Genomic DNA, 230,686 nt, shown 5'->3' with positions numbered 1-230,686 from the left:
ACCATAGAGTAAAAGCGGCTCATATCGTGATTGTCCATAAAAATCACATTACCGGTCACATCTTTATAAAGAAAATCCTGGGCAAGGGTGGCGTAAAGTCTAAAAATACCATCTGTCCATCCCGGATTGCCATTCAGGGCTTCGTAAATGGCATCTTTCAGCACTGCATCGGTAATGCCCGGTAAATGGGTATCAAAACCTCTGTTGACGGTATTGCCACCGGTAAAATAAGCCTGACTGGCTGCGGCGTTCACCAGGGTCTCTCCAAAAATGGAAAGATTCGGAAATTCCGCTTTGATTTTCAGGGCCCAGTCGGCCATGTATTCGGGATCGTTATAGGGATAAGTATCTAACCTTAAACCATCAATACCTGCATATTCTACCCACCAGATGTGGTTTTGGGTCAGGTAATTCTGTACATAAGGGTTACGCTGGTTTAAGTCCGGCATGGAGGGTACAAACCAGCCGTCCAGCATTTTTTTGCGGTCAGCCAGCGAAGCATGGATGTCCATCACCGGCTGGTCCCGGTAACTGGTTTGTGTATACACAGGCCATTGGTTTAACCAATCTTTCATTGGCAAATCCGTAAACTGGTAATGCCCTGTTCCGATGTGGTTGTGTACAATATCTTTAATGACCTTCATCCCTTTTTCATGGACTTTTTCGACATAAGCTTTATACAGCTCATTGCTGCCATAACGGGGGTCAATTTTATAATGGTCTGTAGCGGCATAACCATGGTAAGAGGCATGCTGCATGTCGTTTTCAATTTCCGGGGTCATCCAGATCGCGGTAATGCCCAGGTCTTTCAGGTAATCCAGGTGATTGATCACCCCTTGTATATCACCACCATGACGGTAATACATGGAATCGCGGTTCAGACTGGTTTCCCTCAGGCCCTTCACCACATCATTTTTAGAATCGCCATTGGAAAAACGGTCCGGCATCAGCAGGTAAATCAGGTCCTTACTGCTCACGCCCTGTACCCTTGAAGCCGATTGCGTTCTGTTTTTAAGTTCGTAAGTATAGCTTAGTTTTTTTTTACCCTCTTTTGTAAATACGATTGGAAACTGGCCGGCTTTCGTTTCCGCAGCAATTTCAAGGTCCAGAAAAAGGTAATTCGGGTTTTCTACTTTATGGACTTCTTTGAGCGTCACCCCCGGGTAATTCAGTTGCACCTGGAGCGAGGCAATCTGATCACCATGTACCAGCAACTGCAGTTTGGGATTGTGCATCCCCACCCACCAGGACATGGGCTCAATGCGTTCCAGTTTCTGGGCCATAGCCCAGCCGCTGAGGAGCGTTAGTAAGAAAATAAAGTAAATTCGTTTCATGATTAAAGGGCTTCGGGTTTAAAATGCCGGTCCGGAAAAATTCCGGACCAGCATAAAGGATCGTGTATTTATTTGTTGTAGAAAATATATTCTGCAGTCAGGTCATTAAAAAGGATTTTATAGGCGCCTGCTTTAACCACCAGGTTACTGCCATCCCGAACGCCTTTACCATATTTGCCTTGTGTGTTACCAGCAGAACTTCCCCAGTTCACATCCCAGCCTGCGGCAATTCTGAATTTCAATTCCGTATCTGCATTCATCGTTTGTGTAATCACCCAGATATGAGGGTTAAAAGTGGTTTTACTCATGGCGGTGATGTCCCCCCAACCATTAAAATTACCGATGATACCAATGGAAGTATAATTGGTTGCTGCAGACGCATCATAAGGGGTTAAAGAGAAAGTCAGTTTATTGATGTCTATTTTTATGGTATAATAGCCATCAGCAGGCACCACATAAGTTCCGGGGTCTGGGTCAGAATCCTTTGCTTTTAAGGTAACCCCGTTACTGCCGTTATTGCCATACTGGGTTGACCAGCTTCCAACCACACTGATGAACTTAAATTCTCCGGCTTTAAGATAACCGGTATAGGTATAGGCATTTCTGTTGGTTTCATCACGGTACATATACGTTGGGTTCGCATTGTCCCATCCAAACTCACTTGCCGATCCAACCATATACAGGTTTACATCTCTGACAATGTAAAAGTCATTGGTATAGTCTGAAAATTTACTGAATGTTCCTGAACTGGCTTCCACACTCCATTTTAAATGGGTAATGGCCGCCTGATCCGCAAAACCCGCAGCTGTCAGGGCCGCATCAAAATCTTTATTGCTCACCGTTAAGGTAGAATCAGCTCCGTTGTTGTTGGAAGTAAACTGGAACAGTGGGCTGGTAAAATTTCCGTCGGGCGTTATAAATTTTACTTTATAAGTTGTGCTTGCACCTGCTTTTCCCGCAAAAGATTTCTGCCATTTAAAGGTTAGTGACTGGGAAGTTAAAATTGGATTGATTGTAATTACATTGGCACTGGAAACCGGACCATACAACAAGAAGTTGGACACCCCATCCCCGAAACGGGTAATGGAAATGCTGTAAGGAGTACCAGAATTCACTTTTACCGACCCGTTATCTGCAACAACGGCCCAGATCAGGTCAGTCTTAGCCCCATCAGCAATTCCTTTTGCTTTTAAAGCATCGTCCAGTTGTTTCTGAGTTAAAGTCAGTTTGTTGGCTGTTCCATTGTTGTCGGAAGGAAACTGGATCAATGGCTGATCAATGCTCCCTGTTTTTAATGCGGCAACAAAAGTATATTTTGGTGCGGTATTGACCCCTGGTAGAGCCGCGGTCCAGCTGACAACCACGGGGTTATTTGGTGTCGCAGAATTTAAAACCAGCATGGTGTTGTTTGCCGGTGCAGTGACCTGAAAAGCATTTAAGGCTTCCCCCTTGATGGTTTCATCAAAACTGCTTTTCTTACAGCCAAAACCCAGGGTGATGGCCGCAAGCAATATATAGAGTACTTTTTGTTTCATGTGCTTTTGAATTAGTTGAATACAGTATAAACCACTTCAGTGACCGGACCGGAGGTGCTTACATCAGCCCCGCTCGCGTCTTTAATGCTTCCGGTAAACTGATAGGTAAATTTAGACAGCTGTGTTCCTGCCGGCAGGGTAATTACCCTTTCCGGAATAAAAGCATAAGAAAAAAGCACCGCCGATTCTTTAGTCGTTACCAGACCGGTTTTAGTTCCCACCGCATTCCCTGCCGCATCATAAAAAGTCAGGTTGACTTTAATGTTGTACATCCTTTGCAGATTTTGGTCTGTGGCCAGGTCCTGCTGAAAATACACTGTAGTCACATCTGTATAATCCATTTTTGCCGGGAAAACCCTGAATTGTGAAGGCACAAATACCAGTGGATCAAATTTGAAAGGCTTATAATCCGGAGTTTGTTTGCTGCCGTCTTTCGTTTTGGCCAGGAAACCAAAATTGATCAGCTCCGCAGGGCTCTGGCCAAACAACGTGGTCCCTGTAAATTTAAAAGTAAAAAGGTTAGGCCCGGTTTTCTGCATTTTGGCCTTATCAGAAGAACTTCCCCATTGCCCATTGGTCAATGCATCTTTTCCTCCGCCAACCCCATCATTGGAGAAAGCCCATATGTATATGTCATCCAAACCCGCCAAAGGTGTTCCTGTTACATCCAAAGTAATGGTGACTTCATCTTCTGCGGTGAAAGCAGCCGGGCTAAAAGTAACCTTGCCCTGTGCAAAAACAAATGCAGTGCTCAGGCAAAACAGTATTGATAATATTAATCTTTTCATAATCTTTCCCCCTTACTTTTTAGTGAATTCATATTGATAACTCAGAACAGCTTTGCCATTCACCATTTTTACCTTTTTGATGTTCAGCTTTCCGCTTTTCAATCCTACATAGGTTCCAAAACTCAATTGCGATTGGGCTGTTCCGTTTTTCAGGGTAATGGTGACTGGTGCCTGTGCATTATCTACTGTCCAGTTTCCACTGGTCAGGTCCGTGATTTTTGGTGAATTGCCATTGGTAATGGAAAAGGTAGAAGGATTCCCCTGTGCATCGCCCAGAAAAGTCAACACCAGGTCTTTATACGGATACACATTGGTAATATTTACCTGTTTGTAAGGAAAGCCTTTGGTACTGGCATCCTCATCCACCTGGATGACACTGGTTAAGGCCCAGGTGCCCTGCATTTGTTTCACCACATTGGTATCTGTAGTGATCGGTGCAAATTTTTCCGGTTTGCAACTCCAGAAGCAGAGTATGCAGATGACCGGCAGTATATATTTTAAAGTTTTCATTTCGTTTGATCTGATGGTTAACAATTAATTACAGCCGCCTTCCGGGTTACGGATAAAACTGGTGTTGCTGCTGATCTCTTCCTGAGGGAATTGCAGGGCCAGCCCCGGGCAATTCCAGACCGCTCCGCGTTTGTCTATATTTTCGCCCCTGGCACCAATACGCTTAATTTCATATAACCTGTCACCCTCGGCAACCATTTCTATCGCGCGTTCAGCACGGACAGTTGTTCTGATCAGGGAAGCCGATGAATTGGCAGGAATTGTTCTGATCCCTCCGTAAGCACGGTTCATAATGTCATTGATGTCATTTACCGCAACCGTTAAATTGGTATTTAACTCCGCGGCAGACTCTGCACGGATCAGTTTCATTTCCGTTAAATGAATCATAGGAACATTGAACCTTTCTTTGTTGTACTTGGTGGTCACCACCAGGCCAGGATACTTCACATTATTGAACCAGGCCTTCCTGGCATCACCAGAACTGATGCTGCTAAACAACTGCTGGGTAAAACGCAGGGTAGGCAAATTGATGTCGGACCTGAACTGACTCCTAAGTTCTCCACCGGCATCATAAGCACCAGGTGTATTGATCATCTGGAAAATGGCCTCTGTACTTTGTCCTTCAGAAAAACGCTTCGAATAATCTGTTTCAAAAGTAAACTGACCGCTGCTGATCACCTGATCGGCATAAGCATAAGCATTTGTAAAGTCGTTCATGGAAAAATAAACCCTTGCCAAAAGGGCTTTTGCTGCCCATTTTGTCGGATATCCGCCATTGGTAGCCCCCAGTTTGTTCTCTGCAATTTTCAGGTCTGCAATAATCTGATCGTAAACCTGTTTTACCGTTGCCCTCACCCCTGGGGTAACCTCTGTTGTTAACCTCAGGGGAATGCCTAAATGATCATTATTAGGTGTGTAACCGTAAGGCTGTGCAAATAACCGAACTGCCACAAAATGAGCAAAAGCACGTACAAAACGCGCCTGTCCTTCCAGGTCGTCTTTTTTATTGACAACAACCCCCAGGTTTTCCAGGACTGTATTGGCCCTGTAATTTGCCTGGTAATTGTCCTGGTAAAAATACTTTTTATAATCTCCGAAAATCGATGTTTTACGGTTATAGATCTCTCCAAAATCAGTATTCAGTGTCGTCCCGTCAATGTTGTCGGCCATCAATTCGGCAAACACCTGGTATTTACCCCCAAGAATGCTCCCGTTCATAATCTGGTAAGCCCCGTTCATGACCGCCACTACACCTGCTTCATCTTTCAAAGCTTCTGCCTTGGTCACTGTATTTAGGGGTGGGGCATCTAAAAATTTCTTACACCCTGCAAAACCTGCAAGTACCAGAAGGCATAAAACTCCTCCTGTAAATATTTTGATGTTACTTTTCATTTTAAATATTTTTATTGACATAACTGAACAGACTAAAATGAGGTGGAAAGGCCAAAGGTGACCGATTTTTGCTGTGGTGTTGTTAAATACATCACATTCGGGCTCATGTTCCTATCCTGAGGATTTTCAAAATCACGGGCAATTTCCGGATCACCACCAGGATATTTACTAAAGGTCAGCAGGTTCATTCCGGTTACAAAAACGCGGGTATTGTTCATGCCCAGTTTTTTGGCAAATGCCGCAGGAAAGCGGTAAGCCAGGGTCAGCTCCCTTAAACGCATAAACGAAGCATCATAGAGGAACATGGTCGAATTGTACTGCCATTCACTAGATAAGCCAGGATAGGTTCCCGGAGTCATGGTTAAACGTGGAAAGCGGGCAATGTCGCCAGGTTTCTGCCAGCGGTCAGAAATATCTGTTCTGATGTTCCAATCTGTGACCACACCCAATTGGCGTTTTGCAGAACCGTCATAAATATTGCCACCCAAAGCAAAAGTGAACAAAGAAGTCAATTCAAATCCTTTAAAAGAAAAAGTATTGGTTAAACCGCCTACATAATCCGGCATGACCTGACCTACGGCGACTCTATTGTCCAGGGAGAAAGTTTTGGTTTGATAACCATTCTTATCCAGCCAGATCGGAAGACCATCAGCCGGATCTACCCCAACATAACGCACCAGGTAATTGGTACCCACTGGTTTTCCCACAATAATACGGGTATCATTGGTTGCACCAAGAATACCATCCGAACTTAAATTGCCAATGCTAAGTACTTTATTGTAGTTTTTTGAAATGTTAAAATTGGTTGTCCATTTGAAATTTTTACTTTGAATATTGATGGTATTTAAGCTCAGCTCCAATCCTTCATTTAAAATTTCACCTACGTTCTGAAAAGCAGCCAGGAAGCCGGTAGAAGGAGAAATACCACCACTAATTAAAACTTTGGAAGTCTTTTTGTTATAATAAGCAAACTCTCCGGAGATGCGGTTGTTTAAAAATCCAAATTCAACAGCAGCATCAATACTTTTTAACTGCTCCCATTGCAGGTTTGGATTCTCCACATTCTGAGGTGTTACAACCGGTTGTCCGTTATAAGAGCCGCTGTTTCCGAATTTGGCATAATATTCTCCCGGAGGGATATTGGCGTTACCGGTAATACCATAACTTCCCCTTAACTTCAAATAATTGACAACTTTACTGTCTTTCAGGAAGTTTTCCTGACTTAGGGTCCAGCCAGCAGAAACTGCCGGAAAATTACCATACTTATGGTTCGGACCAAATTTAGAAGAGCCATCCCGGCGCATTAAAGCCTGAACAGTGTATTTGTTGGCATAAGAATACGTTGCCCTGGCAAATAAACTGGCAAATGTCGTCCGGTTTGCGCCATTTACGTAATACAAATTTGAACCCATTTGCTGCATCTGAAGATACATGGCATCCTGGTTTTTGGAATAGGGACCATCGGCATCTCCGTAAATTCCATTTGGATAACCGTTCAGTTCGGAACTTTGGGTCTCTATACCTGCCAAAAAGCTCAGTTTACTTTTATCGGAGAAGTTAAGGTCATAAGTTGCTGTACCGGTAAAGTTATTATTGATCTGCTGATTGAGCCAGCGGTTTGCATACCCTCTGGCATTACCGGTCAGCTCTTTAGGCCTGAACTGATCTTCAGTAAGGTCCAAATGATCGATATTCGCAATACCCTTTACACTAAAATTTTTAAAAGGTTTCAATTCCACGGTCAAACCAGCAAGCAAACGCTGGTCAACTGCTTTCCAGTCTACATAATTGATTGACCTTGCAGGGTTCGCACCATTGGCCCAGTAAGTGCCATCGGCATTAAATACCGGGTAAATGGGCAAAGCAGTAGACATCGCGTCTCCGATACCACCGTCCCATGCGGCATTCACCCGTTGATTGGTTCCTTTACTATAGCCTAAGTTTACACTTGCACTGAAATAATCTGTTGGTTTAACATCAACATTGGTCCTGAAGCCATATTTTTCATAAGAATTTCCTTTCAGAAAACTCTGATTGTCATCATGGTTCACACTGATGTATGTTTTGAGTTTTTCTGTACCCTGGCTCAGAGAGAGGTTTTGTTCATTATATTTTCCGGTACGGGTCACCAGGTCAAACCAGTTGGTATTGGTCTGACGGGCCTGGTCCCAGGTAATGCCCTGAGGCAAAGTCGCCAAACCGGTATGGCCATCATTGGTCCAGGCTTCCTGTCTTAAAGCCAGCCATTCCGATCCGTTTACAAATTTTGGTTTGGTGGCATAAGTGCTTAAACCGTATTTAGTGGAAAAATTAACCACAGGACTTCCGGATTTACCTCTTTTGGTGGTAATCAAAATGACACCGTTTGCACCACGGGAACCATAAATACCTGCAGCACCTGCATCTTTTAAAATATCTATAGACTCAATATCTTCGGCATTAATGGTTGCCAAAGGGTTCTGGTTCATCCCGCCCCTGTTGCCACTGATAAAAGGGTCCGAAGTAATTGGAATACCATCGACAACATAAAGCGGGTCACCACCTGCACTGATCGAACCGATACCGCGCACCCGGATCACCGAACCACTCCCAGCCAAACCACTACCTTGTGTTACCTGCACACCTGGTGCACGTCCCTGCAGACTGGCTTCGAAGCTTGGTGTTGGCAAAGCGGCGATCTTATCTCCTGAAACCCTGGCAATAGATCCGGTCACTTCCCTTCTGGTCTGTGTACCATAACCTACGACCACCACCTCGTTCAGGCTCTGGTCATCGGGTTTCAAATCAAAATTAGCTGTACTTGCTCCTTTTACCGCAACACTTCGTTCAACGGACTTGTAACCAATAAAGCTTGCCACTACGGTAAACTGTCCATTGTTCAGACCAGTTAATTTATAATTGCCGCCCACATCGGTGATGGTACTTTTTCCGATACTTTTGATCTGTACCGACGCGCCGGGCAATGGTTGTCCCGTCTCGTCCAATACTTTTCCGGTGAGGGAACCGGTTTGTGCATTTGCAGTTAGTGCTGATAAGGCTAAAAGCACAAAAAGACAATGCCTCATTAGGTAAAATACTTTCATATTTTGAACTCGTTTTTAGGTGTAAATATTTGGTTAACGATCAGAGTGTTTAACACTTAGGGTAAATTTACATTTGACACCGATAATTCAAAATTTTATATCATATTTTTTTTTAACACCATATTTTATATCTCCAAAGCCCTTAAAAAAGCAAAAAAATTTGCAAACTCATTTTTTGAAAAATTAAACAAAACAAACATTAATCATTGTAAATCAATTTATTACAAACAAAAAACCAAATAAAAAGTGTTTTTTATACACTAAGTGTTTTTTGAATGTTTTTTCGGGAACGATACCGGGAACGTTCCCGTAATTATCAACATTTTTTGATGCCCAAGTCCGGGAACGCAAGCGAAATTCTGCGCGTTTTAACAAAAACTTCAAAAAAACTTAATCAAAACAGGCGATTTACAGGCAAAAAAAAGAGCAGTTTTTAAGCTGTTTTTTCGGTCGATTTTCTTTTGATCAATTTAGAGTCCAGCACTACTTTTTTATTGACATCAACCGATGAAGGATCTTCCAACATTTTAAACAAAAGTCGGGCGGCTTCCACACCAATTTCAGTTGCCGGTTGGGTGATGGTTGTTAAGGAAGGGTTGAGCAGCGGGGCGATCTCCAGACTGGAAAAACCGATGACCTTAAGGTCTTTTGGTACCTGTATTTCAAGATCATAACAGGCATAATAAGTAGCAAAGGCCAAACGCTCTACCGAGGTAAATACGCCATCGGGCTGAATTTCGCGCAGCATCTTTTTCAGGATGCTGTGGTTTTTTTTATAACTGTTGCTGCAATCGATCACCAGCTGGTCATCAAAGGGGATCTGGTATTTGGCCAGTGCATCAATATAGCCCTGCATCCTGGTCTTTCCGATGGACAGGTTTTTGTTGATCACCAGGTAAGCAATGCGTGTACAACCTTGTTTAATGAGGTGCTCCGCTGCAGAGAAACTGCTTGCATAGTCATTGGTGATGACCCGCGGGGTAATAATGTCTTCATACACCCGGTCAAAAAACACCAGGGGCAAACGCTTATTTGCCAGTTCGTTTAAATAGTTATGGTCATTCGCCTCCCCTGAAACCGACATAATGATACCATCGGCCCGGCCGTTGTGCAAGTGATGGATAAAAGAAACCTCTTTCTCGTAATCATCTTCTGTGGCATAAATCAGAATATGATAACCTTTTTCACGGGCAATCCGTTCTATGCCATGAATGGCTTGTGAGAAAAAGTTATTGGCCAGCTCGGGAACAATTACCGCAATGGTTTTACTGCGCTGCTCCCGCAGGTTACTGGCATAATGGTTCGGCTGGTAATTCAGCTCTTTGGCTTTGGCCAGTATCCTTTCCTTGGTTTCTTTACTGATGTCACTGTTGTCCCGAAAAGCCCTGGAAACCGTTGAGGTCGATAAATCCAGGGCTTTAGCCAGTTCTTTTATATTAATATTGTGCATTCGCGATCTCTCCCAGCCATTACAGCTTGTATTTAAAAGTAAATATAGGGGAAAAGTTAGCTCCTGTTCAAAAAATAATATATGCTTTATTTTGGAATGGTTATCTGACCTAAATACTGACTGTCAGATTGCGAGCCTCTATCGGCAGCCACCACAGCAACATAGACTTCTGCCGTTTTTCCTTTAAATTTTGCAGGGACCGATACCTTTAAAACACCATCTTTACGGAAAGCCCCGTCAAAAATCCGGGTGATTTCTTTTTTGCGTTCCGTATCATACACCAGCACCATCACCTGGTCAGATTCCGCAGGCCGGTAAGTAATCGCAGCCGTATTCCAGGTAAACAGCAGCTGGCCTGGCTTTTCGAATTTAACTGCAGGGTCTTTTAATCCTTCCAGTTGACCCCCACTGATTTTAAACAGGGCCGGATCAATATAAAACCCGGCATCATCTTCCATAAAGGCAATTTTCCGGGTATAAGCCACCGCTGCTCTATAACCGCCTGTTTTGGTAAAATAATTTTTAAAGCCCACTTTTAAAAGCGGCTTTAAGGGTTTCAGGTGAGCCTGAACAAATTTGAATTTTTTTTGGTTGTGTTTTTCCGCAGCAGTATACCTTTTCTTTTTAGGCAGGCCCCGAACGTGGTCCTCTCCGTATAAGTTATACCCTACTACTGTACCGACTTTTCCACTGAAGCCGCCCAGTATTCCATTTTTGATTTTTGCCATGACATTAAGTTTTAAATTTCAAGTCCGGCCGGGGTCTAATTAATCTTTTAAGATCAACTTACACTAAGTTAATAAAAATTATGTAGTTATTGTATAATAATTATATAAAAACTATATGATTGACCCTGTTATCACCCTGTTACCACCCTGTTAACACCTAGTTACGACATAGCTATTTTTAAAGAATAAATAGGGTGTTTATGGCCGATGATTCTCGGTCACTATTTTATTCATTAGTCTTAAACACTCATTAGTATACGCCTGTACAATAGCTTTTTTTTAAGACCCAATGTTTACCAACTTTCTGATACAAAACCGTTCTATCCTGGCCACATAGATTTCCACAATTGAAATCAGTATAAAAAAATAGCATAGTCAAAATTTTTACTGAATAAAACATGGGAAAAGGTGAAAAAGCCACCACCAATTTTAGCATATATTTTAAGCCATTTTTCGGCTTCGTACTTAACAGGCAAACCCTTAGCCGATAATATCTTCACCTTGGACATCGATCCCTCGGACCATGATGTTGTATCTTTAGCTGAGTGGGATAAAAGTTCTTCAGCCGTAAAATCCTTCTCAGGTAAATCCTTGACGACATCGTTTAAACATCTTCCATCCATAAATATATATGGGCGCGATAAAAGTACAATCGAATCATTCTTAACTTCATTACTCAAATAATTCGTAAGTATAGCTTTTTCCTCTATATTTCGTTTTTGTATAAATGTGACCTCCTTAACCCCATTGGCTTGGCAAGAGATCAAAAACACAAAGGCCGTCAAAAAAAATGTATTTTTAATTTTATACATACTGGATCAAAAAATTGACTGGAAACACCAAGTTAATTTCCCTGCATTTATCTTCTTCTTAAAAAAAGAAAACCATCCGAATCAAAAAATAAATAATCAAACCGGAACTCAAAAAAAGTAAAGGGTTGTTAACATACCAGAACTTCCTGCTCCAGGCTTTAAAGAAGAAAAGATTAAATAGGCTAAGCAGAAACATTCCCAGGATTAATCCAATTACAGCAAACGTTCCTAAAACAAGTGGGACTTGTGCACTGTCATGAGTCTTCGCGCTTAGAACCGGGATCACCAGCATAAAAACAACAAATAACACAATCAACAGGATCGGATACCGCCCAACGGGCCAGAACTTAAGGGGTTTCATATTTATAAAAAATAATTGTATTTCATTTTAATTTTTTTTATTAAAAAAGCAGCACTGTCTCCAGTGCTGCTTTTCGCTATAAGTTAAAATAACCTTAATCTTTCCACTTCCACTCCCCTGCAATTTTCAACGGGGTTTCTAAATTGTTCTGTTGTAAAAAAGCCTTCAGCTCTGCATCCCCCTGAATTTGTACCGGGATCACCGGTGTATTGGCCAAAGCATAAGTCAGCATGGCGCTGTACCTCACCGTATTTTTCAGTCCCTGTTCATCTACCAGTTTAAAAGAGTCGCCATTGGAATGGTAAAACTGTCCGGAGTTGTTTGGCAATTTTCCGCCAGCACCACCACCTGTAGGTACGCCCTCCAGCATAAAAGGCTGGTGATCACTGTGCAGCCCTGCCCCGGCATTAAATGTATTTTTAAACCCTGTATCCAGTTTAGCGATCTGGGCGCCCCAGGAAGTAAACAAGTCTTTCATTTCTGCTCTTGAGGTCGAGAAGCCTTTAGGGTCATTGGTCATATCGTAATTGAGCATAAACTTAACCTGATCCAGTTTTTTGGCTTTCATTGCCTGTTCTACATAAGCTTTGGAACCCAGCAAGCCCTGTTCCTCGCCCATAAACAAAATAAACTCGACAGTACGTTTGGTTTTTAGGTTTAAAGCTTTAAAGCTGCGGGCCATATCCATGACGGCAAAAGAACCGATGCCATTGTCTATTGCCCCCGTGGCCAGGTCCCAGCTGTCCAGGTGTCCGCCCACCACGATCTTTTCATTTGGAAATTCCGTACCTTTTAAAGTGGCCACCACATTCCGGGCCTTGATCATTCCTGAAAAATTAGTCATCTCCAGGCTGGCATATTGAGGACCGCTTTTTAAGGCTTCCTTAATTTTCATTCCATCTTCCAGACCGATACAAACCGCCGGAATAGGGATCAGCTTTCCGGTTACTGAGGCTGTTCCGGTTAACAGCACCCCATTTTTTACTGTATTGATGATAATGATGCCTATTGCACCATTTTTGATAGCAATAGCCGTTTTTTCTGAGCGGTGCAGGGAAGCGGTCCCCTTAGCTGAGCCGGGTAACACCCCCAGGTACACCAATGCAATTTTTCCTTTTACCTTACCTGCACCTTGCTGATAATCGGCTTCCAGTCCATTCCCCATATCCACCAATTCGGCAGAAACCGAAGCTTTTACCGGAGAATGCGCCAGCGCAACCGAAGAAACTTCCTGTAGATGTTTTGCATCTGCCCCAACCTGTACTTTATTGGAAATCCGGCTCCAACTTTCTACTTCAAAAGGCTGATATTTGACATCGTAACCATAAGATTTAAGCAATTTATAAGCATATTCTTCTGCCCTGGCCCCATTGGCAGAGCCTGTCAGGCGATGACCAATGGTTTCGGTCGCCTCTTTCAGCCTTGGATAGGCTTTTGAATTTTGCTGCACATCGGCATTAATTTTCGAAAAGGCGGGATAAAAGTCGTCCGTCTGCGCGGAAGCAGATAAGCTGCAGGCAAGCAGCAGCAGAGAAAATAAAGGCTTCATAAATAAAATTTAGTTGAAGAAAGCAAACTTATTTCCGTGAAATTAGTATTTTTTCCATGAATACAAGAAGCAAACACAATTCCTTCTGCAACAAATTTATATCAAAAAAACAGGGGTTTATTTTTTGCGTTCTGTGGTGTAGCGAACCAGTTGTTCCAGTCCTGTACGGGCATCCCCGGGCTCAAAGCTGTGCAGAATTTCAAAAGCTTCCTGCTGGTATTCTTCCATTTTTTCATTGGCATAACGCACACCTTCTTTCTCATTGACAAAATCAATGATCTGCTGGATTTTGACCGGGTCATCCTGGTGGTTTTTCACCAGGCTAATGATGCGCTTTTTTTCGGCTTTATCTGAACGGTTTAGTGCATAGATCAGTGGCAGGGTAACTTTTTTTTCTTTAATGTCTATACCCAGGGGTTTGCCCACATCATCGGTACCAAAATCAAAAGTATCGTCCTTGATCTGGAAGGCAATGCCTACTTTTTCACCAAACAGACGCATTTTTTCAATGACTTCATCACTTGCCCCGGCAGAGGCTGCCCCACAGGCACAGCAGGAGGCAATCAATGAGGCCGTTTTCTGGCGGATCACATCAAAATACAACGCCTCGCTGATGTCCATACGCCGTACTTTTTCAATTTGCAGCAATTCTCCTTCACTCATTTGTTTAACTGCTTCAGAAACGATCTGCAACAAACGGAATTCATTGTTGTTGACCGACAGCAGCAAGCCTTTGGCCAGCAGATAATCGCCCACCAGCACAGCAATTTTATTTTTCCATAAAGCATTAATGGAGAAAAAGCCCCGCCGCTCGTAGGCATTGTCCACCACATCATCATGGACCAGGGTAGCGGTATGTAAAAGTTCTACCAGTGCCGCACCACGGTGGGTAGATTCTACAATCCCCCCGCATAGCTTTGCCGCAAAAAAGACAAACATAGGCCGGATCTGTTTTCCCTTTCGCTTTACAATATAATGCGTAATGCGGTCCAGTAATGGAGCCTCGCTGTGCATAGAAGCTTTGAACTTCTCTTCGAAAACCGTTATATCGGCAGCTATGGGTTGTTTAATCTGATCTATTCCCGGCATGCAGGTTAAAAAATGTTGTGCACAAACATAAATTAAATTCCTGTAATATGAGCAAAAATCTGCTCGGCATGAACCCTGGAGTTTTCAATGAACCATTTATGGGTATCCCTTCCGCCGCAAACCACTCCAGCAAGGTACAAGCCCTGCAAGTTAGTCTCCATAGTATCAGGGTTATAGACCGGAACACCGCCTTTATTTTCTTCCAGTTCTACGCCCAGGCGTCCAAGCATGCTAAAGTCGGGTTTATAACCAGTCATGGCAATAACGAAGTCATTTTCCTGATCTATAAGTCCTTTTTCTGTCCGGATGCGGACGGACCTTTCGCTGATCTGCTCCAGTTCTGCATTAAAAAAGGCTTTAATCTCTCCTTCTTTGATGCGGTTTTCAATATCGGGCCTTACCCAGTATTTGACATAGGAACCGATCTCTGCACCACGGACCACCAGGGTAACTTTTGCCCCTTTTCTATAGGTTTCCAATGCCGCATCAATGGCCGAGTTGTTTGCCCCGACCACCACCACATTCTGGAAGGCATACAGATGGGGGTCTTTATAATAATGGGCAACCTTTGGCAGGTTTTCGCCAGGAATGTCCATCAATACCGGCACATCGTAAAAACCGGTTGCAATAATCACATACCTGACCTCATAGGTGGCTTTAGAGCTTTGTACTTCAAAATGACCATCGGGCTTTTTCTGAACATCATTTACTTTTTCAAAAAGGCGGATGTTCATGCTAAATTTTTCGGCCACCCTCCGGTAGTATTCCACGGACTCGTTGCGGTTGGGTTTTGGGTTGATGCTGACAAAAGGGACACCTCCAATTTCCAGACGCTGGGAAGTGGAGAAAAAGGTCATAAACACCGGATAATTGTACAGGCTGTTGACCAGCGCCCCCTTTTCCACGATCACATAACTTAACCCGGCTTTTTGTGCTTCTATGGCGCAGGCCATTCCAATAGGACCGCAGCCGACAATCAGAACATCATAATTTTCCATCTGCAGCTCAGGCTTTCATGGCTTTGGATGGGCAGGCAAAATCTGTACGGCTTAAACCAGTCGCTTTAATGGCCCCGTAGCCTCCTGCAATGTCCACCACGTTTTCTACGCCCCTTGCTTTTAAAATAGAAGCGGCGATCATTGAACGGTAGCCGCCTGCACAATGAATATAATAGGTTTGTTCGGGTTGAATTTCATGGGTCCAGTCATTGATGTAATCCAGTGGCCTGGTCAGGGTATTTTCCAAATGTTCGGCCTCATATTCTCCTGGCTTACGTACATCAAGGGCATAAAGCTGCGGGTTAGCCTCTACAGCCGCTTCAAATTCAGCTGCTGAAATGGAAAGGATCTGGTCTGTTTCTCTTCCTGAATCTATCCAGGCGGGGATGCCACCTTCCAGATAACCAATGGTATTGTCGTAACCCACCCTGGCCAGCCGGGTAATGGCCTCTTCCTGTTTGCCATTTTCCACCACCAGCAATAAAGGTTGCTGTAAATCTGTAATCAGGGCACCAACCCATGGTGCAAACTGTCCGTTCAGGCCAATATTGACCGAAGAAGGGATAAAGTTTTTGGCAAAAACCTGCGGGTCCCTGGTATCCAGGACCAAAGCACCGGTCTGGTTGGCCAGGGCTTCAAAGGCTTCCGGAGAAAGCGGGTTCAGGCCTTTTTCATACACCTGGTCTACACTTTCATAACCATGTTTGTTCATGGACGCATTTTTAGCAAAATATTGGGGCGGCGGAAGGATCCCCTCGGTCACCTCTTTGATAAACTGCTCTTTTGTAGGTGCTTTTAAGGCATAGTTTACTTTTTTCTGGTTACCCAGGGTATCAAAAGTTTCCTTGCTCATGTTTTTACCACAGGCAGAGCCCGCCCCATGGGCCGGATACACCAATACCTGATCTGGTAAGGGTATAATTTTATGCTGCAGGGAATCGTATAGGGTAGCGGCCATGTCTTCCATGGTCAGCTCTCCCTGCTGGGCCAGGTCCGGACGGCCTACATCCCCGATAAACAGGGTATCCCCCGTAAAAATGCAATAAGGTTTTCCATCTTTATCGCTGAGCAGGTAGGTGGTCGATTCGGGGGTATGTCCAGGGGTATGCAGGGCTTTGATGGTCAGTTCACCAACTTTAAATTCTTCTCCATCGACCGCAATATGTGCTGCAAAAGAAGTCTTTGCGGTTGGCCCATACACAATTTCTGCACCTGATTTTTCTGCCAGGTCTATATGTCCGGAAACAAAGTCGGCATGAAAATGGGTTTCAAAGATGTACTTGATCACCGCACCGTCTTTCTGTGCCCTTTTCAGATAAGAGCCGACTTCTCTTAAGGGGTCAATAATGGCCGCCTGGCCATTACTTTCAATATAATAAGCGGCTTCCGCCAGGCATCCGGTGTAAATCTGTTCAATCTTCATAACATCCTTGAAATAAGCTACAAAAATACGCTTATTCTGCCGGAACAAAAGGGCCGGAAATGAATTTACAGAAGTTTTACTTAGGCTGTCAGCTCTCCGCGCAGGGATTGCTCCATCAGTTTTGCAATTTCAGGTGTTGGAAGCCCACGTCCCATCAGGTACATCAGCTTGGTCACCGCAGCCTCAAAAGTAAGGTCATAACCACTCACAACGCCCATTTGCTGCAGTTGTTTGCTGGTTTCATATTTACCCAACTCTACAGATCCCACCTGGCATTGGGTAATGTCCACAACGACTTTACCGGCATCGATCGCTTCCTGCAGGCTTTCAATAAACCAACCTGCAGTTGTGGTATTCCCCGAACCAAAGGTTTCCAGTACAATGGCGTTTACCGACGACCTGGTTACCGCCTGAACAGCCTGCGGGGTAATGCCCGGGTACATTTTAAGGACACCAATATTGGCATTAAGATCTGCATGTACCTTAAAGGCTTCTTTAGGCTGCTGTTGTATATAGTTTTTAAAGAAGGTCAGGTGTACACCTGCTTCTGCCAGTTTAGGGTAGTTCGGGGTACGGAAGGCTTCAAACTTTTCGGAATTGTATTTAATTGCCCGGTTGCCCCGCAACAGCTGATAGTCAAAATAAATGCAAACCTCGGGTACCATCGCCTTGCCTTGTTTTTTGGTTGCAGCGATTTCCAGGGCCGTAATTAAGTTTTCCTTGGCATCGGTACGGATTTCACCTATAGGCAGCTGGGAGCCGGTCAGGACCACCGGTTTGCCCAGGTTCTCGAGCATAAAGCTTAGTGCCGAAGCAGTAAAGGCCATCGTATCGGAACCATGCAGGATGACAAATCCATCGTAATGGTTGTACTTACTTTCTATAATTCTGGCCAGCTTTGCCCAGATGTCCGGATGCATATTGGAGGAATCCAGGATCGGGTCAAAAGAATGCACGTCCAGCTGGTAGTTTAAACGCACCATCTCCGGAACATTTTGCTGGATCTGCTCAAAATCGAAAGGAATGAGCGCACCCGTCTGCGGATTATTGACCATGCCAATTGTCCCGCCAGTATAAATAATAAGTAGTTTAGTCATCGACTGCTAAACTAAAAAAATCTTTCTGGAATTAGATGTAGTAATTTCAGCAATTTCTTCAACAGAAATGCCATAAACCTCGGCCAGCTTTTTGGCAATGTACACCAGGTAACTGCTTTCATTGGGTTTGCCCCGGAAAGGCACCGGCGCCAGATAGGGCGAATCGGTTTCCAGAACCAGGTGCTCCACAGGTACATATTTCAACACCTGGTCCAGTCCTGCTTTTTTATAGGTCAGCACCCCGCCAATTCCTAAGTAAAAACCCAGGTCTATGGCTTGCAGGGCCTGATCGAGGTTGCCCGTAAAACAATGCAGGATCCCCCTTAATTTTTCATCTTTTTCCTGCTCCAGGACTTCAAAAATCTCATCAAAAGCCTCTCTGCAGTGGATTACAATGGGCAGGTCCAGTGCTTTGGCCCATCCGATCTGTTTTCTGAAAGCTATTTTTTGAATCTCCAGGGTGCTTTTGTCCCAGTACAGATCAATTCCGATTTCGCCAATGGCATAAATTTTCCTGCCGGCAATGCTTTGATAAATCTGATCAAGTACCTGCTGAAAATCTTCTTTGACATCACAAGGGTGCAGACCGGCCATGGCAAAACAGTTTTTAGGATAAAGGGCAACCAGTTCGTCAATCATCGCAATGGAAGCTACATCTACATTGGGCAGGAACAGTCTTTGGACTTGCTGGTCAAAACAGCGCTGTAGGAGTTCACTTCGCTTCTGAGGGTCTGTTTCGTAATAAAGATGGGTATGGGTATCTGTTAAAAGCATAAGACAAAGATAAGAAATAAAAAGCCCTGCCTATAAGGATAGGCAGGGCTCTATTTTAAAAGCGGTACGCTTATTTTTTCTTGGCTGGTGCTGGTGTAGCTACTGCCGGGTTAACTGGTGCCGGAGCTGCGGGAACTGTTACAGCAGAAGGTTTTTTAATGTCGGATAGTTCCACTTCAAACACCAATGGTGTGAACGGACCGATTGCACCCTGCATACCGTTTTCACCGTAAGCCAGTCTTGAAGGGATGATCAGGGTGGCTTTACCGCCTTTACCGATCAGTTGCAAACCTTCGTCAAAACCAGGGATCGCTCTTCCAAGCGGGAAAGCACGAGGGCCATATTGTGCCATCGGATTGAATTTACCTGATTCCTTAGCAATTTTAGCATCGCTGGTATCAAATACATTGTCTTTGCCGTTTGATTTTTTAGTGGTCAGTTTTCCGGTATAATTCACCATAATGGTATCACCAATTACAGGTTTTTGTGCACTTCCAGGTGTGGTGATCACATACTGCAGGCCTGAAGCCGTCGTTTGAACTTTCAGGTTATTGTCTGCGATGTATTTTTTAATTTTTCCTTCTTCAGAAGCTTTGCGTTTGTCAACCATTGCTTTGTAATCTTTCTGGAAGAAATCTTTTGCTTTATTCTGGAAAGTAGAATCTGCTTCTTTTGGATCTTTGTGCAGTACTTTTTCGATTTTAACTGTAAATACCAGGTATTTGTCTTTTTTCAGTTGTTCTGGTTTTGGCTGACCAGAATGTTTGGCCATCGTATCCAGGTCCAGTTTGAAAGTAGCGCTATCGCCTTCTCCGAAAAGGTAAAGCACATCGTTCATGTCACCTGCATATTGTTTTTTACCTACAGGGAATACCTGCGGCTGCTCCAGGTCATAGGTGTTTGCCATCACTGAATCTTTTTCATTTTTCTGAATAAAATTCAATTTGATGATGTCACCTTCTTTGATTTTTTCTTTTCCTTCAGATTTATGTATCATGTACATCAAACCTCCCGGTCCTTTTTTGTAGTTGTTACAAGCAGCCAGACCAAGCGTAGCTGCAAAAAGAATTACTAAACTTTTTTTCATTATAAATTTGATTGTTTTTTAGCGGTTATGAAGCATGCATCAGCTTGGGCTTCGATTTTGCCAGGGTTAAGCTGATGAAGTTTCATTATAAATTATTTGTTTTTTTCGTGTTGTTTATTTCTTTTTTTAATTGTTCTTTACCCCGGTTACTGTAATAGTTGTGTTTTGTACTCTGCCAAAATGGACTTAAAAAAAGCTACAGTTTCCGTGAGACTTTGTTCCGAGGCGCCACCTGCAGCGTTTCTATGCCCTCCCCCGTTAAAGTATTTTTTGCAAATTTCATTGGCCGGAAAGTCACCTGTAGAACGAAGGGACAATTTCACCCGGTCTGTTCTTTCGATGATAAAAGCAGCCAGTCTGATCCCGTTAATCGACAGGGCATAATTTACAATCCCTTCGGTATCCCCGGTTACAATATTATAATGTTTCAGTTCTTCTGCCGTCACGGTAATGATCGCGGTATTAAATTCTCTGATGATTTCCAGCTTATTGGTTAAACAATGCCCCAGGAAACGTAAACGGTTTTCGGTGGCATTATCGTATACCAGTTGATGAATTCGCCAGTGTTCGGCACCCGCATCGATCAGGTCCGCCGCAATCCGGTAAACCTCCGAAGTAGCAGAAGGAAAACGGAACGAGCCCGAATCGGTCATGATCCCGGTGTACAAACAGGTGGCAATATCTTTGGTCATCAGGCCCGGATCTTCCAGCTGGTTGACAATAAAATCATACACCAGTTGGGCCGCAGCACAGGCATTGATGTTCCAGTGCCGGTAATCGTCAAAATCTTCTGGATCCAGGTGATGGTCTATCATCACTTTATAACCTTCAGAACCGCGGATCAGTTCGCCCAGTTCATTGATCCTGCTCAGGGTGTTAAAGTCCAGGCAGAAAATGATGGCAGCCTCGGCAACATATTGTGCGGCCTTCTCCTTTTCATCCGTATAGATGATCACATCAGAATTGTTTGGCAGCCAGTGCAGAAAGTAAGGATAGTCCGTAGGGGTAATCACCTGAACGTGATGTCCTTTCTGGATCAGATAGGCATATAAACCCAGAGAAGAGCCCATGGCATCGCCATCCGGTTTATGGTGCGTGGTAATGACAATTTTCTGCGGCGTGGCCAGCAAAGATTTTAGTTCTGAAAGAGATAACATATATATGGCTGCAAAGCTAACAATTTAATGATTAAATTTTCAAGCGGCAGAAATTTAAACAGCCCCTTAGCAACTTAAGAGTATAAAACGTATTTTTGCAAAAAATTAAAACAAAAAAATGGCTACTAACAGAACTTTTACAATGATCAAGCCTGATGCGGTTGCTAACGGGCACATTGGTGCGATCATTAACGACATTACTTCAGCTGGTTTCAAAATCATCGCATTAAAATATACTCAATTAACTCCTGAAACTGCAGGTAAATTTTATGAGGTTCACAAAGAACGTCCTTTCTATAAAGACCTTGTTGATTTCATGTCTTCAGGTCCGATCGTTGCAGCAATCCTTGAAAAAGACAATGCAATTGAAGACTTCAGAAAACTGATTGGCGCAACCAATCCTGCTGAAGCTGCTGAAGGCACCATCCGTCAGAAATATGCAAAATCTATTGATGCAAATGCCGTTCACGGTTCTGACTCAGACGAAAACGCACAGATTGAAGGTGATTTCTTCTTCAAAGCGGACGAGCGTTTCTAATCCGGTTTTAAAAAAATATCAGATAAGCATCCTCAAAAGGGATGCTTATTTTTTTGCAGTCTACTTACTGAATTTATTTTTATATAAATTCGGCCTCAAAATTTAGCGTTCAGATGCCTTTGGGCTATGGCGCTCTTTTGATGAACCTGAAATTTAAGAACATGAAAAAATTAGCACTCACCTTGCTGGTGCCCCTGACTGCTTTTTCTGCCCTGGCGCAAAATAAGAAAACCGTAAAAAAGACAAGCCCGGCTAGTAAAACAGCTGCTGTGGCAATTAAAAACGGACTGGATTCCGCCAGTTATGCTTTTGGGACAAGTATGGCCGCAAACCTGAAAAACAATGGCCTGGACCATTTAAATTACGACCTGTTTGTTAAAGGTTTAAAAGATGCTTTTGGGGATAAAGCCTTATTGTTGCCTAAAGAAAAGTCACAGGCAGCCATCAACAATCTTTTTGTAGAGGCCAGTAAAAAGAAATTTGCACCTGCTATTGCCGAAGGAAAAGCTTTCCTGGAAAACAACAAAAAAGTTGCCGGCATCAAAACAACACCCAGTGGCTTACAATATCAGGTTTTACAGGCCGGTAGCGGGGCAAAACCATTGGCTACTGATACCGTACTGGTGCATTACAAAGGCACTTTGTTAAACGGAAAACAATTTGACAGCTCTTATGACCGTAAAGAACCGATTTCCTTTCCTTTAAACCGCGTCATTCCTGGCTGGACAGAAGGTGTACAATTGATGGAGCAGGGTTCTAAATACAAATTTTTCATTCCCTACAACCTAGCCTATGGCGAACGTGGTGCCGGACAGGACATCCCACCTTACAGCACGCTGATTTTTGAAGTGGAATTGCTTAAAATTAACGGAAAGTAGCTTTGAAAACCTTTTTCATAAATGGTTGTTATCTTCTAAAACAAAATTTATGAAGCGAAGAAACTTTGTTCCCCTGGCCCTTTTGGTGCTTTTGACCATAAGCCTTTCGGGTTGTGCCGCCATAGAAGGTATTTTTAAAGCCGGTGTCTGGTCTGGTGTAATTATCTGTGTACTGATCCTTGCCCTGGTTATCTGGCTGATCAGTAAAATTTTTGGCGGCGGTAAAAATTAAAGAAATACAATTTCCGTAATGACCTCAGAACCGGTACGTTCATTAATTTTTTGAATGATACCGGTTCTGACCATTAAAAGTTCATTTTTAATCACCGAGGATTCTATCCTGACAAAGAGCTTTTTATTGGCCACATAAATGGTTGTGGTCCGGTTCCCAATGGCCTTCCCCATAATCTCCGGCCAGAGGGCCACCACAGAGGTCTGGTCAAACTTCCCCCTCAGCTTATAAACTGAAAGCAGTTTTTCGATCCCTTCTTTCAGGGTGATGTCTTTGGGCTTACGCATGTTTTACAATTCCTTTATCTACCTCGAACAAAGTTACGGGAACTTTAATGCTATTAAAAATATTCTGAACCCTTTCCCGGCCGGTGTCTGTAATAAAAATCTGGCCGAAGTCCTGATGGGACACCATTTCCATGAGTTTGTGCATGCGCTGGTCATCGAGCTTATCAAAAATATCGTCCAGCAGCAACAGCGGCTTAAAGCCTTTATACTTTTGAAGGTAGGCATATTGTGCCAGCTTCAGGGCAATCAGAAAAGATTTCTGCTGGCCCTGCGACCCGAATTTTTTCAAAGGCGTTTCGCGGATACCAAACAGCAGGTCATCTTTATGAATCCCTGTAGTGGTCCTTTCCAGGACCTTATCTTTTTCTGCAGACTGCTGCAGTAACATTTCAAAAGCGGTATCGTTTAACTGGGACTGGTAAAAAAGCGTTACTTCTTCTGCCCCCTGCGCAATAAAAGTATAATACTGATTAAAAAGCGGGACGTATTCTTCCATAAAACGTTTGCGTTTTTCAAAGATCTTCATCCCCGAGGCGACCAGCTGCTCATCAAAAATCTGCAGGAGTGCCGGATCGTATTTCCTGGTCTGGGCAATTTGCTTGAGCAGGGCATTCCTGTTGAGCAGGTGACGGTTGTACAGGATCAGTTCATCCAGGTAAGCCGCATCCGTCTGGGAAATCACATTGTCCATAAAGCGCCGGCGCTCTTCGCTTCCTTCCATAATGATGTTCACATCATAAGGAGAAATCATCACCACCGGAAACAAACCAATATGGTCGGCCAGTTTTTCGTAGTCTTTTTTATTTCTTTTAAATTGCTTTTTCTGGTTCTTTTTAACCCCGCAGGTGATCTTTTCGTTTTTTTCTTTTCTTTCAAAATCCCCCTGGATCAAAAACAATTCTTCACCCGTTTTAATCTGCTGGCTGTCTACCGGATTAAAATACCCTTTACAGAGACACAAATAGTGAATGGCGTCCAGCAAATTGGTTTTTCCTGCACCATTATTCCCAATAAAGGCGTTTACCGTCCTGGAAAAGCGGACATCTGCGTCGGTATAATTCTTGAAATTTAAAAGGGTAATGTTTTTTAACCACATAGTATCTAACATCAAAGTTACCGTTTCATACCGTTAAATCATTAAAGTTTAATTAAATACTACACAAAGGGGTTGATACTTTGAGTGAAAAATGTATTTTTGCAATCCTTAATTTTTTTAAAACAAAATGTCTGTAACAGAAAAAGAAATAAGCAACCCTGTAAGAAAGGGCTCTTTTGTACAAGAAAACTCAAAAAGCCTGCTTTTTATTGCAGCTGCAGTTGTCGTATTGATTGGTATCTACTTCTGGTATCAAAATGTATATTTAAAAGACCGTGCCGAAGAAGCCTCTGCAAAAATGTACAAATCGGAACAATACATCGGAGTAGATTCTTTAGCCACCAAAGCCATTAACGGCGAAGGCGGTTTCCCTGGATTTGAGCAGATTGCAAATGAATATGCAAACACCAAATCTGCAAACCTGGCAAACCTCTATTTAGGTGGAATTTACCTGCGTAAGGGCGAATACAAAAAAGCCACAGAAGTTTTAGGAAAATATGCCGAAACGGGAAGCCCTGTTGCGGATCCTTTGGCTTTAGGCTTACTGGGTGATGCGTACAGCGAACTGAAAGATTACAAACAGGCAGTTACTTATTATAAAAAAGCAGCTGATAAATCGAGCAACAAATTTACCTCTCCGATGTTCCTGAAAAAACTAGGCCTGGTATATGAGCAGCTGAAAGATTTCAAATCTGCTGAAGACGCTTATACCAAAATAAAAACTGAATACCCAGCCAGCCAGGAAGCAGCCCTGATTGACGAATATATTGCCCGTGCTGGTGCCCAGGCAAAATAATTAAAATATTAAAGTAATTTTACAAAGGCTAATCTTTAAGGTTAGCCTTTTTTGTATCCAATCCTTATCTTTGACCCATGGCAACACAACTTAAAAACCTGAGTGATTTTTCTCATACCACCGTTCCTGACGGAAGCCCTTACAGCATTGCAATTGCAGTAGCAGAATGGAACGCTGAAGTGACGGGCGCATTGTTTAACGGCGCATTGGAAACCCTGAAAAAACATGGTGTAAAAGAAGAGAACATCATTTCTGTTGCAGTCCCAGGAAGTTTTGAACTGACCGGTGCCGCAGAAATCCTTTTAAATAAACACCCTTATCTTCATGCAGTAATTTGCCTGGGCTGCGTGATCCAGGGGGAAACCAAACATTTTGATTTCATTTGTGATGCCGTGGCAAATGGTTTGTCCAATGTAGGCATTAAGCACAGCAAACCCGTTATTTTTGGTGTACTGACCACCAATGACCAGCAGCAGGCCATTGACCGCTCGGGTGGCAAGCATGGCAACAAAGGAGATGAAGCTGCAATTACCGCCATTAAAATGGCTGATCTTGCCGCAAGCCTTTAAGACTTGTTGTTAGTTTTTACAAAAAGCTGTAACTTAGTAGAACAAATTTATAGAAATGAAGAAAATAGCGATACTATTATTAGGTGTATTTTTCGCAACAACGGTGCTTCAGGCCTGCTCGAACCGCATTTGCCCTGCTTATAGTTCCTATCCGGAAGGCCGTAAAAGAAGAGGATAATTTCGCCTGTTTATATTAAAAAAGATGATTCAGATGCAGTGGACCAATATAACTGATCTTTCGCAGATCGACGAAATACAAAAAAACAAAGGGTACAGCCTTATTTTCAAACACAGCACCCGCTGTTCAGTGAGCATGATGGCTAAAAGACGTTTTGAAATGGACTGGGATGCCCTTCCTGAAGATACCTCCCTGTACTTTTTAGACCTGATCAGTTACCGTGATATTTCTGCCCAGATTGCCGAAACCTTTCATGTCCATCACGAATCGCCGCAAATCCTGCTGATCCGTGATGGTGAATGTGTCCTTGATGCTTCCCATGGAGACATCTCTGCAGAGGAAGCTGCCCAGGTTATTAATAATTAAAGTTTACCGTTTTGATCAGGTCCGGGTGCAGACTGTAAAACACCGGACAGGTATTGGCAGATCTTTCGATGATCTTTTTTTCCTTTTCTGAGTAGTTCTGGTCAGGGAACTGGAAATTAACAATAATCTCACCCACTCTTCTTGGGTCCTGAGCCATGATTTTGGTAATTTCACAAGTTGCCCCGTCAATATTAAAACCATGTTCATTTGCTGCTATGCCCACAATGGTGAGCATACAGTTTCCAAGTGAAGTGGCCAAAAGATCTGTCGGGGAAAATGCTTCTCCTTTTCCTTTGTTGTCAACAGGTGCATCGGTAACGATTTCCTTGCCGGAACTTAAATGTACGGAGGTGGTTCTTAAACCGCCGTTATAGGTTATTTTTGAAGTGGCCATCTGGAATAAATTTATACAAGATTACTACATTTTTTTTAATCGGGAACTTCTAAAAGTTATTCGCTCTTTTTAGAACTTAAATCTATTATAAATATTTAGCTCATTGATTTTTATTTTATGCTGAATGGTATAAATTGATATCAAAATCTTTTTTATTTTAGGAAAAAGCCGGAAATTTGTCTTTCTATCATCCTGTTATGCGCATCGCACACCTTATCATGGCCCATAAGGCCCCCCTCCAGCTGTCCAGGCTTATCGACAGGATGAACCATAGCCAATTCGACTTTTACGTTCATGTTGATCTTAAAACTCCTATTGAAGGCTTTGAATTTCTGCTGGAGAAAAAAAACGTTTACCTGATTGACAGCAGGAGCCTTTGCAACTGGGGTGGCTGGTCCTTTACCCGGGCCATCCTGAATTCCATGGGAGAGATCCTTTCAAAGGATATTGACTATGGTTTTATCAACCTGTTGAGCGGACAGGATTATCCCCTAAAGCCGGCCGGGGTCATTTACAATTATTTTAAACAAAGACCTGGTCAGAATTTTATTTATTATGATGCTTCGGAAAAATCCTACTGGTGGAAAGAAGCTTCTTCCAGATATGAAAAATACCATTTTACAGATTTAACCATCAAAAAAAAATACCTTTTCCAGCTCCTGCTCAATGTCTTTAGCCCCAAGCGTAAGTTCCCTTTAAATCTGCACCTGTATGGTGGCAGCAATGCTTCCTGGTGGACCATCAGCAGTGATTGTGCCAGGTATGTCCTGCAGGCCATAAATACAAATGAGCACCTGCAAAATTTTCTAAAATATTGCTGGGGCACTGATGAATTTGTCATTACGACCCTCATTATGAATTCCGAATTCAAAGAGCAGACCATTAACAACAATTTTCGTTACATTGACTGGTCTGAAGGCAAAGCACATCCAAAATTTCTTGGAAAGGAAGATTTTGATCAGCTCAAAGAAAACGTCTTGTTTTTTGCCAGGAAATTTGACCAGGAGAAGGATCCTGAAATTCTGGATCAAATTGACCAGCATTGTTTAAAGATGAATTCAAAGGATCCTGCTGCCGGCCATCCGGATCCTTTATAAATTAAAGCAGCAGAGGGAATATTCTTTCTTCTTTACCTGGGCCAAACATTTCATGTTTATAACATTTCAATCCTATTGCTTAACTTTGTGCTATGATTGAACTTCCAGTTGTTTCAGCAAATCAAACCCAGCGTAAACCGGACTGGCTTAGAGTTAAGCTTCCCGTTGGTAAAGAATATGCACAGGTCCGCAGTTTGGTAGACACGCATAAGCTTCATACCATTTGTGAAAGCGGTAACTGCCCGAATATGGGAGAATGCTGGGGTGCCGGTACGGCCACTTTTATGATCCTGGGCAACATTTGTACCCGCTCCTGCTCTTTTTGTGCAGTAGCCACAGGAAGACCTTTGGCCGTGGATACCGATGAGCCCAACCGGGTAGCCAATTCAGTGAAGCTGATGCAGGTAAAACATTGTGTAATCACCTCTGTAGACAGGGACGACCTGAAAGATGGCGGTTCCATCATCTGGGCGGAAACTTTACAGGCCATTCGCCGGGAAAGTCCTCAGACCACACTTGAAACCCTGATCCCAGACTTTAAAGGTCAGTGGGATAACCTGTACCGTGTACTGGAGGAAAGACCTGAGGTGGTTTCCCATAACATGGAAACTGTAAAAAGACTGACCCGGCAAGTAAGGATACAGGCCAAGTATGACAGAAGCCTGGAATGTTTGAAAAGAATTTCTGAATTTGGTTTGAGAACCAAAACCGGCATTATGCTTGGCCTGGGTGAAACCGAAGAAGATATATTCGAAGCCATGGACGATCTGGTGGCTGCTGGGGTTCACATCTTAACCCTGGGCCAGTACCTGCAGCCAACCCGCAACCACCATCCTGTGGTCGACTGGATCCACCCTGACCAATTTGCAAAATATAAAGAAGTCGGCCTGGCCAAAGGGCTAAAATACGTAGAAAGTGGTCCACTGGTCCGCTCCTCTTATCATGCTGAAAAACACCTGTTTGATTTTTAGTTTTAATTTTTAAAGCCTAAAACAAATATTATTTTCTTCTTGTTATAGATTCTGTATATTAGCTACCGTTTGGCACCATCTAAAAAAATATCTTTAACTGAAGAAGAGCTTGTTCTTGCCCTGAAAGGCAGGAAAACAATCGCTATGCAGGCCCTTTATGATATGTATTCAGGTGCTTTACTTGGGGTTATTGCCAGGATCATCCAGCACCAGGAAATTGCTGAAGACGTATTACAGGAAACTTTTATAAAAATCTGGAATTCTTCCACGCACTATGATGCCTCAAAAGGCCGCTTGTTTACCTGGATGATGAACATTGCCCGAAATCTGGCCATTGACAAAGTCAGGTCCAAAGATTTTAGGAATACCGCTAAAAACCAGGACATTGAAAATAACGTAGATTCCATTGACGCACAATCAAAGATCACCTTTAACGCAGATATTCTTGGCTTGAAAGATATGGTCACGGCACTCAAGCCGGAGTTCCATACGGTTCTGGACATGGTTTATTTTAAAGGTTACACTCATATTGAGGCGGCAGAAGAGTTAAATTTACCATTGGGCACGGTTAAAACCCGGATCCGTATGGCTATTTTGGAGTTAAGAAAATATTTTAATTAAGTGGAAGAGGTTAAAGCATATATAGAATCAGGCATACTTGAACTTTACGTTCTGGGACAGTTAACGCGCTCCGAACAAGAAGAAGTTGAAGCCATGGCAGCCCGGCACCCGGAAATCCAAACGGAAATTACGGCTATTGAGCTTGCAATGGAGGAGTATGCCCTGCAAAATGCCATAGCCCCCTCTGCAAGTCTTGACCAGAAAATTTTGTCCAGTCTTTCTTCCCTTCAAAGCCATCAGGAAGAACCCAAAGCAGAGCAAAATCCCCCTAGGCCAGAAGCCAGCGTAGTATCCCTTGCACAACATCAGCCCGCAGACTCCAGGGTCCGGTCTTTACGGATTGCTTTAGCTGCCTGCGCAGCATTATTGCTCATTAGTCTTGTAGCCCTGTTTTCTGCACATTCGAAATTAAGTGAAGCAGAAAATCAGATTGCAAGCCTGAGCAGCCAAAACCAGAAATTTGCTGCCACTGTTGGTTTTATGAAAGACCATAACCAGGATTTACAGAAAATAGCAGACATGACTGCTGATCCGGCATGGAAAATCGTCAAACTTTCCGGTACCAAAATGGATCCTCAGGCCAAAATGACCGTATACTGGCATGCAGCCGGAAAACATGTAATGGTAGACAATTCCAAAATGAACCTTCCGGTAAACGATCAGACACACCAGTACCAGCTCTGGGCATTGGTTAATGGCAAACCGGTAGATCTTGGTGTTTTTGATGTAAAATCAGATACTTCACACCTTCTGCTGAACATGAAAGAAATTGGTGTGGCACAAGCCTTTGCGGTTACCCTGGAAAAACGCGGTGGAAGCCCAAGTCCGACCATGGAGAAAATGATCGCCATGGGTGGCGTTTCTATTTAATCATTTGCCGGACAACCCGGGGAATGTGCCGGGCAACTTGTGAAGCACTTACATTAAAATAGTTTTCAGCCAAATCGTCTCCTGATTTTCCATGCACGTAACATCCGGTAAAAGCAGCCTTCTCTGCGCTTAAACCCTGCGCAAGATAAGCAGTAATCATTCCTGTCAATACATCTCCCATTCCACCCTGAGCCATTGCGGGATTACCTGTGGGGTTAATCAAAACCTTTCCATTTGTTCCAATGATAAAGGTATATTGATTTTTCAGTACAATGACAGACTGGTATTTTTCAGCTGCGCTGCGTGCGGCCTGCAAACGTTCAAACCAGTTCTGCTGCGGGCCAAATAACCGGTCAAATTCTTTCATATGTGGGGTCAGCACAGAACCCGCAGGAATCAGTTCCTTTAATTGAGGATACCTGGACATGATATTTAAAGCATCTGCATCGAGTACCATGGCCTTTTCCATAAGCAACAGGTCATGCAATAAACTATGACTGGCCGATCCGGTACCCAGGCCTGGACCTACAGCTATCGCCGTATATTGATTCAAATCATCACTAATGTGGCTCCGGCTCAGGTACATCACCTCGGGCAAGCTGCAGTTCAATGCGGTTAAACCGCTTTCGGGGATAGATAAGGTGGTCAGTCCGGCCCCAGCATACAGGCAGCCTTTTGCGCAAAGCAGCGCTGCCCCCATGGTTTGGGCCGCTCCTGCGATCAATAGGGCGTGTCCATAAGTCCCTTTATGACTGAAACTCGCCCTGGGCAGTAATACACGCTGTACATCCTGCTCCCTCACCAACTGGTAAGCTCCTTGTCCGCTGCTGTTGTCCGTACTTTGTTCAACCCCAATTTCCTCGGGTGCACTGGCATCGGGCAGGTAGTAACGGAGTGACTTTTCCATATTAGAGTTCCATTTCTTTTTTCAGAAATTTTCCGGTCAGGCTTCGAGGGTTCTGGATCAAACCTTCCGGCGTGCCTTCGAAGATAATTTTTCCTCCTCCAGCACCACCTTCTTCTCCCAGGTCAATCACCCAGTCGGCCACTTTAACCACATCCAGGTTATGTTCTATCACCAGCACAGTATTGCCTTTTTCAACCAGCTCATTCAGAACACCCAGCAATACATTGATGTCTTCAAAATGAAGTCCGGTAGTGGGCTCGTCCAAAATATAAAAAGTACTTCCCGTATCTTTTTTGGACAATTCTGTTGCCAGTTTAACGCGCTGTGCCTCTCCGCCGGACAGGGTTGTGGACGATTGTCCTAGGGTGATGTAACCCAGGCCAACATCTTTTAGGGTTTTAATTTTACGATAAATTACCGGCATGTTTTCAAAAAAACTGCAGGCTTCTTCAATGCTCATGTCCAGGACATCACTGATGGATTTACCACGGTAACGAACTTCCAGGGTTTCCCTGTTGTATCTTCTGCCGCCGCATTCTTCACAAGGTACCTGTACGTCCGGTAAGAAGTTCATCTCGATGACTTTCATTCCTGCACCCTGACAGGTTTCACACCTTCCTCCTTTTACGTTAAAGGAAAAACGGCCCGGCTTATAGCCCCTGATTTTAGCTTCGGGCAATTGTACGTACAAATTCCGAATGTCTGAAAATACACCGGTATAAGTCGAAGGGTTGGAACGTGGCGTTCTTCCAATAGGCGCCTGGTCTATTTCAATAACTTTATCTATTTCTTTGAGCCCGTTAATTTTTTCGTAGGGCAGGGGGTGTTTTTTTGCCCTGAAAAAATGATGGTTCAGGATGGGATACAAGGTTTCTGTAATCAGACTGGATTTACCGCTTCCTGAAACACCAGTCACGGCAATAAATTTACCTAAGGGAAAATCGACAGATACGTCCTTTAAATTATGGCCGCTGGCTTTAATGATCGAAAGCTTATGTCCGTTACCTTTTCTTCTTTTGGCAGGGATTTCAATTTTTTTCCGCCCGTTCAGGTATGCGGCCGTTAAGGTATCCGATTTTAAGATTTCCTCGGGTGTGCCTTGTGCAACAATTTGTCCACCTCTCACGCCTGCAGCCGGCCCAACATCAATCACGTGGTCTGCTTCCAGGATCATGTCTTTATCGTGTTCCACCACCAGAACTGTATTGCCCAGGTCACGCAGGTTTTTCAGGGCATGTATTAACCTTTCGTTGTCACGCTGGTGTAAACCTATACTTGGTTCATCCAGAATATACATGACGTTCATCAGCTGTGAGCCGATTTGCGTGGCCAGACGGATCCGCTGTGCCTCTCCACCCGAAAGTGTCCTTGCTGTACGGTCCAGGGAAAGGTAATTCAATCCGACATCACTCAGAAAGCCCAATCTGGCCCTGATCTCTTTCAGGATTTCCCTGGCAATGGTATTCTGACGCTCTGTCAAACGGTCCTCCAGGTCTGTATACCAGAGTTTGATGCTGCTGATGTCCATTTCAGAAACCTCAAAGATGTTCTTTCCGTCTATCTTAAAATGCAGGCTTTCTTTTTTCAGTCTTGCCCCATTACAAACCGGACAGGTTTTAAGTTTCCGGAAGGCTTCCATATCATCCACCGCCGCTTCGCCTTTTCGCTCCTGCTGCTCTTCCAACAGTTTAATCAAACCATCGAAAGTAATCTGGTAATTCTGAACATTCCATTTATTGTACTCTACGGCAACTGAAAGCAATTCGTGCGTACCATTAAGAATGATGTTTATAATTTCTTCATCCAGTTTTTCTATAGGGCTGGACAAGGAAAAATTATATTTTTTGGCCAGGGCCTTCAGCACCTGGAACACCCAGATGTCCCTGTACTCACCCAATGGGGCCAGTCCACCGTTCAGGATGCTGAGTTTTGGGTTCGGGATGACCGACTCCCGGTCTACCACAAAAATATAACCCAGACCGTCGCAACGCTCACAGGCTCCGTATGGAGAGTTAAAAGAAAAGCTGTTGGGCTGGGGTTCATCATAAGAGATCCCCGTGGTCGGACACATTAAAAAACGGCTGAAGTGGGAAACATTGTTGTCCTTATCACTGATTTTAATAATGCCTTTGCCCACTTTCATTGCGGTTTGCAAAGAATCCAGCAGACGTTTTTTATCTTCTTTATCAATAATCAGCCGGTCTACCACAATTTCAATATCATGGATCTTATAACGGTCTACCTGCATTTTAGGGCTCAGGTCCTGAATCTCACCATCGACACGGACTTTCACATAGCCCTGTTTACGGATTTGTTCGAACAACTCCCGGTAATGTCCTTTACGTCCTTTTACCACTGGGGCCAGGATATTTACAGGCATCTGATCGTATTTTTTATAGATATTGTCCAGGATCTGATCTTCACTCATCCGTTCCATTTTTTCTCCGGTATTGTAAGAGAAAGCATCTGCCACGCGGGCATAAAGCAAACGCATAAAATCGTAAATCTCGGTAATGGTACCTACGGTAGAACGAGGGTTTTTACTGGTCGTTTTCTGTTCAATTGCAATAACCGGACTCAGACCGGAAACTTTATCCACGTCCGGTCTTTCCATACCACCCATAAACTGCCTGGAATAGGCACTGAAGGTTTCCATATAACGGCGCTGCCCTTCGGCATAAATGGTATCAAAAGCCAGGGAAGACTTCCCGCTTCCACTTAAACCGGTAATGACCACCAGTTGGTTTCTTGGGAAGGAAATATCTATATTTTTAAGGTTATGTACCCTGGCTCCGTATACTTCTACATCTTTTTGCTCGCCCAGGTCAACGGTATTTTTACTCATATATATTTTTAAACAACAATAGGTCTCTATTCGGGTTAAAGACGCTCTCCTTTGGAATTAAGACAGCAAATTTTCAGCCACAAAATTGCTAAAAATTTTATCAAAATTAAAGTCTTTACACTGATTTACAATTAAACACAAAATCTTGCTTTAAAGCAACATCTGCTGATAAAACAGGAAAAGATTATACAAAAAAAAGCCGGAATCAGATTCCGGCTTTACCCAATTGCATGTCTTTTTGTCTTATTATTCTGCGTTCATTGCCAAAAGCTCTCTTGGAGCCCGGTAACCATAACGCGCAGGATCTTCCATGATCTGTTTCATGGAAATCAATTTATATACATAACCAGCGGTTTCGCGGTTAAGCTTCATTTTAAAGTAATTGTCCTGGTTTTGCCTGTTGATCTGCTTTTTCATGTGGTTGTCTCCAACATTATAGGCAGCGGCCACCATGGTCCAGTTTCCGAATACACCATAAAGTTCTTTGATGTATTTACAGGCGGCAATGGTCGACTTGCGTAAATTTTTACGTTCATCTACTCTTGCATTTACTTTCAGTCCGTAAGTACGCGCCGTTGCGGGCATAAACTGCCAGTAACCTGCTGCACCTTTTGGGGAAACACCTTCCTGCAGACCTGATTCCACAAGGGGAACGTATTTGAAATCGTTTGGAATTCCAAAATCATCCAGAATGGGTTCAATAACAGGGAACCATTCTACGGCTTTTCTATGCAAACGATTGGTTTGTAAATTTGCGTAAGAGAATGCAGCAAGAACTTTTTTCATTTTTTGCTGTACTTTGGGATCTCCCGCCGGCAGCTCTTCTTCTGCAAAATTTAAATGGGCCATTACAGATTCAGGCCCTTCTTCTTTTAGTGTATTTTTTGGTGTTGTTTTTTCTTCTTTTGTAAGACTTTTTGCTGCTTGGGGCATGTGGTAAGCAAACACTTTTGCCATAACCAATAATGTTAAAATTATCGTACATGTTATTATGTGTTTCTTTATCATTTTCCTCCTTTTTTTGGTTAACAATATAAAACGGCTGCAAACATACGTTATATTTACTTAACTATCAAGCTATTACAAAATAAGCTTCTAAAATCGACCTTTAAACATGCATAGGCCGCGATTTTATTTTTATCCCGGATGGTCAAATTATCAATTTAAGATTTAGCAGATTTTTGTTAAATTTGCAGCCGCATATTTTATGCGGTTAATAGCGTATCATGATAAAAAACAACAACAGGAACAGTCGGGATGACAAGTCCAAACCGGGAAACCGAAGCACTGACGACAAGAGCAGAAGTGGATCAGAAAGTACTTATAAAGGCAGGAGTAAAAGCTCAGATCAACAGGCAAGGCCAGGCAGGTCAGCAGGATCAAAAGATTTCAAATCCAAAACCGCTGCAGAAGGAGATTTCAAATCCTTTAAGCCAAGGGAGAAACGTGAAGGAGATGCAAGAGGATTCTCTGGCAGGGCTTCAGGCCCTAAAGATTTTAAATCAAAAGACGGGGATTCAAAAGGTTATTCCGGAAAAACAGGAGCTTCCCGTGACTTCAAACCCAGAACTCCTAGGGATGGGGACAGCAAGTCTTTCAGACCAAGAGAAAACAGGGACACCGATACCCCGGCATCTAAAGGAAGAAGTTATGTAAAGAAAGACAATTTCAGCTCTGACAAACCATTCCGTAAATTCGATGATAAAAAAGGTCAGGCTTCAAGAAGCACGGACAGCAGGCCTTTCAGAAAAAGGGCAGAAGAAGGTTCCAGACCAAATTTTAAGGAAAAAGGAGAAAAAACACCTGTTTTGCGTAGCAGAAAAACACCTGTGGCAAAAGACGATGGCCTGATCCGTCTGAACCGTTACATTGCCAATTCAGGTATTTGCTCCCGTCGTAAAGCGGATGAGCTGATTGCAGCTGGTGTAGTGACGGTAAACAACGAAGTGGTTTCAGAACTTGGACATAAAGTTGACCCGGCTAAAGACTCGGTTCGCTATAATGGGGAGTTGTTAAAACGCGAGAAAAAGATTTACGTGCTTTTGAACAAACCAAAAGACTATATTACAACTACAGATGATCCGCAGGAAAGAAAGACCGTAATGCAACTGGTTGAAAAAGCCAGCCGTGAACGCATTTACCCTGTTGGACGTTTGGACAGGAATACGACGGGGTTATTGCTGATGACCAATGACGGGGACCTTGCTGATAAACTGGCCCACCCAAAAAACGGGATTACCAAAATTTATCATGTAGAACTGAGCAGAAGCTTAAGCCAGGGAGATTTAAACAAGATCCAGTTCGGTCTTGAACTGGAAGATGGCCTGATCAAACCGGACAGCGTTTCTTATGTTGCCGGTGGCAGTAAAAAAGAAGTTGGCATCCAGATCCACAGCGGAAAAAACAGAATTGTGCGACGTATCTTTGAACACCTGGGTTACGATGTGGTTAAACTCGACAGGGTAGTTTACGGTAACCTGACCAAAAAAGATCTTCCCCGCGGAAGATGGCGTTACCTGGAAGAGCATGAGCTGATACAAATCAAACACCTTATTAAATAATCTGAACGAAATGAGAAAGATCCTCTGCCTGCTGTCGGTACTGTTGCTCTGTGCAGGTACCTATGCCCAAAAAGCAAATTACAACCTGCTGATCGGAACTTATACCAATACCGGCAAAAGTGAGGGGATCTACACTTATAATTTTCATACCTTTAGCGCATCAAGCCGCCTGAAGAGCATTACAAAAGAGGTAGCCAATCCAAGTTATCTTTGTGTTTCGCCAGATAAAAAATTTGTCTACAGTGTAAACGAAACCGGAAGTACCAGTACCATCAGTGCTTTTGCTTTTAATGCCCTGACGGGCAAATTGACCTTTTTAAACAAAAAGGAAAGTCATGGCGCTGATCCCTGCTACATTACTGCAGATCAGAAAAATGTGATTGTGGCCAATTACAGTGGGGGCAGCTTAGCCGTATTTGGCAGAAATACGGACGGTTCCTTAAGTGATGCCGTCCAGGTGATCCAGCATACCGGAAAAAGTATTGACCCCAAAAAAAGACAGGAAAGTGCGCACGTTCACATGGTACAGTTCAGTCCGGACCGGAAATACCTGATCTGTAACGACCTGGGAGAAGATCAGATTTATGTATATCATTATAATCCTTCCGGAAAAAACCAGACCTTAACGATTAAAACCGTTTTGAAAACAAATGCGGGCAGTGGCCCAAGACACCTCACTTTCAGTCCAAACGGAAGGTTTGCTTATCTGGCGCATGAATTCAATGGCAGCATTACCGCTTTTGTATATTCCAATGGAACTTTAAATAAGATTCAGGAAATTGGCACAACGGACAAAGACTTCAGTGGCAGAATTGATGGCGCTGATGTCCATGTTTCTCCGGATGGAAAATTTCTTTACGAAAGCAACCGGGGAGATGCCAACAGTATTTCCATCTTTTCTATTTTGCCAACCGGAAAACTGTCTTTTGTATCCACAGTTAGTAGTTTGGGAAAAGGTCCAAGAAATTTTGCTATAGATCCAAGCGGAAATTATCTGCTTGCTGCGCATCAATACACAAATGACGTGGTCATTTTTAAAAGGGACAAAACAACCGGCCTGTTAAAAGATAGTGGTAAACGTCTGGCTGTAGGCGCGCCGGTTTGTCTGGTCTTTACGCCATAAAGTCTTTTAGACACAAAAAAAGGCCGGTGAAGAAAATCTTCACCGGCCTTTTTTTGTGGAGTTTTTTAGCCCTAGGCGATGGCGGGCTTTGCTTGCCTGGCCATAATTTCATTGTAATATTCTATATAAACCGGCAGGATTTTTTTAAGATCAAAATCCTGTGCCCTTTTTAATGCATTTTCCTTGAACTGCTGTAGCACCTGGTCATTTTCCAGAATCTTAATGGCATTTGCAGCCATCTCGTCTACATCTCCGACATTGCTCATATAACCGCAGAATCCATCTACATTAAGCTCCGGCAAACCTCCTGAATTGGAGGTAATGGCCGGCACTTTACAGGCCATGGCTTCCAGGGCCGCAAGACCAAAACTTTCCGATTCCGAGGGCATCAGGAACAGGTCAGAGACCGAAAGGATCTCTTCTACAGCATCCTGCTTACCAAGAAAGCGTACATGATCACAGATCCCAAGGTCCCGGCACAACTGTTCATTGTAAGAACGTTCCGGCCCATCGCCGACCATCAAAAGTTTGGACGGAATTTTTTTCAGGATTTGCTGAAACATCAGGATCACATCTCCTGTTCTTTTTACCTTCCTGAAGTTAGAGGTATGGATCAGGATGCGCTCATTATTTGGCGCGATGGCCTTTTTGAAATGGTCTTTAGGTTTTAGGCTAAAGCGTTGAAAATCTATAAAATTCGGGATCACCTTAATTTCCCGGGTGATGTCGAAATGTTTTAGGGTATCTTCTTTCAGGTTTTGAGAAACGGTTGTGATCCCGTCAGACTGGTTGATGGAAAAGGTCACCACCGGCTTATAGGTTGGGTCTTTTCCCACCAGTGTAATGTCTGTTCCGTGAAGCGTGGTGACCACCGGAATATGAATGCCATAAGTAGCCAGGATTTGTTTGGCCATAAAAGCCGCAGAAGCATGTGGGATAGCGTAATGCACATGCAGAATATCCAGTTTTTCAAACCTCACCACATCCACCAGTTTACTGGCCAGGGCAGATTCGTATGGGGCATAGTCAAATAAGGGATAATTCCTTACCGACACTTCATGATAAAATAAATTGGCGGAGAAAAAGTCCAGACGGGCGGGCTGACTATAGGTAATAAAATGAACCTGATGGCCTTCATCGGCCAGGGCTTTACCTAATTCAGTCGCGACCACGCCGCTGCCTCCAAAAGTCGGGTAACAAACGATACCTATTTTCATTCGAATATATTTGCTTTTTAATGGTTATGAAGCGATCATGAGTTTTATTCCTTGCACTATGTGCGTGTAAACTTATGATGGTTTCATCCGAATATTTTGTTTTGTAACGCAAAGTACCATACTTAAACTGATCTTTGTGTTAAACAATTGCAATTATTTCAAACCCGCTCCTATTTGTCCTGCATCTCCTGCTGGATCACCAGGTACATTTCATTTGGCCGTTGTGTTCCGATATAATATTCAAGTCCGTCCCGGTCTGTGAGCACAATGGCATCTTTTCCGGAGGAATAAAAGCGGATGCTGCCTTTTCTATGAAGATTGTAAACCGGATTATTGAACAGATAATTGCTATAGGTGTCTTTTCTGACTTTCACAATACTATTGAGGTCTATTTTAACTTTTTTTGCAGTCCATAGACCATCAATAATGATGCTTTTATTGTGAATAAGGGTTTTATACTGGATTAAGAAAAGCAGGATGATGGAAATTCCGATGATCCCAAAGCCTACGATCAAAAACAGGTCCTGAGTATTGTCCCTGTCCCGTTCATAAACATAAGCTGCAAAGCAGAATGCAGCCATAACCAGCCTGATACAGATCCGGATATAATCCCTGCCAATATATTGTTTTTCTAAAAATGCGTACCTGTTCCCCATTTATTTCACCCGTTTATCTTTGAGCCTGTTTAAATTTGTCGGATGGACCCTTTAATGATCAAAATCATCACCGCGGATTCATTTTCAATTCGAATATAGCGACTTTTTTTGTAGCAGGGCTTACTTTATATCTATTGTCCTGCCTCCATCCTGCAATCCATACAATTTCTCCGTTTCCGTTGATCAGAACAGGAATCTGCTCCTTTAGAGGCAATGGAACCTTTTCATCTATAAAAAAATCACTCAGCTTTTTATACCTGTTCATGCCAAGAGGCATAAAATGGTCACCTTGCTCCCAATTTCTTAAAATCAGCGGATAGATCAGTTTCCCTGCATCTATAAAGGCTTTTTCTTTTACTTTTTCAAAGCGGACAACTGTACTGCCTGAAATCTCAATCTGGTATTTTCCCATAGATACCTGCTGATCCTCGGGATGGATATTGATCCCCCCGTAATCTCGGGGAAGGATGGCCGAAACAATCAATTCTTCCCGGTCCAGGGTTATTCTGTAGGCTTCTGCATAAAAAGAGGCCCCACTCTGCCCGTTTAAAGACTGCAAGATGTCCATAGCCAGGTTTTCCGAAAAACCATAGGGTTTGATCAGTTCTGCAAACAACAGCTGCCGGGGATCAAGGGCCCTGATTTTGTCTACGGAAATAAATACATGCCCTTCCCGCTCTTGAAATAAAGTTTCCCTCAGGGCCTGAACCACCTGATTTAAAACCTGTTCAGTTTCGGCAAAGCGCCGGATGTTGTGTTCAAAAGTCTGTTCCAGTCCCGGATTAATTGCTTTAAGCTGTGGAACCACTTTAAGCCTGATCTTATTTCTGGCATATTTATCTGCATGATTTGAACTGTCTTCTACATAAGAAAAGTCCTCAGAGCGGATAATTTCTTCGATTTCCGCTGCAGAAAGAAACAGAATGGGCCTAATGAGCTTATCCCGTCTGGGGCGTATTCCATGAAGCCCGGCTATTCCGGTACCCCTGGTGAGGTTAAGCAAAACCGTTTCCAATACATCATTTTGATGATGCGCAACAGCAATCAGGTCATAGCCTTCCTGTTGCCTGCAGTTTTCAAACCATTCATAGCGTAAAGTTCTTGCGGCCATTTGTGTAGAAACTTTCTGTGCAGCGGCATAGGCGGCAGTTTCAAAACTGCTCAGGTAAAAAGGGACTTCCAGTGTAGCAGCAAGCCTTCTCACAAAAGCTTCATCCCGCTCAGACTCCTCTTTTCTTAAATTAAAATTGCAGTGTGCAATACCGAAATGATAACCTGCCCGTTTAAAAAGGTGCGACATCAGCACAGAATCCTTTCCCCCGCTTACAGCGAGCAGCACCCGGCTCTGTTTACTGAGTAAGGAATTTTTTAAAACATAGTCCTGAAATCGTTCTACGGGAAGCATTCTTCAAAAATATCTAGAATCTGCCTAAATTTATAATTTAAAGCGCAATGAATACCGGCACCGGAATAATAACAGGCCATAACTTATGGACAATCCTTATAATTTGATCAAAAGAATTAACTTTGTAAAGTGCGAAAACTACTCTTTTTCTTTATAATCACTGGTTTACTCCCTTTTTCTTTACTGGCCCAGAAAAGGACCAAAATCACTATTGACCACGCCAAGACGGTTAATGTTGACAACAAAAAAAAGGTTACTTATTTAAAAAACCCGGTTTTCAGACAAGACAATGCTACCCTGACTTGCGACAGCGCCATTCTGTATGATGAAAAAAACATGTTTGAAGCTTATAACAATGTGCACATCAATCAGGCCGACACCATTAATATTTACTCGGACCGTTTAACTTACGAGGGCAATACCAAAATGGCCCACCTGTCCAGTAATGTCCGTTTATTGGACCGTGAAAGTGTGTTGACCACCAATATTCTGGACTATAACATGGCCACCAAGGTAGGTACTTATGTGGAAGGCGGAAAGATTGTCAACAAAGATGTAACCCTGACCAGTAAAAACGGCTATTACTTTGCCGGGACCCGGGATTCTTATTTCAGATATAATGTGGTGGTGGTTACCCCCCAAACCACCATTAAATCGGATACGATGCGTTACAATACCTTAACCAACTGGACCTATTTTTACGGGCCAACGAACATAAAGGGTAAAGACGATAACCTTTACACAGAAAACGGGGCCTACAATACAAAGACAGAATACGCCTATTTTGGTAAGAAAAACCTATATACCTCAGGAAGCAAATCCCTCAAAGGCGACAGCTTGTATTACGATGGGAAAATCGGTTATGGGAAAGCGGTAAGAAATATCGTTTTCAAAGATACGGTAGACAAAACCACCATGTACGGCCAGTTGGGTTATTATTATAAAATCGATCAGCGGACGTTGGTCACCAAAAATGCTTATGTCGGACTGGGAACTTCTGACTCTGTCCTGGTCAAAAATGTCAAAAGGCCCGATACCCTATGGATGGGGGCCGATACCCTCGAAACACAAATTGTACTGAGGCAAACTTTAAAACTGTTGCCCCTGCCCATTATAAAAAAAGACAATGAGGTTGGAGAAGAGAAGCCAAAAGAAAAGCCCAAAGGAAAACCTCTTGCACCTGCTTCCGGGGTGTCCGGCAGACCCATTGCCGGTCAGAAAAAAGAGCTCCCTAAAAAGGGGGCAAAAGATTCCCGGATAGCCGCTCCCTGGGCCTTGAAGATTTCAGATAGTCTTACCAGAAAGAAAATCCCCTGGGAACCCAGCTCCCGGAAAATGCCGGAACTAATCAGGGATAAACCACCAGCAGACCCTAAGAAAACCAATGTTAGGGATGCCAGCGGGGTCAGGCCGATTTTCCCTTCTGTCAAAAAGGATTCCCTGCAGCAATCGGGCTTGCAGAATCCGTCTGCTGCTTTAAAGAAGGTGATCCGCAAAGACACCATTCCTTTGAATCCGCTGGACACCGTTAAAGCAAGGATCATCAGGGCTTATCACCATGTGAAAGTGTTTAAATCCAATATGCAGGCCAAGGCAGATTCCTTGTTTTACACCAGTGCAGACTCTACTTTAAGGTGGTATTACAACCCAATCATGTGGGCAGAAGGTTCGCAACAGACCGGAGACACCCTATACCTGCACATGAGGGACAAAAAATTGAATTCCGTACAGGTGATCCGAAACGGCTTTACGGTAAATGTATATAAAGACTCTTTAAAATTCAATCAGATCAAAGGCCGGCTGATGACTGGCTTTTTCAAGGATGGAAAATTGAAGTATATGTATGTTGATGGCAATGCGGAAAGTCTCTACTACACCAAAGACGACAAGGACCAGTATGAAAAAATGAACCGGACCATCAGTGCCAGGATCAAGATTCTGTTTAAAGGAAATGAGATTGATGAAATTGTACCGATAAAAGACGTGGAGGGAACCACTACCCCTATCGGACAGGTTAAAGAAAATGTCACCCTGACCGGCTTTATCTGGAAACCTGAACTCCGGCCACTCTCCAAACTGGACATTACCAATCCAAAAGCCAGGCCCAAAACAAAAGCGGCAGCAGACCCAAAAAAGAAAAATACGGATAAAGACGGACTGATTAAAGCACTGGGCAAAGAAGCGGGCAATGTGCCACAGGGCGTCAAAAAGCAAGCAGAGCAAATCATCAAATCTGCAGCCGCAGACAGCACACTTAAACCGGTAACTTTAATTAAGCCCGGTGTTAAGACGGATTCCTTATTAAAGAAAATTCCCCTAAAAACAGATACCTTGATTAAGCCTGCTCCTTTAAAAAAGCAATAAGCTGGTTCATGGCCAGGGCCCGGTGGCTGATCTTGTTTTTTTCTTCCAGGCTCATCTGGGCAAAGCTGAGCCCATAACCTTCAGGTTCAAAAATCGGATCATAACCAAATCCGTTTGTACCAGCAGGTTCTTTTCTGATCTGACCATAAACAATGCCTTCAAAGAGGTATTTCTGATCGTGCTGGATCAGAGAAATTACCGTCCTGAACCTCGCTTTCCGGTTTTGCTTTCCTTCCATGTTTCGCAAAAGCAATTGCAGGTTTTCAGCATCTCCGCGATGACCGGCATAACGTGCAGAATAAATACCTGGTTCATTGTTCAGCGCCTCTACTTCAAGCCCGCTGTCATCACCAAAACAATCCAGGCCATAATGCTCTGCAACATACATGGTTTTCAGTTCTGCATTTTCTGCAAAAGTGGTCCCGGTTTCCGGGATATCAGTGGTACAACCGATATCCTTAAGATTTAATACTTTGTAACGGCCGGCCAGCAAACTCCTGACTTCTTCGGTTTTATATGGATTGTTTGTTGCAAAAACAAGTTCTCTGATCATAGACTGAGTTTCTTTAAGGTATTCCACAAGGCTTTTTTTCCATTCATATCCGAAGAAAGATCGTGCAGGTCTGATGAAAAGACAAGCTGAATGCCCTCCTGCATGCATAGGCTGTTTTGCTCCTGTTCTTTCAGGCCTATTGAGACTGGCCCGGGGCCAAAAGAAAGCAACAATACGGGTGCAAAGAATGCCTTCAGTTCATTGAAATCTGTATCTGCATAAGCAGCACAATTGACCAGCGCAAAATCATTTGCCGAAAGGTCAATGGCCTTTACAATTTTTCTAAGCAATTCCCTTCCTTCTTCAGTACTCACGGGATACTTTTCATCTTTTACCAGGATCAGGATATTGCGGCTGTTTTTCCCCAGGTAACTGAAAGACCGCTCTTTCTTTTGTGGGGCCTCCTGCTGAACTTCAGGGCTGCTGCTCAATACCGGGGCAGCTGCCTGTTGCTGTATATCCACAGCCTTCTGTTGGGCAGTTACAGGGAAATTGTTTTCTTCACCGGGTATGAGATAAATATCATCGGTAAAAAACAGTTTTAGCGCCTGGTGATTTGTTGTATGTTGTTCTGTCATTAATCGTCCTTTCAGAGGCAATTATTTTTCTGTTAAAATTAGTTAAATATCTCAGTATAGTGCCTTTATTTGTTACTTTTATAGCTTAAACAAAGAAGCTGATCATTTTCAGTCTCCTAAACTGTATCTTAAAATAAAGTTCATGGTACAGCTAAAGGCCTGATGAGGAATCCTATTGTTAATATTAATACATTTGCAAGCGCATAATAATTGAATTGAACGAAATAGAATGAAGAAAGTTTTATTGATAGCAGGCGGGTTACTCTGTTTGTTTTTAAATGTACAGGCACAGAAAAAAAACATAGATAAAGTTGTGGCTGTGCTGGGCAATAATATTATCCTGTTATCTGAGCTGAACCAGCAATACGCACAGTACCTGAATTCGGGGAACCCGAATACAGAAAATGTAAGGTGTTATATTTTACAACAAATGCTGGTACAAAAACTGTTAAAACAGCAGGCAGAGATCGACTCTGTAGTGGTAGACGACAAGCAGGTAGATGATGAGGTAGACAGAAGGATGCGTATGAGTATGAACCGCGCGGGCGGACAGGAGCGTCTGGAGCAATTCCTGAACAAATCCATACTTCAGTATAAAGATGAAATCAGACCAGATATCAAAGATGCTCTGATTGCCAATAAAATGCAGCAGAAAATCACCGATGGTATTAGTGTTACTCCTTTAGAAGTACAAAAATATTTCAATTCTTATAAAACAGACAGTTTACCCGATATCCCGACCGAGTACGAAGTTGGAGAAATCGTTCTTCACCCGGAGCTGACCAAAGCAGAAAAACAAAAGTATTTTGATAAACTGGACGCCATCCGTTTAAGGGTTAAAAGCGGAGAGGATTTTGGCTTTTTGGCGAAAACCTATTCTGAAGATCCTGGATCTGCTGCTGATGGCGGTGATCTTGGTTTTTTTGACCGTATGCAAATGGCAAAAGAATTTACAGCCTGGGCTTTTAAACTTAAACCCGGAGAAATATCCCCTGTATTTGAAACGGAGTTCGGCTACCATGTGCTGCAGGTCATAGAGCGTCGTGGAGAACAGGTACATGCCCGGCATATCCTGATCCGGCCGCAAACAACGCCGCAAAGTCTTGACCGGATTAAATTGCATGCGGACAGTATTTACAGGAACATCAATGCAAAAAAACTGACTTTCTCTACGGCTGCTTCTTTGTACTCTGACAACAAGGAAACAAAATATAATGGCGGTATGATCCTATCTTATGAAAACTCAACCAGAACCACTTTTATTCCTGCCGACAAGGTAGACCCTAAAGTTTTCCTGGTTATTGACACCATGAAAGTCGGAGAAATTTCACAGCCGGTATTTTTTACCGGGGCAGATGGTAAGGATGGTTATAAGATCTTCCTGCTCAAATCCAAAGTTCCACCGCATAAAGGAAACCTGGAACAGGATTATGCCAAGTTTAAAGAGAAGGCCCAGGAGCAGAAAATGGATAAAACCCTAAGTGAATGGTTTGAGAAACGCAGGGAAAACACCTATATTAGGATTGACAATGATTACATCAGCTGCAATGAGCTGAAAATCTGGACCAAGAACCTAAAAAAATAGTTATTATGCCCTTCAGCAATGATATTGAAGCAGCTGATGCGCTTCATGAATCCTTTACGTCTATAAAGAAAGAGATTTCCCAGATCGTGATCGGTCAGGATGAAGTGATCAAATCTGTCCTGATCTCTATCTTTAGTAATGGTCATTGTTTATTGGTTGGTGTACCAGGGCTTGCAAAAACACTATTGGTCCAAACGGTTGCTTCGGTATTGGACCTGGATTTTAACCGCATACAATTTACACCCGACCTGATGCCAAGTGACATCATCGGGGCAGAGATACTTGGAGAGGACAGGCACTTTAAATTCATTAAAGGGCCTGTTTTTTCAAACATCATTCTTGCAGACGAAATTAATCGTACCCCTCCAAAAACACAGGCAGCCCTATTGGAGGCCATGCAGGAAAGATCGGTCACTGCAGCAGGACACAGACATGTTTTACCAAATCCGTTTTTTGTCCTTGCCACTCAAAACCCAATTGAGCAGGAAGGTACTTATCCGCTTCCTGAGGCGCAACTGGACCGGTTTATGTTTAACATATTATTGGGCTACCCTTCCTTTGAAGATGAGCTGAGCATCGTCAAAAACACCACGGGCAATATACAGACACCGCTCAGGAAAATCATTAATGCCGAGCAGATCCAGTTTTTTCAAAAACTGATCCGGGCTATTCCTGTGACAGACAATGTACTGGAATATGCCGTTAAACTTGCAGCTAAAACCCGGCCGGGCACCGCACTGTCTACTGCAGAGGTTAATTCTTATGTGAGTTGGGGCGCCGGTCCAAGGGCTTCACAGTTTCTAGTTCTGGGCGCGAAATGCCATGCTGCCATTTCAGGGAAATATTCACCCGATATCGAAGATGTACAAGCCGTCGCCGAAGCTATTTTAAGACACCGTATTGTTAGAAATTACCGCGCGGAAGCGGAAGGTCTTTCTGTAGAACAGATCATCAGGAATTTATTCTAAACGGTTCATCAGATTCGGATAATCTGTGACAACCCCGTCCACCCCCAGATCAATCAGATATTTTAATTCTTTTATAGAATTTACTGTCCAGGGTATAATCTTTACACCTGCGGAATGGCAACGGTCCACCAATCCTTTTCCGACCAGTACGGAATAGGGGCTATAATAAGTCGGGGTGAAACCCAGGGCCTGTATACTTTCTTCAAAATCCTGCTTTTCATCAATCATCAGTGAAGTTTTAATATCAGGATATTTTTGATGCAGGTATTGTAGTGTACGCATATCCAGAGATTGGATAATAACCCTTTTACTGAGTTTCTTTTCTTTAACAATTTCCATGATCCGCTCAATAAAAACCGAGGCTTCAGGTTGAAATTCTCCATCTCCTTTTCTGATCAGGGCAGTTTCGATGTTGTAAAGTGGCTTTGGGAGTTTCCGGATTTTCACATAAGCCTCTACGGAATCAATCAGCTCAGCTAAAAGTGGTTTATAGGCTTTCATTTTCATCTGCCCCGGAAAACGGGCATGAATTTTATTTCCGACATCAAATTTTTTGATCTCCTCATAATTCATTTTAAACATATTGTATTTCTTTTCCTCCTTAAAAGAAATTTCCTTCCCATCGGGACGGGTACTGATCTCATTGTTAAAATAAGGTTCATGCGAAAGCACGACCTTTTCGTCCTTAGAAATCACCACATCCATATCCAGCACATTAACACCAAGATCAAGGGCTTTCAGCATACCAGGAATCGTGTTTTCCGGCATAATTCCTCTTGCGCCCTGATGCCCCAAAAGCATAAATTTTTGTGCTTTGGTCTGCATGCCCAGCACCATAAGAATGATCACTAAGGTTTTGTTCATTTGTTAAATAACGTTATAATTTTAGAATTTATGTAATGGCCATAAAACAAAAAAGCCCCTTTTGATAAGGGGCTTCTGTTTTAAGGTTGAATTAGCGCTCTGCAGGCGTAAATATCTGGGCAATGATGTTCCAGTTGTGGTCTGCCTGACGTTCGTAAATAAAGACATAATTAAAGCTTTCTCTTAAATCTGCCTTATAATCGATAGTAGCCACACCATAGGTATAGGCAAAATCTCCACCTAAGGCTTTATCGGCACTCGTTGTTTTTAAAGAGATTTTCTGCACCATTCCATTAAAGAAAGTCAGGATACGGTCTTTTCCGACGATAGGTTCCTGACCTGGAAAAAGCAATCTGGCATCCGGGTTTAAAAAGCCCGAAAATGCTGCCGAACCATAGGATTTAAGCGTAACATTTAAAGTCTTTTCAGTAGTCAGGATAATCCCAACGCCCGCTGCAATTTGTTTGCTGTTGATGAATTTCGGTTTATAAAAACTTCCGGGTTCAATGAACTCTTCTTTTCCTTTTTTCAAGGGCTTATTGTGCGACGTGCCCAAATCCAGGGCTAGCTGCCAGCGGTCATTCACCACTTTCCAGACAGACAAATAATCTCCATAACTTTTTTCTTCTCCGTTCAACACATAGGTACCTGTGGTAAAACCCCAGTCACCACTTTTGGAAACCCGGGCATATACCGGCGACCAGCTTAAATTTTTATGGTCCTGCTGTCCGCTATAAAAAGTTTTTGCATTTATAGGGTTAGGTCTGAACACCAACGCATTATCAGCTGAATAATTCAAAAAGGCTGTTTTCTCTCCATCTTTAACGGCGTGTTCTGCAAATTCACGTTCTGCATTCACCAGTGACCTGGTGGTACCATCAGACTTTTGCGCATAGGCACCAAAAGTAATTGAAAGGGCAACAAGGGTATAAATTAGTTTATTGGTCATATGAATTGTATAGTATCTTACGAAGATAAGACTTGAAAGGTATATTAACTTTTAAATTAATTAACAATTAAACATTATCCCGATTTACTCCAGGTCGTTCCTTCTTTGCTGTCCTTTAATTGTATGCCCATACTTTGCAGGCCCAAACGGATCTTATCTGAAGTTGCATAATCTTTGTTTTCTTTCGCCGATTTTCGGATGTCAATCACCATCTCCAAAACATCGTTGAGCTCTGTGTTGGAAGTATCTTCGTCTTTCAGGCCAAAAATATCCAGTACAAAATCATTCATGAGCTGTTTAAGCTGCTCAAGGGCAACGGCAGAGATTTTTGCTTTTCCATCATAAACACTATTGATGATGCGTGTTGCCTCAAAAAGCTCTGCAATAACCACAGGACTGTTGAAGTCATCGTCCATAGCCTTGATGCAGTTCTGATGGATGGCCTCTATATCAAAATCACTTTCAGCAGAAGCGCTCAGTTTGTCCAGCAGTCCGAATGCGTTCATTAGTCTTCTAAAACCTTTCTCAGAGGCGTCAAGTGCTTCATTTGAAAAATCCAGCGTACTGCGGTAATGGGCCTGTAGCATAAAAAATTTAACCGTCATAGGGCTGTAACCCCTGTCCAGTAATGGGTGATTTCCAGTAAAAAGTTCTCCTGGTAAAAATCCATTTCCTGCCGATTTAGACATACGGGCACCATTTACGGTCAGCATATTGGTGTGCATCCAGTAGCGTGCAGGCTGGACATGGCTGCAGGCTTCTGACTGTGCAATTTCATTTGTATGATGGGTAGCGGCAAGATCCATCCCCCCACCATGGATATCAAACTCCTGCCCCAGATATTTTGCACTCATCGCTGAACATTCAATATGCCAGCCCGGAAATCCAAGGCCCCAGGGAGATGCCCATTTCATCAGCGTTTCCGGCTTGGCCTTAATCCATAAGGCGAAATCAAGCCGTCCTCTTTTTTCATCCTGTCCGTCCAGTTCCCTGGTGTTGGCCAGCATGTCTTCCAGGTTCCGATTAGTCAGTATGGTGTAGTTATAGGTTTTGCTGTATTTTTCAACGTCAAAATAAATCGTTCCGTCTGTCTCATAAGCATAGCCATTTGCCAGGATCTCTTTGATCATTTCAATCTGCTCAATAATGTGTCCGGTAGCAGTAGGTTCAATGCTTGGCGGAAGGGTATTGAACATTCTTAAAACATCATGGAATCCCAGGGTGTACTTTTGTACAATCTCCATAGGCTCCAGCTGCTCAAGCTTTGCTCTTTTTGCAAATTTATCATCTCCCTCATCACGGTCACCTTCAAGGTGTCCGGCATCGGTAATGTTGCGCACATAACGTACTTTATAGCCGCTATATTTAAGGTAACGGAAAATCAGGTCAAAAGAAATGAAAGTACGACAATTACCAAGATGTACATCACTGTAAACAGTTGGCCCACAAACGTACATTCCGACATGCGGAGCATTCAGGGGCTTAAATAATTCTTTTTTACGTGTTAAGGTGTTGTAAAGCTGTAAGCCGGTTTTCATTTTTTGATTTTGTTATTCGTGCTGTATTCCTTTGTACAAAGGTAAAAAATTTAAGGTTTTAATCTCAGGTCACTTCTTATCGGAAAGTGATCAGACAGGCGGGCCTCTATAATCCGATGGTTGATGACCTCCATTTCTTTGGTCACTGCAATATAATCGATCTGGAAATTAGGAAACTTGCCATTATAGGTACGTCCTAAGCCCGATCCTTTCTTTACAAAAGTTTTACTCAGGCCAGCTGTCATTTGGGTGACCGCATAAGATGCCGGGGTATCATTAAAATCGCCCGAAATTAAAAATGGGATGGTACAGGTTTTCATATGGGCTTTCATGATGTCCACCTGGGCACTTCGTTTTAAAAAAGCGGTATTGAGCATACTTAAAATCCTTTTGGAAGGCACGATCTCCGGATCCATTTTTTTGGTTACTTTATCCAGATATTGGTAGTCCTGTTTATCAAAAGAAATGGATTGCAAATGAACATTATAAATCCGCAACAATTTTTGCTGCACCTGTACATCGACATAAATGCTGGAGTTGCCACCATGCCCTTCAAACACAATGTTTCCTTTATTTTTAATGGGATATTTTGAAAATATGGCCAGGCCCATAGCTTCATAATCGTTAGAAGAAGTAGGTACAAAATAATAATAGGAAGTATTTAGCATTTTCTTCAAACTGTCGGTAATGGCATAACTTCCCTTTTTCCTTGTATAATACTCCTGAAAACACATAATATCGGGATTCTCGTCCCTGACCACCTGAAGCATTTGCCTTTTAACAGACTCCACATTCCCTGAATCATAAGGCCTGAAACTATGCACATTATAGGTCATCATCCGGATCAGGTCGGATTTAATTTTTGGCCCTTCACCGCTTAGCCCTCTAAAGCTGAATGTAGCGTTCAATGCCCTCCAGCCGAGCAAAATGACCCCAATGGTTAAGACCATAAAAATCCAGCGCTTTCTGAGCAACCACCAACCTGCCATTAAGATATTCAGCAACAGAAAAAAAGGATAGGCAAGACCAAAAAATGGAATCAGCCTGTTTGTTCTGGGGTCCACATTTCCTGCAATACAACCCAGAATAAGGGCCAGGGCAAGACCCAGAGCCATTAAACGGACGACTTTATCTATAAATGCAGGTTTGGCTCTCTTCATTAATGTTTGCTTGCCTTAAAAAGCGTTTCTTTCTCTTCCTTACTTAATTTATCATAGCCCGATTTGGAAATTTTATCCAGTATCGCATCTATTTCATGCTGGGCCACTGTTGTACTTTTTGAATCTGAATTTCTTTTAAACTGATCGTTCCGGACAACTTTTAATTTACTGCGCTTTTTAAACAGGTTACTCCAGTCATTTCCACGCTGCAGGGCTTTGATGTAAACAAAACCCATCAGTGCCCCCCCAAGATGGGCAAGGTTACCGCCCGCATTAAAGGAACCTACACCAATCAGATCCAGAATGACATAAGCAATGGCCAGGTATTTTAACTTGACATCACCGATCAGCAATAAACGGATGGTATAATCAGGAACCAGAGTTGCCGCAGCGACAACTACCGCCATGACCGCTGCTGAAGCACCAACAATGCTGGCGCTGGAAATGTTGTTTGCAAATACCGGAAAAATATGAAAAGCGAGGCTGAAAAATAATGCCCCGGCAATACCTCCGGCAAGGTAGACAAAATGAAACTGACGGGGTTTTAAAAAATCCAGAAAAATCCGGCCCATCCAGTAAAGCCACAGCATGTTAAACAGTATATGTAATATTCCCTCATGAAAGAACTGATAAGTAATGATGGTATAAAAACGCAAGGGCAGACGCTCAAAGGAAGCAGGAAAGGCCAGGTATTCCCTGACAAAGGCATCCAGTCCAACAGTCCCCTTTCCCGAAAGGAAAAAAGCGACACCCAAAAGGGCCATAACAACAAAGATCAGGGTATTTAGCCCTATGTAAAGATATATAGGGTTACCTGATCTGAATACTTTAAATTTCAATTCTTCAAAAAGAGATTTAGTCATAGTAGTCGTAAAATGTGTTTTTATCTTTCCATAATTTAACGAGGATAAAGCCCAGAAGCGCTCCACCCAAATGTGCATAATGCGCCACAGAATCACCCTGAAAACTCGCCACACCAAGAAATAATTCAACGACGATATAAATTGGAATAATGTACTTTGCTTTCACCGGGACCGGGATAAACATAATGTACAATTCCGTATTCGGATAGAGCATGCCAAAAGCGACAAGCAAACCAAAAATGGCCCCTGAAGCACCCACCATTGGAGAGAAATAAATACCATGGAGGGTAGCCGCCTGAATCTCAGTAAACTGAGCTGGATTAAACTGCCCCTTCTCAAGATGCTCCAATAATCCAGGGCTTTGATTGATTGCTGTACCTGTTATATGATAAACTTCAAAAGCCTGCACTGCCCACTGTAAGGCAAGTGCACCCAGACCTGTGATCAGATAAAAATTAATAAAGCGCTTTGCGCCCCAACGGCTTTCCAGAATGCTGCCAAACATATAAAGGGCAAACATATTAAAAAGAATATGCGTAAAGCCACCATGCATAAACATATAGGAAATGGGTTGCCAGACCTTGAAATACACTGAATCGAAATAAAATGCGCCCAGATATTGTGCAAGCTCAATTCCTTTACTTTGAAATACATAGGTCGCTGCAAAAAACAGGATATTAATAATTAAAAGGTTTTTTACAACTGGTGGTATATGAATATTATTCATTCTTATTTTTCAAATTTCTTTTCAAGATCTGTTAAGGAAATGGTCTGTACAACCGGTTTTCCACTAATACTGAAATTAGGTGTTTTACAGGCAAACAATTGCTCTATCAGGGTATTCATTTCTTCCTGACTTAAAACCGCTCCACCTTTAATTGCACTATTGCGGGCCATACTTCTGGCCAGCGCATCCCTTTTATCCAGCTTTAACTCCTGCTGAGAATTTTTAAACCCCTCAATCAAATGTTCAAAAAGCTGTGTTTCGTTCAGGTTACTGCTGCCCAGATCTACCGGGATCCCTTCAATAACCAATGTATTTTTCCCAAATTCCCTCACTTCAAAGCCAAGGCTTTTAATGTCTTCCAGCAAACCTTTGGCCAGTTCGTAATCATTCGGGCTCAGAGTAACTGTTTGAGGGAACAAACTTTGCTGGGAGGCTCCTTTTCGGTCTTCCAAATGCACAATAAAACGTTCATAAAGTATCCGTTCGTGTGCCGCCTGCTGATCAATGACCATTAAACCCGACTTAATCTGTGAAATGATATAACGGTTGTGCACCTGCATTAATTGTTTTTGCAGAGGGGTAAAATTTTCTGTTTCTCCCTGACCGGGCAAATCAATTTTCACCTGTTCGGCAGGGCTGTGATTGGCAATCTCATATAGGGAGCCCCAGTTTTTTGTACTACCGGACCTGGATTCATATCCCCCGCTAGAATAGGAAGCAGACCTTTCCGAAACCCGATCTTCTTTAAAAGGATTAAAATCAGGGTTGAAACTAATGGTTGGTGGAACGATATCCTCCGGGGCCTTAGGGCTGATCATCCCGCTAAACCCTGTTTCTACATCAAAATCAATGGTAGGGCTAATGTTAAACTTTCCCAAAGAACGCTTAACGGCCGAATGAATAATTGCATAAATGGATTTCTCCTCCAGATACTTGATCTCGGTTTTAGTTGGATGTACATTCACATCGATTTTTGAAGGATCTATATCAATAAAGAGCACATATAAAGGGAAATTTTCTTCCGACAGCAACTCCTGATAGGCCTTGTTTATGGCATGGTTCAGATAACCATCTTTGATGAAACGGTTATTGACAAAAAAGAACTGCTCACCCCTTGTTTTTTTTGCAAATTCAGGCTTACCGATAAAGCCCTTTAAGTTGATGATCGTCGTTTCCTCCTCTACTGGTATCAGTCTCTGGTTATAATTATTTCCAAATAAGTGAATAATCCTTTGCTTCAAAGAAGAAGAAGGCAGGCGGTAAATTTCTGCACCATCGTGGTGAAGACTAAAGGCAATTTGTGGATTGGCCAGAGAAACCCTTTGAAATTCATCTAAAACATGACGCATTTCAGCAGGATTACTTTTCAGAAAATTGCGACGGGCCGGTGTATTGAAAAATAAATTTTTCACGCTAATGCTTGTCCCTTCTGCAGCGGCCACAGGTTCCTGACTTAAAAATGAAGAGCCTTCTATTTCTATCTGTGTACCCAGTTCATCTTCATGCCGACGGGTTTTCATTTCTACCTGGGCAATGGCGGCGATAGAAGCCATGGCCTCCCCCCGAAATCCCATGGTACGGATTGCAAAGAGGTCCTCTGCATTGCGTACTTTCGAAGTCGCGTGTCTTTCAAAACACATCCTTGCATCTGCAGGGCTCATTCCGCAGCCATTATCGATCACTTGAATCAGGGCCTTTCCGGCATCTTTCAGGATCAGTTGTATTTTATTTGCCCCTGCATCTATTGCGTTCTCCAACAATTCTTTTACTGCCGATGCTGGACGCTGAACCACCTCTCCTGCCGCAATCTGGTTGGCCACGTTATCGGGTAAAAGTTTTATAATATCTGACATTTATGCTCTATAGTAAAGGTTGCTAATTTAGCGAAAATAAGCCTTAAACTCATCTCTTTTCTTATAATTGAATGTTAAATGACGAAGTCAGTCCATCATTTTATATCTTTATGCAACGCGCATTTTGAAAACCGATAAGAACCCTACAATTTCAATGAACAAAAGAACCTCAAGAACAAAGAACCTATTCAAAATACTGGGCATCTGCTTTATTGCAGGATTCACCTTAAGTGCCTGCGCACAGGAGCATAAAAAAAACGAAGCCAGACTAAACACGATTAACACCATTATTAAAAGCACGGTCTTGCTGAACAACCAGCAAAACCTCATTCCACTGATGTCCCTGGAGAAAAAAAACATAGCCTCTGTTGACCTCGGATTTTCTGCTCAGGGGGTATTGGACAGCCTACTTAATAAATACACAAAAGTAAGCCCCTTTCATGCTGCCAATTATAAAGACGCTGCAACTTTGGACGACCTGGAAGACGATTTGAAATATTTCAACACGGTTATCATTTCCATTACAGATCAGGATGCTTCAAACCTGCGTTACCAAAACTTCATTAACAGTATTGCAAAAAGCAAACAAGTTGTAGTTGCCCTGTTTGGTGAGGGCAATGGCCTGCGTGCTTTCGACCAGCTCAGCGCCCCTTTACTTTGGTCCGTACAAAAAGATGCGGATGCGGCCAGTGTTGCCGCGCAAATAATTTTTGGTGGGATACCAGTCAGTCAAAAACTCGCTTTCAGCTATTCCGGAAAATACACCGCCGGCTCCGGCTTTTCTACCCAGGCCACCAGACTAAAATATACCCTTCCTGAAGACGCAGGTGTAAATGCAGACGACCTGAGCGAAATCAATTCCATTGCTGCGGAAGCGATTAATGCAAAAGCGGCACCAGGAATGGTTGTACTTGTTGCCAAGGACGGAAAAGTTATTTTCAACAAAGCCTATGGCAAACATACCTATGATGCCGACGCCCTGGCCGATCAGGTATCGGATATATTTGACCTGGCTTCTGTCACCAAAATTACCGCAACAACACCTGCGGTGATGCGCCTGGTAGAAGAAAACAAACTTAAGTTGGACACCAATATTGGTGCCTACATCCCCAAAGCAAGAAATACCCCCATGAATGGCATACAGGTCAGAGAGGTGATGTTGCACCAGGCTGGTTTTATCCCTTATATCCCTTTCCATGACTACATTAAACCTGCGGACCACAGTTCAGATTCTTCGGCAGCTTTTCCGACTAAAGTGGCAGACGGCTATTATGTCCGCAAAGATTATTTTAAAGATGTGATGTGGCCAAAAATGCTCAATGCACCAATCAAAACCCGCGGCAGCTATGTATACAGCGACATTAGCATGTATGTCATGAAAGAAATTGTGGAAAGGATCAGCGGGGCACCCCTGAACAAATACACAGCAGACAACTTTTATACCCCCCTGGGGATGCAGACCGCTGGTTTTTTGCCGAGAAACCGTTTCTCCAAAGATCAGATTATCCCGACCGAAAATGACCTGTATTTCAGAAAAACCCTTTTGGTTGGTTACGTACACGATCAGGGAGCGGCCCTTGCTGGTGGTGTATCCGGTCACGCCGGTTTATTCGCCAGCGCCAATGACATGGCCATTATGTACCAGATGCTGCTCAATAAAGGGACTTACGGGGGCCAGGAATATTTTAAACCCCAAACGGTCGATATGTTCACCGCCAAACAATCCAATGTCAGCAGAAGGGGCCTGGGCTTTGACCGCTGGGACCCGGACGCCTCCAAACATTACCCTTCGGAACTGGCTTCCCCCCAGACCTATGGTCATACGGGTTATACCGGAACCTGTGTATGGGTAGATCCTTCCAGAGGCCTGGTTTACATCTTTCTGTCCAACCGGGTCAACCCGGGAGTAACCGAAACCTTAAGCAGGCTGAAAATCAGGGGCAGGATACAGGATGTGATCAATAAGGCCATAGACCAAGGAAAAAACTAAACCCTGCTATAAAATAAAAGGCCTGTATACATCTATACAGGCCTTTTATTTTTATGGAATGTCAATCTTATTTTTTCAAGCCAATTTCTCTCAGACGCTCATCCAGGTATTCACCGGCAGTCATGTCTGTATATACTTTTGGATGTTCAGCATCGATACAGGAAGAAAGACTGGTTAAATCCATATCTGAACGGGGATGCAGGAAAAACGGCACAGAAAAACGTGAGGTTTTCATCAGTTCACGCGGAGGATTAACTACCCTATGCGTTGTAGAACGAAGTTTATTATTGGTTAATCTTTGCAACATATCCCCGACGTTGACAACGATATCAGAATGATGGGCTTTAATTGGCAACCATTCATTACTTCTGGTTAAAACTTCCAGGCCATCAGCACTTGCACCGATCAGTAAGGTAATCAGGTTAATGTCTTCATGGGCACCGGCACGTACCGCATCATCAGGAATTGCTTCCGGATTTTCAATAGGAAAATAATGGATCCCCCTTAAAATAGAGTTTCCGTTGTGTACCTGTTTATCGAAATAATCAACAGGTAAACCCAAATAGGTTGATATTGCCCTAAGCAGGTGTTTTCCATTGTTTTCCAGTTTCACATAAATTTCCCTGGTCACTTCATTGAATTCAGGAAGTTCTTCCAGATATTCATTGTCAGGATATTCGCTTTTAATGGCATCTCCATCACTCACTTCCTGCCCAATTTGCCAGAACTCTTTCAAGTCGGCAGTTTTAGCACCTTTTGCAGTTTCTTTACCCGGACTGGTATAACCTCTTTGTCCTGCCAGTTCTGGTTTTTCATATTTACTTTTCTGCTCTGGTGACAAAGCAAAAACAGCCTTAATATTTTTATAGAGCTGATCGATTAATTCCTGGCTTACGCCATGATTGGTAATGGTTACAAAACCAGAATCATTGAACGCTCTTCCCAGTTCATCCGAGAATTTTTTGCGTTGCTCTTCAGTTCCGTCAATATAGGAACCAAGATCCAAACAAGGTATATACGGTGTTGACATAGTGTTTTCTTTTATTTTTTTATGACGTCTAAAATTAGGAAACTATTGTTAATAAACATTAAATATACAAATTCAGAAGACACAACACCCTATCCAAAAACACTTTAAGTTATTAACAATTTCAGAAAACATTTAAAGACAATCCTGATAGTGTAATAAATCAGTCATAACCATTTAGGCTAAAAACCATAACCACCTCATGCCCGTAGTTAAAGAAAGTTAAAAACAAATGTATTTCTCTGGATTTACGCCCACAAATAGTATATTGTTTAACCGCAGCTCACCTGAAGTAAGAAGCTCAAATAAATCAATCTGGCACATGAAATCTTTATCCCTTATGATATTAATACTCTTATCTCTGACCAATACTAACGCAGATGCGCAGCAAAAGAAATTACAAAAAGCGACCTTTGGTATGGGTTGCTTCTGGTGCTCAGAGGCCATCTTTCAAAGATTAAATGGGGTGTCGGCTGTCCGCTCCGGTTATGAAGGAGGGGATGTCATCGACCCCAGCTATGAAGAGGTCTGCACCGGAACAACAGGTCACGCCGAGGTAATTGAAATTACCTATGACCCTTCTAAAATCAGTTATGATGAGCTGCTTGCTGTTTTCTGGAAAACGCATGATCCAACCACAATAAACCGCCAGGGTGCCGATGTAGGCACGCAATACCGCTCGGTGATCTTTTACCATGATCAGGAACAAAAAGAAACCGCAGAAAAATATAAAGCAGAATTAAACCAGACCCATGCTTACGGAAATCCGGTCGTGACCGAAATCTCAAAGGAACAACCTTTTTATACCGCAGAAAACTATCACCAGAATTATTTCAATAAGAATAAGGAACAACCTTACTGCAGACTGGTGATCCTTCCAAAACTCGATAAATTAGATCAGATTTTTAAGGATAAACTCAAACATTAACCACTTTAATAAAAAGCCCCCGGATGATCTATCCGGGGGCTTTTTATTTAGTGCAATAAACTTAAGGGAATTTGACCCCTCTGTATTTGGTTACATCCACAATTGGAATGCTGGAACCATATTTTGCATTGATCGCGTTGATAAAGCCATTGGCTGTAATTGCATAGCCCATAGGAGTCAAATGGATTCCATCCAAAGAAAACAAGTTACCTGTAATGAACGCGCCGCTGACCAGTGCCCCATTAACCTCTTTACCCGCACCATATTCTTTCAGCATCGCATTGGCATCCATTAGCGCCAGGTTATAAGCGGAAGCTACAGACCTGATGGTTGCATTATAAGAGGCAACATAATCGTTAACCACAGCCACTTCGTCCTTATCCAAAACATATTGGTTTTCTATAGGATTGGTAGGCGCAAGACCATAAGGACCAGTAGCATCAGGTTTACCTATTGTACGGTCAGACAAAAGGGTCAGTGTAAACAGATCTTCCGCAGTCGCTTTTCTGGCAGCTCCGGTTCCTGGCTTAATATAAAGATCTGTAACGCCAGCCCCACCGGGAGAAGCATTAACCGCTGCCAATATGCTTTTCAAAGTGACTGTTCTAAAAAAAGCAGTAGCAGTTACATCCGGAATGGTTGCAACAACACCTTTAGCACCATTTCCCCCAGTTCCACCTTTGACCAACTGACTCACCACAAGATTATAAACCTGGGTAAACAAAGCTTTATCTGTTGGTGTATCACCAGCCCCGCCAGAAGTTGCATAGCCCAGAATATCATTATTACCCAGCCACATACTGAAAAAGGTAAAGGGTTTGGAGGTTACAAAGTTTAAATATGGGGTTGTTAATGTCGCATCCGTTAACATACGTTCATAATAAGGATTAAGCGTTCCATATCCCGCAATCGTGGAATGAATCAGCTTAATTCCCGGTACTCCGTAATTGTTAATGTCGCCACTATAACGCGTAAAAAAAGTTGTGCTTCCTGGTCGATAAGCCAAATTGGAAGTTTCTTTTGTTGTTTGAGGTGTACCATTGGCATTAAACCCTGTCAGTTTGAGATACCCAGAGCCATTGGCCTGATTATCTGCAAAAAAAGGCGTCGTAAAGCTACCGCCACCCACTGTTTTCATCTGCTCAGCAATCATTCCCGGAAAGCAGTTCTTTTGTCCGTCCAGGTATAATCCCCCATCAGCAAAACCAGAAGTCAGGGAATTACCAACAGCAATATAACGGGTAAAATCTGCAGTTCCTTTACTTGGAACAGTCGTATTAACCGAAGGTTTGCAGGCTGCCAGCCCAAGAACAGCAAGGGCTAGGGCACTTTTGTAAAAATATTTTGAGTTCATGATGTTTTCTTTGGTGATTAGAATTTATAAGATAAGGCCACTCCAGGAATAAAAGCTACCGTTTTAAATGTACCGTTTAAACCCGTTTCAATATTGGTTCCACTACGTGATTTAACATTTTCATATAAAAAGGAAAAATCAACACCGAAACGCTCGGAAGGCTTAAAACCAATACCAGCACTTAAAAGCAAGCGGTTGGCATCTGGTACCTCAGGGGTAACATATCCATCGCCCACAGGTGTAAGGGCATAACCCACACCAGCCCTGAGTGCCACAATAGAGCTTACCTTGTTTTCAATTCCCAAACGGAAAGTTGCTGCATCATGATAATTACGTGGTGATTTTGTATCCGGAATGCGGGTATTGTTGTCGTAATCAAAAGCCAAATCTTTATACACATGCCACTGTACCCAGTTTACATCCAGGGCAATGGTGGTTTTGTCCGAAGGATAAAAACCAAAACCAATGGTACTTGTTGCCGGCAAAGGCAATTGTGCGTTAAACTTTGTCGGGAATGTTGGTTTTAATGCATCAGGAACAACAAAGTTTGCATCTCCGTTATCCACAGTTGCATTAATTTTAGAACGATGGGAAATACCAATGGTAACTCCGGAAAGGGTATTGATATAAATACCGGCATTCCATCCGAAATCTTTTGAAGTTCCTTTCAACTGGGCTGTCGAAGATTCCCCATTGTTCAAGGTAATGGGAATGGCCCTTCTCAAATCGACCTTGCCCAGAGAATAAACCACACCACCACCAATACCAATGTTATCCGTAATTTTTAAACTCAATGTTGGCTGAATATAAACGGCCTGTAAATCCAATGAGGTTACCGTATATTTTCCAGTCCAGTTTGTATCCCAATGCATTGCTCCTCCAAATGGCGTATATACACCCAAACCAAATCTTAATCTGTTTTGAGGAGAACCAAATACGGCATAAGCGGCAAAAGGTGTTGGTAATTTATTTTGATTGTGCTCGGTAATGTTTGAACCCGCCTGACTGAAAGAGGTTTTTAGTATAATGCCGTTAACACCACCCTGCACGCCATTCTGTTTTAAGAAGGAAACCGCACCCGGATTAAAAAATACGGCAGCCTCGTCCATCGCTACCCCGGTGCCAGCACCTCCCATAGCGGTTTGTTTTTGTCCCTGAAGGTTAACCTGGAAAGACTGGGAAAATCCCCAGACAGGTACCGCCAATAAAACACTAAGTAGAATCTTTTTCATTTTAGATATATTAGATTGTTAGAATTTGAAGCGTGCAGCAGTGGATTCATTTGAAAGCAAGCGCTCAACTGATACCCGTTCATGATATTTGGTTTTGTTTAAGTTTTATACCTGATGAAATTAAAATGTTGCCTTTTAATACTAAACAATCAACATTCCATCAAGTTTTAGCTAATATAATAATTATGCATGCATAACAAAGAAACAATTTTCATTTAAAAGTCAAAACGCAGATAATATTTGTGAAGTCATCTATAACATACCTACATTTGCTAACACTGTTATTTTTACTATTCATGATACTTAAATAACAATAAAATTAAAATTTAAAAAAAAAGATATGAGCTTAATTGAAGCCTTAAACTGGCGCTATGCCACCAAAAAAATGAATGGTCAGAAAGTACCACAGGAAAAAGTAGACCAGATCCTGGAAGCCGCGCGCCTTGCCCCAACCTCTTCCGGATTACAGCCTTTTAAAATCATTGTGGTGACCAATCCCGAATTGAAAGAAAAAATTTCTGCAGTGGCTTATGGCCAAACGCAGATTGTAGACAGTTCGCACCTGTTGGTTTTCGCCGCCTGGGACAATTACACTGTAGAAAACATTAAGGCTGCTTTTATTCATGCGAATGCCCAGCGCAATCTTCCTGCTGAAACAACAAAAGATTATGAGGAAAGACTGATTGGCATGTATACCGGCAGAACACCTGAAGAAAACTTTAACCATGCGGCCAGACAGGCTTACATTGGTTTTGGCGTAGCCATTGCCGAAGCGGCTTTACTTAAAGTAGATGCAACTCCTATGGAAGGTTTTGACCCGCAAAAACTGGACGAGCTTTTAGACCTCAAATCAAAAAACCTACGCAGCACAACTTTACTGCCTTTAGGTTACAGGGACCATGAAGGCGACTGGTTGGTCAACCTTAAAAAGGTACGTACCCCCCTTGAAGATTTTATCATTGAGGTAAAATAGCTTAAAACCTCTTTTAGTGAAGGGCAGGAATAATACATCCTGCCCTTTTTAATGTTCCTTAATGTAAAAATATCATCAGATAAGATGTCAAAATATGTTAAAGACAGCTCAACATGAGGCAGCTAAACTCATAAATGAATATATTAGCCTGATCAATCTGTTAATCTATATTCATGAAGTATCTAAAATTTGTATCGGCTTTGGCTCTTGCCCTGATTTGTCTGCAATTCCCGGCATTTTCCCAGAAAGACACAACAACTTTAAAGAACATTATAAAAAAAACCACTAAGCTACCTGAACTTTATCCGGTAGAAAAGGTATATCTGCATTTCGACAAACCTTATTATAGCGTAGTGGATACCATCTGGTTTAAAGCTTACCTAACCTCAGACCAGAATATGCCCTCAAACCTGAGTAAAATTGTTTACGTAGATGTGATGAACAGCCAGGACTCGTTAATTGCTTCTGTAAAATTTCCTGTGGCAAACAGTGTCGCTTATGGAAATATTCCCCTGAACCCCCTGAATTTTAAGCAGGGCAATTATTATGTCAGGGCCTATACGGTATGGATGATGAATTTTGACCCGGATTATTTTTTTACCAAAAACATTGCCATAGGAGAAGCTGTAGATAAGCAATTACTGACCCACTTTAGCTATACCACCAGTACAAGTAACAAAGACCAGCAACTGATCAATGCCCGGGTACAGTATAAAAACCCGGATAAAATTGCTTACGCCAATAAAACAGTCAACTGGAAAGTCATTTCAGATTATGACGTCATACTCAAAGGCAAGGCCACAACCGACCAAAATGGCGTACTCAATATTAACATTAGTCCAAAAAAAAATCAGATCATTACCAACGGCACCCTGGTTACGGACATCAGCGTTGCGGATAAAGAGAACTTACATGCTTCTTTTGAACTCAAGCCTAAAACGGGTGAAAATGATCTTCAATTTTTCCCTGAAGGGGGAGAACTCATTGCCGGTATCCCTGCTCAGGTGGGTTTTAAAGCTCTTAAACCCGATGGTCTTGGTATAGAGCTTAGCGGGAGTATAACCGATAGTGAAGGCAATCAGATTACCACTTTCAACTCCAGCCACGCAGGTATGGGCGCTTTTTACATCAACGCAGATCTGAATAAAACCTATATCGCAAAAATCAATTTTAAAGACGGTAGCTCCAAAAGCCTAAACCTTCCCAAAGCAAGCCCTTCCGGTGTTTCATTGCAGGTCAACAACAGCAGTCCTGAGGTTGTAAACCTGAAAATCGTAGCCAATGAAAATTACTTCCAGCAGAACAAGGACAAAAATCTATTCATTATCGGTCAGAACGCAGGTGTTATTTATTATGCAGCTCAAACCATCTTACAGAATCAGGTGACCATTGCGAAAATTCCTAAAAATAAATTCCCTTCCGGAATCGTACAACTGACCTTGTTCGCTTCAAACGGAGAACCAGTAAGCGAAAGACTCGCTTTTATTTTACACAAAGACGCCCTTAATTTATCTCTTCAAACAGACTTGCCGGCCTATAAGGCACGTCAAAAGGTAAAAATGACGCTTACCGCAAAAAATGCCACAGAAAAACTGGTGGGTAATTTCTCTGTTTCGGTAACCGATGAGCAAAAAGTTCCCGCAAATGAAGACAACGAGACGACTATTCTGAGTTCTTTGCTGTTGAGTTCAGACCTTAAAGGTTATCTGGAAAAGCCTAATTATTATTTTAATAAAACCGATGATAAAAAGCTGGCCGACCTGGATGTACTGATGCTTACACAAGGCTATCGCCGTTTTTCTTTTAAAGATATTCTGGCAGACAAATATCCATTGATTACCTATCTTCCCGAGCAAGGGATGAACATTACCGGAACCTTAAGGGACAGAACCGGTATGCCTGTTAAAAAGGCTCCATTACGTTTAACCATTCCGGGAAGAACCTATGCAGCTGAAGCCCTGACCAGTCCTTCCGGAATCTTTAATTTTCAGAACCTGAATTTCCCGGATTCGTCCCAGGTTGTCATCAGTGCTAAATATGGTTCAAATGGCAGTAACCTGATGATTATGGTAGACCAGGAAGCGCTTCCTGCGGTATCCAAAAATAAAAATGTCGTCGATCAGATTATAAACATCGACAGCACCATGAACAATTATCTCAACAACAGCAAAAAACAATACAGCTACCTCAGACAACTGAAAGAAGTTGTAATCCAGGGCGCTGCAATAAAAAAGGTAAGTCATGCAGACTATAGTTCATTAACAGGTCTACAAACTTATCCGGATCATCTTTTAGAAGCCGCAAGATTTAATGGCTGTAATGACCTGTTGACCTGCCTGAAAACCATGGCAATGGGAATGACTTATGATAACTCCACAAACAGCTTTTATGTCACTCGCTCTTACAATACAGGGAACAGGACTCCGGTTCAGATCTTCTTAGGTGGAATGCCTGTAGATGCGCTTGGGCTTAGCACTGTTAATATGACAGAATTAGAGTCCATAGAAATCTTTTTAAAAGACGATCTGGGTACAGTCAACCGCATATACAATTCTAATGGGGTTATTTCTGTCAATATAAAAAAACCTCAGAAAGTTAAAAAGATGAGCCTGGATGAAATTAAAAAGTTATTACCGCAAAGCGGTGTGATGACCATAAGCCCTAAAGGTTACAGCAGAGAACGGGAATTCTATTCTCCAAAATATACAGCGACCAATTTAAACATGAAGGACCTCAGGAGTACCATTTATTGGAACCCACGAATCGTGACCGATGCAACAGGAACGTTTTCATTCGAATTTTTCAACGCAGAAGGTAAAGGTACTTATAAAGCTGTAGTAGAAGGTCTAGACAAAAACGGCAATCCAGGCCGCTTTGTCTATCGCTACACGGTGAAGTAATTTATATAAGGAAGATCATTACTGATCCTGATGATCTTCCTCTTTTAATTCATTTTTACATTTCAGGCCATTTTCGGTCATGATCCACTCCACAAAATCACCCTCATGTGAATCTCCACAATTCCAGGACCTGTAACCAGCCAGATAATGATCCAGATCTCGGTTGATGATCAGGTGAGTACCCACAGGAACCCGGACAATGAGCTTTACTTCCTGATTACGCCATTTGGCCTGGTTGGTTAACCTTAATTTAGGACCAAAGGTCAGAACAGAGTCTTTCTGCTGAAAATCATAACGGATGCTCTGTGCATTTTTAAGAGCTGCATCAAATGTTTTTCCATGTGAAGCAAAGTTCTGCGTCACGCTATTTGTTGCATCCAAACTCCGCTCAATATAAATCCTTACATCATCAGGTTTGCCAAAGGGCCCTTCCCGTTCATCCAGGATCACCCAGCCTTTACTGTTTTCATTGTTGATGTGATAAAGCAAGCTGTCTTCTTTAGAAAAGACGCGGGAGTTGTCCAGATCCAGTGTATAAACCGGATACGATTTAAGGTTGGATACCTTTGTAATTTCGGTATGCTCTTTAAATTCAGTACTTGTTTTGGCAATAAAAAACACACCTGTAGCGATTCCCGCAAGCCATAAGATCAACAAGCCAAAGGAAACATTTTTGTGAATCTGCCTGCCATTAAATGCAACCCTGATGGAAAACAGAATCAAGGCAAGAAGAGGAACAGCAATGACAACAAAAGCCGAAAGCAACAATAAAGAAACATAGGAATCGTTCACCATACTCAAAGGGAAGATCTCATTGCCAGCATAATCAAAAACACCTAAAAAACTAGCCAGGGTAACAATCGCAGCAAGCAGCATTCCTGAACTCATTAGAATAATAAACCCAGCTGTAATTTTAAAAATTACCTTTCCTGTTCCATTAATAAATCTGCCAAACCAATCTGCAAATTCTGCGATAATGCCTCCTGACCTTCTGAGCAGGTTACTGTTCTCCATTTCTTCCTGAAAATTCCGGATAAAACCCTGCAGGTTTATAGCCTCTCCTTTCATATACATTTTCTCAGATCTGGTCTGTGCCCTTGGCACAATAATCCACATGACCAGATAAGCAATAAAGCCTGCACCTCCAACCAGTGTGGACAACAGGGCAAAAAGCCGGATCCAACGTTCCTCGATATTCAGGTAGTGTCCCAGTCCTGCGCACACGCCGGCCACCATTCCTTTTTCCGTGTCCCTGTACAATCTTTTTATGCCTTGGGAATAAGGCATCGAAAACGGATGTTCTTCATCTTCTGATGACTCAAAATCACGGACCGTTCCCATTTGCGTAATGACCTGTTGTACGTCTGTGATACTAATGGCAGCTTTATGCTGTGCGGAGAGGATCTCGGCAAACATTTCGGCAATACGGTTTTCGATATCTGTTACAATTTCAAAGTCATCTGCATTTTTCGCAAAATGTGATTTGATTTCGTTTAAATAACCAGTTAACATTTCGTAGGCATCTTCCTCTATATGAATTAGAGAATTCCCAATATTTATGTTCAGCGTTCTTTTCATCTGTTTATTTTTTTCTTTTGTTAGAAGGGAGCTTTGATGATTAAAATAAATGTACCCCTAAGGGTTTTACTATTTCTTTTCATCTAATGACCCTATTTCTTTACTTGTTTAGAGGTTTCAATTGCATAGGACAGTTCCTGCCAGGTCGTATCAAGCTGCCTCACCATTGACTTCCCGTCATCGGTGAGCACATAATATTTTCGAGGTGGCCCGGAGGTGGATTCTACCCAGTTATAGCTTAATAAGCCATTATTCTTTAAGCGGGTCAGTAAAGGATAAAGCGTCCCCTCAACCACCAGTAATTTGGCTGACTTCAATTCAGCGATAATATCAGAAGCATAAATTTCGCCTCTGGATATTATAAGCAGCACACAGTACTCTAGTATGCCCTTGCGCATTTGTGTTTGCGTATTTTCTGCTATCATAATACAAAGATATATGCTTTATATAGTAATATGCAATACATAGTACTATATAAAATTCAGAATAAAACACAAACAACTGTATATCAGTGAATTATTTTTTTTTCTAAAACACTACAATTATCAAAAAGAGAGAGAACATTCTTTTGAATGTCCTTAAAATCCTGTTCCCGAATGCGCTATTTTTTATTCAGTTTAAAAGATCAATATTTTAGAAAAACAGACAGCTAGCAAACATAAATGCCTGGTTAAATGCATATAGACCAGCGTTTTCCACATAAAACACAAGTTATTAACATTTTAACAAGACCACTATATTTTGGCTTGAGCTTTGTAATAATCAGGTACATCTATTACATCTACCTATGATAATGAAACTGAATCCTATTTTTCCAGCCCTTGCCAGGCATAGAGTGGAAAAAAAAGAAAAGGTAAATAGAAAGCTAACCGCTCGGCAATGGATCATTCTGGACCGAATTGTTATTGCGATTCTTTTTGCTGCTGTGATTATAGGTGCAATCATATTTTCATAGGATTCAGCCACCTTAATTAATTTTTTAAGCGTACAGAGATGTGCGCTTTTTTTTTACAAAAGAAGCGTATCAATACGGTGTGCCTGCAAGCGGTTGAACTGTCCGGACCAGGTATATATGGTAAAATGGCCATCTTGAGAGGCAACCAAAGCAATTGCATCCTTCTGGTCATGAACAAACTGTGCAGCAGACAAATGTCTTGTCCCCCCCACCTTGGAAGCCGGCATCAATACCGCTCCCCCACCCACAATTGGCTCACTAAAGGACAGTTCCTCTACATTCTCTTTTCCTTTGGCCCTGCCAATCTTCGCTCCAAATGCCATCAGTTCAAATCTGTCATTCAATACGGTCGCCCCATCTACAGCCGTCAGACCCGCCAGGTGCTCTACTTCCCTTTTCAGGGCAGTTTGCCAGAAAATCTGACTCGCTTCTTTTCTGTCCTGCATCAGGAGTTTGGAAAGCCCTCTGAAAGAAGGCTGTACAGCATACTGAATAGGCTTAACAATAGACTGCAACCAATTGTTATTCTCAGAGGGAACCACCAATAAAGTACCTCCCCGCTGGTGAGATCTCATAGAGACAGCAATTTGGATCAGTACATTCACAGAGTCGTTCCAGTAGGATGGTGCAGTTAAATCCAATAAGGACAATAACATCGTAGGCCAATCATGGGACCTGGGTGAAGAGGTGTCTACGATTTTGATCTGCTCTCCTTTCAGAACGGCAATATTGGTGTATTTCCCAAAGCCATAAATTCTTCGGTGTTTGATCACAAGCAAACCCGGTTCGGATACATCGAGCACAAAACAAAAATTAGGAATGCTCAAACTGGTGCCCCATACATACAACTCTTCTCCATCATGCCATACTCCAATATGAATTCCAGCCCGCTCCACTCCCGGGGCTATTTTGGTAAGCGTAGTTGGGTTTAAGGGTAAATTATGTTTAAAAAGCAATGGATTTCCAGCTTGTTCAGGAGGCAGAAACGCAAGTGATATTTTGGGCGAATGCCCTTCCTCCTTCCGCAGACTTGCCCAAAATGTGGCATCTATAATGTGCTCTACCAGGTCCGCCACTGGTAATGGGGCAAGATCCTCCTCCCCGCTGTCTTTTGCGGCAGATAAATGTTTTGCAAATATCGCTTCAACCTGGGGGGCGATAATCTTTGCAGCCTGATAGGTAGATTGGTAAATCATGCCTTAAAGTTAATACATTCCCCCAAAATAAAATATCTGCTCCGGGTCATTTACAAACTGTTCCTTTGCTCATAGCAATGGATCAGTTTGTTTTGTAAATCGACAATAATGGATGTTTTCTCCTGCAACTGCCTGATCAACTCCATTTTGCCAGCAGTTTCTTCATCATGCTCCCCCTCTTGTTCAAAAAAATAAGCAGGTTTTACATTAAAAAGTGCAGAAATCTGCAAAATACGGGAAACATTGATGTCTGTGATCCCTGTTTCCATTTTCGAAAAAGCAGGGACAGAGACCCCTAGTTTTTCTGCAATCTGTTGCTGGCTTTTCTGTTCCCTTTGTCTCAGAAACCGGATTCTTAAACCTACGCCATTAACTTTACCTTGCTTAGTCATAATAATCTTGGCTTTAAATTTATACTCAAGAGTTAATATAGCAATTATTTATATAAAATTGTATAGAATAACAATAAAATTATTTTTCAAAAGGAAAATTCACTTCAGTATAAATCTAATTTATTCTCTAAAACCAAATACACTCAAACTAAGGTTATTTATTCACAGGTGCTCTTTTTGCTTTTAGTTCTGCAAAAAAAACTTTTCATCAAAAACAAATATCATACTGATAACCAACATATTGGTTAAATAATGTTAAAAGAAAAAAAACACCCTATTTGAAACTTATTTTTACAAAGAATTAAAACACAGGTATTTTTTAGACGGCATAAAATGATTATCCCCTGGATACAACCTAAAAATGATGAAAGGAATCGTATTTCATAAACATACAAATACCCGGATCAAAAATGCCGGCATCTGTAACACCAGAAGCCTGGAAAGAACAAGTTCAAATGCCATGGGGTCATTTGACATCCGGATACAGGAAGGAGATACTTTACAGATTACCTGCGAAGGATACCTGAAACAGGAGTTCTGGATAACTAAAACCGAAAATCTGGTCCTGTATCTTGAACCTGCGGTTCCTTCTCTAGTGCCGCAGGCCCCTCAAAAAAAAGGAAGTTTTTTTTATTTTTTTACGTTTTTAAGCAAATCTGTACAAAAAATTAAAGGAAGCGTTATCCAGCGTAAAAAATAAAACGAGACTATATAAAATTAGTCTATGGTATCCTAAAATTTTATTCCTTTTTCAGTAAATCCAACCGCATTTCCAACATCCGGCTTTCAAAGCCGGCTTTTTCATAAGCCTTTACGGCCTTCAAATTATTTGCATAAACCTCCAAACGGACTTCTGTAATTCCCTGCGACAAAGACCAGTCTTTCAGGGTTTCAATAATCTTTTGAACGATTCCCATTCCCCTATACTCCGGAAGCACATACATAAAACCAAGATAAGCGTATTTTGCATGTTTAAAATAAGGTTCAGCCAACTCGATCCGCGCATAACCGCTCCCAACCACCTGACCACCCAACTCTGCCAGGACCACCTGCACGTCTTCCCTGATCAGATAAGAAGCCAGATCATAATAATGGACACCGGTAGCCTTTAAAGTATCGTCAAAAGGCCTCTCAGCGGCTACTATACCCTGTTCAAATTCCAGCATAGCCTCCAGGTCATCCGGTCGGGCCTTTCTTATTTTTAATTCTTCCATAAATCGCATCAACTATCTGTCAACCAAGCAACATAAAAGTATTTCTTTTTTATTTTTACAAGTGCTTCTTTCTAATTTCATTTAAAAAAAATCGCCAACCGAATTAGAAGCAACCGTTCATTTTACTTCCTAAAACACCCAGGGATATCCACAACTTGAAAGAGGCCTTAGAAACACCCGATAAAAAATGACATAAGGACAGTCAGAGAAGCGTTTTCCTTATACTGATTTGAACCACCACCCCCTCCATGAAAACCGTTGGCCTGGTAAAAGAAAAGGGGACAAGCCTTACGACCCATCCCCTTTAAATTAACGCTCTCGGGGACAAATGTAAGACAAATCTGGAGACTTTACATCAGGGAAATGTCAGATTCATTACACGGCAGAAAACCAGCCTGCCTTCTTCCTGCAGACTGGTTCGTCTTATTATTCACCTATTTTTAAAAATTCGAACTCTTGCCCGTTTCCTGCCAATCCCTTTTTTTAAAAACCGGGAAACGGCAACTTTTTTTAGCATTTCGGGTCATTATTTAGATTCATTCTAAATATTCAGCAATATTAGAGTTTTATTCAATGCGATCAAAATTATTTGGAAAGAATCTAAACAAATACCTTTAAAAGCAATTAAATCGGTACAACAATCTTGAAACTAAAGTTTCTGCCAATATTATAAATTCCCCTTCTCCCGTTTGGACTGTTTTCATAGTACTCAAAATACTTCAAGCGGCTTAAATGCGACTGATAAGCCACATCAAACAAATTGTCAGCCTGTATAAACAAATCAAACAATTTTTTTTGGTTCCTGTTCTTTATGGCCGCGCCTAAACCCGCATTAAAAAGGGTATAACCTTTTGTATAAGTTTCTGTATTGTACAATCCGTAAAAATGGTTTTGTGCAGCATTCACGTCAGCTTCAAATTTCAAATAAGGCTGATGAAAAAATCCGTAATTTCTTTCTGAAGAGAACTTTATTTCAGAGCGAATATGCAAAGGAGGGAGCAATGGTAAATTCTGGCCCATGGTCGTCCCGCGCACGTATGCCAGGCTATTGTTAAAATTTAACCATTTGAAAGCTTCCGGATGAAGGTTTAAACTAAATTCCGCACCATACAGCCTGGCCTTTGCCTGCTGGTACTGATAAGTCAGGTTCCCGGGAACCACCACAACTGGTTCACCTGCCGCATCTGTAAGCCGGGTCTGGTAAATATAGTTCTGAATGTTGTTGTTAAACAGTTCTACACTGATGTCCATGTCCTTCAGATAGGCAATAAAACCAATATCCTGTTGAAGATTAAATTCCGGAACAAAACTTCTGTTGCCCAGGTATACAATATGTGCTCCCGGATCAAGACCATTTGAACCAATTTCTGTAATATTTGGTGCCCGGTAGCCCCTGGAAACATTTGCTTTTAACAAAAGCCTTTCCGTTAAATTATAAGTTAAACCCAGACTACCCGAAAGTCCTTTATAACTGTGGTCAAATGCGGGAAACTGAAGCTTCGCATCAGCCGTTTCTGCTCCGCGGACCTGCTGGTCAAAACCAGTTTGCGGGTTTTGACCTACGTAAAAATCGTTCCATCGGATGTGGCGGTGATCAAAGCGCAAACCACCAGAAATGTCAATTTTACCAAAGGTTTTTTTTGCAAACAAGAAGCCCCCGACATCAAACAAATTATAATCCGGAATAGGAAAATCTGTTGCATTTTTACTTCGGTTGGTTTGATACATTCCACTCAGCCCGGCTGTACTTTCTATTCCCTTAAACTCAGGAAGGTTATATTTCAAATCAAAATTGAAAGAATTCAGCACCACATATAAACCCGGTTGTTCTGCTAAGGTCGGATGATTGTATTCTCTGCGGATACTTTGCTGAGCACCCAACAACACGTCAAGGCTACCCGTTCCTAATTTGAGCTGAGTTTTATTATACAACCGGTAATGCTGTATGTGCTGGTGCAGGGGCATAATCTTATAAGTGATCAGCTCCCCTTCAGGAACAAGGGGACGGTTTTTCAGGTCATCCCCATCGTCCAGAACCTGTCTGGTAAACTTTCTGCTGAGTGAATCACGGCTCCCATCTGGAATTTCTTGTAAGTTATCATATAAATTGGCTGCTATTTTTGTATAGCCCCATTTTTTATCCGTCCGCACACTTCCAGATAAATTATATTCCCGGAAAGCGGTACCATACACCGGACCGTCCACTTTATTCCGGTAGCTATGTGCCAGCTTTCCACTTGCCCTGAAATTATATTTCCAGTCGTTTTTTACATAACCCAGGCCCAAAGAAGTCCCGAACATTCCATTATTGGTATGATAATCCTCCGTAAAATCCCCTTTGATCACCCCTTCTTTAAAGGAGGAGGTTTCCGGAATCATATTGATCACACCCGCCACGGCATCAGAACCATAGGTTAAGCTCGCAGGCCCCTTCACCACCTCAACCCTGGAAACCCCATACTGGTCCATTTCAATCCCATGCTCATCCCCCCATTGCTGTCCTTCCTGTCTCAGTCCATCGTATAAAGTCAGCACCCGGTTGTAACCCAGGCCACGGATAAAAGGTTTGGAAATATTCGGCCCTGTAGTAACTGCACTCAGACCAGGCACCCCCTTTACAATGGCATCGATCAGGTTATTGTTCACATGCTGGTCCATTGCCTTTCTGGACAACACCGCAATGGGCACAGGGCTTTTCCTCAGCACAGTTCCCCGGCTTACTCCGGTTACCACGACCTCATTTAAATTCGAGAGATTCACCAGCATCAGCACATCCGGTAAAATCAGTTCCTCTTTTTTTATAGTAATTTTCTGGGATTGCGATTGATAACCCAGCCCGGAAAAAGAAAGTATATATGTGCCAGGAGACAAATTTTTAAACTGGTAAAATCCCTGTCCGTCTGTTTTGGTTGCCCCACCAGCTCCCGATAACCTTAGGGTGATGGAAGGTAAGGGTTGTCCATCGGCATAAACCTTTCCTTTCAGTGTTCCGTTCTGTGCAAAGACACCGAAGCACAGCAAATTTAAAATGATCAAAAGTAAGTAATCTTTCATGTGTGTTTTTGTTTTTTAATTGCAGCCTTATCATTTTGATAAGCACAACAGTATAATATGGTTGATAATTTAATTTTTAGTCTATACTAATAATTTAATTTAGACATGTCAAAGTTATATTTGTTAGACTAGTCTAACAAATAAATTATGAGATATATTCTTTTATATTTGTGTGATGCTGTCTTATACTGAAGAAAATTACCTCAAGGCACTGCTAAAAATCTGTAGCCAGTGTGAAGGAAGGGCCGAGGCCGGGACAAACGAAATGGCTGCTTATCTGGGGGTTAAACCCGCTACAGCCACAGATATGTTCAAAAAACTAAAAGAAAAAAGCCTGGTCAGTTATCAGCGGTACGGGAAGATTTCCCTTACAGAGATTGGCAAAAAAAATGCTTTGCTGATTTTGCGTAAACACCGCCTTTGGGAAACATTTTTATACCAAAAGCTGGACTTCAGCTGGGATGAGGTTCATGAAGTAGCAGAACAACTCGAGCATATCAAATCCGAAAAGCTGGTTAATAAACTGGAAAATTTTCTAAACTATCCGGAGTTTGACCCCCATGGCGACCCTATTCCCAAAGCCAATGGTGAAATGCCAGAGCTTTCCACACGCAGCCTCTCTGAACTTAAGACAGGAGAAACCGCAAGGGTTGCTGCCGTTAAAGACACTTCGGTGTTGTTTTTACAGTACCTGAAAAAACTTGGCATCAATATCGGCACCCAGATTACTGTTCTGGAAACCGTACCCTTTGATGGTTCACTGCAAATTGCCATTGATCAACAGGAAGCCAGAAATGTTTCCATGAAATTTGCTGAGAACCTATTTGTACACAAACCATAACCCAAAGAACCCATGTCAACCGAAATAAAATGTCCAAACTGCTCCCATAGCTTTCCCATTGAAGAGGTCATGGCGGAAGAGTACAAAAAAGATCTTCGCGAAAAAATGCTGTCCTTCACCAAACAAAAGGAAGACGAGTTTAAACAAAAACAACTGGAATTTGCACAGCAGCAAAAGCAGCTGGAGCAGTCTTTTGAACAAAAACAGCAGCAACAGTCACAACTTTTTGAACAGCAGCTGGCCGCCGAAAAAAAACAACTTCAGCTGAGCCTGGAAGAAAACCTGCGCAAAACCATTGCCGGTGATTTTGAAAATAAGCTCCAGTTGCTGGATAATGCCAATAAAGAACAGGAAGAGAAATTAAAACTGGCCCGCTCCAAAGAACTGGAATTTTTGAAAAGGGAACAGGAAATTAAAACCAAAGAAGAAGAGCTGGAATTGCAGATGCAGCGTAAACTGCAGGAGCAACGTGCCGAACTGGTAGAACAAATACGCAAGCAGGAGGCTGAAAAGAGCACCATTAAAGATACCGAGCACCAACTTAGGGTGAAGGAGTTGGAAAAACAGCTCGACGACCAGAAAAAACTGGCAGAGGAAATGAAACGCAAAGCGGAACAAGGCTCTATGCAATTGCAGGGTGAAGTTCAGGAGCTGATCCTGGAAGAGTTGTTGCGCAATGCTTTTCCTTTTGACCTGGTTACAGAAGTAGGCAAAGGCGTTAGGGGTGCCGATTGTGTACACCATGTGCGCAACCAGTTTGGTCAGGAATGCGGAAAGATCATTTACGAAAGCAAGCGCACCAAGGACTTTTCGATGGAGTGGATCGAAAAGCTAAAAAAAGATATGCGGAGTATGGGTGTCGATGTTGCCGTGATTGTCACCCAGGCCTATCCCAAAGGCATGGATTGCTTTGGAGAAAAAGACGGGGTATGGATCTGCTCCTTTGATGAAGTCAAAGCCGTTTCTTATATCCTCAGGGATGGCATCATCAGGTTGTTCACCGCTTCAAAATCGCAGGAAAACAGGGGCGATAAAATGCACATGCTTTATGATTACCTAACCAGCAATGAATTTTCAGAACAATGGAAAGCCATCCGGGAAGGTTTTATGAGCATGAAATTATCCATACAAAAAGAAAGGGATTCCATGGAAAGACTGTGGAAGGCGCGTGAAAAACAACTGGAAAAAGTACTCCTGAATGCAGCACACATCCGTGGATCTATTGAGGGAATTGCCGGAACAGACAGCATTCGGTTAAACCTCACCGACGAAGAGGAGGACGATGCCCTGCTGCTCGAATAAGAAAGCCTGCCTTTAAAGGCAGGCTTTCTCAAACTACTAATCTTTACAGGGGCTGATGGCAAAACAACCCCTGTAAAAATTCTAATTGGTGTATTTTTTTCTCAGTAATGCGATTTTCTCCTGAGTAAGCCCCAGTTCCTGGCTCATAAACTGATCCACACTTCCATAGCTTTTTAAAATGGCTTTTACCGTCGCAATCAGATATTCCGGTTTTACTGCGGCCATATCCCTTGCAACCTGTTCTTTAACTCCCATTTGCACCATCATCTTTACCATTTTTTCATTTTCTTCTTTTCTATAATCGTTAGTGGCCAGGTAATCTTCCATGATCGTTTCATCCGGCACCCCAAGGGCATGCAAAAATAAAGCAGCACCTATGCCTGTGCGGTCCTTACCTGCCGTACAATGAAACAACAAAGCAGAGGAATCTGGCATTTTTAACAGTTCTTCAAAAAAAGGTTTGTACTTATCTTTTAAATGAGCCGTTTGGCTGTAAAAAGAAATCATCAGGGAATCTCCTGAGTTTAATTTCGGCAGCTGAGACATGATGTTGCCCAGGTTCTCGCTCCCTGCAGCCAATTGCACATAAGTAGTATTGGCGGGAAGGCGGTCTTTTGCCCTGGCCACTTCTTCATTACTTCTAAAGTCAACCACCGTTCTGATGTGCTTCTGCAGCAACAGTTTAAGATCTTCATCCGTCAGTTTACTGATCTCCGCAGAACGGAAAACTTTTCCCCATTTCACATGGGTCCCTTCACTGGTCGGGTAACCGCCAAGGTCCCTGAAATTGGCCGCTCCTTTAACCGGCACCAGCCTGGTGGTATCGCTAAAGGAAGCATTTGCAGCAAAAGGACCTGCAAATGCCATAAGCAAGAAAACTATTATTTTTTTCATCTTCTCTGTTTTTAGGGTAATTCAATTTATTTAATAAGCCACATTTTCTGGTTTACATCGTCATTGCCGCCATACTGTGCAGCAATGGCGGCTTTGTAATTGGCACCATTGCTGTTTTGCTCCTCAACGGGATATTGCCAGCGAATTGGAATGATCCCGGCAGGGTTAATACCCGGGCCATTATTTGCAAAATCAGGTACTCCGGTCCTTCTCCAGTTGTAAAAAGCCTCCCAACCGGAATTTTCAAAAAAAGCAACATACTTTTGCTGCAGGATCTGCTTCAGGCCATCTGCATTATCCCCCTTGTAAACAACGTTCGGGTGGTTCAGAAAAGCACCAATTTTTATCGTTACCGTTCCTTTGGTCTGCCCTTTTACATCACCGATGTCATAGCTCTGCCCTTCGGTTAAACCGTAACCACTTAAGGATGCCTTGATCCCGTTCTGATACCAGGTTGCCGCAGAACCGCTGGCCCAACCCCTGTTAATTCCCTCTGCCAGATTAAAACACAGTTCCGGATAACCAATAAGTATTGCAGGGTCCGGACCTGTAAAGGTCGCAAAATAGCGTTTGTAATTTACATAAGAATACTTTCCCTGCGCATCATTTGCAGACAAGGTACTCTGACTGAGTGCCGTACTGCCCCCAACGTAAGCTGTAAAGTCACTGACCGGCTTGCCCCCACTCAGTTCAGCCGGGGCAGGCGTGGAAGCAATAAATGTCCGAGGATCCTGGTTGGCTGTGGTCAGGTCAAGATAAGTTTTCCCCATGTTCTCAAACAGGTTATAGGTTTCGTCCGGATTGTAGATAAACTTATTGACTGTCGCATTGTATTTAAAAGAAAGGTTATCTGCATTACCAGTCAAAACAGGATATTTTACAGGATTGTTCAGGATATCTGCAAACTGCTGCTTAATGTTCAGGTCTGCATTGTCATCGGCCCTTTTGCTCAGGCTGATCAGAACCCTAAGCTTATAACTGTTGATGACTTTCTGCCATTGTAGATAGGTCAGGCCATAAATATCCCCACCCACTAATGTGGAAGAATTGTCTGTTGCAGCATTTGGTTTGATCGCCAGCGCCATAATGGTATTCGCTTCGTCCAGCAACTGTAAACTCCTTCTGTACACCTCTTTCTGTGTATCAAACTTAGGCGTTAGCTTGGTGGGGTCACCAGCCTCAGAAGCCGGGATATCACCCACCCGCTGTGTCAGCCATACAAAACTGTAGGCCCTGAAAAAACGGCCCAAAGCGGTATAGGCATTGTTAACGGTTCCCAATTGTACCTCTGCTTTAGCCTCCATTTGGTTCACATAGCGAACCAGGTCATAAGCTGTTGCGGTATTGCTAAAGGCATAGGCATTGGTCCCTCTGTAATAAGCATTGGTAGACACAGTATACTGGTTCCAGCGGCCAACCTGACCAAAGGGCTCTTCACCAACCGCATTCGTACTCTTTTCTACCACACCCCCTCCCCGGTACATACTCCAGGTCAAATGGTTGAGCAATAAAGACACGGGAATACTGGAGTTTTCATTGGCCACATTTGGATTGGAAAGCAGGTCACCCTTCTGACATGCGGCCATCAGGAATCCTAAAAGGACAATACCTGCATGTTTTATTCTATTTAATTTCATTTTCTTTCAATAAGGTTAGAAACCAACGTTAATATTAAAACCAAAGCGACGGGCTGTAGAACTTTGAAGATCACTTTGCCTTCCGCCAAGGGATTTATTGGATAAGTTAAAACCAGAAGCATACTGGTCCAGATCAATGTCTTTTCGCTGCGCAAAATAAAGGAGGTTACGCCCCACAAGGGAAATGCTTGCCGATTTGATAAATGATTTGGCCAGCATTTTTTTAGGCAGGCTATAGCCAATGACCACTTCTCTGAGTTTAACATAAGACCGGTTCACCATAAATGGCTCATCGAACAGACCATATACCCCATTCTGTATGTAATTCCTCAAGGTGACTGCTTTGGTATTCGGGCCAAAGGTCAGCTGATCGTAATTATCAATTTTTCCATTGGTGTAATGAGGTGTGCCAGAAGTAATCACGACACCAGGGCCAACCATAGCCCCTGTCGCATTTACCGTCCCTCCATTTGTACTCTGCCATTCTTTCAAACGGGCATCACCATATTGTCCCTGTACCAGATCGAGCGCCGTTCCTGCATTCATAGACTGGGCATAGATGTAGTCAAATATTTTGCCGCCCAAACGACCATCAAACTGGAAGCTGAAACTGAAATTTTTATAGGTAAACCGGTTGTTAAAACCAAAAACAAAATCAGGATTCGCATAACCCAACAACTGGTTATTTCCGATACCAGCCTGCTGGGCAAGTGGCAAACCACTCGAATCATGAATAATCTGTCCATCGGGCGACCTCACATAGGCACGGCCATAGATGCCATCCAGACGTTCTCCAACCTTATAGTTGTGCCCGTTAACTGCCCAGCCTTCCACGCCATCATAAATTTTACTTAATGTTTCCTTATAGGTGGCCAGATTGGCCATCACCTCCCAGGAAAAGCCATTTTGTGTTTTAACCGGGGTTCCTGTCACAGAAAGCTCCCAGCCTTTTTTTCTGGAAGTAATGGCATTCACGCTCTCAGTTACATAACCGGTAGAGGGTGCGACAGGGAGTTGAAATACCAAAGGACCATTAATTGAAGTAAAATAGGTAAAGTCCAGCCCCAGCCTGTTTTTCAAAAACTTAATCTCTGTTCCCGCCTCATACGATTTTACATCAAAAGGTTTAATCGAGTTGTTGGCGATGTTTTTTGAAAAATCAACGGAAGGCGTATTGTTGTAGTAAGTGTTTCCACTATAAAAATTCTGATTGTCATAATTTGGCCCGTCATAGGAGGTATACAACTCCGTACCATAACCGCCATAGGTTCCCCCACCCAATAGACTACCAACGGTATTACCTGTGAGTGCATTATACGCTGTCCCAATGGTTGGACTGGTGAGTGCACCCCGGACATCTGCAAAAGAGCCCCTGATTTTTAGAAATGAAATAAATTCAGGCAAGTGGGCATAATCACTCAGCACCGAACTCAGGGAAACCGAAGGGTAGAAAAAAACATCATGCCCTTTGGGCAGGGTAGAGGTTTTATCCACTCTGCCCGTGGTGTTGATGTTCAGCCAGTTTTTGATCCCAAAATCAAAAGAATAATAACCACTGACCACCTGCATTCTGGAGCCAAAACTATAAGCCTTTACCGGTCCCTGTGAATTTCCCAAGGTATAAACCCCCGGAAGGTTTAACGCATAAGTCGTTGCCCAGGTAGAATTGTACTCAAAGGCCCTTAAGCTTGCACCCGCAGACCCCGAGAAATTAAAGTCTTCACTAAAACGTTTATTGAAATTGGCCAGAAAGTCATGGTTGTGCTCCATCAGTTTCCGCTGGTCTTCACGGTAATCACCATACCAGATGTTATATACCCCGTTTACCTTATTAAAGTAGTAATCATTTACATACTGGTTCAAATTGGTGGAAGGTGGCACTTTTTCCGTACGCAGCTGGTCCCAGGTGGTTACCTGCGAGCGGAGACTAAAATTCAGGTTATCATTTACCTTATAGCTTAACTTGGCGTAGCCATTGACATCCGTTTTTTTATGTCCGTGAAGCCATTCATAAGCTGTAAAAAAAGGATTGTTGTGGCGTCCGTATTCCACATAATTTTGTACCAGTCCCGGACGGCCTCGCGGCCCACCCCAATAATCCCTCACATCATTTAGGTCCCAGCTTGCAGAACCATATACTTTAAACTGGTAAACATAGCTGTTGGGTCCGTAAGAGACATCGGGAATATTAGGTGTATATTGTGAATTGAAATTCAGGTTGGCATCCAATCTCCATTTCGGAGTAAAATTATAGCCCCCATAAATGTTCAGGTTATCTACATTCAATTTGGTGTTTGGAGCCATTCCTTTCTGATAGGTATGGCTCACAGATGTCCTGAGGTCATATTTATCTCCGGAAGCCGCCAAAGAAAGGTTATTGGTACTCAACAAGCCCGCTTCCATGAAATTTTCAAAGTTCTTTGCCCCCTTTGCCAACCATGGGGTTTTGGTCCTGATTCCGGTTACAGGATCTACCGGACTGTCATACTGGGCAACACCCTGGCCTTCAAACTTTGGCCCCCAGACATTGGTCCGGCGATAACTCCCGTCCAGATCATACAAGTCATTCCCATAGGCGTATTTGTAATCATTCCCATAGCCGTACAATGCCTGTGTTTTTGGCAGGGCAGTAAAGCCCTTTTCAATCATGGTACTGCTGTTAAAATCCACCGTAAAGCCGCGTCCGTCCCCGGTTCCTTTTTTTGTGGTCACCAGGATTGCTCCATTCTGACCCCGAAAACCATATAAAGCAGCAGCATTAGGTCCTTTAAGCACGGTATAGCTTTCAATATCATCTGCACTGATGTTCCAGGTATCCGAATTGACCGGAACTCCATCCACCACAAACAGAAGATCCGTACTTCCCCTGAGTACCAATTGAGGGCGTCCCAGCATCTCCGCATTTCCACCAACGGTAAGACCTGCTATTTTTCCGGTCAGGGAATTAATGGCATTGGGCTCCCTGGCCTTAACCAGCTCATTCCCCTTAATTTCCTGGGTAGCATACCCAATTTTTTTCACATCCTTTTTAATACCCAGGGCAGTAACCACCACCTCGCTGAGTACCTGAGCATCGTTTTTCAGCTGAATCTCATAGTAAGCCTGGCTGCCGGCAACAATCTGCTGTGGCAAGTAACCTATGGAGCTGATCAGGATCACTTGTCCTTTCTGGGCGTTCAGGCTAAAAGTACCGTCTGCAGCACTGGAGCTGCCGGTAGAACCGCCTTTAATTTTAAGGCTGACACCAGGAACCGCCGCCTTTGTTTCATCGGTAATGATTCCCTTGACCAGCACATTTTGTGCGAATAATTTGCCCGGACCGGCACATAGAAATGCCAGGGCAAAAAGCGTTCGTATCCAATGGAGTAGATTTTTTTTCATGCGCATTTGATTTATTTTGCTGCACGAATCTATCCTCCCACTATTACGGAATTATTGTAATTAAAATATTATAATGTAATGCGCTTGTTACAATAAGGTTAACAAGGTGCCGATTCAGAGTTTAGTGTTAAGAAATCAAAAACTCGGCTATCAATTTATTTTTCAGTCCGTTTGGGCTTAAAATTTGTGGTCTGAAAACAAAAAGCGGAAACCTGTCTATTCCGCTTTTTATCAAGCCTTTCTATTGCGCAAGATAACCACCGTCGGCAGCATAATAAGCGCCTGTTACAAAAGAGGATTTTGAAAAGACCAGGCCACAAAACGGCTGATCTTCTGACCCTGGGCCATTTCGACCCTTCGTACCTGAGCAGCACCCACCTTTTCCAATGCCTGGTCAATAAAACCCAGGTGCGCACTTTTAGACACCAGGGTACTGAACCAGACACACTGTCTTGCAAAAAGGGTGCTTTCTTCAATCATTCTTCTGATGAAATCCAGCTCACCCCCCTCACACCAAAGCTCTGTGCTGCGACCGCCAAAATTAAGTACATCTGCCGTTTTGCCCAGGTTCTGTTGTTTTCTCCTGCTGCCTGCTGAGGCTTCCTCGGCTGAAGCATGAAAAGGGGGGTTACAAAGACTTAAGCTAAAAGACTCCCCGGTTTTGATGATCCCTTTAAAGATTTGCCGAGCATTGGCCTGCAGGCGGATCCGGACCGCCCCATTCAGGGAAGCATTGGCGGCGACAATATTTTCAGCTGAGCGGATTGCCCCCTTGTCCATATCGGAACCCACAAAAGCCCAGCCATATTCCTGATGCCCAATGATGGGATAAATACAATTGGCCCCTACACCGATATCCAGAACTTTGATGCCCTTCCCTCTGGGAATTTTACCTTCGTTGTTCTGCGCCAAAAGGTCCGCCAGGAAATGGATGTAATCGGCCCTGCCTGGAATGGGCGGACATAAATAACCTTCGGGGATATCCCAATGGTCAATTTTATAATCCTGCGCAAGAATTGCTTTATTGAGCATTTTAACCGCATACGGGTCCCCAAAATCTATGGATTCGTTTCCATAAGGATTTAATTGCACAAAATCCCTTAAAGGCGGACAGGCCCTGACCAAAAGTTCAAAATCGTATCCGAAACGGTGTTTATTTCTGGGATGTAAATTTTTCTTTTCTTCTTTTGGGGCCTTGCTCATGGATTCTGGTCTATGTCTTGCTATCTTTACCTTGCAAATTAAGCGGTTTAATTGCATAAAAGCAGAGTTTCCAGCGAAATAATGATATGTCGAAATTTATAAAAGGCTTCGGTTATGCTCTTAAAGGGCTTTCTTATGCTTTTAAAACACAGCTCAATTTCAGGTTTCATTGTGCAGCTGCTGTTGTGGTTATACTGGCTGGCTGGTATTTTAAACTCAGTGGCAGTGAATGGTGCTGGATTTTATTGGCTGCAGCCCTGGTGCTTGTTGCTGAATTGCTCAATACAGCCATTGAAGCCCTGGTCGATCTGGTTTCACCCGGTCAACACCCCAAAGCAGGTGCCGCAAAAGATACCGCCGCCGCTGCTGTACTGGTTGCCGCCACGATTGCCGCAGCGATAGGTCTGGTCATTTTTATCCCAAAAATATTCTGATGTTGCACAAAACCCGGGGAATTGTTTTAAAAACCACTTTATATAGCGAAAGCAGTGTAATTGTCCAGGTTTTTACCGAAAAGTTCGGGATACAATCTTATATGATCAATGGGGTCAAAAGACCAAAAGCAAAAATCAGGATGAATATGCTCCAGCCGATGCAACTGTTGGACATGATCGTATATCACAAAGCCAACACCAGTATACAAAGGGTCTCAGAACTCCGGCCCCTTCCCGTATTCAGGAGCATCCCTTACGACCTGGTTAAACGTTCTATTGTGCTGTTTTTAAATGAGGTACTTTATAAAAGTATCCGGCAGCAACATACCGATGAGAATCTGTTCAATTATATTTTCAATGCCCTTTGCTGGTTTGATGAATGTGAAACTGCAGACAGCAGCTTCCATTTGGCTTTCCTGCTCAAGCTGTCCCGTTTTCTGGGTTTTGCACCCAATACCTTAGGCCGCAGTGACCAGAATTTTTTTGACCTGCAGGAAGGAGAATTCAAATCTTTGCAACCTGTCCACCCTCATTTTATAGACAAATCCAATGCAGCCTTATTTATTTTATTGCTGAATACTCCTTTTGAAAAAATTAATGAGCTCCGTTTCAACAATACCTCCAGAAGATTACTTCTAGATAAAATATTGATATTCTACACCTTACACACTGCTTCCTTTGGAGAAATCCACTCCCATGAAATTCTGGAAGAAGTCTTATCTTAAAATATCAGAATTTTTTTGGAGTTTTAATTTAGAGCTGTATATTTGCACTCCCCAAGGACGGGGACACAGCCTGCCGGCTGGCTTAAAGCAAAAAGGCAGAACCAAAGGGGAGATTAGCTCAGCTGGTTCAGAGCACCTGCCTTACAAGCAGGGGGTCACTGGTTCGAACCCAGTATCTCCCACCAACAGCCCGTCAGGCTTTAAATGGCAGACCCAGAGGGAGATTAGCTCAGCTGGTTCAGAGCACCTGCCTTACAAGCAGGGGGTCACTGGTTCGAACCCAGTATCTCCCACAAAAAAGCCTTAGATTTTTCTGAGGCTTTTTTTATACCCCTTGCATAAGTCCTATCCTGCTTTTCTTATTCCTTAACAGATAAAAGATGTCTCTGCGATGCAACGAAAGCTTTCCTGCTTTTGTCTGTTAGTAAATTCTTTCGTATGAATGCTTTTACAAAAATGACACTGCTATTTGTTGGCATCTGTTTCCATGCCCTGCAAAGTGCCGCACAAATAGACAAGGCTGCACAAATAGAGAAATTAATACACAACGCGAATCACCTGGGCCTGTTCAATGGCAATGTCCTGATCGCAGATCAGGGTAAAATCATTTACAAAACAGCCGTAGGTCACGCAGATGCTTCCGGAAAGGTTAAGCTTACCGGACAATACCGTTTTAGCATTGGTTCTATTGCCAAAGAATTCAATGCGGTTGGCATCATGCTCTTAAAGGAGCAGGGAAAATTGAGCCTTGAAGATCCTGTTTCAAAATATCTGCCCGAATTACCCCCCTGGTCTTCCGGGATCAAAATCAAAAACCTGTTACAATACTCCAGCGGCTTGCCTAAGTTTCAATGGAACGTCATTCAAAATGATGCGGACAATATGGAACACTTAAAAAAGACCAAACAACTTGATTTCGAACCAGGAACCCAATATTCATATAACAATAACGATGTATTTCTGCAAAGAAGGATTATTGAAAAAATTAGCGGTCAGTCTTTTAAAGAGTTTGCAGTGCAAAGATTACTAAAACCTGCAGCAATGCACACCGCCATTGTAGATCCAGGGGACAAAGATCCGTTCATTGCCCGATCATACGACAACCAGGGAAAAGAAGATCCGCTCGATTACCACCTCAGTGGCTGGGTTTCGGTCACAACCGATGACCTTTATAAATGGTCCAATGCCCTTAACAAGTTCCGCTTAATAGGCCCCTTATCGACAAAAGAATTATCCCAAACCTTTGCCTGGCGCACACAATGTGGCCTAGGTAGCCTCACCATGGAAAATAACAAGATCATCAGCCACAAACACGATGGTTCAAATTCAAACTACCAGGCCTTACTGCTCAGCACGACCGAAAATGGCAGAACCGTGATCCTGATGACAAATCAGATGCAAAACAATTTATATGCATTGAACAATTCTATTCAGGCCATATTAGACGGAAAACCTTATGATCAAATTAAAAAATCATTTGGCAAGAGCTTTCGCCCACAAATAGAACAATTGGACGGGAAACAACTGCTTGCCTTTTATCATCAGATCAAAAAAGAACATGGCGAAGAATACAACTTCAATGAAGAAAATGAATTAAATGAAATCGGGTATAAATTTTTACGTGGGAATAAACTAGCGGATGCAATTCTGATTTTTGAATACAATACCGTTCTTTTTCCACAATCGGGTAACGTATTTGACAGCCTGGGTGAAGCCTATTACAAACAAGGAGATAAGGTTAAAGCTTTATTAAATTACCAGCAGTCCTTTCGGCTGGACCCCGCTAATGAAACTGCAAAAAAGATCATTGCGGAACTGGACCACTAAAAAAGACCTGCACAACCAGATGTTGCAACAAGGAAAAATGTGTATTTTGAGTTTTCAAAAACAACATCATTATGGGATACAACCGACGGGATTTTATTGGGGCCGGCATGACCGCAGCAGCCGCCGTATTTTTGACATCCATGGACCTGTTTGCCTCGCCCGCTTTCCCTTCCGAAAAAGCGGCAGCAGGTTTCAGCTTAAAAATTATGGCGCCTTACTGGGGTTTTGATGGTTCGGTAACGGATTTCTGTAAAAAAGCAAAACAAGACGGATATGACGGGGTGGAAATTTTATGGTCCTCCCAGACGGCAAAAGAATTATTTACGGCTTTAAAAACACATCAGCTGGAAGTCGGTTTTCTTTGCCGTGGCGATGAGCCCCAGCCTGCTGCACACTTTGCTACTTTCCAGAAAGTACTGCACGAAGCGACAGCCCCGGGACAACAAAAGCCCCTGTACATCAATGTCCATTCGGGAAAGGATTTTTTCAGCTATGAAGACAACAAAAAGTTTATTGACTTTACCCTCGGGTATGCCAAAGAAAGCGGGGTCCCGATTTATCATGAAACCCACAGGTCACGAATGTTGTATTCTGCACCGGCTTCCCTGCCCTATTTACAGAAAAACCCCAACCTGAGGCTTACCCTTGATATTTCCCATTGGTGTAACGTCAGCGAAAGTTTGCTCGAAGATCAGCCAGAAACGGTTAACCTTGCCCTTTCCAGAACCGATCACATCCACTCCCGGGTAGGGCATGCTGAAGGCCCGCAGGTCAGTGATCCCCGCGCCCCTGAATGGAAAACTGCCGTAGAAGCCCATTTTGCCTGGTGGGACAAAGTGGTTGCCCTGAAAAAAAAACAGGGGAAGCCATTAACCATGCTCACAGAATTTGGACCGCCCAGTTACATGCCAACCATCCCCTTTACCAATCAACCTGTTGCCGATCAATGGGCAATCAATACCTATATGTTGCAAACCTGGAGAAAAAGATACCTGTAAAAAGATTTTTTGTGTAATTTAAATTAAAATTTAACCGGCTTATGAATATCATACACCTCCTATATGAGGAACTTACAGGCTTCTTTGGTCTTGGTGGCCTTATAAAAATGGTCCAGTCCGGAAACTATGGCGTGTTGTCTACCTTAGAAGGCATCCAAATGCTAATGGGCCCCATTATCCCCTTGCTGCTCTTACTGGAAATTCTAAGGGGCCTTTTTTACAAGCGCTTTAAAATAGACGAGTATAAAATGCCTTTTCTGGTTTTTGTACTAAATCGTTTTATATCTCGGTTTATCTCTATTGCAGCTGTTGCATTTTGTATCGGCCTATTAGAAAAATGGGCCATTTTTCACAGTACTTTTACCTGGTACTGGCTGATTTATGGCTACATCGTTTGGGAACTCTCTCATTTCGTTTATCACTACTTTGGTCATAAAGTAAGAATTTTGTGGTGCCTGCATTCCACGCACCATGCGCCGCAGCAAATGAACCTTTCGGTCAATTTTGCCCATTTCTTTTTGGAGGCTCCCTATGCCGATGTCGTCCGTACTTCCATATGCATTTTGCTGGGGGTCAATCCGGCCCTGCTTTTTTTCATTATGTTTATCGATGGCTTTTGGGGTTCCTTTATCCATATTGGCGAAAATGTGATCAAAGATGGCAGACTGGGTTTCTTAAATAAAATTCTGCTCACCCCATCACATCACCGGGTCCATCATGCTAAAAATCCGCTGTACCTGGACACCAATTTCTGCAACCTTCTGAACATATGGGACAAAGTTTTCAAAACCTACCAGGAAGAAAGGACAGACCTAAAAATAGAGTATGGAATTACACGGGAAATGAACCCCAACAGTTTGTGGGATGTTTACTTCGGGGAGTTTGTTTGCCTGGCCAAAGACGTGACATCGGCCCCAAATTTCAAAACAGGCTTGTTGTACATGATTATGCCTCCCGGATGGAGCCCTACCGGCGATCACAAAACCGCTAAAATAACAAGGGAATCTTTTATTACGCATGACCAGGAAATAAAAACCAGTGAGGCTCCTGTAACTGCGAATTGAATGCGGCTTTACTTCTTTTTCACCCCGCTACGGAAAGCAATTGCCTTTTTTTGAATCTGGCATCAATTTCTGAAAAACAGCATTCTATTTAGCATCCTAAACCGGCACGAGGAATCCTTGTGCCCCTGCGGAAGCAGTTCTTGTAAGTTCTTCTAAAAAAACCAGGTGGTTATTGTAAATTAACAAAGTAACGATCAGATAAAAACTATATAAATGACCCTGTTACCACCCTGTTAAGACCCTGTTAGCACCCTGTGACCACCTAGTTTTTTTAAAGCAAAATTAAGCTGTTCCACCACTTCAACCAGCCAAATATTCAGCACAAAAATCAGGCATTGGCAAAGGCCAGACACCCAGTTTAAATTTTCCGTTTTTTTACAAAATCCTGCAACATCTCTATACCCAGATTGTCTTATGCTAAGACACCACTTAAAACAACAGTCTATGGGACGCAGCTTTTCCTTGCTTTTTCTTTTCGCAGCCTTGCTGCAACTCTTTTTGACCATTCCACTTTGGGCACAAAAAAATACAGAGCCATCCGTAGCGGTAGATGCTTTTTTAAAACAGGAAATGAAAGATCTCCGTATCCCGGGACTCCAGGTGGCCGTTGTCCAAAAAGGAAAAATCGTTTTCCTGAAATCTTATGGATATGGCAACCTCCAGGACTCCACTGCAGTGAGCAACCGCTCTGTATTTTCTATTAATTCCTGTACCAAAGCTTTTACGGGGGTGGCGATCATGCAATTGGTAGAAGAAGGCAAAGTAGACCTTTCTGCACCCCTGTCCCATTACCTGGACGACCTGCCGGCAGCCTGGCAACCGGTCACGATCCGGCAGCTGCTCACGCACATATCCGGCATCCCGGACATTTTACGTATTGTCGGACAAGGAAGCGGGAGTTTTGTCAGTATGACCACCGAAGCGGCAGCGATGGAAAAAGTCAAAGCAGCGCCCATGGAGTTCAAAACAGGCACACAGTTTAGCTACAACCAAACCAATTATCTGCTGCTTGGAAAAATTATAGACAAACTTAGGGCAAAACCTTTTGCAGATGTTTTCAGGGAAAGGCAGTTTAACATCGCCGGAATGCCACATACTGGTTTTGGGGACTCCAGAGATGTTATCCCGCACAAAGCACAGAGTTACCGCTATGTTAGCCGTTTGGATGGCATTAAACTCCCAAAAGATACCTTGACCAATGTGTATGAGGAGTTCCCGGCTGCCCTAAGAACCGGTGCTTCCATCAACAGTACTGCGGAAGATCTGGCAAAATGGATCATCGCCCTACAGACCGGAAAAATCCTGCACGGAAAATCCACGCTGAAAACCCTATGGTCTCCCGGAGCATTTAATAATGGCAGCCCTACGCAATGGACTATGGGCTGGGTGAGTAAAATTCGCCCTAAACATCAGGCCATCATTTCAACAGGCGGTGGCCGGTCTGCTTTTTTTGTTTACCCCGAGGATGACCTGGCCATTGTATTGCTCACCAACCTTTCCGGAAGTTATCCCGAGGACCTGATAGATGAACTGGCCGGTTATTTCAACCCCGAAATACCATTATATGATCCCATATCGGCCCTAAACATACAGTTCAGAAAACAAGGCTTTGAAAAAGCCAGTGAGATTTTCCGCGAGCAGCAAAAAAACAATCCAAATTTCCATCCCAGCGAAACAGACCTGAACGACTGGGCCTATCGCCTGATGTCCAGACAGCAAAACAAGCTGGCCCAGGCTGTTTTCAAAATGATCGTTGATGCTTATCCCGGCAGTTGGAACGCCTATGACAGTTATGGGGAAATTCTCTTGAAAAACGGGCAAAAAGAAGAAGCCATAAAAGCCTATAAAAAATCTGTAGAGATCAACCCGGAGAATAAAAATGGATTACAGATTTTGCAACGATTGGCCAATTAATACTGCCTTAACATAAAAACCGATAGCTTTACAAAAGAAATTTTCGAGTTGTATATTTAATTGCACTCGTAAACGTTTCTTCTGTAAAGCTCCCTATATAATGATCAAAGACATCAACATTTTAAATACTGAAATCCTCTCTGACAACTGGTACACCCTCAAAAAAATAACCTACGAATACCTGAAAAAAGATGGCAGCAAAGTCATTCAGAACCGGGAAGCTTATGACCGGGGCAACGGGGCCACCATTTTATTGTATAATCAGCAACAGCAAACCGTGATCCTGACCAGGCAATTCCGTCTGCCGACCTTCATTAACGGAAATGAATCGGGAATGCTTATTGAGGCCTGCGCCGGTTTACTGGACAAAGACAACCCCGAAGATTGTATCCGGAGAGAAACAGAAGAAGAAACCGGCTATAAGATTACACAGGTGCATAAGGTCTTTGAGGCCTATATGTCACCAGGTTCGGTTACCGAGATTCTGTATTTTTTTGTGGCCGCCTACACCAAAGACATGAAAGTCCATGAAGGCGGAGGCCTGGAAGAAGAACAGGAGCATATAGAAGTTTTGGAACTGGGTATCGCAACGGCCATGGATATGGTGCGTAACGGAGAAATTAAAGATGGCAAAACCATCATGCTGCTCCAGCACCTGAAACTCAGCGGGCTTTTATAAGCCCTCTTTTTCCAGGTGATCTTTGCGCAACTTTTCCCGGATTTGCTGAAATCCCTTTTCCCGGTTTTCACGAAAGGGGCCCAGGATCACCTCTTTATTGGGATCCAGTTCTTCATCCGCATTTTTTTCTACCCAAAACCCAATTTCAATGATCAGGGGTAAAAGATCTATCCCCTTTTCTGTGAGTTTATAAAGGATTTTTTGTTTATGCTCCAGGCATTTTTCTTTACGGACCATGCCCTGTTTTTCCAGCAGTTCCAGGCGGTCGGCCAGAATATTGGTCGAAATCCCCTCTTCAGAACTGATGAACTCGTTGTAATACCTTTTGTTGAAAAACATCAGGTCGCGGATGATCAGCAGTGTCCATTTATCACCAAATATTTCCAGCCCGACATTCAACGGGCAATCAGATCTCCTGTTCATTATCATAGGTATAACCACTTGCAAATATAAAGCTGTTATGACTATATTTGCAACAGCTTGCTTAAAAACAAGTTGTTAAATTATGCAAATAAAACGTGTTGTTGTCACCGGCCTTGGCGCGCTTAGCCCAATCGGAAATGATGTTCAAACTTTCTGGAACAACCTGATCAACGGGGTTAGTGGTGCCGGAAGAATTACCAGATTTAACCCGGAGGCTTTCCGGACAAAAATTGCCTGTGAGCTGAAAGATTTCGATGCCTCGCAGTTTCTGGACCGCAATGAGCTGAAAAGGACAGATCCTTTTACCCAATATGCCATGGTGGCCGCAGATCAGGCCATTAAAGATTCCGGACTGGATTTTTCAAGCATGAACCCTTACGATTCGGGTGTCATATGGGGTACAGGCCAGGGCGGTATGCTTACTTTTGAAGAGCAGGTAAAGGAATACAGTGCCGGGAATTTTGTCCCAAGGTTCAGCCCTTTTTTTGTACCAAAGCTCATTTCCAATATGGCTTCCGGAATGATTTCCATTAAACACCGTTTGATGGGAATTAATTATACCACAGTTTCGGCCTGTTCCACTTCCAATACAGCAATTATGGATGCATTCAATTACATCCGTTGGGGCAAGGCCAAGGTGATCATTACCGGCGGTTCTGAAGCCCCGATCACAGAAGCTTCCGTAGGTGGTTTTTGTGCCATGAAGGCCATGACCACTGAAAACGACGCTCCTTTAACCGCCAGCAGGCCTTTTGATGCCGGCAGGGATGGTTTTTTAATGGGCGAAGGCGCCGCAGCATTGGTCCTGGAAGAATATGAACATGCCATTGCAAGAAATGCAACCATTTATGCAGAACTGGCTGGCGCTGCCATGACAGCCGATGCCTACCACATGACCTCTACCCATCCCGAAGGGGAAGGCGCTTATATGGCCATGCGTTTTGCACTGGAAGATGCCGGGCTTCAGGCCAGCGATGTTGATTATTTAAATGCCCATGCGACCTCTACCCCGGTAGGAGACCTGAGCGAAATTAAAGCCATCACCAGGCTTTTTGAAGGACATACCGATCAGCTGCACATCAGCGCCACCAAATCGATGACCGGGCATTTATTGGGTGCGGCAGGTGCCATTGAGGCCATCGCCAGTATTATGGCCATTAAACATGGTATCGTGCCACCAACCATTAACCTGACCAATCCGGACCCCAGCATTCCGGACAACCTCAATATTGTAAAACACGTGGCCCTGAAAAAGAAAGTAGATGTGGCCATGAGCAATACCTTTGGATTTGGCGGCCATAACGGCATTGTTGTTTTTAAACGTCATAAATAATTTCCGCTGAAAACAATTTCCGGCAGGGACTGTTTTTATTCCAGCTAAACATTCATCATGGAAAAAGAACAAATCAAATCCCTGCTGGAAATCATTGACCAGCAAGTGAGCTCCTCCATACTGGGAGGTATGGAGGAAACTTATGAAGAACTGGAAAGATTAGGTTATATTGTCATTCATACCGGTGCCGTCCAGCATTCGGCAAGCATGACCGAAAAAGGGCTGGCCTACCTGCAGGAACTGCACAGGGAATAACCTTATTTTTTTGCGTCCAGCAAAATAGCCAGTTGTATACAAGGGGTATCGGACCTGTTGCTCCAGGCATGATTGGTCCCCCGCTGAACAACAATATCCCCTGCTTTCAATAAAGTTTCTCCCTCCTCCAGGATCAAATAAATTTCTCCGGACAGGATAATAATATAATCCAGGGTCTGGGTCTGGTGCATCAGTGGATGCGGCTCCCCTGCTGAAGTGGGCATAATGCCCAGGTCTTTATCGGGCGGAATATGTACATACCGGAAGTAAGATCCATTTACAGGGGTATGTGGTATGGCGGTATTGGGTATCCGGGTTTCTTTTTCCAGATCAACCGGCATACTGTCGGTGCTCCAGATGTCCGAAATGACCAGTCCGGGAAAATCCTCTGAAACATTATTTACTATCGCATCCTCTGCGATCACAGACTTTCCGTTTTTATGACCGGTTACAATACGTCTGGGTATTTTGGGGATAGTTGTCATTTTCTTTTTTTTAGGGTTAAAAATAAAGAAAACAAATACGGCTATACGGTTTGGTTATTGTAATTTTTCATAGCTTTATCTTTATGAAGCCCCGGAAAAATTAAAACGAAAAGACAACACTAAACACAACCTTATGCAACCTATTTTATCCGGAAATGTGTATTGGGCCTATGACCATGACATTGAGCAGGCAGACACACTCAGCCTGTTGGGCATCCAGTTTTCGGGAACCCCACCTTTAAGTAAATATCATGGAGAAATCCTGTTGGGTACAGATGCACTTTACCTGTCCGGTGACAATGCCCTGGTGATCCCCTTGCAAAATATAGAGCAAATCTATATGGGCTTTGACGACACTTACAGAGTCACCTATGTAAAAAACTGGGGCCTTACCTGGCAACCCATTCGCTTGGTATTTGATAATGGGGAAGGAGATAAAGTGATTTATCTGATCATTGACCACAATTTTCTTTTCACCAATAACAAACGCTGGTTTGAAACCTTAAAAGAGTTGCTTGTCCCCCTAAAATAAAAAGGCAGCTGTCCCTGGGGAAGCTGCCTGAAGAGCGGATTGAATCTTTTTAGCCTTTAATCAAAATAACTGTACCGGAAAGGCCATACCGTAGCCCCAAAAACATGCACAGGCCCATTGGTGGCTATCTGACCCGCAGAACGGTCTGGAACCAGGTCATTGATCACCAGTGGCGTTCCGTCTGTATAAGTGATCTTCATGTTGATCTTACCTTCCGGGTCAAAACCCGGCGAACCGACCGCGTCCCACAAAATGGCCCTTGAGGCTGCCATACTGCCTGGCTTTGGTTGTGCTTTGGTTACAATATAGCTCAGCAGCGATTCATCTTTTGCAGCCACCCTATTGGGCGGCAATAAAGTTTGCATGGTGGTATTGGTGGTCACCGCATTGTCGAAGCCATATTCTCCCTGAATGATCAGGTACAAGAAATAATTTTTCACGGTTTCTTTAGAATAATCACTCCATTTGGTTGCAGGCCGCGTTTTGTATTTAATTCCATCCACATCCTTAATCGGCTGGCCATTTACATCTTTCATAATTACCGGAATGTCAAACCACATCCCGCTTTTTGGAATTTTGGTTTTATCATCCAGCACCCTTATCGCATCGTTGTGCAAAAAGATAAAGGTCCTGCCACTTTTTTCATATTCCCCCAGGTCGATGCCTGCATAATCCAGACCCAGTTTCATGTATTTAAAAACAGTATCGCCGGCTTTTAGGGGGCTTGTTCCGCGGTCTTCCAGGTATTGTCTGGCACTTTTATATAAACGCGGATCCAGCTCTTTTTTTTCATATTTATAGTCTTTCTGCAAATCCAGTCCTCCGATAGAGCAGGAGGAAAAGGCCAGGCCCAGCAAAAGCATCAGGCCATTTCTTATATTTTTAGCGTTGTTCATGTCTTTCTGTTTTTGTTAAAGGGATCTGTTTATTCCGAATATGGCGGGTTCTGCACCAGTTTTCTGTTCGAGTTTAAAACACTACGGCTAATTGGCCAGAGGTATTTCCTTTTATCGGTGCCCCAGCCTACAGGATCAGCGCCTTGTTCAATTTGACGGGTCACCAGTATCGGGTTCATAATTTCTGCTACACGATCGGTGCGCACCAGGTCAAACCAGCGCTTGCCTTCACCCAGCAATTCCCATTGGCGCTCCTGTAAAATGGCCAGCTCCAGATCAGAAACTGTCGCAAACTGTGCAGAGGTATAAGCGGTAAGCCCTGCCCTGACCCGGATCAGGTTGAGGTACTTCACCGCATTGTCTTTATCTCCGGTTTTATTTAATGCTTCTGCATACAGCAAATACTGGTCGCTTAAGCGGTACACCGGGATATACACATTTAGGGTTGGCCCATAAGTTCCGGTATAGGTATAAGTACCATTTAAACCTGCTGTAAATGTTCCTGGATACCATTTCCACATTCTGTCCCTGTTTTTTTGACTGATGTCAAAACTTTGTTTTACCCGGACATCTGTTGTCACCAGCTGCCATTTTGTGAACAATTCACTACCCACAACGTAAGGGGTATTGCTTGTTCCCGTACTCACTCCGGCCATACAGGCACAACCATTGTTCAGGTAATCCCAGTGAATGTTCCAGATCGATTCCACACTTCCCGAAGGCGTCACAAACATATCTTTCCAGATTGCACCAGGCTGCAGGTCTGCTGCTGCACCACCAGTACCGGTTGTTGCGGTCCCTGCCGCATTGTACACTTTGCCGGTTGGGGCTTTGGCAGCAAACAATCTTTTCAGCCAGAGGATGGCATTCGGATAATCCTTTTTCCACATGTATACATCGGCCATTGTGGCACAAATGGCGCCTTCGCCAATGTAAAAGGCATTTGGCGTTGCTCCTTTTGCAATGGTGGTGTAGGCGGTATTCAAGTCCGAAATGACCTGATCCAGCACTTTAGTCACCGGCTCCCTGGCCAGTTCTGGATCATCATAAATGCTTAGGTAAGGTTGTGTGCGGATGGGTGCATCTCCCCAAACCCTGGCAATGTAAAAATAACAAATGGCCCTCATGGCATAACATTGTGCCATATAACTTTGCAAACTGGCTGCCGGCAACTCATTAGCCGTTCCAGCCTGGGTATAATTGTTGATCAGCGGTAATTTCTGGATCAACAGGTTGGCCCGGCCAATTACTGTATACAACGGACTCCAATCGCTCCAGTCGTTATTGGGTGTGAGCGTATTGAAATGCATTTCGTTGGAATTGTTGTTGGCATAGGTTTTAAAACGCTCAAAATTATCCGAACGGCCTTCTCCCCAATAGGTAAGCCGGTTGGCAAAGGCTTTTTCACCAATCATGGCCTGCTGAAAACCACCATACATCCCTGCTATTCCCGCTTCTGCGTCAAATCTGTTCTTAAAAAAGTTATCATAAGTCCCGTCTGACAATGGCTTTTCATCCACCAGCTTTTTACAGCCGCCCGAAACGATACACAGGGCAGCGATTATAATATAAATGATCTTTTTCATATGCTCTTTCCTCTTAAAATCCAATGTTAATACCTAAACCAAATTCTCTTCTTTTCGGATATTTTCCGTTATCATCCCCTGGGGTCAATGTACTGGAGCTGAACTCCGGATCATAGCCGGTATATTTTGTCCAGGTCAGCAAATTGGTGCCATAGATATAAGCTGTGATGTTTTTGGTAAATACCCTGCTGGACATTTTCGGACTGAAACGGTAACTCAGCCTGGCACTGGACAAACGGACAAAAGAAGCATCTTCCAAAAACAAACTGTTTCCGTTGGCGCGCTGGCTTCCCCTGGTATCTTTATCAGGGAAATAAGGATAGATAGCAACATCCCCCTGTTTGGTCCAGGCCCCATAAACCGCCTCAGGAAGCGCAGGCCCGTTGGATGAACTGTTGTTGGTCAACCCTTGTTTAAAGGAATTGTATACCTGTCCTCCAATGGTCGCATTGACAATAAAAGATAAAGTCCAGTTCTTGTAGGTGAAGTTATTAATGATTCCAAAATAAAAATCCGGCTGGGCATTACCGATCACCTGACGGTCCTGATCGTCGATTACGCCATCATTATTCACATCCACCCATTCGGTATCCCCACCTTTTAGTTTCGCTCCATTTCCATATTTACTGTTCACCTGGCCTGTATAAGGTTGTCCGTTCAGTGTATAGCCATCGCAAACCGAAGTGGTATATTTTTTACCCGCCCCGTCTACCGCCTCCACGACCCTCACGTTCACCGGTGTTAAGCGGGTACCGTCGGTTGAGTAAGCATTGGAAACATCATACTGATAGATCCCCAGGTTTTTCCAGCCATAAAAATCACCTATTTTTCCGCCTTCCCGGATCAGGTGTTTGTTTCCTGCAATGAACTGCTGTCCGTCATAGAGTTTCAGGATCTTACCTCTTTCAAAGGCAATATTACCTGTCACATTCCATTTAAAATCCTTACCCATTACCGGGGTCCCATTCACCGCAAGTTCAAAACCTTTGTTCTCTATATTTCCAACATTTACTTTAACGGTAGAATAACCGGTTTCCTTAGGAATCTGGCGGTCATACAACAGGTCATTGGTTGTTTTAATATAATAATCTGCCGTCACACTCAGTCTGCCTTTAAAGAAGGCCAGGTCCAGACCGATGTTTTTGGTCAGGGTATTTTCCCATTTGATGGTCGGGTTTCCGAAAGAGCTGCCCAGGGCCGCACCTGCAACACCGCCATAACTTTCATTACCAATTTCAATTCTTTGTATCGACTCGTAATTCCCGCTGGCATCATTTCCCACTGTACCGTAACTTGCCCTCAGCTTCGCATCGTCCAGAAATTTTTTGGCCCAGCCCATAAATTTTTCATCCGAAAATCTCCATGCCGCTGATCCGGAAATAAAAGTACCTGACCTGCGGTCTATCCCAAAACGGGAGGAAGCATCATTTCTTAATGTTCCCTGTACGATATATCTCCCTTTATAACTATAACCAGGACGGAAAAAGAAAGAAGCCAGGGAATAAGCAGTAGCACTCACCCTTTGTTTGGTCAAATCGACCATATTCGCTCCGGTGACAAAATGTACGTCCTCAGAAATAAAGTTCTTTCCTTCCAGTGACATCAGGTCTGAACGGGTCCTGTCCCGGCTGAAACCAGCCAGGGCCGTTACACTATGGTCTTTTCCAAAGGTTTTCGCATAGTTAAAAAAGCCCTGCATTTCATAGTAAAAGCGTTTGGTAAAGCCATTTCTGGCAATATTTTCTGTTCCGTTGGAACTCAGGAACCTGGGCTGGAAGTAAAAAGTTTGTCCATTGTCCAGTTGTGCGTTAAAGGTTGCCGTAAAATTCAGGTCTTTAAAAATCTGATAGCGCAATGAATTGGCTATTTGCGCCTTAAACATTTCTTGTATATTGTCTTCCAGCAAGGCATTGGCCACCGGGTTACGCTTGGTGTTCAGGTAACTGGTCAGCGTCCCATCGGGGTAAAAGATCCTGGCATAGGAAGGCCTGTCAAACACTGGCCTAATGGAACTGTTGATGCTGGTAAAATTTCCCCTCTGCCAGTAATAGGAAGCATTGGTAGACCATTTTACCTTATCGGTCATTTGATAATCGACATTAAAGCGCGATTGGATCCTTTTGATCCAGGTATTGAGTGCAATCCCCCGGTCGTCTACATAGTTTCCGCTGCCATAATAGGTAAGGCCCTTCTGTCCACCGCTTACACTCATCTTTACGTCATTACGTTGTCCGGTATTCCCCAGCAACAGCTGTTGAAGGTCATTGTCTGTATTGAAACTGGGGTTCAGGGAATCTGTCAGCCCGCCGGCCGTTCCATTTGGATTTCCAGCCTGCAGTTTACGGTAATAACGCAGTTCTGCGGCATTGGCCATTTGAATTTTATGGGCAAGTTTTCCAAAAACATGGGAATACTGTACATCTACCCTTGGTTTGCCGTCCTGCCCTCTTTTGGTGGTGATTAAAATTACCCCATTGGCCGCCCTTGCTCCATAAATAGCTGCAGATGCAGCATCCTTAAGAACTTCTATGTTCTGAATATCGGCCGGATTAATGGCACTGGCATTGTCACTGATCACCCCGTCAATAACATAAAGCGGGTTTGAACCATTTCCTTCTGTAGAAAAGGTAGAAGAGCCCCTGATCCGTATAGAACCCTCCGCTCCCGGTTCACCACTGTCGTTCATGATCAATACACCGGCTGCCTGCCCTTGCAAGGCATCAAAAAGGTTCAGTGGCTGACGTTCTTCAATATCTTTAGCACTTACAGAAGATACTGCAGCGGTCAGGTCCTTTTTTTTGGTGACCCCACCGTAACCGGTCACCACCACTTCATCCAAACTGCTCAGGTCTTCTTTAAGACTGACATTGAGTTCTGTTTTTCCGGCCAGGGGGATTTCCTGTTTGATGAATCCGATATAAAAAAACACCAGAACGGCTTCTTTTCTGTCGGCCACATTGAGGTTGTACACCCCGTCACTATTGGTAGAGGTTCCCAAAGGAGTGCCTTTTAACTTGACACTCACACCAGGAAGCGGTATGCCTTTGTCGTCTTTGACCACTCCTTTGATCTTAAACACCTCCTTCTGCGCAAATAAAGGAGAAGAAAGCAATAAGCCCATGGTAAAAACGACGATTAAACGCCAGGCCCGGGCATTACCAAACTTCCATTTGTGAGACAAACAGTTTTTTTTAGTATAAATTTCCTTCATACATTTTTTTTTAAAATGAGTTAATGGTTTATTAAATAATCACGATTAGCCAAAAGGGGGATTTGGATGCAGCCAGGATATGGCGCTTTAGGCCACAAAATAGTTGTGGCAAAGAATGGCTCTCACTCTCATACAGTCAATGGGGTTTAAGTTTATATTGGTTAGGTATTCAATGTTTCTTCGGTGTTCCTTTCAAAAATGACTTTCCAGGACTTTAGGACAGTGAGCTTGGCAGTAACACGGGTCCATCCGGAAATCTGAAGACAGGAAAACTCAGAAAACATCAGGGTTGCCGGGAAAAGGCGGAATGTTTGTTTGTTTTCATACTCGTTCGCTTGGGTTTGTTTAAATTATTTGGTTCCTGCAATTGAACAAATTATATGCGTGAATTATTTAATGGGATTGGCTTATTAGTATTGAATTTTGGCATCAGCTTTTTTAACTGCCTGATTTACTACACATAAGCCCTAAGCCCCGCCATTCCCGCAGTCAGCTTTGGGTTTTCTGATACAGGCACAAAGCTTGTCTTTTATTTTTTTATCGGATAAAAACCATTAGGTTTACCTTAATTTTGGCGTTTGTTTCATCGGACGCTTTTATTATTTTTAATTATACAATTAGAATAGATTATTTTATGATTATTGTTCCCAAAACACGTGGTTTTATCTGTCTGACCTCCCATCCTGAAGGATGTGCACAGAATGTAAAGAACCAGATCAATTATGTAAAATCTAAAGGTTCCATTGATGGTCCTAAAAAAGTATTGGTCATTGGCGCTTCTACAGGGTTCGGACTGGCTTCAAGGATCACCAGCGCTTTTGGCTCAAATGCAGCTACCATCGGGATCTTTTTTGAAAAACCTGCAGCACCAGGCAAACCAGCTTCACCAGGATGGTATAATTCTGCGGCTTTTGAACAGCAGGCTCATCAAGTCGGTCTTTATGCAAAAAGCATTAATGGAGATGCATTCTCCAATGAAATAAAACAACAGACCATTGACCTGATTAAGGCAGATCTTGGGCAAATAGACCTGGTTATTTACAGTCTGGCTTCTCCAAGAAGGACAGATCCGGTAACAGGTGTAACGTATAACTCTACACTGAAACCTATTGGACAGCCTTTTACCAATAAAACAGTCGATTTTCATACCGGTGTTGTTTCAGAAATTTCTATACAGCCGGCAAATGAAGAAGATATTGAAAATACAATTAAAGTAATGGGCGGTGAAGACTGGGAAATGTGGATCGATGCCTTAAAGGCCGAAAACCTCCTGGCCCCCGGTGCCACCACCGTAGCTTATTCTTACATTGGCCCATTGCTGACAGAGCCGGTTTACCGTAAAGGAACCATTGGCCGTGCCAAAGATCATCTGGAAGCCACTGCTTTTACCATCGCAGATAAACTTAAGGACCTGGGCGGAAAAGCTTATGTTTCTGTAAACAAGGCCCTGGTCACCCAGGCCAGCTCTGCCATTCCGGTCATTCCTTTATACATCTCCTTATTGTATAAAATCATGAAAGAAGAAGGCATCCATGAGGGTTGTATAGAACAGATCCAGCGTTTATTCCAGCAGCGTTTATACACGCCTACTGAAATTCCAACCGATGAAAAAGGAAGGATCAGGGTCGATGACTGGGAAATGCGCGAAGATGTACAGGCAAAAGTGGCTGAGCTCTGGAAACAGGCCACCACAGAAAGTCTTCCTGCCATTGGTGACCTGAAAGGCTACAGCACAGATTTCTTTAACCTGTTTGGTTTTGAAGTCCCTGGTGTCGATTATGAAAAAGAGGTAGATGAAATGGTAGAAATCCCTGGCTTACAGGCTTAGACCAGACCCAGATATAGACAAAAGGCCGTACTGCTATGCAGTGCGGCCTTCGTTGTTTAGGCCCAGTCCTTCCGCAAACTGTGGCGTTTTTCAACATATTTTTTGATCTCAAAAAATCATAATCAACTAAAAATCAATACGATGCCAAAAATCGAGCTTTCGGCATTATTCTTAAACATAGCTAAGGGTAATCAACAAGATTAATTATTAAAAACATAAAAATTATGAAACAGATCATCTTATCAGCCGCATTTTTAGCATTCGTTGGATTAACAACTGTAAAAGCAAATGAAGTAAAAACTTCTTTTAAATATACTGTACAACAAGATAGCTCTGCAAAAACACCTGTAGAACTGAAAGATCTTCCTGCAGCGGTACAAACTACACTTCAGACAGATCCAATTAAACAATGGACACCTACTGCAGCGTTTTTAGTGACCAACGCAGACAAAACCACTTATTACCAGATTGATTTGAAAAAAGAGGATAAAACCGCTACAATCAAAATGGATAAAGATGGTAAAGCCGTTAAATAATCCCTATGATTAACCAAAGGAAGGAGCCGGAGCAATCCGGCTTTTCCTTTTTTAATTCGAATTAAACTTCTAAAAAAGGCTTAAAAGCCCCATTAAACAGGATAAAAAAGGCAGGCACTAATTTTTTTTAGTAAATTTTACTGATATTCAGTTATTTGTGTCTACCTTTGTAACTCAATTTTTTAATAAAAATACAATGCAAGAAGGAGTAGTAAAATTTTTCAATGAGTCAAAAGGTTTTGGATTTATCATCCCGTCTAACGGAGATGCTGAAATCTTTGTTCACTCAAGTGGCCTTTTAGGCGAAATCCGCGAAAATGATAAAGTATCATACAATGTGGAACAAGGCCGTAAAGGACTTAATGCAGTAAATGTTCAGGTAATCTAAAGTTCCTAATTACATATATTGTGAAAACTGCTTTTCTGAAAGGAAAGCAGTTTTTTCATTTTAGAGCGTTTTAGCTCAGGCCTTCGGTTTCTTCTGCAACCTTTTCCTCAGGATCAAGCTCTACATTCCCTTCCTTGTCCTTTTTTCCAAAAAGGATAGGATACAAAAACATTAAAGCGCCAATGACAAAGAGCAGGCCTGCGGCTTCCAATAAATAAATACTGGAATCCATCCGGTTAATGCTCATTACCTTATAGGCAATAAGCGCCAGTATACCCAGAACAATTGCAACAACTGCTTTTTGAAGTTTAAGTACTTTTACCATGATCTTCTGATTAAGATTTTCTTTTCCGGATAAAACTTAGCACAACAAATATCAATCCAATTGCTTCCAGCAGCATACTGGCAATAATAACAGCGATGGAAGATGCAGTGTTTGTACTTTTAAGCAATAAGGCTACAGGCATCAGAAGCACCGCAGCGATCATACAGATCATTCCTGTTTTTAATGGTTTTGCCATGTTGCAAATTAACAACAAATTCCTGGCCCGGGAAGGTTTAAATTTTTAAGGGTATAGGAATTGGGACAGGCTGTCTTCTGTTTTAAGCAATAGCTAAAACCAAACGTCTTAAAAAAGCAAAACCCCGGCATCCACCAGGGTATTCACTTCTATTTATTATTCACCTAAATCTTAATTATTTGCGGTTCATCGCAACAATGTGGTCCACTTTCAGACTTTCTGTAAACTGAGCCTCAAAATCAATCTGCGTAAACAAGCGCTGACCAGATTCTGTTTTAAGCGCGGCAAAACCTTCTGTTTTTAATTTTGAAACATCTTCTTTAATCAGGATGTGCTCATCGGCCTGACCCGATAATTTTAAAGAAGAATGACCTTTTGTAACTGAATACAATCCGGCAGTTTTAACATTTACATCTGCCTGGGCCTGATCATTTAAAAAGATCTGAAGTACAGGAAGTGTAAAACTGCCTTCGGTTTTTACATAACTCTGATCGTAAGCTTCTATTCTTTTCAAATCTTTTAAGGTAACATATACCGTTACCGGGCTTGATTCCTCCGAACTGATCAGCAATTTATTTCCCAATTTTTGTACAGCAACTTTATCCTCAGAACTGTTACGCTCTACCCGCACGTTTTCTTTGTTTCCCTGGCTCAGGTAAACCCTTACATTTCCTTTAACCTGCAACATGTTATAGCTGCTGGCTGAAGAAAGTTCAGCTGCTGTTTTTTCACCGTCTTTTGCAAAAGTGCTAAAAGCAGTAGAACTTAAAACGATGGCTGTTAAAGCGGTTGCGAATAGGGTTTTGATGGCTGTTTTCATGATTGTATATTTTAAAATTTTTTATTTCTTTTTTGGTGATAAGACGTCATTAGGAGAACGGATGTTGCATCTGTTTGCCCCATTTTAGACCAACACCAATACCTTAATCGACGAACTGCCCGAAATACCCGACCAGTTACCCTATTTTTTTTCTGCCCCATAAAAATGCCTTTCAACTGACCCGATTTGGATAAACACTGGTTTAATTTGTATAACTAACCTTCTATTACGATGTGGAACAGAACTAAAATCACGACTTTACTGGGTATACAATACCCTATCTTTCTAGGCCCTATGGGTGGTGGATTTTCTACAGCTTCTTTACTGGCCGCGGTTTCAAATGCCGGTGGACTGGGCAGTTATGGCGCTTATACGCTTTCCCCAGCACAGATTTTGGAAGCAGGTCTTGAAATTAAAGCTTTAACGACCAAGCCCTACAACATCAATTTATGGGTTTCGGATGTTGATCCCGACCTGAAGAACTATCCGCAGGAAAAACTGGCCGGTATAAAAAAACTTTACGAACCTTATTTCCAGGAACTGGACATTCCGATGCCAGAGCTGTCCGGCCATATCACATCGAAATTTGAACAGCAGCTCGAAGCTGTTTTCGAAATCCGGCCAGCGGTATTGAGTTTTATTTTTGGCATCCCCTCTAAAGAAGTGCTGCAGGAATGCCGGCGCCTGAACATCAAAACTATAGGTGCGGCAACAACACTCCAGGAAGCCTTGTTGCTTGAAGAAGGGGGCGTAGATGCCCTTGTGGCGGCGGGCTTTGAAGCCGGTGGGCACAGGCCCTCTTTTTTAAAACCGGCAGCCGATTCTTTAACAGGAACCTTTGCCCTTATCCAGCAGCTTAGTGCCCGGATCAGCCTGCCGATTATTGCGGCGGGCGGAATTACAAACGCAAAAGGTATTGCTGCAGCCCTGTGTCTTGGTGCAGATGCGGTGCAGCTTGGCACTGCTTTTCTGGCCTGCGAGGAATCCAATGCCACTGCGGTACACCGTGACCTTCTTTTTTCTGATGCAGGAGCTAAAACAGTCCTTTCCAAATCGCTAACCGGGCGTATGGGCCGGATGATCGACAACAGGATCGCCAGCCAGATCAGCAATCAGACAGAAGTTTTACCTTTTCCTTTACAGGTACAATTTATGGCTCCCCTTAAGGCAGCGGCACTTGCAAAAGGCAAAACGGACCTAATAAACTTTTGGTCAGGTCAAAATACAAGCGGCCTTAAATACCGTAAAGCAGCGGAACTGATGGCACACCTGATCACCGAAACGGAAGTCCTGTGTAAATCTGCTGGTTAAATTACCTTGTAAAAGCCTTATACTACAGAATTGAGTATAGCATTTTTAATTCTAAAACCTTAACTTTGCATCCTTATTTTTTTGAGATACTTTATTGATGTATAGGGAATTTAAACAACTGGAGCTAGCCAAAATAGGCGAAGAAATACTTGATTTCTGGAAAAGGGAGAACATTTTTGAAAAGAGTGTTTCTACCCGGCCGGAGTCCAATCCGTTTACTTTTTATGAAGGCCCCCCTTCTGCCAATGGCATGCCGGGCATTCACCACGTCATGGCACGTGCCATTAAAGATATTTTTTGCCGTTACAAAACCTTAAAGGGTTATCAGGTTAAACGCAAAGCGGGCTGGGATACCCATGGCTTGCCAGTAGAACTGGGTACGGAAAAAGAACTTGGCATCACCAAAGAAGATATCGGCAAAACCATTTCCATTGAAGACTATAACGAAGCCTGTAAAAAAACAGTGATGCGTTATACCGACGTATGGAATGACCTGACTGAAAAAATGGGCTATTGGGTAGACATGGGTGATCCCTATGTGACCTACAAGTCAAAATATATGGAATCTGTCTGGTGGCTTTTGAAACAGATTTATGATAAAGGTTTGCTGTATAAAGGCTATACCATTCAACCTTATTCTCCAAAAGCCGGCACAGGTTTGAGTTCTCATGAGGTCAACCAGCCTGGCGCCTATAGGGATGTAACCGATACCACCATTGTCGCGCAGTTTAAATCCCTGCCCGAAACTTTACCTGCTTTTTTACAGGGTTTGGGAGACATTCACCTGATGGCATGGACCACCACACCTTGGACCCTTCCTTCCAACACCGCTTTAACCGTAGGGCCAAAGATCGATTATGTACTGGTGAAAACCTTTAACCAGTATACCTTCCTTCCGGTAAACGTCATTTTGGCCAAAAGCCTGGTCGGGAAACAATTTGGCAAAGGATTTTTTGAAAGCACGGCTGCAGAAGATTTTGACCTGTTTAAAGAAGGGGATAAAAAAATCCCTTATCAGATTCTGGTAGAATGCAAAGGAACAGACCTGGTGGGCATCCGCTACGAGCAACTTTTGCCTTATGTACTGCCATATCAACACGCAGAACATGCTTTCCGCGTGATTTCCGGTGATTTTGTCACCACAGAAGATGGAACCGGGATTGTACATACCGCCCCTACTTTTGGTGCAGACGATGCCAGGGTGGCCAAAGAAGCCGTACCTGAAGTACCGCCTATGCTGGTCCTGGACGAAAACGGAATACCTGTTCCCCTGGTAGACCTGCAGGGAAAATTCACTTCGCACCTGGGCGATTTGTCGGGTAAATATGTAAAAAACGAATACTACGCTGCCGGGGAGGCTCCTGAAAAATCGGTTGATGTGGAAATCGCCATCCGTTTGAAAGAAGAAAACAAGGCCTTTAAAGTTGAAAAATATGTCCACAGTTACCCACACAGCTGGAGAACGGACGAACCGCTTTTGTATTATCCGCTGGATTCCTGGTTCATCAAAGTAACGGATGTAAAAGACCGTATGTTTGACCTGAACGAAACCATCAACTGGAAACCAAAATCAACCGGTGAAGGCCGTTTTGGAAACTGGCTTAAAAATGCCAATGACTGGAACCTTTCCCGCTCCAGGTATTGGGGAATTCCTTTGCCGATCTGGAGAACAGAAGACAAAAAAGAAGAACTGATTATCGGTTCTGTGGAGGAATTGTATACCGCCATAGAAAAATCCATTGAAGCCGGCCTGATGACAACAAACCCTTTCAAAGGTTTTGAAATTGGAAACATGTCGGAGGAAAATTATGACCGGATTGACCTGCATAAAAACATTGTCGACGAAATTACCCTGCTTTCTCCATCAGGAAAGGCCATGAAAAGGGAAAGTGACCTGATTGACGTTTGGTTCGACAGTGGTGCCATGCCTTATGCACAATGGCATTATCCTTTTGAAAACAAAGATAAAATTGATCAGAACAGCGATTTCCCAGCCGATTTTATTGCAGAGGGCGTAGACCAGACCCGTGGCTGGTTTTATACTTTACATGCCATCGGCACCCTGGTTTTCGACAATATTGCTTATAAAAATGTCGTTTCCAATGGACTGGTCCTGGACAAAAACGGGCAAAAAATGTCCAAGCGTTTAGGCAATGCCGTTGACCCTTTTAAAACCTTATCAGAATACGGACCCGATGCCACACGCTGGTACATGATCTCCAATGCAAACCCATGGGACAACCTGAAATTTGACATTGAAGGCATTGCAGAGATCCGCCGTAAATTCTTTGGCACTCTTTACAATACGTATGCATTTTTTGCATTGTATGCAAATATTGACCAGTTTGAAATTGATCCGCAAAACCAGATCCCCGTTGCCCAGCGCAGCGAGCTGGACCGCTGGATCTTATCTTTACTGCAAACGCTGGTTAAAGAAGTAGACGAAAGTTATCATGCTTACGAGCCAACCAGGGCAACCAGGGCGATACAGGCTTTTGTAGATGAGCACCTGAGCAACTGGTACATCCGTTTGTCACGCCGCCGTTTCTGGAAAGGAGAAATGACCACAGACAAACAGGCTGCTTATGAAACCCTGTATACCTGCCTGACCACCCTTTCCCAACTGATGTCGCCGGTAGCGCCTTTCTTTGCAGACTGGCTGTACCAGAACCTGACCTCAGGTGCAAAAGAAGAAGCCTCGGCCTCAGTACACCTGACTTTATGGAAAGCCGCAGACCTGGACCTGATCGATGAGGCCCTGAATGAACGTATGGAACTTGCCCAGAACATTTCTTCTATGGTACTCTCCCTGCGCAAAAAGACCAGCCTGAATGTTCGTCAACCTTTGGCAAAAATTTTAATCCCCGTTCTGGATCGGAAATTTGCTGAAAAAGTCGAATTGGTTAAAGAATTAATCCTGTCAGAAACGAATGTTAAAAATATTGAGTATATTACTGACACCGCAGGCTTTATCAAGAAAAAAATCAAACCAAATTTTAAAGCCCTGGGGCCAAAAGTTGGTAAAGACATGAAAATGGTTGCAGAGGTCATCAATAACTTAAACCAGGAAGAACTGGCTGCATTTGAAAGTGCTGGAGAATACCTGGTTCCCGATACATCCTACCTGGTGCAGCTGAGCGATGTGGAAATTATTGCAGAAGATATTCCGGGCTGGCAGGTAACCAATCTGGGCAGCCTGACCGTTGCGCTGGATGTTACCCTTACCGAAGAGCTGAAACAGGAAGGTTTATCCAGGGAGCTGATCAACCGCATCCAGAACTTAAGAAAAGAACTGAACTTCGAGGTGACAGACCGCATTACAGTGACTTTACAAAAGGATAATTTGATTACCGCGGCAGTAGAGCAAAATAAACAATACATTTGCTCGGAAATTTTAGCAGATTACATTAATTTAACAGAAAGTATAGATAAGGGAAACAAAATCGTAATAGAGGATGTTGAACTGCTGGTTTCAGTGGAAACGGTAAAAACGAATTGAACATAGAGTGAAAAATAACAATTATTATGGAAAAATCTACGAAAACAAGGTATTCAGACAGTGAGTTACAGGAATTTAAAGAGTTGATCCTTGAGAAATTACGTATGGCCAAAGAAGAGTTCCTGTCTTTGACCAATTCATTAAGCAATCCGAATTCAAATGGTACCGAAGATACATCGGGTACTTATAAGACTTTAGAAGATGGTTCTGCAACTTTAGAAAAAGAGCAGATCAACCAGCTGGCTGCCCGTCAGAAAAAATTTATTGATAACCTGGAAGCGGCTTTGGTACGCATTGAAAACAAAACCTATGGCATTTGCAGGGAAACCGGTCAACTGATCCAGAAAGAGCGTTTACGTGCAGTTCCTCATGCAACTTTAAGTATGGAAGCTAAACTGAAGCAGGCATAATGAAAGGCTATACCAAACCTTTATTGGTTATCTTTTTAGTACTGCTGATCGATCAGGCCATCAAAACCTGGATCAAAACCCATATGTTTATCGGTCAGGAGTTTAAAATCATTGGAAACTGGTTTATTATCCATTTTACGGAAAATAATGGTATGGCCTTTGGACTGGAGTTTGGCGGTGAATTCGGCAAACTCTCTTTATCCCTGTTCAGAATTGCTGCTGTGGCCGGTATAGGTTATGGTCTGCATTACCTGATCCAGAGAAAATACCACAGGGGCTTAATCCTTAATGTGGCCCTCATTTTTGCAGGTGCCCTGGGCAACATCATTGATTCGGTCCTGTATGGAAAAATATATGGCTATGCTGGTTTGTTTCATGGCCGCGTGGTAGATATGATGTATTTTCCGATACTCGAAGGGGTTTTCCCAAAATGGGTTCCCATCTGGGGTGGGGAAGATTATATTTTCTTCCGGCCGGTGTTCAATATTGCAGATGCCGCGATTTCCGTAGGGGTAATCCTGATCCTGGTTTTCCAGAAATCTTATTTTAAAGAGGAAATTCTGGAAGAAATCGGGCCTAATAATGAGATCGTTGAAGAATAACAACGCAAATTATTTTTTAATTGTATGGAATTGGTATGATAATTACATCCTATTACCAAAACACACAAATAAAATAAATTTATAGACTTATGAAACGATTAGTAGCCCTTGCCTTTGTTGCCTTATTTAGTATGAGTGCCATGGCCCAACAAGTTGACCTGCGCAGAAAAATTACCGTAAGCGGTTCTGCGGAAACTGAAGTGACCCCCGACATCATCTACCTGAGTATTTCTTTAAAAGAGTACCTGAAAGACAACAACAGCAAGAAAAAAGTAGAAATTACCACTTTAGAAAACCAGTTATATAGTGCAATACAAAGTGCGGGTATTCCAAAAGAAAACCTGACCATCAATAACGTATCGAGCTATAACAATGTGATCGAGAAAAAGAAAAATCCCGATTTTCTGGTGAGTAAACAATACCGTTTAAAAGTAACGGACCTGAACAAATGGAATGCAATTGTTGGGGAAATTGATCCCAAAGGTGTTGCCTATACCAATGTGGAAAGCTACGATTACTCAAAAATTGAAGCCTTAAAAAAAGAATTAAAAATCAAAGCCATCCAGGCCGCTAAAGCCAAAGGCAGCTATATGGTAGAAGCACTGGGTGATAAGCTGGGGAGTGCATTGGATGTACAGGAAATCAACAATGAAAGTTATCCTGTGCCCATGTATGCCAATGTCAGGATGAAATCTATGGCTTACGCTGCTGATGCAGAAGCTGCACCGGCACCTGAAATAGATTTCAAAAAGATTAAATTAAACTATTCTGTAACGATTGTTTTTGAAATCAAATAAAACCCTCCCGGGTTCCTGTACAGGTTTCCCAAAGGTCTTTAAAGAAAACCGCCAACATTTTGGCGGTTTTTTTGTTGTTTAACTATTCGTCACCAAGAGCTTAAACAATTAAAACTAAAACAATGAAAAAATTAATTTACTCCCTGGCCCTTGTCTTTATGCTGGGTGTCAGCGCCAATACGGTTTTAGCTGCCGGAAACGCTGATAAGAACAAAACAGAACTCAGTTCTGAACAACAAATTGAGCTAAAACGGATCACCGATCGCGTAGAGGAAATCAGGCATATGGATAAATCCAATTTGTCTAAAGCAGAAAAAAAGGAACTGCGCAAGGAGCTGAAGGAAATGAAGAAAAAAGCCCGTGCCATTAGCGGAGGGGTTTACCTTTCTGTAGGTGCCATCATCATCATCATCCTGCTGCTGATCTTAATTTTATAAGCCACAGGTTAAAAACATAAAAAAAGCCTCCCCACTATCTGGGAAGGCTTTTTTTATCTAGAAACAGAAAGGATTAATCCTCATCTGCATGCAAGGTATCTTTATGGTCTTCCGGTTTATAGGAAGCCTGAAGTTCGGCCAGTTTCTTTTTACCATAGGCCAGTTTTGTGATCAGTACAAAAAGTACCGGAACAATAAACAATGCCAAAACCGTTGCCGACAACATTCCCGCAGCCACAGTCCAGCCAATGGTCTGACGGGAAACCGCTCCTGCACCCGAAGAGGTAATCAGAGGTCCCACCCCAAGGATAAAGGCCACAGAGGTCATGATAATAGGCCTCAGCCTCAACCTGACGGCTTCTATGGTCGCCGCAATGATCTCCATTCCCCAGTCTACCCGTTCTTTTGCAAACTCCACGATCAGGATCGCATTTTTTGCAGATAAACCGATCAGGGTAATCAAACCGACCTGGGCATACACGTTGTTGTCCAGTTTAGGAAGGAAAGTCAGGGCCAGAATGGCACCAAATAAACCCAGAGGCACAGCCAGTAAGATCGAGAACGGCACAGACCAGCTTTCGTAAAGGGCGGCCAGCAATAGGAACACAAATACGAAAACCAAACCAAAAACCATCAGGGTACTGTTTCCTGCTTCGGTTTCCTCCAGACTCAGTCCGGAAAAATCATAGCCGTAACCAGCAGGAAGGGTTTGGGCCGCTACTTCTTTCAAGGCCTTCAATGCATCTCCGGAACTGTAACCCGGTTTTGCAGCCCCACTCACTTCTATGGAACGGAACAGGTTATAGTGATTGATGATAGAGGCGTTTTCTATTGTTTTATAACTAACCAGGGAACCCAGTGGCACAGAAACTCCTGAAGTATTGGTTACATAGAGCTGGCTCAGGTTTTCTATTTTTGCCCTGTAATTGGTATCCGCCTGGGTAACCACGCGGAAGTTACGACCATATTTGGTAAAGTCATTGATATAACTACTGCCCAGATAAGACGAAATTGTCGCATAGATGGCCCCGATCGGAACCCCCATTTTTTTCGCTTTATCGCGGTCCACGCTCACCTTGTAATTTGGGGTCCTGGAGTTAAACAGGGTATAGGCCATGGCAATTTCAGGGCGCTGGTTGGCCGCGCCCAGGAATTTCCCCACGTTGGCTTCAAATTGTTTAATATCACCAGTTTGCTTTTCTTCAATTTCCAGGGTAAAACCACCACTGATCCCCAGCCCGGGAATCGGAGGCGGGGCCACCACCAGCACATAGCCTTCTTTATCTCCGGCAAAATCGGCAGAGACACTGGCCATAATGGTATTTACATCTCTTTTACGTTTGTCCCAGTTTTCCAGCTGCGCAAAGAAAGTAGCGGCATTGGACTTAAAGGAACGGTTCAAAATGTTCAGACCACCAATGGAGGCAATATTTTTTACTTCCGGGTATTTTTTCATAATGTGGTCGGTAACCCGTTTGATAAAAGCATTGGTCCGTGCTGCCGAAGCACCCTCAGGCAAGGATACCCCCATAATGAAAATTCCCGCATCTTCATTTGGAATAAATCCCGAAGGTTTTTTGGCAAACAAGCCCACCGTTCCCACATAAATACAGGCCAGGATGACCATCACCAAAGGTGCTTTTTTGAGGGCTTTTTTAACTCCGTTAGAATAATTATGGGTAACCCTTGCAAACCAGCTGTTAAACTTATAAAAGAACTTGTTCAGGCCTTTGGAATCTTTGTTCAGGTTCATTGGTTTTAACAAAATAGAACAAAGTGCCGGGGTAAGCGACAGGGCGATAAAGGCCGAAAGCAATACGGACACGGCAATGGTAATGGCAAACTGTTGATAGAGTTTACCCACCATACCGGGGATAAAGCCTACCGGGATAAATACCGAAGCCAAAATCAACGCAATGGCAATTACCGGTGCGGTAATGTCTTTCATGGCCCTTCGGGTGGCATCGGGTGCAGAAAGGCCATCATGGTCTATATAATGCTGTACCGCTTCCACCACCACAATCGCATCATCCACCACAATACCAATGGCCAGTACAAAACCAAACATGGTCAGTACGTTAATGGAGAAACCAAAAAAGGTAAAGAAAATAAAGGTACCAATAATCGATACCGGAATGGCCAGTACAGGGATCAGTGTTGCCCTCCAGCTTTGCAGGAACAGGAACACCACAATGGTGACCAGGATCAGGGCCTCAAACAGGGTATGGACCACCTCATTGATGGAAACTTTAACCACTGTAACGGTTTCATAAGGAACTGTATAGTCCAGGTCTTTTGGAAAAGATTTTTTCAATTCCAGCATGGCTTTTTCAATACCATCGGCCGTTTGTACGGCATTTCCTCCCGGACTTTGGTTAATGGCCAGCAGGGACGCTTTTTTACCATTTACTTTCGAATTGATTGCATAACTGAACTCACCAAGTTCTACCCTGGCGACATCTTTCAGGTATACCGGAGACCCGTCTTTACCGGTCTTGATGACAATATTTCTGAACTGCTCTTCAGAGTTCAGATCCCCGTCAAGAACAACAGAAAATTCGAAAGTCTGGTAGTTTTGTTGCGGGGCACCCCCGACACTTCCGCCCGGAACCCTAACGTTTTGCTCCTGAATAGCGGCCGAAACATCTGCCGGGGTCAGTCCAAGCCGGGCCAGTTTGTTGGCATCCAGCCATACCCTCATACTAAAAGGTTGTCCAAAGACCTGTACATCCCCTACTCCTTTAATCCGGAGCAAAGCATCTTTTACATACAGGTTGATGTAATTGGAAATAAATTTCTCATCGTAAGTGCCATTGGGTGAATACAAACCCACCACCATCAGGATGTCACTGTTTGCTTTTTTAGTGGTTACCCCTAAACGTCTTACGGCCTCAGGTAAAGCAGGTTCTGCAATACCCACCCTGTTCTGTACATCCAGTGCGGCCACATCAATATTGGTTCCCACATCAAAAGTAACCGTAATGGAAGATTGTCCGTCGGAAGTACTGTTTGAGGACAGGTATTTCATTCCTGGGGTACCATTAATCTGGCTTTCTATAGGGGTGGTTACGGTTTGTTCCACGGTTTGTGCATCCGCACCTGTATAGGTACCCGAAACGGTAACCGTTGGCGGTGCAATACTCGGGTACTGGCTGATCGGCAGGGTCGTCATAACAATCAGTCCAACAACCACAATGATGATGGAGATGACCATGGCCGTTACCGGGCGTTTGATAAATACTTCTGAAATCATAAGTCTGAAATTCTTTAAAAATCTATTTCTTAGCTGGTGCTGCTTGTTGTCCGTTGGCTTCTGCTGCGGAAGCGTCTTTCACAACGGCGCCTGGTCTTACATTCTGTACACCTTCCACCACAATGGTCTCGCCTGCTTTCAGCCCTTCGCTGACCACTATATTTTGTTCAAACTGTTTGCCCAGTTTAATAATGCGCGGGTTGGCCTTACTGCTGTCACCCACCACAAACACATTGTACTGCCCCAGCATTTCTGTAACCGCTTTGAAAGGGATCACCAACTGGTGCTGCGGGGCTTTGTTCAGGGCCAGGAGATTGACGGTCATTCCGGCAAACAATTTGTTGGCCGGGTTAGGGTAACTGATCCTGATTTTAATGGTACCTGAGGTGGGGTCAACAGCCCGGTCTATGGCCACAATATGTCCCTGACCTTTATAGATGCTACCATCCTGAAGCTGTACGCTAAATAAAGAATCGACTACTGCCGACGGATTTTTTTTCATTTGTTCGAATCTTGGAATGTCTGCCTGGTTTACAGAAATATCCACAGCAATCGGGTTATTGGTCGATACGGTATTTAAAAGGGTCGTGCCCGGGGAAACCAATGCGCCCAGTTTCACCTGCGAAATTCCGATGGTCCCATTTAAAGGCGAAACAATTACAGAACGCTGCAAGTCATTGGCTGCCGAAGAAAGGCTTGCCTGAGCGGCGGTTACCTGCGACTCTGCATTGGCCAGATCGGTCATGGCATAGTCCACGCGCTGTTTGGCGATCGCATCCTGCGCAGCAAGTTTGGTGTAACGTTCTGCATCTTTTTTGGCTTTATCGCGGTTGGCCTTGGCCACCTCTACATTCGCTTTGGCAGAATTGTACGCCGCCTGGTATTTGGTACGGTCTACCTCATAAAGTTTTTGTCCCTTGTTTACCTTTTGCCCGTCTTTAATATAGATGGCCGTAATGTAGCCACCTACCTGCGCCCGCAATTCTACTTCATCCAGGGCGACAACCACTCCGGGATAAGTATCTACCGTAGTTACGGGCTGCTCTGCCACTTTATAGGTGGTTACCGGTGTTGCCGGAGGGGGGCCTTGCTGTTGTGCCTGTTTATTACCGCCACCGCATGACGCTAAAGAAATGGAACCAAGAATAACGATACCTAGTTTTATGTGATTAATAGTCTTCATTTGAGTGCTTATTGGTTTACGGTAATTGTTCCTAATGCTTGTTGTACATCTATTTTTGAAGAAAGCAGGTTGTACAATGAATTTAAATAATTGAGCTGAGCCGTTCTCAGGTCGGTCTCAGAGGTCATCAGATCCAGATAAGTTTTAATTCCCTCATCGTACTGAAGTTTAATGGTGGTATACACCTGTCTGGAAATGTCCACATTTTCATGCGCGGTTTTCCAGTCGTTCAGGTTGGCCTTATAGGTGGCCATGGCCTGTTCATATTGTGTATTGATCTGATTGCGGGTATTGATCAGGTCCAGGTCCAGTCTTTTTTCCTGTAATTCCGATTTTCGGATTTCCTGGGTCCTTTTGGTGCCCTGAAAAATAGGGAGTTTCATCGTCAGGCCAAATACAGAACTGGGGTAATTTCTGTCGTAAAGGTTGCTGAAACTATTGTTCATATAATTCCAGTTGTAGTTCACAAAGCCCGCTATGGTTGGCAAATAAGTCCATTTATTATAACTGGTATTTAAATGCTGCAGCTGCTTTTGGGTTTGCAGCAATCTGTACTCAATCCGGTTGGCATAAACCTCAGTTTGGGTGGTGTCCATCAGGATTTCATTTTCCATGTTGCTGTTGCTGAAGTTTAAGCTGAACGCTGCATCAGGTGCATAGCCAATCTGTTGTTTCAGGTAGGCGTATTTATACTTCATCAGTTCTTCGGTCCTTTTTTTATCGGCCTGGGAGTTGCTTACACTGATTTGGGCCCGTTGATAATCGGTTTTATCGGCCAGACCGGCGTCATACTGTGCGTGTGCATCTTTGAGCTGCTTTTGTAAACGCGCAATGTTTTCGTTAATAATATTAAGCTGCTCCCTGCTGGTGAGGATATCGTAATAGGCTTTGGTTACCGCTACAACTGTATTGATTTTACTGCTTTCTGTGTTCTGCTTGTATTGCTGACGGTAAAACTTAGAAGCTTTGGAGGCCTGGATCAGACCGGCATTCAAAAACTGCTGGTCTGCCTGCAGGGTCAGGGCAGAAGTTTGTTTGGTACCAAAGGTAATGATCTGGGTCTGACCATTGATGTCCAGCTGGTTGACCTGCTGTTTCAGGTTGTTGTTGTAGCTGGCTGTACCATTGATTTGTGGAAACCAGCCCGAAAGTGCTGATTTGATGTCACGTTCCCCGATTTCTTCATCAATTAAGGATTGCTTTACCCCTGGTTTATTGAGCAGGGCATAGGTAATCACATCCTGGAGTGAAGCGTTGTTAAGGGTTTTAGTGGGACTTCCCGTTTGCCCGAATACTGCCGGAGAGAATAGGCCCGGCAAGGCAAGGAGAAATGTTAAAATCGGTTTTTGTAGTTTCATATGTAAAAAATCGAATTAGCAAACAAAATCATCAAACGCCACCGGCTCCGCCACAAGAATCATGCTAGCAAGCTCAGATTAAGCCCATTAGCCATATATAAATATAGCAATATTTAGCAGATATTTATTTCTGCAGGCGGAAGGTCTGCGGTAAATTGTCCTGATACTTTAGGAATACCCTTTTGCAGATGCTTTTATCGCGGCACAAAGGTCACCAAATTAGGAGAGGACGGGAATGTTTATAAGTGGGGGTTTTATGTCTAAAACTCCTTTTTTTTCCAGATTCCCTTCCAAAAGGGACCGTATTTTCAGATCGAGTGTCCTCATCATGGAAGGGTTGTATAAATTGAAAGGGTGGTGATTTTCTTTTTCCAGGGCCTTTTCCAGCTCCTGTATATCCAGGCCAAGGATCTGCTCCAGCTGGTACATTCTCCATTTGACCATACTTAAACTTTCAGGTTCCTGTTTACCGGTTTCGGGCATTAGATGATATTCATTGAACAACTCCCCGGACAGAATGGCCCCAGCCCCCGCAGCACCCAGGGAGCGGATCATTTCCAGCTCCTGCGGGTACTGCATTTCCGGGCCCCCATAATCCCAAATCAATTGTTGTATCCTTGCCCCTTTTTTCGCCAGGGCCTGAAAACGGGGCCCCGAGAAAATTTCCTGCTGTATATGGTAAAACATCCAGGCCATGGTATAGCCTGTTTTACCATACATTTGCCGGGCAACATCCGAAAGATGGCTCTCCTTGCCGATCAGTTCATCCAGAAAAAGGTTCGCCTGCTGGTCAATTGCCCGGATGTTAAAACTGACAAATGAAACAAATTTATCAAGGGGCTCTCTTTTTTCGGCACGTTTTTCCAGGGCAGCGAGGTAACTTTCTGCCAGTTCCCGGTAGCGCTGAAAACTAAAAGGGGAAGACACCTTTACCGAAATTCCTTCCGTCCAGAGTTGTTCTATGGCCGGTAAGCAGTTTTTTGCCGCAGGAACATCAATTAATACATTTTTATGGTTCAGTTCTTTCCATAAAAACCTGGCCTCCTCCAGGATGTTTTCGGTGCTGCCATACAAGGCAGAGGACACGCCCATACTGATCAGTCCTTCTGAACCCTTGCTTTTTCTGCAAACAAATATAAACTGATTGGCCGCCCTGCGGACATCGCCCAGACAAAGGGACATGATGATGTTTTCAATGGATTTCCCGGACCTGACCATTCCCATAATGATCTTGTCATATTCAGGGGTCGTTCTGATCATTTTTTCCAATGCGCCAGGGTTATAGGTAAGCCCTTTAAGCGCCGATTCCTCGATTAATCTTTTGAGTTTTCCAGAGAGCACAAATCTTTTATGCAGGTAATTGAGCCATATCATCATGCAGCCGATAATTAAAACTCAAAGATCTGAAAACAAAGCCCCCGGGGGAATGTCTATAAGATGCTGAAATATGTTTAAAAGTCTTTTTTTAAAAGGGGAAATTCAGGGCCTGCGGTAGCTGCTGGGGCTTTGGCCATAATGCTTTTTAAAATAGCTGCTAAAAAAGAACTGGTCGCTGAAACCCAGCATTCCGGCAACCTGGGCAACAGAAAGCTGAGGTTCGTTGAGCAATACTTTTGCCTCGAGCATCACCATTTCATCAATAAAATCTCCGGCAGTTTTGCCGGTAATTTCCTTCAAAGTATGAGAAAGATATTTAGGACTGATGTTGAGCATGGAAGCATAAACCTGGACACTCCGCACGGTTTTAAAATGTAAAGGCAGAATTTTCATAAAGCGCATCACCAGTTCCTCTTTACGGGTAACTTTAATTTCTTCAAAAGACTGCTGTCTTTTGTAGTGTGAACCCAGTTCATAAATAAAGCCGGCAAAAACATTGAGCATTACTTCTTCCTGATAGGCCTGCACCGTAGCTACTGAATTTTTAGTGGCCAGGATGTCTGTCATTTTTAAAAGCAGCTCCATGTCTTTTTCAGGAACTTTGAGCAGCGGGCTCGAAGATAAAGGCATAAACTCCATGGCTTCTACATTTTTTCTGTGGATTCCCGCCCTGGAAAGATAATCGGGTTTAAAGTTAACAGACTTCGAATAAAAGCCTGTGGACACCGAAACAAACTGACGAATGTCATTGGGTGTAAAAACGATGATGTCATTCGCCTTCAGGGTATATTCAATCAGGTTGACTTTTACGATCATTTCTCCCCTGATCACCAGAATAAAACTTACATAATCGGCACGAAAAGGATAAAGAATAGGGTCATCAAAAACAAACTCGCAGCTGTCTTTTTCCTGTTCATTGACTGTAAAAACATTCAGGTCACTGGTTAAACCGGTAAAACCAATCTTTTCCAGAAATTGGTCAAGTGTATGCGTCAGAATACCTGTTTTATCATCCATGTGTTGTGTATCTTTCCTGTTTACAGGCCTTTAATTTAATTCAAATCTTTGACCATTTTAGACAGATGGTCACAAAATAGAAAAAAAATTACATTCTCCAAACTTATCTTTGGCCGATCTTGGCCGTTCCCCTCTGCATTGCTCCCTGCTAAGCTTTATCTTTGTGTCTTCCTGCTAAGCTCCATGTAATGATCATCAAGGACGAAAAAAAAGAACTCATTATAGAAACCGCCATCAAAAGATTCCGGCACTATGGTATTCAAAAAACCACCATGTCGGATATTGCCGATGACCTTTCTCTTTCCAAGCCCTCTTTGTATTATTATTTTCCGGACAAAAACAACCTGACCATAGAAGTGATGAACAAAGTATGTTCAGAATACCACTTCCATCTGGAAAAAGTACATCAGCCGGAACTTAGCCTGGAAAACAACCTGTACAATGTGATCGAACTCCGGCACCAGTATTTTAAGAAGTATTATATGTTGTACTGGGTGAACCTTACCCTGTTTATGAATGCGCAGGAGCTGCGCCCCCTTTTCCTTAAAATCAGAAAACGGGACCTGGCTTTTTACACCGACCTGTTCAGTGCGGCAGTGCAAAAAGGAGAAATTGCACCACTGGACAGCAAGGAAATCGCACAGCTGTACACCGAATCCCTAACCGGGATTATCGTTTCTGCCATGAAAGAAGGAAATAAAACTTTCCTTCCCTCTAAAGAGGAACTCAAAACCCTTTTGGAAAACCTGCACCAGCTATCCGGTCTGTTTATCAAAGGCCTCAAATAAAAAAGCCTTCCTGTTTTGCAGGAAGGCTAGTATGGATTGTACAGCAATTAATCGATCAGATCAAAGCCGGTATATTTAACCAGCGCCTGGGGAATCCTGATGCCCTCTGGGGTCTGATAGTTTTCAATAATGGAGGCCACAATTCTGGGCAGGGCAAGGGCGCTACCGTTTAAGGTATGGGCCAGCTGGGTTTTTCCGCTTGTCCCCTTAAACCTTAACTTTAAGCGGTTGCTCTGATAGGTTTCAAAATTGGATACCGAGGACACCTCCAGCCATCTTTGCTGTGCCGCGCTCCAGACTTCCATGTCATAAGTCATTGCTGAAGGAAATCCCATGTCGCCGCCACACAGACGAAGTACGCGGTAATGCAGGCCCAGTTCTTTTAATAAAGACTGCACATAGACACTCATTCCTTCCAGGACCTGGTAACTCTGCTCCGGGTGTGCAATTTGTACCAGTTCCACTTTGTCAAACTGGTGCAGGCGGTTCAAACCGCGCACATGCGCACCATAAGATCCGGCTTCCCTGCGGAAACAAGGGGTATAGGCACAATTTTTAACAGGAAGTTCCTCTTCCTTTAAAATTACATCCCTGTACAAATTCGTTACTGGAACTTCGGCCGTAGGAATCAGGTATAGATTGTCTACGGTAGAATGATACATTTGTCCTTCTTTATCCGGCAATTGTCCCGTACCAAAACAAGAAGCCTCGTTCACCAGGTGCGGCACCTGTACTTCCCGGTAACCCTGCGCGGTGGCATGGTCCAGAAAAAAGTTAATCAGGGCCCTTTGCAACCTTGCACCTTTTCCTTTATAAACCGGAAAACCGGCACCGGTAATTTTAGTACCCAGTTCAAAATCGATAATATCGTATTTCGCCGTCAGTTCCCAGTGAGGCAGGGCCCCCTCATGAATCTGAGCAGGTTCACCATGTACATATATAATTTCATTCTCTTCTGCAGTGTTTCCAGTTTTGACCAGTTCATGTGGCAAGTTTGGCAGCTGGACCAGCAAATGCTGCAACTTCAGTTCTGCAGCACTCAGTTGTTCAGAAAGCTGTTTGATTTTATCTTTGTTAGCCGTTGTTTCGGCTTTGATGCTATCGGCCTCTTCTTTTTTACCATTGCGCATCAGTTCCCCGATTTGTTTGGCAGCTGCATTTGCAATGGCCGATAAATTGTCCAGCGAAGTTTGGGTCTGACGGCGTTCATCATCTAACTGAATGATTTCATCGACCAGTTCAACCTGTTTAAATCGACGTACACTTAAGCGTTCTAAAACTTTCTCTCTATTTTCGCGGATATAGTTAACTTGCAGCATTATTTAAATATTTTAAACAAAGATAATAACTTAACTCGTGATTGCACAGCGCCAGGCAAATCTCTGGCCCGCCAATCTCTACTAATTAAACCATATGGACGGTAAACTCTTTCTAGTTCCAACGCCGATAGGCAATCTGGAGGACATGACTTTCAGGGCCATCAGGATCTTAAAGGAAGCGGATGTGATCCTGGCAGAGGATACCCGTACAAGCGCCCCATTGCTGAAACATTTTGGCATCGACAAAAAGGCTTATTCGCATCACCAGCACAATGAGCATAAGGCCACTGCAGAAATTATTAAATTCCTGAAACAAGGACAAAAAGTAGCTTTGATTTCAGATGCCGGTACACCGGCCATATCGGATCCCGGTTTTTTTCTGGTCCGTGAAGTGCTTAAAAATGACCTGGAAGTGGAATGCCTGCCAGGTGCCACTGCTTTTGTTCCTGCGCTGGTCAATTCGGGGCTGCCCACTGATGCATTTGTATTTGAGGGCTTTTTGCCCGTAAAAAAAGGACGTCAGACCCGCTTCAAAAAACTGGCAGAAGAAGAACGCACCATGGTACTTTACGAAAGCCCGCACCGTTTATTAAAGACACTCGAAGAATTTGGCCAGTATTTTGGGGAGGACAGGCAGGCCTCTGTTAGCAGGGAGTTAACTAAAATGTACGAAGAGACCGTCAGAGGTACCCTGGCAGAGATAAAATCACATTTTGAAAACAATATTTTAAAGGGAGAATTTGTAATTTGTGTTGCGGGGAAAGCCGAACGCAAAAAAGGAAAGACAGATGACCCGGACTATAAAACCTAAAAGCAAATGATATTAATAGATAGATTTTTAAGCGACGAACAAGATCCCAAGGCTGTAGAAAAAGTACTGGGAAAACTGAATGATATGCTGACCAGCAATGAGGAATTGATTTACCTGGCTGTTCAAAAGAAACCCGCGGTGAACCTGCTGCCCGACTGTATTGCCGTGAGTACACGCCGCATCTTTTACTGTGAACCGGCCAATCTGGGCATGACCATGAATTTCAAGGACATTTCCTGGAAAAGCGTAAAGGAAGTTTCTTTTAAAGAAGGCCTTCTGGGCTCAAAGTTTATCTGCGTACCTCAACAGGGAGAAAACATCGTTACCGATTACATTCCTAAAGTTCAGGCCAGAAAGTTATATCAGGCCGCTTATGAACAGCTGGAAAACTTCAAAGAAGAGCAAAGAAAACAGGAAGCAGAAGAAAAACGCCCTGCAGCATCGCCTGTGACGGTCAATGCCAGCCCACAGGGATTTGCCGATTACAGTCATATTGAAGAAGCAGTCGTTGTTCCTGAGCCTGCTGCAGTCACTGCCCCTGCTGCGCCCGAACATGAAGACGAAACCACTGTAAAACTTAGAAAACTAAAGACTTTATACGACAAACAACTGATCACCCAGGAAGAGTATGAAGCCAAAAAAGCAACTATTTTAGATAGCCTTTAAAACATACAATGAAGTCTAAAGACCTGATCCTGCCAGCCTTATTAAGTGCATGCTTAATGTGGCTGGCCTGGCCCCCTATTCCCTATACAACTCCCTTACTGCTTATTGGCCTGGTCCCCCTGCTGCTTACCCTGCAAAAAATCTCGGACAGCAGTGCCACTAAAAAAGGAAAAAAGGTTTTCCTTACGGCAGGGCTAACTTTTCTGCTCTGGAATACAGCCAGCATTTTTTGGGTATATAATGCCATCAGCGCGTACAACAGCGCTTTTGTTGCTTTTCTGGTTTCCCTTATTCCTTACGGACTGGGGGCCTTACTCATGACTTTTGCTTTCTGGCTATACCACCGGCTGAGTTTGTATACCTCAAAAAAAACAGCTTATGCCGGCTTGCTCGCTTTCTGGGTGGCCATGGAGTACCTGCACCAGAGCTGGGACCTCGCTTTCCCCTGGATGAACCTCGGAAATGGCCTGGCAGGCATGCACCAACTGGCACAATGGTATGAGTATACCGGCGTTTATGGAGGTACATTCTGGATCCTGCTGAGCAATATCCTTGCTTTTGAAGCCTATAAGGCTTTTCGTAGCCAGCAAGGCTATTTAAAATACCGGCCGGCCTTGTTGTGGGCAATTGTACTGGTGGTTCCTGCTGGTTTTTCCCTGATCAGGTATGCCACCTACAAAGAAAAAATCAGTCCGGTAAATGTAGTTACAGTACAACCCAATATAGATCCTTATGAAAAACTGGGTGGAATCTCTTCTGCTCAGCAGCTCCAGATCCTGACCAAATTATCAGATTCAGTGGCCCAGATCAACACCGAATATTTCTTCTGGCCGGAAACCGCTTTGCCAAATTATAGTGATGAAGACCGCATCCGCGAAACTGCAGACTACAGCAGCCTGCAGCAATTCATCAGCAAATACCCCAATGCTTCATTGGTAACGGGTATAGAAACCATCAAAACCTACAACAACCAGAAAACCCTGAGCGCAAAGATGGACCCTGCCACGCATATTTATTATGATAATTTTAATACGGCCATGCAGATCGAAAATTCGGCCAATGTGCAGTTTTATCATAAATCAAAATTAGTCCCTGGGGCAGAAAAAATGCCTTTTCCGGAAACTATGGCTTTCCTCAAGCCCGTATTTGCGGAACTTGGAGGTTCTGTAGGCGGATGGGGCTGGCAGGAACAGCCTACTGTTTTTTATGCCCACAGTGGTATTGGGGTTGCTCCGGTGATCTGTTATGAATCCATCTGGGGCGACTGGATTGGAAAATCTGTAAAGCAAGGCGCCCAGTTTATTGCCATCATTACCAATGACGGCTGGTGGGGCAATACTTCGGGCAAGGACCAGCATTTTCTTTATGCCGGTCTAAGGGCCATTGAAAACAGAAGATGGGTGGTCCGTTCGGCCAATACCGGAATTTCTGGTTTTATGAACCAAAGGGGTGATGTGGTTTCCCGCAGCCAGTGGTGGACCAGAACAGCCCTGAAAGCCGATATCAATTTAAACGAAGAACTGACTTTTTATACCAAAAGCGGAGACCTGATTGCCAAAGCAATGTGCCTGTTGGCCATTGGACTGGCCTTCATTATTCCTTACAAAAAATGGGTTAAAAAAGTAAAACCGGCCTGAGTTTTTTATGAAGTCAAATGTTAGACCTTTGTTTCTGAGCATTGCCGTATTATTGGGCTGGTTTGCGCTGGTCCTTCAGCTGGACCTTTCCCTGATTGACCGGGTTATCCCCTTGTTCCCAATGCTGGTTCGGTTTTTCAGTTATTTCACCATTCTCACCAACATCATGGTCACCCTTGGCTTCTCTTTTATCTTGTTTAGTCCGAACTCCTCCAGGGGCCGTATTTGCTCGGGGGCAAGCTTCCTCACGGCCATGACGGTATACATTGTGGTCGTTGGACTGATTTATAACATTATCCTACGGCCACTGGGCACTCCAAAAGGACTGGGCATACTCGCCAACGAGATCCTGCATTCCATTATCCCTTTAATGACGGTGCTGTACTGGGTGTTTTTTGTCCGAAAACAAGACCTGCAATGGGCAGATGTCTGGTTATGGCTGCTTTATCCATTTGCTTACATTTGCCTGGTGCTGTTTATAGGTTATTTTTCGGGACATTACCCTTATCCTTTTATTGATGTCCTGAAGCTGGGCTACCCCCGCGTACTGCTCAATGCCCTGGGGGTTGCTGTTTTATTTGCCGGGCTTTCACTCTTGCTGATTGCCCTGTCCAGATTGCCCTGGAAACAGGAAGACTGATCAGGAAAGGTATTTTCCAACAATAGGCATACGCCGGCCCATTCCAAATGCTTTTGGCGATACCCTTAAAATCGGCGGGGTCTGATAACGCTTAAATTCGGCATTATTGACCATTTTGATAATGCGCCTGACCAGTTGCTCTTCAAAACCCTGCGCAATAATGGCGGCAGAGCTTTTCTGCAATTCCACATACTGGAACAGGATTTGATCCAGGGTGTCATAATCGGGCAGGGAGTCGGAATCTTTTTGACCGGGCCGCAGTTCTGCAGAAGGAGGTTTTACAATCGAGTTCAATGGAATTACCTCTGCATCTTTATTGATATGGGTTGCAAGCTGGTAGACCTGCGTTTTATAGACATCTCCAATAACCCCTATTGCCCCGCACATGTCTCCATATAAAGTTCCGTAACCTACCGCACATTCACTTTTATTAGAAGTATTCAGCAAAATGTAGCCAAATTTATTGGACATGGCCATCACCACAATGCCCCGGCAGCGGGCCTGTATGTTTTCTTCGGTCAGGTTAAAGGAAAGACCACTGAATGCCGGAGCCATCATTTGGTCAAAAGCATCTGCAGCTTCCTTGATTGGAATAATTTCGTGTTTACAGCCTATATTTTTAACCAGGTCCAGGGCATCCTGTACCGAATGGTCAGTTGAATATTTGGAGGGCATCAGTACAGCCATCACATTTTCCGGTCCAAGGGCGCGGCAGGCCAGTGCACAGACCAGGGCAGAATCGATGCCCCCTGAAAGGCCCAGTACAGCTTTTTTAAAGCCCGATTTTTCAAAATAATCTTTAATGCCCAGCACCAGGGCATCATGGATCTGCTCTATGTCTGAAGCGGCCTGGTGGGCAGTCACCTGATGATGAAGCACTTTTTTTCCATCAAACTCGTACATACGGAGCGCTTCTGTGAAATAAGGCATTTCGTCCAGTAATGCGCCTGTCGCATCGAAAACCAGGGAGCCTCCGTCAAAAATAAGCTCTGTTTGCGCCCCAACCTGGTTCACATACAACAAGGGCAACTGATATTTTTTTGCATTGTCGGCCAGTACCGCTACCCGCTCTTCATCATGACAATAAGAAAAGGGCGAAGCCGCAATATTGAGCATCACATCGGGCTGTTCCTTAATCAGCTCATCCATCGGATTGGAAACATACAAGGGATTGTTGTTGATGTTCCAGAGGTCTTCGCAAATGGTCAGCGCTATTTTACAGCCTTTAAAATCTATACAAGCAAAATTTGTGGCCGGTTCAAAATAACGGTATTCGTCAAAAACATCATAATTTGGCAACAGGGCCTTTTTCACCGTAGCCTTGATTTTCCCATCTTCTATGAAATGGGCCGCATTATAAAGGTCCTTTCCTGCCACATGTTCATTTCGTACCGGGAGCCCTACAATACAGGCAATGCCTTTGCAATGGGCTGCAATTTTTTCTGCAGCAGTTTCACAAAGGGAAATAAACTCCTCAAACTCCAGAAAATCCCTGGGTGGGTACCCGCAGACTGCAAGTTCGGCAAAGACCACCAGGTCTGCGCCTTTTTCTTTTGCCAACGCAATATGTTCAATGATTTTATTGGTATTGGCTTCAAAATTACCAATATGGTAATTCAGCTGGGCTAAGGCTATATTCATTTCTCTTAGAAAAAGATTCCTAAATTAAGTGCGATGTAATGGTTGCGGACACTTCTGCCATTGTCTTTTACAATATTGGTAAAACCGTTGTTATAGGTCAGTCCTGCAGTAATACTGGTATGGGTATCGATATCAAATTCACCGCCACCGCCTAAAATCAAACCGGCTCGGTAAAACCTGGTGTATTTTTTTATCGCCTGGTCATTGACCAGACCTTTCCCGGCAAGCTCTGCATCCTGTTTGGCCCCAATGTTAAAATCATTGGACAAACCAAACTGTCCGTACCACCTCAAATCACCGATTTTATTGGTTTTGAGTTTCAGGGTCAGCGGAAGCTCTATGTATTGCAATTTATATTTCAAATCATAGCCGGCTGCCGCACTTGCGGCCGGCGCATATAAAGCCGGGTTAATTTCCGTGCTTTTTCCGTTAATGGTGGTAATGGTCAGTCCTGTGGCCAGGCTGTAATTTTCAGCAAAATTGAAGTCTGCCAGCAAACCATAGGAAAAACCTAAACTCAAACCGTTTCCTTTTCCGTTTTCGGCTTTAAGCCATCCAAAAGTCGGGTGGGCAGTCAAGCCAAGACGGAAACCATAATCCGGGGACGGGGAATTCTGAGCGAAAAGACCTCCTGCAGAGGCAAGTAACAGCATGAATAAAAATACTCTCTTCATCTTTTATCTAATTTATAGGTGACGGGCAAGCTGCCCCTGTTTTACATCTTCTATTGTCATCAGGCAATCATTTACACAAAGGCCTAAAATTTATTTCTCATCTGCTGCCATGCAGTATGCGATTCCTGCCTGATCTGATTATATTTGCTCTAAATGAGTTATAACGTAAAACATTCCCAAATTTATCTATTTTTTCTGTTAGCAACCGCTTTTTTTTCATGGGCAGGTCGTTTATTGTATAAAGTCAGCGGGAAAAATTACATCCTGCAGACCAGGGCATGCGCTTCCCTGCTGCTCTGCGTACTGCTGTTTTCTGCATGCCAGCAAAGCGACAAACCAGATGTGAGCAAGATCAACCTGGACCTTAAAATTATTCGTTTTGACAGAGACCTGATCCAGCATAAAAGCGATGATGTCGCACAAACTGATGTTTTGCTGAAAAAAAAATATGGTGAATTTTACGACGACTACATCCACAGGATGGTTGGCGACCATAGCTATACCGGAACCGATATCCTGACGACCCTATATAAGGACAAGGCTTATGCCGATCTGAGCAAAGAAACAGACAGTGTTTTTCCAAGCCTGGCCCCGATAGAAAAGCAGCTCAGCCAGAGTTTCAAATACATTAAATACTATTATCCCGAGGCCAGGATCCCCCGCTTCATTTCATTTGTATCAGGTTTTTCTGTTCAGACGCCCCTGGGTGATGATTATATGGGTATTGGCCTGGACATGTTCCTGGGAAAAGACAGTAAATTTTACAAGGCCATTGTGACCAGTGTTCCAGTATACCTTTCCAGAAGGTTCAGCCCCGAATACATTGTTCCAAGGCTAACTGAAACCTATGCCCATGAAGAACTCTTTCCCGAAAGTGATGACAACAGGACTTTACTTTCTAAAATGATTTACAGTGGAAAAATTCTGTATTTTATGGACAAGGTGCTCGATGAAAAAGTTCCCGATTCTGTAAAAATTGGCTACAGCAGTACGCAGATCAACTGGTGTAAAAAATTCGAAGGTGACATTTGGGGCTATTTTATGGAAAACAACCTGCTGTACAATACCGATTATCAACAGATACAGGTCTTTTTAAGTGAAGGGCCTTTTACACCAGGCGTGGGTGAAAAAAATCAATCGGCCCCTAAGCTGGGTATCTGGACCGGGTGGCAGATTGTAAAAAAATATATGGAAAAGAACCCGCAGATTAGCCTTCAGCAGCTGATGGCCGAAAAAGATGCGCAGAAAATATTAAGTAAATCCAGGTACAAGCCCAAACAAGCGAATTAATTTACCAATATGGACAAGATAGGGATCGTATTATCCGGGGGCGGAATCAGGGGCATTGCCCACCTCGGTGTTTTAAAAGCCTTTATGAATGCAGGCATCCGGTTTAGCCACATTAGCGGCACCAGCGCCGGCTCTATAGCCGGTGCATTTTATGCCGCGGGCATTGACCCCGAAGAGGGCCTGAATATTTTTATGAAAACCAAACTTTTGCGCTTTGTACGCCCCTCCCTGGGTGCACTGGGCCTGGTCAACATAGAACATACTGCGGCGTTGCTAAAGGAATACTTTCCTGGTGACCGCATCGAAGACCTGAACATCCCATTGACCATTGCAGCGACGAATTTTAGCGAAGGCAGCCTTATTTATTTTACCAAAGGGCCATTGATCAGGGCCATACAAGCTTCCAGCTGTATTCCGGGAATTTTTAAACCCATTATGATTGATGGGCAGATGTATGTGGATGGGGGAATCCTGAACAATTTCCCGGTAGAGCCTTTGTTGAAAGACTGTGACTTTATTATCGGTTCTTCCTGCAACCATTTAAAATCAGTAGACAAAATTACCAACATCACCACCCTGATGGGACGGGCAGGCATCATGTCTGTGAATAAAGATATGGAGCAAAAGGCTAAATTCTGCGATGTAATGATTGAGCCAAAGGGAATGGGAGAGATCAGCACCTTTGACATGAAAAAAGCGGAAACCATTTACTGGCTGGCTTACGAGGAAACCCTCAAAACGATCAAATCAAATGAAAAACTCAGGGAACTGATCCAGGCAAAAAAAGCCAGGTCCTGATGCTTACAAAGCAAGCAAGCGCTCCCCTTTTAAAACAGGGATGGCTTTGCAGACATTTAACTGCAAACAAAACTGAACGTCCTGCTCGATGTTGAGTGCGGCCAAACGGTGGCTGTGTGAAGATTTGGAGAGGTATGCCCTAAGGTCTTGCCGGGCAAGCACATAAAGGTCTTCCGAGGCCACACTGGAATCATCAAAATGAACAAAAGATGCCCGGAGGCGATTCACAACAGCTCCGGCAAACAAGGTATCCTCGAGGTTGAACTGATCTTTCCAGCCTGCACACAACAGCAATACATTTTTATCCTGGTCCTTTAACCAGTTGCATAGGCTGTCCAGGTTCAGGAAAGCACCAATCACCACCTGTGCGGCCCTTTCCCTTGCCAAATGAAGGGCTTTGGTGCCATTTGTAGTGGTCAGGACCACTGTCTTTCCGGCTACTTTTTCTGAGGTATAGGAAAAAGGGGAATTGCCAAAATCATAGCCTTCCACAACTTCTCCGTTTCTTTCGGCGGCCAGTAAATAACCATGATCCTTGTAACTCAGGCAATCTTCCACCTGAGCTACAGGGATAATGGCTTCTGCCCCGTTATCTATTCCATAGACGATAGAAGAGGTTGCTCTTAAAATATCAATGACCACCACGATGCTTTCTTCAATCGCATACAGGTCCAGCAAAGCTGGTGTCAGACAAACTTCAATCTTTCTTTGCATCTACGGAGGGAATTCTATTTATAAAAAGGGAACTTAACGACTTTTGCTTTGATTTGCGCATTACGGATCAGGATATAAATTTCCGAACCTTCTTTGGCTTTGTCCAGGTTCACATAGCCCATACCTATCGCTTTTTGTAAAGAAGGAGATTGTGTTCCTGAGGTGACCCTTCCAATAACCTGGCCCTGCTCATCTGTAATTTCATAATCATGACGTGGAATACCTCTGTCAATCATTTCAAAACCAATGAGTTTCTTTTGAACGCCGGCTTCTTTTTGTGCCTGTAATGCCGCAGAATTGGTAAACGTTTTGCTGAATTTAGTGATCCAGCCCAAACCGGCCTCTATAGGAGAAGTCGTATCATCTATATCATTTCCATATAAACAAAAGCCCATTTCCAGACGCAGGGTATCTCTTGCACCAAGACCTATAGGTTTAATGCCTAAGTCTTTACCCGCTTCAAAAATGGCATCCCAGATTTTATAGGCATGTTCATTGTCAAAATAAATTTCAAAACCACCAGCACCGGTATAACCTGTTGCAGAAACCACAACATTATCTACTCCAGCAAATACACCCTTTTTGAAGTTATAATACTCCATGGAAGCCAGGTCAATATCGGTAAGGCTCTGTAAGGCTTCGGCCGCTTTAGGCCCCTGTATGGCCAGCAAAGAAGTTTTATCTGAAATATTGTGCATCTCTACACCTTCGGTATTGAATTTTTGTATCCAGTTCCAGTCTTTTTCAATGTTCGATGCATTGACCACCAGCATATAGGTTTTTTCATCTATACGGTAAACCAGCAGGTCATCCACAATCCCGCCATTTTCATTTGGCAGACAGGAGTACTGTACTTTTCCATCATATAATTTGGAAGCATCATTGCTGGTTACACGCTGGATCAGGTCCAGGGCTTTATCCCCTTTCAGAATAAACTCTCCCATATGGCTAACATCAAAAACACCCACGCCATTTCTGACGGTCTGGTGCTCAGCATTAATCCCTTCGTACTGAACAGGCATATTGTATCCTGCAAATGGCACCATCTTAGCGCCTAATGAAATGTGTTTGTCTGTTAATGCGGTATTATTCATACTTTGTTATATAAAAATGGTGGCCAAAAGTACACAATTTTTATACATTTATAAGCTGCTGGTAGATATTGAACATCCTTTCTGCAATGCTCGAAATATTATAATTCCGCTCGGCGGTTTTTCTGGCGTTTTCCCCGATTTCCCGCCATTTTACCGGATTGGTAATGCATTGCAGAATGGCCCTGTAAAATTCGTCGGGGGTATTGGCAATCAGAATGTCCCTGCCATGTTCGCAGCTGATCCCTTCTGCAGCCATCGTGGTCGCGATAATACATTTTCTCATGGCCATACCTTCAATAATTTTTACCCGCATCCCACTGCCAGAAAGCAGGGGAACAATCATAATGGCTTTGGAATTGATAAATTCTACGGCATCCATCACTTCACCCTCCACCACCACATTGTCTGAGTCGTAATCAAAAAACTGCTGCTGCATATTTTTACCCGCAATATAAAACCGCAGTTCGCTGTTCAGTTTTTCAATATCCGGCCATATTTCGTCCAGAAACCATTCCAGCCCCTCTTTATTGGGCCTCCAGTCCATGGCGCCCAGGTGAAATAAGGTTGGAAAACTGACTTTTGAAGGGTCAGTAATGTATTTTTCAAAATCAAGGGCCACAGGGAAAACTTCCACATTGATTTCACAGCCAAACCTCAGAATACTTTGCCGGTCGGGCTCACTGATGGCAAAAATTTGGTGAAAGCGGTTAATCTGTTCGGTTTCATAAGACTTCAGCCTTCTGGCCAGAAACTGCAGGTACCTGCGACGGGGCGTAAATTTTTCGGTCAGGGAAAGACGCTCCCAGACATCAAAAACAATATTGTGTGCCCTGTAAATCAGCTTTGCTTTGCTAAAAGTTTTAACCGTATCCAGATAAGGTACGGCAAACAAGCCTTCAAACTGAATCACATCAAACTCGTTTTCCCTCAGTATATTTTCCAGCAGTTTTGCCGCTTCCTCGTCATAAAACCGGGAAACGTTATAGGATTCGTTGGAAAAAATATTAAAAATCGCTCCCCAGATGTTGACTTCCGTATCCAGGCTATAGGAATGAAATTTAATATTTTCGAAAACCGGGTCGTAAATATCGTCGGTATCTACCCGGTGTTTATAGGGGTTAATGCTAAACAGGGTAATTTCTGCATCCAGCCGCAACAAACCCTTAATCGTATTGTATACCACGATCGGGTAACCGCTGTTTGGCGGAAAAGGAACTCTGTATGTTAAGATCAGTACTTTCAACTGTGTGAAAATACTAAGAAACGGTTTAAATTTATAAAGTAAAATTGGTTATGGCCTATTTTTTAGCGAAACGATGCAAATTTTGCAGAGATAGCGGAGCTTCTACCTCGAAAAATTTAAAGAAGTTGCAGCAGAAAAGAGGCCTTAAACAAGTTATTAGATAAATTGTAAACCGTTTCTAATAATCGTCCAGTTATTTCGTCATAGAAAAATTGTTTTTTGAGGCATTTGGAGGGTATAAAAGCACCCTTTTTTATTCAGACAAGCCCACAAACAAATCCAGCTGCGGATGGCTAACGGTAAAACTTTTCCGGTGATGAGGCGTTAAACCATATTCCAGTGATGCTTTCCGGTGCGCAATGGTTGGGTAGCCCTTATTTTTATGCCACTGATAAACCGGAAACGCTGCGCCGATCTTTTCCATATACTCATCCCTATGGGTTTTGGCCAGTATGGAAGCTGCAGCAATGTTCAGGTATTTTCCGTCCCCTTTAACCACACAGGTATGCGGAATTTCCGGATAGGCTTTAAAACGGTTGCCATCTATGCTTAGGTAGGCGGGTTTGGTTTTCAATTGTTCTATGGCCCGGTGCATGGCCAAAAAAGAAGCATTGAGGATATTGATCCGGTCAATTTCTTCCTGGTCTACAGCGGCAACAGCCCAGGCAATGGCCTGCGCTTCGATAACCGGGCGCAATTCTTCGCGCTGTTTATGGCTCAGTTTTTTAGAATCTGTTAGTTCGCCCGGGATAAAATCCTTTGGCAAAATAACAGCAGCTGCAAATACCGGTCCCACCAGACAGCCCCTGCCCGCTTCATCACAGCCGGCTTCCAACAATTCGTCCTGATAGCAGTTTAATAACATGAAGTAAAAATAAGGAATAACAACGGCATTTAAACCATGACGTTTTGGGACTTTACATCAAAAGCATCTCTTAAGCCAATGGCCAGCACATTAAAAGCATATACGGTTAACATGATGCATAAACCAGGCAGTATGGCCAGATAAGCGGCATCCATAATGATGTATCCGTAATGTTCTTTGATCATGCCGCCCCAGCTGGGCATGGGCGGCTGTGCCCCAAAACCCAAAAAACTCAGCCCCGATTCCAGCAAAATGGCTGAAGCAAAATTGGCTGAAGCCACCACCAGTACAGGGCCTGCAATATTGGGCAGAATGTGCCGGATAATGGTCCGTGAAGTAGAAAAGCCCAATGCCCTGGAAGCCTCTACAAACTCCACTTCTTTTAAGGCCATTACCTGCCCTCTGACCAGCCTGGCCACATCGACCCAGGTCGATAAACCCACCGCAATAAAAATTTGCCAGAAGCCCTTGCCAAGGGCAAAGGAAATGGCAATGACCAGCAGCAGGGAAGGCAGTGACCAGATCACATTCATAAACCAGCTGATGGCGGCGTCGGTTTTGCCACCAAAATAACCTGCCATTGCACCAAGGCTAATGCCAATAAACAGGGATATCAGCACGGCGATCAGCCCAACCGATAAAGAAACCCTAATGCCCAGGATCAGCCTGCTGAGCAGGTCGCGGCCATAAAGATCTGTGCCCAGCCAGAAGGTTTGGGTATAGGTATTTTTCCCTTTAAGCAAGGGGTAGGCCATTTCTTCAGACTGCTCGTCGTCTCCAAGGTATTCCCTGGCATACACACGGCCGCCTGCAACGCGGTAAGAAGTAATTGGAATGGCTTTAAAGTCCGGAACCTGTCCATAAATCATTCTTTCCAGTAAGCCTGCTTTTTGTATTTTGTCGTTGCGGCCCAGCACCAAAAACTGAAAACTGCGGCCAGGCTTTTTATTGCTCAGCTGCAGGTGCATGGTATTGGCCATTGGACTATGGTCTGGTGTAATTAAGGAGCCCAGCACGCCCGCAAGCAGCAAAAAACCCAGAAACAGCAAACCGGAAAAAGCAAGTTTATTCTTTTTAAACTTTTTCCAGACTTCCTGCGATGGGCTGTTGCGCTGTTCCATTATTTAACCATTCTTCCTTTCCAGTTGTATTTACCCGAATTGCCGGCTATGCCAATAAAAATAATATATACAATGTGCATCAGGTTCAAAACGGGCAACAGGTATAACAATTCCCTTCTTCTGCCAAACTTAGTCACATCTACTAAAAACAAAAATTCGGCAATAATTTTAACCAGCAGCTGGATCAGGGCCATTTCAAAAAATACTGAGCTAAAAATGCCTCCGACAAAGTTGAGCACGATACTCAGGTTAAACAACCAGACCCCAACACCAAGCACAATGATGGCTTTGTTTTTATAACGGGTACTTTTGGATGCCCAGCGCTTGCGCTGCTGGATAAATTCCGAAACAGTCGGCTTTGCATGGGTATACACCACAGCATCGTAATTTTTCAAAAAGCCTATTTTATTGCCATAGTGGCTGGCCATTTTATGCAATAACAACTCATCATCACCCGAAGCCAGGTCATCTATCCCTTTAAATCCGCCCACCTCATAAAATGCTTCCCGCTCGTAAGCCAGGTTCGCCCCGTTACAGGTAGAAGGTTTTCCATTCCCGATGGTAGAGGCCCCCAGGCCAATCAGGTATAAAAACTCCAGCGATTGTGCCCGTTCAAAAAAGCTTTTTTCCTGAAAATACAGCACCGGAGAAGAAATCATTTTATAGTCGTTCTCTTCATAAAAACCCACAATGGTTTTCAGCCAGGCCGGGTGCATCCGGCAATCGGCATCGGTGGTAATGATTAATTTTCCGCTCGCCCCTCCGATTGCAGTTTGTATGGCTTTCTTTTTATAGGAGTTTAAGGCTTTGTCTTCGTTCAGGACAATTAGTTTTACCCTTGGATAAGAGGCAATGATCCTTGCTGTACCATCGGTAGAATGGTCGTCAATAAAAATGACCTCTACCAGCGCCGGATCATAATCCTGGGCCAGAAGGTCCTCTATGGTTTTGGCAATATTGGCTTCTTCATTCCGGGCAGCAACAATAATAGACACGGGGGTCACGTGCTTTTGTTCGGTCCTTTTATACCAGCGGAGCCTGTGCCAGCCCCTGATGAAAGAAACAACAATCAGCGCATAGCCAAGGGTTAAAAATGCAGATATATAATTAAGTACGTTGAGTATTTCCAAAGAAATTAAGTTTAAAGACGAAATAGGAGCCTAAGATAGCAGGAATTATAATATTTATCAGCCATATGCTTGCCGTACAGGCCACCACAGCAGTGCTTTTATCGGTAATATACTTAAAGAAAAACAATGCCGTGACACTTCTGATGCCAATGTCAAACAAATCGAGGGAAGGCAGGGCCGATTGTACAAAAAACAGGATAAAAACCATCATCATAATATCCAGGTAATGCAGGTCGGGCACCAGCCAGTAAAACATAATAAAATACTGTGTGCTGAAAACCGCATACCTGGCCAGACATAAAAATAAAATCCGCAGGAGTTCCTTTTTTCTGTAACGGCCGAGCACCTTATAAAATTTTTTATATTTTCTGGTCCAGCGCATAGACAGCAAAATGCCATTGAGCCAGCGGATGTTAAAATAAAAGATCACAAAAAATAAACTGTAGGCCGCGGCAAAAACACAAAGGGCCAAAAACAAACGGTAATCCAGCAGTTTAAAACGGTAAATAAAAGCACATATGGCAACAGCGCCGAATACATTGGTGAGCACCATCTGGCCAATATTGCCAACCGCCATGGCCACTACCCCTATTATTCTGCGTTTGGGGGATAAAAAAAACACCCTTCCCCCATATTCCCCAAGCCGGTTTGGGGTAAAGATGGCCCAGGTCAACCCACAGAAAACCGACTCGATGGCTTTCCATAAACTGATCCTTTCTATACTGCTCACCAGTTTTCGCCATTTCACCGCCTCCAGCCCCCAATTGAGCAACATCAACAAAAAAACACCACCCAGTACGGCAATCATTTCATAGCGGGGAGTGCTTTCCAGCAAATGCATAAATCCCTTCAGGTCGTTATTGGTACTGAGCTTTACATAAATAAACCAAAATGCAAAGACTACAATTGCCGTTTTCAGGGTATAGGAGAAGATCTTTTTATATCGGGATGTCAAATTTTTTAATTTACTATCTGCAAATATGCTTAATATTGTTTTATGTTGGTGGAAAAAAAGGAAAGGGTAATTATGGGGATTGACCCCGGTACTGCAGTAATGGGTTATGGGGTGATCCTGGAAAAAGGGAGTAAAATAGAACTGATCACCATGGGTATTGTGCGGATGGACCACCTGGACGACCACTTTCTGAAATTGCAGCGCATTTTTGAAAAAACGGTTGGACTGATGGAAGAATACAAACCTGATGTCCTGGCTATAGAGGCCCCTTTTTACGGCAAAAACATCCAGGTGATGCTAAAGCTTGGCCGGGCGCAGGGTATTGCCATGGCTGCTGCTTTATCAAAAAACATCCCTGTATTTGAGTACGCACCAAAAAAAATCAAGCAATCCATCACCGGAAACGGAAGCGCCGGTAAGGAACAGGTGGCTGCCATGTTGCAAAGGTTGCTCAATTTCAAAGAAACGCCCGAGTTTTTGGATGCCACCGATGGTTTGGGTGTAGCGGTTTGCCATTCCTTCCAAAGGGTATCCGCTTCGGGTGGAAAAAGCAAATCCTATTCAGGCTGGGAATCTTTTGTTCAGGACAATAAAAAAAGGGTAAAGGGCTAAAAAAGGCCCTTTGTCAGGGCCCTTTAATTTTATAACATCGATGCTTTTCTTTTTTTGCGGTAATAGCGGAAAGAAAAATAACCGGCGGCAATCAGCAGCAAAATCATCCACATATTGGTCAGGATCAGGATAAATTCTTTAAAAATCACCCATCCGTTCTGAATATTAAGCCAGAAGCGGGTAAAAAAAGAAGGTCTGTAACTGTACAGGTCGTCATTTCCGATTACAATTTTCTGCACGGTATTGTCCTGATAAAAGTCCAGGGTCAGCGTGCTGTATTTTACCTTTGCATCAATCAGCTGGTTTTCAATTTTCTTATCGACATAATCATCTTTGATCTCCAGGGCGGTTTCTACATTATTGCTTTTTTTATTTGCATGTTTATTGAGCTGGGTGACCGCTTCTGCCCTATTGTTGTTTTTTAGTTTATTGGACAGGTAATTCAGGCTCTGGTCATCCATTTTAAGGGATTGCTGATCCACAAACACAGCCATTTTTGCAATCTTATTGGTAAAGTCGTCCAGTTTTTCAGCAGGTACTTTGGCAACAATCCGTCCCTCTTTGCGGTAAGAGGTGAGCTCCAGCAGGGAATCGGCAGAATACTTTACTTTTTCGGTTTGCTGAATACTGCTTTGCAGGGTGAATTCAGAAATCATTCCCCCTTCTGCTTTCAGGGTGCTGCTCAGTTGCTCTTTGGTGTGCTGTACATCCTTTACCCTAAAACGCATATCGGCGGTTTTAATGATTTTTTCAGCAGCAGTGCTATCAGTGGCCTGCAAAGATTCGGTCGCATCTGCAGATGCGCGGTTTTTTCTTTCACTGTTGCAGCCCCACAGGCCCGCAATCAGAAGGATAAACAATAGTCGTTTCATAAGAAGGTTCATATTTCCCCTTAATACCAATTGCAGCATAAAGTAACCTTTATCCTGCAGGTTAGCGGAAAGCTAAAAAACAAAAAGCCTGCTCCGTATAAACGGAACAGGCTTTTTGTTTAAGCTACTTAAAAAAATTTAAGCAGCCAGTATTTTAAATACTGCTTTGCAGCAGATTACGGTACCGATCATTAAAATTACCCATGAAACGATTGATAATGTAGTTGAATCCATTGCAAAACGCAGGAAAACGCCTACGATACTAATCACGATACCCACAACTAACAATTGATATATAGCTGTCTGATTTGCTTTTTGCATGCTTTCTGTATTATGCTTTGGTGTTTGCTCCATGTCTTTTTTATTTAATGCACAAAAATAAAGATTAATTCAACAAATTAAAGCACAATCCTTAATAAGTTTTTAAAGCTTCTTGTCTTTGGCGGGAACGGTCCGCTTCTTTTAGGTCTTTTCCCTTGTAAAGCGGCTTTTCCCAATCGCCGTACATTGGGTTGGGCAACACAATATATTTGGTTCCAAACCATTTTTGATGAAGGTCGACCTGCTCTTTGGTGTTCTTGTTCTCCCGGTAAAATACATTCGAAAAATCACTCAGGTTATCACCGCAAAGCAGCAGGATATTGTATTTTTCCCTCACGACCAGTCTGCGGGGCTCTTTATCTGAAGTTCCACTTTTTAACACCAGGTGCGCCTCATCGGCATATGGAAAGCCATGCTTTTGCAGGTTTTGTAAGGTACCGTCATGCTCTGAAGTTTCCCTGTTGGTAATGTAAAAGACCTCTACGTTGTTACTTGCCGCAAATTTTAAAAAACCCAGTGCACCCGGAACGGTATCTGCAACGCCCATACTGGTCCATTTGGCCCAGTCGGCAGCATTATAACTCTGGCCCTTATTGATTTCTGTACCCTGAAAAGGAGAATTGTCCAGCACGGTTTCGTCAATATCCACCACCACACAATTGGGTTTGGAACTGTCGGCCGTTTTTAATTGTTCCAGAAGGGATAAACGGGCAAAATTATAGGCCTGAAAAGCCAGGGCCCGGTATTCTCCCGAATGCTGTTCCCATAAAACTGCTGTGGTATAATCCTGTGCGCCCGAACTTTTCTGCGCCATCAGGCCAAGGGGGAAAAGAAAGGAAACCAGGGTAAAAACAAATAGGTTCTTCATGTCAATTTTTTTTCAAAAATAACCAATAACATTCACACAAAGCAATGAAAACAAAAAAGCCTTTATCCATGGATAAAGGCTTTTTATAAGATATGCGGTTAAAACTATCCGTTTAAAGCTGCAGCACCACTTACAATTTCTGTAAGCTCGGTTGTAATTGCCGCCTGACGCGCCTGGTTGTAGGAAAGTTTTAACGCTTTCAACAGGTCACCTGCGTTTTCAGTGGCTTTATCCATGGAAGTCATCCGTGCTCCATGTTCAGAAGCATGCGAATCCAGGACAGCTTTATACAATTGGATTTTAATCGACTTAGGGATCAGCTGTTCAACGATCTGCTCTTTTGAAGGTTCCAGGATATAATCTACATTTGAAACTTTTACATCGCTTGTATCTGCTTTTGGCAATGGAAGCAATTGTTCTGTTGTGACAAACTGAACAGCCGCATTTTTAAAGCGGTTATAAATCACTTCAACCCTATCGTAATCTCCTTTTTTGAAACCGGCCATAATGGCTTCGGTAATTTTGGTTACATTTTCAAAGCTAAGTGCCGAGTACACATCATTGTTATTGCCAATCACCTTATAATTGCGTTTCTCGTAAAAATCCTGAGACTTTTTACCGATGGCAACGATGCTCACATTTCCGTTTTTATACTGCTCGCTGTATTTGTCCGAAATCAGGTTGTTTGCTGCTTTAATCACATTCATGTTAAAAGCACCAGCCAGTCCGCGGTTGGATGAAACCACCACGATCAAAACTTTATTCGGCTCACGCTCCTGTATAAAAGGTGATGAAGATCCTTCCAGACTTGCAGAAAGATTTCCTAAGATTTCTTTCAGCTTTGTAGCATAGGGACGTAATTGTATAATAGCATTGGTCGCGCGCTTTAACTTCGCAGCCGAAACCATTTTCATGGCTTTGGTGATCTGCTGGGTCGATTGTACCGATGCGATGCGTATTCTTACTTCTTTTAAATTAGCCATTCTTCTTTATCTTCTGCAGCGTAACTTAGTATTTACCTGCTAATTCTTTTGCTACTGTTTCCAATACTCCAGTGATCTGATCATCCAGTTTTCCAGCTTTTAAAGCTTTCAAAGTATCTGCATGACGCAATTCAAGCTGTTGTAAAAATTCTGCTTCAAATTCTCTGATTTTGTTTACAGGAACAGAACGCATTAAATTTTTAGTACCAATGTAAATGATCGCAACTTGTTTCTCCACAGTCATTGGTGAAAACTGACCTTGTTTAAGGATCTCTACGTTACGTGCACCTTTATCCAAAACAGATTTAGTTGCAGCATCCAGGTCAGAACCGAATTTAGAGAAAGCCTCTAACTCACGGTATTGTGCCTGATCCAGTTTTAACGTACCGGCAACCTTTTTCATCGATTTGATTTGTGCGTTACCACCTACACGGGATACCGAGATACCTACGTTGATCGCCGGACGAACACCTGCGTTAAACAAGTTAGACTCCAGGAAGATCTGTCCATCGGTAATGGAAATTACGTTGGTTGGGATGTATGCAGAAACGTCACCAGCCTGAGTTTCGATAATAGGCAATGCAGTTAAAGAACCACCACCTTTTACTTTACCTTTTAAAGACTCTGGTAAATCGTTCATGTTTTGTGCAATATCATCGTTTGCGTTGATCTTTGCAGCACGCTCTAATAAACGGCTGTGCAGATAAAACACGTCACCTGGATAAGCCTCACGACCCGGTGGACGACGAAGTAATAAAGATACCTCACGGTAAGCCACAGCCTGTTTTGACAAATCATCATAAACGATTAATGCCGGACGGCCTGTATCACGGAAATACTCTCCGATGGCAGCACCAGAGAAAGGTGCATAAAACTGAAGCGGAGCCGGATCAGCAGCAGAAGCCGAAACCACTACTGTATAAGCCATTGCACCGTTTTCTTCCAGTGTACGTACCACGTTTGCTACTGTACTTGCTTTTTGACCACAAGCTACATATATACATAAAACAGGGTTTCCTGCTTCATAAAATTCTTTTTGGTTGATGATGGTATCGATACAAACGGCACTTTTACCTGTCTGACGGTCACCAATCACCAGCTCACGCTGACCACGGCCGATAGGAATCATCGCATCGATCGCTTTGATACCGGTCTGCAAAGGCTCATTTACCGGCTGACGGTAAATTACACCTGGTGCTTTACGTTCAATAGGCATCTCGTAAGTTTCACCCAAAATAGGTCCTTTTCCGTCGATCGGCTCACCAAGCGTGTTCACCACACGGCCCAGCATACCTTCACCTACTTTAATAGAGGCAATTTTTTTAGTCCTTTTGATGGTATCACCTTCTTTGATGTTGTCAGATGGGCCCAATAAAACCACACCAACATTATCTTCTTCAAGGTTCAATACAATACCTTGCAATCCGCTTTCAAATTCAACAAGCTCACCTGATTGAACTTTTGTTAAACCATATACACGGGCAATACCATCACCCACTTGTAATACGGTACCAACTTCTTCAAGTTCAGCTTCTGATTTAAAGCCCGACAATTGTTGCCTGATAATTGCCGATACTTCGTCTGGTCTTACCTCTACCATAATTTATATTTTCTATTGTAAATCAGTAATATATATTAATTTATATGTTTGGATTATACCACTCCCTGGGCAAATTCCTTTTTTAATTTCTTTAAACCGTTGGAAATACTTGCATCAAACTGCCTGTCTCCAACTTTCAGTACAAAACCACCAATCAGGTCTGCATTCGTTTTTTCACGGATCAGAACCTGTTTAGCGCCAATTTCTCTTTTTACTGTTGCTATGATTTCTTCTCTGCTGCTTTCTGTAAGTGGTGTAGCTGAAGTGACTTCTGCAGTTACAATACCTTTCAGCTGGTTGTATTGGGCAATCACTTCTTTTGAAGTTCCAAATACAATTTCAGAACGGCCTTTATTCACCATCAGTTTCAAAAATGAAATGGTAATTTTATCCACTTTACCATGGAATAAACCTTCAAGGATTCCGCATTTTTTATCAGCAGGAACAATAGGGTTTTTCAAAATGGCTTCCAGTTCCGGATTTTTGTCAATGACCTCTTCAATCAGTAACATATCATTTTTCACCTGCTCCAAAGCGTTTTGCTCTGTAGCCAGGTCCAGTATAGATTTGGCGTATCTTGATGCTGCTTTATTTTCTAACATTCTGCTCTTATTTAGCTAATTGAGTTCAATTAGTTTAATTCAACATCTTTTAAAAGATTTGCAACCAAATCCTCTTGTTTAGCTTTATCTTGCAGTTGGTTACGCAGTACACGCTCCGCAATATCAAGAGAAAGTGTAGAAACCTGGCTTTTCAATTCAAATAAAGCAGCCTTCTTTTGGTTTTCGATTTCAATTTTAGCCTTCTCAATTAATTTAGCACCTTCAGTATGCGCCTGAGTTTTTGCTTCATTGATAATGCTGTCTTTTAAAGTTTTTGCTTCTTTTAAGATCAGGTCACGTTCTGCACGGGCAGATTTCAGCAATTCTTCATTTTGAGTTGTCAAACGCGCCATTTCCTGTTTAGCCAGTTCTGCTTTGTTCAGGGCGTCGTCAATAGACTGTTCACGCTCTTTAATTGCAGCCAATACTGGTTTCCATGCAAACTTGCCTAAAACAAACATTAACAATAAGAATGCTATTGTTTGAAAAATAACTAAACCAAATTCAGGTATTAATAATTCCATTTTCTATTTTATATATTGTGTTCCTTTTTTTTAAAAAATTTGTACCCGGCAAACACCGGGTACAAGTTTACTAGCCATTACCCATCAGGGCAACAACTACTGCGAAAAGTGCAACAGCCTCAACGAAGGCAGCAGCGATCAACATCGCAGTTTGGATTTTTGAGGCAGCTTCCGGTTGACGAGCGATACCGTCCATAGCGGAACCACCAATTTTACCGATACCTAGACCAGCGCCAATCGCAGCTAATCCTGCACCAATTGCAGCAATACTTCCTGTAATCATGATTTTATATATTATATAGTTATTAAAAAATTCTTATTAATGGTGTTCTTCAATTGCCATTCCGATAAACAGGGCCGACAAAATGGTAAATATAAATGCCTGGATAAATGCAACAAGCAATTCAATGGCACCAATGAATACCGCAAAAGCGACAGAGATCGGAGCGATGTACAAGCTGTTGAACACAAAAATCAAACAGATCAGGGACAATACCAAAATGTGTCCGGCAGTGATGTTCGCAAATAAACGAATCATTAAAGCGATCGGCTTGGTAAAAATACCTACGATCTCTACAGGGATCATGACAATCCACATCAGTTTTGGAACATCTGGTGCAAAAATGTGTTTCCAGTAATATTTATTTCCGTTAAAAACAGTCAGAAGGAATGTTGCTGCCGCCAGGATCATGGTCACTGCAATATTACCGGTCAGGTTGGCCCCTCCTGGAAGGAATGGAACAAGACCCAGCATATTGTTAAACCAGATAAAGAAAAACACGGTCAGCAGGTAAGGCATAAAACGCTCGTATTTATGACCCAGATTTGGTTTTGCAATGTCATCACGTACAAACAGGATGATCGGCTCCATCCAGGACTGCAATCCTTTTGGTGATTTTCCTTTACGTTTTTTATAACCGCTGGCCACATTTAAAAACACAGCAAGAATGATGACAATAGAAATCAGCAAAGTGCAAACGTTTTTGGTTAAAGAAATATCCAGGGGACGTGCATTGGAAGCATGGTGTTTTTCATCCAGCTGAACATATTGTCCGTGTTCGTTTGGTGCGGGAGATGCATAGTAAATTTTCTCATGCATTTTCACAAAACGCTGGCCTCCTTTTTCGACCACTACTTTAGCATCATCATCATACTGAAAATCTGCAGAATTAAAACTCACCAGTCCATTAGAAGTATACAGTAAAACAGGAAGATGAATATAGTATTCACCAATCACATGCCAGCTGTGAGAATCTGCAATGTGGTGCAATGCAAATTTTCCAATATCAAACTTCTCTTTGGCCTGGGTTTCGGCAGGAGAATGCTCTGCCGCCTTAAGCGTATCCACTTGCGCAAAAGCAGGGGATCCAACAGAAAAAAACGCTAAAAAAAGCGTAAAAACAACAATTAACCTTTTCACTTTAAAATCAAAAACGTGGCTACAATCCATTTACTCGCAGATTTTTACTATTTATTTTGGTGGCGCAAGTTACGTAACAAACAGTATATTTCAAAGAAGCTAAACAATAAATATAAAGAAAAAAAATTCAGGACAAAAACGAGCCCGTTTCCCTTAGCCTTCAGGCTGTAAATCAGCACGAAAGCCATGGAGAACAACATTTTCAGTGCTATCGATCCCATAATGGCCATAATTGAGCTTTCCGGACTCCTTTTCATGCCCATATAAACCACTACATAAGCAATAAAAGTAATGCCCGAAAGGAAGCCGAAAATGAGCCAGAATTTTGGGACCAGGACCATCGTTCCAGGAAAAAATCCGGGAAGTGCAGTTGCAATGCCACCAAGGACCAAACAATAGCCGATATAAAAAAGGGTAAACTTAAGCAGGTTCAAATCTTTATGGTTTTCTGCAAAAGTATTAAGAAAGCGCTTAAGGTTGGCTGAATAATTTACTTTTTATTCAGCGCTTTGACCACCTGGTAAAGAGAAATGATCACCCCGGCCAGACTGAGCAACGCCGTAAATAAGGGCTTGGCACTGTGCCGGTGTTCATCTATTTTATAACCAATAAAAGCAAATACGCCAATAGTAGCCAGCATTTGAAAAGCAATCCCGGAATATTCGGCAAAGTTACGCCCCTTATCCTCTTTATCAAATTTATCAGGATCTTCCATAAGCCTTCAAATAAAATCTGTCATTTACTTAGAATTAATTGCCGAATAAAATATTTTTGCATACATTTTGTTTGATTTAACTCAATCAATGCTTTTGAAAAATTACGCTATTCATCCGATAAAGATAATACTTATTTGTTTAGGCATTTGTATCATCTATTCTTGTGGTTCCCAGAAGGACACCGCTGCAAACCGAAAAATGCAGAACCTGACCGCCAGGTACAATTACCTTTACAATTCCAATGTCCTGGTCCAGAATTACGAAGAAGACCTGAGCAACACTTATGTTGACAATTACAATCAGATACTTCCGGTTTATATTGCCCCTGCAAAGTTCAACCCTTACTCAAAAGATCCTTTCGCCGCGCCGGTCAACAGCGCTGCCCTGGACAAAGTGATCCTTAAAGCGCAAACGATCATTGCTGAAAAAAGTTTCAGCAATTATGTAGACGATGCCTATATGCTGCTTGGAAAAGCACAATTTCTGAAAGGGAATTATTTTTTTTCCAAAGAGTATTATGATTACGTCATTAAAACTTACCCGGAAAACAGACCTGTATATATACAGGCACTCAATGGCAGGGCCAGAAGTTTGCTGCAGCTGAACGACCTCCGCAGCGCCGGGCTGACCCTGGATACACTTGAACAAAATCTTAATGAAGTAAAAAACCATAAGGCAGAACCACTGGCAACACTTGCCCAAATGGGCATTTCGGTACACCGCTATAAAGACGCCATTATTTATTTGGAAGCCGCCTTAAAAGCAGGAACCATCAAACGGAACCAGATCCGCTGGACCTATGTTCTTGCCCAGTTGTATGAACACGAAAAGGATTACCCCAGGGCCCTGCGCAATTATGTCAAAGTTCAAAAAAGCAATGCGGCATTTGAATTGTATTTCAATGCCAATTTGAGCAGGATCAGGCTTAACGCCTTAACTAAAGGGGTCACTGTAGACCGCAAACAGCAGCTGACGGCTTTACTGAAAGACGATAAAAATGCAGAATATATCGATCAGATCTATTACCAGATCGGAGAGAGTTATGAAGAGGATAAAGACTATGCCAATGCCGAAAAATTTTATAAACGCTCAATCGCCAAAAGCTTCAAAAACCCTTATCAGAAAGGATTGTCCTATCTTAAAATAGCCGATTTAAGTTTTAAGCAGAACAAAGACTACCTGAAGGCCAAGCTGTATTATGACAGTACAGTAAATACCCTGCCCGAAACCTATGCCGGTTATGAGCTCATTTTAAAAAAGGCACAAAACCTGGAATACCTGACCCTGCGCTATGAGTCCATTTCTTTGCAGGACACTTTACAGTCCATTGCCAAACTGCCCGAGCCCGAACGCAAACCTAAAATAGAATCCCTTTTTGCCAAAGCCAAAGTGGCAAGTACCGTACAGGAAAACAAAAACCCAGGTAAACCCAACTTTCCGGGCAATCTGGACAATGAAAAAAATGCAGGGGTCAGTACCTTCTATTTTGGCAATACGGTTGCTGTCAGCAGGGGCCTTTCCGATTTTAAAACCAAATGGGGCAACCGGAAATTGGAAGACGACTGGCGCCAAAGCGTCCGGTCTTCCTCCCAGACCAACACCCAATACGTGGCCAATCTGGACAACACAGGCTTGCCAAAAGAAGACATCAAGCTCATGACCGGTACCGATTCTGCCCGGATCAAAGCCTATATGGAGGCCTTGCCACTTAGCCCTGCCCAGCTGAGCACCAGCAACCAGAAAATACTGGACGCCTATTATGAAATTGCCAATTTTTACCAACAGGAACTCAATGACAATGAAGAAGCGGCAAGGATCTATGAAATTATCCTCAAACGCTTTCCGGAAAACAACCACCTTGCAGCCATCAATTACGGGCTTTACCTGAGTTATAAAGACAAAGATCCTGCAAAAGCAGCCGTCTATAAAAATGTAGTGCTTTCGCAGTTTGCTTCGAGTATTTATGCCAAAACGATTCTGGATCCCGATTTTTCTGTGAAGCGCTCCGAAAAGGAAGCCGATGTTGCAAAAAAATACAATACGGTTTTTGATCAGTATGTACAGAAAGATTTCCCAGGGGTTATTACTGCTGTCAATACCGTTTTAGCCCAATCACCGGACAATTACCTGTCCCCGCAATTCGCTTATCTGAAATCTATTGCCATTGGCCGGACAAATTCTGTAGACAGCCTGATCAAAGCCTTCAAAAACATCATCGGTCAGTTTCCGGACGATAAACTCATTACCCCGCTGGTACATGACCATTTGAGCTATATCGAACAGCACCTGGCCGAGTTCAGAAAAAGGAAAATTGCCCTGACAGATTTTGACCCGAATGAACCGCGCTTTATGGAACAACAGGCCGCTCCGCAGACACCTGTCAAACCGGCAGAACAAATTATTGCCTCCCTACCGGCTGCCGCAAAGCCTGAACCTGTGGTCACAAAAGCTGCAGAACCAGAAAAAACAGCAGCAGCACCAGCCGTAAAAAGCAATGGGATTTTCAGCACGGCGGTTTCCTCTACCTATTATTTTGTCATCGATGTCGCCGATGCTTCCCTAACCCTAAGTTCTTCCCGATTTGGTATTGGTCAGTTCAACCGCGGGAACTATACCGGAAGCAATTTAAAACATCAATTGACAGAATTTGACAATGATCAGCTCATTTACGTCGGAAACTTTAGTAGTTTTGACGACGCAAAAATATATGCGGATGAAATTACGCCTCAGCTAAAACAGATCATGAAGGTTCCGGCTTCTATTTATACGAGCTTCATTATCAGTAAAGAGAACTTTGAAAAATTAAAAAGCAAAGATCTTTTAAACAAATACTTAGAATTTTATAAAACCAGTTATTGAAAAGATCAGCAGCTCCTTTTATACAAAAAATAGCCGCTGAACGTTCATAATCGAAAAACAATTATTAAAAAATGAGCCAGGCCCTTACCCAAGCAGACATCAAAAAATACAACCTCAGGATATGGAAAATCCTTATTGGCGGTATGTTGTTATTTGCATTATTTATTGTACTTATTGGATTCGGAGTATTTGGGCCCCTTCCTTCTTTCCGCGACATAGAACATCCCAAAAGCAACCAGGCCACAGAAATTATGTCTGAAGACGGCAAGGTGCTTGGAACTTATTTTGTTCAAAACCGGTCTAACGTTACCTATCCGCAGATCTCCCCGAATGTCATCAATGCGCTGATCTCTACAGAAGACACCCGCTTTAAAGAACATTCCGGAATAGACTTTACCCGGACCTTTACCATTTTATTTTACAACCTGGTGGGTAAAAAACAAGGTGGAAGTACCATTACCCAGCAATTGGCCCTGAACTTATTTTCTGAAGAAGGCCGGCAGAAAAATTTCTTTAAACGTCTGATGCAAAAATTTCAGGAATGGGTCATTGCCGTTAAACTGGAAAGAAATTACACCAAGGAAGAAATCATTACCATGTACCTCAATACGGTCGATTTTGGAAACCAGGCTTTTGGTATAAAATCGGCAGCCCGGGTTTATTTCAACACCACGCCCGATCAGCTGACCGTTCCACAGGCGGCAACCTTGGTGGGTCTTCAAAAAGGAATTACCAGGTATTCCCCTACACGGAATCCGGAGCGTTCTATTGTGCGCCGCAACACGGTCATGTCCATGATGGTCAAGGCGAACCTGTTAACGCAGCAGGAATACGACGCTCAAAAAGAAAAACCCCTGGACCTGAAATTTAATGCCGCTACCGTAAATGACGGGATTGCGCCTTATTTCAGAACTGTATTAAAAAACGACATCAAAAAGATTTTCCAGGACCGCTCTATTCTCAAAGCAGATGGTACCCCTTATGACCTGGACCGAGACGGACTGCGCGTGGTGACCACCCTGAACTACGACATGCAGGTCTATGCAGAAGAGGCCCAAAAGGAATACATGAAAATCCTTCAGCAGCAATTTACCAACAGCTGGAAAGGGAAAGATCCTTTTAAAGACAAAGCGCTGCAAATAGAACAGGGCATCAAAAGATCTGACCGCTATAAAGCATTGCAACAGGAAGGTAAAAGTGAAGCCGAAATCAAAGAAGACTTTAACACCCCTACCCGCTTAAGCATTTTCACCTGGAAAGGGGATATCGATACACTGATGAAGCCCATCGATTCTGTAAAATACTATAAAATGCTGCTGCGCAATGCCATGATGGTTATGGACCCCCAGACAGGTTTTGTGAAAGCCTGGGTGGGCGGTATCAATTTCCAACACTTTAAATACGACCAGGTGAAAATGGGTACACGCCAGGTGGGTTCTACAGCAAAACCCTTTACCTATGCGGTTGCCATAGACAACGGCTATTCCCCTTGTTATACCGTCATGAACGAACCGGTGACCATAGATGTACCCGGAGGAAAACCATGGACACCAAAATCTGGCGGGACTTTGCCGGGTGCCATTACCCTGCAAAAAGCACTGGCCTATTCACAAAACTATATTGCCGCTTACCTGATGAAACAGGTAGGCCCTACTGCAGTATCTGCCCTGGCCAAAAAAATGGGCATCACTTCAGACGTACCGGCTTATCCATCCATTTCACTGGGCTCATTTGATGCCTCTGTGTATGATATGGTCGGCGCTTACAGTGTATTTGCCAATAAGGGGATCTGGACCGAACCTACTTATATTTTACGCATTGAGGATAAAAACGGTATTGTATTATACGACAAACGTCCGAGTGTACACCCGGCTTTAAACGAAGAAGTTGCTTATGTAATGACCCGCATGTTAAGGGGCGTGGTGCTCAATGGTACAGCATCCAGACTGAGTTATAAATATGGCATTAAAACCCCTGTAGGCGGCAAAACGGGAACGACCCAAAACAACTCCGATGGCTGGTTTATGGGCATTACCCCACAACTGGTTGGCGGGGTATGGACGGGTTGCGAGGACCGTGCCTTTCACTTTATCAGTACCCGCGAAGGAGAAGGTGGAAATACCGCATTACCGATATTTGCCGGCTTCTTAAAACGTGTTTATGCCAATCCGAAACTGAAGATCAGAAAAGATGATTTTGACGTTCCAAAAAATGTATCGATTGTATATGACTGCAACCAGTACCAGCAACAGGAACAAAGCAAAACAGAACTGGATCAGAAGTTAGGCTTTTAAAATACCCGGACCAAAGGATTCACATGAGTGCTTTTGATTATAAAAAGGCCCTGGCCGACATTCCGCATAAACCTGGTGTCTATCAGTACTGGGATGGAGAGGGTACGCTCATTTATATCGGAAAAGCCAAGGACCTGCGCAACCGGGTGGGTTCTTATTTTATCCAGGACAGCCAGCTGAACGGAAAAACCCGCGTACTGGTATCCAGAATCCGGAAAATCACCTTTACCATTGTCGACACGGAAATTGATGCCTGGCTGCTGGAAAACAGCCTGATCAAAAAGCATCAGCCCCGCTACAACATTATGCTGAAGGATGATAAGACCTATCCCTGGATCATCATCAAAAAAGAAAATTTCCCCAGGCTGTACTGGACCCGCAAAATGGTCAAGGACGGCTCTACATATTTTGGGCCCTATGCTTCAGTAGGAATGATGCACACCATCCTCGACCTGATCAAAGAGACCTATCCCCTGCGGACCTGCAACCTGCCCTTAAGCCCTTCCAATATTGAAGCCGGAAAATTTAAGGTCTGCCTGGAATACCAGATCGGCAATTGTAAAGGTCCCTGCCAGGCTTACCAGAGCGAAGAAGATTACAACAAAAACCTCGAAGAGATCAAGGACATTCTGAACGGTAAAATCGGGAACGTCATCAAAGACGTTAAACAGATTATTAAAACTGCCGTTGAAGAACTGAATTTCGAATATGCCCACCAGTATCAGAAAAAATTACTGGTGCTGGAAAAATACCAGAGCAAATCGACCGTAGTCAGCAGCTCCATCACCAATGTTGATGTGGTCAGTATTGCTTCAGATGAACGCTATGCTTTTGTGAACTATCTGAAAATCATGAATGGCAGCATCATCCAGACCCAAACCATTGAAATCAAAAAGCGGCTGGATGAAACCGATGAAGAACTTCTCACGATTGCCATTACAGAGTTCCGCACCAAATTCAACAGTACTTCAAAAGAAGTAATTGTCCCTTTTGAAATCAGTCTGGCCGACAGCAATTTAAAATTTACGGTTCCCAAGCTTGGTGAAAAAAAGAACCTGCTGGAGCTTTCTCATAAAAATGTGCTTTTCTTTAAGCGTGAAAAACTCAATCAGTATGAAAAGCTCAACCCGGACCTAAGGTCTGAAAGGATCCTGACGCAAATGCAAAAGGACTTAAGGCTAACCCGTTTGCCTCATCATATTGAGTGTTTTGACAATTCCAATTTCCAGGGCAAATACCCGGTTTCGGCGATTGTGGTTTTTAAAGATGCCAAGCCTTCCAAAAAAGACTACCGGCATTTTAATGTAAAAACTGTAGAAGGCCCCAATGATTTTGCCACGATGGAAGAAGCCGTTTTCCGCCGGTATAAGCGCATGCTCGACGAACAGCAGCCTTTGCCTCAGCTGATCATCATTGACGGCGGCAAAGGACAGCTTTCTTCGGCCCTGAGCAGTTTAAAGAAACTGGGTATAGACAAACAGGTTACCGTTATCGGAATTGCAAAGCGGCTTGAAGAGCTCTATTATCCGGGAGACAGTTTTCCTTTGTACCTGGATAAAAAATCAGAGACCCTTAAAGTGATCCAGCAGCTCCGCGATGAGGCCCACCGTTTTGGCATTACCTTTCACCGGAAAAAAAGGGACCAGGGCACCCTGAAAACCGAACTGGAAAGCATAGAAGGGATCGGAAAAACCACCGCAGACAAATTACTCCGCCAGTTTAAATCCGTGAAAAGGATTAAAGAAGCCAGCCAGGAAGAGCTTTCCAAAGTACTCAATAAAGCACAATTGAAAGCAATTGCGGCTTACTTCAGCAGTGAATCTTAAAAAATCTTATGGACAAAACTCTTGTCAATGGACAAATCTGACTATCCCGGTCGGGGATGCGCCTGATCAGGCTCCCTGAAGGGGGAGCAGCCCAGCCAATATCCCCTCTGTGGCACAGCCAGTATTTGTCTTAAAATTTAGTACAACATATTCTCCATGCCTGGTAGCTAAGCAACATGCTTAAAAAACCGTCTATGGTCCAAAATACCTTACTTAATTTTAAGGCATGATTCAGACGTCTGAAGAGGGATGATTGGCTGGGCTGCTCCGCAGGAGCCTGACCAGGCGCTGTCCCGAAACAGATCTCCTGAATCATGCCATTACAATAAATTGATACAAAAAAAGGCCGCCCTACAGGACAGCCTTTATAAATTATAACTTTAAGTTTAGTATTCCCACAAACTTTGTTCGAAATCTGATACGCTCTTTTTGATCCGCTCAGATTCATAGAGTTTTCTTGGATCTTTAGGATCCGTGAGACCTAAAATATCAACAATGTTTTTATTGGCCGGATTGGTTTCTTTAACCACATAACTGGCAAACAAACGTCTTACAAAAAAATCATCGTAAGTGAGTACAGAAGCATCATTACTTGGGTTCACCAGCCGTTGTTTGCTGAGCATTTCCCTGACATCGTCATAGTATACCCAGAATACCGGCTGCCAGTTTCCTTCAACCATTTTCATTGGTGCAATACCAATAATCCTTGGTTCAAATACAGAACGTTTAATGTCCAGGATCCAGTCTTCTTTGATTCTGAATTTCTGAAAATCATCCGGTCTGAACCTTTTTAAAGTTGGGTCAGAGAGTTTACCGGTAGTGGCATCTGCCGAGCCTTCAGTTAGTCCCCTTGCATTGCGCAAGGCTTCCTGCGAACTTAATGCGATTTTAAAAGAATCATTGTCTTCCAATACCTTTCCCTGAACCGTATCCTTAGGAGAATATACGGTCAGTTCTTCATTTCCGATCGCATCCAACAGGATTTCAATCAGCTTGGATTTTTCAGAATTCAATACAGAGTTCACCGTATCCCTTAAATCAATCTCTCTCCAGATGCGTTTTGAATAATACACATCCTCTTCCCTTACATCTGCATAAGGTACCATTACTGCGCTGTCTACATCTTTTCTAACCGTAAACCCATCTTTTGGAGGGGTTTTAATTTTGGTCTTTTTTGCAGTTGTGGCAGGCGTACTCGCAGGGGCTGTGCTCACCGGTGCTGCAGTGGTTGGCTGAGGAGCCGAAGAAACCGGTGCAGTTACCGGCGCCTTTTTGGTTGGCGTTTTCCTCTTTTTAACCTGTGCAAACGAAGCTGTGCATAAAAGCAGCAGAACGACTGTATAAATAATTCTTTTCATAATCTATCCTCCTCTATCTGGCTGTAAATGTTATCCCGTCAAGCACCTTTTGTCTTCCATCCGGGCCTTCACAAACAATATCTTTAAATATAACGGTAGCCCCTGGTTTGATGGAGTTCAAAGCACCTTTAATTTGTGTACTGAAACCTGCACCACTTGCCTGTAAAGTTACCGCATCAGAACGTGGGTTGATAAAAGTAGTAGAGAAACGGATTACCCTGTATTTGACATCAAAAACAAAGTCATCCAACTGAGTCTCCAGTTGGTTTGAACCCGCCAGCCATTCCAGGTCTACGTTGCCACCAGATTTACCTTTTACAAAGGCCCTTGGTGTTGGCAAGGCTTTTACCCTGAATTTTTGTGCACCAAGGTTTACAGTTTTACCTGCATTACTTGCCGTCACATTGATGCTAAGTTCTTTTCCAACTTCACTTCCGCCCACACTCACTGTATATTTTCCGTTTGCACCGCTGATGCTTCCACCACTGATGCTTGCTTTAACACTTTCCAAAGGAAAACCAGCCGCCGAAACAGAAAACGGATTCGGGATACCGGCATAAATGACATTCATTTTATCCGGAGAAACCGTTGCAGATGGTTTAGCCACCTGATAGCTTTGTTCAGGGGTAGAATAGGTTTTAAACGTCCCGTCTGTTTGTCTTACTTTGATGGTACCAATCCATTTAAAAAGACCAACACCACCGGTGCTGCCATTATACGTTCCTTTACCATCTTTCACGGCCAGACTGCTTCCGCCAACAGAAATCTCTGGTGTGGAACGGCTGTCACTTGCAGTTAAAAAAACCTGTGCGGAATAAGGTTGTCCCTGGATTACATAAGAAGTTGGCGCTACAGCAACTGCAGCAAACTGATCTAAGTTCACCATGGCTTTATCCATATTTCCAAACAGTTTTTTCACGACCTCTGCTTCTGCATTTTTAGTATCTGCCTGTATTTTGGTTAAAATGGTATTTGCCGCTGTTAAAGGCGTTCCTTCACCAAAGTTGATGTCAGACCATTGTTTTTTACCATTTACACTTTTCTTGGAATCATTTGCTTCTAAGCTGAAAGTGACATTTTTACGGTCTGCAGGTTCGAGCAAATTGATCAGCTTTTCCCGGGTCTCATTGATTTTGTCCTTTAATTTATCGCCTTCTTTGCCATTGATCATAATGCTTTGCGCAATATCCTGGTTTTCACGGCGCTTAATGTCACCGGTTTCCGGATCAATCCCGCCACCTTCAGAAATAAAGCGCTGCTTCAGTTTTTCAACATAAGCATTTAGTTCTTCTGCATAAGTTTTGGCTTTATTGGCTTTTTCCCAAATCGGCTGCGCCCTTGCAGGCTCATCTTTTAATTTTGTATTCTGGAAAGCAGAAAATAACTGGTCAACACTTGTATTTACGTTCGTTTTGGATGTTTCTAAACTGTCATTGATGTTTTTAAAAGCATTCAATATGGTATCCGATACGTTTAATGCAAGCATAGCCAACAATACCAAATACATGATATTGATCATCTTCTGCCTTGTTGTTTCTTTTCCTCCGGCCATTTTAAATCGGGTCTGTTTGGTTAATTAATAAATTAGATAACGCTTTCCAGATTATACCCGGGGCTGGTTCATTGCAGATAACATATTGCCATAAATGGCGTTCAATGAAGACAGGTTTTTAGCCAGTTTACCAACTTCTTCCTTAAACTGCTTGGAATCTTCCATAGATTCATTGAAGTTGTTCATGGTTAAAGAAAGGTTCTGATAAAACTTATTCATTGATTTAAGGTGTGCGCTGGAATCCTGCAGTTCCAGTTCATATACCGCATTCAGGGCGCTAAGGTTTTTGGCCAGTGCGGTGACCTGCTCGTGATAGCCTTTTGAACTTCCGGTTGTTTCGCCCAGTTCAACAAGTTGTGCAGTTGCTTTGCCAAAAGCATTGTTTAAGCCATCAAAACTTGCTGAAGCGGTTTTAATTTTTGCAGTAAACTCTCCGGTGGCAGTCGAAGCATCGGCTACATTGGAAATGGTAGCTACCTTATCGCCAAAAGTACGCAGTCCGGCACCAAGGCTTTCGATCAGTTCAGGACCGATTTTAGCATCAGAGAGCATTTTGTCTAAAGCCGCTGTATTGGAAGGTGCAGCAGCAACGGCAACCGGTCTTGCCGATGTCGTTGGTCTTTCACCTGTGTAATCATCACTCAGTTCAGGATACACCCTTTCCCATTCCGGTTCCGCAGCAGGCTGCCTCCATCCGGTAAGGAAAAATAAAATAGACTCTACGCCCAAACCAATACCGATGGCATAGTTACCAAGGGCCCCACCAATGTGAAGAATTTTAAATAATGCACCAAGGATTACGATACTTGCACCCCAGGAAATTGCGACGTGTAACCAATCAAATTTGCGTTTTGCTGCCATAATAGCGTTAAATAGAGATTTTTATTTTGATTTTTTTTTATGCTGTAATTAATTTCTGTATTTGATGTCCGCTCCCGGATAGGAAACCACACACCTGAAGCCAATGTAAGACCTCGCCTGGTCCTGGTACTCATAAGTGGCCACCGAGTTCTGAAGGAAAAAACCAATGTCTTTCCAGGAACCGCCTCTGACCACCTTACGTTTCAGGTATTTGCTGTCCGAAGGTTTTGCGACATACGTAAAATTAGGGTTAAAATCTGAAAGCATTGGGGATGCAGACTGGTTGTAAGCGGTAACGGTCCATTCGGCCACATTACCTGCCATATTGTACAAACCATAATCATTCGGGAAATAAGATTTCACGTTCACTGTATACAAACCACCGTCATCCGAATAATTTCCGCGGCCCACTTTAAAGTTTGCCTGCATACAGCCTTTGGCATTACGGATATAAGGACCACCCCATGGGTATTTGGTCTTTACATTTCCACCCCTTGCGGCATACTCAAATTCTGCATCTGTCGGGAGCCTGTATTCCGGTCTGGCATTTAGCGGAAGTTTACGTGAAGCAGCAACAGACTGATAAAAACGGGTCCGCCACACACAGAAAGCCTGTGCCTGTTCCCAGGTAACCCCTACAACAGGATAATCATCATAAGAAGGATGATTGAAATACGTTTTTACCATCGGATCATTCTGAGAATAAGAATAATCCACTTTCCAGACCAGCGTGTCCGGATAAACCGCTACCGAAGGAAATTCGTTTGGTTTGCTCGGATCCGGAGAATCGACATAACTCTGGATAAAATCCTTACGGTTTTTGGTTTTGTCTTTTCTGCCTTCTACAGCCAGGTCAAGATTGACAATGCTGTAAGAATATTTTAGTTTACGGATATCGATTTCATGACGGCCTGGTAAGGCATCGTCACCGCTGTAATACAAATCGGCAAGTTTACTGGCGTAACCTCCGTTTTTTGTACTCCACAAAGCAGAGCTGTTTTTTCCGACTTTTTTCCAGTCAATGTCCCGGTTAGAAGTCAAAGTTGCCCCGCCCGCTGTAGTAGGAACAGCTTTATACAAATTCGGTGCCCCTGTAGGCCCCAGCATAGTAATCGCCACTGAATCCCTTACCCAGTTTACAAACTGGCGGTATTCTGCATTGGTGATTTCGGTCTGGTCCATGTAAAAGGCACTGAAAGAAGTCATCTTGCTGGCCGCACTCTGGGTATTGGTAATGTCCTCATCAGACATACCGATAAGCGTTCTGCCCGGAGGGATGTACACCATCCCTAGCGGTATTTTGTTATTCTTGAATTTTCTGTTGTAGGCACCCACAAGCTCTCCCTGTCCTCCCTTTCCACAGCCAGAGAGCATGGCCGCAAAAACAACAAAACTCAAAAAGTAAATTTTTCTCATATTCTACTGAAGCAATTTTATAACAATTTTATCAAAAATCATTGATATTTACAATTATTAGGCTATAAAAATAGCCTTCAGCAGAATAGCAGGCTTACTTATTCGATTTTTTGATGTAATTCTCGATCGCCATGATCATTGAAGGCGCCTCTGGTGAGGGTGCAGCAATGTCCACGATCAGGCCTTTATCCGTTACAGCTTTGTGCGTATTTACCCCAAAAGCAGCGATCCTGGTGTTGTTTTGGGCAAAATCAGGAAAGTTGGTATAGAGCGACTGTATACTGGAAGGACTGAAAAAACCAATCACATCATAAAAAACTTCGGCCAGGTCAGAAAGATCACTTACAACGGTCTTAAAAAGTACAGCAGGAGTAAAATCGTATCCGTTTTTCTGCAAAAACTTCATGGTATCTTCCGTTGCCACATCCGAACAAGGATAAAGGAACTTTTCGCTGGCGTGTTTTTTCAGCACTTCTGCAAGATCTGAAGCCGTTTGCTTTCCGAAAAATATTTTACGTTTGCGATACTGGATGTATTTCTGAAGATACAAGGCAGTTGATTCAGAAATACAGAAGTATTTTAAATCAGACGGCACTTCATACCTCATCTCTTCACAGATCCGGAAAAAATGATCCACTGCATTTCTGCTCGTAAATACGACTGCAGTAAAATCAGCCAGATTGATTTTATCTTTTCTAAAATCTCTGGCAGGAACACCTTCAACATGAATAAAAGATCTAAAATCTATCTTTAAATTGAATTTTTTAGCCAAATCAAAATAAGGCGACTTCTCTGTTTCTGGTTTTGGCAAAGTAATTAATATACTTTTTACCTTACGTAACCTATCTTCTTTGTTTTCTTGCATTATCTAATTACCGCTTTATAGACCTACTGCCTTGATTAATATCAAAATAGGACAAATTTCGAGGGCACAAAAGTACAAAAATAAATAGATTTTTGAAAGACGGTAATGAGATAAAATATTAACACCGGCTCTAATAAACTGAAAAGCAAAGATAACGATGAGCAGAATAAATGAAATTACGATATAATATAAGCCATATCTTAGTGGAGATAAGGCAAATGCCACCACTAGCGGAATAAACATTATGGAAATATTAAAATAACTCAAATATAATATTGAAATATACTCATGAACCGGTTTTTGTATGTTAAACAGAAAACCCAGCAGTTTCAAAAGAATAATTTTAAAGGTATAAAGGATCACAATCATTACAGAAATGGTTAAAAAGAACTTAAAACCACCCGCACCGTAAGAGATCCGGTAATATTGTGTCACCAGATAAAAAAACATCCCTATAATGAAACCAAAAAGTATAAACAGCAATAAAAAAGGCCATGAAGTAAATAAATTATCCTCCTTATTTAAGTTGTTTAAAATCCGGTTACTGAAAAAAGACTGAACGATACTATACAATTGTTTGGAAAAAGAATTTTTCAGAACAGCAAAAAGAATTAGCAGAAAAGCAATAAAACCCAATATCCAAACCTCTCCTTTTGGACGGGGATTACCGGTTTTGTACAAACTTTGCTTTTTAGTTTTGTTGTAAATGGTATACCAGGGATCTCCCGCAGGCCGGCTATATACCCTCGCCTTAACCAAACTGTCCAGCAGCATATTTTTGGTCAGCAGCGAATCCGGAATCAGCCAGGTATGTGCCAAAATAGAATCGGTTACCAATTTTTGCCGGGCATAAAAAGCAGAATCCTTAACCACCCTGTACCTGTAAACTGGTTTTGCAAGCGAATCCAGGGGGGCTGTTACCGCCGTCTGGGCTTTGGCCCCGAAAGAAAAAACAGCCATCAGGCCGCAAAACAAAAGGATAAAATATTTAATATATGTGTTTTTCACCTATAAGGGTCTTCTTTGTTGCAAAACTAAGCTTAATTAAATAAATCCAGGAGTTCCTGTTTTGAAAAATGTTTTAACATCGTTGCATCTGTTTTGATCAGGTCATTGACCAGGTCTTTTTTGCTTTCCTGAAGCCTGCTGATTTTTTCTTCAATGGTATCCGGGCAAATCAAGCGGACAGCAATTACATTTTTCTTTTGTCCAATCCGGTAGCTGCGGTCAATGGCCTGATTTTCCACAGCCGGGTTCCACCAGGGGTCAACAAGATAAACATAATCTGCTTCTGTCAAATTGAGCCCTGTTCCTCCCGCTTTCAAGCTGATCAGAAATACCCTTACTTCTTCCTTATTCTGAAAAGCCTCTACTTTTGCGGCCCGGTTCCTGGTTTGCCCGGTCAGGTATTCATACCTCAGGCCCTTTTGATCCAGCTCCTTACGGATCAGATCCAGCATACCCACAAACTGTGAAAAGACCAGAATTTTATGCTGAGCCGCCTTCCCTTCTATTTCCTCCATCAGCACGGCAATTTTGGAAGAAGCATCGCCGTAAAACACATCTTCTTTCAAAAGCGCAGCAGAATTACAAATTTGCCTTAAAAGGGTCATGCCCTTAAGCACATGCATCCCCTGCCGGGACAGGTCTTCTTCTTTTTGGTTCAGCAAATAATTCCTGTACTCTTTTCTGTAAGAGTCGTATACCTTGCGCTGCTCTTCTCCCATTTCACAATAAATCACCATTTCCGTTTTATCCGGAAGCTCGGAAGCCACTTGTTTTTTAGTCCGCCTTAAAATAAAGGGGCGGATTTTCTTTTGCAGCTCCAGGGCCCTCTTACTGTCTTTAAACTGATCTATGGGGACAAAATAATGTTCTTTAAAAAACTGCCTCGAGCCTAAAAGTCCCGGGCTGGCCAGCGAGAGCTGTCCGTACAAGTCAAAAGTATTGTTCTCTACCGGCGTCCCGGTAATGACAATCCGGTTTCGGGCCTTCAACAGGGCTGCTGCCTGGTAGCGTTGTGAAGAAGGGTTTTTAATGGTCTGTGATTCATCAAAAAACACATAATTAAACAGGTACTTTTTCATAAAACGGATGTCATATAGCAAAGTACCGTAGGAGGTAATGACCACATCATACCGCTCAAAGGGCTCAATATCTTTTACCCTTTCTGTACCATATACCGTTAATATTTTCAGTCCGGGTGCAAATTTACCAAGCTCTGCCTGCCAATTGAAAATCAGTGTGGTGGGCAGCACCAGCAAACTTGCTGGCAGCTTTTCTGCTTTTTCCTTTTGCAGCAGCATAAAAGCAATAATCTGGATGGTTTTACCAAGCCCCATATCATCGGCTAAACAACCCCCAAAGCCAAACTCATCCAAAAAATTGAGCCAGTTCAGGCCCTGCCGCTGGTAAGCCCGAAGTTCACCCTGCAGGCCTTTGGGTATGCTGACCTCTGTTATGCTTTCAAAATTCCGCAGCCGTTTTTTATACATGGAAAGTTCCAGCCGGACTTCCTTTGACAGGACTTCTTGTTCATACAATTCTTCTATGGTCCCGAAATTGGACCTTGGGGTACGGATACATTCCCCGGCCAGCTCCCCTGCCTTAAAATAAGCCGAAAACTTCTCCATCCATTCCTGTGGAAGAAGGCCAAGAGTCCCATCCCCCAACTGCACAAACTTATTTTTATCGCGAATGGATTTATGCAGGTATTTCAGGGAAACCTGCTGCTGGCCATAGCTGAGGCTAACGGCTGTTTCAAACCAATCCAGCCCGCTGAGCACTTTAATGTCAATTTTCGCTTTATTGGGGTTGAGCTTATTGTTTTTCAACTCGTTAAAACCCAACACCTGGATCTCTTCTTTCTGCCAGTCTTCAAAAGCCTCCAGAAACCACCCATTATCCAGAAACCTGCTTCTATGAAGGTAAAAATGATTACTCATTTCCAGCTGCTCCTCAAAATGAGGGTGCTGGCGGATCAGGACAGAGGTTAGCCGGAGCTCCTTATCCTGGTCCCGACTTACCGTAAAAGGGTTTCCCCGGCTGTCAATGGCATAAATGGTCTTTTTACTCAGGACCGGAACTTCTACATTTCCATATTTCATGACCGGGGTAATCAGCACAAATTCACCTTCATCAGACAAATAAATGATCTTTTCCCGGGGGACATCAAAATTATTCTCCAGCAACTGTTTTGGGGTTGCAGGCTTTAAATAGGCATAGGATATGTGCACGCGGTCTTCCAGTCTGGACAGGATATTTTCCTGAAAGGCATCAAAACCACTTTGATGGATCAAAATCTTATTGTTGTGTTTTTTAAAGAAATCGATCATCTTTAAAAAATCGGGGTTGTCAATCAGGTAAAGTGTTTTGTTGTAATCCAGAAAGTATTTGTATTTCAGCTGCAATTTTTCCAGGTGATAGGCATGGTCGTCGAGGTAAAGTTCTCCGGTGACCTCGTAAAAATTGCCCCTTTGATCGACCTTAAGACGAATATCCAGGTGCAGGGCTTTCAACTGAACCTTTTCCAGGGCATTGACCGTTACATTTTTAGCGCCCTGCTCCAATTCATAAACCTCCAGCACGCCCGGATTTTTAACGAGTGCCTTTAAGGCTTCCAGGTCTGAATCCGTAACCTCTTCATAACTTTGCCGGAACCTGGAAACCGCACTGTAAAACCGCAGCTCATCTTTGTCTTCTGTTTTCCAGATCAGGTCCATCGGATTGAGCAGTACCAAAGGGTTTTTAATTTTTCCTTTCCCCGTGCTTTCTGCCTCATAGAGCTCTGCATAAAAATGGCTGTAGTATTTATGTTTTCTAAACACCAGCACTTGTTTGCGCAAAGCAGCCGAAGAGATGGCCTGCTGCGGAACAGCGCTCTTTTGAGGCAGCAAGGCTTCTTTTAAGGAAGCCCTGGCCTGGGGCCCTATTTTAAACAATTCTTTCGCCCTGGGTTTGATCTCTACAGACTTGTACTGGTATTCCAGAGTAAAAAAATCGTCCAGCTGCTTTTCCTCTTCCAGTCCGTATTCTTTTGCCACCTTTCGCAATTCTTCATGCCTGAACTTTGCGTCAAAAAAAATTCGCAGCTCCCTTTTATGGAGAATACTGCCAAGAACCTGAGCCTGATGGATGCATAACTTTTTCCCCGGACTTTTGCAGTCACAGCCCAAACGAAGACTGTTCATTTCCAGGGCCACACTGACATAATTTGTTCCTGAGCTGGCCCTTTTGCAGGTAAACAAACCGTAACCCAGTTCGGGATCTATGGCCTGGACTTCAAAAAACTGTTCCTCTGCACCTAAATGCCCGGCATGCCGGGCCATAAACAGGCCATCCGCTTCACTCGCATTAAAATTTTCAATAATGACTTCTCTTTCGGGCATACGATTCAAAGATAAGATTTTAAGCGCCGTTTGAATTCCTAAAAAGAAAAACCCTCCGCTGCAAATGCAGGGAGGGTTCTCTATACGATTTCAAAAATCTATTGATTAAATCTATACCTTAAACCAAGCTGTATCCTCCATCTGGAATTTTCATCCACATTGTTGGAAAACGTATTGACCAAAGGAATCTGGTTCACATCATCCAGGTAAGGGAAGGAGAAAGTTGGTTTTCCTGAAGCCGGATCTATGGCTTTATAGGACAAAAGACCATTGGCCCGATTGGCCACCTTTGATACACCCCAATTGGTGTTGAGCAGGTTTCCAAGGTTAAAAATATCAAATGTCAATTGCAGGGAATGTTTTTTGTTGTTTAAAGAAGCGAAAAGGTCCTGGGCAATCCGTACATCCAGTGTTCCGATAAAAGGATTCACCAAACCGTTCCGCTCTGCATATTTTCCTCTTCTGGAGTTCAGGTAGCCGTCCTGCGAAATATAACTGTTCAGTTGTGCCCACATTTGATTCGGCGTACGGGTATCACGCGGGTTATCCGGAACCAGCATAATTTCGCTTTGATTGGCCGGCACATAAATCAGATCGTTTGTTACTAAACCATCGTTGTTTAAATCGCCACCATAGGTATAAGAACTCCGCGGACCATTTTGCAATTGATAAAACAGGGAAATTGTGGTGCCCAGATGTCCGAGATATTCTTTCCTGTAGGCCAGTGAAGCGATGAGGCGGTTTCTAACCATAAAGCCGGAATAAGAAAGATCATTCGCATTTGGGTTGCTGGAAACAAAGCGGTCACGCCACATGTTCTGGGCTACGGTACCCCCGTCATTTACAGAACGGGAATCGGTAAATGTATAACCCAGGCTTGCATAGAACCCACTTTTGAATTCTTTTTGCAGCATCCCCGTTATGGTATAGCTGTACCCTTTGCTGGTGTTGTCCATCACCACGGCTTCAGAAATTTTCGGATTTTGAGGCGTTGGTTTCACTCCTCCCCCATAAATTTGTGGCGAATTATACCTTGGGCGGTTATCTGCACCCAGCAATGGGGTATAAGCATCGGTGTTTAAATTTGCATTTCTAAAATAAACCGCATTCAAATCTTTGGCGTATAAGGCTTCAAGAGTAGCGGTAACGCCACCGGGTAATTTTTGGTCTACGGCCAGGTTGCTTCTCCATACCTGAGGAAATTTAAAATTGTTTGCCGTTACCGCCAGGTTGTAACTGGCATTACTCTCTGCGGTTGCTTTTGTCGGATTTCTATAGGCATTCACATCTGGCGTAAAAGGACGGTTGGTTGGGTTTGGAGTATTCTCAGAACCAAACTGCGCGCCGTTATTACCGGCCTGATTAGAAATCCAAACCAATGGCGGACGACCTGTAAAGATCCCCGTTCCACCCCTTACCTGGGTCTGTCCTTCATTGTTTACATTCCAGTTAAAACCCAATCTTGGGGACCAGAGCAGGGACGTTTTAGGATACTTGCTCACATCTATTTTTTCACCGTTATAAAAGCTCAGGTTGGCTACATTTTGATTCGTGATGTCCTGACCTGCAGAGATGACAGGTACATCTACCCTTAAACCTGCGGTAACTTTGAGTTCGTTACTGACCGAGTAGGCATCCTGCGCATAAAAACCAAACATATTTGCTTTGATTTGGGCGTAAGGGAAGGAACCATCAGGTAAAACGGAGTACTGAATCTGGTACCTGGTTGCATTGGAGACCCCGTTTTTTGCGCTGTTGTAAAAATCATCCAGGCTGTTAAAGGTATAAGCCCCGTAGTAATTTGGTGCAAAACCATTTAACGTTTTATAATGTTCAAAATTTACACCCAGGGTAATTTCATGGGCACCTGCATAAATGTTCAGGTTATCGGTAAATTGCAGAACGTCTGTATTTAAAGTATTAAATGCCGTAAAAGGCTCGTAGCCAAAAGCAGTGTAAGAAGTTCCGCCGACACCCAAAATATCTACCAGTGGAAAAGGATTGCCTCCTTTTGATTCCCTGAAATCGCGCATCTTGTTATAACCTAAAGTAACCTGGTTAGAGATTTTGTTGCTAAACCTGGTCCGGAACTCTAAGTTTACGTTGTCCATATTGTTGTTGATCCCATATCCGGCCGACTGAAAGGGGAGCGAAGACTGGGAAGGCTGACGACCACCAATTGGCGCGCCTGCATTACTTGGTAAAATGTCTTTAAAGGACCTGAAATAGAAATATTTTAAACTCAATGTATTTTTGCTATCGATGTTGTAATCGATTTTTACAGAGAATTTATCACTGCGCTGGTTCAAAGGATAGTTTTCGTAAGGTCCAGGATTGTAACCCAAGGTATTCAAATAGGCAGATAGTGCATCCAGATCCTCGCCTTTTACCCTGGCCACATTTGCACCTGTACTTCCATTACGGGAAGCAATAAAATTGGTTGCAGGGTCTATTCTTCTTTCCAATTCCCCGCTTAAAAAGAAAAACAATTTGTTTTTGATAATGGGGCCGCCAAAAGTAAAGCCATAACCTTTCAGGTTAAAATTAGATACCGGTGATTTTGCCCCGGTATAGATCTTTTCACTCACCAGGTCCTGATTTCTGTAATAACCATTTAAGGAGCCCTGAAATTCGTTGGTACCACTACGGGTTACTGCATTAATGGCCGCACCGGTAAAACCGCTCTGGCGAACATCATAAGGGGCAATATTTACAGAAATTTCTTCAAAGGCGTCCATATTGATGGGCTGGGAATTGGTTTGGCTGCCAATAGTCCCCTGAAGTCCAAAGGCATTGTTAAACAGCGCACCGTCTACGGTAAAGTTATTCGCCACATTACTTCTTCCGGCAAAACTTGGGTTACCGAACTGCAGGGAAAACTGAGGGGTCAGCTTTACAAAATCCACAAAACTCCTGTTCAGGGTAGGTAAATTTTGAATCTGCGTTCTGGAAATATTCTGTGAAGCCCCGGTCCTTGAAGAATTAAACACTTTGTTTTGTGTACCTACAATGGCCACTTCCGATAAGGTGGTATTGTCTGAATTTAATTTTACGTTTACGGTATAGTTTTGACCTAAAGCCAGTTTTTGTACGCTTTCGGTTTGTGTTTTAAAACCCACGTAAGACACGCTGATGGTGTAAGGACCACCGATGCGCATACTTGGTAAATTGTACCTTCCGTCTGGTCTTGTGGTCGTTTTATAAACGGTTCCTGAAGGTTCATGCCTGGCGACCACCGTTGCCCCCGCAATAATCCCTCCCGGATCACTCACCATACCACTAATGGAGGCGGTAGTTTCATTCTGGGCCCGGACAAAATGCCAGCTCAGCATCATCACACAAAATGTGATTAAAAACTGTAATTTTCTTTTCATAGGAATAAATAAATTTCCGCAAAACTATCGGGGCAGTATTACGTCAGTGGGCTTCTATCTTTAAGTTATTGTTAAGCCCAGGACAGCACATACAAAGAAATTTATACAGCAGGCCACGAATTTTTGAGTTGATTTTTTTGAAGCGAACGGGGGTTTAAAGCAGCGCCTACAGCTGCCTTATGTAAAAACCCGGCCGGGTATAACTGTTGGTTGTCTTTTGGATGGATCTTGTCGGACAAGATACGGCGCAGGGCCGGCGCAGACTAAGCTTAGGATCGGCTGAGTTACCTGACAAACCTAGAGCCCTTTTCCGGGATCCTTTAAGTCCCGGTCCAATTCTGTTTTTAGCTCTAAACAAGATACGAATTCAAATCAATTTTCACAAAAGATTCCATACTTCAAGCATAATTACAATTGCAGATCATACCATATATTTCAGTTTAACATTAAACCTTATGGAAACTTCAGGTTTTAGGCATCTCTAATAAAAACGCGATTATGAATAAAGGAATTACTCTTTCTGCTGCCCTAACCATCATCTTTACCGTTCTATTAGGCAACCTGAACACTGTTTTTGCGCAACAGCCACCTGCCGAATTTTTCAACGGTTTAAAGGCCATGTCTGTCAACAGCACACAGGCAAAAAACGACATGATGATCAGCATTGCAAAAATGCCCGATTTTCATGGGGCTTATCATTTTTTAGGTGTTTTATATTCGGAAGCCCGGCAACAGGATTCAGCAATTTATTATCTGGAAAAGGCAGTCCGTTTAAATACAACTAACGTAAATAAAACCAGAGAAATGTCTTATGCCCGGTTAATAGAAGCCTATACCTATAAACAGGATTTTGAAAAGGCCTACCAGACCGGTCTGGAAGCGAACGAACTTTATCCCGACAACAAAGCCATCGCGGCCACCCTTAAAGATGCTTGTCTTTGGTCATTCTATATTAAATACGCCGATTTAAATAAAAATTATTTATCTCCAGTTATCATGGATGAATATGTGGTGAATTCCATCACCCAGGAATATCTGATCACCAGGAAGCTGATCCATCAAGGGGAAAGGCTACAGGTTGTTGGACAATCCCTGCAAAACATCAATAAATTAAATTATGATGTTTTAAAATATGTAACGGCAACTGACAAAACAGAAAGAGAACTGAAATTTAGATTAAACTGGAATATGAATACCGAGTTCGGGGGTAAAGTTTTTCCCTCTAAAACAGTGGCCGAAAACAAGGGAAACCCCATGTATGAGCGAATTGGCGCCTTATTGCTCAAGGATCCCAGAATGGACTTAAAAACAGCGTTGGAAAAGTTAAAACAATAACTTCATGAACTTTTGTCCTTCTGTATCTCACCGGCAAAGAAGAAATGGATTTTAGCCTTCATCAGAGGGCAGATAGTAAATACACAATGAGGCCATCAGGGAGCAGCGCATAGGTGACCTTCGTGTTTTCCTGTATAGTTTCTACAAACCAGGGCTTTGATAATTTCAGTTAGTTATGATTAGATTTGTGTAACCAATCAACCACATTCCTTTAATTTGGAATAGACCACGACTAAATGGGCAGAAGAATACTGAAGCATATTTTATTTGTCTGGATCATGTTTTTTTGCAGTGAACATTTGTTAGCGCAAAAATCATTGGTCTTTAAAAGGATAAATGTAGATAACGGGCTTGCCCAAAATACGGCAATGAGTATTCTGCAGGATAAAAAAGGCCAGATATGGATCGGCACATTTGATGGGTTAAGTAAATTCACGGGGACCGAATTCATTACCTATAAGAATGATCCGGCGAACCCGGGAAGTTTAAGCAGTAACCAGGTCAATAAGCTGGTGGAAGACCGAAATGGTGACCTTTGGGTAGGGACGCTGAACGGGGTCAACCGGTACAACAGGAAAACAGATCAGTTTGTCCGTTATAAACTTTCCGGCCCTCCAATGAAATATACAGTGTTTGATCTTGTGGAGGATAAAACCGGCATCATTTGGATCGGGACAAATATTGGTCTGTTTCAATATGTCCCTTCCACAACACGCCCCCTTGCAGGTTTATTTACTAAAACAAATATTTGTAATGACAAAATCCAGAGCCTTAGCATAGACAGCTATGGACATCTGTGGATAGGTGCTGCCCGGTCACTTCACATTTACGATCCGAAAAATGGCACTTTTCTACCAATTCCCCAGCCCCTGAGCAATAAGCTGTCCAATGCTGCCGTAAGAAGTGTGCTCAACGACAGTGCGGGCAATTTTTGGATTGCCACAGAAACCGAAGGTTTGTTTTTCTTTAACGCCAAAACACGGGCAGTGGTCAATTACCATAAAAACAATGGTTTACTGGGCAATACGGTCAGGTGCCTTGCTGAAATGGAAAACAAACTGTGGGTTGGAACCAAAGATGGCCTGAATACCATCAGTTTGCAGGATCATCTCCTAAATGCTTATAAACATGACCCCGATGATCCTGCATCTTTAAGTCAAAATTCCGTACGGTGTATCACAAGGGATAAAGAAGGAAGTATATGGCTTGGTATCTATAACGGAGGTGTGAATGTGGTGTATAGCCAATCTGATAATTTTTTTAACCTGGGCCGTAAACAAGGGAAAAATACAGGCTTATCATCGGAAATTGTGAACACTATCCGGCAGGACACTGATGGTTCCTTCTGGATCGGGACAGATATGGGCGGTTTAAACCATATGAATGAGAAACTTACAGAAAACCAGGTCTATTCTATACACAAAGGAGCAGACGATGAACTGTTAAGCAATAATGTAAAGGCGATATCGGACCATGCTGATAAAAGATACCTTTGGGTCGGTACAGGAAACGGACTGAAGATTTTTGACAAAAAACTTCATAAATTCAATGATATTAATCTGATCGATACACCTGCAGCCAAAGGGTTGATCCAAAATTATGTTTTATTAAGGGACAGCAGCGGGATTTGGGTAGGTACAAATTTTGCCGGCCTGTATTACCTTCAAAGCAATAAGGTTACCGGCCATTACTTACCTGTCAGACACTCCAAAAAGCACATCAGTTCCGCAAATATCACTGCTCTATTTCGAGATGGCAACGATTTATGGATCGGCACCAAATCCTCAGGAATTAACCGACTTGACATCAATAAACAGACTTTTGAGATCTATCAATTTAATGAAGGGAAAAAAGATGGCCTCACCAACAGCGCGATTTTAAGTATCTATAAAGATGCTAAAAAAAGGCTTTGGATTGGTACGGATGGCGGAGGATTAAACTATTTTGATCCTGCAACAAAGAAATTCTACGCAATAACAGAGGCAGTGGGCATACGGAACAATACCATTCACAAAATAGCAGAAGACCACCAAGGCAGGCTATGGATGAGTACAAATAAGGGGCTTGTCTGTGTCCGGTTTAAAAAGTTTGAAGTCCCCTTTCGCGCGCAGGACCTGGATATCGCGAACTATACGGTTCAGGATGGTGTACAGAGCAATCAGTTCATAACGGGGGCCGGGACCGCAACCAAAGACCAGCGATTGGCTTTTGGCGGCATCAACGGGATTACATTTTTTAATCCTGTAGGGATCAAAGTCAATAAGGTAATGCCCGTTGTGGTATTTACTGATTTTCTGGTCCTGAACAAGCCCGTTGTGTTCGGGGAAAAAAATGCTCCTTTAACCGTGCCCATAGATGAAACCCCGGCAATCACACTGGCTTATGACCAGGCTTTCTTCAGCATTAAATTTACGGCCCTAAATTACATCAATCCGGAAAAAAATCAATTTGCATTTAAGCTGGAAGGTTTTTCAGATCGTGAATGGCAATATGTCGGCAACCAGAAAATGGCTACCTATACCAACCTGGCCCCGGGTACCTACCTGTTTAAATTAAAAGCAGCCAATAACGATGGGTTATGGAATAAAACGCCCCGTACTTTAAAGATAACGGTACTACCCCCATGGTACAGGACCTGGTATGCCTATTTTGGCTATGCGATCCTAATTTTCACCTTGCTGTACCTGTTCAATTATTACTCTAAAAAGGCAGAACGTCTGAAAGCACAGCTGGAGTTCGAATCTGTGAGCCATTTAAAGGACCAGGAACTGGCACAAAAAAAACTCAGTTTTTTCATCAATATTTCACATGAAATAAAGACCCCCCTGACCCTCATTACCGGGCCTATAGACCGGCTGGTTAAGATCAATGAAGGAAACAATCAGGTCCGGCATCAATTGATGCTCATACAGCGAAACAGCGAAAGGCTGGTAAAACTGATCAACCAGCTCCTGGACATACGCAAATTTGACGATGGAAAAATGCACCTGGAAGTTGTTAATGAAGATCTGGTTGCTTTCCTGCAGGAAATAACCCTTGCATTTAGCGGACTGTCCCTGTCAAAAAAAATTGATCTTGTTTTTGAAAGCGGGACCGACGTGTTCCGGACATGGTTTGATCGTGATAAGCTGGAAAAGGTGATGTATAATTTATTGTCCAATGCCCTGAAGTTTACCCCTATGGATGGCAGGGTTGTCCTGAAGCTTAGAAAAGATGACCATCAGAACAAAGCAATTATAACCGTTGAGGATAATGGCTGCGGGATCCCTCCCGAAAATATGGACAAATTGTTTAGCCGGTTCTACCACGATGAACTGGACCGGTCCGATGTACAGGGAACAGGACTGGGACTTGCATTTTCTAAAGAACTGGTTGAACTGCACCATGGGCACATCGGGATCAAGAGCAGACCGGAAAGTGGTGCCAGCCGGGGATATACCTGTGTTGAAGTCAGCCTTCCTGCCGGTATAGAAAGTTTTAAGCCGGATGAGGTATTGGAACATTTTAAAAACAGCGACGACATAACGAGGTACTTACCTGCAGAACAGGCCATGGCCTCCCGGTTCTCCTCGCGAAAAATGGAAATCCTTAAAAATTCGATAAAAGAAAAGATGTCTATCCTCATTGTAGAGGACAATGCAGAGGTGTTGGATTTTATAAAATCAGGCTTTGATGACTTCGAGGTACTTACTGCACCCGATGGACTGGCCGGACTGGAACTTGCCCGTGAACATATACCCGATCTGGTCATCAGTGATGTCATGATGCCTAAAATGGATGGGATCATGCTTTGCAGGCACCTGAAACTGGATATAGCCACCAGCCATATACCAGTCATACTGCTTACCGCCCGTACACCCCTGATCTTTAAAATGGAAGGCCTGGAAACCGGTGCCGACGATTATGTAACCAAGCCATTTAATTTTAACCTCCTTGAAGCCAGGGTCTGGAACCTGATCGAAAGCCGCCAGAAATTAAGGGCCAGGTATCAAAAGGAAATTATGCTTGAACCCCAGAACATTGCCATAAGTGAAACAGACGGCCACTTCATCAGCAAGGTTTTGAGTTTCATTGAAGATCATATGGGCGACGAAACCTTAGGCGTTGAACAGCTGAGTGAAGCGGTAGCCATGCACCGTAATACTTTTACAAAAAAAATAAAAGCACTGACAGATCAGACAGCGGTGGAGTTCATCCGCAGCATTAAACTAAAGCGGGCCTCCCAGTTGTTGTCCCGGGGCCAACTGAATGTTAACCAGGTTGCCTATAGTGTTGGATTTTCGGATGTTAACCATTTCAGAAAATGCTTTAAGGAACAATTTGGCTATAGCCCCAAGGAGCATGTCCTGTACAGCAAGGAGGGCCCTCAAAGTCATTAAAAACAATCAAAAAGTGCATTAACCATGTATTTATTCACCAAAAAACATGTGTTTTTCTCTGCGCTCGCCCATAGTTTTGTGAACATCTGATCTTTTCAGATGGATCAACCAAACTTAAACCATGAGCAAATTTTATTTAAACAGTGTAAAGGGACTGTTGTTCCTTTTATTTATTTACGGGCAGGATGCCTTTTCCCAGCAGAACAATTCCAACCCGGCCAATACACCTCAAAAAGTGGTTACCGGTACGGTAGTCGATGAGAAAGGCGAGCCTGTTCCAGGGGTAACGGTCCGTCTTAAAGGAACTGATGCCATCGCCTCTACCGCTACAAATGGCAAATATAAAATCAACCTGAAGGGAAGCAGCCTGGTACTGACTTTTAGTTTTATTGGTTACGGGAATCAGGAAGTTAATATCGGTAACAGAACGGTTGTGAATGTGACCTTAAAACCAAGTTCCAGTGACCTGGAGGAAGTTATGGTCATTGGTTATGGAACGGTCAAGAAAAAAGACCTTACCGGATCAGTAGGTTCTGTTAATATAACGGACCTGCAAAAAGCCCCCGTAAGGTCTTTTGATGAGGCCCTGGCCGGAAGGATTGCCGGGGTGCAGGTTTCATCCAACGATGGCCAGCCTGGATCGGAAGGCATCAACATTGTCATCAGGGGGGCAAATTCCCTTACGCAGAACAATGGCCCTTTATATGTATTGGATGGCTTTCCCATGGAGGGCCTGGAGACCTCTGCGATCAATCCGGACGATATTGAATCTATAACTGTGCTGAAGGATGCTTCATCCACTGCAATTTATGGAGCAAGGGGCGCCAACGGGGTTATCGTTATCGAAACCAAAAAAGGTAAGGCGGGCCTCCCGGTTTTAAGTTATTCTGCTTCTGTAGGTTTCAACAAAATCACTAAAACCATCCCTACAATGGATGCCTACGATTTTGTCCGTTATGCGATAGAAAAAAGCCCTTTGAACGGGAAGCGGAATTATACCCCGGCAGACCTTGACCCTACAGATGCCTCCTACAATGCTGCAGGAAAGACACTTGAAGATTACAGAAATGTGAGATCGACCAATTGGCAGGACCTGTTGTTCAGGACAGGGATCACCCAGATCCACAATTTATCTTTAAGAGGGGGCACCAAGGATACGAAATATTCCATTTCCGGTTCTTTGTTTGATCAAAGTGCCATTATCATCAATTCAGGGGTCAAACGTTACCAGGGAAGGGTAGCCCTGGACCAAACCATCTCCAGGAAACTGAGTGCAGGAATAAACATGAATTATTCCAGTAATGTCTCCACCGGAAAGACCGTTTCGAACGGAACAGGTTCAAGTTCTTCGACCAGCTATTTGTTGTATTCGGTGTTTGGTTCCAGGCCGGTAACGGGTTCAGGAATTGACCTGGAGGACGAACTGGTAGATCCGGAAGCTGATCTGAGCAATGATTACCGGATCAATCCGGTAACATCTGCAAAAAACGAATTCAGGAATATAAGGAGCAACAGTATCATTACCAATGCCTATGCATCCTATAGTTTTACAAAGAATTTAAAGTTAAAAGTACAAGGAGGGCTGAACAACCGTTTGGTCAGGGGACAGCAATTTTACAACAGCCAGACCTCCAGGGGGACCCCATTGTTGCCAACCAATATCAGGGGGGTCCAGGGCAGTGTGAATTTTTCTGAAACCAATGTCTGGGACAATGAAAATACACTGAACTATACCAATATATTTGGCAAAATACATGCTTTAGATGTAGTGGTCGGCTCTTCTTTACAAAATACAAGCACCAGTGTGTTTGGACTGGAAAGCCAGCTGATCCCGAATGAACTGCTGGGCATTAGCGGGATTGATGAGGGGATTCCGCTGCCCAATACCTCCCAGTTGTCTGATTCGCGCCTGATGTCCTTATTCGGAAGGGTAAATTATAATTATAAGTCCAGGTATTATTTTTCGGCAACCTATCGCGCAGATGGTTCCTCGCGTTTTGCCAGGGGTAACCGATGGGGTTATTTTCCCTCCGCGGCTGTCTCCTGGAAAATGAACGAGGAAAAATTCATGAAAAACCTGGCCTTCGTCTCTGAATCGAAAATAAGGCTGAGCTATGGAAGTTCGGGAAACAACCGTGTGGATGACTATGCCTATCTGGCCGCATTGAATTTTCCGATAGAAAACTCCTATTCTTTTAACAATGGTACCCCTGCATTAGGTGCCGTACCGGCTTCCCTGAGCAACAATAATTTAAAATGGGAAACCACCAACTCATTTGATATCGGTTATGACCTGGCCCTGTTTAAGGACCGTATAGAATTTACAGTTGACTGGTATAAAAAGATCACCAATGATTTATTGCTAAATGCAAATATTCCATTCACTTCCGGTTACCAGACAGCTTTCAGGAACGTTGGCAAAGTACAAAACACCGGACTTGAATTTTCACTCAGTACAGTAAACATCAACTCTGAAAATTTCAAATGGAGGTCAAATTTCAATATCAGTTTTAACCAGAACAAAGTCCTGGCGCTGAACACGAATGAGGAAGTTTTATTGTCGAATGTCAGGTGGGATACTTTTTTTAACAATTCTTTTCTTTATGTAGCCAAAATCGGTGAACCTGCAGCTCAGTTTTTTGGTTATATTTTCGATGGCGTTTATCAGCTGGGGGACTTCGATCAGCCCTCCCCAGGCACTTATGTCCTAAAAAATAATATTCCCGGAAATGGTACGCCGAGGGCCAACATCAAGCCCGGAGATATAAAATACAAAGACCTCAACGGGGATTTGGAGATAAACAGTTACGACCAGACCGTAATCGGGCGGACCTTACCTAAACATATCGGTGGTTTTTCCAATGACTTTACCTACAAAGGCTTTAACCTCAATGTACTTCTCCAGTGGTCTTACGGAAATGACATCTATAACGCAAACAGGATTTTCTTTGAAGGTGGCGGCCGGGGGACCAACATCAACCAGTTTGCCTCCTACAACGATCGCTGGACACCAAGCAATCCAAGCAATTTGTTACCTGGTGTCAATGGTGCGGGGCCTAATGGAGTGTATTCGTCAAGGGTACTGGAAGATGGGTCCTTTTTAAGGCTAAAAACCATCTCCCTAAGCTATACGCTTCCAAAAAAGATCAGCAAAAGCTTAAAACTGAATGCAGTCAACTTTTCCGTCTCGGCACAAAACATCCATACCTGGACCAAATATTCCGGTATGGACCCGGAAGTTTCCGTGAGGAATTCAGCGCTAACCCCGGGATTTGATTTTTCCGCGTATCCCCGTGCAAGAACGGTGGTATTCGGACTAAATGTAAAATTTTAATTGTTCTAGAAAACAAATTATGAAACAGATGAAAAAGATTTTCAATTTAATAATAGCAGTTGTCCTGATACTGCCCAGTTCCTGTGGCAAATTTCTAGACACCACGCCAAAAGATTTTGTTTCCACTGCAGATTATTATCAAACGGAAGCACAGCTGAATACAGCACTGAACGGGGTTTATGATCCGCTGGGATCTGCTTTCCTGTATGGGGACAGGATGCTTGGGCGCCTGGGTCTGGACGCAGATGAGATGTACTTTTTTCGCACTACGGAGCTTACAGGAGTATCGGTCTATGATGTTTCGGTTGCTGATCCCTATGTTCTGGGCTATTGGCAGCAGTGTTATCAGGGGATCAACAGGGCAAACCTGTTACTGGAAAACATCCACAAGGCTTCAGATATCTCTGACGCAAACCGCAATTCCATTAAAGGCGAAGCCCTTTTTTTAAGGGCATATTATCATTTTATGCTGGTGAGCAATTTTAGTGATGTACCTCTGGTGTTACAATCTTTGCCCAATGCAGATGAAACTGATCAGGCCAGGACCCCTGCCAAACAAGTCTACGATAAAATCATAATGGATATGACTGAAGCCGAAGGGCTGGTAAAACCCATTACAACTATTGGTTTTGGGGGCAGGATCAGTAAATCAGCAATCCGCGGCATACTTGCCCGGGTATGCTTATATGCGGCAGGAAACCCTGTAAATGACACAAAACGGTATGCCCAGGCAAGGGAATGGGCCCTGAAGGTCATCAATGACCCATTGGCCGGACATGCCCTTAATCCGGATTACAGCAGGGTATTTATCAATTATGCTGAGGATAAATACGACATCAGGGAAAGCATATGGGAAGTGGAATTCTGGGGTAACCGCCTGGATGCTTACCGTGAAGGTGGCAGGGTGGGAAATAATAACGGGATCCAGAACAATACCGATGCCGGTTATACCTATGGCTATATCGCAACAACGGGTAAATTGTTTGCCCTTTATCAGAACAATGCCAATGGAACTTCTGCTGACCTGAGGAGGGACTGGGCAATAGCCCCCTACCGGTGGAACGGTACCAGTAAGGTCAATCATACCGCAAGCCAGATATACCAAAGAAATTCGGGTAAATGGCGCAGGGAGTATGAAACATTAAAACCTCAGGGAAAAAATGATACCCCGCAAAACTTTCCCATACTCAGATTTTCTGATGTACTGTTGATGTTTGCCGAAGCGGACCTCCAGGTCGGCCCCAGCCCGGAAGGCAGGAATGCATTTAATCTGGTCAGGAGAAGGGCTTATGGTAAATTATTGCCAGGAGCTGTTAACCCGGGCGAATTTGACCTGGCATCGGTCACCCTGCAGGATATCCAGAACGAACGCTCCAGGGAGCTGTGTTTTGAATGCTTAAGAAAACGCGACCTGGTCAGATGGAATACCTTTCTAACGGCGATGAAACAAACTTTAGACCTGTTTGATGCCGAGGCCCCTGCAAGTCAAAAATACGGAAGGCTTGCATTTAACAATGTCACCGGCAGAGATGTAATATGGCCTATCCCTTCAAGGGAAATTGGTTTAAACAGGAAGTTGACCCAAAATTCAGGTTGGTAATTTATAAATTAAAAAAGATGAAAAATTTTTATTTTCTTGTTATTTGTCTGCTTTTTGCTGCCTGCGCTAAAGACCCGGCACCAGAAGCACCATTGCTGGAAGTTACGCTGGGACAGGCCGAATATTCGCCGGGACAAGACGTAAAGTTTAATTTAAAAACCGCCAGCGGGCTGATCACGTTCTATTCCGGGGAAGTTGGAAATGATTACACTTTTAAAACCGGCAGGATTGTTGAAAAGGGCGATCTGTCCTTAAAGTTTGCCAGTAATGTAAATAACGGCACTCAGCAAAACCAGTTCTCGGTGCTTGTCTCTACTGACTTTAAGGGGATACCTACCATTGAGCAGGTAAAGGCTGCAACCTGGACAGATGTGACCAGCAGGGTTACCCTGGCAACCAATGCAACCTTTGTGAATACTTCGGCCAACTTAACCGATCTGGTTGTGGACGGAAAGCCCATTTATATTGCTTTTCGTTATACCACAGCACCGCAGGCCGCCAATGGTAAGCAAAGGACCTGGACAGTGAACAACTTAACCTTAAAAAGCAATACTTCAATTGGCCTGGTGGACCTGGGTGACAACAGTAATTCCGGGTTTCAGCTCATTAATGAAGGCGCAGTTGATCCAGGCAGGTCTTCCGTTTCAACCTCTGCTATCATTCTGAGGGGGAATGATGTCAATACAGAAGCAAGGACGGTGACCTGGGCGATAAGCAAGGGTTTTGATGCCGGAAAAGCAGACAAAGGGCCGGATAAAGGCCTGCCAGTCAAGAGCTATCTGGATGCAGAAATCAGCTCTTATACTTACAGGTACAGCAAACCAGGCACTTACAAAGCTACATTCGTTGCTGCTAATTTTACCATATATGGGAACAAGGAAGTGGTCAAAACAATTGATGTAACAGTAAAATAGTAATATGATTAACCTAAACAGAATTCTAATTCCCGGAACTGCATTTATCCTAATAAGTTTGTTGTTCACCGCCAGGCTAAAAGCCCAGTATGTTGGTTTAAATAAGGATGAGCTCACAAAACTGGCTTTACTTGTAAAGACTGATCCTGAAGCAAAAAAAATTTATACCCCCCTGGAGGTATTGGCCGAAGCTGCGCTTCGGCAAACTCCAAATCCGGTGGATACGATTACATCTGAAGGGCATCTGGCCAATGACCCAAAGAAAATAGTTACGATAAAAGCCCTGGCTGATGTACGTAAAATATATGCGCTGGCTTATGTTTACCGGATCAGCCAGCAAGCCCTTTACCTGAAAAAATGTATTGCTTACCTGCTGGCCTGGGCACAGGTTAATAAAAGTACAGGCAACCCGATTAATGATACCAAACTGGATCCTTTACTGGAAGGCTATGACCTGATCAAGGAAGATATGTCCCGGCAGGACAGGGACAGGATAAACACCTGGCTGGTTCAGATCGCGGATGCCCAGATTTCAAATCCAAGATTTCTTTCTGCCAAAAAATCGGTCAACAACAACTGGAATTCCCACCGGATAAAAATTGTAGCCAATATTGCTTACATCCTGGATCACAAGGCTTACCAGAAATTTATTGATTCAGCAATAAAAAGCCAGGTCCTGAAAAATCTGTACCCCAATGGTTCGGGTTTTGACTTTGAGGAAAGAGATGCATTGCATTACCACATTTATACTCTTGAACCTTTATTAAGGGCAGCAATGACCATTCAGCGAACAGGTAAAGGGGATTACTTTCATTACAAATCACCTTCAGGCTCTTCTATACAAAATTCTGTTAATTTCTTATTGCCTTATGTTACCGGCGAGAAAATACATCGCGAATTTGTGAACAGCAAAGTTTCATTTGATAAAAAAAGGGCCGACAACAAGGAAGCAACCTATAAAATCGGAGCTGCCTTTAAACCTGCGTCTGCTCTTGACGTGTATATATATGCCTCGTATTTCGATCCGGCTTACTCATTTATCATAAAGAAGCTTTTGGATTCAAAAGACTATTATGCGGAATGGGAGCTATTGTTAAATGCGGTCAAAACTTAAAAAAATCTCCTGCAATTGCGGTTTAGTCCAAAAGCAAAATGGGTACTGAATGATAAATATCCAAATCCGTGCTAAACTTTCCCGTGCCAATTTTTTATCCCTTACCTTTGCAGGAAAAACAATTGACTCCCCACCCCTAGTATGGCCGGAATAGAATTAAGCTCTAACTATCAATACGTTACACTAGCAGAGTAACAAATAAGTAACAGTAGGCATCCTATTTAAGCCTACATGAGGGTCTTTTAGTAGTAAACAGCACCACGTTTAATAAATCTAGTTTTTGATTTGGGACTTGAATGGAATATGTTATCTTTCAATAAAAAAACATGGAAAAAGATAACAAAATTCTTTTAGGGTAAAATACTTGGCGAGATTTATAGACTCTATAAAAAATACATCTGAGATGGGAATCTCTGCATCATCTGGACAAATATACGACCTATTAAATGGTTTTGAAGACGCTATTGATCACGAACTGGAAATGATTGGATTTGTCACACAAAATGAAATTAATGGGGTTGGAAAAATATTAGATGAGGTTTTTTTAGACGAATCAAAAATGGCGAATTTTAAGGGGTTCTATGACTTAGAGCATAAATTCTCTAAAATAGGAGTAGATAGAGGGCAGGCCAATAAAATCTTGAGATATTATTACGCAGACGGTAGGTTTGAAGAACTTATTGATGAAATGAATACGTCGGATTCACCATCGGAGTCAAGAACATTTAACCTTAAAGACTACGATAAATAACATTGGCGTCTTCCTCATACTTTTCTGTCCGTTTATACGACGATAAATGCTATAACTAAAAGGCCAGGTTATAGCATTTATCATCTTCGCACATTAATTGTTACGCACTCTTATTTTCAAAAACATAGGAGAAAACCTGGCTTTTCTAGTGGCGACGCATTTTGGTAACATAACGAGACGCCATGGTCGTGCTACAATAAAAGAAAATTACCGCCGATAAGAAAATCTCAACACCGAAAGCAGTCCTGTGGTAATTTTAACCTACAAAGACACTTTGAGGTTAGCGAATGCTATTACATCCAGGCCAAATATAATTAATTTCCCATAGGTGCGTTTTGTACCTGCTCCAATTCTAAACCTCCTGTACTTCCACCGTTTTGAGGTCACCAGCCCCCTATAGCGTCCGGTAATCGACCCCAAACACCTAATCAGGGGATCCAAAGCCATTTTTCGTAGTTTAGCGAGACCTGTTCCCTCGATGGATACGTATTCTTCCGTATAGGAGCCAAAATAAACAACCACAGACAGCTTTCACCACCTGTTTTGATACAATCCCTGATCCAGTATTTTGGTATTTAATATTAAAAACTTATATTGATGTATATGGTGCGTATCCGGTCGGATACCCTCTGAAAATGACAGATTATATTTCGGACATAAATCGGCACCATTGGGAATTGGGTAGGTTTAAACAGACAAACCTCGGTTCCACTACTGCCACCCATTACTCGCCCTGTCTTTTCTCCGTAAACACCGAAAGCAAAAAACCATCTATGGCCTCTGTGGGGTTGGCCTTTTTTGCAGGCCGCAAAGGTGTGCGGGGCATTTCCAATAAATTTGTTAATTTTAAAGACTGCAAAGATTTATATTAATAGGAGTGTGCCTTCGCTTTTCAGCGTGAGACGTTTTTAAAATTTTGACAAAATAACTTTCTGAAATTCGCTGACCTTTTTCATAAGAGAAAAACAAATCCAGATAAAGATCATACAATCTTAATTTCGTTATTAAAGAATTCAGACGGATATCGCTATAGCATGACAATAGACTTCATAAATAATGCCTTTTGTGTGGTTCGATCTAAATACAATTCTGATGAGCGAATACGAAGCAAGTACATTGATTATGACACCTTCAATAAATATGAGAAAGCGCTTTTTGAACGTTATGACAAATTTGGATTTATTGGCGATGACAAAGAGCGGCTGGAAGCCTTATTAATCACCGTTTTTAACACAACCATAGAAATCATAACTTTGCTTCTATTGTGACACTCAAGCAATTAATTCAATATTGTTATAATTCCAGACAAGGATTTTTCTTTTACATGATTGGTGGTAATGTGATCATAAACGTCAGGAAAGGTATTCACCAGAATCTGCCTGAGCATTCTATCATCACAAATCAAATAGATTAAAAACTGTTAAGTCATTTATAATAATTAACTTAACTAGATTTAATAAATCATTTTGCTATGGATACAATGACAACAGTTTCGGAAATACCGAATAAACTAAAAAAAGAGGGATATTCAGTTGACTTCAATTTAAAGGAAAGTTGCCTGGAATGCCGGGGCAATTATTTACAGCTATTGCCGGGAGAATTTGAAATAGACAGAACTTTTCGTTTTGAAGGGCTTTCTGATCCGGCAGATGAAGCAATCATATATGCTATTTAATCCCCAAGCATGGGATAAAAGGAACTTTAATCAATGGGTATGGAATTTACAGTGACAACTTGTCAGACGAAATGATAAACGCCCTTAACAGGTCAAAAAATGAAGCTAAACACACATCAAATAAAAAAACAGATCTAAATATGGAAAATAAGTTTAATGAAGCCACACCACAGCGCCCCGAAGGCGATCGCCCATTGGATGCGACTATGGTTATTATGGATCTACCCTCTTTTATGGAACAGATTAAACAGGAATCATCCTGGAAAGATGGTGATCGGAATTCGATAACAATCTTTAAGACCGACGGTATGCGTATTGTAATGATAGCGCTACATGAAGGTGCTGAATTGAAAACCCATTCTGCAGCTGGTATTATTAGCGTACAAGTTTTGGAAGGACAAATGAGATTTACAACTGAGCAGCAGACTACTGAATTGAACAAAGGACAAATGCTAGCGCTTCACGAAGGAATTGCGCATAGCGTGCTTGCGAACATGGAGACCGTTTTTCTGCTGACGCTCGCTATAAAAAAACAGAAAGCAAATTAATATAAAAGTATGGCTATTTATTCCTGACCAGGACTAAATAACTCATTGGGTTTACTGTACACAAGCTTTCCATTTTTTATTCTTGCGGGTGCAGTGTAAGGGTGTTCAGTAGCCTTTCCTTCGGCCATAATATGAAGTACTTTCCAGCCTTCGTGTTTGAGATAATCGGACACAAGAGAACGATGGCAACTCCACCACACTGCTTCCGCGCACATAAAAGCAACGCGTTTATTGCTTGCTAATTTCTCAAGCTCGTTTATGGAATGTTTAAAAATTGGCGTTTCCATGTAATCTGCATACCCACGGAATGCTGGTAATCGCCAGGCTGTGTTTACCGAATTAATCTTGGCCTTTCTTCTTCCACCAAGATCTTTTAAGTGAATATATCCAATCCCCCGCTCTGGCAATGATACACTCAAAGCAGCTTTGTTAAAATGAGGATATCGTTTCGACCCCGGGAAATTTCTGATATCGACAACCAATTCTATTTCAAAGGATTTCAATATTGTTAAAAACTCTTCCAACGTATGTGTAGAATGTCCAATGGTCCAAATTGTATTTAATTTTGTTATAGTCATCTAGATTTAAACTTCAGTATAACTTTTCGATGAAAAACTAAACATCTTCTTTTACTAAACCATTGCCTATACAATCACCCTCGTTGGGCCCCCTCTCATAGCTTTGAGCTTGCTTAAAAACATAATTGCCATTGTTTCTGCCTTCTTCTTTGTGTTCTCGGCCATCTCACCAACAAAAAGGGCATCAATTGTCTCCTGAAAAAGCAAAATCCAACGTTCAAAATGCTGCTCTTGTATGGGTAATGGTGCATGTCTTGCAAAAGGATTTCCGGTAAAGCCGGGAACACCGAATAATACTGCATTCCAAAAGGAATACATTTTTTCCAGATGAGGACTCCAATCTTCAATTACGTTGTTAAAGATGGGCCCGATCAGGTCATCTTGTTGAACTTTTTCGTAAAATTTATTTACAAATGAGATGATGTCATCCAAGCCCTTAATATCGCTTCTTGTTTCCATATCAGTTTGTGTTTTATTTAGTATAAAGCTGAACTGCTGAAGAAGTAAAATGATAGTATGCTGCCCAGGCAACAAACAAGATCAGCAATATAAAGATCCAGAAAGGAATGCTTTGCGGGGTCTCACTTCCAACAATCATAAAATTTTTCTGATCACCTTTTCCATAGGCATTGACCATAATCGGGATCACTCCATCCACAACAGCATTTTCTTTAATCCCTTCAATGGCGATGGCAGGGCCATTTCTAACCTCAAAAGGAACTAGACGAACTCCTTCTTTTCCAGTAGGGTCCTTACTTACAATCTTTAGGATATGTTTACCATCGATCAGCTTGGTCGTATCCAGTTCAAAATTAACGGGGGCGACCAATTCCGCTATAGGTTGAATATCTTCATCAATGAAGATATAGATTTTGCTTCGCTCTTCCATTTTAGTCTGCATTTAGAATGATTTGCTTAATATGGCTAGTAGCCTTCTCGCCCGGTTTGATTAGCCATTTAATAGAATAAAATAGGGTAAGCAAGACTATTATAACTGCTATGGTAATGATTATATAATCCCAATTTCCATCTGGTCCCGTTCCATGTGTAATGCCCTGTAACAGTTTTGGTTGTTGTTTATCGCAGGCAGGACAGGCGTACGTTGATACCATAAAGAAGCAAAGCAGTATGGTTAATAATAGGCGTTTAATGTGCGTGTTTTCCATCATTTCTCTATTTAGCAGTTACTTTAACTTTGTCCATTAATTTTTGTACCTGATCGGCTGTCACTTTTTTTGCATTATTGCCCCAGCTGGTACGTTCATGGTTCATAATCGCCGCAATCTCTTCCGCTTTTAACCTGTTATTAGTACCAACAGCAGGCATTGCGCCAAATCCCTCTTTTTCCCTGCCACTGTAACCATTCATAATGATGTCAACGAGTAACTCCGGATTTTCATCAAGAACCACTTTACTTCCTTTAAGAGGCGGAAATGCTCCTTTTAAACCTTCACCATTTTGCTGGTGGCAACTTTGGCAATTGTTGGTATATAGCATTGCGCCGTTCAGTTCTTTTGGCGCAGCTGATTTACCGTCAGTGGTCAGTTCACCTGTTTTTTTATAAAGAAATACAGGTTGAGGTGCATCACCAGGTAATTTCGTTTGTTTCAGGGCTTGTATATAGGCCACTAGCTGCAAAGCTTCTGCTTTCGCCACTACCGTGCCTTTTTCACCATTCATGTATTCTTCAGGCACACTGACGCTTACATCTCCTTTTTCTTTTTTTTCCTTTATTTCAAACATCCAGGGATAGGCCGGCATAATGGATTCTTTAACTACAATCCGCGGATTGAATAAATGGGAAAGGTGCCATTCTTTACTCGGCTGACGGGAGCCTATATTGGTCAGATCAGGACCTGTCCGTTCTGTTCCCATTAAAGTGGCTGTATTCCGCCAGAAATCTGTCCGATGGTTATCGGCATAATCTGCGGCAATACTTGGCCGTTCGCCCCAAACTTTATCCATGTCGACGTTGCGTACCTGTTGAGTATGACAGGCCACACAACCATTAGAGATAAACACTGCTTTTCCTTTAATGGCTTCTTCACTTAAAGGTTGCGCAAAAGGAAGCGGAGCATTGTTCGTCTGGTTATTCAGTGCAGGAATAATACAAACAAATATTGTCAGTCCAACAAAGAGTAAAAATGCCGTGGTAAATAACTTGGTATGGTTGTTGAAAAATTCCATGTGTAATCTGATTGAAATTATAAACTGGATTCCGTAGAAGTATAAGATTGGTTAAGCTTTTCAATGGCGGCTTCACGTATATCCACCGTTGTGCTTCCTGTGAACATTTTATACAGGTTATAAACAAAAAACAGGTGAGAAAGCCACATCAGGCTGCCGCCAATTGCCCGCCATAACCAATAAGGAGCCATAAATACCACACTATCGATAAAAGGTTTTCCCTGCATCCACATCATCCCCTTGAGTGTACTTCCGTACATCAGCGGAATCGTATAAAACAACAATCCAATGAGCGCGAGCCAGAAATGGGCGCCAATGGTGATCTGCGGTGCTTCTTTTCCCGTCAGTCTCGGGACAACGGCATAAATACCCGCCCAAAGAAAAAAGCAGATGATGCCATACATGGTAATATGGGAATGGGCAACTGTAAAATCGGTAAAATGCCAAATCAGGTTAGTAGACCGGAAGGCCTCTGCGGTGCCCTGAAGTGAGCCGGTAAAATAAAATATGATCCCAATTAAAAAGAATGGAAGTGTATAGCTGGAGGGTAATTTATACCATCCTCCCTTAAAGGTCAAAATAAAATTTGTCGTACCAGCAGCAACTGGAATCACCATACCGACACTTCCTACAATTGCTGTAGTCTGTAACCACCAGGGAATGGAACTAAACACAAAATGATGCGTGCCGATCACTGTATAAAAAAGAATCTGTGTCCAGAATGCCAGGATTCCAAGACTATAGGAATAAATCGGCTTGTTCAGCTGTTGGGGAAGGAAATAATAAACGATACCTAGTGTAAACAGCATAAACCACATACCCACACCCTGGTGCATGTAGTAGCCTTGTATAATGGTTTCGCCAAGACCATCCTGCCAGACCGGAACATAAGCGACAATAGCGATCACAATGGCGAAGATGACTGCTGCTACAATGTACCAGTTAGAAATATAAATCTCTTTGGTTGTCCTACTGGCAATGGTCTGGATAAAATTGATCAGGGTTAGCAGCAGTCCAATGCCAAACAGGAGCATGACAGGCCAAATGTATTCCCGATATTCACCGCCACTGTTGTTGATGCCTGCCATCAGGCATATGGTTCCAAGTACGACGGTGATATTGATCAGGTAAAGGGTATACCAACCTAATTTTATACTCTTTAGCGGAACGTTACTGACACGTGGAACGACATAATAGCCAAGTCCAAGCATGCCCAAAGAAGCCCATCCCCAGAATACAGCATTGGTATGTACCGGACGTAACCGCCCAAAGCTCAACCAGCTGAACTGGTCTGCATCCGGCGCAACAAATTTTATCCCAAGATACTCTCCAACCGTAGTTCCGAAGATGAGCCAGAAAGCAGCTGTCCCAATAAACCAAAGGATCAGTTTTGACAATGCAGGATCAATTGGCGGTCTTTTTATTGCTCTTTTTTTAGCAGCTACCAAAGGCAAAACGGAATTCGTGTTTACCTGCTGCAATAAACCTTTGCTATCTTCAGGCAGCCGATCACCGGAAAGCTCCTGATGACTCAAAGTAAAATCCAAAGCTTTCTTACGTTTGAGTAAGAGCTCTTCAATTTCGCCAGTTTCGGATTCCCTTAAATATGCTGCCAGCCTTTCAGCTTCTTCCAGGATTTGTTTGTTCTGATAAACTTTAAAAAGACTGCCGATTTTCATGATCATAATGAAAACCCCGGCAAGGATAGGGATGGCAATCAGCACCAAAGTAATAATCACGCCCCCCTCCGCCCAGAACGAGCGCTGTGCTCCCTGTCCCTGTGCATGGACTATATTCGAAAAGAAAGAAAGTCCTAAGGTGACAGCCAACCATATTAACACCGAGATACCCTGACGACCATGATTTTCAGACTTGTTCTTTTTAAACTTTAGATAAGCCTCAATTTGCCGCGCATCCATACTGTTTAAGTAATCCTTAAGCTGTGCTGTCTTCTGATCACTTTTATCAGAAAATCTTTTAATCTGTTTCACTTTCCGGTACACGTATAATGCAGCAAAAAACAGGATCAAGACCATTACCGTAAGCAACCACACCACTCCGTTTGCAGTGGATACATGAGTCACAACAGGCTTTACTTCCTGGGCAGAAATGGAAAAGGAAGTTCCTGCGCTCAACAGCAGGACGACAATTAGAGATTTCAATGTATTCATATATTTGTTATAAGTATATTAATACCGTTATATCCTTTATATGGATAAAAACTTTTTATTTTTTCAATGTGGTAATCCCGGGATTTAAATCTCCGTTAAATTCTTCTATGGTCATGCATTGTAACATTAATGAATGCCGTCTCTTATTACTTTGAATTCGTTATGCAAGGGACAGGGATTATTTTTAGAGCAATAATCAAGCCCAAGACCACTGTCTGTAAAAAGGCCATTTCCATCTACTGCCTCTATGACTTCTGATAATAATCTTTTTAACGCAATACCATCCATATAAAATCCACCTTGTGGCCCTTAACAGATTTAACAATATCCTTTCTGCTAAGCTCCTGCAAAATTTTAGCAAGAAAATGTTCCGGTGAATTAATTTCTGCTGCAGTCTCTTTAATCCCTGTCTGATGAACAATTCTCCCTCGTGCTTGTCCGATAATAACAATTTTGCTTTTCGAACTTGCTGAAACAATAGGATTAGCCTCTAATTCAGGATAAATTTCACATACTTTACAATCTCTTATTTCTTCTAAAAGTTTATACATGATTAGTTCCTTTATAATATTCTAACAATCATCCCATTGCATTGCTCATCGATCAATAGTTGACAGGCTAAGCGAATGTTAGGGTTACTTATTCCATGCTTAATAAGGGTATTGCTTTCATTTCTATCGAAATCAGTTAACATACTACTTTGAATAACCTCTACCATGCAAGTACCGCATTTTCCCATTCCCAGACATACCCCAAATTCTTCGGGACTTATCCGATCAAAGATCAGCATCATTAAACTACGGTATTCATTGAAAAAGGTTTGTATTTCATAACTTTCTTCATCCCATATTACAGTTAGTCTAATATTGTTTAAGTCAAAACTATTTCCAAAACTCATCCTTGTAATCATCAATGAATTCATGATGCTGTCTTTCCAAAAAATAACCAATACTACTTAAAGTAGATTCAGATAACACCTTTTCCAAATGCGGGAAGACGACTCTTTCTTCAAAGCGGATATGATCATTAAGAAAAGAGATCAATTTTTCGTATACTAAATAATCTCCCTGATCAGCTGCATTCGCCGCATCTAAAAGGGTGACTATCTGCTGATGATCCTTTTTCGCCTGTATACAAGGCTCCTCCGCATCTAACCTGTTAAACAATAAAACTTCTTCATCGAGAAAATGATCCCTAAGGTTTTGGCTCCAGAAAAAATTCAGATAATCCCTTATCCTTATGGTATCTACATTTCTAGCTATCCCCTGTTTAATCTTCCAGGAAAACAGTAGACCAAAGTGATGATCTCTGGAGAGCAGCCTCATATCTTCACTGCGTTTTATCGGCTGATTTTTCATAAATATTTCCTCCTCTAATTGACATTACAACGCCAATCCAAAATATAGCATCAAACTCCTTACTTTACAATCCCTAGTTATTGACTTCAACATCGGAAATTCCTTTAACTGCTTTCATAATTTTTGCGATGCTTGACGCTCTTTTTTTTGCATTTTCAGCAATTACACCAGCAAACAATTCATCAACTGTTTCATTGAATAACTGAATCCATCGGTCAAAATGCTTCTTTGAGACCTCAAGTGACAAATGTTTAGGTAATGGATCACCATTGTATTTTCGGGTATACAAGAGCAAGGTTGACCAAAAATCCACCATAAGCTTCAAGTGGACATCCCAGTTATTCTTAATAACAGGCGCAAAGACAACGTCTAAAATCCTGTCATTTCTTACTATGATATAGAACCGATTTACCAATAAATTCACATCAGTTTCGTTCTGAATATCTCTTTTTTGTACCTCCATAATATCTGTTTATACAATTACACGGTTTTCACCACCACTCATATTCTGTAGGTACGACTTAATCATAATGGGTTATTTTTATCATTTTGTCCGAAGGGGGAAATAAATCAATGCTAGTGATTCATATTTTTTAACAAAAAAACTAATTCAGTTGAAGTAAGGCCGGGCCGAACTCCTCAAATAATATCGACTCTTTGTCTATTCCTTTGGCAAGGAGATCCTTGTATTGTTTTTGAATAAAGGCCGAAGGCCCGCATACATAGTATCTTGTTCCAGGAAACTGTGGCAGGGATGCGATCTTATTGATGTCCAAAAACCCTTCCATGATACCTTCCTGTTTATCAGCTGCCGTTGGAAGATCATAAAAAACATGCTGACTTACATGCTGGTTTTCCTTTGTAATTTCATCTAACTCTGCTTTAAAAGCATGTACATTTCGGTTTCTGCAGCCATGTAACCAGGTAATGGGGTGATTATAGTCTTTCTCTACCAGATTCTGCAACATACTCATCATTGGAGTCAGACCTACTCCTCCGCTAATCAATACTATCGGAGCGTTTAAATCCTCCGCCAGCGTAAAATTACCAGCAGGAGCAGTGAGGTCAACTTTATCCCCTTCGTTAATAAAATCGTGCAGATAGTTACTGATTTTGCCATCGGTATCTAGTGCAACACCTTTCTCTTTTTTCACTGAAATACGGTAATAATCGTGAGTAGGCGTACTCGAAACACTGTATTGACGGGATTGATATAAACTCAATTCTGGTAAAAACACCTTGATGCTAATGTATTGACCGGGTATATGAGGCATCACTTTTCCAACATCGGCCGGATGCAGGTAAAATGAAACAATCTCTTCTGATTCGACAACCTTCTTACCCACAAAAAATGGTCTCCAGCCAGTCCAGCCATTTAGTTTTTCCGCTTTTTCCTGATATAGTTTCATTTCGTGGCCAGACATTAAGGCTGCAAGCTGTTGATAAGCTACTACCCAGGCATCTATAATGTCATCCGTTGCTGCTGCACCAAGAACCTCTTGTATAGAAGCAATTAAATGGCGACCTACAATCGCATAATGTTCCGGTCTAATGTCTAAACTCACATGTTTATGACCAATTCTATCTACCACAGGCATTAACACACCTGGAGTGGCAATGTTCTCTGCATAAGCTAATACAGCAAGCGCCAAAGCCGTCTGCTGTTTCCCGCTCTCCTGGTTCCCCATATTGAACATATTTTTAAGTTCTGGATTGTGGGTAAACATCCTGCTATAGAAATGTTTCGTTAATAATACTCCGTTTTCCCTTAGTATCGGTACTGTCGCGCTGATTAATTGTTTTTGTTCAAGATTCATAATAAATATATTAATACCTTTTTATCTTTTAATAGGGTAAATTGTTTGAATTACTTTTATTTCCTCAATTTGGTAATACCAAGGTTCAGACTCTCACTAAAATCGGCAATAGTTGTCTGCTCCAACAGATTCTTCAGCTGGTTACGAATGGCTTTAAATTCATGGTGCAATGGGCACGGATTTGTTTCAGAACAATAGGCAAGACCTAAACCACAGCCTGTAAAAATGCTCTTTCCGTCTACTGCTTCTACTACATCTGATAAAGGACGTTTAAGACCAATCTCATCAATGTAAAATCCACCATTAGGGCCTTTTACAGATTGCACTATTCCTCTTCTACTCAAATCCTGCAAAATTTTGGCTAGAAAGTGCTCAGGAGAATCAATACCATTAGCAATTTCCTTTATTCCTACCCTACTACCAGAAGTAGTACGGTGCGCGATAAAGAAAACCGAGCGGATTGCATATTCACATGTTTTTGAAAAGACTCCCATAAGCACGACAAATTTACGTAGTATATTTAAAAAATAAAAGAGTTATTCATCTTTTATTAACCGTGAAAAAAGTAAAATTGTGAAGCAAAACAGTTCTATTAGCTCTAAAATTATCAGATTAACTTTATTTCTCATTCCGAAGCCATCATATATCACCTGAGCATGAGCACAGATGGGATTATTCTAAATTGGCGAGAAGGAGTAAACTTAGCAAGGTTTATATACACTAGGCTATCAAACTTGTTTCCATCCCCACCACTTAAAAGTTCGGTGCAATATCTTGATTTATAATCCCGGAAAACACCAAATCTAAAATAGCGACGAAGGACCAATTTACCCTAGTTTATCAACTATTTCTTCATTCGATACTCATCTTCAACGCAGTTGCTAATTGCTGTTTTTAATAAATCCCTGCAAAAGCCAGCGCAGCGATAACTTTACCGCTCTAGAGAAGACCTAAGCGAATACTTCAATATCACTATAATTACAGAACAGGGTTTTTCTTTAGCAGGATGATCGGTGATAATGTGATCATAAACATCAGAAAACGTATTGACTAGGATCAGTGACATGACCATATCATGAATTGTCCCATACCACTCCCGGCCCTCACTTTCACTGCAAGGCCAACCATAAATTTCATCGTTGCTTGTCATGTGGTTCTCATCTGTCGCCTGGCCTTAAGACACCTTTTATCTGCTAACTTGCTTTAGAAAGCAAACTCGATTGAAAAGGTAATTATTATGTTAAAAACATCAATATTATTGCACATTAATACACCGCTTTTAGATATCATATAAATACACTGATGAAAAATTGGATCATCAGTGTATCTATATGTGATATGGTTAGTTGCTATTCCGTTTGGATAATATGCATTACTGCTATCCGCACTTAGAAGAACCGCAGTCCTTGCAGGTCAGACAGCCTTCCTGGTAATGTAAATTTGTAGAGTTGCAATTTTGACATTGCTGCTTTTTAGCTTCGGTACCATCGGGCACGTATCTCTTCAGGGCACGTGCAACACCATTTTTCCAGGTATTGATGGCTTCGTCCAGTTGCAGGCTATTGATCAGGTCAACGACCTTTTCTATAGGCATGCCATGTCTTAACGTACTGGAGATCAATTTAGCATAGTTCCAGTACTCGGGATTAAATTTATAGGACAGTCCCTCAATCGTGGTTTTATGACCACGTTTATTTTTATATTGAAAGTCATACCGCGAGCCGCCGTCAGCATCTCTGTTTTTAATGATCAGGCCGTCATTTACCCATCTCGGGATCAGGATGCCATCTTCATCATCCGCAAATCCGGTAAAGATTTCATAAGGCTTGCCCTCTATTAAACCGATAAATGCGATCCATTTATCCTTGCTGTTTTGAAAACGAACTACATCAGCCTCCAGTACAGCTGGCCTGGTGGTCGGAAAAACAAGCCGGGACGACTCTTCCGCGGCTTCTGATTTTTCTTCTGTATTGGCAATGAGCACACCAGACCTTGAACCATCCCTGTAAACCGTGACCCCTTTACACCCGGATTTCCAGGCTTCCATATAAAGCTGACCTACCACTTCCTCGGTCACATCGGCGGGCATATTGATCGTTACACTGATAGAATGGTCTATCCACTTCTGGATGTCACCCTGCATTTTTACCTTTTTGAGGTAATCAACGTCGTTAGACGTAGCTTTGTAGTACGGCGACAGCGCTACGAGCTCGTCCAGTTCTTTTTGTGTATAATTTTTCGTTAAGTCTTTCCCGTTTACTTCCATCCACTGCCTGAAGCGGTGATGGAATACGACATATTCTTCCCAGGAATCGCCAACCTCATCTACAAAGTCCACGCGTACATCCTTATCGTTTGGATTAACCTTTCTTCTTCTTTTGTAAACAGGCATAAATACCGGCTCAATTCCGGAACTTGTCTGAGACATCAAACTAGTTGTTCCTGTAGGGGCTATCGTCAGTAAGGCGATGTTCCGCCTGCCATGTTCCAGCATTTCATAATATAGCTTTGCATCTGCCTCTTTTAAGCGCAGGATGAAAGGATTGTTCTTTTCGCGCTCGGCATCAAAAATACCAAATGCACCTCTTTCCTTTGCCGTGTTGACAGAGGCCCTGTAGGCCTCAATTGCAATGATCTTATGGATTTCTATAGCAAATTCCGAGCCTTCGTCACTTCCGTAGCGCAGACCCATGGCGGCCAGCATATCGCCTTCAGCTGTGATGCCTATCCCTGTCCTTCTTCCTTCATTTGCTTTGGTCTGGATGTTTAGCCATAGGTTTTTCTCTGGACGTTTCAACTCTTCATCTTCCGGGTCTTCGGTTATTTTTTGCAGGATGGCGTCGATTTTCTCCAGTTCCAGGTCGATGATATCATCCATAATGCGCTGGGCAGCATGGATGTGCTTCTTAAACAGATCCCAGTTGAAAGATGCTTTTGCGGTGAAAGGCTGATCTACGTAAGAAAAAAGATTGATTGCCAGCAGGCGGCATGAGTCGTACGGACAAAGCGGTATTTCGCCGCAGGGATTTGTAGACACCGTCTTATAGCCAAGATCTGCATAGCAATCCGGCACCGACTCGCGGATGATCGTATCCCAAAACAGAATTCCCGGTTCAGCGGACCGCCAGGCATTGTGTACAATCTTTTTCCATAGTGCTGCAGGGTCGATCTCCTTTTTATAAAGCGGATCTGCACTGTCTACCGGGTATTGCTGCGGGTATGCCTTGCCGGACTCTACCGCTTGCATAAATGCATCGTCTATCCGTACAGAAACATTGGCACCGGTCACTTTACCCTGCGTCATTTTCGCATCAATAAAATCCTCGGAGTCGGGATGTTTAATGGCTACAGAAAGCATCAGCGCGCCCCTTCTGCCGTCTTGCGCGACTTCACGTGTAGAATTGGAAAACCGCTCCATAAAGGGCACGATCCCAGTGGATGTAAGCGCAGAATTTTTAACAGGAGAACCCTTGGGACGGATATGAGACAGGTCGTGGCCTACTCCGCCACGCCTTTTCATCAGCTGCACCTGTTCCTGGTCTATTTTCATGATTCCGCCGTATGAATCAGAATTGCCTTCATTGCCGATTACAAAGCAATTGGAAAGCGAAGCAATCTGATAGGGATTACCGATGCCGGTCATCGGGCTGCCCTGAGGAATGATATATTTAAAATCTCTGATCAGTTCAAAAATTTCATTTTCTGACAATGGATTAGGATATCTTTGTTCGATCCTGGCAATCTCTCCGGCTATCCGCCGATGCATATCGTCAGGGTTCTTTTCAAATATGTTCCCATAAGAATCCTTGAGCGCATATTTATTGACCCAAACCCTTGCGGCCAGGTCATCCCCCTTAAAATAAATCAGCGACTCCTTAAATGCCTCATCAGCAGTGTAAGTCGCTTGTTTTTTTGATTGATTTACAATTTCCATGATTATAAAAAATGAATTAGCTAAGAGTTCAAAGCTAAGAAACAGCAAACTTTAAACAGTCATAATTGAATAGAGTTTGCGAAACTATTTTATAATATTCTGTATTACAGTTGATTGAATTTTTACCTTACCTAAAATGTTTACAGTTTTTTACAACATAGCAAGCAACAAAACCTCACAAACATCATATGCGATCAAACAACTGCTTACCGTAAGCATGGCCAACACACATCGAATCTGATAATTTGAGATGTACGCGATTGAGATAGTATTTAAAAAATATTTATGTCTAGTTAGCATAATATTAAAGCAAAATGAAATCACCGATAGCGCTCTCAGACATTTGATTGATTTTTTGGCTTAACCCAAAATTCATCAGGATAATTATCTATAAAATCATCTTTGTGCTCGCTATCTAAATGTTGAGTTATCTCATTTAGCGACGAAACCGGTAATATTTGTTCGAGACGAGGAAAAACGACTCTTTCCTCATAACGGATATGGTTATTCAGCATCTTAACCAGCCCCTCATAGGCTTCTTGACTTTCTCGTTCCTCACCCCTGATTTTCTCGATCTGATTCATGATTGTACAGTGCTCTTTTTTTGCCTGGATGCAAACAGGGTCCTGAAACCTGTCGAACAATACTGACTCTTCAATATGAAAATGTTCTCTCAGATGTCCCAACCAAAAATAATCAACATAACTTCCTAATCTTTCAGGTTCCACGGAAGTTTCCAGTCCTTGTTTTATCTTCCAGCAAAAAAGCAAGCCAAAATGATGGTCCCTGGAAAATGCTTTAAATTCTTCGCTGCGTTTAATGGGTTTCTTTTCCATATCATTATATTTAGTATTTTACTTCAAATTGCAACGCAAAGTAACTTCTTCAACCAAGCCTTTGGTTTTAAGAAGGCCTTTTTATATGTTTTCATATTGATCAAATTCCAGCGCGGTTTCTCCGGATTAATTTTTTCTGACATCAGGAAACGCCCGGAGAAACTTCCGTAATAAATAGTATGATTTTATTCACGTTTGAATCTGGAAACGTAAGCCTGATCTAAAACTTCTCTATGATTCGGATGGGCAATATCTATCAATGCCTTAGCCCTTTGTTTAAGATTTTTACCAAACAAATTCACGATACCATATTCGGTTACCACCCAATGAACGTGCCCGCGCGTAGTCACTACACCTGCACCCTCTTTAAGAAAAGGGACGATCCTGCTAATCCCTTTATTAGTCTGAGACGGAAGCGCAATAATAGGCTTTCCTCCTTCAGATAAAGATGCACCACGCATAAAATCCATCTGCCCGCCTATTCCAGAAAACTGGTAGGTTCCTATGGAATCTGCACAAACCTGACCTGTAAGATCCAGCTCAATGGCACTGTTTATAGCTACAACTTTTGGATTTTGTCTGATGATGCTCGTATCGTTTATATAACTGATATCCATTACCCGAACAGCCGGATTGTCATCTACAAAATCATAAAGGTCTCTTGTTCCTGCCATAAAAGCAGTGACCGAGCGTCCCCTGTTTAATTTTTTCAGGCTGTTATCGATCACCCCTTCATTAATAAGCCCGATCACCCCGTCAGAAAACATTTCGGTATGCAGGCCAAGTTTTTTATGCCCGCCCAGATTTTTAAGGACCTGATCGGGAATACTTCCGATACCCAGCTGTAAAGTTGACCCATCCTCTACAAGAGAGGCTACATGATAGCCGATCTTACTGACCACATCATTGGTGTCGGCTGAATAGTCGATTACCGGCAGCTCTGCGTCCTGGTAGACCATTGCGGTGATCTTACTGATATGGATAAAGCTCTCACCATGGGTTCTTGGCATTCGTGAATTTATTTGCACAATGACAACCCTCGCCGTATCCACAGCTGCACGGGCAATGTCCACGGAGGTCCCCAGTGAGCAATAACCATGCTGATCCGGAGGCGAAACCTGCACAAGTGCCACATCAATGGGCAAAATATTTTGCCGGAACAGCTGTGGGATCTGACTTAAAAAGACAGGCACATAGTCACCCCTGTCACTATTGACGACCCCGCGGGTCGCAGCAGAAACAAAAAGGGAATTTACAAAAAAAGACTTGCGGTGTTCCGGCGCATCAAAATTCACGTCACCCAGCGTGGTAATGCTTACCAGCTCTACACCCCGAAGTTCCTCATGTCTCCTTTGCATGGCTTTTACCAGGCAGACTGGAGTTGCCGCGCTGCCATGGACAAATACCCTGCTATCCGATCGAATTAATTTGACTGCCTCATCCGCTTCCATTATTTTTGTATTGTTCATATCGTAAATATTTAAATTTTTGCCATTATCTATTTGTCATCTATAGATCTTTCTTGCTAAATTTCTTTAGTGACCACATTAGCGGGACTACGATCCAGATCAGCAAACCTAAAAAAGACAGCGAAACGCCAATATAATTGCCGAAAAATTCCCGGAATATGGCCCCGGTATAACCCATTAAGGCCGAAATATCCATCTGGAGCAAAATTTGGATACGTCCCAGGTCGATCGGGTTGAGAAAACTAAAAAAGACCATGGCTCTTTCCAGAGGATAATCCTGAAATTGAAATAAAAAGAACAAAACCAGTGCATCGAAAATAAGCGAAAAATAAAGCCATAATAAAATGGAAAGTCCGATGCCTTTGGCTTTATCACGGGTAATTCCAGCAGCCAACATCGCTATACTCACAAACACAACTGTTAAAAAAAGACCGGTCAAAATCATTGTGATACCCGTTGCATCGGCATGATATAATAAAATCGGAATCCCGGCGCCGATAAAAAAAGCAAGTGACAACGATGAGGCCAGCCCACCAAACAAACTGAGCCAAATGGACTTTCTTTTAACGGGCTGACTAACCAGCAACTCTATAAACTCAGAGCTATTGTATATATAAATTGTCGAAAAAATGATACTGATTAACGGCACCAATATCAGTATGATGTTCAAAAGGCTTAGCAGGCCCTTTGCTGAATTACTTTCGAGATTAAATACACTTAAAGCAATCAACAATAACAGAAATGTGTAGATCAGTACGATCTTGTTCTGGACAATATCTACGATTACGTATTTTAATATTTTTTTCATCTTTTAAGCGGTCATAATTTTAGCAATCGCTTTTACCAACCTTTCTTCACCGGTGTCCTGGATTAATTCTAAAAGCTTTTTGTGGAACAGCAACCTTCCATCCTGCATATAAAAAACTTCGGTGATCAGCTCATCCAATTCGCTCAAAACATGCGAAGTGATCAAAATCAGTTTCCCTTTCTCTTTCTCCAAAACAATTTTTTTCTTTAACTGCTCAGAGGACACCGGATCAAGTCCGGCAGTAGGTTCGTCCAGGATCAACACATCGGGACTGAATAAAAAGGCAAGACAGGCGCTAACCTTTTGGCGGGTCCCCCCAGAAAGCGTGTGCATCTTCTTGTCCATCAGTTCCTGCAGACCAAAACTTACGATCAGCTCTTCATCGAGATGCACCGTGGTGTCTTTTCTGATGTCTTTCATCATATCGATCACGTTTGCGATCGTCATATTTTCAGGGTAACGACCTATCTGGGGCATATAACCTATGTTACTGCGGTACTGCCACTGTTCGCTGATTGGCCGTCCATCAAACTCAATATTACCCTTGTCCGGCACCACCATCCCAAGGATGGATTTAATCAGCGTGGTTTTCCCACAACCATTAGGTCCTAACAAAGCAATGCATTCGCCTTTAGTGAAAGAAACGGAGATATCATTTAAAGCCTTTACCCTTCCAAAAGTTTTCGTAATATTTTTCGCTGTTATCATAAGGGTATCTGTCTCATTACAGGTTTGTTGTCTTTCAAATTTTCCGGGGTCACACCTGGAAGGATTTTTTCTGTCTTATCCAATAAGGAAACAATCAGGCTTCTAAAAAGCATCAATGCAGCGGGATTGCTATCAATAATCATCGAGTACATGCTCACAGGATGATAAGACACGTCACCTGTATTGTCCTTAGAGAGATCATATCCTTCATATTTATCCCAGTAGTTACCTGTAAATTTATTTAATACCAGGGAACCATTTGTCCCAATGTCGAATGTATTCCCGATAAAATTGTTCCTGGTAAAATCATTATTATCGCAACTGGCCTGGATTTTAACTGCCCAGCCATTACTGCTAAAGATATTCTTATATAGCTTGATCCTGCTGCAGCCCTCCATATGTAAACCAACGGTATTTTTAGTAAAATGATTACCTGAAATATCACTATCGGTAATGTCCTTCAATAATATTCCGTATGCAGCATCTCCCCAGTTGTTCAAAAAGTGGTTGTTATACATGTGAATATTTTTGCTGTACATGACGGCAACCCCGGCTTCATTATGCTCGAAAACATTGGACACATATGTATTGCGATTAGAGAACATAAAGTGAATGCCATAGCGCACATTCCGGGTGCTTACATTCCTCCAGATCAGGGAGTTTTTGACAAACTCAAAATACAACCCATCACGATGTCCCTTTATTTTATTTCCAATGATCACCAGGCTGTCCGATCGCCAGCAATGGATCCCATTACCGCTTTGAACTTCATCCTTTCCGTAGGCGGTTATCGAATTGTCTTTTATCGTGCACCGTTTACTGTTCTGAACGTAAATACCGAAATTAGAGTCCTCCAAGATGTTATTCAACGCAGTTATCTTATAGCTGTCGTAGATCATGATTGCCCCCAGGTCCCTGATCTCCGAACGTCCCGTGTGTTGTAATTTAAAGCCCTCCACAGTTGCGTTACTTGCTTTTATAGAAATGATGGCGTGCTTATTTTCGCCATCCAGAACCGGATAATTGATACCTTTTAAAGTGACAGATTTTTGAATGATGATATTTTTCTCTTTGTATATTCCGGGATCAACAATAATGGTATCACCGTTCTGAGAAAGATCTATAGCCTTTTGCACAGATTTCACATTTCTCGATTTACCAACCTTTATCACTTTGGCATCGACAGAGACAGTCGCGAAACAGCCGATCAGAAATGTATATAGGATTCTTTTCATTTATGAAAAGGCATGAGTGACGTTACTTGTACAACAGACCCTTCTACGGATTGCGAGGCAGCTGCTAACTTTTCTTTAGTTTGGAAAGCAGCAATATTACTTCCCATTGGCGACTTGAATGCTTCGCTTTTAAACAAGAACGCATTTTGCAGTTCTATAAAACCATGAGGTTTCTCATAGTTCACCAGGTACATTCCATCAATGTCCTCATGCTTAACTCCTTCAGTTCTTGTAAATTCCACCAGGCAATGAAGATCATCGAACTTGTAGACCTTTCCTTTTCTCGTAATTAATTCCGCTCCGAAACGTTTATCTGCAACCCCCATTTTACAAAAGCTGCAGGCATCCGTTCCGACTTTAATGGGCTTAGGTTCAACATTGCATGATCCCATTGCCACCATAACCCACAGGAAAGGTAATATGTACGTTATCGATTTCATTTAAATTGTTTTTTATGTTTAAATTGAAGTACAACTGCCACCAGCAAGCCCAACCCGACAACAATAAATATCCAGCCGCCTATATCAGGGACAGAATAAGCGCCAAAATTCAGCAGCTGTTTATAACCAATCAGTGGGGGCTGGTAACTCATTCCAGGCACATTGATTGCCGCGTTTGGATCCAGATCGTGTCCGTATTGATATTCCCATCGCCAGAAATCAGCCATTGCGACTATACCAAAAATTACAAAAAGAGAAAACAAACCCAGAAGCCATTTAAAGGTCCGCAGGAATAAACCAACAGCGAGCGAAAGCACAGCAAAAAAAGTGATGATGTAAGGCAGGATGGCGAATTCCACGAAGTCTTCTGTATGGAGTGTCTTCATACCAATATAATGATTCAGTCCATTAATGATGTCAACATTTCCCGCTATTTTATTGGGGTACATTTTGAGCACAAGACCTTCCGGGTATTGCGGTGCAGCCAGTTCTATTTGCCATAACGGGACAAACAGAACAACAAACAACGCAAGGCCGCAGACCAATACAATGATTCTATTTGTGGTGGTTAAATCTGTCGATTTCATAGGTATAGGATGAGATAAATATTCCAGGCCATGCTTAATGGCATGGCCTGGAATATCCGAATATTATTTTTTCAGTATTTCATCTGCCGCTTCTGAGTTTTTCCCGAGGCTAAAGGAAATCGGCACCTTTGAACCTTTTGCAGAAACCCGGACGTAACCCTGCATCTCTTGATGCAAAGCACTACAGAAATCGGTGCAATAGATTGGGTATATACCCACTTTTTCCGGAACCCATTTTAGTGTAGTGGTTTCTCCGGGCATGATCAGCAGCTCTGCATTTTTGTTACCTTTAACACCAAAACCGTGTGGCACATCCCAATCCTGTTCCAGGTTAGTAACGTGGAAGTACACCTCATCCCCAAGCTTAACCCCTTCAATATTGTCAGGGGAAAAGTGTGAACGCATTGCCGTCATGTAAACATGTACTTTGTTTCCCTCTCTGGTTACTTTCGAATTTTTCTCGCCCATAGTTACATAAGGATGTTTGTTTTCATCTAATCTGAAAATCTTCTGGGAGTTTTTAGAGATCAGTTCTGCAGGTACCATTTGTGCATAATGTGGTTCACCAATAGTCGGGTAATCCAGTAACAACTTCATCTTATCCCCGCTAATGTCAAAGAGCTGCGCACTTTGGGCCAGTTCTGGCCCGGTAGGCAGAAACCTGTCTTTGGTGATCTTGTTATAAGCGACAAGGTATTTACCGTAGGGCTTTCTGGTATCGCCGCCTGGAATGGTCAGGTGTCCTGGTGAATAATAAGTCGGCTGCCTGTCAAGTACCTTCAGATCTTTAACATTCCATTTTACGATCTCCGAGGAGATAAAGAAGGTGGTATAAGCATTTCCCTTGCCGTCAAACTCTGTATGCAAGGGCCCAAGTCCTGGTTTCTTAACCTCACCATACAATGCAGCTTCATATTTTAGCACCGGAATGCCACCATAACTGCCGTCATATGTTTTGTTTGCAATGGCATTCTGGATTTTACTGAAAGAAAATACCGGAATCAGCGCCGCTAATTTTCCGCTACCCACGATATATTCACCGGTGGGATCCACATCGCAACCATGCGGAGATTTCGGACATGGTATCATATAGACCAGATCCGGAAAATCCCTGACGTCTATCAGCGTCACTTCTGACTCCATTTTTGAGGTAGCAGTATGCGTAGACTCACTATAGGTATTGTGCGCAAAGTTAGCTTTAACCTTTTTGCCTTTACCCTGTTTCACATATTCCGCTGCTTTCTTCCAATTTACAGCAAGAATATAATCTTTATCTCTTTTGGAAGCGTTGACTTCCAATAAAGTGTGGGCTTGTTCGGAATTATAACAGCTAAAGAAAAACCATCCGCTGCTAGGTCCCTTACCACTGTGGCTCAAGTCAAAATTCATTCCTGGCAACAGCATCTGGAAAGCTATTTTCATTTCACCATTTGTAGGGGCAACACTGATAAAACTGATTGTACCCTTGAAGTTCTTTTTATAGGAACTGATCGGCACGTCGCCGTTTTCATAATCCATCGGAACGCTGAAACGTGTCCCTGCCACTACGTATTCCGTATTTTCGGTAATAAAAGGGGAAGAGTGGTTTCCTGCGCCATTCGGAATTTCAATGATCTCTGTGGTACGAAAGGTCTTTAGATCGATTCTGGCAATACGAGGTGTATTGTTTTCATTTGCAAATAACCAACGTCCATCTATCTCGCCATTAGTTTGCGAAAGGTCGAGATGGTGCTGATCTCCCCAGGGAATCTCCCCGTGAGAGGTATTTAACATTGGTTTTGTTTCCTCACTGTACCCCCAACCTTTTTCCGCATCCTGTGAAAACACCGGGATCACACGCAGCAAGCGCCCAGAAGGGATACCATAGACGCTCACCTGGCCACTAAAGCCGCCGGAAACAAAGTTGTACAGCTCATCGTATTTTCCTGGTGGAACATAGGTTCTGCCCGCCGCATCGCTACCAGTGGCATCACCCGCATTTTTTGGTTTACAACCAGACAGGTGAATCAGCATTAAGAAAGCTCCACTGGCGAAAAATAGATATATAATCTTTTTCATAAAAATAATTTATTATAAATAATTGGCATTAAACGGACCTTATTTTACTCCGTCGTTTTTTCTTAAAAATTCCAGGATATCCCGTGCATCATCATCACTGAGGTTTTGATTCGGCATACGCACCATACAGATCTCTAACATGGCTTGTACTTTCGGATCCTTATCAATCATTACGTCGGTATTGGTCATGAAATTCATAATCCATTCGGGTTTGTGCCGTTTGGTAACTCCCGCCCACCCAGGTCCGACGAGCTTTTCATCGGTAAGCTTATGGCAGGATATACATTTTAAATCTGCAAGTTTTTCTCCCCTTTGGGCCATTGCTGGGTCCAGTTTGTCGCCGACTTTAACATCGGTGAATTTACCCTCGCCCCTGTTGGGATCATAAGTATCCGTGGACGGCGCCTGTTCCTGGCTTTCAGCAGATTTATCTGTCGAATTATTTGATTCAGTGTTTCCTCCGCCTGCGCACCCGGCAGCGAATAGGGCTAATAGAGATAAGAAAATCAGTTTTTTCATAACATTTCTTAGGTTTAAATAATTATGTAATTATAGGAAATCAGAAACTCACATTATATGATTAGAATCATATAATGTGTCGTTATTATGTGAGATCGGTCACACAATTTATGCCATTTTTTGTCTTAATTGTACAAATCAAGATACGAATTACACTTAAAATTACAAATTAAAATTAAATGGTAATAATGCGAGACAATCAGTTCAATAGCCGAAGATGGATCATAATTTCATTGATTAATTTTTTTATAGTTTCCGTAGTTGGCATCATTTTACGTTATAAAATTAACTTTCCGCTGCCATTGATTGACCAGAAATTTTTATTACATGGTCATTCTCATTTCGCATTTGTAGGCTGGGTATCATTGGCGTTAATGGCCCTCATGGTGAACTACCTGACCAGGTCTGGCATTGTAACCAATTATAAAAAATACCATTGCTTATTCATTGCCAATACAATCTCTGCTTACGGTATGTTGATTGCATTTACAGCACAGGGATATGCCCTGGCTTCAATCACATTTTCAACACTATCAATTTTTGTTTCCTATTTTTTTATTTTTTACTACTGGAAAGATTTGAGCGGGATAAAAGGAAACCAGCACACCAGCAATTGGTTTAAATTTGCACTTGTGCTGCTAGGCATTTCTTCAATCGGACCCTTTACTCTCGCTTACTTAATGGCGAACCGCATTTTTGTCCAGGATCTTTATTTTTCAGCCATTTATTTTTTCCTTCATTTCCAGTATAACGGCTGGTTCCTGTTCGCCTGTTTTGGGCTGTTATTTTCTTTCGTCCAACAAAAGGAGGACATGCATTTACTAAAAATCAACAGGGGCCTCTTCTTAATTCTTGCATTGACCGTTATCCCCTCTTACTTACTATCTATATTGGGATTAAAAGTACCGGCGTATTTGTTTTGGATCGCTGCGGGCTCAGCTATCGTTCAGCTGTCTGTAGTTTTTTATAACTACCGCCTTTTAGAAGCACTTAGATCCAGACCTGATTTTTCCCTGAACCAAATGACCGCTTATTTATGGACGCTTGCCTATATTTCGTTTGCGCTGAAAATCGTTCTGCAAAGTTTTTCCATCATCCCTTACTTTGCTGATTTTGCCTTTAGCCTCAGGCCAGTAATTGTAGCCTACCTGCACCTGTGTTTCCTGGGGGTAATTTCTTTCTTTATTCTTGGCTGCTGTAACATTGTACTGGCGAGAGTAGGCCGGGAATTAAATAAAACCGGGCTATGTATTTTTATATCTGGGGTATTACTTCAGGAAGGCGCATTAATGGTACAAGCGTTGGACGCCATCGCGTTTAATGGTGTAGTGCATACAGGCATCGTTTTATTCCTGGCTGCAGTTATGATGGCAGTAGGTCTCGCCATAACACTAATAAAAGCCGGTTACTTTATAAACGCAAAAAGACCCCTGTAATCTGCTTACAGTGGTCCTTTAAGTTACGATGCTGATTATTTTACGCCTGCCTGCAGCTCTTGTTCCGCTAGCAGTGCTTTTGGGAACAAGATATTGTTTTCCAGATGCACATGCTTATGCAGATCATTTTCATATTCATCCAGCTTTTTGTACAATATCGTGTACGAATTGCAGGCATTGGCAGGCAATGTAAAATCATGGGTAATTTCCCGTATGGTATGCAACAGATCGCCAGCCTGCTCGTGTTCCGATTCCATGACATGAATTGGGTTGGATACATGGCCAAAAGCGCTTTCTGGAAGTTGTCCTCCCTCACGCTGAACGGTGGCCAACTCTTTTATAAAAGGGAAAAGAACTTTTTCCTCCTTGCTCAGGTGTAGCATCAGATCTTCTCCAACCTGGTTGAACAGTTTAGCTACTTCAACAACCTCAGGGTGCTGCTGCCCGTGTACCTTTGCCACTTTATTTGCCAGTTCCACAATAAAAGAAGTGTTTTCCTTTACATACTGATGGTGTGTATTGATGATATAATCGGTCAAAAATCCAATGTCCCATTTCGTGTAATCATTTTCACAGCTATTTGTATTATCCTGGATTGACTCCAGCGCTTTTGTTACTTCAGCTGTATCAATTCCCTTTTTTTCACAAGCCTCTTTAATGGTCTTCTTTCCGCCACAGCAAAAGTCAATGCCGTAATGTTTAAAGACCTGCGCTTTACGATAATCCTTAGTTACAATTTCGCCTATAGTTGGGTCTGCCTCGACACCTCCGTTTTTAGAGATCTTCACTTTCCACAGTTCAGGGCCCTCTTCCAGATACTGCCAGGTAAAAACCGGTCCGCGCTCTGCAAGCAGCTGATAATAGAGTGGCTTAGGATCGTGGTCGTTGTTAATCACAAAAGCCTCGCCTGGATTTAGCCTGTCATATATATCAAAAATCGTTGGATGTTTTAACCGGGGCTCCAAAGCCGTCACATCTAATGTGTTCATTGTTTCCATAATATTTCTTTTGTTAGAATTTTATGAAAACAAATTTAACCTTCAGAATCCGGCTGGTTTATGATCTCAATCACATTGAAAAACAATAGTGATTCCTATTTTTAATATCCTCTCAATGTTTTTAGTCCTTCCTCTGATATGAATTTATAGCTCCACTCGGGTTCCCAAACCAGGGTAACCTCTGTCATATAATCAGGAAAAGTTCGCTCCATGCAATTTTTAGTCGCCGATAAAATACTCTCACCCATTGGGCAGAATTTTGAAGATAAGCTCATTTCTATCAGGAACTGCCGGGTGGTTTCATTAAGCTTTAGGGCATAAACTAAACCCAGGTCAACAATATTGAGGTTCAGTTCCGGATCTATAACAGTTTTCAGGGCAGAAGGAATATCAGATATCGTCATAATTGCGAATTTTAGTTTTGTGCAAAAGCAGGTAAATTACATGGAATAAATAACTTAGCGCTGTGACAATCAGACTGCAGGCTCCCATAAATCTCATTACAATGGAACCAAGCAGAAATCCCGCTATAAACGTAACCAGGAAAAGAAAAAATGCAACAAATTGAATATATAAGAGGCGGCCATTTAACAAATCGGCGGGAACCGGTGTTTTAACGTTCCCTGCTAAATGTTCATAATGCTTCAGCCAAACAATAAAAGGCAAGGTCTTAAAAGTCTGCCCCAATATCAATGCACTGATCCAGCCCATAAAGATCAGAATTCCATAAAGGGTAGACATGTTCACAGCAAGGCGATGGTTTTCTAAATGGTAATAGAGTATAAAGGGCAAAACCAACATACCTGCCGCGAGCAGTAAAAAAGAGAATAAAGTCTTTACCATCGGGAGATCCACCTCTTTACGAATGCGGGATTTCATACACTTGAAAAGATAAAATAAATAAAAAGAAACTCCGGTAGCACCCAGTAATACAACGACATAGGTTATAAAAACAATGCCCTGCAAATATGCGCTCAAAAGAAATGATACAAGGGCTGCATTGATAAAGTAATAACTAAAAGAAAGGAGCTGCACTTTCTGGTATTTAGAAACCAGGAACATCGGTACAAGCTTAGCACTAACCCCAATTATGAGCATCAAAAACCACCCGACAATACCCATGTGCGCATGCAATCTCAGAAAATCAAGATGGTCCTTTTGCAGAAATGAAAATTGGAAGTTAAACACCAACAGGGTTCCAAGTAATGCAGTAAGCGTGAGCCATAAAACGGATGTAATGATAAACTCCTGAAAAATAGATTCCCGCTTTTTACGCTTAACCGTAAAAAAAACATTCAAAGTAAAGAATATGACCCCTGTAAGCACCAGGATACTAGCAATTTGCATGTACAGGCCCGGGTCGAAGATCCAAAAGCTATAAACGAGCAGAATTATGCCCGGAACAAAAAAAGCAAGACTGATCCAGGGGAATATTGTACTATATAAATTGGTTTCTAATATCACTGGAAGCAGTTGGTATAGCGCACCAAATATGATCATCGTTCCCCAGCCTAGTGCCGCGGTATGAGTTAGTGCTAAAATCTTCGGTTGAAAATAATGTCCGGATAGAGACTCCACTGAAAACAGGAACATTCCCGCCAGTATCAAAAAACACAGGCCTGCAAGTAAATAGTGCGCTACCACAATTCTATAAAGCGGGTTATGGTGACTGATGGAGGTCATGACCTGTAAATTAACATATCCAGCTCTGTAGGGGACTTATGATTAAGCACGAACATCAAACCCCTTTTTTTCAATTCAGGAAGCAAATACACTGGCGATTTTTTATGATAAACATATAACAATTCATCGTCCTTTAAGTCCTGGATATTTTCTATAATTTGCATCATCGGCTGAGGCATCTCCAGATGACGAACGTCAATATATTTAATTTTATTTTTCGCGACCCCTTGAAATATCTTCTCAAACAACACCTGCTCATTGTCTTGTTGGTATTCAGGTGGCAACTCTACCAATACGCTGGCGGCAGTTGTTTTTTCAAACCAGGTTACTACCAATTTGTCTTCAATGTGCTCGGTATGATGAAGGAATCCCCTATCGGCCAGTAAATGTATCAATGGCACGGGCTCAAAAGAATTGATAATCTTCAATCGATCTCCAATGCGCATCTGAGTAGTCATTTGAAGAATATCCTTGAGCGGATCCTTGTTTTGTTGCAGAAAGCTGCGGGCATCCAGTTCAAGTAAAGTTGCCGGACGGCTAAAGTCGATGAGATTTTCTTCTGTTGCGTTCGTTTTCTCAATAGTCTCATCGATGACAAAACCAATTTGTTTCATACTTTTCAGGAAATCCTCAACAGTACATTTACCCACTTTACATGCATCCGCAATAGTCACCCGGCGGGCCAATAAATTACGCAATAGCGGATTCCTCAGCTTTGAAAAATTGGTATTTAAGTCTACCAGAGCGTCAATTACCTTTTCCTGGTCGGCGTCTAACAGTACCTTTATCCGTGTATTTGAATTAATTTTCATCTGTTAATTTATTGTTGTTCCTTTATGATGAATCAATCATTATTTTTATTTCAAAGATGTTCTGCTATCAGTTCATTTTTAAGGGCCGTAAATCTTGTATAAACTATATCTTGCAAACTCACTATTTTATTTAAATCATTTTCAAATTCTGTCAATAAATCCACAGTAGTTTTAAAGCAATTGTATGCATCTATTGGAGGAACATATTTTTTAATGCTGTCAATGACTGAGAAAAAACCCCTTTTATGAAGAGAGAACTCATCAATCATTTTCTTGACGGTGTTATTAACAGCGATAATAGTAGAATTGTCAAAACAGTCCTCCTCACCCTGCGTTCCGGAGATTTGTTTAATGAAAGATACCAAAGACAGAATCCGCCTTTGCAGCGAACCTACCAATCGTCCAGCATAAAAATTAAAATTTGAGCAAAAATCTGAAATGCACTGATCCTGCTTTTTGTGGTATTCCGAGAGCCCGTCCAGAAACTGCAGAATAACCGACAGGTTCTCTTCAATAAAGCGGATACGGATGGAGATCATATCGATTAGCCAACCAAGCGGCCATAAGGTATAGTCACTTGAAGATTCTCTTGTGCCGTTTACAATATCATTGAGATCATTCATTAAATGCGTCAGATTAATATCTTTTTCCTTACAAACTTTCTCAATTGTTTTATTCTGTTCTGTAGCCAGATCTATTTGACATGCCCAAAACAGCGGTGCAGTCCTAAAGTCCTTCACGATCATGTTACCAATTGTAATTTTATAATCTGTTATCATGGCATTTGATTAAAATTATGTAAGATGGACGGCCATTTTATTTCTGTATGACCGCTCTGTTTTTCTTTCTAAATGAAATTTCAATAACAAAGTAGCAGAGGGCCAAAATTCCAAACCCAAATATCGTATCACCAATTGCTCTGAGCCACTTTAGCATCACCATTCCTGGCTGCTGCATAAGTTCGCTGGAACGGGCATACCACATTCCATGTTCTATGCTGGCTATGGCTTGCCAGATACCTACCGGCAAAAGGCTTAACAACGCCATAGACAAAAGTCCGATATTGGTAGACCAAAAGATAAACTTCATCAAGTTCTCATTCCATACTTCATGTCTGAAAAGGCTTCTTAAAACAAAAAGCATCAATCCGATCCCAAGCATTCCGTAAACCCCAAACAAGGCCGTGTGTCCATGCAATGGTGTGGTGTTCAATCCCTGAACATAATACAAGGCGATTGGCGGGTTAATGATAAACCCAAATACACCTGCACCTAGAAAATTCCAGAAAGCAACTGCAATCATAAAATAAATTGGCCATTTGTAATCCCTGATCCACAAGGTGGATTTGGAAAGCCGGTAATTGTGATAGGCCTCATAACCAATGAGTACCAAGGGGACGATCTCCAGTGCACTAAAGGTAGCGCCAAAAGCCATTACGCCAACTGGGGTCCCCGAAAAGTATAAATGATGGCAGGTACCCAATATACCACCCGACATAAAGATAATGGTCGAAAAAATTACATTCAGCGTTGCCGTTTTAGTCTTAAGCAGCCCCAGTCGGACAAAAAGAAAAGCAATAACGACCGTAGCAAATACCTCGAAAAACCCTTCCACCCAAAGGTGAACCACCCACCACCGCCAGTATTCGGCAATAGCCAGATTGGTTTGTCTTCCCCACATTAACCCGGCAGCATAAAATAAAGCTATTGCCGTGCAGGAAATTAAAAACATGATGATCAGGTTTTTTTCAGCTGTTTTCTTTCTGAGTACAGGAAGCAAGGGCCTTACCATCAATGTCAGCCATAAAAACAGACCGACCAGCAAAAATATTTGCCAGAACCGGCCCAGATCAACATACTCATAACCCTGATGACCAAACCAGAAGTTTTCAATTAAGTTGAGTTTTTGCATTACGCCAAACCATTGCCCTGCCATCGAACCCAACACAATAATCAACAGGGCAACGAATAAGAAATTCACTCCAAATACCTGAAATTTAGGGTCTTTACCAGATACCGCAGGCGCAATGTATAGGCCCGTTGCGAGCCATGCCGTCGCAATCCAAAAAATTGCCAGTTGGGTATGCCAGGTCCTGGTTACTGCATAGGGGAGCCACTCATCGAGGGGAATTCCATAAAATCCGTTTCCTTCTACGCCATAATGCGCAGTGACTACCCCGAACACTACCTGCAGCACAATCAGTAAACTGACCACAAGGAAATACTTTTTAATCATGAACATAGATGGCGTCATGCCCTGTTTCAGTAAGGGATCTGTTGCCGGTGTTTCAAGCTGTTCATCTTCACCTGACTTCACGTGATAAAAAACCAATATCCCGATACAGAAGATCAACAGGATGATGCTGACACCCGACCAGATCAATAAATTTGAGGTTGGTACATTTCCAACCAGCTCATCAGACGGCCAGTTGTGCGTATACGAAACTTTGGAACCCGGCCTTTCTGTGACAGTGGCCCAGGTGGCCCAAAAGAAAAAGGCATTCATCTTATGCATTCTATCTACATCCTTGATTGACATTTTCGGAATCGCATAATCATGACGCAACTGATCAAATTTTGGGTCGTCCATGAACAAACCTTTATAATAGCTGCTCAGGTAAGTAATCGCAGCTATCCGATCTTTCGAGACGGTTATCGTATTGGTCTGGGCATTAAATGTATTTTTCCTCAGATCGCGTTGGAGCCTGATTTTAAGTCCTGCTTTCTGCTCCTCCGTTAATGTCTGGAAGGCCTGGTTAAAATCCTTCTTTGCATAGCTGTTTAAAATAAAAACGGCTTCCCTGTGCAGCCAGTCTGCCGTCCAGTCTGGAGCCACATAAGCACCATGGCCCCAGATCGTGCCTACCTCCTGCCCGCCCATGCTTTGCCAGATATTCTGACCATCTTTTATCTCTGCTTCTGTAAAAATAGTCTTGTTGTCTGCAGAAATAATTTTTGTTGGTACAGGGGGAGACTGCTGATAAATTTCGTAACCGAAATAGCCCAGTATGGCAAAGGAAATACCCATTACCAGTGCAAATCCAATCCAAAGTTTTCTTTCTCTATTCACTTTAAATACGTCTTAAGTTCTGTTTTTCCTATTCTACAATTAGTTTGCCTTTCATCATCGAGACATGGCCTGGAAATGAACAGATAAAATCATAAGTACCTTTTTCATCAACCGAAAAAGTAATCGTATCTGACTCCCCGCCTCCAAGGAGTTTTGTATGTGCAATGATGCTGGCACTTTCAGATTTAGGAATGTAACCATTGTTTTTTGCCTCTAGTGCCTTTTTCGCGAATGCATTGATATCAGTCCCTGACTTCAACAAAACAAAATTGTGTCCCATTGCATTCTTATCCAGCGTTCCTGTGTGTTTAAGCGTTAAAGTAACGGATTGACCGGCCGCAATTCTAAATTCAGTTTGATTGTATTGCATCTGATCATTTCCTTCCAGGTTGAGGACGTTGCTCAACACCGGCGCTGCAGGGGTCACTGCCTCTTCCTCTACGGTTGTTGCAGATTGTGTTGCGGCAGCTTCTTTTTGCCCATTGCCTCCGCAAGAGAAAAGCAGGAAAGTCATGGTAAGAGCGATTGCTGAAAGTTTGAATATTTTTTTCATGTTGATAATTTTTAATGATTTATTATAGTTATAAATTATGATCAAAGTTATAATGATCTTCTGCTCGGTTTTATGAGCGAAATCATAAAACAGATAGAATCGCCGAACTTAGAATTTTAAAGTTATTAAGCCATAAATGTTTCGCCCGGGTCTGAGGGTTGCTCCCCAGTCCAGATGATCAGCATAGGCTTTATTAAATAGATTTTCGATTCCTGCGGAAAAATCCAGTCTGTTTTTTTTCAAGATAAATCCGTACCCGGATCTGATGTGCAGCAACATGTATCCGGGACTGAAGGTTTCACCAAAATCGCTATTGATCTGATCTTGTTTAGTACTGATTTCACTTTCAGCCTGGAAGAACAAAGTCCGGTGCTGAAAGCGAATACTGGTCATGATTTTTAAGGGAGAAATTAGCGGAAGCGGAGTGTCTTCATTATCCTTTGCCTGCAACCATTTCCAGGTATTATTAATGATCAGGTGTTTATTCAGTATCTGGTAATTAACACTGCTTTCTGCGCCAAAAAGTGTAGCCGAAGGGATATTCTGATAGGCACGCACGCCGGAAGCTCCGGCAGTCATCACGCTTAAACCAGATTGGGTTCTTCCTACAATATAATTTCCCACACGGCTGCCAAAGACGCTTAATTTCCAGGAGAGATTTTTTGTAGCATATAGTAAATTACACTCCGCATTCCAGGCCTGCTCATTTTTCAGCAAAGGGTTTCCCATATAATCATGATTATCCAGCTGGTTGAACAGGTAAAATCCATACCTTTCAGAAGTAGTGGGTGATCTTTCGTTAAACCCGGTGCTCAGATATACCGTGAGCACTGAACTCAAAAACCGGGTGTAACTGATGTTCGCATTTTTCAAGATCCGGTTAACCGGCCGCTGCACATCATAACCCATTATTGAAAACTGTTGTGCACCCACGTCGTCTGTAACTTTTGCCTGAGCAACCTCCACTCTAAGTTTCAGACCAAGGCGGCTTTTATCCGACACATACATCTCATCCTCCACAAAGATCCCGGCAACCATCTGGTGATTGTTTGGCCAGGTAAGCATAAACATGGCTGCGGCGTCCGGAGGATACATTGTCATCTCTGCCCGGACGGAATTGTAATAAAAGTCCGTTTTTGCCCTTATGGTATGCTTCCCGCTGCTTCTCAGCCGAAACTGAAGAAAAGCCCCTGCGGTATGGCTTTGTCCCGGCATATCCATATGAATGGTGCCGGCCGGTCTATGTGTATCGTCCATTGCATGACGGACGGAATTTGCATAGATTTTAGCTTCCAGCGCCTGCAAAAATGCTACGGGATCATTCCGCTCATAAGTGACAGAGCCAATTCGGGCTTTCGCATAACCTACATCCATGGGCAAAGCCGGGAATCCTATGTTCCAGCCGTCATCAAACAAAAGGTCTGCTTTTATGACGCTATTTTTGTTGAGGGAGTACTTCCCTGAGACACTGGTGTTTAATTTACCGTACTGAGAGAAATTCACCCTTTTATTTTCTCCGTCCAGGTAGTCGCCTCCTTTGCGGTACACACCGCTAAAACGAATGGCCCATCTTTTTTCGCTATAATTCATAGCCAGCACATTTTGTACGGCAGTGGCAGCTGAGTAATACCCTGAAGCAAGGCTTCCGGTAAATCTGGCATTAGAATCGATTAACGCATCCGCCAGTTTCAAGTTGAGCGTTCCGCCGATGGTCGCACCCATTCCGCTGCCATCTCCCCCATATCTGATATCGATGCTCTTCAGATTTACAGGTTCCGTGTAAATTGTTACCGGATCCATCTTATCCGTACAGGCACCGAAAATTCTCATTCCATCAATGACAACATTAATTTGCCCTGCAGAAAAGCCTCTTAAAACCGGCTCCATCCCAACTGGACCACGCCTGATCAAATTCACCCCCTCTATTCTGGCCAGAATATCCTCCGTGCTGGCAAGCATTGAAGACTGATAAAATGCAGTTCTGGGTTGTTTACTTTTCTTAATCGTATGGATCTGCACTTCTTTCAATGACAGTTCCCTGATCACACTATCCTGCCGGGCCTGCGCCATTGCTGCCGATGTTGAAAGGAACATAACAATCGCAGTAGTAAAAGAAAAAAAATGCCACATCTCCTTAAAAGCTAAGGTCAAAAAAAGTAGTAATTTTCTGCCCTGACCTGGTCAGTTCCAAATTGATTCTCCAGTCACCAGTCATCGTAAAATTGACCTTGCCTCTGTAGCCACCATTTTTTGCATAAGCAGGATCAACATTATTGGGAGAACCGTGCCCCATGGCTGGCATTTCGGGTGTGCTGGCAAGAAGATAATCCTCAGCTGGAACAAAACTCATTAGATTCTGCTGACGATAAACGATGATTTCGAGCTCATTTATTCCGATTTTTGGAGAGATGGGAAAAAAGTAAGCGACTACCAGTTTATCACCTTCAGCAGTTGTCAGCATTTTTACCCGCTCAGGCGAAGAAGGCCCGACCTTTATTCCTAATCTGGCTATTCCTGTCTTGGTTTGTCCGTCTCGTTTAATGCTTATTTCAAACGACCATTTATTTTGTTCTGTGTTGCCCGCCATTGTAAAAACTGCTGCAAAAGGAAACAAGGTATTTTCAGCCAGATCACTTTCTGGCTGCACACAAGGTGTCGAATGGGACATGTGCATCCCATTCATTTCCATATTCATTACAGGCAGAATTTTAATGACAGCTTTAGTTACAGCCTGGTTGGAAACAGAATCATAAAGTATCACAAATAACTGATTATATCCTGTGGAAAGACCATTTTTCGCCCATAATTCTACTTTGGTTGATATCCCGGGAGCATAGGCTTCAGAGATTTTTTGGAGACCCTCTTTAGGATCAGGAACAGCATTGCCATCTTTTTTACAGGCGGCAAAAATGACTAATAAAAAGGCAAAAGCATATAGTTTTTTCATGACGATTTAATATTAAGAAGCATAAAACAGCCAGTTCGCTACGCGAAAAGGCAAATTGTTAAGAATTGGTGACAGCGATGGATACACCAACAATATTAGCTGGCAAGATCATTCAAGCAAAGACAGCTGAAGGAGGATGAAATATATTGAAATAGATGATATTTGTATAATTTGCAATGAGCGGCTTGATGCTGTCTATAATCGTAAACGATCTTAAAGAGGTGTGCTGGTCAACAACGACAAGGAACGACGGCATTTCCAGCTGTTTTTCTATCCCTGAGGCTTGCCTTTTGTTTTTTTCAGCGTCAGCCAATCTTTTCTTCAAGAAACATTTTCCATCACAGTGCATTTCAGGTTTGTTTCTATTTTCGCAAGATGATTTAACGATATATTCCTTATGCAGTTGATAGCCTGTTATAATTCCTAACTGGATTAGGCACTGTACACCTAAGAGTAAAACTAAGACAATACTTATTAATTGCTTCATCCTGCGATCATGCTTATTATTCAAGAGGTAAAAGTAATGACTCAAGGCTTGTCCATTAATGATTATCATTGTTTGAAAAGCTGACGCTGATCACTTTTGCGTCCTCGCAGGATCTGTGATCTCCTAACATCGTCAACTAAAAGTTCCACCCTATATCTGTAGATTTTTAGTGACCAAATAGCATAATGATGACGATCACATTTCAGCCTGATTGAGATCAGTCAAACTAAACAAACACATTGCAATATTTGATTATAATTTCATCACCATGACAACAACGATAGAAGACAATGAATTGGATGCCGAGTTGCAAGAACTCTACCTGACAGGCAAACAATGGTCAGCAGAATTGGAATTTCTTTCAACAGAACTCATTTTCTTAGGAAAGCTTATTCAAAAAACCTCCGCTCCTTTAAACAAGAATATCTTCGTGGAAAAACTGTTGAATTTAACTCGTCAGTGCCAGGAATTAAAAGATAATATGCAAAACCTTGTCCATGCTATAGGTGTAATCACCGTGGCTTCAGAGAAAAAAATCGAGTTGACTTTGCTGGAGAACCATATCGAGCTAAAATCCAAAATTCAAGCGTTGACACATAGCATCCAAATTGAAAAAAAGGCGGTTTTTGCACTTGTACCCAGGTCAGCCGGTGAATCCAAACCAGACAGCTAAACGTGCGGCATGTATATCCCTTATCGATATGGCATTCAAATTGATGTACACGTCAAGATAAGGACATGAGTAGTGTCGAATAAATGCTGACGTGAGAGTCGCTTCGGGCAAGGACCATATAAAACGAATTTAATTCATCTGTAAACTTTGCGGTTTATGATGACCAATTCGCCTTTTTTCTCTAGTGATTTTATTGACCGGATAACGGTTTCAACTCTTAACCCGGTAAGGTCAGCTATCTGCTGTCTGGTAATTTGAACTTTATATTTGCTACTGGATGGACTTTTGTCAATCTTTGTTTTGAAATATTCTATCAACTTTATCACTCGATGTTCGGGTTCTTCTGATGCGATCTCGGAAGCCATAATCGACTTGTAATAAAGTCGTCTTGCCAGATTCGATGTCACACGTAAGTGAATATCGGGATTGGCCATTAACAATTCCATGAATTTGTTCTTAGCTAAAAGCTGGACTTTTGAAGGCACTATGGTTACTGCATTCGCTGGATAAGTATCGCCCAGAAAAAGAGGGGGCTCGCCAAAACTGTCACCGTCGCTAAAAAGCCCCTGAACAAATTCTCGTCCCTCATCGTTAAAATTATTCATTTTTATGCCTCCATTTAAAATTTGGAAATAATATCTTGGTATGTCGCCCTTTCTGAAAATGATTTCTCCCTTGTCGAATGTGACTATTTTGGATCCAAATTCCGCTAGTATATTTTCATTTATCATAGAATATTATTTAATCTAACCAGATTCTTCTGTATAGCTCAAACCGGCGGATGATTTGTCTAGTTTATAAAACATAGACGGTAGATTAGTCTGCAATACTAAACAGTTGGGTTTCGGGCTTGAAATCCCAGAGCCTTGCATCTATCGCCATACAGATGTTTCTTAGAAAGCGCTTTCCAATTGTTGTGACCTTAAGCTCAGACTGTCCCAGGACAATCAGTCCGTCATCGGCCAATTCAAGAAGCCTCAATTTCGCCTCCGAAAAAATCTTGTCCTGCATTTCGGGTTGTATCCACGAAGTAAATCCCTTGCACATAATGTTTAAGATGTGTTGACGGATCACCAAATCCGATTGGTTCAAGAGATGACCTTTGAAAACCGGAATTCGGCCCTCATTCACTATCTTAAGATATTCTTCGACTGTCTTAACATTCTGTGCAAAGGCAGTCCAGCAATCACTGATTGCCGACACGCCCAGACCTATCAATACACGACTTGACTGTTCGGTATACCCCATAAAGTTTCTGCGAAGCCGCCCAGAAAGGTGTGCCTGATAGAGGCTATCTGTCGCCACCGTAAAATGATCCATTCCGATTTCTGTATAGCGAGCATCGATCAGCATTTTGCGTCCGGTCTGATACAACTCAGCTTTCAATTCCGCCGAGGGAAGATGCGCTTCGGTATACCTCCGCTGTCCAGGTCTCACCCATGGCACATGTGCATAACTATAAAACGCGATGCGGTCGGGTGCCAATTCGGTTACTATGTCAATAGTGCTGATTAAACCTTCTAATTTCTGCAAGGGTAGACCGTAAATGAGATCGTAATTGACCGAGTGATAACCAATCCTTCTTGCTTCGGCAGTAACATCAGCTACGGACTTTACAGATTGTATCCTATTGATTACAAATTGTACTGTTGGGTCAAAATCCTGAATACCCAGACTTAATCTTCTGAAACCCAGACGGTATAAAACTTCCAGATGTTCTGTGGTTGTATTATTTGGATGTGCTTCAATGCTGAATTCTGCTTCCGGGTGTATGTAAGCATATTCGGTAATTCCCGTAATCAATAACTCCAGATTTGCCGGTCTGAAAAAGGTTGGCGTTCCACCTCCAAGATGTATTTCTTTTATTAAGGGTTTTGTGGAAAACTGGCGAAGGTACAACTGCCACTCCTTGAGGACTGCGGATATATATGGCCCTTCTACGGAATGGTTTTTAGTAATCCGGGTATTACAACCACAATAGGTGCAGAGGCTCTCACAAAACGGCAAATGAATATATAGGCTGATGCCAGTAGCAAAGTCGTTTGACTGCAAAACCTGTTTAGACCAGCGCAGTTCAGTAAAATTACAAGAATCCCAGTAAGGCACGGTTGGATAACTGGTGTACCTTGGAGCGGCTACCCGATATTTATCGTTGAGTTGTTTGATGTCCATATTTTCCTAATATTTTTTTATTGATTACCACAAATTGAGCAGATGCAACTGCCCTCAGTCACCTATCTGCCTGCCATTTGTCGAGATTATTAATCATTTCCAATGCGATGGTCATCGGACGTTCACTTTCTAAAAAACCGATAAGTGAAGCGGTAGGAACATTTCCAAGCCTGATGTTGCATTGTGCCGCAGCCAGCTGATCTATATGTGACCGGTTAACAGAACAGGAGGCTATATACTTGACTCCTGCCTCTGCGAGCAGGTTTAGCAGATCGGCAGTTATCACATCTTCTGAAAACACAATTACTGCATTCTTACCTTCTGCATAACAAACCGTCCCCGGCCCAAGGGAGTTTGCAATCAATGTGATTTCATGCTTTTTGCGATAAGCTATCGCAAGCGGTTCTTTCATGGGGGGATCGACACTATAAGCTACAGCACTCATCTTTAAAATTTTATACCAAAAATAAGGACTGGGGGTTCTCAAAAAAGTGAGGGCTATCAGCATAGTCTAGTGATCTTTATCAGTTTTTGAATTTTGCAAAAATCACGAATCTCTAGCTAAGATAAAATAATTATTCTACTAGAGTTCTTGGGAATAGAATTAAGCTCTAATTATCAACGCATTACATCGAGCGAGTAACAAATAAGTAACAGTAGGCATCCTATTAAAGCTACATGAGTGCCTTTTAAAGACAATCAGCACCTACTCTAATAATCTGGCATTTTGATTGGGACTTGAATCAAACATGTTATCTTTCAATAAAAAAACATTGATAAAGATAACAAGATTCTTTTAGGTAAAATACTTGGTGAGATTTATAGACTCAAAAAAATACATCTGAAATGGCGATTTCTGCGTCATCTGGACAGATATATGGCTTATTAAATGGTTTTGAAGACGCTATTGATCACGAACTGGAAATGATTGGATTTGTCACACAAGATGAAATTAATGGGGTTGGAAAAATACTAGATGAGTTTTTTTTAGACGAATCAAAAATGGCGAATTTTAAGGGGTTCTATGACTTAGAGCATAAATTCTCTAAAATAGGAGTAGATAGAGGGCAGGCCAATAAAATCTTGAGATATTATTACGCAGACGGTAGTTTTGAAGAACTTATTGATGAAATTAATACGTCGGATTCACCATCGGAGTCAAGAACATTTAACCTTAGAGACTACGATAAATAACATTGGCGTCTCCCGGCATTTAGACTAAAATGTTTAATGATGATAAGCTCGAACTTATTATCTTTCTGTTCTTTTACATGACGATAAAGGCTATACCTAAAAATCCTAACTATAGCTTTTATCGTCTCGACACCGAAACCAGCCATCTGGTAATTTTAACCTACAAAGACACTTTGAGGTAGTTTTATAAGCATTATACAGTTTTTATCGAAGATCATTTTCAACCCACCACGAGAAATTATCTGATATAATAATCTCATTCTTCTGAGTATGATGAGTTGTTTTCATCGGGATTAGTCTATACTCCAAATTATATTTCTCTGCCAGCTGTCTTATTTCAGGTGTATCGTCATAAGTCAACATATACCTACCCTTAATCAATGAAGTTAGCCTGAACAATTCTTCATGATCTATATCATAACAAGTATATAATCTTTTACCAGCAACAGTGTAGGGTGGATCAATGAAAAAATATGCACCCTCGTTATTTAAGTTTTCTGTGATAACTTTAAATGCGTCTCCTTCGATGAAATCAATTTTATCTTTAACATATCCAATAGCAAGAATCCTATCTCGGAGGGTTTTGGGGTACCATCGTGAGGTAATCCCTTTACCATTTTCTCCACTTTTAATCATTCCTGAACCTTTGGCAAGTATCCCGCCATGAAAAACTCTGTTTTTCAATATCGTGCAAAAGGCCTTATCGGACAACTGCTTATCGGGCTTTGTCAATTCACTATTCACATTATCATGTGTAAGGTCAAAGTTGAATATCCTCTCTGCTAGCCACCGATTCTTGCCGTTAAGTATGGTCTGCCAGACAGCGGAAACTTCGTCATCAAGCTCAACCATTGTAATGTGATTAGCTAATTTCTCAAAAGCCGCAGTTAGACTGACAATTCCCCCACCCGCAAAAGGTTCAATCATTAAGTTTACTACTGATTGATCTTGTTTAAGCCACTTCCTAATTCTTGGTATAAGCCAGGTTTTACCGCCGGGATATCTAAATGGACTCCTTTGCGGTACAGATGCCACATTAACAACTGCATGTGCATCTCTTTTCTCTTCAATATCAAACATTTTTATTTGATTGTTCATTCTACTACAATACTTTCAACGGTGTCCAAATTAGAATTACCTGCTCTCTTCGCATCCAATTTCTTTTGGAGCACATCAGTAAACTGAATGATAGAACCTGCTTCAAACTTCGCAATCTGTTCTAGCGCACTTGCAAAGTTAGTATATATTATTCTTTGTAACTTAAGTGACAATACTTTTGTCCCAACATCTGGCACAAGATCATAAAGGAAGAATGCAAAATCTGACAACGATTTGTCAACCTCTGGAAGAGGCGGTAAAGTATTGTAAAAGCTCGTCTGTAATGCAACCACTTGTTTCTTCTTCCATTGATTAAGAATAGACCCCTTAGCAATGATCTGAGGGATTAGTCTCTTTCGCGAAGAAGAAAGGTAATCGGGCTTAGGATATTTAAATGCGTGATTCCACGTGAATGACTCTGTAGGGGATTCCAAATAAGCAGTAAAGGGGCCAGTAAGATTTCCTGATATATATACTGCTTGCACTTCTAAAGAACCAAAATCAACCACTCTTCCTTTATCGTCATATGAAACTAGAACATAATCAATATTGCCAGCAGATTTGCCATGTTTGTCTTTTAATCTAACCTCACCAACATGAGTCCATGTTGATTTCTCGCTAAATATAAAGCTGGCAGCATCACTGATAATCGTCCAATCTTCTCTAAATCTAATCGGACATATAATCACCTGCTTATCCTTATGGTTTAAACTGCACACTCCTAAGGGGAATTCAATGCTATTTTTAGTGCAGTTAGAGACAATATTGTTGTATGGACAAAGTTTATTGTCCCGATAACGCTTTGCTCTTTCACTTTCATCATTGATAGGAAACCCAAAAACTTCGCCTAGAGGTTGCAAATCTTTCTTTTCTGAACTCATTTACCAAAAGTAATAATTATGTTGTTCATTGAAGACCACATTTAAGGCGTTTTTTTTCAAGAAAAAAAGTATCTCCTTCTGAGAATACTTTCAGAGAATACCTAAGAATACACCATTTCTCACATAATAAGGGTCAATCATTTCGCGTTTGCACTAATTATCCTCGTTGGGGCTTTGATTCGAGCGTTTATGCTTTAAATGAACCAATTTGAATCCGAATTACAAATCCAACTTACACAATAACCGCCAAAAACGGTTGGATATCATAAATTAATTATTTGGTTGATAACTAAAAATTATTTACTATTGATAAACAAATCAACCTCTTAGCTGCAATGGCTTATAAAATTAAGTTCTCAATCTCATCATTCTCTGCCTTATCTAAGGATAATTCTATTCGCATAAAACCGCATAACGGATCACCTCCCGTTTAAGTAAATTTTACTAATCAACTAGGTGGTTTCCAAACCAGATACCGAAAATATAGAATCATAAATACTTGATCTCTTATTTTCACATCACAATTCCGTACTGAATCCTCAAAACAAAGTATTCTTAAATAACCAAATATGTGGAACGACAAAGAAACTGACATCGACCTGTTAGATCATGAAAAAATTGCTCAAACAGTTATTGAAATTACAAGCGACAATCATCTTAGGCCACTAACCATCGGGATTTATGGTGACTGGGGTGTAGGAAAATCATCTGTTCTTTCTCTACTACAAAGCGAAATCAAAAAACAAAACAAAGCGCAATTGATAAATGCGCATACTATTATGTTTAATGGTTGGTTATTTCAAGGGTACGAGGATGCAAAAACGGCGTTAATGGAAACAGTAGTTTCTGAATTGGCAAAGTTACAGCCCAGAAATGTTAAAATCCAGAATCTCGCCAAGTCCCTTATCAAACGAGTAAACTGGCTTAAAGTGGCAAAAGTCTCGGCCAACGCAGTCCTGACTGGAGTTACAGGAATACCAATGGGATCAGTTTTAGGTGGGATTTCAAGTTTTATAAAAAAGGGTAAGCAAATAATCTCCCCAGGAGAGGCCGATAGCAATAGTCCATTTGAATCTGGGGAAGATGGCTTTCTGAAAGACGTAGAAGAAGAAACTGTAACGGATCAAATTCAGGCTTTTAGGAAAGAATTTATTGAACTGATAAAAAAATCAAAAGTCGATCAAGTCATTGTACTTGTTGATGACCTAGACCGTTGTTTACCTAAGTCCGTCATTGAAATTCTAGAAGCCATACGGCTATTCTTATTCGTTGAAGGCACCACCTTTATAATTTCCGCTGATGAAAAAATGATTGAATATGCGGTTAGGGAGCATTTTCCAAATTTACCAGCAAGCTACTCGGAATACACCAAAAATTATTTAGAAAAACTTATTCAAATACCGATCAGGATTCCTTTATTGAATCAGCTTCAAACGGGAAACTACATTAAATTTCTGATGCTACAGTTTCATCTTAAAAATGATTTTATAGAACTGAAAAAAATCTATGAATTATTTGTCAGTAAGCGAAAAACTCCGTACGAAAACTTTCCTTTGACCTATGAGGTGATACAGGATGCATTAAATGACAATACCACCGAATTAAAAAAGACTCTACTTATTGCAGATCGGTTGGGCCCAACTTTGACCAATGGTTTAAAAGGGAATCCTAGAAATATAAAACGCTTTTTAAATACCTTGTTTTTAAGGATGCGAATCTCAAAAATCTATGGACTCCAGGATAATATTGAACTAGGTGTTTTGGCTAAATTGATGTTACTGGAGCGTTTTGAAACGGAGATTTTTGAAAAGCTCGTATCGGAAGTTGTAAGTACCGAAAAAGGAATTTCTGAAACAGTAAAAACAATTGAGGGGAACTTAGATAAGCTAAAATCTGAACAAGAAACGGAGACAGAATCGCAACTTGATGAGCTTAATTTTCCTGAAAGATTAGTAGAATGGGTAAAAATCGAGCCAATTTTGGGAGATACTGATTTAAGACCTTATGTATTTATATCCAAAGAAAAAGCAATTGGTTTGCAATTAAATGACGAATTGTCTCCAAGACTACTGGATATATTAGAAAAACTAAACAGTAACTCTGATATGGCATTAAATACTGTTGCTAAGGCATTGCCAGATCTAGATAAAGAAGAAGCAATAAGACTCTATGAAATTTTAGAAAATGAAAGTAGAAGCTCACCGAATCTTAAAGAGTTACCAAAACAAATAAAAGGTCTGTTAAAGTTGATCCAATGCTTCCCTGCACTTGAGATTAGGGTGGTTAAACTGTTGTCCTCTTACCCGCCTGGATCATTAGGTGTATGGGCAATAAGTCAATTGGCTGGCCTGAAAGAGCCATCAGCCCAACAAGAATTCTCACTATTACTACGTGCATGGTCTACCCAAACCGAAAACAAGATTCTAAAAGATTATGCCGTGATAACACTTAAGCAAAATAAATAACTATGGGAACTTCATCTCCTTCGAGTGGAGCAAGTGGCTCCAATCCTCTAATTCCGTCATGGATACCAGATTTGGCTCCTGGGCCAGCACCTACACCCCCTGACCAGGAACAACCTACTCCTCCGGAGCAAGACACTCCTAACCCAGATAATGGCCCAGAACCACCAACACCACCTGCTGACGATAACGTTCCTACGAATTCTCCACCACCCAATACAAATAGATTTAGGCAGCCGAAAGTAGATTTCAATAATTTTGTAAGAAGCGGCGGGAATAATCAACAGGCCTTCAAAGATGCTGTAAGGGGTTACAGCAAAAGTGCCAGCGGTAACACTAGGGTAATGGCACGTCGGATGCAACCGTCTGTTATCAGGGTTGTTGACTTCTATAATGCCATAAACAAAGTCAAAAATGAAGGGTTAGATGCGTCTTTACAAACATTTAATCTTACATCCTATCAGGGACGTTCCGCCTTAGAAATCCTCTCGGCGTTGAGTGATGAAATCTTCAGAGATCACGCAAATGCCTTCGACAATACCCAAGACGACGCAATAACTAAACTAGCATACGCCAACACTGTTACGCGTATCTGTGATATTGAAAATTTAGACCTCAATACTCTAACAAACGAACAGGTCGAAGTGATGCTAGCTATCTTTATTGAGGAAACCATTGCACAACGGGTCATTTGCGATTTGGGTAACAAAATGACGGCCCTAGAAAGTGACATTACAGTCTTACTGGAAGTTGAGAATAATGCTTATCAAATCATAAGTGGACTGGTAAGAAATACAATTATGCCGGAGATAGTCGCAACTCAGTTAGGTGATAAAGCTGACCTGAATAAACAAATTGAAAACATTTACCGTTCCGCCTTTGATACTTTAGGCGGTATTAATAATTAATATCATGGGAAAAATTGCCTTAATTGCCCTTGTTGGAAATGAAGATACTGGTGTCAATTTACCTGAAGGCACCTACTTGAGACAAGCCAACTTGTCGCTTTTTCGAAACTACGATCAATATGATGTAAGTCTACATGCCTTCCTAAAGTCACTTAAAAAGCTTAAACTTGAACCTTCTGAGCTTTCAATGGACTTATTAGTGATCGCTGCTGTAATGTATGGAGCAGATACTAGAATCAATAGAAAAGATTTTGCAGAAGATGGCTGGACAAGAATAATTGACTTATTTATCCCGGTAAGCGACGTTTCTGTTTGGAATAACCAAAAGGAAAATTTAGAAAGAATTTTTAAATTCCTTACAGGAGATATTTGGACAGTAATCTTTAGACCAAGGGCTGGAACAGACCTACAGCTATCTCCTAGGGGGAAATTAAAGAGATATAAAATGCCCTATGAAACCGATACTGTTTGCCTCTTTTCAGGCGGCATGGACAGTTTTATTGGTGCAATTGATTTATTAGAGAGCAATGTTAGGCCACTTTTAGTAGGGCATAAAAAAAGTGGAGATGTATCAAAGTTTCAAAAAATATGCGGCGATGCACTTGTGGCAGCATATCCGCTCCTCAGTCCTCAGCAAATATCAACCCATATTGCTATCCCAAAGACCAACCTTTTTGATAGCCAAGAAGATACCGAACGAGGAAGATCGTTCCTTTTCTTGACGTTAGGGGCTATATGTGCATCGGTGTTGAATGCTAATTCTACTTTGGTTGTACCAGAAAACGGGATGATCAGTCTAAATATTCCCCTAACCCCTTTGCGTACCGGGTCACATAGCACCAGAACAACTCATCCCTTTTATTTTTCCAAAATGCAGCAGTTATTCAATGCATTAAATTTAGGGGTAAAGATCAGCAACCCTTATCAATATCAGACCAAAGGTGAGATGCTAACTAATTGCAAAAATAAATCCCTAGTAGTAAACACCGAAACAATGTCTTGCAGTCACCCATCAGGAAGGTATGAGGGGTTGGGCAACCTACATTGCGGTTATTGTGTACCCTGTATAATTAGAAAAGCAGCTTTTTTAGCAAGTGAACAGCAAGATAAATACCCTTATCGGACTGAAATCATAGGCCATCAGGGATTAAGTATAGCAAAAGCGGAAGGAGCAGATATACTCGCATTTAAGTTTATGGTCGAAAAAGTAAAGAAAAACCCCAATTTCCTAACTGCCGCTATTAGATTGACAGGCCCACTTGGTGAGGATGTATTGCCTTTCATTGATTTATATTCGCGTTCTTTAATAGAAGTTAACAATTTAATAAAGCAAGTGAAACTGATATGAGCAGCTATTTGGTAGACACCCACTGTCACCTCGATTTATTTAAAGATATCCAAAACAACGTTAATCGTGAGGATACCCTGGGAATTAAAACCATAACCGTTACCAATAGCCCGTCATTTTATGAGCCAAATGTTCAATTATTTGCATCTTGTAAAAACATACGAGTAGCAATTGGGCTACACCCCGAATTGATTGGACAATTTCAGCAGACCCTACCAATTATGGAGAAACTAATATTCCAGTCGAGATTTATTGGTGAAATTGGAATGGACGGTTCAAAGGAATACATAAAAACATATAGTCAACAACTAACCATTTTGAAATCCATTTTAATCAAGATTAAAGAGAGTGGGAATAAAATACTAACCGTTCATACGAGAAATGCTGCCAGAGATGTAATCCAAACCATATTCGATCAGTTAGGGGATTCGTCATCAAGTAAAGTAATTTTACACTGGTATACTGGCGGAACTACTGATATGATGAAAGCCATTGATTATGGGTACTATTTTTCCATCAACCATAAGATGCTTCAGAGTAATAGGTCAAGAGAAAACATCAGAAATATTCCTGAAGAACTGTTACTCACTGAAACGGATGCTCCATTCACATTTGACAATATAATAAAAGATAGGCTTTCCTCATTAAATTATACTATCAAAGGGTTAGCCACTATAAAAAACAGGACGGATGAAGCCATGAAAAATACGATATATGAAAACTTTAGAAAACTCCTACAATAGTTATTGATGGAAATGGATGCTTACATAAGAATATTAAAATTTGCAAGTGGATTCGATGCGATTACATTTCAAAATCTATTTGATTTTATAACCAAAAACGATATTCGTTTCCACCTTGAATATAAAATAACAGAAAGTAACACGATGTTAATCAATATTTTCAGACAGGACTTTGTCAGAGAAAATGGTGACAAGCCTGTTTTAAATTTTCAGGGCCAATACTATTTAAGACCAGAAGCCTTAACATATTTATTAAACTACGAGTCATTAGCTGCTGCTAGAGAAGATGCAAAATCCGCTCGGAGCGAAGCGCTTGACGCCAATAAACTGGCAAAAAAAGCAGTTAATATTGCTATAGCAAGTATTCTTATTACTGCGGTGTTGACACTGCTTCAAATCTATTTACAACTCAACCCAAAATGAAAGTCAAGAAACTAAAAATTTAAAATTGATTGGGAAATCATCATTTCATCGATAAATGCCTAACAATGATCTATTTATTAACCATAATTGTAAATTGACAAAAATATTATGAGTACAGGAGACGCTCCAGACCCGAACGAAAAGTTAACGACAATAAAGTTTAATCTTTATTCTTTAAAGTTCACACCATATAATGATGCATCGTATACAAATGCTGACATACTTACCAAAATAATTACCTATGTAACCAATGAAATTCACAAAGGAAAAGGCCATTTGATTGACCGTCACCATAAACGGATTGGTGAAACTCCAAGAGAGTTGTTTATTTCGAGTGCTGTTATTATGCCAAAGGATAAAAGAATCCGGTGTACGATTGCCCTTCTCCGGGCAGGACGAGTACCGATGCTTAAACCAGCAGACAAATTCAAATTGATTCCGTTGGATTCGACAATAGGATCAATTGCTGAACAAACGCATTTTTTTATCGATTACAGCAAGTCTCAACTTGTTCTTTGTACAGAATTCAATTATCATGGCCCACGTGCATCAGACATAGAATATTATTTTAGAAATGTCGGGCATGAAACCCTTAGGATTTCCAAAGCGACTGAACTGGCCATGTTTATGGATTCAACTATAGATAAAACTTTGGCTGAACTAAAAAATGTGTTAAATATTGATATAAAGCTTCAGCCAAAAAAACTGGTACATCTAGACTCTGACCTAACAGGATCATATTTAACTGGCATAAATTCCTTTGGAAATCTATTAAAACCAAAGTACATCAAATTAGAGGCGATGTATCAATCACCTGGTAATACCGTTACAAGTACAGAAATAAATAAGGAAGCAAATGGCATGATAAAAACGATGCTTAAAAGATTTAAAGGTAGACCTTTTAATATTGAAGCATTTGAGAGTTTTGTGGTAAAATATGAAGATAAGGATGGTCAAGAAGAGGTTTTCAATCTACTAAAAGGTAAAAAAGAATTGGTAAGGGAAGTAGATTTAAAAAAAATAACCAAACTCCGCCAGTGGTATGAATTGATAGAAACTGAGTTTAACGAATTTGTTGATTCAATATGAACACTCTAGATCGCTACTTTAAAAAACCATTACTCTACGATTATTTAATCGCAATTATATTCTGTATGATCGTTTATAAATTCTATCATGAGCAAATATTAGTACTACCTAAGAGTGAAGCAATCATGTCAATGGCATCCGATCTGACTACAATCTCGCTAACGCTTGCCGGATTCATATTGACACTATTGACAGTACTTATTACCTTCAAAAGTGGCAGTCGAGTTACCAGGGAAAATTATACTGAGGACGACCCATTATTTGATATATTTTTTGCCAGTGAAATGTATTTTAAAACTGTTTCACTATTGAAAAACTGCGTTAAGTCATTGATTTTCATTACGGTTCTCGGCTATAGTTTGAAGATATTGTTACCAGAACAACACTACATTTGTATATATTTCTTTAATATAGTAGGGTTGATTATTATTGTACTAACCCTATGGAGAAGTTTGTTAATCTTAACCAAGATAATTAACCTACAAAGGGATTCCTAACAAAAAATGGTTTGCTAACTTGTGGGTATTAAATAAAATAGTCCTATTTAGCTTTTCTGACGCATTTCACATAGGTCTTGAATTTATCTGCATCAGCTGAGTTCACGCTTTCATCGTAAATAAAGAGTCGGAATTTTCTAATTCCTTTCCCACTAAAAGTCAACAAGTCATTAGCACTAAGCGTAATAAATGCCGAATACTCATAGCCGTTTTTATCAGCCTCAACCTCTATTTCCTCTGTAGGCCTTGACCATTTCGTCCCGTCTGAAAAAATAATGTACACACCTTTTTCCCTTACATTCAAGGTGCTGCCGATTGTCCTTAAACTTAGATAATATACAATTTTACCTTTCAGAATATTTTTATAGAGGATTACGTTGCTGATGCTATGACCAGACGACATAGGAGAATTTATTGTAATCTTTCCTGTAAATTCATCCACATCTCGTTCAATTCTTGAACATAGCTCCTGTTCATCGTATTTAATCGGAGATGTCAAAAATGGGAAATTATGCTCATATTCTGCATCATATTTATAGTAAATAAGTTGCTTGCTTACTGTATCCTGAAGAACAAATATTGGCTTTTCTAGATAAGTTTCGCCGTTATAATCCGCACCCGATTTATTGACAATATTCTGTACACGGAAAATACGGTTTAAAAGACTATCTTTTTGTGTATTGAAGGTATATTTCTTTTCCGGGTAAATCACCCTACCGTCATACATGCTCTGAACATAATCCATTTTTTCATAAAAGGAATGCCCAAACCCGGAAATCGCTTGAGGATTTAGCTTCAATAACAATCCCTTGTACAATTTAAAGTCATCTGCCAAGTAGTTCTCAGTAAATTTCTGAGCCATTGATTTGCCTGCAACAATACAAAAGGCAATAATAAAAATCATATTTTTCATTGAGAGAATTTAGAGTAAACAAAAGTAATCAATCAACAGCATTAATCTATTGCATAATTAAGAAATACCAAACCTCAATACTCGTTGAGTTTCAATTGCGAGATGTGTATTAATAAAATGATTAAGCCCCAATATAATTTCCTTTGAATTTCACTACAAAAAAAGTTAAACACTTACTAGGTTGGCAAATCCCCGAGAAAACGATAAATTCGTATAACTAACTTATTGCTTATGAATCTATTGTCTGACGGCCAATTTCTCCCTTCGGAAGATGCTGAGTTAATATTAAAGAAACTATTAGAAACCATTCCGCAGTTAACTGGTTCAATCGCACCAGAAGGATTTACAAAAAGTCCCTTCTTCTACTATTATCACCAAACCTTAGCAGAAGAATACCAAATGTACCGCCGCATCCGCGCCATGCGATTTAAAGACGATAAAAGGGAAAAGAAAATTCTTGTCAGGAATCCACCCTTGCTTACTTTTGAAGAATTTATACCAGGTTATAAGCCTATGCCGCATCATCTTCCAGATGAAATAGTTGCCATGCTTTGCGAATTATTTTATCAAATCGCTGGTGGTAGTTGCAAAATATATAACCAAGACAATTATTATTACGGTTTTGGGGGTTCCGATCATTATGGTCAAACTGTACAAAAACTAGTTTACGAGATGGGGTTGACTTCTAAGGAGTATTTTTTCTATAGTACTTATCTCCGGCACCCTTATAAAAAAGCATCCAGGGTCGACCTAAGACCTGTTTATGAGCATATCTTTAAATTCTTAAAATCAGCGGGGATTAATTGGCATTTTAGAGAATTTTATTTTGATTTTATCCTGGGCTTAAAAAGGGAAATAGAGGCCAAGAACACAGCTTTTGAAGATGGCACGGAACATCCCACATTTGGTATTCTGGAAGGTATTGCGTCCTTTTTGCAGCTTGGTGATCGGAATCCAGAAAACGGCGAGATGGTATTTCCTGATTTTGGGACTGAGTTTATAAATTATAATAAGGAACCCGATCTGATATTAAAAACTTATATTGATGTATATGGTGCGTATCCGGTCGGATATCCTCCAAAAATGACAGATTATATTTAATGTCGACACCATTCGGCATTGGCTAGGTTTAAACAGACAAACCTCGGATCTACTACTGCCGCCCATTATTCGCCGTGTCTTTTCTCCGTAAACACCCAAAGCAAAAACCTGCTACGGCCTCTGTGGGGTTGGCCCGTTTTTGCAGGCCGCAAGTGTGTGCGAGGCATTTCCAACTAATCGCAGTTTTCAATAAATATGTCCTAGGACATTCATAACTGTGCCTTTTTTGAAATGGCATCTATGCAATTACTTCAATGTCGTTATAATTACAGACTACGATTTGTCTTTTAGCAGGGTGATCGGTGATAATGTGATCATAAACATCAGGAAAGGTATTGACCAGAATCAGTGACATGACCAAATCATGAATTGTCCCATACCATTCACGGCCCTCACTTTCACTGCAAGGCCAACCATAAATTTCATCGTTGCTTGTCATATGGTACTCATCTGTCGCCTGGGTAATTCGATCATCACAAATTGGGATAATGACCAATGACCGACCGTCATCACCTCGATAAGCATCTTCAGGGTCGAAAGTCCCGTCTATAATATCATGGTTATTAAAACTTAGCCAGGAATACAATATGGCATTAATGGGATAAGCTGACGGATTTGCCTCGGCATATTCAGGAACATTGCTAAAATCTGGTAAAATAGTTTTTGGCAGTAAAAGTAACCCTGCACTTTCTTTCGTACCAGCCAATAAAGTCTTATCACGCATGAAATTAGGTGTCTTTTCTAGCGAGCCAAGCACCTCTTGGGATATATGGTTGATATGAATTGCTCTTCCGGCAAAATATTTAAAGCTCTTTTCAATGTCAGTTATGCCATCTTCATTATATCCCGAATTGTCCAACATCGTATAAATGCCCCGTGTGAGTTCATTGTTGTCCACGTATTTAAGTATGGGATATTCTTTAATTGTCATTTAGGACTTGTTTAGTGTCTTAGAATAAATACCGCTAAGGTAAACATTGAGCAGCTATTTAATTTATTATTAGGGGTACTACTTTAGTGTTTTAAGTTGATGCCAGAAATCCTCAGAAAAGCGGGCCTGGAATTCCGAAGCAAAAAATTCGTCCTTTTTATCTGATTTTATAATGGATGATATAACAGTGTAATGGAAATATCTTTCAGGAAATATGTCAATATTGGACATCATTAATAAAATCAATGCAGACTCCAGTAACGATTGGTATTTATTTTCATCTATTAACAGGTGGCGAAGTCCGAAAACATCCATAACCGGAGCTGCAAAATCAGGTTGTTTATAGGTATCATAAGGTTGATTTAAAAATGATGCCGCCAGGCCTGAGTATTTGGCGAAGTGGTCAATGTGAAATTCAACTTCTCGTTTTTTAAAACTGAGCAGGTATTGGAATAATAAGACTGTCAATTCTTTCTTTTTAGCATCAGCAGTTGTCAGGGCAAGAATTGCGTCGATATGTAATGTTATAAATTCACTTTTTGTCATAATTTACATTAAACTTTTGCTGTAGTTAAATTAGGCTTTTTGTTGAAATAAATAACGATGATTAACACGTGTTTTTTAGCTAAAAAATATAGCTTTTTAGCTAAAAAAGCTAGTTTTTAGGTGTTGCGTATTTCAGTGAAACTG

202 protein-coding genes and 2 tRNA genes (1 of these 204 cut by a window edge) are annotated in these 230,686 nt (G+C 42.3%); 75 read left to right on the top strand and 129 right to left on the bottom strand.

Annotation, left to right across the window (positions count from 1 at the left end; translation table 11 throughout):
• From B0O44_RS20610 to B0O44_RS20525, 17 genes are all read right to left on the bottom strand, one after another.
• On the bottom strand, window positions 1-1,334 hold the 5' portion of the coding sequence (locus tag B0O44_RS20610; protein ID WP_110833990.1) for a glycoside hydrolase family 13 protein. Its footprint begins 514 nt before the window's first position; 1,334 of the gene's 1,848 nt are visible here — the first part of the coding sequence; the start codon lies at window positions 1,332-1,334; its stop codon lies beyond the left edge, outside the window.
• A gap of 68 nt (window positions 1,335-1,402) precedes the next feature.
• Complete coding sequence (locus B0O44_RS20605) at window positions 1,403-2,869, bottom strand: SusF/SusE family outer membrane protein (RefSeq protein WP_110833989.1); 1,467 nt, start codon at window positions 2,867-2,869, stop codon at window positions 1,403-1,405.
• 11 nt (window positions 2,870-2,880) lie between these two features.
• On the bottom strand, window positions 2,881-3,657 hold the full coding sequence (locus B0O44_RS20600; protein WP_110833988.1) for a hypothetical protein: 777 nt from the start codon (window positions 3,655-3,657) through the stop codon (window positions 2,881-2,883).
• A 12-nt stretch (window positions 3,658-3,669) separates the two neighbouring features.
• Window positions 3,670-4,167 (bottom strand): DUF5004 domain-containing protein, encoded by a 498-nt coding sequence (locus B0O44_RS20595; protein WP_110833987.1) that lies wholly within the window; start codon window positions 4,165-4,167, stop codon window positions 3,670-3,672.
• Between the two features lie 24 nt (window positions 4,168-4,191).
• Window positions 4,192-5,559: a RagB/SusD family nutrient uptake outer membrane protein gene (locus B0O44_RS20590; protein ID WP_170123383.1), complete on the bottom strand. Its 1,368-nt coding sequence runs from the start codon at window positions 5,557-5,559 to the stop codon at window positions 4,192-4,194.
• 32 nt (window positions 5,560-5,591) lie between these two features.
• Window positions 5,592-8,642, bottom strand: a complete 3,051-nt coding sequence (locus B0O44_RS20585) for a SusC/RagA family TonB-linked outer membrane protein (protein WP_110833985.1) — start codon at window positions 8,640-8,642, stop codon at window positions 5,592-5,594.
• A 433-nt stretch (window positions 8,643-9,075) separates the two neighbouring features.
• Entirely contained in the window at window positions 9,076-10,092 is a 1,017-nt protein-coding gene (locus tag B0O44_RS20580; RefSeq protein WP_110833984.1) for a LacI family DNA-binding transcriptional regulator, read from the bottom strand.
• A gap of 86 nt (window positions 10,093-10,178) precedes the next feature.
• Window positions 10,179-10,820 carry a DUF6266 family protein gene (locus tag B0O44_RS20575; RefSeq protein WP_110833983.1) on the bottom strand — a complete coding sequence of 214 codons (642 nt, stop codon included), beginning with the start codon at window positions 10,818-10,820 and terminating at the stop codon, window positions 10,179-10,181.
• 353 nt (window positions 10,821-11,173) lie between these two features.
• A complete protein-coding gene (locus B0O44_RS20570; RefSeq protein WP_110833982.1) occupies window positions 11,174-11,632 on the bottom strand; it encodes a hypothetical protein in 459 nt (152 codons plus the stop codon).
• A gap of 455 nt (window positions 11,633-12,087) precedes the next feature.
• Complete coding sequence (locus tag B0O44_RS20560) at window positions 12,088-13,542, bottom strand: M20/M25/M40 family metallo-hydrolase (RefSeq protein ID WP_110833980.1); 1,455 nt, start codon at window positions 13,540-13,542, stop codon at window positions 12,088-12,090.
• A gap of 117 nt (window positions 13,543-13,659) precedes the next feature.
• Window positions 13,660-14,631, bottom strand: coding sequence for a polyprenyl synthetase family protein (locus B0O44_RS20555; RefSeq protein WP_110833979.1), 972 nt, complete (start codon window positions 14,629-14,631; stop codon window positions 13,660-13,662).
• 32 nt (window positions 14,632-14,663) lie between these two features.
• Window positions 14,664-15,629 carry a YpdA family putative bacillithiol disulfide reductase gene (locus B0O44_RS20550; protein WP_110833978.1) on the bottom strand — a complete coding sequence of 322 codons (966 nt, stop codon included), beginning with the start codon at window positions 15,627-15,629 and terminating at the stop codon, window positions 14,664-14,666.
• A gap of 7 nt (window positions 15,630-15,636) precedes the next feature.
• The gene (locus B0O44_RS20545) at window positions 15,637-17,052 is read right to left on the bottom strand and encodes an MBL fold metallo-hydrolase (protein WP_110833977.1); all 1,416 of its coding nucleotides are present in this window, start codon (window positions 17,050-17,052) and stop codon (window positions 15,637-15,639) included.
• Window positions 17,053-17,132: 80 nt separating this feature from the next.
• Window positions 17,133-18,149 (bottom strand): asparaginase, encoded by a 1,017-nt coding sequence (locus B0O44_RS20540; RefSeq protein ID WP_110833976.1) that lies wholly within the window; start codon window positions 18,147-18,149, stop codon window positions 17,133-17,135.
• A gap of 6 nt (window positions 18,150-18,155) precedes the next feature.
• Entirely contained in the window at window positions 18,156-18,923 is a 768-nt protein-coding gene (locus tag B0O44_RS20535) for a TatD family hydrolase (RefSeq protein ID WP_110833975.1), read from the bottom strand.
• A 70-nt stretch (window positions 18,924-18,993) separates the two neighbouring features.
• The gene (locus tag B0O44_RS20530; RefSeq protein ID WP_110833974.1) at window positions 18,994-20,010 is read right to left on the bottom strand and encodes an FKBP-type peptidyl-prolyl cis-trans isomerase; all 1,017 of its coding nucleotides are present in this window, start codon (window positions 20,008-20,010) and stop codon (window positions 18,994-18,996) included.
• Between the two features lie 146 nt (window positions 20,011-20,156).
• Complete coding sequence (locus B0O44_RS20525; protein ID WP_110833973.1) at window positions 20,157-21,167, bottom strand: DHH family phosphoesterase; 1,011 nt, start codon at window positions 21,165-21,167, stop codon at window positions 20,157-20,159.
• 118 nt (window positions 21,168-21,285) lie between these two features.
• Between B0O44_RS20525 and B0O44_RS20520 the strand changes: the two genes are divergently transcribed.
• From B0O44_RS20520 to B0O44_RS20510, 3 genes are all read left to right on the top strand, one after another.
• Window positions 21,286-21,705 carry a nucleoside-diphosphate kinase gene (locus B0O44_RS20520; protein WP_110833972.1) on the top strand — a complete coding sequence of 140 codons (420 nt, stop codon included), beginning with the start codon at window positions 21,286-21,288 and terminating at the stop codon, window positions 21,703-21,705.
• 161 nt (window positions 21,706-21,866) lie between these two features.
• Complete coding sequence (locus B0O44_RS20515) at window positions 21,867-22,583, top strand: FKBP-type peptidyl-prolyl cis-trans isomerase (protein ID WP_110834089.1); 717 nt, start codon at window positions 21,867-21,869, stop codon at window positions 22,581-22,583.
• A 49-nt stretch (window positions 22,584-22,632) separates the two neighbouring features.
• On the top strand, window positions 22,633-22,815 hold the full coding sequence (locus B0O44_RS20510; protein ID WP_110833971.1) for a hypothetical protein: 183 nt from the start codon (window positions 22,633-22,635) through the stop codon (window positions 22,813-22,815).
• Here the strand turns inward: B0O44_RS20510 and B0O44_RS20505 are convergent.
• Window positions 22,812-23,102: a DUF721 domain-containing protein gene (locus B0O44_RS20505; RefSeq protein WP_110833970.1), complete on the bottom strand. Its 291-nt coding sequence runs from the start codon at window positions 23,100-23,102 to the stop codon at window positions 22,812-22,814. The genes B0O44_RS20510 and B0O44_RS20505 overlap by 4 nt on opposite strands.
• Window positions 23,095-24,198: a DNA replication/repair protein RecF gene (gene recF, locus B0O44_RS20500; RefSeq protein WP_110833969.1), complete on the bottom strand. Its 1,104-nt coding sequence runs from the start codon at window positions 24,196-24,198 to the stop codon at window positions 23,095-23,097. Before recF ends, B0O44_RS20505 begins: the two co-directional genes overlap by 8 nt.
• A gap of 127 nt (window positions 24,199-24,325) precedes the next feature.
• Between recF and B0O44_RS20495 the strand changes: the two genes are divergently transcribed.
• From B0O44_RS20495 to ytxJ, 4 genes are all read left to right on the top strand, one after another.
• The gene (locus B0O44_RS20495) at window positions 24,326-24,994 is read left to right on the top strand and encodes a tetratricopeptide repeat protein (protein ID WP_110833968.1); all 669 of its coding nucleotides are present in this window, start codon (window positions 24,326-24,328) and stop codon (window positions 24,992-24,994) included.
• Window positions 24,995-25,071: 77 nt separating this feature from the next.
• Window positions 25,072-25,563 carry a 6,7-dimethyl-8-ribityllumazine synthase gene (gene ribH, locus B0O44_RS20490; protein WP_110833967.1) on the top strand — a complete coding sequence of 164 codons (492 nt, stop codon included), beginning with the start codon at window positions 25,072-25,074 and terminating at the stop codon, window positions 25,561-25,563.
• 55 nt (window positions 25,564-25,618) lie between these two features.
• Window positions 25,619-25,741 (top strand): hypothetical protein, encoded by a 123-nt coding sequence (locus B0O44_RS25310; RefSeq protein WP_262512052.1) that lies wholly within the window; start codon window positions 25,619-25,621, stop codon window positions 25,739-25,741.
• Between the two features lie 33 nt (window positions 25,742-25,774).
• Window positions 25,775-26,107 (top strand): bacillithiol system redox-active protein YtxJ, encoded by a 333-nt coding sequence (gene ytxJ / locus B0O44_RS20485; RefSeq protein ID WP_110834088.1) that lies wholly within the window; start codon window positions 25,775-25,777, stop codon window positions 26,105-26,107.
• On the opposite strand, the gene B0O44_RS20480 is transcribed toward ytxJ, so the two are convergent.
• Entirely contained in the window at window positions 26,097-26,501 is a 405-nt protein-coding gene (locus B0O44_RS20480) for an OsmC family protein (protein ID WP_110833966.1), read from the bottom strand. The two genes, ytxJ and B0O44_RS20480, sit on opposite strands and share 11 nt — an antisense overlap.
• Window positions 26,502-26,698: 197 nt before the next feature.
• On the opposite strand from B0O44_RS20480, the gene B0O44_RS20475 reads away from it, so the two are divergent.
• The 4 genes from B0O44_RS20475 to B0O44_RS20460 all read left to right on the top strand — a co-directional run bounded on the left by B0O44_RS20475 (window position 26,699) and on the right by B0O44_RS20460 (window position 30,060).
• The gene (locus tag B0O44_RS20475) at window positions 26,699-27,598 is read left to right on the top strand and encodes a beta-1,6-N-acetylglucosaminyltransferase (RefSeq protein ID WP_110833965.1); all 900 of its coding nucleotides are present in this window, start codon (window positions 26,699-26,701) and stop codon (window positions 27,596-27,598) included.
• Window positions 27,599-27,690: 92 nt separating this feature from the next.
• Window positions 27,691-28,569, top strand: coding sequence for a lipoyl synthase (gene lipA, locus B0O44_RS20470; RefSeq protein ID WP_110833964.1), 879 nt, complete (start codon window positions 27,691-27,693; stop codon window positions 28,567-28,569).
• A 69-nt stretch (window positions 28,570-28,638) separates the two neighbouring features.
• A complete protein-coding gene (locus tag B0O44_RS20465) occupies window positions 28,639-29,190 on the top strand; it encodes an RNA polymerase sigma factor (RefSeq protein WP_110833963.1) in 552 nt (183 codons plus the stop codon).
• Window positions 29,191-30,060 carry an anti-sigma factor gene (locus B0O44_RS20460; protein ID WP_110833962.1) on the top strand — a complete coding sequence of 290 codons (870 nt, stop codon included), beginning with the start codon at window positions 29,191-29,193 and terminating at the stop codon, window positions 30,058-30,060.
• On the opposite strand, the gene B0O44_RS20455 is transcribed toward B0O44_RS20460, so the two are convergent.
• The 3 genes from B0O44_RS20455 to B0O44_RS20445 form a co-directional block, all read right to left on the bottom strand.
• Window positions 30,053-30,967, bottom strand: coding sequence for an NAD(P)H-hydrate dehydratase (locus B0O44_RS20455; protein WP_110833961.1), 915 nt, complete (start codon window positions 30,965-30,967; stop codon window positions 30,053-30,055). The genes B0O44_RS20460 and B0O44_RS20455 overlap by 8 nt on opposite strands.
• A 1-nt stretch (window position 30,968) precedes the next feature.
• On the bottom strand, window positions 30,969-33,812 hold the full coding sequence (gene uvrA / locus B0O44_RS20450; protein WP_110833960.1) for an excinuclease ABC subunit UvrA: 2,844 nt from the start codon (window positions 33,810-33,812) through the stop codon (window positions 30,969-30,971).
• 246 nt (window positions 33,813-34,058) lie between these two features.
• Complete coding sequence (locus B0O44_RS20445; RefSeq protein WP_245943758.1) at window positions 34,059-34,769, bottom strand: lytic transglycosylase domain-containing protein; 711 nt, start codon at window positions 34,767-34,769, stop codon at window positions 34,059-34,061.
• 269 nt (window positions 34,770-35,038) lie between these two features.
• On the opposite strand from B0O44_RS20445, the gene B0O44_RS20440 reads away from it, so the two are divergent.
• Both B0O44_RS20440 and B0O44_RS20435 read left to right on the top strand, forming a co-directional pair.
• Window positions 35,039-36,373 carry a pseudouridine synthase gene (locus B0O44_RS20440; RefSeq protein ID WP_110833959.1) on the top strand — a complete coding sequence of 445 codons (1,335 nt, stop codon included), beginning with the start codon at window positions 35,039-35,041 and terminating at the stop codon, window positions 36,371-36,373.
• Between the two features lie 10 nt (window positions 36,374-36,383).
• Window positions 36,384-37,496: a lactonase family protein gene (locus B0O44_RS20435; RefSeq protein WP_110833958.1), complete on the top strand. Its 1,113-nt coding sequence runs from the start codon at window positions 36,384-36,386 to the stop codon at window positions 37,494-37,496.
• Window positions 37,497-37,567: 71 nt separating this feature from the next.
• On the opposite strand, the gene bshA is transcribed toward B0O44_RS20435, so the two are convergent.
• From bshA to tilS, 3 genes are all read right to left on the bottom strand, one after another.
• The gene (gene bshA / locus B0O44_RS20430; protein ID WP_110833957.1) at window positions 37,568-38,713 is read right to left on the bottom strand and encodes an N-acetyl-alpha-D-glucosaminyl L-malate synthase BshA; all 1,146 of its coding nucleotides are present in this window, start codon (window positions 38,711-38,713) and stop codon (window positions 37,568-37,570) included.
• A gap of 170 nt (window positions 38,714-38,883) precedes the next feature.
• Window positions 38,884-39,369 carry a hypothetical protein gene (locus B0O44_RS20425; protein ID WP_110833956.1) on the bottom strand — a complete coding sequence of 162 codons (486 nt, stop codon included), beginning with the start codon at window positions 39,367-39,369 and terminating at the stop codon, window positions 38,884-38,886.
• A gap of 67 nt (window positions 39,370-39,436) precedes the next feature.
• On the bottom strand, window positions 39,437-40,774 hold the full coding sequence (gene tilS, locus B0O44_RS20420) for a tRNA lysidine(34) synthetase TilS (protein ID WP_110833955.1): 1,338 nt from the start codon (window positions 40,772-40,774) through the stop codon (window positions 39,437-39,439).
• Window positions 40,775-40,903: 129 nt separating this feature from the next.
• On the opposite strand from tilS, the gene B0O44_RS20415 reads away from it, so the two are divergent.
• On the top strand, window positions 40,904-43,138 hold the full coding sequence (locus B0O44_RS20415) for an OstA-like protein (protein ID WP_110833954.1): 2,235 nt from the start codon (window positions 40,904-40,906) through the stop codon (window positions 43,136-43,138).
• Here the strand turns inward: B0O44_RS20415 and rdgB are convergent.
• Together rdgB and B0O44_RS20405 are read right to left on the bottom strand one after the other, a co-directional pair.
• Entirely contained in the window at window positions 43,110-43,688 is a 579-nt protein-coding gene (gene rdgB / locus B0O44_RS20410; RefSeq protein ID WP_211321428.1) for an RdgB/HAM1 family non-canonical purine NTP pyrophosphatase, read from the bottom strand. The two genes, B0O44_RS20415 and rdgB, sit on opposite strands and share 29 nt — an antisense overlap.
• Window positions 43,688-44,269: a hypothetical protein gene (locus B0O44_RS20405; protein WP_110833952.1), complete on the bottom strand. Its 582-nt coding sequence runs from the start codon at window positions 44,267-44,269 to the stop codon at window positions 43,688-43,690. Before B0O44_RS20405 ends, rdgB begins: the two co-directional genes overlap by 1 nt.
• 229 nt (window positions 44,270-44,498) lie before the next feature.
• Here B0O44_RS20405 and B0O44_RS20400 point away from each other — a divergent pair, with 229 nt between their 5' ends.
• Together B0O44_RS20400 and B0O44_RS20395 are read left to right on the top strand one after the other, a co-directional pair.
• Window positions 44,499-45,854, top strand: coding sequence for a peptidylprolyl isomerase (locus B0O44_RS20400; RefSeq protein ID WP_110833951.1), 1,356 nt, complete (start codon window positions 44,499-44,501; stop codon window positions 45,852-45,854).
• 5 nt (window positions 45,855-45,859) lie between these two features.
• Window positions 45,860-46,822: an AAA family ATPase gene (locus tag B0O44_RS20395; RefSeq protein ID WP_110833950.1), complete on the top strand. Its 963-nt coding sequence runs from the start codon at window positions 45,860-45,862 to the stop codon at window positions 46,820-46,822.
• Here B0O44_RS20395 and B0O44_RS20390 read toward each other — a convergent pair.
• From B0O44_RS20390 to mutL, 7 genes are all read right to left on the bottom strand, one after another.
• Window positions 46,814-47,686, bottom strand: a complete 873-nt coding sequence (locus tag B0O44_RS20390; RefSeq protein ID WP_110833949.1) for a glycerophosphodiester phosphodiesterase family protein — start codon at window positions 47,684-47,686, stop codon at window positions 46,814-46,816. The genes B0O44_RS20395 and B0O44_RS20390 overlap by 9 nt on opposite strands.
• Before the next feature lie 91 nt (window positions 47,687-47,777).
• A complete protein-coding gene (locus tag B0O44_RS20385) occupies window positions 47,778-48,635 on the bottom strand; it encodes a YybH family protein (RefSeq protein ID WP_110833948.1) in 858 nt (285 codons plus the stop codon).
• A 74-nt stretch (window positions 48,636-48,709) separates the two neighbouring features.
• On the bottom strand, window positions 48,710-50,173 hold the full coding sequence (gene cysS / locus B0O44_RS20380) for a cysteine--tRNA ligase (protein WP_110833947.1): 1,464 nt from the start codon (window positions 50,171-50,173) through the stop codon (window positions 48,710-48,712).
• Between the two features lie 50 nt (window positions 50,174-50,223).
• Complete coding sequence (locus tag B0O44_RS20375) at window positions 50,224-51,333, bottom strand: endonuclease/exonuclease/phosphatase family protein (protein ID WP_110833946.1); 1,110 nt, start codon at window positions 51,331-51,333, stop codon at window positions 50,224-50,226.
• Window positions 51,333-52,196, bottom strand: coding sequence for a rhomboid family intramembrane serine protease (locus tag B0O44_RS20370; protein WP_110833945.1), 864 nt, complete (start codon window positions 52,194-52,196; stop codon window positions 51,333-51,335). Before B0O44_RS20370 ends, B0O44_RS20375 begins: the two co-directional genes overlap by 1 nt.
• Window positions 52,189-52,923, bottom strand: a complete 735-nt coding sequence (locus B0O44_RS20365) for a rhomboid family intramembrane serine protease (protein WP_110833944.1) — start codon at window positions 52,921-52,923, stop codon at window positions 52,189-52,191. Before B0O44_RS20365 ends, B0O44_RS20370 begins: the two co-directional genes overlap by 8 nt.
• Window positions 52,924-52,925: 2 nt before the next feature.
• Window positions 52,926-54,776: a DNA mismatch repair endonuclease MutL gene (gene mutL / locus B0O44_RS20360; protein WP_110833943.1), complete on the bottom strand. Its 1,851-nt coding sequence runs from the start codon at window positions 54,774-54,776 to the stop codon at window positions 52,926-52,928.
• A 154-nt stretch (window positions 54,777-54,930) separates the two neighbouring features.
• Here mutL and B0O44_RS20355 point away from each other — a divergent pair, with 154 nt between their 5' ends.
• A complete protein-coding gene (locus B0O44_RS20355) occupies window positions 54,931-56,766 on the top strand; it encodes a serine hydrolase domain-containing protein (RefSeq protein WP_110833942.1) in 1,836 nt (611 codons plus the stop codon).
• 67 nt (window positions 56,767-56,833) lie between these two features.
• On the opposite strand, the gene B0O44_RS20350 is transcribed toward B0O44_RS20355, so the two are convergent.
• Window positions 56,834-57,796 carry an isopenicillin N synthase family dioxygenase gene (locus tag B0O44_RS20350; RefSeq protein WP_110833941.1) on the bottom strand — a complete coding sequence of 321 codons (963 nt, stop codon included), beginning with the start codon at window positions 57,794-57,796 and terminating at the stop codon, window positions 56,834-56,836.
• Window positions 57,797-58,133: 337 nt separating this feature from the next.
• Between B0O44_RS20350 and msrA the strand changes: the two genes are divergently transcribed.
• Window positions 58,134-58,721: a peptide-methionine (S)-S-oxide reductase MsrA gene (gene msrA, locus B0O44_RS20345; RefSeq protein ID WP_245943757.1), complete on the top strand. Its 588-nt coding sequence runs from the start codon at window positions 58,134-58,136 to the stop codon at window positions 58,719-58,721.
• A 61-nt stretch (window positions 58,722-58,782) separates the two neighbouring features.
• Here msrA and B0O44_RS20340 read toward each other — a convergent pair whose 3' ends face one another.
• Together B0O44_RS20340 and B0O44_RS20335 are read right to left on the bottom strand one after the other, a co-directional pair.
• A complete protein-coding gene (locus B0O44_RS20340; protein ID WP_110833939.1) occupies window positions 58,783-60,075 on the bottom strand; it encodes an SGNH/GDSL hydrolase family protein in 1,293 nt (430 codons plus the stop codon).
• Window positions 60,076-60,092: 17 nt separating this feature from the next.
• Entirely contained in the window at window positions 60,093-61,307 is a 1,215-nt protein-coding gene (locus B0O44_RS20335) for an OmpP1/FadL family transporter (protein WP_110833938.1), read from the bottom strand.
• 340 nt (window positions 61,308-61,647) lie between these two features.
• Between B0O44_RS20335 and B0O44_RS20330 the strand changes: the two genes are divergently transcribed.
• The gene (locus B0O44_RS20330) at window positions 61,648-62,280 is read left to right on the top strand and encodes an NAD(P)H-dependent oxidoreductase (protein ID WP_110833937.1); all 633 of its coding nucleotides are present in this window, start codon (window positions 61,648-61,650) and stop codon (window positions 62,278-62,280) included.
• Window positions 62,281-62,453: 173 nt separating this feature from the next.
• Window positions 62,454-65,180 (top strand): carboxypeptidase-like regulatory domain-containing protein, encoded by a 2,727-nt coding sequence (locus B0O44_RS20325; RefSeq protein ID WP_110833936.1) that lies wholly within the window; start codon window positions 62,454-62,456, stop codon window positions 65,178-65,180.
• Window positions 65,181-65,198: 18 nt separating this feature from the next.
• On the opposite strand, the gene B0O44_RS20320 is transcribed toward B0O44_RS20325, so the two are convergent.
• The 4 genes from B0O44_RS20320 to B0O44_RS20305 all read right to left on the bottom strand — a co-directional run bounded on the left by B0O44_RS20320 (window position 65,199) and on the right by B0O44_RS20305 (window position 69,301).
• Complete coding sequence (locus B0O44_RS20320) at window positions 65,199-66,758, bottom strand: PspC domain-containing protein (RefSeq protein ID WP_110833935.1); 1,560 nt, start codon at window positions 66,756-66,758, stop codon at window positions 65,199-65,201.
• Window positions 66,759-66,850: 92 nt separating this feature from the next.
• Window positions 66,851-67,183, bottom strand: a complete 333-nt coding sequence (locus B0O44_RS20315) for a PadR family transcriptional regulator (protein WP_110833934.1) — start codon at window positions 67,181-67,183, stop codon at window positions 66,851-66,853.
• 583 nt (window positions 67,184-67,766) lie between these two features.
• Window positions 67,767-68,909 carry a putative sensor domain DACNV-containing protein gene (locus B0O44_RS20310; protein WP_110833933.1) on the bottom strand — a complete coding sequence of 381 codons (1,143 nt, stop codon included), beginning with the start codon at window positions 68,907-68,909 and terminating at the stop codon, window positions 67,767-67,769.
• A 50-nt stretch (window positions 68,910-68,959) separates the two neighbouring features.
• Window positions 68,960-69,301, bottom strand: coding sequence for a helix-turn-helix domain-containing protein (locus B0O44_RS20305; RefSeq protein WP_110833932.1), 342 nt, complete (start codon window positions 69,299-69,301; stop codon window positions 68,960-68,962).
• Window positions 69,302-69,662: 361 nt separating this feature from the next.
• Here B0O44_RS20305 and B0O44_RS20300 point away from each other — a divergent pair, with 361 nt between their 5' ends.
• A complete protein-coding gene (locus B0O44_RS20300; protein ID WP_146229881.1) occupies window positions 69,663-70,001 on the top strand; it encodes a hypothetical protein in 339 nt (112 codons plus the stop codon).
• 40 nt (window positions 70,002-70,041) lie between these two features.
• Here the strand turns inward: B0O44_RS20300 and B0O44_RS20295 are convergent, their stop codons facing one another.
• Both B0O44_RS20295 and B0O44_RS20290 read right to left on the bottom strand, forming a co-directional pair.
• On the bottom strand, window positions 70,042-70,515 hold the full coding sequence (locus B0O44_RS20295; RefSeq protein WP_110833930.1) for a GNAT family N-acetyltransferase: 474 nt from the start codon (window positions 70,513-70,515) through the stop codon (window positions 70,042-70,044).
• 624 nt (window positions 70,516-71,139) lie between these two features.
• Complete coding sequence (locus B0O44_RS20290) at window positions 71,140-73,569, bottom strand: TonB-dependent receptor (RefSeq protein WP_110833929.1); 2,430 nt, start codon at window positions 73,567-73,569, stop codon at window positions 71,140-71,142.
• Between the two features lie 175 nt (window positions 73,570-73,744).
• Between B0O44_RS20290 and B0O44_RS20285 the strand changes: the two genes are divergently transcribed.
• Both B0O44_RS20285 and B0O44_RS20280 read left to right on the top strand, forming a co-directional pair.
• Window positions 73,745-74,410 (top strand): metal-dependent transcriptional regulator, encoded by a 666-nt coding sequence (locus tag B0O44_RS20285; protein WP_110833928.1) that lies wholly within the window; start codon window positions 73,745-73,747, stop codon window positions 74,408-74,410.
• Window positions 74,411-74,422: 12 nt separating this feature from the next.
• Window positions 74,423-75,712 carry a DUF2130 domain-containing protein gene (locus tag B0O44_RS20280; protein WP_170123381.1) on the top strand — a complete coding sequence of 430 codons (1,290 nt, stop codon included), beginning with the start codon at window positions 74,423-74,425 and terminating at the stop codon, window positions 75,710-75,712.
• An 81-nt stretch (window positions 75,713-75,793) separates the two neighbouring features.
• Here B0O44_RS20280 and B0O44_RS20275 read toward each other — a convergent pair whose 3' ends face one another.
• The 4 genes from B0O44_RS20275 to rlmF form a co-directional block, all read right to left on the bottom strand.
• On the bottom strand, window positions 75,794-76,606 hold the full coding sequence (locus tag B0O44_RS20275; protein ID WP_110833927.1) for a tyrosine-protein phosphatase: 813 nt from the start codon (window positions 76,604-76,606) through the stop codon (window positions 75,794-75,796).
• Between the two features lie 26 nt (window positions 76,607-76,632).
• A complete protein-coding gene (locus tag B0O44_RS20270; protein ID WP_110833926.1) occupies window positions 76,633-78,243 on the bottom strand; it encodes a SusD/RagB family nutrient-binding outer membrane lipoprotein in 1,611 nt (536 codons plus the stop codon).
• A gap of 15 nt (window positions 78,244-78,258) precedes the next feature.
• On the bottom strand, window positions 78,259-81,624 hold the full coding sequence (locus tag B0O44_RS20265) for a SusC/RagA family TonB-linked outer membrane protein (RefSeq protein ID WP_170123380.1): 3,366 nt from the start codon (window positions 81,622-81,624) through the stop codon (window positions 78,259-78,261).
• Window positions 81,625-81,909: 285 nt separating this feature from the next.
• Complete coding sequence (rlmF, locus tag B0O44_RS20260) at window positions 81,910-82,827, bottom strand: 23S rRNA (adenine(1618)-N(6))-methyltransferase RlmF (RefSeq protein WP_110833924.1); 918 nt, start codon at window positions 82,825-82,827, stop codon at window positions 81,910-81,912.
• Between the two features lie 86 nt (window positions 82,828-82,913).
• Here rlmF and B0O44_RS20255 point away from each other — a divergent pair, with 86 nt between their 5' ends.
• From B0O44_RS20255 to nudK, 9 genes are all read left to right on the top strand, one after another.
• A complete protein-coding gene (locus B0O44_RS20255; protein ID WP_110833923.1) occupies window positions 82,914-83,261 on the top strand; it encodes a diacylglycerol kinase family protein in 348 nt (115 codons plus the stop codon).
• Window positions 83,261-83,986, top strand: coding sequence for a DNA repair protein RecO (gene recO, locus B0O44_RS20250; protein WP_110833922.1), 726 nt, complete (start codon window positions 83,261-83,263; stop codon window positions 83,984-83,986). Before B0O44_RS20255 ends, recO begins: the two co-directional genes overlap by 1 nt.
• Before the next feature lie 107 nt (window positions 83,987-84,093).
• Window positions 84,094-84,171: transfer RNA gene (locus B0O44_RS20245), tRNA-Val, on the top strand.
• Between the two features lie 33 nt (window positions 84,172-84,204).
• Window positions 84,205-84,279: transfer RNA gene (locus B0O44_RS20240), tRNA-Val, on the top strand.
• 145 nt (window positions 84,280-84,424) lie between these two features.
• Window positions 84,425-85,813 carry a serine hydrolase gene (locus B0O44_RS20235; RefSeq protein ID WP_110833921.1) on the top strand — a complete coding sequence of 463 codons (1,389 nt, stop codon included), beginning with the start codon at window positions 84,425-84,427 and terminating at the stop codon, window positions 85,811-85,813.
• A gap of 71 nt (window positions 85,814-85,884) precedes the next feature.
• The gene (locus B0O44_RS20230; protein WP_110833920.1) at window positions 85,885-86,811 is read left to right on the top strand and encodes a sugar phosphate isomerase/epimerase family protein; all 927 of its coding nucleotides are present in this window, start codon (window positions 85,885-85,887) and stop codon (window positions 86,809-86,811) included.
• Window positions 86,812-86,852: 41 nt separating this feature from the next.
• Window positions 86,853-87,875 (top strand): sterol desaturase family protein, encoded by a 1,023-nt coding sequence (locus B0O44_RS20225; RefSeq protein ID WP_110833919.1) that lies wholly within the window; start codon window positions 86,853-86,855, stop codon window positions 87,873-87,875.
• Window positions 87,876-88,319: 444 nt separating this feature from the next.
• Window positions 88,320-89,789 carry a serine hydrolase gene (locus tag B0O44_RS20220; protein ID WP_110833918.1) on the top strand — a complete coding sequence of 490 codons (1,470 nt, stop codon included), beginning with the start codon at window positions 88,320-88,322 and terminating at the stop codon, window positions 89,787-89,789.
• Window positions 89,790-89,889: 100 nt separating this feature from the next.
• Window positions 89,890-90,468, top strand: coding sequence for a GDP-mannose pyrophosphatase NudK (nudK, locus tag B0O44_RS20215; protein WP_110833917.1), 579 nt, complete (start codon window positions 89,890-89,892; stop codon window positions 90,466-90,468).
• On the opposite strand, the gene B0O44_RS20210 is transcribed toward nudK, so the two are convergent.
• Window positions 90,463-90,891 (bottom strand): winged helix-turn-helix transcriptional regulator, encoded by a 429-nt coding sequence (locus B0O44_RS20210; protein WP_110833916.1) that lies wholly within the window; start codon window positions 90,889-90,891, stop codon window positions 90,463-90,465. The two genes, nudK and B0O44_RS20210, sit on opposite strands and share 6 nt — an antisense overlap.
• A gap of 82 nt (window positions 90,892-90,973) precedes the next feature.
• Here B0O44_RS20210 and fabF point away from each other — a divergent pair, with 82 nt between their 5' ends.
• A complete protein-coding gene (gene fabF / locus B0O44_RS20205) occupies window positions 90,974-92,224 on the top strand; it encodes a beta-ketoacyl-ACP synthase II (RefSeq protein WP_211321426.1) in 1,251 nt (416 codons plus the stop codon).
• Between the two features lie 57 nt (window positions 92,225-92,281).
• On the top strand, window positions 92,282-92,479 hold the full coding sequence (locus tag B0O44_RS20200) for a hypothetical protein (RefSeq protein ID WP_110833915.1): 198 nt from the start codon (window positions 92,282-92,284) through the stop codon (window positions 92,477-92,479).
• A 2-nt stretch (window positions 92,480-92,481) separates the two neighbouring features.
• Here B0O44_RS20200 and B0O44_RS20195 read toward each other — a convergent pair whose 3' ends face one another.
• Window positions 92,482-92,964 (bottom strand): cupin domain-containing protein, encoded by a 483-nt coding sequence (locus B0O44_RS20195; protein WP_110833914.1) that lies wholly within the window; start codon window positions 92,962-92,964, stop codon window positions 92,482-92,484.
• 133 nt (window positions 92,965-93,097) lie between these two features.
• Here B0O44_RS20195 and B0O44_RS20190 point away from each other — a divergent pair, with 133 nt between their 5' ends.
• Window positions 93,098-93,496, top strand: coding sequence for a hypothetical protein (locus B0O44_RS20190; protein WP_110833913.1), 399 nt, complete (start codon window positions 93,098-93,100; stop codon window positions 93,494-93,496).
• 56 nt (window positions 93,497-93,552) lie between these two features.
• Here the strand turns inward: B0O44_RS20190 and B0O44_RS20185 are convergent, their stop codons facing one another.
• The 3 genes from B0O44_RS20185 to B0O44_RS20175 are packed head-to-tail and all read right to left on the bottom strand — an operon-like array spanning window position 93,553 to window position 99,189.
• The gene (locus tag B0O44_RS20185; RefSeq protein ID WP_110833912.1) at window positions 93,553-94,392 is read right to left on the bottom strand and encodes a hypothetical protein; all 840 of its coding nucleotides are present in this window, start codon (window positions 94,390-94,392) and stop codon (window positions 93,553-93,555) included.
• Window positions 94,393-94,421: 29 nt separating this feature from the next.
• Window positions 94,422-95,978, bottom strand: coding sequence for a RagB/SusD family nutrient uptake outer membrane protein (locus tag B0O44_RS20180; RefSeq protein ID WP_110833911.1), 1,557 nt, complete (start codon window positions 95,976-95,978; stop codon window positions 94,422-94,424).
• A 13-nt stretch (window positions 95,979-95,991) separates the two neighbouring features.
• Complete coding sequence (locus tag B0O44_RS20175; RefSeq protein WP_245943756.1) at window positions 95,992-99,189, bottom strand: SusC/RagA family TonB-linked outer membrane protein; 3,198 nt, start codon at window positions 99,187-99,189, stop codon at window positions 95,992-95,994.
• Window positions 99,190-99,823: 634 nt separating this feature from the next.
• On the opposite strand from B0O44_RS20175, the gene fabV reads away from it, so the two are divergent.
• The 3 genes from fabV to B0O44_RS20160 all read left to right on the top strand — a co-directional run bounded on the left by fabV (window position 99,824) and on the right by B0O44_RS20160 (window position 101,941).
• A complete protein-coding gene (gene fabV, locus B0O44_RS20170) occupies window positions 99,824-101,017 on the top strand; it encodes an enoyl-ACP reductase FabV (RefSeq protein ID WP_110833910.1) in 1,194 nt (397 codons plus the stop codon).
• 224 nt (window positions 101,018-101,241) lie between these two features.
• Window positions 101,242-101,553, top strand: coding sequence for a hypothetical protein (locus B0O44_RS20165; RefSeq protein ID WP_110833909.1), 312 nt, complete (start codon window positions 101,242-101,244; stop codon window positions 101,551-101,553).
• A gap of 196 nt (window positions 101,554-101,749) precedes the next feature.
• The gene (locus B0O44_RS20160) at window positions 101,750-101,941 is read left to right on the top strand and encodes a cold-shock protein (protein ID WP_110833908.1); all 192 of its coding nucleotides are present in this window, start codon (window positions 101,750-101,752) and stop codon (window positions 101,939-101,941) included.
• 70 nt (window positions 101,942-102,011) lie between these two features.
• Here the strand turns inward: B0O44_RS20160 and B0O44_RS20155 are convergent, their stop codons facing one another.
• The 3 genes from B0O44_RS20155 to B0O44_RS20150 form a co-directional block, all read right to left on the bottom strand.
• Window positions 102,012-102,266, bottom strand: coding sequence for an isoleucyl-tRNA synthetase (locus tag B0O44_RS20155; RefSeq protein ID WP_110833907.1), 255 nt, complete (start codon window positions 102,264-102,266; stop codon window positions 102,012-102,014).
• Between the two features lie 10 nt (window positions 102,267-102,276).
• Window positions 102,277-102,462 carry a hypothetical protein gene (locus tag B0O44_RS24890; protein ID WP_146229880.1) on the bottom strand — a complete coding sequence of 62 codons (186 nt, stop codon included), beginning with the start codon at window positions 102,460-102,462 and terminating at the stop codon, window positions 102,277-102,279.
• A 175-nt stretch (window positions 102,463-102,637) separates the two neighbouring features.
• On the bottom strand, window positions 102,638-103,282 hold the full coding sequence (locus tag B0O44_RS20150) for a GIN domain-containing protein (RefSeq protein WP_110833906.1): 645 nt from the start codon (window positions 103,280-103,282) through the stop codon (window positions 102,638-102,640).
• A gap of 231 nt (window positions 103,283-103,513) precedes the next feature.
• Here B0O44_RS20150 and B0O44_RS20145 point away from each other — a divergent pair, with 231 nt between their 5' ends.
• The 6 genes from B0O44_RS20145 (at window position 103,514) to B0O44_RS20120 (ending at window position 110,338) form a co-directional block, all read left to right on the top strand.
• Window positions 103,514-104,593, top strand: a complete 1,080-nt coding sequence (locus B0O44_RS20145; protein WP_110833905.1) for an NAD(P)H-dependent flavin oxidoreductase — start codon at window positions 103,514-103,516, stop codon at window positions 104,591-104,593.
• Window positions 104,594-104,690: 97 nt separating this feature from the next.
• Window positions 104,691-108,092 carry an isoleucine--tRNA ligase gene (gene ileS, locus B0O44_RS20140; protein WP_110833904.1) on the top strand — a complete coding sequence of 1,134 codons (3,402 nt, stop codon included), beginning with the start codon at window positions 104,691-104,693 and terminating at the stop codon, window positions 108,090-108,092.
• A 26-nt stretch (window positions 108,093-108,118) separates the two neighbouring features.
• The gene (locus B0O44_RS20135) at window positions 108,119-108,502 is read left to right on the top strand and encodes a TraR/DksA family transcriptional regulator (RefSeq protein WP_211321425.1); all 384 of its coding nucleotides are present in this window, start codon (window positions 108,119-108,121) and stop codon (window positions 108,500-108,502) included.
• Window positions 108,502-109,104 carry a lipoprotein signal peptidase gene (locus tag B0O44_RS20130; protein WP_110833902.1) on the top strand — a complete coding sequence of 201 codons (603 nt, stop codon included), beginning with the start codon at window positions 108,502-108,504 and terminating at the stop codon, window positions 109,102-109,104. The genes B0O44_RS20135 and B0O44_RS20130 overlap by 1 nt, the downstream gene beginning before the upstream one ends.
• Before the next feature lie 89 nt (window positions 109,105-109,193).
• The gene (locus B0O44_RS20125; RefSeq protein WP_110833901.1) at window positions 109,194-109,901 is read left to right on the top strand and encodes an SIMPL domain-containing protein; all 708 of its coding nucleotides are present in this window, start codon (window positions 109,194-109,196) and stop codon (window positions 109,899-109,901) included.
• A 122-nt stretch (window positions 109,902-110,023) separates the two neighbouring features.
• On the top strand, window positions 110,024-110,338 hold the full coding sequence (locus tag B0O44_RS20120; RefSeq protein ID WP_110833900.1) for a hypothetical protein: 315 nt from the start codon (window positions 110,024-110,026) through the stop codon (window positions 110,336-110,338).
• Between the two features lie 73 nt (window positions 110,339-110,411).
• Here B0O44_RS20120 and B0O44_RS20115 read toward each other — a convergent pair whose 3' ends face one another.
• The 5 genes from B0O44_RS20115 to B0O44_RS20095 all read right to left on the bottom strand — a co-directional run bounded on the left by B0O44_RS20115 (window position 110,412) and on the right by B0O44_RS20095 (window position 118,526).
• Window positions 110,412-113,591 (bottom strand): efflux RND transporter permease subunit, encoded by a 3,180-nt coding sequence (locus B0O44_RS20115; protein WP_110833899.1) that lies wholly within the window; start codon window positions 113,589-113,591, stop codon window positions 110,412-110,414.
• A 22-nt stretch (window positions 113,592-113,613) separates the two neighbouring features.
• Window positions 113,614-114,774, bottom strand: coding sequence for an efflux RND transporter periplasmic adaptor subunit (locus B0O44_RS20110; RefSeq protein ID WP_110833898.1), 1,161 nt, complete (start codon window positions 114,772-114,774; stop codon window positions 113,614-113,616).
• Window positions 114,775-114,782: 8 nt separating this feature from the next.
• Window positions 114,783-116,132, bottom strand: a complete 1,350-nt coding sequence (locus tag B0O44_RS20105; protein ID WP_110833897.1) for a TolC family protein — start codon at window positions 116,130-116,132, stop codon at window positions 114,783-114,785.
• A gap of 219 nt (window positions 116,133-116,351) precedes the next feature.
• Window positions 116,352-117,509 (bottom strand): transaldolase family protein, encoded by a 1,158-nt coding sequence (locus tag B0O44_RS20100; protein WP_110833896.1) that lies wholly within the window; start codon window positions 117,507-117,509, stop codon window positions 116,352-116,354.
• 102 nt (window positions 117,510-117,611) lie between these two features.
• Window positions 117,612-118,526, bottom strand: coding sequence for a helix-turn-helix domain-containing protein (locus B0O44_RS20095; RefSeq protein ID WP_110833895.1), 915 nt, complete (start codon window positions 118,524-118,526; stop codon window positions 117,612-117,614).
• A 188-nt stretch (window positions 118,527-118,714) separates the two neighbouring features.
• On the opposite strand from B0O44_RS20095, the gene B0O44_RS20090 reads away from it, so the two are divergent.
• Window positions 118,715-119,314 (top strand): TetR/AcrR family transcriptional regulator, encoded by a 600-nt coding sequence (locus B0O44_RS20090; protein ID WP_110833894.1) that lies wholly within the window; start codon window positions 118,715-118,717, stop codon window positions 119,312-119,314.
• 47 nt (window positions 119,315-119,361) lie between these two features.
• Here the strand turns inward: B0O44_RS20090 and serS are convergent, their stop codons facing one another.
• Window positions 119,362-120,633 carry a serine--tRNA ligase gene (serS, locus tag B0O44_RS20085; RefSeq protein ID WP_110833893.1) on the bottom strand — a complete coding sequence of 424 codons (1,272 nt, stop codon included), beginning with the start codon at window positions 120,631-120,633 and terminating at the stop codon, window positions 119,362-119,364.
• Between the two features lie 94 nt (window positions 120,634-120,727).
• Between serS and rsmI the strand changes: the two genes are divergently transcribed.
• The 4 genes from rsmI to B0O44_RS20065 are packed head-to-tail and all read left to right on the top strand — an operon-like array spanning window position 120,728 to window position 124,387.
• A complete protein-coding gene (rsmI, locus tag B0O44_RS20080; RefSeq protein ID WP_110833892.1) occupies window positions 120,728-121,444 on the top strand; it encodes a 16S rRNA (cytidine(1402)-2'-O)-methyltransferase in 717 nt (238 codons plus the stop codon).
• A gap of 6 nt (window positions 121,445-121,450) precedes the next feature.
• On the top strand, window positions 121,451-122,110 hold the full coding sequence (locus B0O44_RS20075) for a PH domain-containing protein (protein ID WP_110833891.1): 660 nt from the start codon (window positions 121,451-121,453) through the stop codon (window positions 122,108-122,110).
• 8 nt (window positions 122,111-122,118) lie between these two features.
• On the top strand, window positions 122,119-123,747 hold the full coding sequence (lnt, locus tag B0O44_RS20070; RefSeq protein WP_110833890.1) for an apolipoprotein N-acyltransferase: 1,629 nt from the start codon (window positions 122,119-122,121) through the stop codon (window positions 123,745-123,747).
• Window positions 123,748-123,754: 7 nt separating this feature from the next.
• Window positions 123,755-124,387: a Pr6Pr family membrane protein gene (locus B0O44_RS20065; RefSeq protein WP_110833889.1), complete on the top strand. Its 633-nt coding sequence runs from the start codon at window positions 123,755-123,757 to the stop codon at window positions 124,385-124,387.
• Here B0O44_RS20065 and B0O44_RS20060 read toward each other — a convergent pair whose 3' ends face one another.
• The gene (locus B0O44_RS20060) at window positions 124,388-126,028 is read right to left on the bottom strand and encodes an NAD+ synthase (RefSeq protein ID WP_110833888.1); all 1,641 of its coding nucleotides are present in this window, start codon (window positions 126,026-126,028) and stop codon (window positions 124,388-124,390) included.
• A gap of 5 nt (window positions 126,029-126,033) precedes the next feature.
• Window positions 126,034-126,702: a porin family protein gene (locus tag B0O44_RS20055; RefSeq protein WP_110833887.1), complete on the bottom strand. Its 669-nt coding sequence runs from the start codon at window positions 126,700-126,702 to the stop codon at window positions 126,034-126,036.
• A gap of 153 nt (window positions 126,703-126,855) precedes the next feature.
• On the opposite strand from B0O44_RS20055, the gene gldB reads away from it, so the two are divergent.
• Both gldB and B0O44_RS20045 read left to right on the top strand, forming a co-directional pair.
• Window positions 126,856-127,992 carry a gliding motility lipoprotein GldB gene (gene gldB, locus B0O44_RS20050; protein ID WP_110833886.1) on the top strand — a complete coding sequence of 379 codons (1,137 nt, stop codon included), beginning with the start codon at window positions 126,856-126,858 and terminating at the stop codon, window positions 127,990-127,992.
• 9 nt (window positions 127,993-128,001) lie between these two features.
• Window positions 128,002-128,790, top strand: a complete 789-nt coding sequence (locus B0O44_RS20045) for a patatin-like phospholipase family protein (protein ID WP_110833885.1) — start codon at window positions 128,002-128,004, stop codon at window positions 128,788-128,790.
• A 3-nt stretch (window positions 128,791-128,793) separates the two neighbouring features.
• Here the strand turns inward: B0O44_RS20045 and B0O44_RS20040 are convergent, their stop codons facing one another.
• The 7 genes from B0O44_RS20040 to B0O44_RS20010 form a co-directional block, all read right to left on the bottom strand.
• On the bottom strand, window positions 128,794-129,504 hold the full coding sequence (locus B0O44_RS20040; RefSeq protein ID WP_110833884.1) for a 2-phosphosulfolactate phosphatase: 711 nt from the start codon (window positions 129,502-129,504) through the stop codon (window positions 128,794-128,796).
• Window positions 129,505-129,518: 14 nt separating this feature from the next.
• Window positions 129,519-130,598, bottom strand: a complete 1,080-nt coding sequence (gene gcvT / locus B0O44_RS20035) for a glycine cleavage system aminomethyltransferase GcvT (RefSeq protein WP_110833883.1) — start codon at window positions 130,596-130,598, stop codon at window positions 129,519-129,521.
• Window positions 130,599-130,638: 40 nt separating this feature from the next.
• Entirely contained in the window at window positions 130,639-131,841 is a 1,203-nt protein-coding gene (locus B0O44_RS20030) for a glycosyltransferase family 4 protein (protein WP_110833882.1), read from the bottom strand.
• A 253-nt stretch (window positions 131,842-132,094) separates the two neighbouring features.
• Window positions 132,095-132,706, bottom strand: coding sequence for a ribonuclease HII (locus B0O44_RS20025; RefSeq protein ID WP_110833881.1), 612 nt, complete (start codon window positions 132,704-132,706; stop codon window positions 132,095-132,097).
• A gap of 29 nt (window positions 132,707-132,735) precedes the next feature.
• Entirely contained in the window at window positions 132,736-133,827 is a 1,092-nt protein-coding gene (locus tag B0O44_RS20020) for an ABC transporter permease (protein ID WP_110833880.1), read from the bottom strand.
• Window positions 133,827-134,957 carry a glycosyltransferase family 2 protein gene (locus B0O44_RS20015; RefSeq protein WP_110833879.1) on the bottom strand — a complete coding sequence of 377 codons (1,131 nt, stop codon included), beginning with the start codon at window positions 134,955-134,957 and terminating at the stop codon, window positions 133,827-133,829. Before B0O44_RS20015 ends, B0O44_RS20020 begins: the two co-directional genes overlap by 1 nt.
• Window positions 134,935-135,912: a lysylphosphatidylglycerol synthase transmembrane domain-containing protein gene (locus B0O44_RS20010; protein WP_110833878.1), complete on the bottom strand. Its 978-nt coding sequence runs from the start codon at window positions 135,910-135,912 to the stop codon at window positions 134,935-134,937. Before B0O44_RS20010 ends, B0O44_RS20015 begins: the two co-directional genes overlap by 23 nt.
• A gap of 42 nt (window positions 135,913-135,954) precedes the next feature.
• Between B0O44_RS20010 and ruvC the strand changes: the two genes are divergently transcribed.
• Window positions 135,955-136,524, top strand: a complete 570-nt coding sequence (gene ruvC, locus B0O44_RS20005; protein ID WP_110833877.1) for a crossover junction endodeoxyribonuclease RuvC — start codon at window positions 135,955-135,957, stop codon at window positions 136,522-136,524.
• A 29-nt stretch (window positions 136,525-136,553) separates the two neighbouring features.
• Here the strand turns inward: ruvC and B0O44_RS20000 are convergent, their stop codons facing one another.
• The 11 genes from B0O44_RS20000 to B0O44_RS19950 all read right to left on the bottom strand — a co-directional run bounded on the left by B0O44_RS20000 (window position 136,554) and on the right by B0O44_RS19950 (window position 144,429).
• The gene (locus B0O44_RS20000) at window positions 136,554-137,396 is read right to left on the bottom strand and encodes a DUF4349 domain-containing protein (RefSeq protein WP_110834084.1); all 843 of its coding nucleotides are present in this window, start codon (window positions 137,394-137,396) and stop codon (window positions 136,554-136,556) included.
• Window positions 137,397-137,534: 138 nt separating this feature from the next.
• Window positions 137,535-137,750 (bottom strand): hypothetical protein, encoded by a 216-nt coding sequence (locus B0O44_RS19995; RefSeq protein WP_110833876.1) that lies wholly within the window; start codon window positions 137,748-137,750, stop codon window positions 137,535-137,537.
• Window positions 137,751-137,808: 58 nt separating this feature from the next.
• The gene (locus B0O44_RS19990) at window positions 137,809-138,585 is read right to left on the bottom strand and encodes a 5'-nucleotidase, lipoprotein e(P4) family (protein ID WP_110833875.1); all 777 of its coding nucleotides are present in this window, start codon (window positions 138,583-138,585) and stop codon (window positions 137,809-137,811) included.
• A 104-nt stretch (window positions 138,586-138,689) separates the two neighbouring features.
• Window positions 138,690-139,568: an ATP synthase F1 subunit gamma gene (gene atpG / locus B0O44_RS19985; RefSeq protein ID WP_110833874.1), complete on the bottom strand. Its 879-nt coding sequence runs from the start codon at window positions 139,566-139,568 to the stop codon at window positions 138,690-138,692.
• Window positions 139,569-139,593: 25 nt separating this feature from the next.
• Window positions 139,594-141,168, bottom strand: a complete 1,575-nt coding sequence (atpA, locus tag B0O44_RS19980; RefSeq protein WP_110833873.1) for a F0F1 ATP synthase subunit alpha — start codon at window positions 141,166-141,168, stop codon at window positions 139,594-139,596.
• Between the two features lie 53 nt (window positions 141,169-141,221).
• A complete protein-coding gene (gene atpH / locus B0O44_RS19975) occupies window positions 141,222-141,770 on the bottom strand; it encodes an ATP synthase F1 subunit delta (RefSeq protein ID WP_110833872.1) in 549 nt (182 codons plus the stop codon).
• A gap of 29 nt (window positions 141,771-141,799) precedes the next feature.
• On the bottom strand, window positions 141,800-142,294 hold the full coding sequence (locus tag B0O44_RS19970; RefSeq protein WP_110833871.1) for a F0F1 ATP synthase subunit B: 495 nt from the start codon (window positions 142,292-142,294) through the stop codon (window positions 141,800-141,802).
• Window positions 142,295-142,364: 70 nt separating this feature from the next.
• Complete coding sequence (gene atpE, locus B0O44_RS19965) at window positions 142,365-142,574, bottom strand: ATP synthase F0 subunit C (protein ID WP_108553637.1); 210 nt, start codon at window positions 142,572-142,574, stop codon at window positions 142,365-142,367.
• A gap of 39 nt (window positions 142,575-142,613) precedes the next feature.
• Window positions 142,614-143,744: a F0F1 ATP synthase subunit A gene (atpB, locus tag B0O44_RS19960; protein WP_110833870.1), complete on the bottom strand. Its 1,131-nt coding sequence runs from the start codon at window positions 143,742-143,744 to the stop codon at window positions 142,614-142,616.
• A gap of 17 nt (window positions 143,745-143,761) precedes the next feature.
• Entirely contained in the window at window positions 143,762-144,148 is a 387-nt protein-coding gene (locus B0O44_RS19955) for a hypothetical protein (RefSeq protein WP_245943753.1), read from the bottom strand.
• A gap of 56 nt (window positions 144,149-144,204) precedes the next feature.
• A complete protein-coding gene (locus B0O44_RS19950; RefSeq protein WP_110833869.1) occupies window positions 144,205-144,429 on the bottom strand; it encodes an AtpZ/AtpI family protein in 225 nt (74 codons plus the stop codon).
• An 88-nt stretch (window positions 144,430-144,517) separates the two neighbouring features.
• Between B0O44_RS19950 and porW the strand changes: the two genes are divergently transcribed.
• The 3 genes from porW to uvrC all read left to right on the top strand — a co-directional run bounded on the left by porW (window position 144,518) and on the right by uvrC (window position 151,409).
• Entirely contained in the window at window positions 144,518-147,289 is a 2,772-nt protein-coding gene (porW, locus tag B0O44_RS19945) for a tetratricopeptide repeat protein (protein WP_449415921.1), read from the top strand.
• A 71-nt stretch (window positions 147,290-147,360) separates the two neighbouring features.
• Complete coding sequence (locus B0O44_RS19940; protein ID WP_110833868.1) at window positions 147,361-149,583, top strand: transglycosylase domain-containing protein; 2,223 nt, start codon at window positions 147,361-147,363, stop codon at window positions 149,581-149,583.
• Window positions 149,584-149,606: 23 nt separating this feature from the next.
• Window positions 149,607-151,409 carry an excinuclease ABC subunit UvrC gene (uvrC, locus tag B0O44_RS19935; protein ID WP_110833867.1) on the top strand — a complete coding sequence of 601 codons (1,803 nt, stop codon included), beginning with the start codon at window positions 149,607-149,609 and terminating at the stop codon, window positions 151,407-151,409.
• A 386-nt stretch (window positions 151,410-151,795) separates the two neighbouring features.
• On the opposite strand, the gene porN is transcribed toward uvrC, so the two are convergent.
• The 8 genes from porN to B0O44_RS19895 form a co-directional block, all read right to left on the bottom strand.
• Window positions 151,796-152,767, bottom strand: coding sequence for a type IX secretion system ring subunit PorN/GldN (gene porN / locus B0O44_RS19930; RefSeq protein ID WP_245943750.1), 972 nt, complete (start codon window positions 152,765-152,767; stop codon window positions 151,796-151,798).
• 13 nt (window positions 152,768-152,780) lie between these two features.
• Window positions 152,781-154,319, bottom strand: coding sequence for a type IX secretion system motor protein PorM/GldM (porM, locus tag B0O44_RS19925; RefSeq protein ID WP_110833866.1), 1,539 nt, complete (start codon window positions 154,317-154,319; stop codon window positions 152,781-152,783).
• Between the two features lie 51 nt (window positions 154,320-154,370).
• The gene (gene porL, locus B0O44_RS19920) at window positions 154,371-155,180 is read right to left on the bottom strand and encodes a type IX secretion system motor protein PorL/GldL (RefSeq protein ID WP_110833865.1); all 810 of its coding nucleotides are present in this window, start codon (window positions 155,178-155,180) and stop codon (window positions 154,371-154,373) included.
• 48 nt (window positions 155,181-155,228) lie between these two features.
• Window positions 155,229-156,596 carry a T9SS ring complex lipoprotein PorK/GldK gene (gene porK, locus B0O44_RS19915; protein ID WP_110833864.1) on the bottom strand — a complete coding sequence of 456 codons (1,368 nt, stop codon included), beginning with the start codon at window positions 156,594-156,596 and terminating at the stop codon, window positions 155,229-155,231.
• Window positions 156,597-156,690: 94 nt separating this feature from the next.
• Entirely contained in the window at window positions 156,691-157,461 is a 771-nt protein-coding gene (locus tag B0O44_RS19910; protein ID WP_110833863.1) for a uroporphyrinogen-III synthase, read from the bottom strand.
• Window positions 157,462-157,476: 15 nt separating this feature from the next.
• On the bottom strand, window positions 157,477-158,469 hold the full coding sequence (locus B0O44_RS19905; RefSeq protein ID WP_245943748.1) for a DUF4271 domain-containing protein: 993 nt from the start codon (window positions 158,467-158,469) through the stop codon (window positions 157,477-157,479).
• A 32-nt stretch (window positions 158,470-158,501) separates the two neighbouring features.
• A complete protein-coding gene (locus tag B0O44_RS19900; RefSeq protein ID WP_110833862.1) occupies window positions 158,502-161,849 on the bottom strand; it encodes a DEAD/DEAH box helicase in 3,348 nt (1,115 codons plus the stop codon).
• 98 nt (window positions 161,850-161,947) lie between these two features.
• Window positions 161,948-165,223: a TonB-dependent receptor gene (locus B0O44_RS19895; RefSeq protein ID WP_110833861.1), complete on the bottom strand. Its 3,276-nt coding sequence runs from the start codon at window positions 165,221-165,223 to the stop codon at window positions 161,948-161,950.
• A gap of 498 nt (window positions 165,224-165,721) precedes the next feature.
• Here B0O44_RS19895 and B0O44_RS19890 point away from each other — a divergent pair, with 498 nt between their 5' ends.
• The 10 genes from B0O44_RS19890 (at window position 165,722) to B0O44_RS25110 (ending at window position 180,873) form a co-directional block, all read left to right on the top strand.
• Window positions 165,722-166,558 (top strand): tetratricopeptide repeat protein, encoded by an 837-nt coding sequence (locus tag B0O44_RS19890; protein WP_110833860.1) that lies wholly within the window; start codon window positions 165,722-165,724, stop codon window positions 166,556-166,558.
• Between the two features lie 236 nt (window positions 166,559-166,794).
• The gene (locus B0O44_RS19885) at window positions 166,795-170,937 is read left to right on the top strand and encodes a hybrid sensor histidine kinase/response regulator transcription factor (protein ID WP_110833859.1); all 4,143 of its coding nucleotides are present in this window, start codon (window positions 166,795-166,797) and stop codon (window positions 170,935-170,937) included.
• A 121-nt stretch (window positions 170,938-171,058) separates the two neighbouring features.
• Window positions 171,059-174,271 carry a SusC/RagA family TonB-linked outer membrane protein gene (locus B0O44_RS19880; protein WP_110833858.1) on the top strand — a complete coding sequence of 1,071 codons (3,213 nt, stop codon included), beginning with the start codon at window positions 171,059-171,061 and terminating at the stop codon, window positions 174,269-174,271.
• A 28-nt stretch (window positions 174,272-174,299) separates the two neighbouring features.
• Window positions 174,300-175,871 (top strand): RagB/SusD family nutrient uptake outer membrane protein, encoded by a 1,572-nt coding sequence (locus tag B0O44_RS19875; protein WP_245943746.1) that lies wholly within the window; start codon window positions 174,300-174,302, stop codon window positions 175,869-175,871.
• Between the two features lie 17 nt (window positions 175,872-175,888).
• Window positions 175,889-176,785, top strand: coding sequence for a DUF5017 domain-containing protein (locus tag B0O44_RS19870; protein WP_170123378.1), 897 nt, complete (start codon window positions 175,889-175,891; stop codon window positions 176,783-176,785).
• 4 nt (window positions 176,786-176,789) lie between these two features.
• Window positions 176,790-177,899 carry an alginate lyase family protein gene (locus tag B0O44_RS19865; protein ID WP_110833855.1) on the top strand — a complete coding sequence of 370 codons (1,110 nt, stop codon included), beginning with the start codon at window positions 176,790-176,792 and terminating at the stop codon, window positions 177,897-177,899.
• Window positions 177,900-178,302: 403 nt separating this feature from the next.
• Window positions 178,303-178,650 carry a hypothetical protein gene (locus B0O44_RS19860; RefSeq protein WP_110833854.1) on the top strand — a complete coding sequence of 116 codons (348 nt, stop codon included), beginning with the start codon at window positions 178,303-178,305 and terminating at the stop codon, window positions 178,648-178,650.
• Window positions 178,651-179,684: 1,034 nt separating this feature from the next.
• The gene (locus B0O44_RS19850) at window positions 179,685-179,918 is read left to right on the top strand and encodes a hypothetical protein (protein WP_110833852.1); all 234 of its coding nucleotides are present in this window, start codon (window positions 179,685-179,687) and stop codon (window positions 179,916-179,918) included.
• Window positions 179,919-180,121: 203 nt separating this feature from the next.
• Window positions 180,122-180,325, top strand: coding sequence for a hypothetical protein (locus B0O44_RS25115; protein WP_211321424.1), 204 nt, complete (start codon window positions 180,122-180,124; stop codon window positions 180,323-180,325).
• A gap of 140 nt (window positions 180,326-180,465) precedes the next feature.
• A complete protein-coding gene (locus B0O44_RS25110; protein ID WP_110834079.1) occupies window positions 180,466-180,873 on the top strand; it encodes a cupin domain-containing protein in 408 nt (135 codons plus the stop codon).
• Between the two features lie 17 nt (window positions 180,874-180,890).
• Here the strand turns inward: B0O44_RS25110 and B0O44_RS19835 are convergent, their stop codons facing one another.
• The 21 genes from B0O44_RS19835 to B0O44_RS19730 all read right to left on the bottom strand — a co-directional run bounded on the left by B0O44_RS19835 (window position 180,891) and on the right by B0O44_RS19730 (window position 201,578).
• A complete protein-coding gene (locus tag B0O44_RS19835; protein ID WP_110833851.1) occupies window positions 180,891-181,451 on the bottom strand; it encodes a DUF488 domain-containing protein in 561 nt (186 codons plus the stop codon).
• Window positions 181,452-181,517: 66 nt separating this feature from the next.
• Window positions 181,518-181,910 (bottom strand): group III truncated hemoglobin, encoded by a 393-nt coding sequence (locus tag B0O44_RS19830; protein WP_110833850.1) that lies wholly within the window; start codon window positions 181,908-181,910, stop codon window positions 181,518-181,520.
• 13 nt (window positions 181,911-181,923) lie between these two features.
• Window positions 181,924-182,340, bottom strand: coding sequence for a cytochrome C (locus B0O44_RS19825; protein ID WP_110833849.1), 417 nt, complete (start codon window positions 182,338-182,340; stop codon window positions 181,924-181,926).
• Between the two features lie 284 nt (window positions 182,341-182,624).
• On the bottom strand, window positions 182,625-183,638 hold the full coding sequence (locus tag B0O44_RS19815; protein WP_110833848.1) for a cytochrome c: 1,014 nt from the start codon (window positions 183,636-183,638) through the stop codon (window positions 182,625-182,627).
• 17 nt (window positions 183,639-183,655) lie between these two features.
• Window positions 183,656-185,809 carry a cbb3-type cytochrome c oxidase subunit I gene (locus B0O44_RS19810; protein WP_245943744.1) on the bottom strand — a complete coding sequence of 718 codons (2,154 nt, stop codon included), beginning with the start codon at window positions 185,807-185,809 and terminating at the stop codon, window positions 183,656-183,658.
• 269 nt (window positions 185,810-186,078) lie between these two features.
• Window positions 186,079-186,360 (bottom strand): hypothetical protein, encoded by a 282-nt coding sequence (locus tag B0O44_RS25250; RefSeq protein WP_245943742.1) that lies wholly within the window; start codon window positions 186,358-186,360, stop codon window positions 186,079-186,081.
• Window positions 186,361-186,371: 11 nt separating this feature from the next.
• Complete coding sequence (locus tag B0O44_RS19800) at window positions 186,372-186,707, bottom strand: 2Fe-2S iron-sulfur cluster-binding protein (protein ID WP_110834076.1); 336 nt, start codon at window positions 186,705-186,707, stop codon at window positions 186,372-186,374.
• Window positions 186,691-187,167 (bottom strand): hemerythrin domain-containing protein, encoded by a 477-nt coding sequence (locus B0O44_RS19795; protein WP_110833847.1) that lies wholly within the window; start codon window positions 187,165-187,167, stop codon window positions 186,691-186,693. The genes B0O44_RS19800 and B0O44_RS19795 overlap by 17 nt, the downstream gene beginning before the upstream one ends.
• Window positions 187,168-187,240: 73 nt before the next feature.
• Entirely contained in the window at window positions 187,241-187,630 is a 390-nt protein-coding gene (locus B0O44_RS19790) for a group III truncated hemoglobin (protein ID WP_110833846.1), read from the bottom strand.
• A 142-nt stretch (window positions 187,631-187,772) separates the two neighbouring features.
• Window positions 187,773-188,984: an NO-inducible flavohemoprotein gene (hmpA, locus tag B0O44_RS19785; protein ID WP_110833845.1), complete on the bottom strand. Its 1,212-nt coding sequence runs from the start codon at window positions 188,982-188,984 to the stop codon at window positions 187,773-187,775.
• Between the two features lie 56 nt (window positions 188,985-189,040).
• The gene (locus B0O44_RS19780) at window positions 189,041-189,478 is read right to left on the bottom strand and encodes an RrF2 family transcriptional regulator (protein WP_110833844.1); all 438 of its coding nucleotides are present in this window, start codon (window positions 189,476-189,478) and stop codon (window positions 189,041-189,043) included.
• A gap of 884 nt (window positions 189,479-190,362) precedes the next feature.
• Window positions 190,363-192,918, bottom strand: coding sequence for an adenosylcobalamin-dependent ribonucleoside-diphosphate reductase (locus tag B0O44_RS19775; protein ID WP_110833843.1), 2,556 nt, complete (start codon window positions 192,916-192,918; stop codon window positions 190,363-190,365).
• 335 nt (window positions 192,919-193,253) lie between these two features.
• On the bottom strand, window positions 193,254-193,754 hold the full coding sequence (locus B0O44_RS19770) for a hemerythrin domain-containing protein (protein WP_110833842.1): 501 nt from the start codon (window positions 193,752-193,754) through the stop codon (window positions 193,254-193,256).
• A gap of 185 nt (window positions 193,755-193,939) precedes the next feature.
• Window positions 193,940-195,223 carry an acetyl-CoA hydrolase/transferase family protein gene (locus tag B0O44_RS19765; protein WP_110833841.1) on the bottom strand — a complete coding sequence of 428 codons (1,284 nt, stop codon included), beginning with the start codon at window positions 195,221-195,223 and terminating at the stop codon, window positions 193,940-193,942.
• A 40-nt stretch (window positions 195,224-195,263) separates the two neighbouring features.
• On the bottom strand, window positions 195,264-196,031 hold the full coding sequence (locus B0O44_RS19760; protein ID WP_110833840.1) for an ABC transporter permease subunit: 768 nt from the start codon (window positions 196,029-196,031) through the stop codon (window positions 195,264-195,266).
• A 3-nt stretch (window positions 196,032-196,034) separates the two neighbouring features.
• Entirely contained in the window at window positions 196,035-196,739 is a 705-nt protein-coding gene (locus B0O44_RS19755; protein ID WP_110833839.1) for an ABC transporter ATP-binding protein, read from the bottom strand.
• The gene (gene nosD, locus B0O44_RS19750) at window positions 196,736-197,974 is read right to left on the bottom strand and encodes a nitrous oxide reductase family maturation protein NosD (RefSeq protein ID WP_110833838.1); all 1,239 of its coding nucleotides are present in this window, start codon (window positions 197,972-197,974) and stop codon (window positions 196,736-196,738) included. Before nosD ends, B0O44_RS19755 begins: the two co-directional genes overlap by 4 nt.
• Window positions 197,971-198,414 carry a nitrous oxide reductase accessory protein NosL gene (locus B0O44_RS19745; RefSeq protein ID WP_110833837.1) on the bottom strand — a complete coding sequence of 148 codons (444 nt, stop codon included), beginning with the start codon at window positions 198,412-198,414 and terminating at the stop codon, window positions 197,971-197,973. The genes nosD and B0O44_RS19745 overlap by 4 nt, the downstream gene beginning before the upstream one ends.
• The gene (locus B0O44_RS19740) at window positions 198,411-199,001 is read right to left on the bottom strand and encodes a hypothetical protein (RefSeq protein ID WP_110833836.1); all 591 of its coding nucleotides are present in this window, start codon (window positions 198,999-199,001) and stop codon (window positions 198,411-198,413) included. Before B0O44_RS19740 ends, B0O44_RS19745 begins: the two co-directional genes overlap by 4 nt.
• Window positions 199,002-199,064: 63 nt before the next feature.
• The gene (nosZ, locus tag B0O44_RS19735; protein WP_110833835.1) at window positions 199,065-201,059 is read right to left on the bottom strand and encodes a Sec-dependent nitrous-oxide reductase; all 1,995 of its coding nucleotides are present in this window, start codon (window positions 201,057-201,059) and stop codon (window positions 199,065-199,067) included.
• Between the two features lie 39 nt (window positions 201,060-201,098).
• Entirely contained in the window at window positions 201,099-201,578 is a 480-nt protein-coding gene (locus B0O44_RS19730) for a c-type cytochrome (protein ID WP_110833834.1), read from the bottom strand.
• Between the two features lie 188 nt (window positions 201,579-201,766).
• On the opposite strand from B0O44_RS19730, the gene B0O44_RS19725 reads away from it, so the two are divergent.
• The gene (locus B0O44_RS19725; protein ID WP_146229879.1) at window positions 201,767-203,014 is read left to right on the top strand and encodes a hypothetical protein; all 1,248 of its coding nucleotides are present in this window, start codon (window positions 201,767-201,769) and stop codon (window positions 203,012-203,014) included.
• Between the two features lie 35 nt (window positions 203,015-203,049).
• Here B0O44_RS19725 and ric read toward each other — a convergent pair whose 3' ends face one another.
• From ric to B0O44_RS19675, 10 genes are all read right to left on the bottom strand, one after another.
• On the bottom strand, window positions 203,050-204,012 hold the full coding sequence (ric, locus tag B0O44_RS19720; protein WP_110833832.1) for an iron-sulfur cluster repair di-iron protein: 963 nt from the start codon (window positions 204,010-204,012) through the stop codon (window positions 203,050-203,052).
• A 101-nt stretch (window positions 204,013-204,113) separates the two neighbouring features.
• Complete coding sequence (locus B0O44_RS19715) at window positions 204,114-204,416, bottom strand: metal-sulfur cluster assembly factor (RefSeq protein ID WP_110833831.1); 303 nt, start codon at window positions 204,414-204,416, stop codon at window positions 204,114-204,116.
• Window positions 204,403-205,695 (bottom strand): hypothetical protein, encoded by a 1,293-nt coding sequence (locus B0O44_RS19710; RefSeq protein WP_110833830.1) that lies wholly within the window; start codon window positions 205,693-205,695, stop codon window positions 204,403-204,405. Before B0O44_RS19710 ends, B0O44_RS19715 begins: the two co-directional genes overlap by 14 nt.
• Complete coding sequence (locus tag B0O44_RS19705; protein WP_110833829.1) at window positions 205,692-206,507, bottom strand: DUF2249 domain-containing protein; 816 nt, start codon at window positions 206,505-206,507, stop codon at window positions 205,692-205,694. The genes B0O44_RS19710 and B0O44_RS19705 overlap by 4 nt, the downstream gene beginning before the upstream one ends.
• Before the next feature lie 50 nt (window positions 206,508-206,557).
• On the bottom strand, window positions 206,558-207,286 hold the full coding sequence (locus B0O44_RS19700) for a hypothetical protein (RefSeq protein WP_110833828.1): 729 nt from the start codon (window positions 207,284-207,286) through the stop codon (window positions 206,558-206,560).
• 37 nt (window positions 207,287-207,323) lie between these two features.
• Window positions 207,324-209,576: a nitric-oxide reductase large subunit gene (locus B0O44_RS19695; RefSeq protein WP_110833827.1), complete on the bottom strand. Its 2,253-nt coding sequence runs from the start codon at window positions 209,574-209,576 to the stop codon at window positions 207,324-207,326.
• A 28-nt stretch (window positions 209,577-209,604) separates the two neighbouring features.
• Window positions 209,605-210,129: an azurin gene (gene azu, locus B0O44_RS19690; protein ID WP_110833826.1), complete on the bottom strand. Its 525-nt coding sequence runs from the start codon at window positions 210,127-210,129 to the stop codon at window positions 209,605-209,607.
• 108 nt (window positions 210,130-210,237) lie between these two features.
• Window positions 210,238-212,223 carry a TonB-dependent receptor domain-containing protein gene (locus B0O44_RS19685; RefSeq protein WP_170123377.1) on the bottom strand — a complete coding sequence of 662 codons (1,986 nt, stop codon included), beginning with the start codon at window positions 212,221-212,223 and terminating at the stop codon, window positions 210,238-210,240.
• Between the two features lie 40 nt (window positions 212,224-212,263).
• A complete protein-coding gene (locus B0O44_RS19680; RefSeq protein WP_110833824.1) occupies window positions 212,264-213,076 on the bottom strand; it encodes a FixH family protein in 813 nt (270 codons plus the stop codon).
• A gap of 112 nt (window positions 213,077-213,188) precedes the next feature.
• A complete protein-coding gene (locus B0O44_RS19675; RefSeq protein ID WP_146229877.1) occupies window positions 213,189-213,563 on the bottom strand; it encodes a hypothetical protein in 375 nt (124 codons plus the stop codon).
• Between the two features lie 268 nt (window positions 213,564-213,831).
• Here B0O44_RS19675 and B0O44_RS19670 point away from each other — a divergent pair, with 268 nt between their 5' ends.
• Complete coding sequence (locus tag B0O44_RS19670) at window positions 213,832-214,236, top strand: hypothetical protein (RefSeq protein WP_110833822.1); 405 nt, start codon at window positions 213,832-213,834, stop codon at window positions 214,234-214,236.
• A gap of 134 nt (window positions 214,237-214,370) precedes the next feature.
• Here the strand turns inward: B0O44_RS19670 and B0O44_RS19665 are convergent, their stop codons facing one another.
• The 3 genes from B0O44_RS19665 to B0O44_RS19655 form a co-directional block, all read right to left on the bottom strand.
• Window positions 214,371-214,967, bottom strand: coding sequence for a Crp/Fnr family transcriptional regulator (locus B0O44_RS19665; protein ID WP_110833821.1), 597 nt, complete (start codon window positions 214,965-214,967; stop codon window positions 214,371-214,373).
• A gap of 85 nt (window positions 214,968-215,052) precedes the next feature.
• On the bottom strand, window positions 215,053-216,408 hold the full coding sequence (gene hemN / locus B0O44_RS19660) for an oxygen-independent coproporphyrinogen III oxidase (RefSeq protein ID WP_110833820.1): 1,356 nt from the start codon (window positions 216,406-216,408) through the stop codon (window positions 215,053-215,055).
• A gap of 58 nt (window positions 216,409-216,466) precedes the next feature.
• Entirely contained in the window at window positions 216,467-216,853 is a 387-nt protein-coding gene (locus B0O44_RS19655) for a Rossmann-fold NAD(P)-binding domain-containing protein (RefSeq protein WP_170123376.1), read from the bottom strand.
• Window positions 216,854-217,254: 401 nt separating this feature from the next.
• Between B0O44_RS19655 and B0O44_RS19650 the strand changes: the two genes are divergently transcribed.
• Window positions 217,255-217,602 carry a hypothetical protein gene (locus tag B0O44_RS19650; protein ID WP_110833818.1) on the top strand — a complete coding sequence of 116 codons (348 nt, stop codon included), beginning with the start codon at window positions 217,255-217,257 and terminating at the stop codon, window positions 217,600-217,602.
• 204 nt (window positions 217,603-217,806) lie between these two features.
• On the opposite strand, the gene B0O44_RS19645 is transcribed toward B0O44_RS19650, so the two are convergent.
• Complete coding sequence (locus B0O44_RS19645) at window positions 217,807-218,700, bottom strand: DNA adenine methylase (RefSeq protein WP_211321423.1); 894 nt, start codon at window positions 218,698-218,700, stop codon at window positions 217,807-217,809.
• Complete coding sequence (locus B0O44_RS19640; protein WP_110833817.1) at window positions 218,697-219,581, bottom strand: NotI family restriction endonuclease; 885 nt, start codon at window positions 219,579-219,581, stop codon at window positions 218,697-218,699. The genes B0O44_RS19645 and B0O44_RS19640 overlap by 4 nt, the downstream gene beginning before the upstream one ends.
• Window positions 219,582-220,150: 569 nt before the next feature.
• On the opposite strand from B0O44_RS19640, the gene qatA reads away from it, so the two are divergent.
• The 6 genes from qatA (at window position 220,151) to B0O44_RS19610 (ending at window position 226,554) form a co-directional block, all read left to right on the top strand.
• Window positions 220,151-222,046 carry a Qat anti-phage system ATPase QatA gene (gene qatA, locus B0O44_RS19635; RefSeq protein WP_110833816.1) on the top strand — a complete coding sequence of 632 codons (1,896 nt, stop codon included), beginning with the start codon at window positions 220,151-220,153 and terminating at the stop codon, window positions 222,044-222,046.
• Between the two features lie 2 nt (window positions 222,047-222,048).
• Window positions 222,049-222,951 carry a Qat anti-phage system associated protein QatB gene (gene qatB, locus B0O44_RS19630; RefSeq protein ID WP_110833815.1) on the top strand — a complete coding sequence of 301 codons (903 nt, stop codon included), beginning with the start codon at window positions 222,049-222,051 and terminating at the stop codon, window positions 222,949-222,951.
• 4 nt (window positions 222,952-222,955) lie between these two features.
• Entirely contained in the window at window positions 222,956-224,299 is a 1,344-nt protein-coding gene (gene qatC / locus B0O44_RS19625; protein ID WP_110833814.1) for a Qat anti-phage system QueC-like protein QatC, read from the top strand.
• Complete coding sequence (qatD, locus tag B0O44_RS19620; RefSeq protein ID WP_110833813.1) at window positions 224,296-225,042, top strand: Qat anti-phage system TatD family nuclease QatD; 747 nt, start codon at window positions 224,296-224,298, stop codon at window positions 225,040-225,042. Before qatC ends, qatD begins: the two co-directional genes overlap by 4 nt.
• A 6-nt stretch (window positions 225,043-225,048) precedes the next feature.
• Window positions 225,049-225,465, top strand: a complete 417-nt coding sequence (locus tag B0O44_RS19615; protein ID WP_110833812.1) for a hypothetical protein — start codon at window positions 225,049-225,051, stop codon at window positions 225,463-225,465.
• A gap of 108 nt (window positions 225,466-225,573) precedes the next feature.
• On the top strand, window positions 225,574-226,554 hold the full coding sequence (locus B0O44_RS19610) for a hypothetical protein (RefSeq protein WP_110833811.1): 981 nt from the start codon (window positions 225,574-225,576) through the stop codon (window positions 226,552-226,554).
• 540 nt (window positions 226,555-227,094) lie between these two features.
• On the opposite strand, the gene B0O44_RS19600 is transcribed toward B0O44_RS19610, so the two are convergent.
• Complete coding sequence (locus B0O44_RS19600; protein ID WP_110833809.1) at window positions 227,095-227,964, bottom strand: hypothetical protein; 870 nt, start codon at window positions 227,962-227,964, stop codon at window positions 227,095-227,097.
• A gap of 231 nt (window positions 227,965-228,195) precedes the next feature.
• Here B0O44_RS19600 and B0O44_RS19595 point away from each other — a divergent pair, with 231 nt between their 5' ends.
• Complete coding sequence (locus B0O44_RS19595; RefSeq protein WP_110833808.1) at window positions 228,196-229,065, top strand: hypothetical protein; 870 nt, start codon at window positions 228,196-228,198, stop codon at window positions 229,063-229,065.
• Window positions 229,066-229,303: 238 nt separating this feature from the next.
• Here the strand turns inward: B0O44_RS19595 and B0O44_RS19590 are convergent, their stop codons facing one another.
• The gene (locus tag B0O44_RS19590) at window positions 229,304-229,996 is read right to left on the bottom strand and encodes a hypothetical protein (protein ID WP_110833807.1); all 693 of its coding nucleotides are present in this window, start codon (window positions 229,994-229,996) and stop codon (window positions 229,304-229,306) included.
• Window positions 229,997-230,074: 78 nt separating this feature from the next.
• The gene (locus B0O44_RS19585; RefSeq protein WP_110833806.1) at window positions 230,075-230,542 is read right to left on the bottom strand and encodes a hypothetical protein; all 468 of its coding nucleotides are present in this window, start codon (window positions 230,540-230,542) and stop codon (window positions 230,075-230,077) included.
• Window positions 230,543-230,686: the final 144 nt, after the last annotated feature.

It is taken from the genome of Pedobacter nutrimenti, assembly GCF_003208655.1.
GTDB classification, from domain to species: Bacteria; Bacteroidota; Bacteroidia; order Sphingobacteriales; family Sphingobacteriaceae; genus Pedobacter; species Pedobacter nutrimenti.
The sequence above is the reverse complement of the archived record's forward strand: the minus strand, read 5'-3'. Positions and strand labels throughout refer to the sequence as shown.

Excerpts from the sequence above, each read along its gene's own strand:
- B0O44_RS20605 (WP_110833989.1), bottom strand. The coding sequence starts at position 2,869 with ATGAAACAAAAAGTACTCTATATATTGCTTGCGGCCATCACCCTGGGT.
- B0O44_RS20600 (WP_110833988.1), bottom strand. The coding sequence starts at position 3,657 with ATGAAAAGATTAATATTATCAATACTGTTTTGCCTGAGCACTGCATTT.
- B0O44_RS20595 (WP_110833987.1), bottom strand. The coding sequence starts at position 4,167 with ATGAAAACTTTAAAATATATACTGCCGGTCATCTGCATACTCTGCTTC.
- B0O44_RS20590 (WP_170123383.1), bottom strand. The coding sequence starts at position 5,559 with ATGAAAAGTAACATCAAAATATTTACAGGAGGAGTTTTATGCCTTCTG.
- B0O44_RS20585 (WP_110833985.1), bottom strand. The coding sequence starts at position 8,642 with ATGAAAGTATTTTACCTAATGAGGCATTGTCTTTTTGTGCTTTTAGCC.
- B0O44_RS20580 (WP_110833984.1), bottom strand. The coding sequence starts at position 10,092 with ATGCACAATATTAATATAAAAGAACTGGCTAAAGCCCTGGATTTATCG.
- B0O44_RS20575 (WP_110833983.1), bottom strand. The coding sequence starts at position 10,820 with ATGGCAAAAATCAAAAATGGAATACTGGGCGGCTTCAGTGGAAAAGTC.
- B0O44_RS20570 (WP_110833982.1), bottom strand. The coding sequence starts at position 11,632 with ATGTATAAAATTAAAAATACATTTTTTTTGACGGCCTTTGTGTTTTTG.
- B0O44_RS20560 (WP_110833980.1), bottom strand. The coding sequence starts at position 13,542 with ATGAAGCCTTTATTTTCTCTGCTGCTGCTTGCCTGCAGCTTATCTGCT.
- B0O44_RS20555 (WP_110833979.1), bottom strand. The coding sequence starts at position 14,631 with ATGCCGGGAATAGATCAGATTAAACAACCCATAGCTGCCGATATAACG.
- B0O44_RS20550 (WP_110833978.1), bottom strand. The coding sequence starts at position 15,629 with ATGGAAAATTATGATGTTCTGATTGTCGGCTGCGGTCCTATTGGAATG.
- B0O44_RS20545 (WP_110833977.1), bottom strand. The coding sequence starts at position 17,052 with ATGAAGATTGAACAGATTTACACCGGATGCCTGGCGGAAGCCGCTTAT.
- B0O44_RS20540 (WP_110833976.1), bottom strand. The coding sequence starts at position 18,149 with ATGACTAAACTACTTATTATTTATACTGGCGGGACAATTGGCATGGTC.
- B0O44_RS20535 (WP_110833975.1), bottom strand. The coding sequence starts at position 18,923 with ATGCTTTTAACAGATACCCATACCCATCTTTATTACGAAACAGACCCT.
- B0O44_RS20530 (WP_110833974.1), bottom strand. The coding sequence starts at position 20,010 with ATGAAAAAAAGTTTAGTAATTCTTTTTGCAGCTACGCTTGGTCTGGCT.
- B0O44_RS20525 (WP_110833973.1), bottom strand. The coding sequence starts at position 21,167 with ATGTTATCTCTTTCAGAACTAAAATCTTTGCTGGCCACGCCGCAGAAA.
- B0O44_RS20520 (WP_110833972.1), top strand. The coding sequence starts at position 21,286 with ATGGCTACTAACAGAACTTTTACAATGATCAAGCCTGATGCGGTTGCT.
- B0O44_RS20515 (WP_110834089.1), top strand. The coding sequence starts at position 21,867 with ATGAAAAAATTAGCACTCACCTTGCTGGTGCCCCTGACTGCTTTTTCT.
- B0O44_RS20510 (WP_110833971.1), top strand. The coding sequence starts at position 22,633 with ATGAAGCGAAGAAACTTTGTTCCCCTGGCCCTTTTGGTGCTTTTGACC.
- B0O44_RS20505 (WP_110833970.1), bottom strand. The coding sequence starts at position 23,102 with ATGCGTAAGCCCAAAGACATCACCCTGAAAGAAGGGATCGAAAAACTG.
- recF (WP_110833969.1), bottom strand. The coding sequence starts at position 24,198 with ATGTGGTTAAAAAACATTACCCTTTTAAATTTCAAGAATTATACCGAC.
- B0O44_RS20495 (WP_110833968.1), top strand. The coding sequence starts at position 24,326 with ATGTCTGTAACAGAAAAAGAAATAAGCAACCCTGTAAGAAAGGGCTCT.
- ribH (WP_110833967.1), top strand. The coding sequence starts at position 25,072 with ATGGCAACACAACTTAAAAACCTGAGTGATTTTTCTCATACCACCGTT.
- B0O44_RS25310 (WP_262512052.1), top strand. The coding sequence starts at position 25,619 with ATGAAGAAAATAGCGATACTATTATTAGGTGTATTTTTCGCAACAACG.
- ytxJ (WP_110834088.1), top strand. The coding sequence starts at position 25,775 with ATGCAGTGGACCAATATAACTGATCTTTCGCAGATCGACGAAATACAA.
- B0O44_RS20480 (WP_110833966.1), bottom strand. The coding sequence starts at position 26,501 with ATGGCCACTTCAAAAATAACCTATAACGGCGGTTTAAGAACCACCTCC.
- B0O44_RS20475 (WP_110833965.1), top strand. The coding sequence starts at position 26,699 with ATGCGCATCGCACACCTTATCATGGCCCATAAGGCCCCCCTCCAGCTG.
- lipA (WP_110833964.1), top strand. The coding sequence starts at position 27,691 with ATGATTGAACTTCCAGTTGTTTCAGCAAATCAAACCCAGCGTAAACCG.
- B0O44_RS20455 (WP_110833961.1), bottom strand. The coding sequence starts at position 30,967 with ATGGAAAAGTCACTCCGTTACTACCTGCCCGATGCCAGTGCACCCGAG.
- uvrA (WP_110833960.1), bottom strand. The coding sequence starts at position 33,812 with ATGAGTAAAAATACCGTTGACCTGGGCGAGCAAAAAGATGTAGAAGTA.
- B0O44_RS20445 (WP_245943758.1), bottom strand. The coding sequence starts at position 34,769 with ATGGCAAAAGTGTTTGCTTACCACATGCCCCAAGCAGCAAAAAGTCTT.
- B0O44_RS20440 (WP_110833959.1), top strand. The coding sequence starts at position 35,039 with ATGATAAAAAACAACAACAGGAACAGTCGGGATGACAAGTCCAAACCG.
- B0O44_RS20435 (WP_110833958.1), top strand. The coding sequence starts at position 36,384 with ATGAGAAAGATCCTCTGCCTGCTGTCGGTACTGTTGCTCTGTGCAGGT.
- bshA (WP_110833957.1), bottom strand. The coding sequence starts at position 38,713 with ATGAAAATAGGTATCGTTTGTTACCCGACTTTTGGAGGCAGCGGCGTG.
- B0O44_RS20425 (WP_110833956.1), bottom strand. The coding sequence starts at position 39,369 with ATGGGGAACAGGTACGCATTTTTAGAAAAACAATATATTGGCAGGGAT.
- tilS (WP_110833955.1), bottom strand. The coding sequence starts at position 40,774 with ATGCTTCCCGTAGAACGATTTCAGGACTATGTTTTAAAAAATTCCTTA.
- B0O44_RS20405 (WP_110833952.1), bottom strand. The coding sequence starts at position 44,269 with ATGACAGAACAACATACAACAAATCACCAGGCGCTAAAACTGTTTTTT.
- B0O44_RS20400 (WP_110833951.1), top strand. The coding sequence starts at position 44,499 with ATGAAGAAAGTTTTATTGATAGCAGGCGGGTTACTCTGTTTGTTTTTA.
- B0O44_RS20395 (WP_110833950.1), top strand. The coding sequence starts at position 45,860 with ATGCCCTTCAGCAATGATATTGAAGCAGCTGATGCGCTTCATGAATCC.
- B0O44_RS20390 (WP_110833949.1), bottom strand. The coding sequence starts at position 47,686 with ATGAACAAAACCTTAGTGATCATTCTTATGGTGCTGGGCATGCAGACC.
- B0O44_RS20385 (WP_110833948.1), bottom strand. The coding sequence starts at position 48,635 with ATGACCAATAAACTAATTTATACCCTTGTTGCCCTTTCAATTACTTTT.
- cysS (WP_110833947.1), bottom strand. The coding sequence starts at position 50,173 with ATGAAAACCGGCTTACAGCTTTACAACACCTTAACACGTAAAAAAGAA.
- B0O44_RS20375 (WP_110833946.1), bottom strand. The coding sequence starts at position 51,333 with ATGAAGAGAGCCAAACCTGCATTTATAGATAAAGTCGTCCGTTTAATG.
- B0O44_RS20370 (WP_110833945.1), bottom strand. The coding sequence starts at position 52,196 with ATGACTAAATCTCTTTTTGAAGAATTGAAATTTAAAGTATTCAGATCA.
- B0O44_RS20365 (WP_110833944.1), bottom strand. The coding sequence starts at position 52,923 with ATGAATAATATTCATATACCACCAGTTGTAAAAAACCTTTTAATTATT.
- mutL (WP_110833943.1), bottom strand. The coding sequence starts at position 54,776 with ATGTCAGATATTATAAAACTTTTACCCGATAACGTGGCCAACCAGATT.
- B0O44_RS20355 (WP_110833942.1), top strand. The coding sequence starts at position 54,931 with ATGAACAAAAGAACCTCAAGAACAAAGAACCTATTCAAAATACTGGGC.
- B0O44_RS20350 (WP_110833941.1), bottom strand. The coding sequence starts at position 57,796 with ATGTCAACACCGTATATACCTTGTTTGGATCTTGGTTCCTATATTGAC.
- msrA (WP_245943757.1), top strand. The coding sequence starts at position 58,134 with ATGATATTAATACTCTTATCTCTGACCAATACTAACGCAGATGCGCAG.
- B0O44_RS20340 (WP_110833939.1), bottom strand. The coding sequence starts at position 60,075 with ATGAACTCAAAATATTTTTACAAAAGTGCCCTAGCCCTTGCTGTTCTT.
- B0O44_RS20335 (WP_110833938.1), bottom strand. The coding sequence starts at position 61,307 with ATGAAAAAGATTCTACTTAGTGTTTTATTGGCGGTACCTGTCTGGGGA.
- B0O44_RS20330 (WP_110833937.1), top strand. The coding sequence starts at position 61,648 with ATGAGCTTAATTGAAGCCTTAAACTGGCGCTATGCCACCAAAAAAATG.
- B0O44_RS20325 (WP_110833936.1), top strand. The coding sequence starts at position 62,454 with ATGAAGTATCTAAAATTTGTATCGGCTTTGGCTCTTGCCCTGATTTGT.
- B0O44_RS20320 (WP_110833935.1), bottom strand. The coding sequence starts at position 66,758 with ATGAAAAGAACGCTGAACATAAATATTGGGAATTCTCTAATTCATATA.
- B0O44_RS20315 (WP_110833934.1), bottom strand. The coding sequence starts at position 67,183 with ATGATAGCAGAAAATACGCAAACACAAATGCGCAAGGGCATACTAGAG.
- B0O44_RS20310 (WP_110833933.1), bottom strand. The coding sequence starts at position 68,909 with ATGATTTACCAATCTACCTATCAGGCTGCAAAGATTATCGCCCCCCAG.
- B0O44_RS20305 (WP_110833932.1), bottom strand. The coding sequence starts at position 69,301 with ATGACTAAGCAAGGTAAAGTTAATGGCGTAGGTTTAAGAATCCGGTTT.
- B0O44_RS20300 (WP_146229881.1), top strand. The coding sequence starts at position 69,663 with ATGATGAAAGGAATCGTATTTCATAAACATACAAATACCCGGATCAAA.
- B0O44_RS20295 (WP_110833930.1), bottom strand. The coding sequence starts at position 70,515 with ATGGAAGAATTAAAAATAAGAAAGGCCCGACCGGATGACCTGGAGGCT.
- B0O44_RS20290 (WP_110833929.1), bottom strand. The coding sequence starts at position 73,569 with ATGAAAGATTACTTACTTTTGATCATTTTAAATTTGCTGTGCTTCGGT.
- B0O44_RS20285 (WP_110833928.1), top strand. The coding sequence starts at position 73,745 with ATGCTGTCTTATACTGAAGAAAATTACCTCAAGGCACTGCTAAAAATC.
- B0O44_RS20280 (WP_170123381.1), top strand. The coding sequence starts at position 74,423 with ATGTCAACCGAAATAAAATGTCCAAACTGCTCCCATAGCTTTCCCATT.
- B0O44_RS20275 (WP_110833927.1), bottom strand. The coding sequence starts at position 76,606 with ATGAAAAAAATAATAGTTTTCTTGCTTATGGCATTTGCAGGTCCTTTT.
- B0O44_RS20270 (WP_110833926.1), bottom strand. The coding sequence starts at position 78,243 with ATGAAATTAAATAGAATAAAACATGCAGGTATTGTCCTTTTAGGATTC.
- B0O44_RS20265 (WP_170123380.1), bottom strand. The coding sequence starts at position 81,624 with ATGAAAAAAAATCTACTCCATTGGATACGAACGCTTTTTGCCCTGGCA.
- rlmF (WP_110833924.1), bottom strand. The coding sequence starts at position 82,827 with ATGAGCAAGGCCCCAAAAGAAGAAAAGAAAAATTTACATCCCAGAAAT.
- B0O44_RS20255 (WP_110833923.1), top strand. The coding sequence starts at position 82,914 with ATGTCGAAATTTATAAAAGGCTTCGGTTATGCTCTTAAAGGGCTTTCT.
- recO (WP_110833922.1), top strand. The coding sequence starts at position 83,261 with ATGTTGCACAAAACCCGGGGAATTGTTTTAAAAACCACTTTATATAGC.
- B0O44_RS20235 (WP_110833921.1), top strand. The coding sequence starts at position 84,425 with ATGAATGCTTTTACAAAAATGACACTGCTATTTGTTGGCATCTGTTTC.
- B0O44_RS20230 (WP_110833920.1), top strand. The coding sequence starts at position 85,885 with ATGGGATACAACCGACGGGATTTTATTGGGGCCGGCATGACCGCAGCA.
- B0O44_RS20225 (WP_110833919.1), top strand. The coding sequence starts at position 86,853 with ATGAATATCATACACCTCCTATATGAGGAACTTACAGGCTTCTTTGGT.
- B0O44_RS20220 (WP_110833918.1), top strand. The coding sequence starts at position 88,320 with ATGGGACGCAGCTTTTCCTTGCTTTTTCTTTTCGCAGCCTTGCTGCAA.
- nudK (WP_110833917.1), top strand. The coding sequence starts at position 89,890 with ATGATCAAAGACATCAACATTTTAAATACTGAAATCCTCTCTGACAAC.
- B0O44_RS20210 (WP_110833916.1), bottom strand. The coding sequence starts at position 90,891 with ATGAACAGGAGATCTGATTGCCCGTTGAATGTCGGGCTGGAAATATTT.
- fabF (WP_211321426.1), top strand. The coding sequence starts at position 90,974 with ATGCAAATAAAACGTGTTGTTGTCACCGGCCTTGGCGCGCTTAGCCCA.
- B0O44_RS20200 (WP_110833915.1), top strand. The coding sequence starts at position 92,282 with ATGGAAAAAGAACAAATCAAATCCCTGCTGGAAATCATTGACCAGCAA.
- B0O44_RS20195 (WP_110833914.1), bottom strand. The coding sequence starts at position 92,964 with ATGACAACTATCCCCAAAATACCCAGACGTATTGTAACCGGTCATAAA.
- B0O44_RS20190 (WP_110833913.1), top strand. The coding sequence starts at position 93,098 with ATGCAACCTATTTTATCCGGAAATGTGTATTGGGCCTATGACCATGAC.
- B0O44_RS20185 (WP_110833912.1), bottom strand. The coding sequence starts at position 94,392 with ATGAACAACGCTAAAAATATAAGAAATGGCCTGATGCTTTTGCTGGGC.
- B0O44_RS20180 (WP_110833911.1), bottom strand. The coding sequence starts at position 95,978 with ATGAAAAAGATCATTTATATTATAATCGCTGCCCTGTGTATCGTTTCG.
- B0O44_RS20175 (WP_245943756.1), bottom strand. The coding sequence starts at position 99,189 with ATGAAGGAAATTTATACTAAAAAAAACTGTTTGTCTCACAAATGGAAG.
- fabV (WP_110833910.1), top strand. The coding sequence starts at position 99,824 with ATGATTATTGTTCCCAAAACACGTGGTTTTATCTGTCTGACCTCCCAT.
- B0O44_RS20165 (WP_110833909.1), top strand. The coding sequence starts at position 101,242 with ATGAAACAGATCATCTTATCAGCCGCATTTTTAGCATTCGTTGGATTA.
- B0O44_RS20160 (WP_110833908.1), top strand. The coding sequence starts at position 101,750 with ATGCAAGAAGGAGTAGTAAAATTTTTCAATGAGTCAAAAGGTTTTGGA.
- B0O44_RS20155 (WP_110833907.1), bottom strand. The coding sequence starts at position 102,266 with ATGGTAAAAGTACTTAAACTTCAAAAAGCAGTTGTTGCAATTGTTCTG.
- B0O44_RS24890 (WP_146229880.1), bottom strand. The coding sequence starts at position 102,462 with ATGGCAAAACCATTAAAAACAGGAATGATCTGTATGATCGCTGCGGTG.
- B0O44_RS20150 (WP_110833906.1), bottom strand. The coding sequence starts at position 103,282 with ATGAAAACAGCCATCAAAACCCTATTCGCAACCGCTTTAACAGCCATC.
- B0O44_RS20145 (WP_110833905.1), top strand. The coding sequence starts at position 103,514 with ATGTGGAACAGAACTAAAATCACGACTTTACTGGGTATACAATACCCT.
- ileS (WP_110833904.1), top strand. The coding sequence starts at position 104,691 with ATGTATAGGGAATTTAAACAACTGGAGCTAGCCAAAATAGGCGAAGAA.
- B0O44_RS20135 (WP_211321425.1), top strand. The coding sequence starts at position 108,119 with ATGGAAAAATCTACGAAAACAAGGTATTCAGACAGTGAGTTACAGGAA.
- B0O44_RS20130 (WP_110833902.1), top strand. The coding sequence starts at position 108,502 with ATGAAAGGCTATACCAAACCTTTATTGGTTATCTTTTTAGTACTGCTG.
- B0O44_RS20125 (WP_110833901.1), top strand. The coding sequence starts at position 109,194 with ATGAAACGATTAGTAGCCCTTGCCTTTGTTGCCTTATTTAGTATGAGT.
- B0O44_RS20120 (WP_110833900.1), top strand. The coding sequence starts at position 110,024 with ATGAAAAAATTAATTTACTCCCTGGCCCTTGTCTTTATGCTGGGTGTC.
- B0O44_RS20115 (WP_110833899.1), bottom strand. The coding sequence starts at position 113,591 with ATGATTTCAGAAGTATTTATCAAACGCCCGGTAACGGCCATGGTCATC.
- B0O44_RS20110 (WP_110833898.1), bottom strand. The coding sequence starts at position 114,774 with ATGAAGACTATTAATCACATAAAACTAGGTATCGTTATTCTTGGTTCC.
- B0O44_RS20105 (WP_110833897.1), bottom strand. The coding sequence starts at position 116,132 with ATGAAACTACAAAAACCGATTTTAACATTTCTCCTTGCCTTGCCGGGC.
- B0O44_RS20100 (WP_110833896.1), bottom strand. The coding sequence starts at position 117,509 with ATGATGATATGGCTCAATTACCTGCATAAAAGATTTGTGCTCTCTGGA.
- B0O44_RS20095 (WP_110833895.1), bottom strand. The coding sequence starts at position 118,526 with ATGGATGATAAAACAGGTATTCTGACGCATACACTTGACCAATTTCTG.
- B0O44_RS20090 (WP_110833894.1), top strand. The coding sequence starts at position 118,715 with ATGATCATCAAGGACGAAAAAAAAGAACTCATTATAGAAACCGCCATC.
- serS (WP_110833893.1), bottom strand. The coding sequence starts at position 120,633 with ATGCTGCAAGTTAACTATATCCGCGAAAATAGAGAGAAAGTTTTAGAA.
- rsmI (WP_110833892.1), top strand. The coding sequence starts at position 120,728 with ATGGACGGTAAACTCTTTCTAGTTCCAACGCCGATAGGCAATCTGGAG.
- B0O44_RS20075 (WP_110833891.1), top strand. The coding sequence starts at position 121,451 with ATGATATTAATAGATAGATTTTTAAGCGACGAACAAGATCCCAAGGCT.
- lnt (WP_110833890.1), top strand. The coding sequence starts at position 122,119 with ATGAAGTCTAAAGACCTGATCCTGCCAGCCTTATTAAGTGCATGCTTA.
- B0O44_RS20065 (WP_110833889.1), top strand. The coding sequence starts at position 123,755 with ATGAAGTCAAATGTTAGACCTTTGTTTCTGAGCATTGCCGTATTATTG.
- B0O44_RS20060 (WP_110833888.1), bottom strand. The coding sequence starts at position 126,028 with ATGAATATAGCCTTAGCCCAGCTGAATTACCATATTGGTAATTTTGAA.
- B0O44_RS20055 (WP_110833887.1), bottom strand. The coding sequence starts at position 126,702 with ATGAAGAGAGTATTTTTATTCATGCTGTTACTTGCCTCTGCAGGAGGT.
- gldB (WP_110833886.1), top strand. The coding sequence starts at position 126,856 with ATGAGTTATAACGTAAAACATTCCCAAATTTATCTATTTTTTCTGTTA.
- B0O44_RS20045 (WP_110833885.1), top strand. The coding sequence starts at position 128,002 with ATGGACAAGATAGGGATCGTATTATCCGGGGGCGGAATCAGGGGCATT.
- B0O44_RS20040 (WP_110833884.1), bottom strand. The coding sequence starts at position 129,504 with ATGCAAAGAAAGATTGAAGTTTGTCTGACACCAGCTTTGCTGGACCTG.
- gcvT (WP_110833883.1), bottom strand. The coding sequence starts at position 130,598 with ATGAATAATACCGCATTAACAGACAAACACATTTCATTAGGCGCTAAG.
- B0O44_RS20025 (WP_110833881.1), bottom strand. The coding sequence starts at position 132,706 with ATGTTATTAAACTGCTATCAGGACGAATTGTTGGAAGCCGGCTGTGAT.
- B0O44_RS20020 (WP_110833880.1), bottom strand. The coding sequence starts at position 133,827 with ATGGAACAGCGCAACAGCCCATCGCAGGAAGTCTGGAAAAAGTTTAAA.
- ruvC (WP_110833877.1), top strand. The coding sequence starts at position 135,955 with ATGTTGGTGGAAAAAAAGGAAAGGGTAATTATGGGGATTGACCCCGGT.
- B0O44_RS20000 (WP_110834084.1), bottom strand. The coding sequence starts at position 137,396 with ATGAAACGACTATTGTTTATCCTTCTGATTGCGGGCCTGTGGGGCTGC.
- B0O44_RS19995 (WP_110833876.1), bottom strand. The coding sequence starts at position 137,750 with ATGGAGCAAACACCAAAGCATAATACAGAAAGCATGCAAAAAGCAAAT.
- B0O44_RS19990 (WP_110833875.1), bottom strand. The coding sequence starts at position 138,585 with ATGAAGAACCTATTTGTTTTTACCCTGGTTTCCTTTCTTTTCCCCCTT.
- atpG (WP_110833874.1), bottom strand. The coding sequence starts at position 139,568 with ATGGCTAATTTAAAAGAAGTAAGAATACGCATCGCATCGGTACAATCG.
- atpA (WP_110833873.1), bottom strand. The coding sequence starts at position 141,168 with ATGGTAGAGGTAAGACCAGACGAAGTATCGGCAATTATCAGGCAACAA.
- atpH (WP_110833872.1), bottom strand. The coding sequence starts at position 141,770 with ATGTTAGAAAATAAAGCAGCATCAAGATACGCCAAATCTATACTGGAC.
- B0O44_RS19970 (WP_110833871.1), bottom strand. The coding sequence starts at position 142,294 with ATGGAATTATTAATACCTGAATTTGGTTTAGTTATTTTTCAAACAATA.
- atpB (WP_110833870.1), bottom strand. The coding sequence starts at position 143,744 with ATGGATTGTAGCCACGTTTTTGATTTTAAAGTGAAAAGGTTAATTGTT.
- B0O44_RS19950 (WP_110833869.1), bottom strand. The coding sequence starts at position 144,429 with ATGGAAGATCCTGATAAATTTGATAAAGAGGATAAGGGGCGTAACTTT.
- porW (WP_449415921.1), top strand. The coding sequence starts at position 144,518 with ATGCTTTTGAAAAATTACGCTATTCATCCGATAAAGATAATACTTATT.
- B0O44_RS19940 (WP_110833868.1), top strand. The coding sequence starts at position 147,361 with ATGAGCCAGGCCCTTACCCAAGCAGACATCAAAAAATACAACCTCAGG.
- uvrC (WP_110833867.1), top strand. The coding sequence starts at position 149,607 with ATGAGTGCTTTTGATTATAAAAAGGCCCTGGCCGACATTCCGCATAAA.
- porN (WP_245943750.1), bottom strand. The coding sequence starts at position 152,767 with ATGAAAAGAATTATTTATACAGTCGTTCTGCTGCTTTTATGCACAGCT.
- porM (WP_110833866.1), bottom strand. The coding sequence starts at position 154,319 with ATGGCCGGAGGAAAAGAAACAACAAGGCAGAAGATGATCAATATCATG.
- porL (WP_110833865.1), bottom strand. The coding sequence starts at position 155,180 with ATGGCAGCAAAACGCAAATTTGATTGGTTACACGTCGCAATTTCCTGG.
- porK (WP_110833864.1), bottom strand. The coding sequence starts at position 156,596 with ATGAGAAAAATTTACTTTTTGAGTTTTGTTGTTTTTGCGGCCATGCTC.
- B0O44_RS19910 (WP_110833863.1), bottom strand. The coding sequence starts at position 157,461 with ATGCAAGAAAACAAAGAAGATAGGTTACGTAAGGTAAAAAGTATATTA.
- B0O44_RS19900 (WP_110833862.1), bottom strand. The coding sequence starts at position 161,849 with ATGCCCGAAAGAGAAGTCATTATTGAAAATTTTAATGCGAGTGAAGCG.
- B0O44_RS19895 (WP_110833861.1), bottom strand. The coding sequence starts at position 165,223 with ATGAAAAGAAAATTACAGTTTTTAATCACATTTTGTGTGATGATGCTG.
- B0O44_RS19890 (WP_110833860.1), top strand. The coding sequence starts at position 165,722 with ATGAATAAAGGAATTACTCTTTCTGCTGCCCTAACCATCATCTTTACC.
- B0O44_RS19885 (WP_110833859.1), top strand. The coding sequence starts at position 166,795 with ATGGGCAGAAGAATACTGAAGCATATTTTATTTGTCTGGATCATGTTT.
- B0O44_RS19880 (WP_110833858.1), top strand. The coding sequence starts at position 171,059 with ATGAGCAAATTTTATTTAAACAGTGTAAAGGGACTGTTGTTCCTTTTA.
- B0O44_RS19875 (WP_245943746.1), top strand. The coding sequence starts at position 174,300 with ATGAAAAAGATTTTCAATTTAATAATAGCAGTTGTCCTGATACTGCCC.
- B0O44_RS19870 (WP_170123378.1), top strand. The coding sequence starts at position 175,889 with ATGAAAAATTTTTATTTTCTTGTTATTTGTCTGCTTTTTGCTGCCTGC.
- B0O44_RS19865 (WP_110833855.1), top strand. The coding sequence starts at position 176,790 with ATGATTAACCTAAACAGAATTCTAATTCCCGGAACTGCATTTATCCTA.
- B0O44_RS19860 (WP_110833854.1), top strand. The coding sequence starts at position 178,303 with ATGGGAATCTCTGCATCATCTGGACAAATATACGACCTATTAAATGGT.
- B0O44_RS19850 (WP_110833852.1), top strand. The coding sequence starts at position 179,685 with ATGACAATAGACTTCATAAATAATGCCTTTTGTGTGGTTCGATCTAAA.
- B0O44_RS25115 (WP_211321424.1), top strand. The coding sequence starts at position 180,122 with ATGGATACAATGACAACAGTTTCGGAAATACCGAATAAACTAAAAAAA.
- B0O44_RS25110 (WP_110834079.1), top strand. The coding sequence starts at position 180,466 with ATGGAAAATAAGTTTAATGAAGCCACACCACAGCGCCCCGAAGGCGAT.
- B0O44_RS19835 (WP_110833851.1), bottom strand. The coding sequence starts at position 181,451 with ATGACTATAACAAAATTAAATACAATTTGGACCATTGGACATTCTACA.
- B0O44_RS19830 (WP_110833850.1), bottom strand. The coding sequence starts at position 181,910 with ATGGAAACAAGAAGCGATATTAAGGGCTTGGATGACATCATCTCATTT.
- B0O44_RS19825 (WP_110833849.1), bottom strand. The coding sequence starts at position 182,340 with ATGGAAGAGCGAAGCAAAATCTATATCTTCATTGATGAAGATATTCAA.
- B0O44_RS19815 (WP_110833848.1), bottom strand. The coding sequence starts at position 183,638 with ATGGAATTTTTCAACAACCATACCAAGTTATTTACCACGGCATTTTTA.
- B0O44_RS19810 (WP_245943744.1), bottom strand. The coding sequence starts at position 185,809 with ATGAATACATTGAAATCTCTAATTGTCGTCCTGCTGTTGAGCGCAGGA.
- B0O44_RS25250 (WP_245943742.1), bottom strand. The coding sequence starts at position 186,360 with ATGTATAAACTTTTAGAAGAAATAAGAGATTGTAAAGTATGTGAAATT.
- B0O44_RS19800 (WP_110834076.1), bottom strand. The coding sequence starts at position 186,707 with ATGAGTTTTGGAAATAGTTTTGACTTAAACAATATTAGACTAACTGTA.
- B0O44_RS19795 (WP_110833847.1), bottom strand. The coding sequence starts at position 187,167 with ATGAAAAATCAGCCGATAAAACGCAGTGAAGATATGAGGCTGCTCTCC.
- B0O44_RS19790 (WP_110833846.1), bottom strand. The coding sequence starts at position 187,630 with ATGGAGGTACAAAAAAGAGATATTCAGAACGAAACTGATGTGAATTTA.
- hmpA (WP_110833845.1), bottom strand. The coding sequence starts at position 188,984 with ATGAATCTTGAACAAAAACAATTAATCAGCGCGACAGTACCGATACTA.
- B0O44_RS19780 (WP_110833844.1), bottom strand. The coding sequence starts at position 189,478 with ATGGGAGTCTTTTCAAAAACATGTGAATATGCAATCCGCTCGGTTTTC.
- B0O44_RS19775 (WP_110833843.1), bottom strand. The coding sequence starts at position 192,918 with ATGGAAATTGTAAATCAATCAAAAAAACAAGCGACTTACACTGCTGAT.
- B0O44_RS19770 (WP_110833842.1), bottom strand. The coding sequence starts at position 193,754 with ATGGAAAAGAAACCCATTAAACGCAGCGAAGAATTTAAAGCATTTTCC.
- B0O44_RS19765 (WP_110833841.1), bottom strand. The coding sequence starts at position 195,223 with ATGAACAATACAAAAATAATGGAAGCGGATGAGGCAGTCAAATTAATT.
- B0O44_RS19760 (WP_110833840.1), bottom strand. The coding sequence starts at position 196,031 with ATGAAAAAAATATTAAAATACGTAATCGTAGATATTGTCCAGAACAAG.
- B0O44_RS19755 (WP_110833839.1), bottom strand. The coding sequence starts at position 196,739 with ATGATAACAGCGAAAAATATTACGAAAACTTTTGGAAGGGTAAAGGCT.
- nosD (WP_110833838.1), bottom strand. The coding sequence starts at position 197,974 with ATGAAAAGAATCCTATATACATTTCTGATCGGCTGTTTCGCGACTGTC.
- B0O44_RS19745 (WP_110833837.1), bottom strand. The coding sequence starts at position 198,414 with ATGAAATCGATAACGTACATATTACCTTTCCTGTGGGTTATGGTGGCA.
- B0O44_RS19740 (WP_110833836.1), bottom strand. The coding sequence starts at position 199,001 with ATGAAATCGACAGATTTAACCACCACAAATAGAATCATTGTATTGGTC.
- nosZ (WP_110833835.1), bottom strand. The coding sequence starts at position 201,059 with ATGAAAAAGATTATATATCTATTTTTCGCCAGTGGAGCTTTCTTAATG.
- B0O44_RS19730 (WP_110833834.1), bottom strand. The coding sequence starts at position 201,578 with ATGAAAAAACTGATTTTCTTATCTCTATTAGCCCTATTCGCTGCCGGG.
- B0O44_RS19725 (WP_146229879.1), top strand. The coding sequence starts at position 201,767 with ATGCGAGACAATCAGTTCAATAGCCGAAGATGGATCATAATTTCATTG.
- ric (WP_110833832.1), bottom strand. The coding sequence starts at position 204,012 with ATGGAAACAATGAACACATTAGATGTGACGGCTTTGGAGCCCCGGTTA.
- B0O44_RS19715 (WP_110833831.1), bottom strand. The coding sequence starts at position 204,416 with ATGACGATATCTGATATTCCTTCTGCCCTGAAAACTGTTATAGATCCG.
- B0O44_RS19710 (WP_110833830.1), bottom strand. The coding sequence starts at position 205,695 with ATGACCTCCATCAGTCACCATAACCCGCTTTATAGAATTGTGGTAGCG.
- B0O44_RS19705 (WP_110833829.1), bottom strand. The coding sequence starts at position 206,507 with ATGAAAATTAATTCAAATACACGGATAAAGGTACTGTTAGACGCCGAC.
- B0O44_RS19700 (WP_110833828.1), bottom strand. The coding sequence starts at position 207,286 with ATGATAACAGATTATAAAATTACAATTGGTAACATGATCGTGAAGGAC.
- azu (WP_110833826.1), bottom strand. The coding sequence starts at position 210,129 with ATGAAAAAAATATTCAAACTTTCAGCAATCGCTCTTACCATGACTTTC.
- B0O44_RS19685 (WP_170123377.1), bottom strand. The coding sequence starts at position 212,223 with ATGTTCCTTTCAACATCGGCAGCAATGGCGCAGGCCCGGCAGGATAGT.
- B0O44_RS19680 (WP_110833824.1), bottom strand. The coding sequence starts at position 213,076 with ATGAAAAAACTATATGCTTTTGCCTTTTTATTAGTCATTTTTGCCGCC.
- B0O44_RS19675 (WP_146229877.1), bottom strand. The coding sequence starts at position 213,563 with ATGAAGCAATTAATAAGTATTGTCTTAGTTTTACTCTTAGGTGTACAG.
- B0O44_RS19670 (WP_110833822.1), top strand. The coding sequence starts at position 213,832 with ATGACAACAACGATAGAAGACAATGAATTGGATGCCGAGTTGCAAGAA.
- B0O44_RS19665 (WP_110833821.1), bottom strand. The coding sequence starts at position 214,967 with ATGATAAATGAAAATATACTAGCGGAATTTGGATCCAAAATAGTCACA.
- hemN (WP_110833820.1), bottom strand. The coding sequence starts at position 216,408 with ATGGACATCAAACAACTCAACGATAAATATCGGGTAGCCGCTCCAAGG.
- B0O44_RS19655 (WP_170123376.1), bottom strand. The coding sequence starts at position 216,853 with ATGAGTGCTGTAGCTTATAGTGTCGATCCCCCCATGAAAGAACCGCTT.
- B0O44_RS19650 (WP_110833818.1), top strand. The coding sequence starts at position 217,255 with ATGGCGATTTCTGCGTCATCTGGACAGATATATGGCTTATTAAATGGT.
- B0O44_RS19645 (WP_211321423.1), bottom strand. The coding sequence starts at position 218,700 with ATGAACAATCAAATAAAAATGTTTGATATTGAAGAGAAAAGAGATGCA.
- B0O44_RS19640 (WP_110833817.1), bottom strand. The coding sequence starts at position 219,581 with ATGAGTTCAGAAAAGAAAGATTTGCAACCTCTAGGCGAAGTTTTTGGG.
- qatA (WP_110833816.1), top strand. The coding sequence starts at position 220,151 with ATGTGGAACGACAAAGAAACTGACATCGACCTGTTAGATCATGAAAAA.
- qatB (WP_110833815.1), top strand. The coding sequence starts at position 222,049 with ATGGGAACTTCATCTCCTTCGAGTGGAGCAAGTGGCTCCAATCCTCTA.
- qatC (WP_110833814.1), top strand. The coding sequence starts at position 222,956 with ATGGGAAAAATTGCCTTAATTGCCCTTGTTGGAAATGAAGATACTGGT.
- qatD (WP_110833813.1), top strand. The coding sequence starts at position 224,296 with ATGAGCAGCTATTTGGTAGACACCCACTGTCACCTCGATTTATTTAAA.
- B0O44_RS19615 (WP_110833812.1), top strand. The coding sequence starts at position 225,049 with ATGGAAATGGATGCTTACATAAGAATATTAAAATTTGCAAGTGGATTC.
- B0O44_RS19610 (WP_110833811.1), top strand. The coding sequence starts at position 225,574 with ATGAGTACAGGAGACGCTCCAGACCCGAACGAAAAGTTAACGACAATA.
- B0O44_RS19600 (WP_110833809.1), bottom strand. The coding sequence starts at position 227,964 with ATGAAAAATATGATTTTTATTATTGCCTTTTGTATTGTTGCAGGCAAA.
- B0O44_RS19595 (WP_110833808.1), top strand. The coding sequence starts at position 228,196 with ATGAATCTATTGTCTGACGGCCAATTTCTCCCTTCGGAAGATGCTGAG.
- B0O44_RS19590 (WP_110833807.1), bottom strand. The coding sequence starts at position 229,996 with ATGACAATTAAAGAATATCCCATACTTAAATACGTGGACAACAATGAA.
- B0O44_RS19585 (WP_110833806.1), bottom strand. The coding sequence starts at position 230,542 with ATGACAAAAAGTGAATTTATAACATTACATATCGACGCAATTCTTGCC.